Below are 167,720 nucleotides of genomic sequence, written 5' to 3'. Positions count from 1 at the left end.
ACTTCTCTCCCGCGCCGACGAGGCAATCGAAAGAAGCGGTGACTTCCGCTAGTGTGCAGGTTTTCGGACCTGACCGGCTGGTCTGTCGATGTCCGCTCACGCGGGGATTGTGTTGCAAAAGTTTTTTTGGGGTGGCGAACGAAAATTCTTAGAGCCGCTGATCCGTTTTTACGCGCGGCGACGTGAGGGGCCAAGTCGCTTCATCCAAAATTGATCACGGACCTCCGTAGTGGCGCTGAAAAGCGACGCAGCAGCAGAGAAGTCAAAAAATCAACTTTCGCGAGATTTTTGGTGCTGTTCGATTTTCGACTTTGCAACACAATCGCGGGCAAAGCGGACTTCGCGGCAGGACCCGGCGACTACCGAGTTTGACCCACAACGGACTCGGCCCACCTGCGCGAGAAACTACGCAGGTATGGGCGCTCTGCGGCCTGGAGCAGTCTAGGGCGCGCCTATAGAGTGCCGTCCAGCGTTTTCATGTATCGTCCGACTTAACCGGCGGAGACAAGAACGTGCGATATGCTTTCGTCATCGCGTTGCTTGGGCCGGCTCCTTGCCCTCCGAGCCCGCTAGTGTCCCCCATGAAGAGCGTCGTTGAGATAGATGCAGGTCAGGATCGCAAATACGTAGGCCTGCAGGAACGCGACCAGCAGCTCAAGTGCGGTCAGCGCAACGGTCAATGCCAGCGGCACCACGCCAGCGATCCAGCCAATCGCGCCGAGCGAGGTACCGAGCAGTGCGATGAAGCCCGCGAACACGTTCAGCGTGATATGGCCCGCCAGCATGTTGGCGAACAGACGTACGCTGTGCGACAGCGGTCGCGACAGGAAGGAGATGATCTCGATCGCGACGACCAGTGGCAGTATGTAAATCGGAATGCCTGGCGGCACGAAAATCTTAAAAAATTCTAGCCCATTTTTGTAGAAGCCGTAGATCAGCACCGTGAAGAACACGAGCAGCGCGAATGCGGCAGTGACAATGATGTGGCTTGAGACAGTGAAAGTGTAGGGAATGATGCTGATCGCGTTCGAGACTAAAATAAACATGAACAGCGAGTACACCAGCGGGAAGAACTTCATGCCATCCTCGCCGGCGGTGGACCGGATCATGCTGGCCACGAACACGTAACTTAACTCGGCCATCGACTGGTAGCAGCCGGGAACAAGTTGTCGGCCTTTCATGCCGCGAATAGTCAGTAAAGCAAATTACCGCCACCGTGAGCAGCATGTATGCTGAGGAATTGGTGAAGTAGATGGCGTGATCGCCGATCTGGCCGATCTTGAAGAAGTTTTTGATTTCGAACTGGTGGATCGGGTCGAGTGTCATGCGCGGCTCCTTCTCCACTACCGGCACCAAACTCTCACCAACAGTTAAACCAATTCACATACCGTGTTGATTTAGGTCAATTGGACCCGCTCCCATAAGCGCCCTTAGCCTTCTGGTAGCGATTCATTGTCTCAGGCCTGTCTCACACGTCGTGTTGGGGCTAATTTCGAGATTGTTCAGCAATCCTGACCCGTTTCCAATTGGAGCGCAAAGATTTGAGATTTCGAGTTGCTCTAAGGACCGCACGACTGCAGACAGTTGACGAGATGAGAGATGCTGCTTGTTGCGGCGCATGAGTCGGTAATTGGGCACTTTTCTGACCTGACGGCTGGAACTGGCGACCTCCCTTCATTGGAGCAAAGCGGACTTCGCCGTTGCGGGTCATCAATATGCCAAGGAGTCAAAATGCAAAGTTGGTCAATCAACAACCTATCGTGAGAACGACCATGCAGACGCCGCCGCTTGACCCCGATATCGCCGATATTGCGGCCTCTGGTATAGTGTTGACCTCTTACGACAAGGAGCACCTCGCCACGTATCTGCGCCTGCTCGACGCGCATGCGGAAGGTGCGGACTGGCGCGAAGTCGCACGAGTGGTGCTGCAGCTTGATCCGGAACATGAATCTGATCGGGTTCGAAAGGCGTTCGACAGCCATTTGGCGCGCGCGAAATGGATGACGGAGCACGGTTATCGTCACCTGCTACGTGGTGGCGCGTCGGCGGCTTAAAGCGACGCTGCCCCGCTGTCGGGATATATGGCTCTCTTGAGGTGCCCGATCAGCTCCAGCGCTGAGAATGGCTTTTTCAGTAACGCGATACACCCGGAGGCCAATGCTGCCTTTTGAACGTCCAGGCTGTCATTCCCGGTCATGTAGAGAGACGATAGCTCAGCTCAATACCGGACCCGTCCTTCAGGTTGATGTCGAGTATGAGGCAGACCGCTCTGTCAAAATCAGCGTGATTTTGCGAGCCTCTGCGGATGAAAACAGGATCGGTTCGTACGCGTGCTGCTGGAGCAGTCGCTGGACTCCCTTCAGCATTCCTGGGTCATCATCAACGACCAAAACTACGTTTCGGCGTCGCACGCGGGAAATCCCTTATCTGCCTGCCCACAGCCTTGTTGCTAAGTTTAGCCGGGCTGCGTCGTTCCGTGGGGGTTATGCAGTTCTAGTCGGTCTGCCCTTTGTCGGACGCAATCCCGAAGCGCTCGGCAAGGGAAACAAGTTCCGCCAAAGATCGAACCCGCAATTTTTCAATTACGTGAGGCGGTGGGTCTTGATCGTGCGCACAGTCGAACCTAGCGCGTTGGTAGCCGCCTTGTTGCTTTGACCGTGAACGACGAGTTCAAAGACCTGCCGTTCGCGCGGTGTCAATGTTGCGACACGAGAAAGAAAGACGTCCCGGACCTGCTTCACGTTAAGAACGGCGTTGTGCCGCGCACGCCGATCGTTCAACGGATTGAAGGAGGTCCTCCGATGATACTGGCTTGATCAGATAATCTTCTCCACCGGCCTTCATGGTCCGCACGGTGGCGGGAAAGGAACATGATCGGCAGTGTCGAACCGATTTCGTTCAGGCGCTCTTGCAGCTCCGGACCGCTCATTCCCGGGAGCCGCACGTCGAGAAGGATGCAGCTCAGTACGTCGTCGCTTGGCAAACGATCCAGGAAGTGCTGGGCCGAGGGATAGGTGAAGACCTCACACCCGGCTTGCTTCAACACGCCTTCTATCGCTTTGCGGAAGTTACGGCGTCGGATTGACCTAAAGGCGTCCGCCCGCCATCTTAAACGCAACGGCCTCCACGGTCCTCGGCTCTTAGTGCGGCCGAGCAATGCACCTATTAACCAATGAGGACTGGGATGAACTCGAAAAAATACGCCGCTGAAGCAATTGGGACCTTTTGGTTGACTTTCGCAGGCTGTGGCAGCGCAGTCATTTCGGCAGCATTCCCGGAGGTTGGCATTGGATTGGTCGGCGTATCGCTGTCCTTCGGCTTGAGTGTGGTGACGATGGCCTATGCTATTGGCCACGTCTCCGGTTGTCATCTTAACCCGGCCGTCACCGTAGGCCTTGCTGTCGGCGGCCGCTTCCCCTCCGCACAGATCGGGCCGTATGTAATTGCACAGGTAATCGGCGCCATCGGCGCCGCCGCATTATTGTATGTGATCGCTAGCGGTGCTGCGGGTTTCGACCTCAGCAAGGGGTTTGCATCAAACGGCTATGAGGCGCACTCGCCAGGCAAATACAGTCTTCTCGCGTGCTTCCTCATGGAAGCGGTGATGACGATGATGTTCCTGTTTATCATAATGGGCTCCACCCATGGCAAGGCCCCAGCGGGCTTCGCTCCACTGGCTATCGGCCTTGGATTGGTGATGATCCATTTGGTCAGCATTCCCGTGACAAACACCTCAGTGAATCCAGCGCGGAGTACCGGGCCAGCATTATTCGTCGGGGGATGGGCGCTGGCGCAGCTCTGGTTGTTCTGGGTGGCACCACTAGTCGGGGGGGCGCTAGGCGGCATGATGTATCGCTGGCTAAGCGAACAGCCGGTCGGTGTTGTCGAGGGAAAAAACCAGCTTGGTCCCTGACGGGCACCATGTAGGGAAGCCTATCGATACTTGCCAATTGCGAAACATTTCGCCCTCTATCGCGGCCTCTTCCCGTCCAACTCGATGATCTGATCGTGCGCTAGTCTATATTGCTATGGCTGTCACTTAGCTTGCGCATGTAGTAACCCTGCCGCTGAAGCGCGGACCTGATCTCGTCGCTGATTTTGATGACCCTCTTCTTGCTCTTGCGCCATTTTCCCGCTCCAATAACGGGCAGCGGAAACCCCTTTTTCACAACGAGCAGATCACGTTTGGCGCTTAAATACACGTCGACCATATGGTGCCTCCGCTAAAGAGACCGAGCTTATCGCCCGTAAGCAAAGGCGCGCGTAACTAAAGTGCAACACTGATCCACTATCGGGCGCAGCCGGGTCGCTGCGGCGCGCGCCTACTCGTCAAGTAGGATCGTGCCCACTGGGAGCTGAACCGCTTGTTCCGGCTTTTTGGGTCCCCGTTTTTCCATCAATGGACGGTGTTCAGGTTCGCGCACGATGGCCGCGAGTTCCTGCTCAATTTCTAGTTCGCGTTCTTGGCTGATAGGCATGTGCCACGGCCATTTGCTACTGCGGATTGTCCTGTGGAGTATTGTCCTATGGGGCAACGCCATGTTGCCTCGCCTGTCACTGCAACCACGGATTTGTTCGCAGCAGATGTCCTCGATAGTGCGGTCGCGCGGTCCCCGCAGGAACTCACGCCCTCAGGAGGACCCTGATGACCGCCTTTCAGCAGCGCTGAGTGCGAGCGGGCGACGCTCGCACGGAACGAGCGCTTAGAACGTCGTCCAGGGACCGGAATTACTTACCTGAGCCGGTAGTTGTGCCCACTGGAGCCGCGCCGACAGCCGTACCTGTGCGCCGTTGCTCACGTCGCTCGGTGCGCCCTGTGCGACGGTCGTCACGCCGATCCTGACGCCCTTCACGCCGATCCTGACGCCGCTCCATACCAATGGTCTGGGCCTCCGCATTGGACACTGTCAGCAAGGTAGGAACGGCGAGGCCGAACGCGGCCGCAAACCCCGCCAACGAAAGGACCTTCCGACGAGAGATTGCTTCCGACTTTATGAACGCGCTCATGTGAAACCTCCCTGACTGGATGAACCGGATCAGTGCACCACCCCCCGCTCGGCCTACGTTGATCCACATCAACAGCGGGACCACTCGCACCGCAACGGCAGATCAGCGTTATGGCCGTAGGAAGGCGCTATAGCGCGCCAGCGGTGGGCTATAGGACAACGGGCAGGCCGCGCCAGCGCACAGCAACCCACTCGCTCGCGCAACGGCTGCAAATCCGGGCCGCCATATAGCCGCGCTGCCCACGACGGTTTGATCCATCGCAATACTCCCCCTAGCGAAGGCACACACTTCATGTGTGGGACGCCATAATCCACGGATGGAGAGAAGCCATGAAAATGACTTTGAGAACGGCGGCAATTGCAATCTCGACCTTTGTGTGTGCGGCGTTGTGGTCGCTCGGCTGGTCCGAGCAAGGCGGCGTATCGCTGTCGGTCAATAAAGCCGACGCGCAGCAGCGGGTCTATATCACGCGTGGCTACGCTGCGAGGGCGGCCTATGTTGAGCCGGGCTCCTGGTACGCTGTGAGGGCCTACTACTTTGGTGGCCCATGGAGTGGTGCTGGATACAGCTACACCGGCTCGGCTGACTACGCAGCGCGCCACGGCATTGGCTGCACGCCCGGTACCTCGATCAAGGGCGGGGACGGCATAATGTATCTCTGCCAGTAGAAATCATCTGCTTCGTAATGTCGGGCCAAGTAGCCGTTTTAGCCATTTGGCCCGACACTTCGGCTGTTCGTCGCCGCAGGCATATTCGCACAGCGCGCCGGCAGCGCAGGGCCACAGCACACCGGGCAGGCCGCGCCAGCGCACAGGCAGGCACGCGGCAGCCGGCGCTCGTATGTCCCGACGGCGTGCGTAGGCGCAGCCTATCTCAGCGTCGCCCGGTTGATCTACATCAAGCGCATGGCTCTCGAATTTAGGTGCATGCTTTGGAGGCAGCAGACCGGGAGCTTGAAATGAGTGAACGTTCGGAGCCGAAACAGGTCTGCCGTCGTAACGCACTCGCTTTGCTTGGATACGCGGCTGCATTTGGACTTGCCGCTTCGTCTGCCGTTCTGACGACGTCACAGGCTGAAGCCCAGACCACCACTGCGCCCGCCAGGCCCACGACGCCGCCCACAGATACGGCCAAGTCTGGAACAGAGCGCCATCAGGAACGGCGAACGGGGCGAACAGAAAGGCGGGCCTACCTCAGAGCGCAGCGTAAGAAGGCCCTAGAGCGCGCCACTACCAAAGGGCTATAGGAGAGCGGGCAAGCCGCGCCAGCGCACAGGCGGCCACGCGCGCGATATCCGAGCGATGACGTGACGGGTCGCATCACCACGTCGCCCATCCTCCCGTCGCCGACACTTGACTGTCGACCCTCGGAATTTTGTACCGCGCCGCAACGCAACCCGGGAAACCAAAATGCAAACGTGTTGAACACCCGCTCTCGCGCGGTCCCCCCTTAATTCACGCCCCTCAAAGGACCCCACAACCCGATTGCGGAGAGCGGCCATGTTCGACGTCACGCATGACCGCGACCTAGACGCGTGCGTGTCAGGCGTCACCACGACAGGCACCGGCCCCGTGACGATGTCTGCTTCCGGGGGGAAGACCGGAAGTCGAGGGCCGACTGCTAAAACGACGCGATTGAGCCTTTGTCGACATTCCAGATTAATGCGAAGTTTGGCGTTCGCTGATGCGGAGGAGACCAAGCGTTGAAAAACATACAGATCATTGATCGGGCACCGAACGCAACTTTCAGCGTGTTTCAAGCCACTGAAGAGGAGTTCTCGGCCATCTTTCCCGCGGAAGGCCAAGACGTCGAGTTTATTGAGGACTTTATCGCGCGGTGTGGTGGAGACGATCAGGCGGGACTTATTTTGAGGCCATTATGGGAGCGTCCCATTCTAAAGCGGGATGCACTCGGCATCCACGGAACGCTGTACCACGAGTATGAGGATCGAAGACAACATCTGCCAGCAACAAAACGAGAAGTAGATTGGTACGAAGGCGCTATCAATTCTGCGCAAAGGCGGCTGTTTGCCAGCAATCGCTGAACTTCCGTTTGTGACCCCGAGCGGACATGGCTCAAGCATCGGTTTTTCTGCGAATTTGCCTTTGGCCCCTTCCGGTGCAGATTCGACCCGTTACGATGTCGTCGATTGAGGCGGGAGCCGGCGAGAGGCGGGATCATTGCGGGGCCTGTTGGCGCATTCACTCTTTCATCGACGGAGGCATCGATGGCCAACCTTTATTTCGAAGAACTGGAGATCGGAATCCGCAGCGCGGCGGGTCCCTATTCGCTCTCCAAGGAAGAGATTATCCGTTTCGCCAAACAATATGATCCGATACCCGCCACGTCGACGAGGAACTCGCGGCACAATCGGTCTTTGGCGGATTGACGGCATCGGGATCGCATACGTTTGCGATCTACATCCTGCTCTCGGGTCAGCTTCAACCGCACTGCCAGGTCCTGATGGGATTGGGTTGGGATGAGTTGAAGCTGACGAACCCGGTACGCCCGGGTGACGCGCTCGATCTCGAAATGACGGTTCTGGAGCTGCGCGCCCCTCGAAATCGAAACCTGACTGGGGAATCGTCCGCAATCGAAACCTGCTGCGCAATCAAAAGCGCGAGACGGTGCTGGAATACATTTCTACCATTTTCGTTGCGCGGCAAACGGAGGCGAACTCTCAACCCTCACGTTGAATTCCGTTGTTGGCACGAAACGGACCAGCCGGGCTGGTCTCGCTATGTCCGTTGTTGGGGTAAAACCCGAAGTAGCAGCTCGGCGTCAAACCGACGCGATTGAGCCATCTCGGACTTGACAGCCTTCCTTGCACATCTGCGCGGTCGATCTCAGAAATTTGCATCCGCCGATGTGGGCCGGTTCACATCGACCCCGCACGTTTAGTCCCACCGTCAAGTGGGGACTTTAACGTAGGAGAGTAAAATGCGTACCCTCTTTCTTGCCCTCACGACGTCTGCGACCATCTTCGCAACTGGCGTAAGCCCGGTGGCAGCTACCGAGTATCGATATTGCCTGCAAGGCGACGACTATGCCGGCGCGGGCGATTGTGGGTTCACCAGCTACCAGCAATGTCAGGCGACCGCATCGGGCCGCACGGCCTATTGCGTGGCAAATCCTTATCTCGCGAACGCCGCCGTCCTGACAATTCCTGCTAGGCCGCGCCGTCGCTGACGCGGCGTGCGTCACGAGCAAATCACATGGCTTGATCCGCTGTGCATTTGCCATCAGGCGCGAAATCGATCAGGTGATCGCAGCGGGCCAAGTCCGATATTGGCACCTTTGAGACATGCCCGCCTATCCTGAGAATGTCCGTTCACCGGGGTAGACCGGAAGTCGCCGTGGTCTGGTGAAACCGACGCGATTGACCCGCGTTGGACATTGAGCAGGACGACGGACGGCTGGTAGCCAGGGGCGACAATATAACCCTCGCTTTATTTCCACTTGAGCATACTGTTCGGACCATTGACGGCAGACAACAGGCGCCGCTGACTGAGAGTTCTTTGCGCTCCCGCCACAACCGTGGGAGCGCAATATGCCACATAATGACAACTTACTTCTCGCATCGCTTTCTCCGGGCGATCTAGCTGCCCTTCAGCCCCACCTAAAGCTCGCGCATTTCGAGCAGGAACAGGTGTTATACGAGGCGGGCGATACGATCGACGCGACCTATTTTCCGACTAGCGCAGTTATTTCTATCGTGGTCACGTTGTCGAGTGGCCAAGTCGTGGAGGCCGCGATGGTCGGCCGAGATGGTGTAATTGGCGCGTCGGCCGCGCTTGATGGCAAGACGGCGCTTAGCCGGGCAGTGATCCAACTGAGCGGCGAGGCAATGGTTTGCAGCTCGGCGGGGCTCAGGGGTGCTGCCATGCAGAGCCAACCCCTTCTTTCACTGCTGATCAGACACGAGCAGACCCTTTATGCTCAGGCGCAGCAATCCACCGCCTGCATGGCGGCGCATCATGTGGACGCCCGCCTTTGCCGCTGGCTGCTCAGGTCGAGAGACTTATCGCAAAGCGATACGCTTTTATTCACGCAAGAGTTCTTAGCGGAGATGCTGGGTGTCAATCGAACAAGCGTGACGGTCGTGGCGCACACACTTCAGCAGGCTGGAATCATCCAATACACCAGAGGTAAGATCCGGATCACCAACCTTGTGGGCCTGCAGGATGCGGCCTGCGAATGCTACGAAGCCGTGAAATCGCAGTATCAGGGCCTGCTCGGTGAGCCAAAACATCAGTCCCTATGACGCAAAAAAATCGGCACAATGTAGGGAACACCACATAACGGCGCGCGTTTGGCTTTATTGATCGTAGCGAGCCATTCTCAAGGGCCTTCCTTTTCGTACCGAATGTTATTGTTCGGTAGAGGGAACTGATCAGAAACCCACAATTGTAAGTCCATCGGAGGCTGTCATGGATGGCTCTCGAAGCGAACGCGCGTGCGCGCGTGCACGACACCTTTTGGCTCAAATCGCACCCTTACCCGATGACTCTGAAGTCCAGCGCTTGCGCGAACTATCCATGAATTACATTCGCGAGGCCGAAAAACTCGAAGGAAAATGCGTCACCCCGCGAGAGCCTAGCGAGCAAATCTCCGCAGCCTTAGATGCGATAGCCCGCGATTTTTTTGCTCGCGCCGTTCAAGCGAAGGCGCGAGATGTTGGATAGGTTCGCGTCGGCTCCCTAACTTCCGAGTCTGGCACCTTTGATCATGCCCGCCCATCCCGAGAATGTCCGTTCACCGGGGTAAGACCGCAAGTCGCCGTTCTCCGGCCAAACCGAAGCGAGTGCCCCTTTAGGCGACATCAATGGGTTATCCCATAGATCGGGTCAGCCAGCCTGACAGAACCGCGAAGTTAATGTCGCCTACAATTGCTGATACCGTAAGACCCTTCTCCGGGAGAGACTTGTGCAAGGGTGCGTGCATATTGTCGATGACGATGCGTCCTTTCGAACAGCCATGGAGCGTCTTTTGACGAAAGCCGGCTACGAGGTCCGCCACCTATGCTTAGCACTTGCTGGATCGCTTGCCGAGCGAAAGCGTCCCAAGCTGCCTTCTCCTCGACGTGCGGATACCGGAACTGAGCGGTCCGGAGCTGCAAGAGCGCCTGAGCGAACTCGGTTCGACGCTGCCTATCATATTCCTCAGTGGGCATCCCGATATTCCGGCCACGGTTCGGGCTATCAAGGCGGGTGCCGATGACTTCCTGACCAAGCCTGTATCATCGGATGATCTTCTTCGGGCAATCGAGCGGGCGATTGCGCATCATGAAGTGACACGTGGCTTGAAGAGCAAGCTGAATATCGTTCGCGCTCATGTCGCGGCATTGACGCCGCGCGAGCGGGAAGTTTTTTGCTTGTCATTCGCGGCGACACCAACAAGCAGATCGCCCGCGCGTTAGGCTGTACCGAACGCACCATCAAGGCCCATCGCCACAGGGTGATGGAAAAAATGGAGGTTCGGAACTTGCCGGAACTTGTGTCCCTTGCTGAGCGGATTGGCATTATGTAGGCCGCCAGACAGACGGCCTAGGCGACCCTTTGTAGACTGACGGTTGTCGCGCACGGTCTAGACGGAACAATCTCGTTCGATTCTCTTGAGGCTCCAAGGCGTGTCGGCGGACAGGTCAGCGATGTCGCAAGACCAGAACCTCGTTTTAGTGGTTGACGACGACCCGGGATGCTAGGGGCAATAAAGCGTCTGCTCCGACAGCATGACTACGAACCCATCTTATTTTCGTCCGCGCAGGCTTTCACAAGCCACGCCGATTTCGAGAAGGCGGTTTGCGTCATACTCGACATCAACCTCAAAGACGGGTCAGGGATCGAGCTGAGGCATCGCCTCAAGGCCGATGGGATTTCCGTGCCGGTTATCTACATAACCGGGAATGAAGACCCTGCCATTCGCCGTGCTGCGTTGGACTCTGACTGCATCGCGTTTCTTACAAAGCCCTTCTCGGCGCAGTCGCTCATTGACCCGATCAAGAAAGCATTGGCCGAGCGTTCATAAGCCCCGTCGCAGTTTCGCTCGCTCGTTGATGGCTTGTTCAAGGTCTGCACCTGCATGTCCGCCATTGGCACAAACCGGCGGTTAATGGGTGGGCAGAGCATGTCCGCTCTGCCCAGGCATTTCAGACATCAACCTGTTCCGCTATTGCCAGGGCGTCATCAACCTCGATGCCGAGATACCTGACCGTGCTTTCGATCTTGGTATGCCCGAGCAAGAGCTGGACGGCCCTCAGGTTGCCCGTCCGCCGAGATATCAGGGTAGCTTTTGTGCGGCGCAGGGAATGCGTCCCAAACAGCCTCGGGTCCAGTCCGACGCTTCCGATCCATTCCGACACGAGCCGCGCATACTGCCGCGTTGTTATGGTGCGGTTCGGACCGCGGCGGCCCGGGAACAAAAACTCCCCGGGCCGTTTATTGCCGGTCTTTAGATAGTCATCGATCGCCTGGCGGGTCTGTTCACCTAATTCAAATTTCACAGGCCGCCCGGTTTTCTTTTGCCGGACAATTGCGCGATCTGCCGTGTACCCGCCGGCAGCGACATCCTCGACACGTATGGCAACGACGTCACAGCCGCGAAGCTTGCTGTCGATTGCCAGATTGAACAGAGCTAGGTCGCGAGTGCGGCCTTCGATCTGGAGTTTCGTCCGGATCGACCAGACGTGTTTGGGTCGTAGCGGTGGTTTTGCCCCGGTCAGCATTCCCTTGTTCCATGGCACTCGCTTCGTCGCGGGGGTCGCGTTCACTTGATCCTGCATGGCCATACTCCTCGGCTCGGCTACAGAGGCGAGAAGCATGGGCCAGCGTGTTAAGCATTGGAATCAAGTCAGTTTTCGAACCAAAGCGGACTCCGCACCTGGCGGCAGACGCCCTGTAGCGATTGACCAACGCGGACATTAACCCTCGGGGATTCCGGCCAGGCGCATGCCCTGACAGACGCGCTCACGTCTTGCGAGATAAGTTGGATTGCAAGTCCAAGCGCCGTCGCCGTAACGGCGGACCGTAAAGCTTGGATCAAGCGCGAGCCCTGCCTTCGCAGCAGCGCTTGCCTGATCCGGCGACCCGAGCAACGCTAGTGCTGCAGCGAGTCCGAAATACGCCAGCGGAAAATTTCGGTTGGCCTCGATGCTGCGAAAGAACCAGCCTTGCGCTTCAGCGTCTGCCGAAATTTGCAGCTTAGACATGCCGACTATTGCGAGCCAGCGATGGGCGGAGATATCGCGAGGAGAAAGACGAAAAGCTTCGTTCATGTGTGCCTCAGTCTGCGCCCCGCGCCCGATAACATACTTGGCAAGGCCGATTTGAGCGTGCGCCTCAGCCAAATTGCGATCCAATACCAACGCTCTCTCGCACTCTGCGATGCCCTGAGCTGCGCGGTTGGTACAAATTAGCAGCCCGCCTAAGATTAAGTGAGCAAAGGCATGGTTCGGCGCGACAGACAGAACCTTCGCCAGCGTCGACTCGGCTGCCGCGAGAAGCGCGATCCGGTGGTCGCTCAGGTAGGCCGTGAGACCTATCCAATCGACCACAGCCGTCCAGACCATCGCCTCGATATTCTTGGCATCAAGCGCTATCGCCTGTTCAAACATGCGGCGCGCTTGCGCCACACATTCGGGCGTCCACCCCTTGCTCAACAAAGCCTTACCTTGGAAATACAACTCCATTGAACTGGGATGCGGAGATCGTTCCGATCGCCTGGCCTCTTCGTCAGTAAGCTTCGCATCGAGCGTGTTGGCGAGCCTTGATACGATCTCATCTTGCAAATCGAAGAGATCCATAATCGGCTTGTCAAAACGCTCGGCCCATAGGTAGCCACCAGTTTCGGCATCGACAAGCTGCACGTTGATGCGCAGCCGGTCACGGCGGCGCTGCACCGAGCCTTCGAGAATGTAGCGAACGTTCAACTCGTGGCCGATCTGCTTGAGATCAACAGCCTTTCCTTTGTAGGCAAATGCGGTGTGTCGGCCTATGACAAACGAGCCTCTGATGCGCGACAAGTCCGTGGTCAGGCTCTCGGTCACACCATCGACGAAGTAGTCCTGCTCGGGATCTCCACTTAAGTTAGCGAAAGGCAGGACCACGATGGAAAGACGAGGCGACGAAAGCGGGCCTTGCGTCGCAAGCTCAGCCTTCATCGCGGAGCTAGGCCTATCCCGGACCACCGCATAGGCTCGGACTGGAAGGTCGATATTTTTGAGGCTCTGCTCGCCCAGATCGGCGAACTCGATTCCGACCTTGCCTCGGACTTGATCGTAGGCAGCAGAAGATATGCAGATGCCGCCAGGTTCTGCGATGCTCTCAAGCCGCGCCGCAACGTTAACGCCGTCTCCAAAGATGTCATGTAGCTCGACGATTACGTCGCCGATATTGATGCCCACGCGGAAAGCAATACGCCTGTCTTCCACCTCAGCAATCGTAAGTTCTTTATTGCGGCTCTGGAACTGCACCGCAGCTCGGACCGCTTCAACCGCGCTCGGAAATTCCGCCAAGAACCCGTCGCCGGTGTACTTCACGATGCGGCCGCCATGCTCCGTAATCGCGGGCTCGACAGCGTCCGCGAGCAGCGCTGTTAGTTTGGCATGCGTAGCCTCTTCGTCATTGTGCATGAGCCTCGAATAGCCAGCCACGTCGGCGACCAATATCGCCGACAGTCTCCGCTCAAGCCGGGCTGGTCGGTCTTGCACCATCGCATAGAGACCTCTCAGCTTGGAGTTATACGATAGATCCCTTAGGATGCCCACTCAGACTGACGTCAGTTTTTGGCCCTTCTGCGACCTCGGATGATGTCTGCATTTCCCCCGCTGTTGGCGGTCGAGCTGACATCAGTCGGCCAGCCCCCTAATGAGTACGCGGCCTAATTCCGATCTGCCGGAAGCCGGCACATCCGATTGTCTTTATCGCGAAGGATAAAGGGAGAAGCTGATGCAAGTGACTGATGACGAACTGGTGAACTTCGAGGCGAACGGCGCGCCGCCGCTTCCGGCCTCCGGTAGAGAAAGCTTCTTAGAGAACGACGGCGCGCGTATCTGGTATGTCGCCTATGGTTCTGGCCCCGCCGTCATCCTGCTCCACGGCGGGCTCGGCAACGCCGGGAACTGGGGCCACCAGATTCCGGCCTTTGTCCAGGCCCGCCGGACAGTCGTCGCCATCGATAGTCGTGGGCATGGTCGCAGCACGCGCGACTCCCAGCCCTTCAGTTACAAACGGATGGCAAGGGATGTGCTGGCCGTGATGGATCACCTGGGCCTTGAAAGGGCGGCACTTGTCGGCTGGAGCGATGGCGCCTGCACAGCGCTCATCCTTGCCGACAGGCATCCAGAGCGCGTCTCCGGCGTCTTCTTCTTCGCCTGCAATATGGACTCGAGTGGCACCCACGAGTTCAAACCGACGCCGGTGACCGATCGGTGCTTCCGCCGCCACGAGAGGGACTATGAGGCGTTATCTGCGATACCCTCCGAGTTCGGGACATTCGTCGCTGACGTGACGCGCCGGTCGGGATTTTGCGGCATGGATCGGACTTGTGCCGCGGCAGCACTCGACGGGGGGCAAGGAGCGGCTCGGCGGCATCTCCAAGCAGGAGAGATCGCTATCTCCGACGGTTGCTTGTCATCGGTGCAACAGCGGTTGTTCGACACGCCCGGCAGCAGCCGCAAAAGCATCCCTGGGTCATGAGGCTGCTGGCCAAGAAGCCGGCCAAGCTCGTCGCCGTTGCCGTTGCCAACAAGATGGCGCGCATCGCTTGGGCGATCATGGCCAAGGAAGGATACTATCGAGCGCCGGAGCTTGCTGCAGCCGCCTGAAGAGGCTTGGCAATGGGAGCCTGAGGCGACGGCGGAGCAAGACAACCGAATTGCGAGGGTGATGATGGCGTGATGCGAAACGGTCGAGCCGTCGATTGGGACAACCCGCTTCTGGGTCATGGGCGTCAAAGCCCGTGCGAATGATTGGGACCCGATCCGCGGACTACATCAGGGCCAGCGGTCATGGTGCCGCGCAAACAGGCCGGACACATGACTTGCACCCGACTGCAAGCCGAACGTCAGATTCTTCTTGCAACGCGGGCGTCGTCCACACATGACCCTTTTCTGAAGTGCTGCGAGGGCGCGACGAGGCTCGCAATTGATGAAGAAGCAGAGGTCTGGGCGGCCTCCAGCTTAGGGCCGCGGCTCATTGCGGGACATCAACCTCGTGGGTGTGATCTTCATGGGCATGTGGCTCGAGGCCCGGCATGGGCGCGCCCGTGAAATAACCTAGAGCGCCAGGATGCTGCGGGATGCGCGAGTCGGGTGGCTCGGAGGACGAACCGCTCGGCAGCAGCAATTCGGGAAGGACGCTGCGGCTCTTGTCCAACGCTTCGGCGATCAACCAGGCATGGCGTGCTGCAAAGTCGTCGCGGCAGACGAACAAATACTCTCCGATGCCGACGACGGTGAACAGCTTGACTGGTCCGTGGTCGGCGAAGGGGGGCCTCCCCTGTCGAAGGGCTGCCGCATCGTCGCGCCGCATCAGCGCGACGTCCAACTGCTGCGAGCTGATCAGACTGGCGATGCGCTCCTTGTGCGGCGCCCTGCTCACCTGAGCCTTGCTGCTCGGCAAGCGATCCGCGAGGACCTCAGCTACCCGCTTGCCGAGCTCGAACGAGGGAGGATCGGCGCGCGAAGTCAGGATCAGCAGGTGACGCCGGCGGTAGACGCCCCACTGGCCATAGGGTGCGTGGCCACAAAGGAACATGGCTGCGGCGCCGGCCCCCGCCGTTCGGAGGAATTCCCGGCGGCTCGGCCTCCCGCCAACCTCAGGACTTTCGGTCTTATGCCACACGCTACTACTTGCGGAATATGGTGGTCGGCAGGATGGCGGAGACTGCGTAGTTCGGCACGTCGACGACATTGCCGATACGCAGGTCGGCGGCCACGCTCGCCACGACATATGCCTGCTCCGGCGTGAGGCCCTTCTCGCCAACCATCCAGTCGATCAGCTCGATCAGGGCGTTGCGCGCCGCCAGCATCAGATCCTCCGAGAGGTTCTCGAGCGGGCCGATTTTCTGGCTGTCGAGGTAGGTATGGTAAGGCGGGATCTGGCCCTTGGCTTTCAGCGGGAAGCCGGTGGTGGCGTAGAACTCGGTCGGCGCCAACCGGATGAGCTGATCGCCGCCTTCGAAGTGCGGGACTTTGACCTTCGCGGCTTGCGCTTTGCGGATCTCGGTGACCAGCGTGACCGTCGCCCCCATCTCGATCGCCGTGCCGGAGACCTCGCCATCGCCTTGCGCGAAATGGACGTCGCCGACGAACAACCCGCACCCGTCCACGAAGCAGGGCAGCAGCAGCGTCGTGCCTACCACCATCTGCTTGATATCCATGTTGCCACCGTTCTCGCGCGGCGGAATGGTGCGCAGGCACTCATTCTTGCTGCTTCCGTTCTGACCGCAGACATCGCTCGGCAGCGCACCGAGCGGCTGCGGAGTCAGCACGACGCCGCCCGCGCTCTGCAGCGTCGCCTCGCGAGTGAGGATCGTGGCCACCTCGGGCTGGCCCGGCAGCACCCCGACCGTGCCCATAAATCCGTTAAAGGGGATGACGACGCCCGGGATCTGGTCGGAGACCGCCTCCTTGCGGTTGAGTTTCCAATTGGCGATGAAAGGCTTGGTGAAGCGATCGCGCAGGAAACCGAAGCCCGGGACGATCACAGTGTAACCGTAGTCGTCCGGCTGTACGTCGAGGAGTGTCACCGCAAGTACGTCGCCGCGCTGGGCACCCTCGATGAAGACCGGGCCGGTCAGCGGATGGACGAGATTGAGATCGGCCGCCGACACATCCTCGGGCTTGGAGCCGAGGTTGAAATCGGAGTCGAAGGCGTCGCGCGTTTCAAAGACGATATGCTGACCGGGGTTGGCGCGACTCACCGGCTTGATGGCCGGGTGCATGCGATTCATGCAGTTCTTGTCGTCGACGCAGTGCGCGCCGGTCTTCGCGACGCGCACAATCTGCCACGCCTTAACGGACGTCGTATCCGCATGCGCTGCGGTTGCGCTGAGCAGCAATGTCGCGGCCGCAGTGATGATCCAGAATTGCCCAGATTGCATCATTCGCTCCTCCCTCAGCAGAATCGTGGCCCTATTCTGGTCGGGACGACGATCGGCAACGCCTTGGGCGCCCGGCGGCACGATGAGGAGATCAAGATCTCGTCCTGACGACCGTCCGGCGAAGCTACTCCCCTTTGGGGTAAGTGCCAACCACCATGGGTCGAAAGGGCGGAAAAACAACGGCCTCTTCACCGCCATGGCGTTCTTGTCGGTCCAGCATTTCCTTGTCCTCAAAGTGCAGCGTTTTCAGTGTCGGCGCTGATACGACGGACATATCCTTCGCGGTCAGATCACCGAAACGAACGGCGCGAGACCGATCAGCAACAGGGCGACGCCCGTGGCACCTTCCAGGAGACGGGACAGATGGGCTAGGGTTGCCATGCCGGGTTCAGCTGCGCACGCGCCATTCGCGTGCGAAGATTGTCAGCAACGCAACAACGCAGGGCGTCAGGGCGCCGCCCAGCAGCATCGCGGCGGCGAAAGCAACGCCGGCCGGTGGGACACCGTTGCCAGGACGTAGACCATCGCGAACAACGTGAGGCGGGCACGGTACGAGACCCGCCACAAGTCCCACGGACAAGCATCGTGACGGTGTGGCTCACCGCGGATTGCGCGAAAGAGCAGCCATGCGCCGATGGCCGCCAGAAGACCGCGGCTCAGCAGTTCGAGGGCGGGGGCGCCCGGCGCCTCTGGTCGAGTGAACGCATGAAGCCGCCGGCGCCAACTCATAGCGACGTCCGCTTCTGGCCCCATAGCCGCCGTGCCCCTTTTTGTTGCCCATGACGGCTTTCAAAGGTAGAGCTGACCACGCGCCGATAGGTCCGCGAAGTCGCCTTTTGACCCTGCCAAGACCCAGAGCTGGGAATCGGCGCGCCGGCGGCACGCGTCGTTCCTAGTCAACGTAAGCCTGGCACTCGATCTCGACCTTCATTCGCGAATCGACCAATCCCTTCACCTCGACGAGCGTGGAGGCCGGCAGATTTTCGCCGAAATACGCTATGCGGCGCGGGTTGATTTTCGGTCGTTCCGTGACGTCCGTCATGAAAACTTGCACCTTGACGACATGCTCGGGCCCGGCGCCAGCCGCCTTCAGGCACTTGTCCATCGCGGCGATGGCGATGTCGAATTGGGCAACAACGTCGGACGGTATGCTGCCGTCCTGCGCCTGGCCAACGACGCCAGCAACCCAGACGTGGGGGCCTGCGCGGGTCACGTGGCAATAGTGGCTGACTGGCTGTGGGATGTCGGGAACGATGATGCGCTGGATTTTTGGCATGCCTAGCTCCTGAATTGGGATCGACGTCCAGAGGCTAGTTGCAGTTGGCCCTGTCGGCCAGCACATCCTCTGCCCCGTGGTTTCGCGGTTTCGCAAGCGTTGGCTTCAATACTTACTAGCGCCAACAAGGTAATCGACGAAATGGGTACCAGGTCCGTTTGTGGCACCAAGCGGCGATTAAGGGCCGGGCAGAGCACGTCCGCTCTGCCCGGGTATTTCAGACATCAACTTGTTCCGCTATTCCGAGGGCGTCATCCACCTCAATGCCGAGATATCGGACCGTGCTTTCGATCTTGGTATGCCCGAGCAAGAGTTGGACGGCCCTGAGATTGCCCGTCCGCTGATAGATCAGGGTAGCCTTTGTGCGTCGCAACGAATGCGTCCCAAACAGCCTCGGGTCCAGCCCGACGCTTCCGATCCAATCGGAGACGAGCCGCGCATATTGGCGCGTTGTCATGTTGCGGTCTGGACCACGACGGCCCGTGAACAAGAAGTCCCCGAGTTTTTTGTTGGCGGCCTTTAGATAGTCATCGACCGCCTGGCGGGTCTGCTCACTCAATTCAAATGTGACAGGTCGTCCGGTTTTCTTTTGTCGGACCGTTGCGCGATCCGCCGTGTACCCGCCAGCAGCGACATCCTCGACGCGGATGGCGACGACATCACAGCCGCGAAGCTTACTGTCTATCGCCAGATTGAACATGGCGAGGTCGCGAGTGCGGCTTTCGATCTGGAGTTTCGTGCGGATTGACCAGACGTGTTTGGGTCGCAGCGGTGGCTTTGCCCCCGTCAGCTTTCCCTTGTTCCAGGGCAGCCGTTTATCAGGCGTCAGGGCAGCTTTTACTTGATTCTGCATGGTCGTACTCCTCGGTTACAGAGGAGGAGAGCATGTGTCACTGGTTAGGCATCCTTGACCCGGCCATCTGCTCCTTTTGCGTAAGTCGTGTATCTTTAGCCGCCGAGAAGCTCGTTCACCATCTTTGAAGGGTCCGTGGCCGTGGTCCGTAGCAAGAATGCGTCACCAACTTGGGGCGACGTTAAGGCCGCGCTCCTAGATTTCGATCGCGCGGGCCTTCGGGGACTAGTGCAAGACCTCTACACTGCGAGCAAAGACAACCAGGCATTCTTGCACGCCCGCTTGGGCTTGGGCCATGATCAGCTCCAGCCCTTCAAGGCGAGTATTTCGAGATGGATATCCCCGGACCTAATGAAAGGCCAGTCGGTATCAGTTTCGAAAGCCAAGAAGGCGATTGCGGATTACAAGAAAGCCATCGGGCGCTCGGATGGAATAGCGGAACTGTCGATATTTTATTGCGAGGAGGCATTCGGCTTTCTAGAATCCTACAGCGTGGAGGATGAAGGCTATTTTGCTGCTTTGATCCGCATGTACGAACGGTCTCTCGAAATCGTGTCAAGCCTAGCTCCTGCCGAGCGTATGATCTACCTCGAGCGTCTCGAAAAGCTTAGATCACGCGGGAGGCACGTCGGCTGGGCGATCGAAGAAGGATTCAATAGCCTTTGGTACGCCGCTGCTCTGGACGAGCACAAAGGTGAATGAAGCCTCATCCAGTCGCACGAGGTAATCGATTAGGAGCTGGGTCGCCGGTAGTGGAGCTTGCGCAGCAGGTAGGTCGCCACCGGATTAGGTGTCAGAATCAGGTCAGTTTTTGGGTCAAAGCGGACTTCGCATCGGGCTCGGCGGCAAAGGACCTGTAGCGATTGACCCATTCCGGACGCTATTGTCGCGACGGTGCCCGCTCAGCGGCCAAAGCTCTTTCAAGACTAAATTCGCGAGGTCTAGTTGTTGCACTAGAACCACAGACGCGTCGCGCCAGCTGCCGGCGGCGCCACCATGCCTTTCTTTCAACAAACAACGGACATCCCCTGCCGACTGCAACGTCGGGAGAGCATCCATGCCCATCTCAATTCTGCGGCTGCTCGCGAGTGTCCTTTGGCTGGCGCTCATAGTCTCTACATCCGCGACTGCAGAACCGAAACTTGAAATGCATCGTGTCGGCGTTAACGTAGACGATGGCTCGGGATGGTATCCGGCTGTTTCGACCAAGGGCTTGTTCTCGATCCTCCTGCCAATTCCCTTCAATGATTTCACGACTCGCGACCCGGGCACGGGCGAAGTGAGCCATGTCGTCGGCGGCAAGAGTTCTGAGGGAATCAAGTTTACAGCGGTTGAACTGCCGGTAACTGCAAAGACGCCTGTCGACCTCGCGGCGATCCCCAAATCTTTCTCATCCAAACCGGCTAACAAAGTGTATGATGAAATCCGCAATACCAAGGATGACGTCGATAATCTGTTCTTCTCAGTCGCCAACTCGGCAACGACTGCGCATTTCCGCTACACCAGGATGAAAGGTACGCTCTACATACTAACGATTGAATACCCCAACGCGTATCGCGACGTGGTGGCGGAAAAGAAAGATAAATTCTTCGGATCCTTTAAATTCAAGGGGAAGTCCTGAGCGAGCAGAATAGGGATTATGCGATCGGAATGTCTCCTCCTAGCACCTTGAGACACTACGACCGGCCATTTCGGCGTCCGCTTACAGGGGAAGAGCGGAAGTAGCCGGCCGAGAGCCAAAATGACGCGATTGACCGAAAACGGAAGTCGGCCAAAGATCAGACGCCTTTCCAGGACGCACGAGATCGTGTACTCTTTGAATAGCTGTCGTCGCAGGCGGGAAATGCCGAATCCTCGCGGGACTGAACGGACAGCAGTCGTGCCGTCGGCAAGCATTGCACTCAGATAACCGACTTCCTTTTTCGCCGGTCCTTCAGCATTTCGCATTCCAACGCGGGTGTGCGTAAGCGCGCCCGGCCGATTGATTGTGCAATTGTCAGGGAGGGACGTCATGATACCCACAGTGGCACTAGCAATGCGCGCGGCATTCGGGCCCAGCCCGAGTGCGCTTCTTAGCTGTTGTCTCCTTTTCGCCTTATGGCCCCCAATCGGAACCGCCGCCGCGAATGAGGTGACCGACTGGAGTGTCATCATCGAGCAGACAGCCACAGCGTCTAGCGCCAAACCAGGCGTCATCCTTTCGGGCCGTAATGTCTCACTGATGCATCTTGCGATGCATGATGCCCTCAATTCAATCAGCCAACGCTATGATTCTTATGGCGTCCATCGTTCTTCGCCGGACGCAAATCCTCGGGCGGCAGTCATGGCTGCGGGCCATGGCGTAGCGGTTCGGCTCTACCCGGACCAGGCATCCTCGTTGGACAAGCTCTACAGCAAGATGCTTCTGACCATTCCCGATGAGCCTGGCAGGAATGAAGGGCTCGCGCTAGGCGACGAAGTTGCTGCAAAGCTTGTTGCGCTCCGCGCGGATGACCACTTCGATTATGCGACCGCAACGGGAGAGCCATTTGTGAGCGGGAGCGGCCCCTATGGCTCCGGACCCGGCGCTTGGGTTCCTGCGCCAGATTCACCGCATCAGAATGCCAATTTTTCACGCGCAAGCCTGGTTACCCCTCTGGCACTGACGAGCCCTTCGCAATTTCGCAATCTGCTCCCGGGTCCTTTGAAGCTTAGCTCTGGCAAATATTTGCGCGAACTCGAAGAGGTCAGGACTCTCGGGGGAAAAAACTCGACTGTGCGAACATCCGAGCAGACCACGATCGCAATGCTCTGGGCAGATGCTTCAATGTTCAGGGTCTTCAACGAAATCGCTCGCAATCTCATCTCTGCGAGAAACGATGATCTTTGGGAAAGCAATCGGACCTTGGCACTATTGAATGTCGCCATAGCCGACAGCTACGTCGCCGTCTTCGAAGCAAAGTACCACTATCTGTTCTGGCGCCCAACCATGGCCCTCCTCTGGGCTGACGGCAACGAATTGACTACCTCTGAGTCCTGGCTGCCGCTACGGCCCACGCCGCCCTTCCCGGAATATCCATCAGGCCACTCCGCTGCCTGCGGAAGCGCTCAGATCATACTAGAGAGTGCATTCGGCCGCAGCACGCCATTTGCCGCGACCAGCGCCCGGTTGCCTGGATACAGTCGCAATTTCAGCAGCTTTGACGAAGCATCTCGGGAATGCGTTGAAGGTCGAATGCTTTCTGGGGCCCACTTCCGATTCGCAAATGAAGATGCTCTGCATCTTGGCCAGCACATAAGCCGCTACGTGATTCGCAACATCCTCGCAGCACGCTGAGACGCCGATGTTTGTTGGAAGGCCTTGCTCCTTCGTATGATGTGAAGGCGATTTCCAAGCAAGGTCTGCTAAATTCCGAATCCCGCGACGGGGCCCCGCCGCGTCAATCCGTCGCCGGCACTGGATAACCTTTTGGCTGCTACAGGCGCTGTCGGCGCGGCGCCGAGAGAGCGTGACGCACCAGCTAATGAGCTAGATACAGATCGCGTTCGGATTGGAATGCATCAGTGCAAGAGGTGTCTCGTGCACGGTTAAACAACCAGAATGGGAGGTACGAAATGAAGGGTCTATCGTCTCCTCACCGGATCATCCCCCTTGGCGCATTTGTTATGGCGCTTGCCATATCCGTGCCGGCATCCGCCGGCGGTCCCGAGACTTCCGTGCAGACCGAGTACCTGATGACGTTGCACGCGCCCCTCGATGCGCCTCAGGCAATTGATCAAAGTCTTCTCATTTACAATGTGCAACCAGGCGGATGGGTCGACGGGCCACGTATCAAGGGAAAATTCGTGGGACCGGGCGCCGACTGGTTGCGAGTGATGCCGTCTGGTGTCTTCCGCCTCGATGTGCGCGCCACGATCCAGACCGATGATGGCGAACTCGTCTACGTAAGCTATGGCGGCGCTATCCAATGCAGTAAGGAGCAGGCCGACCGCCTAAATGCAGGAGCGCAGCTAAAAGCGGACGATTGCTACTTCATCACCGCACCGACGTTTCAGACGAAGTCCGACAAATACGCTTGGCTCAATGCGGTCCAAGCCGCTGGCAAGATGGTTTCTCTCAAATTCGGTGAGGGCAGTCACGTACGCTACAACATCTTTGCGCTGAAGTGACCCGTATCGGACCTTCGACCGATTGACGGTTGCCAATTGGTCGAAAGTCCGACGAGCGCCTCGTGCAGTCAGAACACTGCAACTCCCTCGTGCCCAAGTCGCTATAGTGCCGACTATGGTCGTGACGACTGGAAACAAGGTCCGATGTCGCCTGTTGGCACCAAGCGGAAGTGACGACCCAGTCAGCGCATGTCCGCTAATTGGAGATGATCGGAAATGATCGGTGCTTAATCTAAACAACGAAATTGACCCAACCCTGACCATCTTCGCTGTCTTCGTCGCAGCGGGTATCAGCGGTAAAGCGGAGGTTCGCCGAGGCCGTAGTCTCGTCTATAGTGAGTAGAAAGAACAAGCGTCGCCTGGACAGGCGGAGCGCGCACTTCAGTCGCTTCAATTGCCTGCGGCGAAGGCGTCATAGACCAGTTTCTTGAACGCAGCCCTGGTGCGGGCGCGCTCGTTCTGCGTCTGCGCCATCAGGATGTAGATCACGTCGAGCTTGGGATCGACGCCGAAATAGGTGCCGCTGCCGCTGTCCCATTTCAGTTCGCCGATTGACCCCGGCGGCGGTGGTTTTGCCTCCCCCGGATCGGTACGCACGGCGAGGCCGTAGCCGAACCCGAAGCCATCGCCGGGAAAATAGAAGTAGTCGCGCCCGACGCCAGAATTCGGCCCGACATGGTCCGTCGTCATGTCCTTGAATGCCGCAGGGCTGATATAACGCGTGCCGTCAAGCTCGCCGGCATTGAGGATCATCTGCGCAAAGCGCGCATAATCGATGATGGTCGAGACCAGTCCACCGCCGCCGGATTCCCACTCCGGATGCGCACGGCGCTCGCGCTCCGCATCGACGAGTACCCTGTCGCTTGGCAATGGCTCCGCCATCAGCGTGAGTTCCTGGGTCGCGTCGAGCACGAATTTGGTGTGGTTCATGCCCAGCGGATCCAAGATGTGCTGCTTCATGAAGTGATAGAGCGTCTTGCCCGAGACGATCTCGATTACGCGGCCGAGCACATCGGTGGAATGACCGTAGCGCCAGAGTGTGCCAGGCTGCCGTGCCAGCGGTAGTTTCGCGATGCGCTCGGCAAACTCCTTGTTGTCGAATTTCCCGTCGAACAGATGCGCTTGCGAATAGACCTTCATCACCCACTTGCCGCCGATATATTCATAACTGATGCCCGAAGTATGCCGGAGCAGGTCCATGATGGTCACTTGCCGCACGGCCGGGACGAGCTTCAGCGTTGGTTCGCCCCGTACATCCGTCATTTCCAGCCCCACGTGCATATTGGCAAAGGCCGGGATGTATTTTGAGACGGGATCGTCCAGTGCAAGCTTGCCGGCATCGATCAGCATCATCGCCGCCAGACTCGTGATCGGCTTGGTCATGGAATGAAGGGCAAAGATCGTGTCCGGCGTCATGGGGAGCTTGGTTGTGACGTCGCGCACGCCAAAGCACTTCAGGTAGACGGGGCGGCCATGCTGCTGGATCAGGATGACGGCGCCCGGCAGTTTTCCTGTTGCAACCTCGTTGTTGAAGAACTCGGCAATGAGCTGCAGTTTTTCCGGTGCTGGCGCGGGCGCCGCGCCAGCTGTCCCGCTTCCGTTTGTGCAATGCGCCACGAAAGCAGCCACCAAGGCGATGCGCCAGGCGCTCGGGGCTGCCACTGAATTGAACGCGTTGCCCATGGTCGCCGCACTGATTTCCGCGCCAAAAGGTCTCGTCGTTCTGCACCCGCTATCGTTCCTGCAGGCTCTGGCTCGTTACAAGACAGCATGGCTGCCCAATTGAAGCAGTCGTCGAGCAGGCGACATGATCTCGATTCGTGCTTGATAGGCGTCGGCCTTGGCTTGCACCCGTGACGATCGTAGTGTGTGGATGTGCTGTGCCGCGATGCATGAGTCAGCTCATGGCACCTTTCAGACATGCCGCCCGGCTCTGAATATGTATGATTATAGGAGAGAACCGGAAGTGATCGGCATGCGCTGAGAACGAGGCGATTTACCCGAAGCGGACATCGCTCCTTCAGAAGGGACTCGTTCTTCGCTACGCATCGTATCACCCATAGCTTGAGGGGAAACGGTAGTCGCGCTCTACGCCTTGCGTCGCGACTTTGTCGTGACACTTCGGGAAATGGGGCGTACTCATGCGTGCGCTGATCAGCGGCCAAAGCGCCTTGCGATAAATTCCCGAATGGCGCGAGCAACGGCGACCGGCTGATCAAACAAGCTTCGGCATAGAATCAAAATATCGTCCGCATGGCGCCGAGCTTGGCGCAGCAGCCCAATCGCGAAGTCGCGTGAGGCTCCGATAAGCAAACTCAAGGGGTGTTCTCAAAGAAGGAGGGCTTCCATGAAACTTCGTGCAACATTCTTTGCGGTCGCACTTGGCGGCGCCGCTGCCATGTTTGCCCCTGCTACAACGGCCGTAGCTGAGCCAACAGCCAGATCACCATCCTTTACGACGCATTCGGCACCGATGCCGCAATGAAGAAGGATTGGGGCTTCTCCGCGCTCGTGGAGGTCGCCGGTAAACGAATCCTATTCGACACAGGCAACGATCCAGACATCTTCGCAGCTAACGTCAAGGCGAAGGGTATTGACCTCACCAACATCGATTTCGTCGTCCTGTCGCACCGTCACTCCGACCATATGGCTGGCCTGAACTATGTTCTGAGCGTGAATCCGACGATTAAGATCTACGCACCCAGGGAAGGATTCGGCATTTACGGTTCGTCGCTGCCATCGAGCTTCTACCGCAAGGATGAGACTTTGCCGCCCGAGATGCGCTACTACGATGGCAGGCCGCCGGAAGTCCTGAAATTCGGCACCGCCTGGCAGGGAGCCAACATCGAGCTGATAGACAAAACGACGGAAATCGCCCCAGGCATTACCTTGATAGCACTGGTATCCGACGCCCCTGGCACGAGGGAGCTCAAAGAGTTGTCCCTGGCTGTCAACACCTCGGACGGTGTAGTGCTCGTGGTCGGCTGCGCGCACCCGGGGATCGAAAAAATCGCCGAGGCGGCGACGGCCATCAGTCCCAAAATTCGCCTGATCGCCGGCGGCTTCCATCTCGTCGTCGCAGCGGACGAGGTCATCTCCAAATCCGTGGCAGCGCTCAAGGAAACGTTCAAGGTAGAGAACATCGCTCCGGGCCATTGCACCGGTGAGCCGACATTTGCAGCGTTGAAGCAGGCCTACGGCGATCGATACCTTTATGCAGGTGTTGGCACCTCGCTGCCGTTGGGACCAAGCACGGGCTCTGTTGGCCGACGTGGCGAGGGGCCCGCGTTCCAAGAGGACGATCTAACCACTTATCGAAACCTCGCTCGCCGCGAGGACCCTTTCGGCATTCTCCACGCGCGGAATCAACGCTCAAAGCTTTCGCACCTGTGAAGGCGCGTAACCGCCTAAGCACAATCGGACGGGATGACGCTATTGCCATAAACAGCGGAAGGGGTGTCCTGTCAACCCCATTGAAATTGCGTGACCTTTCCGCCGCCATCTTTCGAAAGCTACGGTCCTGACTACGGGGGGCGGGCGCTGGCGTTCGAGGGCAAAAGCCGCCGTCGCGGTATGAGGCTCCGGAAGGTCCTGATCGACCTCCCTCCGATTTTTGAGCGCTGCGCTCACATCCTCTGGGATAGCAACGGCGACAACATTGTCGAGTGATGCATGTGGGCATGGAACGGTGCTTCAAGTCGATCTATAACCTCACCCTCGAGGTCTCGAAATGGGGCCAGTAGATGGGAATCGCTGGCTAGCTTGCAACTGTTGTAGCTCTGCAGTTGTTTCTTCTCTGTTCGCTCCATGCGATTGCCTTTAGCCTAGCTTGAATGCTGGGGGCGGTCAGGGAGGTGGCCGTGCGACCGCTACTCTCTCGTTTTGCTTGCTTCGCGCTTCTAGCAATGTGCTGCTGGCCGGTTCACGGGTGGGCTTGGACAGCGGTTGAGCCCGCGCCATCTGATGAGCAGCGATTGGGAGCCCACATCGACGAGCAAGGCTGGATCCATTTCGGACTGCATTCACCGGACGCGGACGAGGTTCGACTGCTGCTGTTCGATAGCCCTCGAGCACGAACGCCCAGCCAAGTAGTTCCTATGCAGAGAAATGGCGAAAACTGGCGTATCAAGATCAAAGGCGCGGAGGCAAAACCGGGATTACTGTACATGTACCAAGCAGCCGGCCCGCTCACCGCGTCGCTTCAGGATCGGCACGCACCATTGTTCAATCAGAATTATTCGCTGGGCGACCCGTTCGCCTACAAAACGCACAACGTCCGTTTTTCGGACGTGTTCGCGTCGACGCCGTTTACGACCATCTCAGCGCCCATCTACGCAGGAGGCGGCAAGAGCGTCGTCTATGACCATGGCGGCGATGTTTTTCCGCGGCATGTCAGCATACGTCCAGAGGACCTCATCCTATACGAGCTGCACGTTCAAGATTACACCGCTCGCATTGAAGCGCTATCACCTGAACTGCGCGGCACCTATCTCGGCCTTGCTCGGAGTGGCCTCAAGACACCCGGCGGGCTTGCCGCCGGCATCGACCACCTCGTGGAGTTAGGGGTTACGGCCGTTCAGCTGATGCCGGTCATGGAGTACGACGAAGAAACCGGCAATGTTGAGGGGCGCCTCAACCACTGGGGATACATGACCACCAACTTTTTTGCCCCGGAGAGCCGATACGCTGCGGTCGACGGGCAGCAAGTACAGGAGCTCAAGGAACTGGTGCGTGCGTTCCACGAGCGGGGCATCGCCGTCTTCATGGACGTGGTTTACAACCACACCGGCGAAGGGGAGCCATGGACGGTGGACGCGAGGCTTGCCGCAAAATGCTACAGCTTCATGTGCTCGTCGCTCAACCGGGTGTACCGTCCAACCCCGGACGGACGACACTTTTCCAACGCCACTGGCACGGGCAATGATCTCGATTTCTCAGGTGATGACGAGCGCTACACGAAGCGACTGGTGCGTGACTCGCTCGCTCTTTGGCATCAGACATATGGCATCGATGGCTTTCGCTTCGATTTGGCGCGGATCCTGGCCGATGGCTCTCAAAACGCAGCGGACTGGATCGACAACGACCCACGCTTCGCAGCGGCCCACCTTCACGCCGAGCCCTGGGATATGGGCGGGGTGTGGTGGGAGTTCATGGACAATTATGGCTGGAGTCATGCCAACAATCGCTGGGCGAAATGGCTGGGGCAGTACCGTGACCAGGTACGCCGTTTCTCGCAATCTGCGTTGAGGAACCGGAGCGCCTTCAAGCGGCTGATAGAGGGCTACGGCCAAAACGAAGCCGGATCACCTGCTTCCACCAAGCCGTGGCGCTCGGTGAACCTCATCGCCGTGCACGACGGCTACACCCTGCGTGACTGCACGTTTTTCAACGACAGCGGTGGCTCCCATAACTGCTGGGACAGCGATGGAGACGAGAATGTGCGCCGCGAGCGCTCCAAGCTGTTAATGGGTATCCTCTTGACCTCACAGGGGGTGCCGCTCGTGCTCCAGGGCGACGAGTTCGGGCACACGAAGTCGGGGGCGAGATCCCAAGCAGAGGCCCACAACACTTACAACTACGAGTCCACGACGGGCGATCCGGCTGTCAATCACGTCAATTGGATTGACTGGCGCCTCAAGGACGGCGACACCAGCGGCTCGTCCAACGCACCTGCCTATGCCAAAGAGCTCTTTCACTGGACTAAGGACCTGATTGCTCTGCGCAAGCAGTGGTCGCACTTCCGGCGGGCGGAGTTTCCTGAGTATATCGACGAGGCACCGAATGATGAGAATGGGCCCCGTAACGACGGGCGGTTCACCTATGCATGGGAGGGTCCCGGAGACGGCTCGCCGTCGCAGCTCGCGGTGATCTGGTGGGGCAAAGTTGGGGAGCCCGACCTCATTATTGTTTACAACGAACACTGGGAGACCTTCGCGGTCGAGAACCTCGCCAATTGGTCGAAAGGCAATTGGAAGGTCCTAGCCCGATCATGGCTCGGAGATCAAAGCGATCTGTGCAGCCCCGCAGACTGGCAAACGAATTGTCCCGACGTGGGAGGCCGTATCGAGGTCAAAGGGCGGTCCATGGCGGTTCTCATCAGCAACAACGACTGAGAAGTGGGCACCAGATGGACAACCGCGACGCACCATGCGAATAGCACTTTCAAAGCTTCGGACCGCTTCCTCCGGCAGCCCCGAATTGTTTTCTCGCTAATTGGGCCGGAAGGGCCTACAGAGACTAATCGCCGCCCGCCCCTAGGCTGTTATCGGTGACTGAGAGTGTTTGTGCTCCCGCCTCAACTAAGGCGGTCAAATGTCAAAGTCCTCTTCATTCAATTTTCGGGAGTGGCTGGTACCGCCAGTGTTGCTGCCGATCTTTCTTGTGCTGCTCATCGTCGCGGCGATGTTGTACAACACAAGCCCGGCGTAACGGGGCCGCGCGCGCCTTCCTCTAACTCAATGGTGCGGCTCCATGGACCAAGCTTCTCTCGATCAAGTATATCGCTTTGATCAGGCGCCATCCGCTCGAGTAGAACGTCTGCGCAAGGAAGCTCGCGGCACGCCGCCTGGAGTCCGGCGGGACGAATTGCTCCGCAGAGCGCAACAAATCGAAAACATTTCGCCTGCTCAGGAGCCGATTGCATCTCTCGATCTTCACCCACCTAAATGAGCAGTTCTCGGCCCATACTTGGAGGGACCGAAATGGAAACCGCTGTCGTGTATCTAATCTCTGTTGGAATAACTGCTTGCGGGATCTGCGTCGTTGCCGGAACGATTGCGGCAGGCTCGCCTTTGGCTTGGACGCTTGCTGGTCTCGCCACAGTTACGGTCGGATCTCTCAGCCTTTTTGAGCAACTTAAACCTGTGAACTAGACCCGCTTCGTTGCCGCCGGCAGAACGATCCGTTGCCCAGTCACTTGAACCTAATGGCATTCACTCCTCGGCCTACCGTCCGGAAGACCGTCATGTTTTTTGCAGTGACTGCTGTCCTGCTATACCCGGTCTGGGGTCCATGCTGAGCAACGCGCGAATCCGAAACCTCTTTGTGCTGACCATCACCCAAAACCGCGCTCCGTCCGCACCACGTCAGCTTCCTCCCGGTTGCGGTGGGGTTCTAGTTTCGCACCGTAGGCTTATACAGCTGGGGCTGAAGGCAAAAGCGAAATGAAGGACCGGAAGTGGACCCAAGATCCCAAGACCCTCCTCTGGATTATTGGTGCCCTGGTTTTCCTGATATGGGTGTTTTTGCAGAGGCAATATTACTGAGCTTCCGCCGGCTGGTCGGCCTGGGGCTGAAGGGAAAAAGCAAATGATCAAGCCGAAGCGGTCTGCCGAGCAACAGGTTGCGGACGAGCTCGAGCGACGGGCTCTCCACCCGCTTTCGTCGAGGCAGACGATATCGGACAGCCAAGCCGAGCCAGAATTCCATGCAAACCACAAACGCCTTAGAGCAGAAAGGCTGGCGCGAGAGGCAGTCGAGATCGGGCTGAAGGCGAAGGGAAAATAGTGAACGAGCTAAAGCCGACCGCCGCGAGAACGCCATGGTTTTGGTTTGTGGCGGCGCTGTCGGCGACGTCGATCATCATGGCAATCACCCTCATCGGGTTTCCCATGTAGGGGTCGCGCCAGGCTTTGATGGGAACGTAGCCCACTGTTCGGCAGTAAGGTGGGTACAGTTAACCGTCTTAAGCGCCATAGCCGCACGTCATGGTTCGCTTTGACGGCAACAGGATGACGAACACCCCACACCGCGATTACATTGAGCCGATTGAAGCTTAGTGAGATTTCGAGATCGCCCGTTGCAGCGTGCGAACCAAATCCTCCGCAGCCTCTTCCATCGTGTCTTTTCTTTCCAGATGCTTAATCATTGCGACTAGCGTGTTGATCAAGACGATCCGGGCCATCGGCTGCGAAACCTGTCTTTCAGCCAAGAGCGCACGGATGTCTCGCGTAAGCGCGACGCATTCGACTTCGTGTGCCTTCGTCATCTCTCTGGGCACTTCACTCCTCCAGCCAATGAAAAGTTGGGATTCCAAGCACGCCCGATTCGTCAGCCAAGCTGGCGGCGGATCGGTGGCAAAAAGCCGCCGCTATGACGATCTTCGTGACGGCAACCTGCCCTAGGGGTTAATGGATCGTTACTGGCTGAGCTTCTGACGCGCGCCGCCGATATTCTGACGGACGACCGAGCGTGTATTTTTATTGGGACCATCTGCCGGGGCGATGGGACACTGAACCGCTATTTTTGGGGTCGAGTGTCCCGGTCAGATTTTCAACACCGGCCGCCGCCAGATTTTGGAACCTCGACCGACCCAAATTTTCAAAGGGGCCGCCGCTGTAGCGGGATGAGAGGTAGATATATCGGGCGAGTTGGCTGGTTCCTTGCCACCCGGCACCGGGTGGGTCTTTTGTGCGCCAAGCCTGGGCGTCTGCTGCTGCTCGCGCGCGCGTAAATCCCTTCGGCCGTGGCTTTGAACCGTGGCTTTCTTCGGTGTGGGCGTTCGATCGCTGGCAAAGCTGAACCGTTTCAAGCGCATCTGCGGAAGGGTAGGGAGGATGGACGTTCCGCCATCGTGAGAACCGCTAGGGTCGCTTGGCGATTCTGCCCTTGAGCCTTCCATGCGCCCGATCGCGTTCTACCGCACGGCGGGCCACGGCTGGCCGTAGCTTTGCAAGCTGAGGTTCTAATCGGATATTCGCAAAGTAGAACTGGCAGGTCCGAGATGACCGGATAGCGGACTACGCCGTAAAGGGCTGGGCAGGCCCGAAGCTATTGAATCGCGCTGATCGAGGCCAAGGACAACAACCATAGTGTCGGTGACGGCCTCCAGCAGGGACTCGACTACGCGACGACGCTCGACATCCCCTTTGTCTTTTCCTCAAACGGCGACGGGTTCGTATTCCACGACCGCACGGGTCAGAGCGCGGTTAGGGAGGCGAGCCTCGGCCTGGACGCATTCCCGACGCCTGCCCGACCTGTGGTCGCGGTATCGTGCCTGGAAAGCTCTCGGCGCCGAGGCCGAGCAGATCGTGCTTCAGGACTATTTTGACGACGGGAGCGCGAAAAGATGCAGGGCGCCCTGCGCGCAGTAGAGAAGAAGCAGCTTCCCCACATGCTCAGTGTTACCAATATGCTGCTGCACGGCATTGAGGACCCGAGTTTCGTGCGCCACGACAACACGTTGGCCCGCCCGCTGATTTCATGGGGCAAGGACGAGCGCGTCGATATCGTGCTCACCAATCCGCCCTTCGGTGGGCGCGAGGAAGACGGCATCGAGAACAACTTTCCGACCTTCCGGACCAAGGAGACCGCCGATCTGTTTCTCGCACCGATCGTGCGCCTGCTAAGGCCCAGCGGGCGCGCCGCCGTGATGCTGCCCGACGGCACGCTGTCCGGCGATCCTACAGTCCAGAAAAGGCGACCTCAGGGTCCAGAAAAGGCGACCCGCCATTCGCACCAATCTATCCCTTGTTCAATCCCTTCGCGCGCGCGAGCCGGCGATCGTGGCGGCGCTCGGCTCGCTCGGCCCGTCGCTGGAGGAGAGGCTCGGGGCCGACAGGGCCCGATCGTGGTTTGGCAAGACCGTTGTCATCGACGTCGTGGGTGAGACGCTCACCATGGCGATGCCGACGAAGTTTATCGCCGAGCGCGCCCAGCAGGACTTTGGTCTGGAAGTGTTGGCCTATTGCTCAGCCCTGGTACCGACTGTCAGGGCAGATCGGATGGTCGTCGCCAAATCGTCGGGGGTGGCGGCATGAGTAGGGGGAAAGCCCAAAACTACTCAAGCGTTGATACGAGCGCGCAATTTGGCAATCTCCCCGCGAACTTGGATCAGGGCCGCTACGCAATGCTCTTGGAGATCCACGATAATGCTCTGCAGGTAGTCCAAGTCTTCGGACCGCGTCATGCCGTACTCACAGCGATAAGTTTCGCCATCGTGGTCCTTCTTGAACTCGGTGAAGTTGTACATAGCGTTCTGAACCGAATAGAAAGAACGCGACAATTCGACGGGAAAACAGTCCAGGTTGTTCCAGGCTTCCTTAATCTCGGGCAATTCGTTGAAGGCAAGATTATCTACGGTGACTATGTTGTTTTCGCTCGGCGATGCAGGCGCATCAGTCAGTCTAACCATGTATTCCGCTTCGTGTCGCAATACGTCCACGGCAAAGTCGAACCGCAAAAAAATGCCCAAAATCTTCCGGCATTCATTCTGGCTGGCAGCTCTTTCATCAAAGCGGACTTTTGCCATCGCCGCGGTGTAAGCGACGACAGCAGCGCCCAGCGCCACAAATGCGGCCATCAGCGTCTGCCAGTCCTTCCACGAGGTCGCGTTTGTAGGCCCCCAAACACCAAGCCACACCGAAAGCACAGCCGTGAACATCAGCAGGCTAATCGCCGCTGTATCGAATTTACGCATCATCAAGCAATTTCCCAACTTCATCCAACAAGTCGCAATACTTCAATCTTCACATCGTTGCCTGCAATGGGTTCAACCTGACGAACTCGCTCGATCTGCAACTCCATTGTGCGTCAATCGGAACTATTTCAGGTTTCAGCGTTGCAAACGACGGCAGCAACGCTTTCACCTGCGTCTATGGGCATCCAGTGGACACTGTTACCGGCAATTGGGTGAGTTTGGGCATTCGTCGACCGAGCGCGGGATGGGCAACGTCTTACCGATGCAACAGACATATGAACCTGAACGCAAGTCTAAGCCTTCGGGCGTCCTTGAGCGGGCGGCTTGTAGCCGCCCTCCAAGTCCGGAAACGGCTCGTGAGGGAAGTCGCAGTACCCCGTGGCGTCAGCCATAAGGACCGACGGCGGGCGGGCGTCGTCGTATAGCCCGATCAGCATATCTTTTTCGCCGGCATAGCCGCCAAACGTACTACTAAAACATCTGTTTTGCGGGCATACATTTTGCCGTCATCCAAGATAGCATCTTTACACTCCCGCCGGCCGCTAGCCTCTTGCGTTCCTCGGGCTTCATAACGTTCATTGATAGGTTTCCGGAAACTCTGTCGATGGTGCCAAAAATGGATGTTGTGCTGCTTTCGAATGCAAATGTGACCTGCGTATCGTTGACCTTAGTGATTGAGTAGGTCTGGTAGAGAGGCGGCTTAAACGTTCCGGCATCAAAATCGATGATCGCGCTATCTCCGTCGATAATCATTGGGTTATTCTCAGGAAAACTAAGGGTGCCTTTGCATGCAAGGGTAATTGGGGCCGCCTCTGTGGGAGAAGCCAAAGAGATCAAAATCGCTATTGCTGCTGGGGCCCTCATCGATCCAGAACCGTTCTATGGCTCACACCTGTAGCGATAGGCGCGCGAGCCGGTCTCATCTGCCCACGACCACACCATGGAGCCGCTTAATCGATCCAGAACGATCGAGGTTGGAACCCCTAGTCTTATTGCCGCCATGCTCATTTTTGATCCGAGAAAGTAGAGTAGTATTTTATCGTCTGTCATTCCTTTGGCTGGACGATTGCGATAGCCGAAATAGACCTCGTTACTCGTTCCCATCGTCTGGGCAACACGCAGCTCGACAACTGGTAAATCAGTGTCGACGTGAAGCTGGTTCACATTCTTTTCGCGTTCTGGCCCGGGGCGCTCGCTTCCTTCGAATCGACATGCGAGAGTGAGTTTTTCCGCACCGGCGACCGACGATATGGTGATGGAAAGCACAAGCCCCAGAAGTGCAGCGGTTTTCATTCGTGCTTGCCTTTGGACGGTCTTCAAGCTCCTGCGGGCCCCTGTGCGACCTGAACCACATGCCGCTCGTTCCCGACCGTGATTACTATCGTGTAGGTCTTCGGCCCGCCGGCTTGGTCCGTGGGTGGCGCAAGGTGCAGTTGGCCGCCGTACCACTCGCCCGGCATGAGGGTGTTGTCTTTGATGACGGCTTGCTCGAGCGCAGCCATGTTGCGCTGACCCGCCTCGATCGTCGTCGCTACCATCGCCTCGTTTTGCACAGCTGCGTTGTTCTGCGCAATCACGCGGCGGTGGGGCTGTAGAACGTTCCGGTCCGGCCGCTGGGCGTCGTGTAGCTTCCGCGGCCCGCGTTTGCAGCGCTATATGAGTTCCCGGCGACGGCGAGGCCCGTCAGAATAGCCGCGGCCACCTGGCGGTTTTTCTCCTCCTGCACCAGCATTTCATAGCTGACGACCTGCATGCTGTAGTCGGTGCCGGCGACGTGCTGGATCGCCTCGACTTGCGCGACCTGGAAATCCACGGGTTGGCGTCCAAGGTTGTTGATACCGACCACAAACACCGGCCGTCCATTAGCCTGAAGCTGGCGCGCAGCCGGCTTGACCAGCACTAGTGACGTCTTCTGCCGTGAAACGAGGGCAGGTTGCCCGTCGCGCATCAGCGCCTGTTGCTGTGGACTTAAAGCTTTGAAAGAAACGGTTTCGCCGTTCGACACGCAGCCGCCCAGCGCGGCGGAAAGCACCGCAATCGGTAAAATACGCATGATGAAAACTCCCCAGTCCCAGGGGCATACAAGCGCAACTATTGGGGGAGGGCAAGGCCGGTTTCGCGCGCCTCAAGAGCAATTCGCGTCGACTGTGGAAAGTCGGTGACAGCAGGCGCCACCGGTCTGCCGCGACAGCGGTGGGCCAAATGGACACAAGACCCGGAGGCCGATTGGATCGCTGAGGCGCCCTGTCACGCCGATATGGACGCCTTCAAGGAGTTGATCGACACGGCGCCCACGACCTTCGCGGGCTTGGTCGCGTGGGTCTTATCTCAGCGAGATCAGGAAGGCTCAGAAATGGATGTTCGAGGAAGAGGGGCCGCCGTTGCTGGTGACCTTCGTCGAAGCGCTCGGAAACCTGGCGGTGATATCATGACCACGAAATCGACTCACGAATCCAGCAGCAGCGTCAACAGGGGCAGGTTCACCGTAACACGGAGATTGTTCATGAACTCAATCGTTGCACTGCCCATCGCTGGCGCGCTCCCGATCCAATCAATTGCGGCCGCAGATGCCGACCCAATCTTCGCGCTGATCGCGGCGCACCAGAAAGCCTATGAAAAGCTGAACGCCGCGGAGCGCGCTCATGCTGTGGTCGAGAGAGAACTGCAGGCTGCGGGTGATCTGTTCCCAAGCGTTACAAGTCGCGGAAATCCATATTCGGGTTTGCCGGGACCGGTATCAAAAACTCAAGCCGACATCGATATGTACTCTCCTGCTGACCTCTATCCCGAAGACAACAGGCGGGACCATGATGAATTGTCTGCGGCCATCGCGCGCCGCGACGCCAGGCATAAGCCGTCTCAGGAAGCCATAGACGCAGCTTGGGAGGATGAACGAGAAGCGCTCGACCGGGTTGTTTTGGCTGTTCCATCGAACCATGGCTGGGGTCATGGCCCCGCTAAAACTTCAGCGCGAATTGTGGGATGCCGGCGGCGACATGCAGATGGACGCTTGGACCGCAAGCTGCGTTTGCGAGGCGGTCGAAAAGGGCGTTGTTAAAGCTGCAGGCCTCCTAACCGCCGGGAAAGGCCCGCCGGTTCACGCTGGCGGGCCCCTTTTCATACGAACCCGCTCAGCGATCTATCTTTAGCAATCAGAGAGCGATCGTCCCTAAGGCGCTCAATATTATCTAGACCTTTTGCAATCTCTCGCCCGATCTCTCTCTTATCGAACCGTCTTCTGCAGCCTCAGTTTGAAGGCCCCTAAGGCTTTATCAACCGTAGCTGGCGCCATGCCGATGGCATTTAGGTGCTCTACGATTTCTCGTTCTTCGCTTTGACAAGCTTCGAATGCTAGCTCGATCGCTTCGGAGGTGCCGCCCGTAGACCTTAGTTTTTCAGCTTGCGAACGAACTGCGCGGTAGACGCAATCTTCGTAGTTTTTCCTCAGTTGCGGTAGTAGGTCGTCCGCTTTGCTGCCAATGTTGGCAGCAAGCACCAAAATCAGCACAAACGCGGCAAGCGAGACCTTAGAAAACATTGGCCTAGTGCTCATCGAAAACGGATCAGACCGGTCCAATCCGAATCCATCGGCCATCAACGAAACCTTGATTTGCGATAGTATCTTTGGGTCTGACCCTTAATGCTCATTTCATGTTCTCCGGATCTCGGCGAGCGTCATGATAAATGCGCTTGAAAGTACGGACGTTTTTCGCACCGAAACCCGAGAAAGAAGGTGCCGAAGGTGGGAGCCCGCATCTTCCTCAGCCGGATGAACGCTCTGTCATCTCCTCGCCCCGCGTTATCCAACCCGAGGCGGCTCGCCGGGGCAGAGCGACCCGTCGAGATCGAATTGCGTCCCGTGCGGGCGGCCAAAGAGGTGGCAGCGTGAGTCGCACAAGAGAGGAACGCGCTCAGCGGTCGACCGAACCTTTTTACGGCAGCAAGCTGCTGGGCCGCTATTCGCTTCCTTGGAATCGACCAGGGGAACTGCAATAGTGACGTTATGATCATCGCTACCTAGATCACCGCGCTGGACGCGACACGATTGGTCCCTTGTGAGAAAATGGTGAGTCATCTCACGAATTGAGCAGTGCTGCGCCGCCCTCTTAGAGCGACGCAGCATTTGGTCTTATGTCCAGTCTCGATGGTGCAATCCATTCGGCTTTACGTCCAGCAAATCGATGGTGTCGTCGTCGCCGACTTGCAGCAGCGTTCCGCCGTGATGGTCGGAGGATACTTTGACGTAAACGTCGTTCAAAAGTTGCAGCTTGTCCACTTTCGGAAAATCAGTGATGGTTGCGGTGTTGTGTTCACCGTTGAGAGCGTCAAAGTTGAACACAAAGGTGTCGGCACCGTCACCGCCGGTCGCTTCAGCTGAGCCGTCTGCCAAAATCATCTTATCAGCAAATTGCAGGCGTTCGATATTCTGCAGCGTGTCTGTGCCCTCGGCACCGACCTTGTCGGTGACCGTGATTGAGCCATCGGCATTATGATCGATCGTGTAGTTCTTTGCCCTACCCGAGAATAGGGCCGTGTCCGTGTCCGGGAGCGGCTCGCCGAATGGATTGCCGTTATCACCGATTAGGTGGTCGTCGCCCTGCCCCCCCTTCATCCAGTCATCGCCCTCGTTCCCCAGCAGCTCGTCGTTGCCGGCGCCTCCAAAGATCTGATCATTGCCGAGGCCCCCGAAGACCTCGTCGTCGCCATCGCCGGCTTTGATGCGATCGCGGCCCTCCAGGCCGACGAGCAGATCGGAGCCTGCGCCGCCCCCTACCTCGTCGTTTCCGGCGGCGCCGTTGACGAAGTCGTCGCCGTCGCCGCCGGTCAGGCGATCGTTGCCGTCGCCACCGATCACGGCATCGTTGCCGAGGGCGCCGTCGAGGACGTCGTTGCCACCGTCGCCCCAGAGCGTATCGTCCCCGGCGCCGGACTGAATCCTGTCCGTCCGGTCGGTGCCGCCGATCACGACGTGATCGTCGCCAAGAAACGCTAGCCCGCCTCCTTGGTTGGTCATCACCAATGGATTTCCGGCAGCGTCGACCGGATAGGTTGACGGGTCGCCGGCTTCGATCGTGTCGGTGGGCACCGCGAAGACGTCGAAGGGAAGGTGCGTGGTATCAGTGTTGCGCATCACCAGCTCGGAGAATGAGGTGCCCTCGAGCTGATTTAGGAAATTCGTACCTTCCAACCGCGACAGGTAGTAAAAGCGGTCACCATTCTGCAGATTTTCCATTTGAGTCTCGAACACGAAGTTGAAGGTCGAGCCCAGCAGCCCGCCCGACGCCAGCGGCTTCTCCGCCAGGCCCCCGATCCACAGATCAACGTCATTGAGACCGGTCTCGACGCCGGCGAAGGCTCCAGTGCCGTTGAGAAAATCAGTGTCCGGGCCAACGCTCTCGTCTGCCTCCGTGGTCGGGTCATCCGCCGTCCCATAGACAAGCGTGACGGCAGCGTCACGTTTCTCCGCCACCGTGGCGGCATCAGCGAGCAACGGATGAACGCCGTACGCTGCAATGAAGTTCACGAGAGACTCTGGGTGCTTAATGCCGTCCCCGAATTCCGCCCAGCTCGCATATGGCTTGAGATCGGGATCTCCGGTTGTTGCGTAGAACTGCTCGCGGACACTGTTGAGCGGTGCCACGCCGGTGTCACGGCCGCGCGCGAGGTTTATAGTCGCAAGGTCCAGAGGCAAACCGAGAAGATTGTTGCGCAGCGCACCGGTAACGAATTCGTCGACGCTGTTGGCGACCTCGCGCGTTGCTCCGCGCACAATTTCCGCTGCAGCATTGCCGTCGGCGCCACGCTCCGCATAGGCGAGCGGGTTGAGGAAGGCGTCAATCAGCCTGAGCTGCTGATCGCCCGCCACCTCGGCATTGGCGTCGACCACGTTGCCGTCGGCATCTTGACGGTCAACAGTCTCGCGCAGCAGGGAGTGCCCGAACCGATAGACCGTGTGCGCGAACTCGGCCACGATCGCGGGATCGATGGTGACGTCGTGCGCCTCGAATTCATCGATGTTCGGCTGGATGCTGCGTGCAAAGTCCTCGAAGACAAGATGCTGGTATTGCATCTCGGTCGCAAATCTTCCGGCCTGGAACAGGTACTCGCCATTCCACTCACTCTCCTGGATGCCGTCGGACATATCCGCTCCCGGCTTCAGCCACTGGCTGACGAATGCTGGATCATTGTCCGCTTCGGCCAGAATCACCTCCTTCAGGTGCCCGATCAGCCGGTTGTGTTCCGCGTGGAAAACGTGATGAACGGCGGTCAGGCCAATATTCTCATTCCCGCGTCCGTCGCCGGTGATGTAGTGGGCATCGAGCAGCTCATTGTCGTAGTTGCCGCTCGTATCCGACCTGTCAAGGTTCGAGAGGCTGATCTCCGTATCGCCGTCCGCGACCTTGCCGGTCGGAACGGCATCATGGGCAATGTCGTTCAGAAAGGCGTGTCCGGTGCGGATCGCCCCGGTGGTGCTGACGGGATTGGCGGGGTTGCCTTCTATCAGGATGTCGTCGGGCGTCCCCGCAATGCCGTCAGCGCCGGGCATCACAAGTTGGGCGTATCCATGGGCTCCGGCCAGGAAGCGCCCATAAGAATCGGTTGCCAGCAAGGGAATGTCGGTCACATCGGCATCGGTCAGGTCGATGCCGAGCAACTCCCGCGCTTGCGCCTTGACGTCAGCCCAGGTTGCCAGGCCGCCATCGGCGCCTTCGAGCAGACGCCCGGTTGCCACCGGATTGCCGTTGGCGTCAAGCATGTACTCGCGCAGAAAAACCTGGTGTGACGGATGCGACGTGTACGTCTGGTTCTGGTCGATGAACGGTGTCGTCTGGTTCGTGTGCTCGTGGACATCGTCCGAAGTCCCGACGACCCCGTCTGCCCCGGCCAAGTTGGTCGCACGCGTCAATACCATGAAATTAGTCGGGCTACCTTCAACGTAGAGAGGGTCGTCCGGCTGCAGTGGAATAAACACCGTCCCGCTCTCGCCCTTGTTCACTAAATCCAGGCCATGGTCGAAGAACTGGCCGAAGAACGTGAACCACTGATTGAACGGCGCCGCGCCATCGGAATCGACGTTCGGAATAACCCCGTCGCCATCGCTGTCGACTGCGGCGGCCGCCGGGTTGCTGTTCGCATTCTGGTCGGCAATCAGATTGCTGATGATCCGCGGTTGGGCGTCGATCACTGTATCTTTGGTCTGGGAGTAGGACGTTCCGAGATCCGCTTCGCGGAACACAGGATCGGTCATCCGCGGGAACATCCGATCCGCGGCGCCGAAGTCCGACTGGCCTGGCACCACGCTGTTGTTCGTGCCGTCAACCGTCCGCAGCCCGAACGGAAGAGAAGGGTCCTCCAAAGGAGAGCCGGTTTCGGCGAATCGAATTTGCGCGAGAATGAAATCGAGGTCTGATCGAATGAGTTGCATGTCCGTCTCCCTGATTTCCGAGCTGTGGAATTCCGGACGCCTCTGCGAAGGCATGCAGGCCGGGAGCGGGAGCCCGCTCTGTGGCGCTTTAGAGATGAGAATGCGAAAGGATGAAAGCTTTATCGCGCACAGGCAGCCACATATTTGGCAGCAACCGACGCCGACGCGGTCCGCAACATTTCAGAAGTCGCAGCGTCATAGCCGCACTCGCAGGCTTCTTCCGACAGGGCCTGAGACATCGCGTCGATGGCTTCAGGCTCTGTGCGGCACGGTCGCCGAGATAGGTCAGCATGTGCGAGCGTTTGCTGATACGTAGACCGTGACCGACCAGAACATGGTTCCCGAAACTCCGAAAGGAGACCTCAGCCAGACCTGCTAACTGGCGCGGCTCAATTGCTCGCACCTGACTCTGGATTAATGGGGCGTTCGGCAATCCGGCCAATGTCGGCGCAACATACCTAACCCTGCGGCAAAAGCCGTTCCAGCCCGTGTCCCACAGGCTTTCACACCTTCCCCAAATCGATGGTCGGTCGGGGATGATGGCGCTTTCAATCAACACTTCAGCGCCGATCGCAGGCCGTCGATGACCGTCCAGGAATATAGGTGTAAGCTGATCCGAGAGTGGCGTGAGGAATAATCACCGTGCTCACACAGGGGCGTGAGGGTCCTGCACCGGAAGGCGACGTCGTCGCCACCGTCTATAAAGACTCCTCCGGGAGTCTGTATGTCGAACCGCTGCCACCGCAGTCGCCGCTGGACTGCGTGGGGCCGGTGGGCGTGGTTGGCTGCCCGGTGGCGCGGGTCTGGTACGGTTGGGCCAACATCACGCCCCAGCAGCAAGTCGACGCCGAGGGGGCTTACGCCAGCCCCGACCTCGACCCGGAACAGGGTCCTCGTCGTGGGACACTTGCAGACGGTCACGGTGAGGGATCATCTGACTGGCGAAAACCCCATCGAGCAAACCTGGTTCATGGTCAACAAGCTCTATCTGACCCCCTTCCGGGGACGTGTCTTCGAGCGCCACTCAACGCAGTTCTTCTACGCCACTGGAACCCCGAGAAACGCCCTGGTCCTCGCGATCAGCAGCGGCGAGCATTCGCCCCGCGCCGCGCGCATCACCTGGACCGGCATGGCCACGTTCGGGGGCAGCAGCGGCCCCCGTAGCGCCGAAGACATGTTCGTGACGGGGGAGGCCGACTTCGCGCGCTCTCCCTTGCCCATCAAGGCAGACGAGTATTTCGTCCGGCAGACGCGCCCACCACTGCCACCACCGGCAAATGTGTAAAGTCGGGCGGGTGCAAGGACTGCAGGACCAGCATAACCACGAGCGGGTGTATTCATGACCTAAGATGACCGCGGAGACACACTACTCTCGCGGACTTGATTCATGCAGGCGCGTTATCGGACCCACTACAGGCTCCGCATCAGGCAGGCCACCGCCCCGCCGCGACTCGGGTTCTGCATCTGCCGGCGCAATCACCAACAAAAAGACCGCCCGAAGGCGGTCTCTCTTTGGCACCATGTAATTGGTAATCATCCACCTCGCAAAGCACTGACTAACCATGCAATCGTATTGATCGCGGTGTCCTGGATTTGGCACTTTCAGTCACCCGGCCTTGCTGTTTTAGCTTATCTAACTCCGCCGCCACCTCGGCTAAGCGTTGAGGCGTCCATAGCTGCTTAGGCTTCCGTTTTGAAACGCGGACCTTCTTTTTCATTGCGGCCCCTCCGTTCAGGAGCGAAAGGGGCGAGCATACGTCTGCTCACAAGCGATCGTCTGTTCGGCTTCTGACTCAGGAACCGAGATTAGCCAGAGGCTACAAACTCGGGATGAAGTCAATGTCGATCGAAGAACTGTTCGAACTGCACCAACAGATGCAGTCAGTTCTCCGCGAAAAACTGCTCGCCAAATGGGCAGCACTACTAGAAGATCGATTGCGTCAGCTCAACCAGCCGGCGAGCGATGCAGCAAGCGCGAACCCCACTCGACGTGCGAAGCCGCCGATCTAACTAAACCGCCAATCGAGATTCGGTGTACGAAGCGGTGTCGCTCGGTGAAGGTCGGGGACGCCTTTGCGCCGTTGACGCTTGCAGCGCCTCCGCAATACGGACCGCTTCTCTGAGCTTTTGAAGTTCGGCCATGCGGTGGGAAAGATCGAGGTCTATCTGCGAGAGACACTGCTCCGTTGAGTCTGCCCGCCTTGTTACACATGGCGGGACATGTTCAGTCACAAGACTTGTGGACAGGGTGGAGTAGGCGTCAATACGCGGCTGAAGAGAAGGCATTTTAAAAAACCCCTCACTAACCATTACTCATACTTCATTGTGAAGAGGGGGGACGGCGGCTTCAACAGGATTCGTCTAATTTGAGAGCCGCATCCGGAGTCTTACGGGCGCTTCAATTTGTGGGCAGAGCCTTTGCTACCTGACGCCCGGACCTGAGGTACTGGGGTCACGTTATGTCGCCCTCCGTACCCTCGCTGGCGATCCTGGTGGTGCCGCGCCGGGGCGCTCGTGTTCGGGGCAGGAAGGCCAAGCGGGGAGATGGACCAGGCCGCGCCCCTCAAGAGGCCCTGGACCCTGCACGACTGCGGCGGACCGGCCGGACCGAGCTGGGGATCCGAAGCTATTTGGTCAGGTGCACAAGCATGGCCTCACAGGCGTTCTCGGCTTCGCCAACCGTCTTAAAGGGTGATCCGCCTATCCTGATGGCAGGCCTGTTGAAATTGATCGGGCGCCAAGAGGCTACAAAGCCAGGCTTCCCGTGGAGTCCAGGACCACTGCTACTCTCATTACTTATTACAAATGAGAAGCCGCGCTCGCTCGCGCTCCAAATCTCCAGCTCCTCTGTCGCGGGAGCAACGCGGCTGAAATGCAGTGCCATTCTACGATCCAGCGAGCTCTAGGAAACCGCAAAACCGTGCCGAAGCCAGAGGTCTCTCCTGTGTGTTAGCTCGGGGTGCAGGTCAGTCGCGCGAGGTGTCCTGATCTGTAGATAAGAAACATATCGCGATTGTAATGGAAATATTCGCCAGTGAAGTCCTTGGTGCGAAATTTAAGCTGGACCGTGTTGTTGCTCAATACGAGCGCACTAACAGTACCCTGGCCCAAATCGACTGATACTTTCGACACGTTATTTGCGGAACTGAAGACCGCCTTCAAGGTGGTGGGGAATTTTGAGAGTCCCCCAGGCTCGAACATATCGCCAGTGCAACTTATCTTGAGCGAGTCCTTCGCCTGAGCGGTTTCCATTGTCAAAAAGGCGATCGAAATGCCTCCAAGCAAAGTTGTAATTTTGAGCATTACTCATTCTCCGAACTTCGGATCGATTCCAGCGCAAATCTTGCACCGCATCCAACCCGTTGACTAACGGAGAAAGCGCCCGAGAGCAGGCGGCTATTGGTCGGGACAAGACGTCATTTCTCGGCCTTCAGCCCCAGCTCCACAAGCCGGGAGCATTGGCTAATATGTTAGCGGCAGCACTCGTTGCACAATTGCGCCGAGGCAAACGAGCACCACGAGCAACTTGAGCAGATTTGCTAGTCGGCTGTCGGTAGCGAATTTGTCGATCGCCCAAAAGCAGATTGCGCCTACGACGACGATAATTAAAACCCCTATCAAAACAGAAATCATATCGCCCTCGTTGTGCTGTAGCCGATAAACCAGAATAGCGCCTTCATTCGCTCAGCCCTCCGGGGCGGACTTTCCCGCAACCTCTGGGCCCAGGCAAGCGAAAAGCCGCCGGCTCGACTGGCCGACTCACCGCGTGACCGCGCCAAATGGGAGATTATCGTGTCGGCGGCCGCCACCGCCCCGCCGCGATTCAGGTTCTGCATCCGCCGGCGCAATGACGCGCTCGGTGGGAGCAGGTCATGCCAATGAGGTCAGAAAATCGCCTGTCAGACGAGAAGGCGTCGCGGATGATGATAGCTCTTCGCAATGGAGAGACACTCAGAAAATTCCCTGTGCGCTCGCACCGGCTGAAGGCCTATTTCGGCGCTCACCCCGACTATGCGCGAGAAGCTGAGCCTCTGATCGAGGCAAATGCAAAGGCCAGCGACGAGATCTGGCCCTCCATGAGGACAGTCTCGCTGTGGGCCCCGAGAACGCGAGTCATCTCCCGATAGAGGCCGCCGTTGCGGCCGAACTCGACGCTGCGAAGGCCCTGATCAACACGGCGCCGAGCACGCAGATCGGCCTGCGGGCGCTGGAAGCGCATCTTCGCGAGGATCGCCATCGCCAGGCTCGGGGGTTCATCGCAAGGACGCACGCGACAGAAATCGGTACCTACACGAGCGGCGACTGGAGCCTTGAAAATGTCGACTGGCTGATCGCGAAGCGCGCAGCAGAGATTGATAGCGCCGCGTGATGCCGCGAGGCAGGATCGTGACAGGAGCCCGCCGGTTCACGCCGGCGGGCTTACCTCGCCATGCGGACCTGTTGTGAACTCTAGAGCCGTTCCTTGGGGCATGACTGGGGGGACCGGAGCGGCCTCGGCCGGCAAGCGAGCACCCAGACCGAGACCGCTTCTTTCTGACCGCGGGTTGACATTGCAGTTGAGCGTCCAATTCCGCCAAGAGTCCTTTGCAGAATCCGGCTAGCGTTTCCATCATCCGCCTGTACAGTGATGAGTCGTTACATCTCATGATCGTGGGGGCGAGTCATGCAGAGCGAGTGGGAATCAATGACGATCGATGATCTGTTCGCGCTGCGCGAACAGATGCACGATGTGCTCAGCGCGAAGCTGAAGGCTAAAAAGATCGAGCTCGAACGTCGGTTGAAACAGCTCAATCAGCAGTCAAAACTAATCGAGACGGTGAAGCCTGGCCTGCCAGGGTGACGTCACTTCGGCCTCGCTTGGACGCTTGTGCCACTCGTATCGAATCTTTGAGCTTCTGATTTTCCGCCCTTCGATTGAGAAGATCGGCCGTGGACTGCAAAAGACGCTGCTCGAAATCGTGTAAAGACTGTCCCATCTGAAATACTCCCTGCCTACAAGACAATTTTGGTTTCAAATAATGGTAGCTCGGCAAGCAATCATCGTGCCGCGCGCCTCATGTTCACACCCACTGCGCCGCCCGCGGATCAGGGGATGATGCCTCTGATGGTGCCCTCGCAGAGAGCATCTCGATAGCCAGCTGTTCTTCCAGAAGGCGTTTGCCGATATATTCGCGCTCGAGATCTGTCAGGCTGGTTTCTAGCAAGTGGCGATAGCGCCGAATGTTGCCTTGATGCGTTCTAAGCCGAGCGCAATTCTCATCAATCATTTTGTACTCCTAATAACTGGTCGAAAATTAATAGCCGGAAATCTGACGTCTCCTCTACTCACCCACCGGGATCAAGCATAAACCGTGCCGACTACCTGTAAGGATCCAAGGCTACGAATTCATGACAGTGAAACGATGGCGTTCGGGGTGTTTCACACGGTTTTGCCGCTTTATCCCGGTATGATGATTCGGCGCTCGAAAGGGCGCATCTTGGGACGGCTCTGGCGCCATTAGCCCCAGCCCCGCGCCAGAGCCGTTTCACCAACGATGCAATCCCGCTGTGCGCTGACTTTCCTCTAGCCGCGCCTTTCTCGCCGCGCTCGAGTCATAAGCAGAAAGAACCCGATGATGGTCAGGACCACCACCGAGGTCGTGATGATGCCGACATCACTGGCGAACGCCACAACGACGAAACCGATGAGCGCGACCGCTCCGAGAAGGATTTGCGCAAGCCGCTTCCCGCCGCCCAAACAGACGATAATCAGGATTGTGCAGCCGATTATGACCCAGACCATTTGGGGCTCGCAGGATTGCGCCGCTGGGTTGCTATGCTGCAGGCATGCTCGCGAAACGTTAAGCGGACTTGCCATTCTACTCAATGCAGTAGTCGAGAACAAAGCACGAAGCACCGTGTACGACCCGTGTATCATCGACAAGGCGGGACTAAACGGGAACCCTGAAACTAAAGAGTTTTCTTCAAGACAAGATGAGACACGGAAAGCGAAGGAACAGAACGCGTAAGTCTTTGAAAATTTTGGCGATCCCAGCAGGATTCGAATCTGCAACCCACGGAGTAAAAATCCGTTACTCGAGCGGCTCGAAAGAGGGTCGGCAACAGGGAGACCAAGAATTATGCACGTAGTTTTTCTACCGTAGATTCCTATTAACGTGTGGCCAGAAAACAAGCGACAACCTGGGCGTTCTTACGAGATTTGGAGGATGGTGCATCCGTCATCACTTTGTTTCCATCGATGCCCGAGTATCGAACAGCGGCGGGCTTGTGTAAATTAAGGAACATCGAGCCATCGGTTTGGCATTGAAAGCGCTGTCTGTTTGCTTTCGGCAGGCGATCAGCTTGAATTCTGGTAGCGCTTGCATATCACGAGGGTGCCTTCGCCGCACTTGCTGTGCCCGCGATATGTCATCCCAAAGTGCTGCCTCCTGGACTTGCGAGAGATGGATCAGTGACTGGGGTTATCAAAGATATATCGCAAAGCGGCGAGGCATTTCTAAGCCACGCTTTTCTAGCCTAGTTGAATCATCCTGCGCGATATCCGGCATGGCCGAGCGGCTCGATCGCGTTCTCGATCAGCGTGCGCCCTGAAGGGACTTCCAAATGTCTCTGATCGCGTTGAAATTTGTCTTGGCTGCTCTCAGCTGTCATTGCGCCGCTGCTGTTGGTTCTGACGTGACTGGTGGCTGAGCTGCGCGCCTGGCGCCGCGGCAAGTGAGATCCGTGCCGACGGCTTGCCGCCACGCAATGCGGTCCGCTGCGCATATTCCCGTAGCAGCCTTGCGACTGTTTGGGTGTCGGCAACCATCACTCAACTCGTCTCTCGCCGGACACCCCCTTCTTCCCGCGGCGGAAGCAACTCTTCGCCGCTACGATTGGCGAATTTGCCAGGCCCATCAGTCGAGCGATTTCTCAAGATTTTGTGCCGCCCGAAAGTCATCCATGTGATGCAGGTTCGGGCCGTATGCGGCCTCCTTCGTCAGAAGGTGATGAATCTTTCCTACCACGATCTGGAGATGCCTCATCCGTTCGACGGGCATTGCCCGAGCCTTGCAAAGGGCTCTGACAGCATGGGCCCGGAAATAGTGAAAAGCGTCCGACATGGTCGGATAGATCGGGAATCGTCCCGTCGTGCCGACACGCTGCGCAAAGAACTTCTGCCGAGCCTGTGACGGGGACCGAGATCAGTAGCGAACCTAACGGCCCAGGCGATTCGAGAAAAAGAAGAACATGTTCGCAGTACGGCTGCTTTAGATCTAATTTGAACCGCTATCGAAACCGGCCAATTCCGAAGCTGTTCCAGAGCGATGCCAGTCGAGCCTACCTGACGCTCGTCAGTCGTTGACCAGAGTGCCGATCAACTGGAGTAGAGCCTGGTGTTCGGGACCGTTGGCGCCAGCTCGAAGGAATTTTCCGATTTCGATCAGGGACGTACGTCCCCCGGAGCTGGGGTTCGGCTTGTGCTCCACCATCGCGACACCCGATTGCGGATCGCGGACCAGCCGCCAGGCGTCACCGTTGGCGCTTTCGTAGAGAACTCTTGTCATGCTTTTCAACCACTTGATCTCCGTGGGGTTCCTGGAGGGGGCCGAAAGAACCAAAATCCCGGACGGACATTGGATCCGGGGCACGACATGGAGCCATCACCATTGCCCTGTCGGAAGCGGGCGACATTGAGTGCGGCGCCGGCTGCAGATGGGAGAACCTTACCGGACCCTTCTCGGCCACTTCAGACATGAAGTGGGCCACCATTATTGGGACCTGCTGGTGCGCGATCGAGGGCAGCTGGATGCTTCTCGGGAAATTTTTGGCGACGATTCGATGGATTACAGCGCGACTTTACGCCGCCACTACAAGGAAGGGCCGCCCGCAACCTGGCAGGAGAGCCACGTTTCCGCCTATGCGACGGCTCACCCTTGGAGGATTTTGCCGAGACCTGTGCGCACTATCTCCATATCGTCGACACGCTGGAGATGGCGGGCAATTTCGGCATGCAGATCGCCCCGGCCGCCGACCGCATCGGCGGTCTGCGCGCGAGGGTCGAATTTGGCCCCCTATGCGATCGAGGACTTCGACGCCGTGACCCGGGCGTGGTTTCCATTCGTACTCGCGATGAACAGCCTGAGCCGCACCATCGGCACCCGGGAACGGCCCCGGTCATCGGCAAGCTGCGTTTATTCATGAGCTGGTTCAACGCGAGCGGTCGGTGTTACCGCCGGCTCCGGCGGCGGGGAGGGGGACAGTCGCCCAGGTGACGTTCCCTTTGAAACAAAGCCGGTTCTGATCGCATTGTAGTACATCGCCAGCAATGGTCAGCCAAAACGCGGGTGGAGATAGTGTGTGCTCCCGATATGATACAGGAGGTGCGCATGTGCGATTTGTGCCGCGAGCTGGACTATAAGATCGAAGCGTGTCGCAGATTAGAAAACTCGACCAATGACGAGCTAACGCGCGAAGCTGTCGCTGACCTCATCAGGGAATACGAGGAAGACAAAGCCAAGCTCCATCCAAACCAGTCCGGCGAAGCATCGCGAGGTTAAGTTGCTTCCCCATGTCAAATCTTGCGCAAGCCTTTGCTCGACCGATTGAGGGGCGAGTTGCAAACGCTCATTCTGCCTAACTCATTGGCACGCCGTCCGTAATGTCAGCTATTAGACGTAGCTAGCATCGAGCGGCATACAAAGACTTTGGATCGCTAAATGTGCGCGAGTTTCAAGGAACCGCTCCGAACATGGGGGTGCTTTTTACGCCTGGTAGGTAGCAGGAACCAAAGCATGGATAGTGCTTTTACTGGCTAGCGCAGCCCTCGCGCGTTGCGGGGATGCGTCGGGACTGTTCATGAACAAGGTCAAGGATAAGAGACTGGCCCTAGCGGCGGCAAGCCTTCGGCATGCTCCGGTACTGGAAGGTAAGCCTTTTCCGCTTGGAGCCACCTGGGATGGCCTTGGCGTTAATTTCGCGCTGTTTTCGGCTCATGCCACTAAGGTCGAACTCTGCCTCTTCGATGACGGCGGAAAGAAAGAGATCGAACGCATCGAGCTGCCCGAATACACCGATGAAGTCTGGCACGGTTATATACCGACCGCACGTCCGGGCACAGTCTACGCCTACCGGATCCACGGCCCTTACGAGCCAGATGCGGGACACCGTTTCAATCCCAACAAGCTCGTGATTGATCCTTATGCTAAGCAGCTTGTGGGCGCGCTGCGTTGGGGACCAGAATTATTCGGCTATGAGCTCGGTCACCCGGACAAGGACAAGTCGTTCGATTCACGCGACAGCGCGCATCTGATGCAAAAATGCCGCGTGATAGACCCCGCCTTTACCTGGGGCCATGCGGCAAAGCCCGAGGTGTCCTGGGACCGCACCATCTTTTACGAGATGCACGTCAAAGGTTTTACCCGGAGCCATCCGCTTGTGCCGGAAGGCGACCGCGGTACCTTCGCCGGACTTTGCCATCCGGATATCCCTTCTTATCTTCGCGCGCTTGGGATCACTAGCGCTGAATTCTTGCCTATCCATGCATTTGTGGATGATAGTTACCTTGTAGAGAAGGGTCTTCGCAACTATTGGGGCTATAACTCGCTTGCGTTTTTCGCGCCCGAGCCGCGCTATCTCAAGACGCCTTTTGCGAATGAGTTCAAGGAGGCCGTCAATCAGTTTCATGCCCATGGCATCGAGGTGATCCTTGACGTCGTCTATAATCACACCGCAGAAGGCAACGAACTCGGGCCAACGCTTTCTTTCAAGGGCATCGATAACGCGAGCTATTATCGCCTGCTTCCGGACCAGAAGCGCTACTACATTAATGATACCGGTACCGGCAATACGGTAAACCTTTCTCACCCGCGCGTGCTCCAGATGGTCGCGGACAGCCTGCGCTACTGGGCGACCGAAATGCGCGTGGATGGTTTCCGCTTCGACCTTGCGACCATTCTTGCGAGGGAGCCCTACGGTTTCGATGAAGGCGGCGGCTTTCTGGATGCCTGTCGGCAGGATCCGATCCTTTCGTCTGTCAAGCTGATCGCCGAGCCTTGGGATGTCGGCCCGGGCGGCTATCAAGTCGGCCGATTTCCCCCGGGATGGGCGGAATGGAATGATAAATTCAGGGATGACGTGCGGCGCTTCTGGAAAGGGGATGAGGGCATGACACCCGAATTTGCGCGGCGCATCACCGCATCGGGCGACCTCTTCAACAAGCGTGGCCGCAGGCCATGGGCGTCCGTCAATTTCGTTACGGCGCATGATGGCTTCACACTGAACGACGTCGTTTCCTACAATGATAAACACAACGAGGCCAATAGCGAAGACAACCGCGACGGACACTCGGACAATCATTCGTGGAATCACGGCGCTGAAGGGCCGACTGATGATCCAGAGATCATCGAGCTTCGCGAGCAGCAAAAGCGCAATCTCCTAGCGACGACGCTGCTGTCGCACGGGACGCCTATGATCCTCGCTGGTGACGAGTTTGGCCATACCCAGGGTGGCAACAACAATGCCTATGCCCAGGACAACAACACGACATGGCTCAACTGGCTCGGTATCTCGGCCGAAGGCCGGGCCTTGCGGGAATTCGTCCGTAAGCTAATCGTGACCCGGCAGGCCTTTCCCATCCTGCATCGCTCAAGGTTTGTCATCGGCAACGTCAATGAAGAGCTAGATGTGAAGGACGTAAGCTGGCTCGCTCCGAATGGCCGGGAGATGAGAACAGCGGATTGGGACAATCCGGCCACGCGATGTTTCGGTATGCTGCTTGACGGGAGGGCACAGGAAACTGGTGCCAAACGGCAAGGCTCGGATGCCACGCTGCTCCTTATCTACAACGCGCATCATGATTTGGTCGAATTCGTCTTGCCCGAAGTGCCGCAGGGTCGGGCCTGGGCCGGCCTCATTGATACGCATGCACCGGATGTGACGTTGACGGTTTATCCGTTTGGCCACCGCTTAAAGGCGGCTGGTCGATCAATGCTGGTGCTCGGCCTCGCGACGGGAGAGACCATGACGCGGCGGCTTCGCCAGGGTCTTGGTGCCATCATGGACATTGCCGAATTTCCACTTCAGGTCTAGGCCACGCCTCCTTCCTCGAGAACGCGCAGGACCCCTTGCAATGGCACGGAAATCCAAGCCGGCCGGTAGGAAAGCTCGTATTCGACCTCGTAGAGCGCCTTTTCGAGCAAAAAGAAATTCAACGTCGACTTCATATCCTCGGTGCGGTCTGGCCACAGAACGGAGGCGCCTATCGCCTCCTGATAGGCGCTCAGAAAGCCATCTGTTGTCTGTTCGCGCCACGCAAATAAGGCTCGCGACTCCGGAGTGTTGAGCTTTTCCGACATCCGCCTCTGCTGTTTCGAGGCCATGGCGGCGTAGTCCAGGGAGCGCAACACACCTGCCACATCGCGCGCAGCGGGAGCCTTGCGCCTCCGATCTGCCAACGGTCGGGTGGGCTCGCCCTCGAAGTCAATAATGACTGCGTCCTCATTGGCTACAAGCACCTGGCCCAAATGCAAATCACCGTGATGGCGTATCTTGCAGCGGCCCAGCGAAGGTCGGATGAGGTTAGCTGCATAGTCATGAAGTCCGGGTTTGACCCGCAGTAGGCGCTCTCCAAAGGGCCAGTCATTCACATTCAGCAAAGAATTCTCCAAGCTATTGAAGATGCGAGCCGCGCGCTCCATAACATCGCTAATCCAGAAATCGAGATCGCCTTCGTCGATCGGCTCAGGCTTGAAGGCCTCTACGTCGTCGCGGCTTGCCAGGGCCCGATGCATCTCGGCAACACGGCACCCCAGACGCCGCACCCACTGGAGATAATCCCGTCGTGCGGTGATCGCCTTATCGCGTTCTTCGGACCCTTTCGCCATTGACTCGAGATAAATGCTGAGGCGGTCGGCCGACCAAGTCCAGGCGTCACTGCGATTCGGCACAAATGCATGGACGACACCAAGGGCATAACTCGCTGAAGCATGAGCAGCCTCGAGGTGGCCAATCAGCGCGGGCGTATGCGCAAAATTCGCTGCCTCGGTCAGAAACTGTCCCATCTCCACTTCGGGGTTTCGGCCGGGCTCAATGTGGCGGTACAGCTTGACGACGTAGTCCTGGTCAACCAGGGCCGTACTGTTGGATTGCTCTCCTTGAATCGCGCGGATTCGGGATGGAGTACTCGGAGGCTGGCTCCCAAGTTTGCTCGTGGGCTTGAAGTCCAGCCTCCAGCCCGAGCCCGCAATGGAAGCCTCCCGCCGGAGGTGATCAAGGAGCTGCCGGATGAAATCGGGATCAGCGGCGACATCGCGCAGCAATCCCTCGCGCTCACCCTGGTGCAAACAGGCCACGATGGATTTATCCAATTCGGGCCCCGCATCAACGGACCAGTCGACCCGTAAAGGCAGGAGATAACGCGCGTGGTGGTTGGTTTCGATAATGACGAAATTGGTTGAGTCCCCGGCGAAAGGGAGACGTGCAATGATCTTCGGCTTAATCCGCGTTTCAGAGTTACCAGGGAACCACCTCGCCTTTGAAAGATAGGCAGGAAGAAAATGTGTTTCGAGAGCTGCAGTTACCTTGCTATTTGCGACCCATGAAGAACCTTCCGGTATGTCCAAGAATGCAAGGGTTTCACCGGCGGCGCCCATGTCCGTTAACCCAAGCACCGGAAAAGCAGCACAGGATCGTGCACAGGATCGATCCAAAGCCGCATGCCGCCATAGGTAACAGGCGAGGTCGGACCGGATTTGAGGTTTTCGAGCGCGGTCACGGGCTTCAAGTCGCCATGGCCTAGCCGCACCTGCACATCACCGAGCGGAAGCCAGAATTCTCGGAAACCACCCGTTAATGCGATGACAGTCACAACTACGTTTGTCTGATCGGCGGAATGTTTGACGTAGGCTATGACCGAGTTGCCCTCCACGGGCAGAAACCGGATCGCGGAGGTCTGTTGCAGTGCCGGGTTTTCGCGCCGGATACGATTGATCTGGGCGATATAAGGCTTGATGTTTCCGGGCTTGTCCCAATCGCGGGATTTCAACTCGTATTTTTCGGAATTAAGATACTCCTCGCGGCCCGGTATCGGCTCATGCTCGAGAAGCTCGAAACCGTTATAGATGCCGTAGTTGCTCGATAATGTCGCAGCCAGCGCAAGCCGCGTCTTGAACATCCATGGCTCGCCGCGCTGAAGGTGGAACGGCAGGATGTCGGGCGTGCTAACAAAGAAATTGGGACGGTAAAATTCGCGCTCGGGGTAGCCCGCGAGTTCGTTCACATATTGCTCGATCTCCCATCTTTCCGTGCGCCACGTGAAGTACGTGTAAGATTGCGTGAATCCGAGCTTGGCAAGCCCCTTCATGACTTTGGGCCTGGTGAATGCCTCCGAGAGGAAAAGCACGTCAGGATCGCGCGCTTGTACCTCTTTGATCAGCCATTCCCAAAAGGGAAACGGCTTGGTGTGTGGGTTGTCGACACGAAAGATCTTGACGCCTTGCGAGACCCAGAACAGCACGACATCGCGCAACGCACGATACAAGCCTTCGGCATCCTTCGAATCGAAATCAACGTTCACGATGTCTTCGTATTTTTTTGGGGGGTTCTCCGCGTATTTCATCGAGCCGTCTGGGCGGCGCTCGAACCACTCCGGATGCTGCTTCAACCAAGGGTGATCCGGTGAGCATTGAATAGCGAAGTCGAGTGCGACCTCCATGCCCGCGGCGCTGCATGCCGCAACAAACCGCCGAAATTCATCCAGGCTTCCAAGCTGCGGATGGATGGCGTCGTGTCCACCCTCATGTGAGCCAATCGCGTAAAAGCTGCCCGGATCACCGTCGGCCGCCCTGAGAGCATTGTTGCGTCCCTTGCGATTCGTGCGTCCAATCGGGTGGATGGGCGTCAAATAAACGACATCGAAGCCCATGGCCTGGATGTCAGGAAGACGATCAATGCAGTCGTTCCACGTGCCGTGCTGTCCGGGGTGAGGACTCTGGCTGCGCGGCACCATCTCGTACCAAGAGCTGTAGCGAGCCTGGGGCCTATCCACCATGAGTGTAAGTGGCTTCGATCGGGTGAGGTGCGCACGCTCTTGCCCTTCAGCCATCGCCTTTTTGAGGTCATCGGAGAGCAGGACCTCGCACTTGCCCGACTGCAAGAACGCTTCGCATGCACGTGCAATCTTCGCTGTAACTTCCTGACCGCCGCTCACGGCGCGGGTAAGCAGGGAAGCTCCCTCCATGGCGTCAAGCTCGGTCGCGACATTGGCTTTGCGTTTCTGTTCAAAGCCATGCCGCCATGTGGCGAATTCGTCGGTCCACGCCTCGATTGCGTAGCTGTAGCGGCCGGTCTTCTCAGGTACGAAGGCTCCCACCCAGCGGTCGTTGTCATGGTGAATCATGGGAGTCCGTTGCCAATCGGATTCAGGCTCGCGGCGCCATATCAAGTCGGCTGCAACGACATCGTGACCGTCGCGATAGATGTCTGCCCAGACCTCAACAGTCTCGCCCACGATCCGTTTGACCGCAAAGCGGCCGCAGTCGATGGAGGGGAAGATCTCCTCGATATGAAAAGCCTGCTTTACGGGAGTGCTCATGGATGTGGGGGACACAGGCAAAAACAGAGACTGAAATACGAATGCCGTACGTGCCGGATTAGTTCCTGACAGCTAACGAGTCCCGCAGAAAGGAACCATTTCCGGACAATTCGGTTAGACTTTCGAACCACCAAGCCGGCCCAAAACCAAGAGCGGCCGCGCGCTGCGCTGACGGAGCGCAGAGAGAGAATTGCGCCTAGTTTCTTCTAAAATCGCCTTGCGTGGCGTAGCTTTCCTCAACCTCAACGGAGCGGTTACGCCGCTCACGGGGTGTCGAATTCACTCCGGCGGCGATCGACACCCTCTAAACGGACGTCTGTCCCTCATAATGCATGTGCCGCGGGATACGAGCTCGAATGGGGACAATTGGAATGCCTTATACCGCTTCGGGAACGGTCACGGTTATCCAATTCCCTTTCGTCATGGATTCGAATTCGACTCCCGTGCCTGGGACTTGCAGGTTCGACACCTTGCCCGCAACTACCGATGCACAACTTACAATGGTCGCGGACTGCCACCCAGTGACATTCCTGAAGAGCTGTCTCCTCTGGTTGGAAGCTCCCGCAGCCATGTGTGGCCTATCGATCCCGCGAGCACACCTAGTCGGGTCGAGTATGCCTGGACATGCAGCGCTTCTTTTTTTGCGGTGTCCTGAAAAAGCCAGTGCCATCGTCGCCACCAGAACAAGCTACCGCTCCCCTCCATTGGGGACACCAAGATCGGATAGGAAGAACGGGTACGCTCTGGAGGGAATCCTATGCAGCTATGCCTGACTGCATGAAGCTGCAATCCATCAACTGCATAACGGAGAATGGATCAACAACTGGAGGACGCAGAGGATACTACACTGTGTATCCGCGTGGGCGAGGAGCGTCCCTAGGCGTTTTTACACGGCCAAGACCCAAAGCCGACGTGGGTCGCTGAACAACGGCGCGCCGCGGAGACTCGGCGGTTGTTGTCAGCAGCATCCTATGACACGCAGGTCCCAGCCTCACTTTTTAGCTGACAATCTCCTTGACCCTGATGCCGCGCAAGGCCTCGATGCAGTCAGCTACCAGATGCAAGAGTTCTTGTCGCTTTAGACTTTTCACCCGACGACCTTCCATATTGATGAGAATGAACCTCGCCATGTCGTAGGCGACTTCAAACTGCGATTTGCCGATAACCTCAACATCGATTCTTTCAGCCATTTTCGCTCTCCGCTAGTTCCTGCGAGGCGCCAGAATTTAAAGGAACTTACCGATAATCTGGAACGAGTAAAACTGTTCAAACGTTCATAGGCGGGGCCAGATGGGTCTTGTCCGATGAACGAAGCAACGTTCTTCATTATGGGCGTAGCGGGTTTGGGGCTATGGGCCGCTATCGTCGCGGTCCTTGACATAATGGTGGCACGGGAACGAAAGCGGCTGCGGCTTCGCCGTCATGATGGCTGACATGCCGAGATAATCCTATAAGCTTTCGCGCGCTTCTTGCTTGGAGCGGACATCCGCTCGAAGCGGTGCCGGTTCAGCGCTCGCATGACGCCGATGCGCGCAAACATCGTCGGCCCGCTGAGATCCGCCACGATCGCGGCCTGCCATTCGGGCAGGGCGGCTCGTTCGCCGGCAGCGCTGTGATGTAGTTGGTCGCGTGACGAAAAGATATAACTCAAGACCGTGTACACCAGTTCGACTTGGCCGTGGGGTGGTCCTCGTGTTGGCGCGCTATGATGAGGTCGGCCCGGAACTTACGGCACCGTAGGCTACGACCGTGGTTTCGGATGCTCTACTAGAAAAATGCATGTCGTCCCGAGCAGTTAGTGAAATTTGCGGAGGAGGGTGCCTCCGTCGTTCGTCATGGGATGCTCCTTTTCGAATTTCGTATAGTAAATAACTAACTGTCGAGTGCGGGCACGAACAGGTTTCTGGATACTAATGCTATGGTCCGCGCAGCGCTCCAAGATCAAGACAGTAACGATCGGATTTCCGACAAGGGCGAAGTCACTGGCTGCGAGATTCGGCAGGATGTCGCGATGATGGGGAAGCCCAAGTACGAGGTGATAAGCTCGCCGGCTGCCGACTGGGATAGCCTCCCACCGTCATTCCAGATAACGAGCGGTCGCTTGCGATGATTGCCGAACCGAAGCCAAAGAAGTCCGCGATAAAGAGGCGAGGGCGCCAGCCGCGCGAGGAACTCGTCGACTACATCGTCGCCATCGAAGGCTGGGATTGGCGCTATTCGCTCAGTCTCAACATGGAGCGACAGGCGATCGATCCCTACCACGAATTCCGCCACCTCCACATCCGGGGGAGACTTCTAAATCCAAAGGACCTGAAAAGCGATCAGATCGAGGTGACCCTGCTGCCTTCCCGCGATCTTGATCCTGAAGGGCGGAAGCAGTTCACGCCGTTTGGTGTCGGATCGCTCGATGGATACGGCGACCCTGTCACGGGATTGGTCTCGATACCGCAGGACGCCTTGCTGCCGATCTTGCAGATGATGATCGGCGAGCGCTTCAAGTTTATGGCAATGCGCGGCACAAAGTTCAGCCGTAGGCGGGCGACGCTGCACGGCTTTCGGCTCGAGGTAAAGATCGACCAAGACGACTTGCCCGAGGGCGTCGAGCTGCCAGGCTGACCGCAGATGGCTATCCCGGAACACTCAGCTCATCCGGCACTTAGCCAAATCTCAGGATCACCTAAGCGTCGCCGAAGCCAGCGGCGGGATTCCCATTGGGCTGAACGCGACCGCCGGCCGCTGGCGTCCCGCTCCGCAGGAGCGGCGATGTTGGCGTCGGGCCCTGGGTCCTCGCACGCAAGCTTCCGATAACCGATCCCGAACCAGGGCGCCGGAGCGGCCTTCTTGCCGCGGACGCCGGTGTTGTGAAGAAAAACGAGCTGTTGACCGCGGCCGCGAAGTGGTTCGCCAGCAATGTGACGCGGAGTACGAGGAAAGGGACGCCTTCCGTGACTGGTGGTTTATGGCATGGCTGGACCGAAATACAGGATCCTTTGGGGCGCCAGCGTTACAGCCATGGACAGTCAAGGTGCGGTGGGTAGGACACGGATCGAACGGCCTCAGGTAGCAAAGCGGTAGCAGTTGGTTAGCGGCGTACAATTCATCTCATTGAAAGTTCTTGTAATTCCCGACTAAGAGCACCGGTTCTATAGTTCGGGATCACAACGGCGGCTGCGCAAGGACGAGCCGGCGGACGCCTGGTTGGGGAGGGCGCCAGCAAGGAGCGGCTGATGGCGCTGAACTCGCAGCCGCGGGTTCTGCATCTGGCGACCCATGGCTTCTCTCGCGAGCGAGATGCGCGAGCCGATGCTGCCACCAAGTGTCGCGCTCGCAGGTGCGAACCGCGAGCTCGAAGGTAAGGGAGCAGGCGGCATCCTGAGCGCTCGCAGCAAATATTTATTCCCAGCCGTATGCACATCGAGGTGCTCAGGCTGCATTCGCCGAAGCAATACTCCGACTGCGCCCACAAATCCCTTTCCGATTGTGATCCCGTTCACGCCGCCCGGCACGAAATGTGCTACTCTTTCTTTCTGTGATCGTCCGAAGCGTCGTCCGCCTCATGGAGCAGGAGATGACGACCCGACCTTCGATACGACGAGATATAGTCGCCCACCTCGGCGCTGGGCTAATCGCCGCTCAAGGGCTGCCCGTCGAACGCGACTTTTACCCGTACGCTGTGCCCAACCCGCTGAGCGGCTGGGAGCTCCGCAAATCCTTGATCACCGTTCGATCAACCGCCTGCAGCGAGCGCCTGCTAATCTGGCGGCCGGCTGTTGTCGGCTGCCCGTTGCACAATCAGATCCGACCGTTCCTGCTGCGCCTATTCAAGAGGGCACGGCGGCCGACCTTCTGGTCGTGATCGTACTTTGGGATCAGATGAGCTGGTCCGTGTGCTGCCGAGTACTTGTTGCAAAGTAACAAGAGGAGCGAGCGATGCCGCGTAGATCGAGGTGGTCCCGCCTGTGCTGGCTTGCATGCTCAGCGGCGCTCGCAATGATGGTGGTCTCGCCGTCCAACGCGCAGTGGGCCGATGTCTCGCAGCAATGGCAATCGTTGAACGCGCAGGTAAGCAAGGCGTATCAAGCAGGCGAGTATTCAAAGGGAATTGCGCCGGCTGAAAAAGCGCTCGCACTGGCGCGAGGGGCATTTGGCGATCGGGACCCACGGACCCTGAACAGCCTCAACAGCGCGGCAATGCTCTACAATCTTCAGGGCCGCTACGATAAAGCGGAGCCGCTGTTTCAGGAAGCGCTGGAGAAGAGGCGCGAGGTACTTGGGCCTCGCCATCCAGATACCCTCGCCAGCTTCCACAATTTCGCCAACCTCTACGAGAATCAGGGCCGCTACGACGCGGCGGAATCGCAATATCGGGAAGCGCTGCAGGGAAGGCGCGAGGTGCTCGGGTCCCGCCATCCGAGCACTCTGAACAGCCTCAACAGTCTGGCCTCTCTCTACAAGACTCAGGGACGCTACGGCGAGGCGGAACCGCTGCTTCAAGAAGCGCTGCAGCAGAGGCGCGAGGCGCTTGGCCCCCGCCATCCGGACACCCTTAACGGCTTAAACAATCTGGCCGGCCTCTACCAAGCTCGGGGACGCTACGGCGAAGCGAAACCACTGTTTGAGGAAGCACTGCAGGGGAGGCGCGAGGTGCTCGGGCCTCGCCATCCTGATACCCTCCTCAGCCTCAACAACCTGGCCATGCTCTACCTCGATCAGGGCCGCTACGGCGAAGCGGAACAGCTGTTTCAGGAGGCGCTGGAGGAGAGGCGCGAGGTGCTTGGCCTGCGCCATCCACAGACCCTGGTCAGCCAGGACAACCTGGCCGGTCTCTACCAGGCCCGGGGTCGCTATGGCGAGGCGGAACGGCTGTTGCAGGACGCGCTGCACGGTAGGCGCGAGGTGCTTGGGCCTCGCCATCCGGACACCCTGCTCAGCCTCAGTAACCTGGCTGCTCTCTACGGCGATCAGGGCCGCTACGACGAAGCGGAACCGCTGTATCAGGAAGTACTAAGGACTTCCCGCGAGGCGCTTGGACCCCACCATCCAAACACTCTCCTCATCCTCCATAACCTGGCGTGGCTCTACCAGGAGAACGGCTACTACGACAAGGCGCACGAGGGATATCGGGAGCTACTGGAAGCAAGTCGCGAGGCGCTCGGGCCTCGCCATCCAAACACGCTAATGAGGCGCAACAACTTGGCCTCTCTCTATTATTTCCAAAGCCGCTACACCGAGGCGGAACCGCTGTATCAGGAGGTACTGCAGGAAAGGCGCGAGGTGCTAGGGCTCCACCACCCGGACACACTAACCAGCGTCAACAATCTGGCCGCTCTCTACACCTCTCTGGGCCGCCACGGCGACGCAGTGTCGCTTTATCAGGAAGTGCTAGAGGCCGCCCGTGAGGCGCTTGGGCCGCGCCATCCAAATACTTTGCTGGTACAGCTCAATATGACGACCCCTCTGGTTAACTCGGGCCGTTTAGGCGAAGCGGCACGAATGCTGCAGGAGATGGAGCCGCATCTGCTCGACTGGATCGGCCAGGAAGTCAACAGCACCGAGGCCGGCGCCGTGCGCCGCCAGCTCGTGTCTTCGCGTGCCAACTTCCAGAACGTCGTATTGTCCCTGGCGACGGGGCATGGCAGTAGCGATGCGCGCCGGCTTGGCGGCAGCGTGATGTTGCGCTTCAAACTTCTTCAGGGGGAGGAGGAAGCCTATCTAGCGCGGCTGGCCCGGCGGTCGGCAGATCCGCGGGTGCGGGCGCTTGCGGACGAGGTCGGCAGGCTGCGCTTGTCGCTGGTGGGTGCGTGGCGAAGCGCACTGTCGGGCGCGGCGCAAGGCACCTCCGGCACGTACGACGAGGCGCTGCAGGCATGGGAGACCAAGCAACGGGCGCTCGGCGAGGTCAGTCGTGACTACAAGGACCATCTGCGCGTCTTGACCGCCAGTTTCGATGATCTGCGAACGGCTCTGCCAATCGGCGCGGTGCTGGTGGAGTTCCGCCAATTCCAGCTGGTTGATTTTCGAACAGGGAGGTTGGATGAGGAGCCGCACTTCGCGGCAGTGTTGCTGGCCGGCTCCGATGAGCCGGTGGTAGCCGATCTTGGCCCAGTCTCGGAGCTTGGTCAGCCGCCGGCAGGACTCACTGACGAGGCGGCAGCGGCGCTGTACCAAAAGCTGTTCGCCCGGTTCGAGGATAAGGTCGCCGGCGCAACGTCCGTCTATATTGCGCCCGACGGGTTCCTAAATCTTATCCCGTTCGCGCGGCTTAAGCTTGCCGATGGCCGTTACTGGGCGGAGCGGCAGCAGCTGCGCCTGCTGCAGAGCGGGCGCGATCTGCTACGCCTCGATCCCGATAAGCCTGCGCGCGGTTTATTAGCGCTTGGTGGCATCGATTTCGGTACACTGGAAGTAGGAAAGCCTGACAGCGTCCTTGTCGCAGACCGCAAGGATGCGCTCACCCGTGCGGCGAGAACGCTTCGTGACTTCAAAAAGCTTCCAGCCAGCGGTGAGGAGGCGGTCGAAGTCAAGGAGTGGTATCAGTTGGGGCGCAAGGACGAGCCGGCGGACGCTTGGTTGGGCGCGGACGCTAGCAAGGCCCGACTGATGGCGCTCGAATCACCGCCGCGGGTCCTGCATTTGGCGACCCACGGCTTCTATCTCCCGAATGAGCACGAGCAGATGCTTCCGTCGGGTATCGCACTGGCGGGGATCACCCGCCCGAACGCGGTGCGTGAGCCCATGCTCCTATCAGGTATCGCGCTCGCCGGGGCCAACCGCGAGTTGGAAGGCAACGCAGCGGACGGCATCCTGTTCGCGCTCGAAGCGCAGGGGCTCAATCTCGATGGTAGCGAACTTGTGGTGCTCTCGGCCTGCGATACGGCCCGGGGCAGCCTCGACTATTCGGAGGGGGTCTACGGGCTAGTGCGGGCGCTGCGGACTGCTGGGGCCCGCAACGTGCTGGTGACCCTGTGGCCGCTCAATGACGGCGAGGCGCGCGACTTCATGAGTAAGTTTTATAAGACTTGGCTAAGCCAGTCGCGCAGCGATCCCGCCAAGGCGCTACGTGACATCCAGCTTGCCTATCTCAAGGACGACAAACTCAAAGATCCTCGCATCTGGGCGCCATACATCCTCATCGAGTGAGGGGACATGTCGAGAGCAGCAGCGGTAATGATGATCCTCGGAATTGTCGGGATTGTTTGTCATGCGGCTCGCGCTGATGAGTGCTTCTGCGCGATCCATTCCAGTAGCGGCGCGATCTTGCGCGGCTGCGAGGCTTTCAAAGCGCCAACCGACTTCTATTCGACCGCGCTATGTACCGATCCAGACACAGGCAAGCGATCGGTGCAAGTCATGTATTCGGATTGGACACGCATGGAAGCTGGTGCCGAGAGATGTCGGCCGTGCCAACGTGCTCGCCAAAGCAATTCGGATGTACCGCGAGGAGAAGTGCCGCCGTTGATCCCCACTCCCTCGGCGTCACCTTTATTCGCGGCGCGGGCGGTCCAGGGGGTTTACTGGAATACCTTTTTCACTCGCGGCACCGAGAAGGACGCCAAGCTCAATGCCAAGTCAAATGCTTCTTACACGCTGGTTCTGGATCTCTCGGCTTACAACTACAGTCAGATTCGGGCGACGAATGCCGCGGGCACCGAGATCTCACCAGCAGTTCAACGATATCTCGAAAGCGCGCCGCAAGAACCTGTCGAGCTGATAATACGGCCAGTGACAGTGACCTCGCAAATTTTGATCGACGAGCCACGAGAGAAATCGATGCAGATCAATCGTCGAAAGTTGATTAGGTCACAAAACCGTAGCGCCAAGGTAGAGCACCAACTGATTGCCAACTTTCGAAGCGGGAAGATGCAGGTCGCGGACTTTTCGAACGAAGTCGCCGCAGGACACGTGACATTCCAGGTCCGCTTGAAGGATGCCACGACAGCCGGCTGCGCGGTTATTGCCTTCACCATTTGGGACATCCGCAACAACCCGATCGATCATCTCGTCCAAACCGTTCCCATAGCAGACGGGTCGACTGAGCCCAATTGCACAATTGGCGGAGAGGAGGCACTGAAAGGAGGATTCGCGACATTACTTGATCCTGCCTTCGGAGCCGGTCCTGGCAGCGACGAGAAGCGCCCAATTCAAGCCGCGCTCCATGTATTCGAAAGCCAGCTATCAGAAGGACAGAAGCAGAGCTTCGTAATCTTCATCGACAAGACACAATATTCCGCGCCGCAGGCGGGTCGACCGGATGCCGAGCGTGGTGTGTATTCGTGGCGACTCGGTCATTGGCTCAGCGACTACGTGGGCGAGCCAAACGGGTTACCATTTCAGATCGATCTGGCATGGAAGGCCGCTGACAAGGGCCGCACCGCTGCCTATGCGCAAGTCGCCAACGAGCTTGCAGTAAAGATTTTCGGCGCTGAGCCTGGCGGCGAAGAAATGGCCGACGGAGCCAAGGCCGCACTGAAGGCACTTTCTCAGGCGGATGCCCCTCCTGTGGTAATGGCGAGGCTAGTCGGATCCAAGAATCAAAAGCTCTACATCCCGCTCAGCCTAATTGCGGGAGCGGGCAATACGCAGGGGTTGCCGAAGCCGATTACGGTTTTGCAGCCGCTGCCTGAGGAACGTTATCGCGCAGGGCGGTGCATTGGGACGTGGTCTTTCGGCGTCTCGCGCTATACGAAGGATCTCATGGACGCCCGGTTATATGCGGATTTGGCCAAACTAAACGCCGCCCAACCCGCAACTGGCGAGGCTTGGTTGACCAAAAACAGTAATTTGCGAGACTATTTGTCGACGAGCGCTAGCACTCCCGACACTGCCGGGGAAGGTCTCGTATTGCTGGCACATCATGATGGCCAGGGGATCTATATCGAAACCGCCGAAGAGCGTATTTTGGCCGGGGAATTGCGGCGGAAATATCCACGCGGCAGTATCGCACTGCTGGCATCCTGCGCGACCGGCAGCCCATCCAGCGATATGGCGATTTTGAACAAGCTTACCAGCAGCGGCATTGATGCAATGGTTGTATCGCCTTTCAAGGTTCGCTTGGACTATGGTGCGCGGCTCGCACTGGAATTTACCAACATCGTAAGAGCACACCGTCGAAACGGCACCACGCCGACGCTGGCGCAGATTTTCGGTGAAGCGACCGCTGCCACCGCCCAACACTTTGCCGACCGACCCCGCGAGCAATATCTGGAGGATATGGCTTTAGAATTCGTCCTCGTTGGTGATGCCTATCTGAGGCTGTGTCCCCCATGAAAAGCAAACTTGGAATGCGAGCCAGCTCGTTGGGGCGTAAGGCAATGGAGATGATCGCTATCATTGCCGCATGCGCATCGCTCTCGGCGGGCGAACGCGCGTCCGCGCAGGAACGCACCATGCCTGATCCAAGGGCTGATGCGTCGACAACGCCGTTCGCGTCGCCACCGGGCTCACCGCAGCAACGACTCCTGGCCTTCATCAGCGATCTTCATTTCGGTCTTGGTCGGCAAGCAAACGGGAGATGGTCCCCGAAGGAGGACTTCCGCTGGACAAGCGCACTGGCTGGATTTCTCGAAGAGCTTGGCAGACGAAGTGCCAATCAAGTCGACCTCGTGATTGTTGGAGATTTCCTTGAATTGTGGCAGCCACCGGCAGACATCGCGTGCGATGGTATAAACGCCGATACAGGTTGCACCATTCCCGAGATGGTACGCATTGTTGAGACCGTGGTCGCGGCTCACGACGACGACTTCGCGCGCCTACGCGACTTTTCGAAGCGTGGCGAGAACCGAATTCACATAATTCCAGGTAATCACGATTCGGCGCTGCTGCTTCCGGCTGTCTGGAGGTCGGTGGCCGTTGCGTTGGATACCGGCAGCGGCCGTATCAATCTGGTGACAACAGGCGTGTGGAAATCGCCGGACGGAAAGGTTGTTGCCGAGCACGGCCATCAAATCGGTAGCGACGTGAACCGATATCTTGATTGGCCCCGCATCACCTACGAGAGCCATGGTAACACCTATCTCGTGCGGCCGTGGGGCGAACGCTTCGTCCAACGCTTGTTCAATTCGGAGGAGGACGAATACGAGATCATCGACAATATGGCCTCGGAAACCGTCGGCGCGAAATATCGGATCGCGGCTCGCGGCTATCTCATGTCGACGTATGATTTTGCACGGTTCATCGCCTTCAACTTATTTGAGACCTCAGTTGCGCAAGAAATTGGGGCGCTTGGCGGCGATCCCAGCATGGCCAGCACCGACCGCGAGCAATGGAATCTTGCGATGGCTCGTGAAGAAATCGGCTACAAGCTTTTCCTAGAGGCCCTTCGTGCGGACGATCCATTGCGCGCAGAGCTTGCGGGAGGCGATACATCTTCACAGGCGCTAAGGAATGAGCTGACTGCGCTCGCCCGTGACAAGACAAGGCTGTCTGACGGCGACGTACGTGCGCTTTGCGATCTATTGGCTCTGCGAGACAGCTCACAGAAGTGTAGCGTCGGGGCGGCGGGCTTCGCGATAGAGAAAAACCTAGTGCCGCGGCGGCACGTCATGCGGGACCATGTGGCCGGGCACCTACGCACTGACGAGCGAATACGCATCTTCGTTCATGGGCACACCCACGCGCTAGAAGTCGGCTGGCCGGTGACGATTGAGCAGGGTAGAGAGGTAATGGTGCACAATACCGGCGCGTTCCAACGCACCATTGATGAGGACGGCTTCCTCGCCCGCGTTCGCGAAAAACATCTCCAGGCGAGTGAGGCGTTGCGTGCGATCAAACTGGAAGACCTGCCGCCATGCTACTCAGCTGTGCTTGTGACCTATCGATCGGGCGTCCCGGAATCAAAAACTTGGAGATGGCATATGCCGGAGAACGGCACGGGCGGCCTGGTCGAGCCAGGCGACGAACGCTGTAACTGAGGCAACCAAGCCGTTGATTTGGGCAGCTCTTGGTGCGATTTGGCAAACGTAAGATGGCGCCATGGAGCGCTTGATGGTTCTATTATCGGACCATCGTTTTGCCCGAGCAGCCGCTCGGATCTGGAGCCGAAAGTCGGCATCGATGCCGATCAGATGGGTGTCAAGGGCAGCATGATCGATCTTTGGTAAGAGGATGCCGTGGGCCTCCACCGTTGGCCAAACCACTCGTCCTTATCGGCGACGATGTGGTCAGCGTCCGGAGTGGCTCCAGCAGTCCAGAGCACGCACATCGACTGCTACGCCACCTACACCTTCCTCTTGCACGCGCCCAAGCGCGGCAGATCGAAATCCCATTCTGATTGTGATCCGGTTCACGCAGGCCAACGCGACACGTGCTAGTATCCCCCTCTGTCATTGTCCGAAGCGTCGTCCGGCCCATATGGAGCAGGAGATGACGATCCGACTTTCGATGCGACGGCGAGTTTTGTTCGCACACCTCGGCGGGGTGGTCGCCGTAAAGGCAGTGCGCTTCGAACGCGACTATCCCATCATTATCGCCGCGGCCACCGCGCGCTGCTGGAAGCCGCGCAAACCGGCAACCATCCACGATCCGATCACTTCAACCGTTTGGATCCCGCATCCGCTGATCTGGCGGCCGGCTGCCGTCGCCAGGTGGCAGCACAATCAGAACCGATTGTTTCAAGAGAGCCACGGCCGCCGACTTTCCCGTAGCTCCTTGGCATCAGATCGAACTGGTCCGGGTGATGCCCGACTACACGAGCTGTCAGTAAGCGCACATCAGAAGAGGAGCGAGCGATGGCGCGTCAAATGCGGAGAGTTGCAGTTTCCCGCCTGGCGATCGCGGTGGTCGCGTTCGCGATATTCGTGGCATCATTTGCCAGCGCGCGGTCGCCGAAAGACAATCCCTCACAGCAATTGCAGTTGCTAGTTACAGAAGTGGGGGAGGCCGTTAAGGCAGGCGACTCCGGCAGGGGCCTCCTGCCGGCTCAGCAAGCGCTGCGACTGGCGCGCAAGGTATTCGGCAATCGAGATCCGCGGACTTTGGCCATCCTCGTCTCTCTAGCGCAACTTTACCAACTAGGCGGGCGCTCCGATGAAGCGGAGCCGCTCTTCCGGGAAGCAGCATCGCACTTCCAGGAAGCGATGCAGGCCCGCCGCAAGAAGCTGGGGCCACGCCATCCACAGACGCTGATCAGCATTGTTGGCCTCGCTCAGGTCTACCAAGCCTGGAGCCACTACAGCGAGGCGGAACCGCTCTTCAAGGAAGCGTTGCAGACCGGCCGGGAGACGCTGGGCCAGCGCCATCCACAGACGCTGATCAGCATTGACGGCCTCGCTCAGGTCTACCGATCCTTGAGCCGCTATGACGAGGCGGAACCTCTCTACCGGGAGGCGCTGAAGACGAGGCGCGAGATGCTCGGCGCCCGTCATCAGGACACCCTAGGCAGCCTTAATGCTTTAGCCTCATTTTACCGGGATCACGGTCGCTACGAGCAGGCGGAGCCGTTCTACCTGGAAGCGTTGCAGGCGAGCCGCGAGACGCTGGGCCCGCGCCATCCACAGACGCTGAATTACATCGACGCCCTCGCGCATGTGTACCAATACTGGGGTCACTGGGAGCAAGCGGAATCACTTTACCAAGAGGTGCTCCAAGCCAACCGCGAGACGCTGGGGCCTCACAACGCGAATACGCTGTCCGCCCTCGATCACATGGCTGATTTCTACGTATACGCGAGCCGCATTAAGGAAGCTGAACCGCTCTATCAGGCAGTACTGCAGGAACGCCGCAACGTCCTCGGTGCCCGTCATCCAGACACGCTGAGCAGCCTCGGGCGCCTGGCTATGCTTTACCAAACCCTGGGTCGCACCCCCGAAGCGGCGCCGCTCTTTCGGGAGGCGCTGCAGGTAAGCAGCGAGACGCTCGGGCCTCGCCATCAACAGACGGTGACAGCCCGGATTGGTCTCGGTTTTGTTTTACAATCGGAAGGCCGTTATGGTGAGGCGGAACCGCACTACCGGGAGGCGCTGCAGGCGAGCCGCGACGCGTTCGGGCCCCGTCACCTTAACACGCTGCTCAGCCTAAACCGCCTTGCTGAACTTCATATAGATCAGGGGCGCTACAGCGAGGCGGAACAGCTCTACGGTAAGGCGCTGCAGGCGAGCCGCGAGGCGTTCGGACCGCGTCACCTTAGCACGGTACTCAGCCTGAGAACCCTAGCATCTCTTTACCAAGACCAGCACCGCTACGGCGAGGCGGAGCCGCTCTTTCTGGAAGCGCTGCAGGCGAGCCGCGAGACGCTCGGTCGCCGCCATGTGGCCACCTTGGTCGATCTCCACAACCTTGCTCTGCTCTACAAGGACCAGCGCCGCTACAGCGAGGCGGAGCCGCTCTTTCTCGAAACGCTGCAGGTAAGTCGTGAGGTGCAGGGGCCGCGCCATCCCAATACCCTGAACAACCTCAAGGCACTGGCTGATCTCTACCAAGCCGAGGCTCGCTACGCGGAGGCGGACGAGCTTTTTCTGGAAGCGCTTCAGACGAGCCTCGAGGTGCTCGGGCCACGCCATCCGGGTACGCTCAGGATCCAGCTCAGTTCAGCGTTCCTTCTGGTCAATCAGGGCCGAAGAGAGGAGGCTGTGAAGAAGTTGCAGCAGATGGAGCCCCATCTACTCGGCTGGATCGGACAGGAACTCTACAGCACCGAGACCGACGCCGTCCGCCGTCGTCTCGTCTCCTCGCAAGCGCCCTTTCAGGACGCGGTGCTGAACCTGGCGATTGCAGAGAACAGTAGCGAAGCTCGCCGGGTCGCCGGCAACGTGATATTGCGCTTCAAGCTCCTGCAGAGCGAGGAAGAATCGTATTTGGCCCGTATAACTCGCGGCTCGCAGGACCCGCGGGTGCGGACGCTGGCGGGGGAGGTTGGCAAGCTGCGCGCCGCGCTTGTCACTGCGGCGCAGGCCGAGCCTGGCGTGTTCGATAAGGCGCTGCAGGCGCTGGACGCAAAGCAACGCGAGCTCGGCGAGTTCAGTCGCCTTTACAAGGACCATCTGCGTGTCCTGACAGCGAATCTCGAAGATGTGCGCGCGGCGGTTCCGCCTCGCGCCGTGCTAATCGAGTTTCGCCAATTTCGGCCGGTTGACTTCCGCACTGGGAAGCCAGACGCACCGCGGTTCGCAGCGATGCTGCTGGCCGGCTCCGACGATCCGGTGTTGGCCGATCTCGGTCCGATATCTGATATGCCTCACCCGACGACGGCGCTGACTGATGAAGCCGCGGCGACATTGTACCGGCAGCTCTTCGCGCCGTTCGAGCAACAACTTGCTTCAGCCTCTACTGTTTATGTCGCCCCCGATGGGATCCTGAATCTCGTACCGTTTGCGCAGCTCAGGCTGGCCGATGGTCGCTACTGGGGGGAGCGGCAGGAATTGCGGTTGCTGCAGAGCGGCCGAGACCTGCTGCGCGCCGATCCAGACAAGCAGGCGCGCGGGCTGGTTGCACTCGGCGGCATCGACTTCGGCGCCGCCCCTGCCGAAGCAAAGAATCCGAGCAGTGTTGTCTACACCGCAGTCAATTCGGACGCGGTCACCCGCGCCGCCGGAAGTTTCCGCGACGGCTTCGCGCAACTCGCTGCCAGCAGCGAGGAGGCGATGGGGGTCAAGGAGTGGTATCAGCGGCTGCGCAAGGACGAACCGGCCGAACTCTGGTCCGGCATGGGGGCCAGCAAGTTGCGGCTAATGGCGATGACGCCACCCCCCCGGGTGCTGCACCTCGCCACCCATGGCTTCTATCTCGCAAATGAGACGCGCGACCCGATGCTGCAATCAGGTATCGCGCTCGCGGACGCCAACCGCGGGCTCGCGGCCAAGAGCGCGGATGGGATTCTGTTCGCACTCGAAGCGCAGGGGCTCAATCTCGAAGGTAGCGAGCTGGTGGTACTCTCGGCCTGCGGTACGGCCCAGGGTAGCCTCGACTATTCGGAGGGGGTCTATGGCTTGGTGCGGGCGCTGCGGACCGCGGGTGCCCGCAAAGTGCTCGTGACGCTGTGGCCACTCAACGACGGCGAGGCGCGCGACTTCATGATCAAGTTTTACAAAACCTGGCTGACCCAGGAACGCAGTGACCCTGCCAAGGCATTACGTGACGTGCAGCTCTCCTATCTCAAGGACGACAAACTTTACGATCCGCGCATATGGGCGCCATACATCCTCATCGAGTAAGGGCTATGTCGAAAACAGCAGAGACACTGATTATCCTCAGGCTCGTTCGCTCAGCTCCATACTACCGCATTTACTACCCAACTCCGCGGTACGGGCTAATATGGGATGGCATCCGAGGAGATGTTCGGATCAAAATTCGATAGATGTTTCAGACTGAAAAGAGATCAGGCGATACGAACAGGCAGATCGTTTCCTGAATTTCAAGACCGGTGCCTTAAACCTCGGCCACCCTTCCGTTCTTTGAAGATCAGCACTTCGAGATGTCGCGGAGCTGTCTAACTGCACCAAGGGGCATTTTACTCCAGGGCCCAAGTGAGCTGAGCGTCAGCGTCTACGGAAGGGCGCCGAGTGCGAAATCGGATCGAAGTAGAGTAAAGTTTAGTTCCGATAACGGTTATTCTCGGAACTAAAGGGGGCGGGACATGTCGACGTCACTGGCTGTTCTTAAGAGCTCCGACGAGTTACCGGCGAACCTGGGTCCTGAACTGGCGACGGCGGTCGATCTCGCGAAGGCTGAAAAGGCCTTAAGTACGCGCAAGGCCTACTCTGACTTCCGACTATTTAAGGCATGGTGTGACGGAAAGGGCGCTGCGTCGCTGCCGGCGCAGGCCGACACGGTGGCCGCGTTTCTTGCGGTTGAGGTCAGCAACGGGACGAAGCCGTCAACGTTGGGACGTCGTATCGCCGCCATTCGTTACGCGCACAAGCTGGCAGGCCTGCCAACGGACTCGGAAACCGTCAAGGCGACGCTCCGAGGGATTCGGCGCACCATAGGCGTCGCGCGGACCCGGAAGACACCGGCAATCGCGGCAAGGCTGCGGGCCAAGGTTCTCTTGGCGCCTTGCGAGATAGGGCATTGCTGCTCATGGGGTTCGCTGGAGCGTTCCGGCGGAGCGAACTGGTCGCTTTGGATGTTGCGGACCTAGTCCAGGTGAAAGCTGGCTTGCTGATCCGCATAAAGAAGTCGAAGACGGATCAGGAAGGCGTGGGCGCCTCGATTGCCATCGCGCGGAGCGACGTTGCTTGTCCGGTTGAGGCGTCGCGGGCTTGGCTAGAAGCTGCCGGTATCCAGGAGGGAGCGGTCTTTCGGCCGATCAACAAGTCTGGCAGGGTCGCTCCTAGCCGACTATCGGATCGATCCGTGGCCAATATCGTGAAAGCCTATGCAAAGCGAGCGGGGCTCGATCCGGCGCTCTTTTCCGGTCATTCGCTACGCGCGGGATTTCTGACATCGGCCGCCGCCAATGGGGCTTCTATTTTCAAAATGATGGACGTTAGGCGTACCGCTGCAGCGACGAGGGCCATTGGGCGCGGTGCTTCTTGCTCCACTTTCCCCAGTTCTCCTCAATATACTTCTCGGCGCACTGTTTGAACGTCGGAAGGTCGGCCACCGCAGCCGCTGCCTTCGCCCCTTCACGCGCCGATCGCTTCGCCTGAACGATGTCGACACCAGCGCGCACCTTTTGCCGAGCTGCATCGCGCCTAATCCGGGCCTCTTTCAGCGAAACGTCGTTTAACGAGCCAAGCCCGTGCCAGCGCTCTTTCCCCTGGATCCAGTATCGGTACGACCAGTTTCGGGATTTCGCGCCAGCGACGACCAGGTAGAGACCATCGCCGTCAGGGTATTTACCCGGCGTGACCTGACGAGCGACTTCCAGCGGGTTCAGCCTTCCAGCCATTGCTCTCTCCGACGAAATCGTCCGCCAAACTCACGGAAAAAACCACGAACAGCACGGTCAATTCTGGCGAACGTCGGTGAACTAGTAAAGACACCAAGCCAGGCAACATGCTGTTTTTATTGAGTCTTCCGAACAGTGGCGAACGTGGGAGAACAGTGTAGTGGCGGAAGGGGTGACCTCATCAGACATGCGCCTGACGGTCTTAAATTGGCAGTTTTCGCACGTGACAATCACTCTGCCCGATGCCCGTTCGCTGGGGTAAAGGACCTCATTGTCGGGCGCCCAGATGTGCTTATGACCCAAACCGGGCACTGAATACTCAACGGAGGCGTTTGATAGTTCAGGTCGGATCCTGAGGGGCGACTGGTACTTCGCTTCAAATTGCCGCCCGCGGCCATGTCGAAGGTGGTGGCTGACTGTGAAGTACTTTACATCGCTGCGTTCTCGGCCCGGGCTAAGATTGGCGAGGGCTTCTTACTTAGAAGGAGGCATCCGATGCTCGCGGCAATCAAATGGAATTCCCGATACAACGCTCGCGCATGGATGATGATGGCTGGAGCTCTCGTCGTCCAACTCAGCGCACTGAATGCATTAGGACAGAGGGGCGAAAGCAAACCAAGGCTGCCACCCTGGAAACAGTTCGACGACACCCATCATTGGGACTCAACCGCGGAGGAATGGGTGCCCAACGTTGATCAGTGATCAAGAGATTAGGCGGAAATCTGCGCGTTCGACTTGCGTCGCTGGACGAACGTCGTCGGATGGACTGAGAGAGTGACTGCGCTGGCGGGTTTCAAAGCGCCTTTCGCATTGTTGACAATGCAGAACGCCGAAGTCTCGTAGAGTCAACGTCCGGTAATGGCAGCACTTTTCAGACATGGCGACCGACCCTGACAATATCCGTTTCCAGGGGAAGACCGGAAGTGATCGGCCGACGACCAAAATGACGCGATTGACCCAAACCGGAAATTGTCAAACCTGGATTGAAGAAAGGGGACAGACTGTTGTTATGCGTCAATCAAGAATCAGACGACCGGTCGTGTTCGCTGCTGCTTTCCGCTTTCTGCGTGCAACGCGGCCCACGCTCCTCGTCCGGATTGCTGGTATGCAGGTAAGTCGCGCTTTGGGAGCCAGTCGCCAAAGGCGGCTTGCGAGGCTTGATGGTCGATGGTCCCGTCGTTGAAGAGGTCCGCTGCGGTTGCGCGTATGTGAATGCTACTCAACAAATGGAGACGTTTGTTTAAGTAGATGGGCAACCAAAGGGTCGAGGTAAGAATTCTAGAAGGGCAATCGTGGAGGCATTTGCTCCGACAAAATTGTAACCTGCAACCCATCTGGGAGGAAACCATGAGGTATGATCTCAATTCATCATGCATATGTGGTTGTGTTGTGCTTGCTTTGGCAGCCCCGGCGGCCGCTATCCCGGCCGCGGCGGAAGAAGCGGGCCAATGGTTCGGTCGAGCCGTTCTGGTCACCCTGTCCAGCAAGAGCGTGAAGGTGGAAGACCGGGCTGACCATACGGTGTCGGTCACGGAATTCGACGGCGCCGTGTTCAATGCCGACGGCAAGCCCTTCCTCGACAAAGCCCGCTATCAGGTGGTTGATCTAACGGATGCTGGCACTTCCAGCGGCGGCCACAAGACCTTCACAGAGGCCGACGGATCCAAGGTCTTTGCCAAGTACGTCCTGAAAGACGCGAAGCCGAAAGAGTTCCGCGGCACCTTCGAGTTCACTGGCGGCACGGGAAAATATGCAGGGATCACGGGCCGCGGTGAGTACCACGTCGTGCAGGTCAGCGACACGGCCTTGTGGGACGAACTCCGGGGCGAGTACAAGATTCCGGCGCCGACCACGGGGAGCGCCGCGCCTCCACGGTAAACTGCGCGGCCGTCAATGCGGAAGATAAGGCGATCTTGATCGACGCAAAGCGTTAGATCGTCATCAAGGAGCCGAGAATCGTGCGCAGACACTTGAGCTTTGCCGGACATCAAAGGTGAACTAGCGTACGGGCTTTAGCGGAGGTCCGGCGCTGGCCCTTCTGCGAAGTTATGTCAAAATAAAACTATGGGTGTGAGTGATTTCACACTCGTAGGATGATTTACCGATTAATTTTTCGAAACTCAACTTGAGTGGCTCGCCCAAACGTTTACTAGTCGGGGAAGAGCGGAAGTGGTCGGCCTCCGGTCGAAACGTCGCGATTGACCCCTAACGGAATTCCGGAACCGCGCTACGGACCGGATGACCGTCGGCACCTCGTCGGGTAGACTGGTTGCCTAAGCTCCCGAACGGGAACGGGTATGCGCATGGCCCGGAAGCTCGCCGCCATCATCGCCGCCGACGTTGTCAGCTATAGCCGGCTGATGGGTGTCGACGAGGCCGAGACCTTGGCGGCGCTCAAGACGCATCGACGAGATTTGATCGACCCGAACATTGCCGAGCACCAGGGCCGCATCGTCAAGACAACTGGCGATGGCCTTCTGATCGAATTCCCGAGCGTGATCGAAGCCGTCCAATGTGCGGTCGAGGTCCAGCGCGCGATGCAGGAGCGTAATTCGGACGTGCCGGCGGACCATCGCATCGAGTTCCGCGTCGGCATCAACCTCGGTGACATCATCATTGACGGCGACGATATTTATGGCGATGGCGTTAACGTTGCGGCACGGCTCGAAGGCCTCGCCGAAGCCAATGGGATCTGCGTAAGCAGAGTCGTACACGATCAAGTGCGCGACAAGCTGGGTCTGGGCTTCGAGGATCTGGGCGAGCGGCAGCTCAAAAACATCGCCCGGCCGGTCCGCGTCTTCCGGATTGCAACACCGGATATCAGACTGCGGACGCAATCGGCAAACCCCGCACTCGCGATACCAGACAAACCGTCGATTGCCGTATTGCCTTTCACCAACATGAGCGGGGATCCAGAACAGGACTACTTTGCCGATGGAATGGTCGAGGACATCATCACGGCGCTATCTCATTTCAAGGCGCTGTTTGTCATCGCCCGCAACTCCAGCTTCACGTACAAGGGGCGCGCCGTCGACGTGAAGGTAGTCGGGCGTGAGCTTGGAGTGCGCTATGTGTTGGAAGGAAGCGTTCGCAAGGCCGCAAACCGGGTGCGCATCACGGGACAGCTTGTCGATACCGCTACTGGCGCGCATCTTTGGGCGAACCGGTTTGATGGTGGGCTCGGCGACATTTTCGATCTGCAGGACCAGGTGACGGAGAACATTGTCGGAGCGATCGCGCCGGCGGTTGAAAAAGCCGAGATCGAGCGCGCCAGACGCAAGCCGACCGAGCGTCTCGACGCCTATGATCACTACTTGCGCGGCTTAGCTAAGTCTTATCAAGATGCTAGTCAGCAAGCGTGCAGCGAGGCACTGCACCTATTCAACTGCGCGATCAAGCTCGACCCAGACTTTGCGACAGCCTACGCTCGTGCCGCCTTTTGCTATGCCAATGCCAAGGCCTTTGGCTGGATTTCACTCACACCGGAAGAGGTTGCCGAGGTATCGAGGCTCGCTCAGCGAGCGGTTGAGCTAGGTAGGGATGATGCGATCGCGCTCGCTGATAGCGGATGGGCATTGGCATATGTTGTTCGCGATCTCGATCGAGGCGCCGCTTTAATCGATCGCGCGCTTGCGCTCAATTCCAATGTGGCCGAGGCGTGGGATTGCGGTGGTTGGGTAAAGAATTGGCTCGGCGAGTACGAGCTAGCGATCAAGCGCTTCACGCGTGCCATACGCCTGAGCCCACTTGATCCGTGGGTCGCACCGATGCGAGCTGGGACTGCGCATGCACATTTCTTCCTAAGTCGCTATGACGAAGCGGCATCGTGGGCGGCAATGGCGTTGCAGGACAATCCAAACTCTCAACCTCTACTTCGTATTGGCGCTGCGAGCAATGCGATGGCGGGGCGGCTGGATCAAGCGCAGAAGGCGGTCGTGCGCCTGCGCCAACTCAATCCTACACTGCGGGTTTCCAACCTCAAAAACGTGCTGGGACCTTATCGGCGTGCCGAAGACATCTCGCGATACGAAGAAGGATTGCGGCGAGCCGGGCTCCCCGGATGATACCGCTGGAGGAAGGAAGCGCCGTCGAGCTCGTCGGATGAGCGACCGGATGTCGCCAATTGGCACCTTTCGGACCTGCCGATCCTCGCAGCGAACATCGGCTATGAGGGGTAAAGCGGAAGTGGCTCGGAAATCGCCAAACCGACGCGATTGACCCAATTCGGACTTGGTTCGCGATGGACGGTTCAAGCCGATCCGAAAATGAATTTAAGCGCTTCAGTCTGAGTTTTTGCTGTATCCTATTGGGCCTTCGAGCTCCGCAACATTTGGGAGGAGGTTAGGATGAACAAGTCCTTTGTCGCCGCCACTTTGATCGCGTTGGCAAGTTCTGCGATGGCTCAAGATGCGATGAAGGTGGTCAAGCCCGATGGGCTGACGTGGATAGAGCATCCGGTCTTCAGGGGCGTGCAAACCGCCATCTTGATCGGTGACCCAACAAAGGCCGAGACGATCGTCCAGCGGGTGAAATTCCCGCCGAATTATAAAGTTCCGCCGCACACTCATCCCTATGCCGAGGTCGTCACCGTGATGAGTGGCAGCTTTGGGAACGCCATGGGGGAAAAGTTTGATCCCTCCAAAGGCGAGATATTGAAGCCGGGCTCCGTCTTCGCGCTGCCGGCGAAGCATCCCCATTATGTTTGGACGACAAACGAAGAAACGATGGTCCAAATTGTGTTCACCGGGCCGGGGGGCATCGTGTTCATCGATCCAGCCGACGATCCGCGCAAGAAGTAAAAACGAAGCGCCGAAGCATAAAAAGAGGCCGCCTCAATCGGCGGCCTCTTTCGCCATTCCGGCACAGGCGCGATGTCGGCTGTTGGCACCTTTGAGACATGGCGACCGACTCTGACGATGTCCGTTTCAATGGGAAGACCGGAACTAGTCGGCCGAGGACCAAAATGACGCTATTGACCCCAGAGCGGAAGTCGGCCTCCACATACGTTAATTGCTAAACCAGCACCTAATCGGCTCACTTCCTACAATTAGTTCGGACAGAGCGGATGGAAAGGAACGCTGAAATGCAAGCTCTCTTTGGCACTTCCGCTCAACCAAGTACGCAACGAATATCGCTAAGATAATCGATGCAATGGCGGCGAAGTGCGGCCAACGTTCGTCACTCATTGAGCACTCCGTAGGCTGGAGGGGTGCGCTTTTTATGTTCGATTTTGCCCTGCCCAGGGATGCACCAATGTGAACATGTTCACATTTGCCTCTACTTCGCCGCCAAGCGTAGGCTGCAGATGGCAGAGACGCGGTCAGTCTCAGGGCGCGTCTGTGGGCAACCAAATTTGCCCGTCCACCGTAGGTGGATGTCGGATCCGTTTGGCGGATCGGCCTCGTTGGTCGATATACCGGCTGCGGGCAACATAGTCGATCTCGCCGCGCGACCTAGTATCTAGCGTCTTGAGCTAGGAACTCTCTGCGCGTTCAGTTTTTGAGAGGTCAGTGATGGACGAGTGCTGCGGTCTGTTCGATTACCTCGGCAAGTGCGGTTTCATTGGACCGCACAAATAGAAAACGAGAAACCACGGATCTTTGGGCGTCGGTGCTGCCATCTTGGCCGATGAGGATCAGTCCCGCTCCGCCATTTGCTACAGTCAAAATGATGGGCTCGCCGTTCCACGTTTTGATGGGCTCCATTCCGACAATGAGAAATTCACCGGCCGGTTGGTCAAAATATTGAAGCCTCAGTTGCGGAGCAACCTCTGCCGCCGCAAGTCCAAAACCCAACTGTTGGGCACGCGCGTAGATGTCAGCCTGCGACGCAGTATCGGTCTCAAAGCCGAGTTCGGCCGCCGACACCACGAAAAGCTCCACGTTTGTTTTCGTAGCGCTGAGGGTAAAGGCCGGTCGAGCGAGAATTTCCCCAGCCAAGTTTCCGATGCCGCAACCTACTGCACCCAACGCATTACTGAGGGCAAACGAATCTGCAAACATCCCTACCGTAATCGTTTTCCATACCGGAACATCGACGGCGGATCTGACTAAAATTTGCGGCATACTAGCTGAGGGAGCTTTCTTCAGCCTCAGTTGGTTCTGCAGGACATCTCGCGCCGTGCACTGAGCTCTGGCTTCGCTCGCGAATAGTAGGACGCACGCGGTGTAGAGCGTCGCAATAAAGAACGTGCCACCACAGGTGGATCGGATGCCTGGCGAGTCGATAAAGCGGTTCAATGCGACGTGGTCGACCTCGCTGCGGGTAATGCCGATATCCATTAGCTCGCTGTCCGTCAGGCGGCACAATTCGGTTTGCAGCCTCCGGCGCTTGCGCCACTCCTGAAATGCACACCAATATTTCTTGAAAAAGCTGGAGACGTGCGGCGTCGTTGCACCGTGGCTCGTATTCATTGCGGTATCTCCCGAGGATGCTTGCTTTCCACTCGGCGAATGGCGCCAAGACATCGGCGCCAACAAGCCAACTGTGGGGTCTGCTTCGCAGCGATCGCCTGCTGGGTAATCTCAATGCGCGGTACAATCGCGCTCATCACGGAAGGCAGGATAGCGGGCCAGCGACCATACTTCTTGGTCAATCATGAACAACAGCGGGCGACGACTGGTGCGCAAATTGCTTACAAGTTCTGCATATGGTAGGAGTGGTGTAGGCTGACTGGAACGGCAATGACCTGAGGGAGCCATCCGACGTGCCTAAGCGACCGGATCATCCAGCTCGATGCAGCTCGTTTCCGAGCGAGGCGTATCATGGTGAGCGCCGGATTTCGGGCATGGCGTTTGACGCCACCTTCTCCAATATTTCGCAATTCAATCGTCCGTCCGTTCTCTCGTCCGCGATGCGTCGTGCCGAAAGGGACAATAGCCATGCCACGTGACCCGATCCGCACGTGGCGCGAAGAGTACGCCCGTCGTTGGCTAGTATCGATTTCGAGCCATTGCCGGGTGCGCCGTTTCACGTCTCGGTTAGACCTGTGCTTGAAGAGCCGCGTATGGTGCGGGTATCATTGAGCCCCGGCCTCAGCTTTCGCGATGAGGACATGGTCAAGGATGGCGAAGACGCGTTTGGGCTGATGTTCACGCTAGGGAAAAATGTCGAAATCACTCATTGTGGACGCGAGCTGCGGCTCGGCCGTGGCGACGCTACGATTCTTCATGTGTGCAAGACAGGCACCGTGGGGTCGCGTGAGGAATTCGGATTTCTCAGCACGCTCATACCCGCCTCGGAACTAGAGGCGCGTGGCGCTCGCCTCGACCACGCGGTCATGCAGCGCTTGTCGCGGCAAGCCGAAGGAATGCAGCTGCTGCGCGGTTACATTCGCTCTCTTGAAAGGGCCGAGCTTACGGCTTCCGCTCACGGCCGGACGATTGTCCGCCGACACATCTTCGATCTCGCCGTCCTCGCGGCAACGGCGCACCGCGCCATCGGCGAAAGCAGCGCAAGTGCGGTCGTCGCCGCGCGGCTGACCGCCGCTCTCGATCATATCTCTTCCTGCTTCCAAGATCCTGAACTTAGCCTCGGGACAGTGGCAGGAAGCCTACGCATATCGCCACGCTACCTGCAGCGGCTGTTGGAGCAGTCGGGGACGTCGTTCGCGGCACGCGTAAGCGAACTGCGGCTGCAAAAAGCGTTCGCTCTCCTTACAAGCGAAGCTGACGGCGTGAGCCGGATTTCCGACGTCGCGTTGAATGTCGGCTTTTCCGAAATTTCGCATTTCAACCGACTGTTCCGTGCGCGCTTCGGTGATACACCAAGTGGTGTTCGCAGGAGCCCCACGAAGCTCGCTAACAATGCTGGACCGACGGCAGGCTGATTATGCCCTCACCGCCCTGGCGCGTGAACACGACGCACGCAGTCGTTTAACAATTCGTGAGGATGCCTGCTTAGCACCAAGTTTGGCCGGTAGCGATTTCCGTTGTTGGCACCCTTGAGACATGCCGACGGACGACCAGAATGTCTGTTTACCGGGTAGACCAGAAGCGATCCGCCGGCGGTCAGAATGACGCGAATTACCCGATGCGGACATCACTGCGGAGCCGGAGAGGCGAGCGGCTTTCCCTTCTCGACAACGTAAGTAGCAATCACTTTCGCGCCGTTCGAGCCAGTTTTGGCGTCGTGAATAGCACCTGGCGGAACCTGATAGCTCTCACCTGACTTTACGGCCTTGTCTGGTTGACCATCGACCATGAGCACCATCTCGCCATCAAGCATAAAGCCTGACTCAGGACCAGGATGCGAGTGGCGCCCGATATTCACGTTGGGCACGATTTCAGCCATTCCAATCACCGTCTCATAGTTCGTGCCGGGTACGTCGAACTTCTGCAGCGGTGTCCGCTTTATCGTCGCGGTTTGCTGGGTCACCACTGGCAAATTTTGCTGGGCAGCAGCGATATCGGTCATCGCGAACGTGGCTACGGCGGCGCAAAGCAAAAGCCTAACAAGCATTGTTTCCTCCTAAATCCATAATGAACAATGCCGAAAACACTATCAGACCTTCAGGTCTTTGCCATGTCTAAAACTGGCACAACTCGGACATTCCAACACCCTGTTGGACTGTCCGCTACTCGAAGTGAAGCCGACATCAGTTCTTCGATTATCGGCGAGCTTGCTTCAGGCCGCCAGTCTGTTGGAGCTGCCCGATCAACCTGCCGACCGCAAGGAAGCTTAGCGCTGCGTCCCAGGCCACCGGCAGGCGACAGGGGGACAACTATCTCGTCCGATGCCAGGGCTAAGTCCGCTTTCACACCTTTCGCGATACGTGCGGGCTGCGATTTCTACGACGCTCGGCGACTGACGCACCAATCTGCTCGCCTGGATATCCGAAAATACTCGCAACCGGCAGGATGGCTTGTCTGACGATTACGGACTCATTTGATATTCCATCCCATGTCCGCAACCAGAATACTTTGGGGCCAGGTCGCCCTGATCTTGACTATCGTGCTGATCACGATGTGGGCCGCGACGCAGTGGACAGCATGGCGGCTCGGCTTTCAACTCCAACTCGGGCAGCCCTGGTTTGAGCTCGCGCCGGGCGTTCCCATCTATCTGCCTCCGGCCTTCTTCTGGTGGTGGTACGCCTATGATGCCTATGCACCTGGAGTGTTCGTTGAAGGGGCATGCGTCGCAGCCTCCGGCGGAATCATGTCGATCGTCGTTGCTTTTGCGATGTCGGTCTGGCGGGCTGAGGCGGAGACGGCGGCCACATACGGTTCTGCGCGTTGGGCGGACCTGACTGACATTCGAGGTGCCGGCCTCGCCGGGGCAGACGGCGTGATTCTCGGGCGTCTGGCGGGACAATATCTCCGGCATGATGGACCGGAGCATGTGCTGTGTTTCGCGCCGACCAGATCCGGCAAGGGTGTCGGCCTTGTTGTCCCCACGCTCCTGACTTGGCCGGGAAGCTGCATCGTTCATGACATCAAGGGTGAAAACTGGACCCTGACGTCCAGCTTTCGGGCCCGGCACGGCCGGGTGCTGTTGTTTGATCCAACCAACTCAAGGAGCGCAGCTTACAACCCTCTCTTGGAAGTGAGGCGAGGAGAGTGGGAAGTTCGTGACGTGCAAAATGTCGCCGATGTGCTGGTCGATCCCGAAGGGTCGCTGGAACGGCGCAATCACTGGGAGAAGACCAGCCACGCGCTGTTGGTCGGAGCCATTCTTCACGTTCTGTATGCGGAGCAAGACAAGACGCTGGCCGGCGTTGCGGGTTTCCTGTCCGATCCGAAACGGCCAATCGAAACCACGCTCCGCGCGATGATGACCACGCGGCACCTCGGTGAAGCCGGGACCCATCCAGTGATCGCGTCCGCGGCGAGAGAGCTATTGAACAAGAGCGAGAACGAACGGTCAGGCGTGCTTTCGACCGCGATGTCTTTCCTCGGCCTCTACCGCGACCCTGTTGTTGCCGAGGTGACGCGTTGCTGTGATTGGTGCATCCGCGATCTCGTTGAAGACGGCCGGCCGACGACGCTCTATCTCGTTGTACCTCCATCCGATATCAGCCGCACCAAGCCGCTGGTGCGGTTGATACTCAACCAGATCGGTCGCCGTCTCACCGAGGAACTCCAGGCCAAGGACCGCCGGCATCGATTGCTGCTCATGCTCGACGAGTTTCCGGCGCTGGGAAGGCTTGATTTCTTTGAGTCGGCGCTCGCCTTCATGGCGGGCTATGGGCTCAAGAGTTTCCTTATTGCGCAGTCGCTCAATCAGATCGAAAGAGCATACGGGCCGAATAACGCGATCCTCGATAATTGTCATGTGCGCGTTTCCTTTGCGACCAATGACGAGCGTACGGCCAAGCGGGTTTCGGATGCGCTTGGGACTGCCACGGAATTAAGGGCGATGAAGAACTATGCCGGTCACAGGCTTAGCCCGTGGCTCGGCCATCTCATGGTTTCGCGACAGGAGACCGCGCGGCCATTGCTAACGCCCGGCGAGGTGATGCAGCTTCCGCCCGAGGACGAACTGGTGCTGGTTTCCGGCGTGCCACCGATCCGCGCCAAGAAGGCGAGGTATTTTGAGGATCCACGTTTGACCGAGCGCGTGCTACCACCGCCAAACTCAAGCTCTTTCGACCGCGACGGTAGGACAGCGACAGACGATTGGAGCCGGCAGCCAGCTCCGCCGAATTCAAATGTTGCCGAGCCGGTAAGCTTGTCGGGTGCTCGGCAATCTACCGCAAACTCCGGCATTCGCCGCGAGCCGGAGCTTCCCGAGCATGAAAATATCGCGCCGGAGGCCTTGAAGCCTCCACCGGAGTTCGACTTCACGGAAGACGAGGGCGACAGTGACGCCATACGGGCGCGTGTGCTGCGCATGAACGTTCCCGGTCTGGCGCGTCAGGCCGCGATGGATCCAGGCGACGGCCTCGACCTCTAGGAGAGATAATGCGAACCAAGCACACGTTTCGTTTGCCTCCGGACCTTGCGGGCCAGCTCGCCGATCATGCCAGCCGCAAGAGAGTACCTCAGGCGCTCATCGTCGAAACTGCGCTGGCCTCATTCCTGTCGCCGGATAATTCGGAGCGGATGGAGGCGGCGCTCGGCCGTCGCCTTGACCGGCTGACCCGGCACGTCGAGCGGCTGGAGCGTCATATCACCATTTCAAATGAAGCGCTGGCCTTGTTCGTGCGGTTCTGGCTGACGGCGACGCCGCCGCTGCCTGATACGGCGCAGCCCGCTGCGCAGGCCAAGGGCCGGGAGCGGTATGAGGGGTTTGTCGAAGCCCTCGGGCGCCGGCTGGCCAGGGGCCAGACCCTGGCCCAGGAGATCTCGCTCGACATCGATCCGGCGCAAACGTCGCCAACCGTTCCTCATAAGTGATCCCGCCATCTTTTCTTTTGCTACGCCACGGCACGCCGACTGATTTGAGCTTGTTGCACGAGCGCATAACCTGCCTTTTCTACTGATCCCCACCGCCGAGCTCATATCTCGGCGACCTTTGGGGGCAAGCGTGGCAGTTCATTCCTTTCAGTCCGAGGCGGTCTCGCGTGGTGCACGCATGTTGCGCACCGCGCTCGGACCGACGATAGCGGCCTGGCTCGAAGACGCTGGGATCGTCGAGGTCATGCTCAATCCCGATGGCCGGCTCTGGGTCGATCGGTTGTCGGGGGGCATGACAGATACCGGCGAGCATCTCGCCGCAGCCGACGGCGAGCGCATCGTGCGGCTCGTTGCCCATCACGTCGGCGCTGAGGTTCATCCGGCAAGTCCCCGCGTCTCGGCCGAGTTGCCCGAGACGGGAGAGCGTTTTGAGGGGTTGCTGCCGCCCGTGGTGACCGCTCCAGCCTTTGCCATTCGCAAGCCGGCGGTGGCCGTCTTCACGCTCGACGACTATGTCGCCGCCGGCATCCTGACAGTCGCTCAGGCTGAAGGGCTGCGGAACGCTGTCCGGGACCGTCAAAGCATCCTCGTGGCCGGCGGTACTTCGACCGGCAAGACCACGCTGACTAATGCGCTGCTGGCCGAGATTGCAAAAACTGCAGATCGCGTCGTGCTGATCGAGGATACGCGCGAACTCCAATGCAAGTCGGCTAACCTCGTGGCGCTGCGCACCAAGGATGGTGTCGCCTCGCTGTCCGACCTCGTGCGCTCCTCGCTCCGGCTACGCCCCGACCGAATCCCGATCGGTGAGGTGCGAGGGGCCGAGGCGCTCGACCTTCTCAAGGCCTGGGGCACCGGCCATCCCGGTGGCGTCGGCACCATTCACGCCGGCACGGCGCTTGGCGCCCTTCGCCGCCTCGAACAGCTTATCCAGGAAGCCGTCATCACTGTGCCGCGCGCGCTGATCGCGGAGACCATCGACGTGATTACGGTTCTCTCCGGCCGCGGCGCAGACCGTCGGCTGACAGAACTCGCGCGTGTCGATGGCCTGACGACCGAGGGCGACTACCTCATTTCACCCGCAGGAGACCCATCATGAACGGCGTCACATTGAGAAGCGGGATGATAGTTGTCGCGGTAGCTCTCAGCTCCGTGGCGATCTCGCCCACTGCAGAGGCCGCCGGCTCCAACATGCCGTGGGAGCAGCCGCTTAACCAGATCCTGCAGTCGGTCGAGGGGCCCGTCGCCAAGATTCTGGCCGTGATCATCATCATCGTCACGGGCCTTACGCTCGCCTTCGGCGACACTTCGGGCGGTTTTCGGCGCCTGATCCAGATCGTTTTCGGTCTGTCGATCGCGTTCGCAGCCTCGAGCTTCTTCCTGGCATTTTTCTCATTCGGCGGCGGAGTGCTGATCTGATGGACGGGCCGGTTGAAGGTTTTGCAATTCCGGTGCACCGCGCGCTGACCGAACCGATCCTGCTCGGCGGCGCGCCGCGTGCGATCGCCATCGTCAACGGCACCGTTGCCGCGGCGCTCGGTCTCGGCCTGCGGCTTTGGATTGCCGGTCTTCTGCTCTTGGCCATCGGCCATGCCGCCGCCGTCTGGGCCGCGAAGCGCGATCCGCTCTTTGTCGAGACTGCAAGACGCCATCTGCGCATCCCCACCCATCTGAATGTGTGAGCAACTGATGATGAATCTTTCCGAATACCGCCGCTCCACTACACGTCTTGCGGATTTCCTGCCATGGGCCGCACTGGTCGACGAAGGCATCGTCCTCAACAAGGACGGATCGTTTCAGAGGACCGCGCGTTTTCGCGGGCCCGATCTTGATTCCTCTGTTCCAGCAGAACTTGTTGCGGTTGCCGGCCGCCTCAATAACGCCTTGAGGCGCCTCGGATCCGGCTGGGCGGTGTTTGTTGAAGCGCAGAGGTATTCATCGAACGCCTATCCACCGAGCAGTTGTCCAGACGTGGCATCGGCCCTGGTCGATGCCGAACGCCGGGCGCAATTCGAGGAAGAGGGAGCTCACTACGAGTCAGCCTATTTCCTCACCTTCCTGTATCTGCCGCCGGCCGAGGATGCGGCGCGCGCCGAGCGCCTCCTTTATGAGGGACCTGAGCGCGGGGAGGCTGCCGGCGCCCACCAGGTATTGCGCGGCTTTGTCGATCGGACCGACCGCGTGCTGCAACTGGTCGAAGGGTTTATGCCGGAGTGCCGATGGCTCGATGACGGCGAGACCCTGACGTACCTGCATGCTTGCGTCTCGACCAAGATACATCGCGTTCGCGTTCCCGAGATTCCCATGTATCTCGATGCGCTGTTGGCAGACGAGCCCCTGACGGGTGGGCTTGAGCCAATGCTAGGCGGCCAACACCTGCGGGTGCTCACGATTGTCGGGTTCCCGACGGCAACCACGCCGGGGATCCTGGACGATCTCAATCGGCTTGCCTTCCCCTATCGTTGGTCGACCCGAGCGATCATGCTCGACAAGGGAGACGCGACGAAGGTCCTGACCCGGATCAGGCGGCACTGGTTCGCCAAGCGGAAATCCGTCGCCACAATCCTCAAGGAGGTGATGACCAACGAAGCGTCCTCCCTGATCGACAATGATGCTGGCAACAAGGCTATCGACGCCGACGCCGCCTTGCAGGAACTCGGTTCGGATCTGGTTGGCGAAGCCTTTGTCACCGCCACGATCACGGTCTGGGACGAGAATCCGCGCATCGCGGACGAACGGTTGCGCTTGGTCGAGAAGGTCATTCAGGGACGCGACTTCACTTGCATGGTGGAGACCATCAATGCCGTCGATGCCTGGCTGGGCTCGTTGCCCGGCCACGTCTATGCCAACGTCCGCCAGCCCCCGGTTTCGACCCTGAACATCGCCCATATGATCCCGTTGTCCGCAGTTTGGGCAGGGCCGGCGAGGGACGCGCATCTCGGCGCGCCGCCGCTGTTCTTTGCACGCACGGAAGGATCCACGCCGTTTCGTTTTTCCCTCCACGTCGGGGACGTCGGGCACGCGCTGGTGGTCGGTCCGACCGGTGCAGGCAAGTCCGTGCTGCTTGCGCTGATGGCGCTGCAGTTCCGCCGCTATCCAAGCTCCCAGATCTTTGCCTTCGATTTCGGCGGGTCGATCAGGGCTGCGGCGCTCGCCATGAAGGGCGATTGGCACGATCTTGGCGGTGCGCTGTCCGATAGCGCCTCCGAACCGGTCGCCCTGCAGCCGCTAGCCATGATTGACGATGCGGCCGAGCGCGGCTGGGCGGCGGAATGGATCGCAGCCATTCTCGCCCGCGAAAAGATCGACATGACGCCCGAAGCCAAGGAGCATCTTTGGTCGGCGCTGTCTTCGCTGGCTTCTGCGCCCGCGGGCGAACGAACGCTGACCGGTTTGTCCGTGCTGCTGCAGTCCCAGGGCCTGAAAAGGGCTCTTCAACCCTACTGCCTCGGTGGCCCCTTTGGGCGGCCGCTCGATGCCGAAGCGGAGCAACGCGGTTCGGCCTCGGTCCAGGTGTTCGAGACCGAAGGCCTGATCGGCACCGGAGCCGCACCGGCGGTGCTCGCCTATCTCTTCCATCGCATCGAAGGCCAGCTCGACGGAAGGCCGACGCTGCTCATCATCGATGAAGGTTGGCTTGCGCTCGATGACGCAGGGTTTGCGGGGCAGATCCGCGAATGGCTGAAGACATTGCGGAAGAAGAACGCTTCCGTCATCTTTGCCACCCAGTCGCTCTCGGACATCGACGGGTCCGCGATTGCGCCCGCCATCATCGAGAGCTGCCCGACGCGGCTGTTCCTGCCGAACGAACGGGCGATCGAGCCCCAGATCTCGGCGATCTATCGGCGCTTCGGCCTCAACGACCGGCAGATCGAGATCCTGGCGCGCGCCACGCCAAAGCGGGACTATTACTGCCAGTCCCGGCGCGGCAATCGTCTGTTCGAACTCGGTCTTGAAGAGTTCGCGCTCGCCTTTACGGCCGCTTCATCAAAGTCCGATCAGGCGATGATCGAGCGCGTGCTGGCCGAACATGGCCGTGAGGGGTTTGTCACCGGCTGGCTCGCCGCACGTGGGCTGGGTTGGGCCGCCGATCTCATACCCGGTCTCATCAAGCAGGAAGGCTTGTCATGAAGCGCCTCCCGTACCTCGCCGCCGCGAGCGCCATAACCATTGCCGTCGCGTGCGTAGTTTCGCCCGCGTCGGCCCAACTGATCGTGTTCGATCCCAACAATTACGCACAAAACGTGCTCACGGCAGCACGTGAGCTGCAGCAGATCAATAACCAGATCACCTCGCTGCAGAACCAGGCGCAGATGCTGATCAATCAGGCCAAAAATCTCGCCAGCCTGCCGTATTCTTCCCTGCAGCAGCTCGAGCAGTCGATCCAGCGAACCCAGGAGCTGCTCGCCGAGGCCCAGCGCATTGCCTACGATGTCAAGCAGGTCGATCGAGCGTTCTCGACAACCTATGCGCCCGTCTCGACGAACGCGTCAGATCAGGCGCTGATCGCGAATGCGCAAACGCGCTGGCAAAATTCTGTGGTCGGCCTGCAGGACGCCTTGCGCATTCAGGCGACCGTGGTTGGGAATCTCGACACCCACCGCAAAGAGATGTCAGCCCTCGTCAGCTCAAGCCAGGGCGCGACCGGCGCGCTACAGGCCAACCAGGCCGGCAATCAGCTCCTTGGCTTGCAGGCGCAACAGCTCGCCGACCTTACGGCAGCAGTTGCCGCGCAGGGGCGGGCGCAAAATCTCGAAACGGCCCAGCGTACCACCGCGCAGGATCAGGGCAGGGAGCAGCTTCGTCGCTTTCTCGCACCCGGTCGAGGCTATCAGCCTGCAATAGTTCGGATGTTTCACCAATGAGCGGACGTGGTGGATTCAAGCGGGGGGTGTTTGTGATAACGGCAGTTGCCGTCCCCATGCTGGTTGTCGCAGCCTGTACGATCGAGCTCCGCGGCGACAGCGACGGTCCACCGGCTAGATCGTCGGCATCCCGGGCAACGAGTCCGCTTGGCGGCGAACTCGAACGCTGCCGGAAGGTTACCTCCGAGCAAGTGGCAGAACTCCAGGAGTGCCGTCTGATTTGGGCGGAGAACCGCCGTCGCTTTCTTGGATCAAAGAAAACCCCGGGCGTTACTTCCGCCGATGCTCAACCAGGCAGCCCGACACCGTCGTTGGCGCAGCCCAAGCATCCCGATCGTCTCCCCCAGGGCTGGCCGCCCGTTGCAACACCCGAACGCGAGTGATTCCATGGGTGGCACCGGCGTCATCGACCGATTTCTGGAAACGTTCACCCGCTATATCGACTCTGGCTTCGGCCTGCTTGGTAACGAAGTCGCCTTCCTCGCAACCACGCTCGCCGCGATAGATGTCACGCTCGCCGCTCTGTTCTGGGCCTGGGGTACCGACGAGGACATCATCGCTCGCCTCGTGAGGAAGACGCTCTTTGTTGGCGTGTTCGCTTACCTGATCGGCAACTGGAACAACCTCGCTCGCATCGTTTTCGAGAGCTTTGCCGGTCTCGGGTTGAGAGCCTCAGGAACTGGATTGTCCGCGGCTGATTTCCTGCGGCCTGGGCGGATAGCACAGGTCGGTATCGATGCGGGGCGGCCAATCCTGGACTCAATCTCGGGCTTGATGGGCTATGTCAGCTTCTTTGAAAATTTCATCCAGATCGTGGTTCTGCTGTTCGCCTGGGCGATCGTGCTGCTCGCCTTCTTCATTCTGGCAATCCAGCTTTTTGTCACACTGGTTGAATTCAAGCTGACGACGCTCGCGGGTTTTGTCCTGATCCCATTTGGGTTGTTCGGCAAGACCGCCTTCGCCGCCGAACGCGTGCTCGGCAACGTCATCTCATCCGGCGTCAAGGTCATGGTGCTCGCCGTGATCGTCGGCATCGGCTCGACGCTGTTTTCGCAGTTCACCGCAGGCTCGAATGGCGCGCAGATCGGCATTGAAGATGCCATGGCCCTAGTGCTCGCCGCGTTAGCGCTGCTGGGCCTGGGAATCTTTGGGCCCGGCATCGCCAATGGCATCGTGTCCGGCGGTCCGCAACTTGGCGCCGGAACCGCCGCGGGCACGGGGTTAGCTGCCGGCGGGATCGTGGTGGCTGGAGCGGGCCTCGCTGCCGGAAGCGTCGGTGCACTCGCCGGCGCGGCGCGCGGGACCGCGGCGCTAGCGGGTAGCGCGAGCGGGGCGTTCAGGGCTGGTGGTTTGTCCGGCGTCGCGGATGCCGCCGCGTCCGCGATGACGAGCCCGCTTCGTCGCGCCACGGCTGCAAGCGGCTCGGCTTCAACTGGTGGCACTGCAGCCGGTGAAGCCGGCGCAGCTCAGCCGCCGGCAAGTTCCTCACCTCCGGACAGTCAGTCCAGCTCGGCCAGACGCATGAAGCGGATGCAGATCATGAGTCAGGGGGCGTCGGCCGCTACCAACGTCGTTCGCACTGCCGACCATGGTGGAGGAGGCGCCTCCGTCGATCTCTCCGAAGGAGGGAAGTGATGTTCAAACGACCATCCGTTCATTATGGCCGCACGCCCGCGCCCGTAACGCCCTATCAGAAAGCGGCGCAAGTGTGGGACGAGCGCATCGGCTCGGCGCGGGTGCAGGCCAAAAACTGGCGACTTATAGCCTTCGGTTCTCTGATCCTGTCAGCAGGACTTGCATCAGGTCTCGTCTGGCAATCCACACAGGGAAGCATTACGCCCTGGGTCATTGAGGTCGATCGTCTCGGCCAGGCAGAGGCGGTTAGCCCAGCCAATCCCTTCTATCAGCCAACCGATCCGCAGATTGCCTTTCATTTGGCACGCTTCATCGAGAATGTGCGCGGGCTGTCGGCTGATGCCATCGTGCTGCGTCAGGACTGGCTGCGCGCCTACGACTTTACGACCGATCGCGGCGCCGTCGCCCTCAATGACCACGCCCGCGTCAACGATCCCTTTGCCAAACTCGGCAAGCTGCAGATCGCAGTGGAAGTATCCAGCGTCATCCGTGCCTCGCCGGAAAGCTTTCGGGTCGCCTGGATCGAGCGCCGCTACGACAATGGGCAGCTTACCGCCACCGAGCGCTGGACCGCCATCCTCACCATCGTGATCGAAACTCCGCGCGATGCTGATCGTCTGCGCAAAAATCCTCTCGGGGTCTATGTCAATGCCATCAACTGGTCGAAGGAGCTTGGGCAGTGAATATGCAGATTCCTGGAGTCGCTAGCCCGAGTGTGCGCAAGGTCATGCGCTCGTTTCTATTTGCTTGCATGTTTGTACTCAGCGGCTGTGCCACCTCCAAACCGCCGCAGATCAGCTACGACGACGATATCCCGCCACTTCCCAGTCCGCCGTCGCTGGCGGAGGATCGTCCGCGATCCCTTCACGTTCCGCCGTCCTGGACGCCGGCGAAGGGAGGCAAGAAGGGAAACGTTGAGGCAAAGGAGCCTATTGCGCGGATCGAGACCGCCAATGACGCTGCGCGCGTCGAGCCGCGTAGCGCCGGCTACTTCAATGCTGTGCAGGTCTTCCCTTTTAGTCCCGGCGCCCTCTATCAGATCTACGCGAGCCCCGGACAGATCACCGATATCGCACTCGAGCCCGGCGAGCAGCTCACGGGTTCGGGGCCGGTATCGGCTGGCGACACCGTGCGCTGGGTCGTTGGCGACACCGAAAGTGGAAGCGGCGATACCAGACGTGTCCACATCATGGTCAAGCCGACGCGGCCTTCGATTGAGACCAACCTCGTGGTCAACACCGACCGGCGCACCTATCTCATCGAGCTGCGCTCGCGTGAAAAACCCTACATGCCATCAGTCGCCTGGTTCTATCCCGAGGATAGGCCCGGCCGTGCCCGAGCTGTTTCCCCGACGCCAGTTCTCCCCGAGCCTTCTCAGCGGCGCTATCGCTACACCGTCGAGGGCGACAATCCGCCTTGGCGGCCGGTCGGCGTCTATGACGATGGCCGCAAGGTCTATATCGAGTTCTCACCCGGCATCGTTCAGGGAGAAATGCCTCCGCTGTTTGTCATCGGTCCGGACGGCAATTCCGAGATCGTCAACTACCGAACCTATCGTAACGTGCTGATCGTCGATCGGCTGTTTGCCGCGGCCGAGCTGCGACTTGGTGGCGACTCTCAGCAAAAGGTCCGAATCATCAGAAGCGACGGGAGGCCGTCGTGACTGATAAGCAAACGACTGGCGCCGGTGGTCCTGATTCTACCTCGCCGAAGAGTGCTGCTGAGATAGCCAGCTCACTGCGCCTGCGTCCAGAACGTCCGCCCGTGACTCGCCTGTCGCGCAAGGTATTGGCCGGGGGCACGGTACTCGCGCTCGTTCTCGCGTCCGGAGCCGTGCTGTGGGCCCTGCAGCAGAATCGCACGCGTGGTCCAGCTTCCGAAGAGCTGTACAGCACCGATCACCACAATGTGGCCGACGGCCTTGCCGGGCTGCCGCGCGACTATGCGGGCATTCCGCGCGACGTGCCGCGCCTCGGGCCGCCATTGCCGGGTGATCTCGGTCGCCCCATTGTTGCGGCCCAGGCCCAGTCCGGGCCGCTTGCGGTCGATCCCGAGCAACAGCGGATGAGCCAGGAAAGCGAGGCCGCGCGCACCAGCAAAGTATTTGCGTCGACGAATGTTCGGCCACCGGCGGCAGCGACTCCTGCCGAGACGACCTCAAATGCCGCATCACCGTCCGATGAGGCGTTTGCCCAGAATGGACAGGACCGCAAGCTCGCTTTTGTTAGCGCTGCCGTTGATCGGCGGACCACGAGCCCTGACCGGGTGGCGAAGCCAGCCTCGCGTTATGTCGTCCAGGCAGGGTCTGTGATTTCGGCCGCCCTTATTACGGGCATCCGCTCCGATCTGCCCGGGCAGATCATGGCGCATGTGACCGAACCGCTATTTGATACGGTGTCCGGTCAAACTTTGTTGGTGCCCCAGGGTGCGCGGCTGATAGGAATCTACGATAGCCACGTTACACATGGACAGTCACGCGTGCTCCTGGTCTGGACACGCCTGATCATGCCGAACGGCCGATCGATCGTCCTTGAGCGCCAGCCGGGTGCCGATACCGCAGGCTATGCTGGGCTTCACGACGAGGCCGATCATCACTGGGGCGAGCTGTTCAAGGCGTCGTTGCTGTCGACTTTGCTTGGTGTAGGAGCCGAACTTGGGTCCGGCTCGGATGCTGGCAACGGAAACAGCGCCATTCTGCAGGCCCTTCGCCGTGGGGCAGGGGATTCCCTGAACCAGACCGGTCAGCAGATCGTTCGGCGCAATCTCAACATCCAGCCGACCCTGACAATCCGGCCGGGTTTTCCGGTGCGGGTAATCGTCAATCGCGACCTCGTGCTCGAACCATACAGAGGCTGAAAAAATGGCAAAGCTGAAGCTCGCGCCATCGCCGATGACAAGCCGGTAAAGCTCACCGTGGAACTGCCGGCCGATGTCCATCGCGACCTCGCGGCCTACACCGACATGCTTGCCCGTGAAACCGGGCCGTCGATCTCGGATCCGGCAAAGCTGGTCGCACCAATGCTGGCGCGATTCATGGCAACCGACCGAGCCTTTGCAAAAACCCGCCGCAAGGGTCAGCCTGCGCAAGGCAAGGGATAGCGCTCGCTCAACAATTTGAGGAAGTTTGCCAGCGCCGGATTGTCATTGTCCTTGCGCCAATGTGCTGAATAATTGACCTGACTCGGCCCCGTGCCGTCTCGTACCTCTCGATAAGTCAGGCCCGCAAAAGTGACGCCGATGTCGGACTCGGCCACCAAACTGACACCGAATCCTATGGATATGAGGGTCTTGATGATACCTCTGCTAACGTCATGGCGCTCGATCTTGGGACGGTCTACTGTCGAGATCAGCTTCGCCAACAAGAGATCCTCAAGTTCTCGTCCCGGGTCATAATGGCTGAGAAGGACCGTCTCATTCCGCAGGTCGGTCCAGTAGATCGCCTTCTTCCCAGCCAGTTGATGTCCCTCAGGCAAGGCCACCAGGACGCGCTCGCTCCACAGCGGCAAGGTGTTGCTGTCAAAGACGTGTCCCCCGTCGGTCGCGATGACAACGTCGATTGCACCATTGCGTAAGGCGGTGACGAGGCGCATCCGCGACCTTTCGACCATGCCAAGTGCGACCTGTGGGCACCGCTGCCTGAAATCTACCAAGGTCGCCCGTAAATTGCCGGCCGACAGCGACGTATAGAACCCCACCGACAGCCGCCCAGCCTCGCCGCGTCCGTTAGACTTGGCTGATGTAACCAGCGCATCCATTTGTTCGAGAATCGACCGCGCCGTTCGGAGAAAATCCCGGCCAGCCGACGTGGCGCAGACGCCGCCGCTCGATCGCTCGAACACAATCACGCCTATTGATTCCTCGAGTTCTCGAATGCAGCGGCTCAGAGTTGACTGCTGCGTCAACAACGCTTCTGCAGCCCGCCGGAAGCTTCCATACTCCGCGGAAACAACCGCATATCGGAGGTGTTGAAGGGGGATCGTTGCAGATTGATTGCGGAGAGATAAATATCTGTGGTCTTGTTCGTCGGCCATTCGCGACCATGGTGCTCTGAGAATGCAGGAGCATCGATAAGATATTTGGAATCGGGTGATTTCATCGGCAGGTTGTGTTTTTTATTGGGCCGATCCGTGCCCTGCCGTCGGCGTCCGGCAGGCGATGACGGAGGCGCCATCCGGACCGCGTGTCGCCCGAGTAGCGCACGCTTCTCTCAGATCGTCGGATAAGCGACTTCGCGTTACGCTACGCGTGGCGACTGCACCTCGTAGTGAACATCGCACCCATTGCGAGCATCCGGCGAAAGCGCTTTACAGCAAGCATCACGTGATCAGAGCAGGGCGCAGGTTGTGCTCTGATGCGGCAGCCGGCGCTTATACCAACGAAGGCGTTCTAGTGAATGCTTGCACCTGAATTGAGCGAGAAAAATCGCTTTACCCGAACTAAGCTCTGCCTTTGGTCTGGTATTCAGGTCCGATGTTATGCCGCAAGTAAAACTGTCTTGCGCAAGGACTTGATGGGTTGCATTGCCTCTCCCGTCATCTGCGGTCGTAAGCTCGCGCGTTGGCGGGCGGCCGCCGATGTCGCATCCGAAGTCGGGATTGCAATCGCTCCGCGTCCCCGATTGTTTGGTCTGCTCTCGAAGCGATGAAGGAACAGCGCGCTCTGATTGGAATCGCCGGGATCCGCCGTGGCGGCCCTAGTGCACGACCAATACTAACGTTGCACCGATTAGCCCCAAGAGACTTGCGGTAGCCGTTTCCCCGGCATTCTTTTCGAACGGTGCCATCACCGACCCTCGGTTGACGGAGAAGGTGCGATTGCTTTCATTCCGGATGTGAGCAATTTATCAATGGCCCGTTGGGCGAGAGCGATAGCGCTCGCTCTGTTGTAAGCAGAGCCCGATCTAATGTGCGCCCAGCAAATAGCACGGTCCATTTCCATCCCGTTGGGTTGGCTGTCTGAAGCATCTGATACTCTGTGTCCCGTACTCCATAATTGACAACGAAACGTCGCGGGATCCGTTGCGACACAAGCCAAATTAGCCGGTGCCGACCGAATGTCTGTTGAGGTCATTCGCGTCGGTTTGACCGAATGACGGCGACTTCCGGTCTACCCCGGTGAATGGACATTCTCAAGATAGGCGGGCATGTCTCCAAGGTGCCAACAGCGGAAATCATGGACTCGAAGGATGGCTGACGGCCTAGCTACGTCGAGACACTTCCTATCGAATCAGAGCCTTGATACTTTCGGGCAGAACCTCGACAAGGAGCACCGTCATAATCTGCCGCCCTTCGCCGTCCATTACGACAATGCAGTCGGGGGTGGCTTACCGTTCCATCTAATGGACTCTGCGAGGAGTTCTCGGGCGGCGCGCAGAGCATATTGTCGAGCCGTTTCGATGTCTGGGAAGTCTGACCCCTCGTCGTCTTCCACAACACTATGGCCCGTTCTCTGCTGAAAGTGATCTTTGGCATCGGGCTAATCCGGGCAGCGATGCCCGAGTGTCTTACTCTGCATCAGACCGTCTGTATAAATCCGACGCCTCCGGAAAAGTTTCAACGGAAACTTTCCCGAATATGTCGAGATACTGCTCACGAACGGACTCGTGGCACTCGCAAGCGCGGCGCTGTACTCCGTCGATGCTAACAATCCGCACCTTTCCGCGATGGTAATCGATCAGGCCCTCCCCTTGAAGCCCGCTGGCAACACCCGAGACGCTCGTTCGCTGCACGCCCATCATCTGAGCCAGGAACTCTTGGGTAAGCGGCAGATCTCTTCCTACGAGGTCGTACATCCTAACCAGCCACGTGCACATGCGTTCTTCAACACTGTGAAGCGCGTTGCACGCAGTCGTCTGCTGCACCTGACCTAGGAGGAATTGCTCGTGCTTGATGATCAGTCTGCGAAAATCAGGGGACGAGTCTGCGAGATGTTTAACAACGGCAGCATCCGCGACACTCGACTGGCTCGGCACCTGGACGATTACCTTGTTGAGTGAAAGCCTGTCATCGATCGCCTGAATGGCTCCAAAGACACCATCGTTGCCGATCATGCCGGTTTCGATCGCAAAGCCGCTTTTGAGCTCAACAATGCACGAAAGTATGCCCCCGTGAGGGAAGTAAACCTGATGGACGCGCTGGCGGCTATGAGCGATTACGAGCCCGTGCTCCAACTCAACCAGCCGCAGGTGCGGTTGCAAAGCCCTGAGATCGGCCGGCCTGATGCCTGATAGAATACGGTTCTTTGAATGAGGCACTGGTGCTCTCCTTGCCATGCAGGCGAGAGCACAGCAGTCTCTCAGCCACCCGTCCGTTTAATGCTATGCCGACTTTTGCTTTGTTAATTCTTGAGCGCGCTATCCGCGACCGTTCTCAATCCGCCAAGCGTGACGTTTCCCTTGCGCGCGCTAAGCTTCAACTTGCGAGCAATGAAACGACGGCGTTCGTGGTCGCCTCCATGACGCAATACGCGACGAGTTTCTTCGAGAACAAAATCCATGTTCGCGATAGTGCGTTCATCCAATTTAGTCATGGCGCTACCTCCTCGGGCGCTTGAAGACAATTCACGTTCTTTGCGTTTGTTTTTCATGGGAAGGGGTACGGGCGTTCTACCAAAAGCCTCCCACTCCAAAGCTCTGCGGGTTGCAGGCCAGCCATTTGCTTTGCCTAATGCGATCGCATTCTCGTCCGTGTCGCAGGCAGCTCTCGAACTGGCCGTCGGAACGTATGACGCAGGCGCGATATTTTGCCATCACTCTCTCTGAATGCCTGTTCTATCTTGTCGGGCTAGTTCGGTGCTCTAACCGGGTGACCGCAGCAACTCGCTCACCTCATATGCCGCCTCGACCTGTATGGCTTTTCTTTCGACTGCATCGCGGAGACGTCCATGCGGAAGCATTTGCGCCTGTTCGCGCAGACGTTGTGCTTCGGCCGAAAGACGCATTTCTAGGGGTTGGGTTTGTTTGAAACGGCGACGCTTCTGCATACGCTGTTCCTTTCCGTAAGAGGAGGCGGAAGCGCGACGGGCGTTCTCATCACTGAGATACCAAAAGCCGCGCGATGATGGGCAAACGTTACCCAGCCAGCAGGCTAAGTCTGTCCGGCGGAAGACTTAGTAAGAAAAATCTTAGTACTTCCAATGAGTTACTGGCTACTTAGAAGGATTTGGCGGCGGAACATTGTAAGACCACTAATTAGTCAGGAACGTTTTTGACGCGTTTTACTTCTAATGAGTAGTTTTTGCATCGCGTGGGAGGAGACCATGGGTGTAGTCAACCGGCCAGAACGCCTTCAGATCATGTTGAACTCAGCCGAAGTGAAAATGATCGACAATTGGCGGTTCTTGAAGCGCATGCCCAGCCGTGCATCAGCGGTGCGAGAATTACTCAAGCGTGGATTGGTGGCCGAGGGTTTCGAAGTGGCTAAAGATGGCTCTCACTCAAAGGATTTCGGCTTAAGTACCGCTGAGTAGTCAACGTCACACAGAAAAGCGCGCTTCCGCTTTGGATCATTCGCTCGATTTGAACCGGCCACGGCGGCTTCCGGTCCCTAGTGAACGGACATTGTCAGAATAGACGGTCACGTCTCAAAAGTGCCAACAGACATTCGAAATGAAAGGCACGCGCAAGTAAGGCGTGCCTTAATGCTCTAGCTCAAACCGTTATATGAAGCGGTCCGTTTGCCAAAGCTCAACGGCGTGGCCATCACCGGTTACAAGCGCCACGACTAGGCGATCGGGGTGTGCGAACTTGGCCCCGATGGCGTCAGGCACCGCTGCGCCCATCGACGCCAAGCCGCCCAAGAGTGAAGCCGATTGACTTCCTGCACGCGATAATCGCGGGCAAACCAGTTCGCGCAAGAACCACTGTCGCTCGTGACGATGGCATTAGCCGGCAGTAAGGGCGACATTTCCTAGATAACCCGTTGCGGGTTCACTGGGTTGGCCTCCGTCATTGCGCGTCCTTCGAGCTTCTTCCACCAAGCGGAGACGCTCCCTTCGATTGTCTTGGACCACCGCCGATCGGCCTTGCGCTTGAGCAGGAGGAGTAACGTCTTCAAGATGGTGCTGTTGTCGCCGTGAAGGTTGACGTCGGCTGGATAGCGCAACGACAGCATGGAAGCGTCGATGTCAATCTGAACTGCGCGCGCGTTGCCATCCTTAGGGAGATTCCAAGCGCGGAATGGATTTGATCAAACAATATGGCTGCGGCGGTTGCCATCTGATCCCGGGCATCGTCAATGCAACCGGTAACGTTGGGCCTCCGCTGCTGCATGTTGGCACGCGAACCTATATCGCTAGCTTCTTCAGCAATTCGCCCGAAAACATGGCGTTATGGATCCAGGATCCGCAAAGGGCCTTGCCCGGCAATGCCATGCCGCGAATGGGCGTCACGCCGCAGGATTCGCGTGACATCACCGCGTTTCTTTACATGTTAAAATAAGCCCGGCGGCGATCGCTGATCCACACCATGTCAGCCAGAAAAACGCCGCCTCCCGGGCGGGAGGAGCCTGGGCGGCGGCGTTCAAATACCGACGGTACGTCCGCATCGGCTATGGGTCGCCAACGGGCAACTTCGTTGTTGGTTCCTGAGCTGCGGTCGGTGGGGTGGTTGCCGTGGGCGAGGTCAAGAACAACGGTGGAACGAGCCATGGTCCTACTTGCTCTGAAGTTGGGAATGAAGCGACGCGATCTCAGCTTTCATCTGAGGGGAGCCGCGCTGCAGGAGCATCAGTTGAAAGCCGAGCAGATCACCTATCCTCCACTGGACGTGCCGAACCCCGTTACAGCCTCGGTATGGATTGTCGATAGCGGGCCGACAAAGGCGATGGGTGTGATCCCCTTGCCCATTCGCATGACCATTATCCGTCTGCAGGATGGCTCATTGATGCTGCACTCGCCTACCCGCTACGATGGCACGATTCGGCGTTCGCTTGAAGAGTTTGGCGCGATAAATCATATCATCGCGCCAAATAGCGCGCACTGGATGTTCGTCAAGCAGTGGCAGGAGCATTGTCCCTCGGTCGAGACATGGGGCGCGCCGGGCCTCTCGAAGCGGTGGCCAGTGAAGCGCGCCGGCGTTCGGCTGGACATGAGCTGACCCCTGACGTGAGCACGCCATGGTCGGACGTGATCAGCCATATCATCGTCAAAGGGATTGGGGTGGCAGAAGTCGCCTTGATGCACGAACGGTCGAGATCACTGGTACTTGCAGACATCGTACAGAATCTCGAAGCAGATAAGGTACCTCCCGTGCTGCGACCGGCGGCGCGTCTCGCAGGGGTGGTCGCGCCGCATGGCAGGGCACCGGTGTATCTGCGTGCGATCGTCAAGATGAAGCGCAACGAGGCTGCGGCGGCAGCCAGACGTCTGGTCAATTTCAAGCCACGTTTCGTGATCTTCAGTCACGGCCAATGGTACGCTGAGGATGCAACCGTGCGCTTGGCGTCGGCCTTGGATTGGCTGCTGGAATAGGATCGCATCCTATCAGGTCCCGCTAATCCGGACCCCTTCAAACCCGATTGGAACCTTCGCCGTCACGCAACATTGGTCAAGGGGACAGGCACTTTCCAAACGGGCGACAGGAGAAGTTATGGCGAAACGAGCGAAGAAGCGAAAATCGGCGGCGCGTCGCACGAGCCGGCCGCAGAAGAAGCTGAGCGACCTCTTCCACGAGACGCTCAAGGACATCTATTTCACCGAAAATAAAATCATCAAGACATTACCCAAGATGGCGAAGGCGGCGCAGTCCAAGGAGTTGGCTGCAGCTTTCAATAAACACCTCCGGGAGACTCAGGCTCAGGTCAAGCGCCTCGACCGCGTCTTCCGCATTATCGGTAAGCCGGCCCGTGGAAAGCCCTGCGAAGCGATCAACGGCATCGCTGATGAGGGTGCGGAAATCATGAAGGAGTTTCGCGGAATGCCGGCTCTCGACGCCGGGCTCGTCGCTGCTGCCCAGGCGGTCGAGCACTACGAAATTTCACGCTACGGCACCCTTCGTACGTGGGCTGAACAGCTCGGCATGTCCGATGCCGCAAGTCTGCTGCAGGAGACGCTGGACGAGGAGGAAGCCACCGACAAGGCGCTGACCGAACTGGCCACATCGGTGATCAACCTCGAAGCCGAACAAGAGCAAGCAGAGGCGGCCTGACAAGGGAGACCCGCGTTAGACGCGTCGCGTCGCCTCCGTGAGGCTTGCGCGGCCTGGTCTCGACCAAAGATGTCTTGGAACGACCGCGCTCGGCTGATGTTGAACAGGTGAAACACACTCAGCGGAGGTCGCGACGAAGGCACTCGTTTGGCACGGCACCACGGACATCCGCTGCGACAACGTACCCGATCCCCGGATCGAGCACGAGCGGGACGCCATCATCAAGGTCACAAGTTGCGCCATATGCGGCTCGGACCTGCATCTCTACGACCATTTCATGCCCGGCATGAAATCCGGCGATGTCATGGGCCATGAGACTATGCTGTCCGCCGGCGAGTGTACCTCGGATGGTATGGCAGAGGCCGCAGCCCCGACCGCGAAAGAGTTGCTCGCAGCGGACGCTGAGCGGATCGCTCGGGCTTGGCGCGCTCTGGTTTTGGTGATCACGCCAGCGGCGATACTCGTCCGGTGACAGGGCGGTGATGGTGAACGCCATGTGGGCGTGCTGCGCCCCGCAAAACTCGGCGCATTGTCCGCGGTAAACGCCGGCACCCAAAAGCTGTGAATGACGTCGGCCGACTCAGCTGGACGGTGAGGGTTGCCCGACCGGCACGCGGATCTCGTTGGCTGTGGTAAAACTCAGATGCGGACTATCGGCTTGGTACTGGACCTCCTACAACCACTGATGCCCGGTGACCTTCACCGTCACCGCACCGGGATCATTGGCGAACACGGTTCGCTGCGCGCCATAGCTCACGACAGATAGGGCCAGCACCGTAATGGTCGTGGCGGTCCCCGCTATGAGAATGATGCTTCCGGGGCCGCGCTCAAAGGCTTCATGTAGATCGAGCGGCTGCTCGCGGAGCGTCCTGCGGCGGATCAGACCAAACAGCGGGACCAGCCGCAACCGCTCTCGCTGTTGATCCGCTTGCGAGACACCACCGTCCATATACAGGCTCAGTGGTCGGCGGCATGTTTACCGTTCACGGCACTAGTCTCGCCCCAGTCGCTGCTTGCTGTGGGCAAGAGTGTGCTGCGATGCAGGTGCCGCTCCGACATACGTCGCTAACCGACGAGCTTCTGTTTTGGGCCGGTCCGGTGGAACCAAAACCTGCGACGAAAGGTTGCGATCGGGCCCTCTCACGGAGGCGCCGGCCGGGAGCTGCGCCTCGCGAGGCCGATAATAGATGCAAGATTCTCCAGGGCAGCGAAGGCCGAAAATTTGAAATTGCGCCGGTTCCGCAAGATGCTACGCTAACGTGATGCCGGCGGTCGAGCTCAGGCAAGTTTAGATGTTCCAGCCGCGAGGGTGTGATGAGTACCGCCGAACAAGACGCCATCGATTCGTTACTGGTCTCCCTGCAGAAGCCCAATGTACATCAAGGGGCGTGGGGATCCGACGAACTCTTGCAGACGCTGCCGGCAGCACTCTACATGACGGACGCCGCCGGCCGCATTACTTTCTACAATGAAGCGGCGGCGCAATTGTGGGGCTGCCGGCCGACGCTCGGGACCGCCGAGTTTTGCGGATCATGGAAGCTCTATTGGCCGGACGGCACTCCCTTGCCGCACGCCGAATGTCCGATGGCGCTGACTCTGAAAGAGCGACGTCCGATCCGGGGCATGGAAGCGGTCGCCGAACGGCCGGACGGCACGCGCGTGCCGTTCATTCCGTATCCAACTCCCTTATTCGATGCTTCGGGTGCTTTAGTTGGCGCTGTCAACATGCTGGTGGACATCACCGAGCGCCGGGAGACTGAACAACGGCTTCGAGAAAGCGAGGCGCGCTATCGAGCCATCGCTGCGATCGTCGAATCGTCCGACGACGCGATCGTTTCGAAAGACCTCAACAGCATCATCAAAAGCTGGAATCAAGGCGCGGAGCGGCTGTTCGGCTATAGTGCTGAAGAGGCGATTGGGAAGTCGGTCACGATGCTAATCCCTCCCGATCGTCGGGATGAGGAGCCGGCCATTCTTGCCCGCATCCGGCGCGGCGAGCGCGTCGAGCACTACGAAAGCGTTCGTCAACGCAAGGATGGCAGCACTATCGACATTTCGCTGACGATCTCCCCGATCAGGAATAAGGACGGCAAGATCGTCGGCGCTTCGAAAATAGCCCGTGACATTTCATCTCGAAAGCGAGCAGAGGAGCAGCAGCGGCTAATCTTGCGAGAGATGGACCATCGCATCAAGAACCTCTTTGCTGTCGCTGGCGGCGTGGTCACGATGAGTGCCCGATCGGCGAAAACAGCGGAAGAACTCGCTACTGTGGTGCGAGACCGCTTGGTGTCCCTCGCGAAGGCCAACGACCTGACGTTGAAGCTGACAGCCGATGGCACTCATCGAACGCAACAGTCAACGCTGCTTCATTCGTTGATTAGGACGATTCTCTCCCCTTATGACGGCGGCACCGACAAAGGCGGGGCGCGTGTCGCGATCAGTGGACCCGACATTCCAATCGCGGGCGATGTGGTGACCGGTTTTGCGTTGCTATTGCACGAGTTTGCAACCAATGCCGCAAAGTACGGGGCACTTTCGACCCAAAGTGGCTCCATCAATATCGCGTGCTCCGAAAACATTGACCAATTTGCAGTAACCTGGACGGAACGCGGAGGACCACCGGTCGGTCGTCAAGCAGAGGTAGAGGGCTTTGGTACGCTACTCGCCCGTGCGACGGTGCAGAGCCAATTCGGGGGCGTGATCGCGTGGGATTGGAACCCAGCGGGCCTTACAATAGACCTTTCTTTTCCAAAGGACCGCGTCGTGACGCATCCCTAACGCTCAGTCATGCTGGTGAAATCAAGTTGTACAAGAATCACCGGACGGCCTAGCAAAATCAATCTCGCGCGGCCGTGGTGATCCTGTCCTTTCCTTGCACCAAATCTCAACATCTGAGGAAGGCATCCGTTGGTTAGTCTCGCGCACAGCGGACAGATGGAATGCACCACAACCGCCCGCATGCTGGGGGTCGCCTTCTGGCACTTTTGAGACATGACCGGAAGTAGTCGGCTGACGGCCAAAGTGACGCGATTGACCCAATGTATGGTCCGGCCGCGCGTTGCAAGAGGTTTCGTCAACCTGGCAGATGCGGTCTTGCATCAATGTATCCGGTCTCTGATTGGAGCGTGTGGTGCTCCGGGCCATCATGGATATCAGCGCGCATGCGAGCTGATTAGCGGACAGGCCTCGAATGGGCCATTTGGGTCACCAGTGTTTGCATGCGCCGGGAAGACCGATCCTCCATCGTCGTCTCATCCTCTCGCAGACCTCGGCGGGTAAGGGATGTTGGTTACGTCATCGATAGCTCCTCACTTCGCGCTGTCTGGCGGTCATTCCTTCGTCCCGGCCTGCGCGCGCAGACGCGCCGCGCGCAAGGGCCGTCAAGGCCGGCCGTCGTGCTGTCCTGACGTCTTGGTCTGCCACGGCCAGGCTGCGCCTTGACGGCCCCGAGCACGGCGCGAGGATCAGGCAGGTCGGGACGCCGTCTCCTCCGTCTTGACGCATTCGAAGGCGCGTCCCTTGTTGAGAACCGCCCAGGCGATCCGGGCGAGCTTGTTGGCGAGCGCAATCGCCAGCACGTTGTGGTGCAATCGTTTCTTGGCGGCTTCGATCCAAGATTTGAGGCCATAGCGCTCCCAACACTTGACCTTGACCAGCACGACCCACGCGGCTTGCACGAACAGCGCGCGCAGGTAGCGATTGCCGCGCCTTGATATCTTGCCGAGGTCGTGCGGTCGCCGGTCGAGATCTGCTTCGGCACCAGTCCAAGCCAGGCGCCGAAGTCGCGGCCTTTCGAGAACACCCCTCCGGTGCCGATCGCGGCCACCATTGCGCTCGAGATAAGCGGGCCAATGCCGGGCACCGTCATCAGTCGCTCGCAGGCCTGATCTTGACGGGCCAGCGTTTCGATCTCGCTAGATAGCCCCTCGATCCGCGCATCGAGCCGGCGCCAGTCTCCCGCCAGATGCTCGATGATGCGCAACATGCGAGGCGAGAGCGCATCGGTGCGCGTCGCGAGGATACCCCGCAACTCGGACCGCAGGGAATGCAGGCCTTGCCGCACGGCGATGCCCCGCTCCAGCAGGAACGCACGGATCTGATTGATGACGCCAGTACGCTGACCGACCAACCGCTCTCGGACGCGGTGCAGCGCCTGAAAGTCGAGCTGATCGGCGGTCTTGGTCGCGACGAATTTCATGGTCGGGCGTTGCACCGCCTCGGCGATGGCTTCTGCATCTCGGAAGTCATTCTTCTGTCCCTTCGAATAGGGGTGCACGTATTTCGCCGGCATCAGGCGGGCGTCGTGGCCAAGCATTTGGAGTTTGCGACTGAGATGATGCGCGCCGACGCAGGCCTCCATACCGATCAAGCACGGCGGCAGGTTGGCGAGCCGCGCTTCCACCTGGCCGCGTGACCACTTCTGTCGCAGCACGATGGCACCGCGGTGATCATGACCTACGATGTGGAACGAGTTCTTGCCGATATCGATGCCGATCACGGCGATGACTGCGTTGAGTTTCTGAGACCTGGCGTGCTCCTCGTCTTGAGCGCCCCTTGCCAGTTTCTCGTACTGGCAGGGCCGGAGCACGGCCGGACCATTCCATTAGCAGACGTTGACGAATGTTTGCTTTTCGATTCCGGTTTATCGCGTTGGCCAGTGCGCCCCTTCATCGTTGATCCCGGTCCGATCAAGGCTGGACAGATTGCATCCTCAAGCAGCGCAGAAAGGTTCGCTGCTAGATTCCATAGATTGGGCAAATTGCCACCTTGATTGCTGAACGAAGGCTTCTTTCAAGCAACAATCGTTTGTTAAAGTGCAGAAGGCGCGCCTCGGTGTGGAGGCGCTTTAATAGCTAACTGCGATCCATAATAGCAAGCCGCTATGCGTCACCTAGTCTGCATCAAGTAGGCCGTTTTTGCGGAGACACTTTCATCATAATAAGCCAGCCTTCCTGTCGTTAAAGCCCCGGTGAAGTGTCGATTGGCGCCGCTCAGGCTACTGAGGCACCTCTTGTCCGACGGTCGCAGCCGAGGCAGCAGGCGCAGATTTCACCGAAGCGTCTTTCTCCACATCACTTGTTGTAATGATGGCTATCACATCGGCGGCCATCGTTTCGAGCAATGCGACCTCGCTTTCTTCCAAGGTGCGGGGTTTCGAGTCGAGGATGCATAGCGCTCCGATTATCAGACCGTCGGCTGCGCGTAGCGGCGCCCCGGCGTAGAAGCGCATGTCCCACTGCTCGATGGTCTCGTTATCGGCAAAGCGCGGATCGCGCTCGATATCCGAAATCACCAGCGTCTCGTCGTTGGCTACTACATGGTTGCAGATCGCGTGTTCGCGGTTCATCGGCAGCAGCGCGCCCGCATTGTCGGTGATGGCGTCCGGCAATTTTCCACTTTGTCCGACAAAGTATTCGCGGTCCTTATCGATAGTGGTGATCACGGCAACGCTGGTGTTGAATACGTCGGCCGCGCGTTTGGCGAGTGCATCCAGAGCTTCACGTTTGTCCCCCTCCATGACCCCGGTCGCTTTCAGCGCGTCGACACGCGCTGCGTCGTTGTCAGGCACCGGGGCTTGTTGCGCTGCCTTTGCTTCCTCGGGGTCGACAATGCGGTGAATACGACGAACGGCCTCCTCGATCGAAGCCACGACAGCATCGGCCTTGAGCGTTTCAAGGGATTGGTCGGTCAACAGTTCCGGCGGCTTCTTCCATACCGCCAAAACGATGCGCACATTCGGCCATCGTTTTCGCAGACGCCGGCAGGCGTGGCGAGCAGGGATGGTTGGATGCGACGTAAAATAACTGAGGCAGACAATATCCGCGCCCTTCAGGTCGAGCTGGGCAAGATAGTCGGCATTGACGCTTGCGGCGGGTTGGGAGGCTGCAGCGATCCCTTCGAAAGCGAGCGCATGGGCTAGCATCTCGCCGGCGAGAGCATCGATCTCCCATTTTCCTCCGATACACAGGACCCTTGGCTTTGCCTCCGAGTTCAGGGAGGAGGGGTATTGATCCCTAAGATCGTCGAGTAGCGTATCCATTCCGCTTGCTAGACGCAGGCGGTGCTCGGCGCTTGCGTTCTGGAGGTACTCGTCGCTTGCCAGACGAAGGACCTCAATGCCGATTGCATCGTAGAATGATAGCACGGAAGATTTTTCGATCTCGGTGCTTGCGATCTCGACAGCTTCGTCGGCATCATTTGCAATCAGCCGCTGATAGATGCGGGCCGGAACATCCAGTGCAGGCGTCGAGCCGAGCATGGTGTCGAGGAAGAGCAGCTGCGGCAAATTGCGCCCGAGGACTAACAGACAAACGGTGAGGGGAGTGGAGAGGATCAGCCCCACGGGGCCCCAAAGCGCTGTCCACAATATCGCCGCGGCGATCAGCGATATGGCCGACAGGCCGGTGCTGGAACCATATAGCAGCGGCTCGACAATGTTGTTGCTTATCAACTCAAGGGTGACGATCAGCGCGACGGTCCAGAGCAACATGCTCCAGCCACTGTCGACGGCAAAAGCGATCGCGGCTGGAAAGATCGCAGCAGTCAGCGGGCCGACATAAGGGACGAAGCGCATGACCGCACCCAGTGCGCCCCACAGCATGGCGCCGGGCACACCGATGATCCAGAGACCGAGAGCGAGCGGCACACCGTAACTGACGTTTACGAGTAGTTGCATCAGAAGATATCTGCTGATACGCGCGCCGGCCTCCTGAAGAGCATCCGTCGACCGATGGAAGTTTCCACCCAACAGGCGTAGAAACCGGTCGCGAAGGTCGCCAATATCAAGCAGCCCCAGAAAGACAAAGATCAAGACGATGCCGGCGGTGGCCAGAGGCTCCGCTGACCGCACAAGCCATGCAAATGCTTGCTCGAGCGGCGTTTGCGGCATGGGAACGATTTCGACGCGCTGTGGGACCTGGCCTTCGGCGGGCTTATCGTCCTTTGACTCGACCTCCTTCTGTACGCGTTCGACGGTCTTCAGCACGCCGTCGAACAATCCGGGTGCTTTGAGATTTTGGCGCAGATCCGCCAACTTCGTCAGGATGGTCGATTGATAGGCCGGCAATTCGACCGCGATCGAACGGACCTGTGCGCCGAGAATGACGCCTAGTCCAACCAGTGCGCACCCCACGGTTATCATGACGAGGCACGTGGCGAGCAGTCTAGGCAGGCCGAGCCGGGCAAGCCATGTGACCGGCGGGTTCAGAGCAAATGTGATCAGGAACGCGATCGCGAGCGGTATGAGTATTTCACGGCCGAAATACAAGCCGGCAAGGAGGACAGCGGCCGACACCAAGGCGGCCGCAACTTTCACAATATCCAGTTCGCGAGACGTGACCGGATCCGCGCGGACCTGACTTGGTGATGGAAGCCCTGGGGCTGTACGCAAATTAAGCATCTTGCTTCCGCCTCACACCAAAACGCGAACGGACCAGGCAAGTTCCCTTCTTGCCATTCGTGTCCGTGAGCTTGGCACGGGCCAATCGTCGGACGGAGATGCACGCGTTCCGCGAATGCGATCGAGAGGATCCGCCCCAGGTAACGTAGGCTGATCAGCGGTCTCTCAGGCGGAGTCGATTCCGCGGTCCCAGCGGTCTTGATCCACGCGATCGGTGCCCACGGCAGCTCTTGGCACGTTTGAGACATGCCAGGGCGGTCTCATGGTATCCGTTGTTCGTGGAAGACCGGAAGTGACCGGCACGCAGACGGCTGACGCTATGACCCATAGCAGACCAACTCAACTATTCTTCAGGAATTCGTCGCACCTGTGGCGGCATATCCCCGCATCCCCTTGAAAAATGAATGGCGCACCTTGCCTCGGCCGACCTGGCCGGTATTCGATCTCGGCCAGCAGCTCGGGCTCTAACAAATGACCTTTTGGGCGATGCTGGACCTGTATTGACGCGAGCGCCTTAACAGCAACTAAGATATCGGCGTGCGTCGGTGCCGTTCATGAGGGCGAAAGCTGAAAGAGGCGATGAAATCGATCTGATGTCAATCTGCCTGCTGATAGGAGGAGCGCGGGCGGCCGGTCAGGATGGCCTCGACGCCTCACTTTGGAAGTCTGTAGTTCCGATGAAGACGCCCAACCGTTCGCTTGAGGCGGAGCCTCGAGATTCAGATCGACGGGCCGCTTGAGGGCCGCGAGCCTAAAGGCACCAAGCATCAAGACGACGATCGGCACCACGGCGGCTGCAGCCAGCAGAACCAGGTCTCTCCACATGATCGCTCCGCTTCTTTGGTTCAGCAGCACAAACCCCGATGGGAGTTGACCTGTTCGAGAAATTCGGTAGCTGGCTTGATGCGGGCGCTGGATAGTCCGGGAACTGCCCAAATGACGTTCGAGCCGCTGGTTACCAGCTACGGGAAAACGGCGAGGGCGAGAGAAATATTGCCTTCCGCGATTGTTCAGCGGTTCACGCGGAATGGGGAGTTCGAGCCGATGACGGCAGGTTCTACCCGGGTTGTCGCATTACCCATCGGCATGCCGGTGTTTCCAAGGTCGAGCGGTATATCTGGGGCTGTCGACTGACGAATGCTTTCAGCAGCAGGCAGGGGCGGTCATCGTCAGTGGCTAACCTGGTCGCGGTTTTCCTCGGCGTAAGTGTTCTTCGTTGCTTGCTCGGTGATGTGCTTCTCGGCGCGGGTCCGAGTCCTGTTACGCATGATACCGTAAGCTATCACCAGACCGAGAACGGCAGCGCCGATGAACCATAATGCGACCGGAAGATGGGAGCCGGTTTCCACCGGCAATCCCTGCGCAGCGAGATCGTCTGGAAACAAGGCTAGGACGAGTAGCGCCAGAAGGATCACGGCCGTTTTCAAGGTTCCGCCAAATGATCGCTCACACTGTGAAATTGGAAGCATCTCGGTGTCCTCCCTTGTAGTTGAGAACCAATTGCGGTGGCCCGCTAACGTTCCAGACCGGACACAACAGAGCTACGATCGGCACCGCCTGTAGTCCCCCATCCTCGCATCAAGCCATGAAGGATCGGCAAGGATCAAAGGCGCGCATCACATGTCTTCACGCACGCCCTTGAAGAACGGATGCCTTACTTTGCCTTCCGCTGACTTCGCCCGGTATTCGATCTCGGCGAGCACCTCCGGCTCGACCCAGATGTGCGCACAGCTCGGATCGTTCCAAATGCGTTTGGAACTTTTCCTATTTTTCCCGGCTTCTATGGCGCAGTTTTGAGCCAGTTGGTAGAGGCTCTTTTCCGGCTACAGAAGACGATGGCGAATACTCCAGTCAGGCGAGACCAATTCAATATCTCTATCCAGGGCATCGTGCATAAGCCGACCGATGCGGCATTCACGCCGGACCCTTCGGACCCATATTCGGGAATTGTGCGATTGGGCCAACTCGGTAGCGGCCCTCCTCATGGGGGCGGCTTTAAGCCCGAGGACGTGCAGCGGATCATGCGGGAGCTATGGGTCGGTTACGTTGCACGTAACCCTGAACTCTTCAAAGGCATTGGCGGGAAGGCAGGTTAGCGGCTCGACCCGCTGATGGGAGCATCTCGCATCAGGGTGCGGGCTGTAATCTGCTGCGGCGGGGACTTCAGCTCCGCCTGGAGCTGTGATGGTGATCACAGGGGCTAGTGCCGCAGTTTTGTTTCCGGCGCTGCGCAGGAAAAATCATTCTTCTCTAAGAATCATTCGTTTCCCGAGGGTGTTTCTGCGCGATCAGCCGAGAAGACGATTTCATAAATCTCGTTTGCATTTTTGCGCATCAGGTCAATTTCGGCGGCCTTCTGCTCTGAAAAGCGCAGTTGAATTGTCTCGTCAACGGCCGCAGCCAATTTCCGCGAGAACGTATAAGACGGGCCCATGAGCTTCTCCTCTCGATAGCCGTAGGGGACGGTTTCACAGCGGCCCGATAACTCCGTCTAAGCTTACGAGTTCCATTTCTTCCCGACCGTCCGGAGGGAAAACGGGAAGAATGCGATGGAAGACTGAAGGCCAAGCTGGAGAAGCTTCGTTCAAAGCCGATCAGCGTCCCGCATTGCCGTAAGGGCCGCTGACGGGTCATGCCGTAACTTTGTCCCCCTAGTCCGCGCCGCGTGCCACGACCTTTAGCGCTTCGTCCGGCAGCGGGCGCTGCAGCGCCTTCTCGTCCCACCGCGCGCGCATCCAGATGTCGCGCTCCTCGTCGGTCGTCAGTATCACCGGCATCGCCTTCGCGTGGATCGGCTCGACGACCGCATTCGGCGCGGTGGTCATAGACGAGCTGCGGGTCGGAGACCGGCTTAGACCTGGTGCCCCGGTGGCCTTGAACTCGGTCCAGGTGCCAGCGAAGGCAGCAAGCGGTCGGTCGTTGTTTGATGCGGCGGCAGTTACGAGTGCGGCGTGGCACCAGCGTTGGCGGCCGATTTTGGCACGTGTCAGCGACTTCAACGTTAGAAGCTGATGGAGGAGTTCGAACGAAGTAAGCGAAGGTGGCATGCTGGATAAGCTCCGGCGTCACGTTCGCATTCTGGTCGATATAGGGCGACTTGCGGGTGAGAATGCCGATTTATATCGCTTCTTGGATCAGGCGGTTGTCCAGATCGCCCGGGCGGTGGAGATACACCACGTAAAGGTTCTTCAATATCGTCCCCGCACCTCCGATCTCCTCCTCGTCGCTGGTGTGGGATGGAAAGAAGGTGTTGTTCGAACCGCTACTTTATCGGCCGACTTGCGTTGACCGCCCGGGCGCTCGTTTCAGACAGCAGAGCCGGTCAGCATCAAAAATTTTGGCGAGCAAGATGAATACGTCCATTCGGATCTCCTAAAGGAGCACGACATCATCTCGTTGATCAACGTTCCTGTGCTGATAGATGGTGCAGCATGGGGCGTGCTGGAGGTGGACAGTACCACGCCGAGGGACTTCGCCGAGGATACCACCGATTTCCTGACCGCCGCTGCCGCACTGATAGGGACCGCGCTTCGCCACAATACGCGGCCGGATGAAGAAGCACGCTTGATGGCTGCGGCGGCCGAGGCTCAGAAGCGGGAAATTTTGCTTCGCGAAATGCAACATCATGTCAAGAATAACTTTCAGCTAACGAGGACGAGATCGATAGAGCAGCTTGGCACAAGCCACGGGGCATGCGGCTTACACCAACATCGCGCTACATTCGGAACAGACTCTTCCCCAAATTAAATTAGGACACCAGGCGAAGTTGCTCGCTTGGATGAACACCCCAACGCTTCCGCCGGTTGCCGTTCATCCGATCTCGAAGAAGCAGAGCGAGTGCGACCGCTCCCGCGCCGAACGACGAGCGATAGCTGATCGAGCAGATGCTGACGGAGGCGTCGACCCACGCCAATCCGGCAATCGAAGAGGTCTCGAAGATTTTCACCTGGGGTGCAGACGAACAGGTCGTCTGTCTCGTTGCCGCGGCATGGTGGCTCTACAGCCGCTAGGCGCCGGGGCGGCAGCGCCTGCTCAGCGATCACCTGCTGGTCCGCAGCCTTGCGGCGTCACTGCTGCCGCGCGCGCTGAAGACGCTGATTGATCAGGAACGTCCCGATTGGCAAATGCGTCGGCCACTTACGCGGTGTCCCATATGGTCCGGCAAGCCATACGACGCGTTTTCGTCCGGCCATGCTGTCAATATTGGCGTGATGGCAAGCGCGGCTACGCTGCTGCCGCCGCGCTGGCGGGCGGCCGTCTGGAGTTTTGGCGGGCTACCGGCGGCAACGCGTGTCGCGCTTTAGGCGCATTGGCCGTCAGATGTGCTCGCCGGACTAGCGCTTGGCGCGCTCACCCAGCGGCTGGTGCGCATGTTCACGCTCGGACGGACCACAGGCGAAGCCAATGATGCCGAGTTCGTCCGCAAGCACAGGGGAAGGATTCGGAAATTGCCGCATCTTGCGCTGTCCCCTGTTCCGGATGGGAACAAAATTGCCACACGATGATTTGCTTGCCGTTATGGCGAAGTCCCCTTAGCCGAGTTTGGAGTGACGAAGACTCCAAGCGTCTGAATGAGCAGCGCGAGGGTTCGTCGGCGCGCGCCTCGGTGATGTTCGGTAGCACCGAGCATGCGGTGCGAGCTTACGGCCTGAGCATTGGCCTGAAGTTTCCGACAATTTGGGAGTTGCGGAGGCGGGCCGTGGGATCAACGCCGCAGATCGAAGCGCGAGAGTTCATTGGCAATCGCACGGCACGCGGGAAGCGAAGCGCTGGATTGAATCGCCCGGCTTGAGGCCCGGTCGGTGACGTGGGCAGACGAGTCGATGGTTCAGGAAATTACCTTGGACAGCCGCCGATGACCCGACAGAATCCCACATCTCCAGCGTCCCGTTTTGGATGGCCGTGGGACCGCTTTGCCACTGCACGCGGGTTTGCGCTCATCATAGCGACGTTGATCGGGATCTACTTTTGTTATCGGTTGGCGCTGCCATTTCTCGCCGCGCTGACCTGGGCGCTCACCATCACAGTACTCGCGGGACAATTACATCGTCGCGTCGTCCGCCGGATCAAATGGCCCAGACTTGCGGCCGGACTATCCGTCGCCATGCTGGCAGTCTGTGTTCTGCTGCCGCTCGCCTTCCTCGCTCATCATCTCGCCGGCGCCTTGGTGGCCGGAATAGAGAACTTGCAGAAGAATATTGCGAGCGGCGACCTGCAGCGCGCCATCGAAACCTATCCGCTGCTGGTGTGGGCGAACTCGTTATTTGGCCCGAATCTTACTGCGCTCTTTTGATAACTTCGGCAACCGGCTGACTGATTTGGCGGGCTCGGTCATGCGGGAATCATTGTCGAATCTGGTCGTGCTGCTGCTGACATTCTACTTCGTGTTCTACTTTTTCCGCGACCAAGATGAGGCGCTTTCGGCGGCGAAGCAATTTTCGCCGCTGACCGACAAGGAAACGGATCATCTATTCACTCGGATTTCCGACACGATTCGCGGCGTCCTCTTCGGCACTGTGATTATTGCCGCTGTGCAGGGAGTGCTCGGCAGTCTCATTTTCTGGATTCTCGGGCTGCCGAACCCTTTGTTTTGGGGAATGGTGATGGCACTGCTGGCCATCATTCCCATCCTTGGCGCGTTCGTGGTGTGGATTCCGACGGCGATCTACCTCGCACTCACCGGCGAATGGATCAAGGCTGCCATTCTGGTTGCCTATGGCACGGTCGTGATCGGCGGCATCGATAATATCCTGCACCCGGTGCTCGCCGGCAGTCGACTGAGGCTGCACACAGTGGTCGTGTTCATTGCCATTGTGGGCGGCTTGATGCTGTTCGGCGCTTCAGGGCTGATCCTTGGACCGTTGCTCGCGACGATGACAATCGGCCTCTTGGAGATTTGGCGGGCGCGCGTCGGCGGGACCGAACCCCTTCTCGAGAAGAAACGTTGAGGACGCCGCCGGCTTATCTACCGTCGGGACAACATCCGGCTCTTTCAGCTTTCGGACCTTCACGAACACGCCGCATCCGGAATTGGCCTCGTTGCGATGGAGTCGAGCGCCTGCGAGCCTTTCCGAGCCGCTAAGAGCCGGGAAGGGCGCGTCCCATCCGCTCATGCCGCCACATGGTGCTTGATCATCTTCGCCTAAGCTGCCGCACGCACATTCCGAAGAAGACGCAGACATCTTGTTCTCCGGCGCCATCCCGGCAACTCGACCGTGCGCAGCGCTGCGGCGGCCCACATCGAGCTCCCGGTCGTGCCTTGCTGCGGTTGCGGCTACTGCGACTCCTGGCTAACGCAACGCAAGACCCTGAGCTCTCCTCAAGCTAATGGCACCGAGACGCCACTTCACCACCTGGCTGCAGGACGGTCGCCAGCTCGCAACCTTGCCCGGTCCAGCACGTTGATCCATGTGAACCAGGACCGGTGCCGAACATGGACAGGATCATTACCGTCGAATGGGCCGATCTGCTTGTTCCGACACATTCGGTGCTGGAAATGATCGTCCGCGGTACGGTCATGTACCTCGCGCTGCTGCTGATCCTGCGCTTCGTGATGAAGCGTCAGTCATCGACGGTCGGCCTCGCCGATATTCTCGTCATCGTGCTGATTGCCGACGCCGCGCAGAACGCCTTCTCACACGAATACAAGTCGATCACCGAGGGCGTGGTACTTGTGCTAACGATTGTGTTCTGGGACTACCTGCTGAACTGGCTCGGCTATCGCTTCAGGCCCTTCGAGCGACTGCTGGTTCCGCCGCCGCTGCCGCTGGTCGAACACGGGCGGATCAACCGGCGCAACATGCGAAGCGCGTTTATCACGCGCGAGGAGCTCGAGAGCGAGTTGCGCGAGCAAGGCGTTTCCGACTTCGCCGAGGTGGAGAAGGCGTTCCTCGAGTCCAACGGGCAGGTGAGCGTGGTGAAAAAGGACAGCGGCGACGAGACGAAAGGCAAGAGGAGAAAGAAGCCGATCGCATGAGGCATCGCGCAACTGGATTGCTTCGCGGAGCCTGTCATACGATCTTCTCGGGTGCCTTTCAGTCGGAGAAGCGACTTGGGAATTGCGCCATGGCAAAGTTTTTATCAAGAACTTGTCGACCGGTCACGAGCAGTCAAGCAAAGCTCTCGAAGCGAGTTAAACAGCTGCTCAGTCGTATAGCGCACCGCCCTCATACAAATTTTCCGTGTGCTCCACAGCGAGGGACGAATGCCGGTATAGACGGCCAGCTTTTCGCCCGGGGCGCTCCTGGTGATAGGTCAGCCATTCCCTCTGGAGTAAGCGCGTGGGCGACTAGAACTTCTCGATCCACCACTGCCGTGACGCTTCATCCACAGGCCGCTCGAAACGAAGGCTGTTGCTGGCGTCGAACATCTGCGCCCGGAATTGTCGTTCTCGCCGAAGTTGGCCATCGATCCTTCTGGGCACCAGCGCTGACCGGCGCAAATCCACGCCAAGGAACATGCTGGCCGACGGGAAGAACAGGCAACGCTCCTGAATTAGCAAACGCCCGCTCAGTGGGTTTCTTCTAAAGTCTGGGCGCGCAAGAACTTTGGCGGTCTCATCACTTCCTCCGAGTGGGGACCGTTTCCTTGAGGGCAGTAAATTGGGTCTGAGATTTGGTCTTAACGGAGGCCGTTCCTTTGTTCTCGCCCGAGGAACCGCGGTGCGGGGCGCGTGTTGAATGCAAACCGACTAGTTGCCCGCAGCTTGTACTCAGCATGGCCGACGAAACGATCACCACCACTGGCATCGCGGCTCACGGCGCCTGCCGCCTCCCGTGGGTTGAGATCGACAGCTTCAACCTCGAACTGAAGGATGAGGAAGGATTCCTGCGCCAGCAAGGGCGCCTTCCGGCGAAATCGAGTGCGGCCTCGTGCCAGCGCCAGTCCAGGTCGAGCCGCCATTGATGGGCGTTGATCTCGACGGCGACGTTGCGCTTCGCGCACGCGCGTGACACCTTCTCCACGTCGATGTCGTAGCCCGGCCGGCGCCTCAGCTGCCTTCCGGTCATGTGGCCGAGGACCGTGGTGTGTGGGTTGGAAATGGCCCGAAGCAGCCGGTCGGTCTGCGCCTTGCGATCCAGCCTGAAATAAGCTTCCGGCGGCAGAGGATCAGCCCGCCTTCTTCTCCCGACGGATGCCCTTGAACTCCTTCTTCGCCGGCGCTTTCTTCTGATCGATGAATTTCGCCTCGTCGGGCTTCGTCCAGGTGGTCTCGCCCATCGCTTTGGTGCGCAGTTGGATGCGCTTGCGCAGGGCCACTTGCGCGTTGCCACTGGTCGGCTTGTTGGTTGCCATCGCCGAATCCTTTCAAGAACAATGTGTGCAACGTTTAGTGCAGTGCCGGTTCCACTTAGTCGTAGCCGGCAGGAACATTCCATTCCCACGGCCTTTATTAATCGGAGTGCGACGGCTTCTGTTGGACCGGACATGTGGTGGACGGTGGTCAAAGAGGCGGCGACCAACTGGTCGAGCCATAAGGATGCCAGGCAAGGGGCCGCCCTCGCGTACTACTCCGTGTTTTCACTCGGCCCCATCATTGCGATCGCTATCGCGGTAGCGGGCCTACTTTTCGGCCATGAAGCGGTCACTTCCCAAGTCATGTCAGCGATCAAGGAGATGCTCGGAGAAACGGGGTCCAACGCCGTCGAGGCGATGCTGGCGGGAGCTAGCCGCCCGGCCGCCGGTACTCTAGCCACCGTCCTGGGCCTCGGAGCCTTGCTGTTCGCCGCCATCGGCGTTGTCGCGCAGCTGAAGGACGCGCTCAACGTGGTCTGGGAGGTGGGCGAGTCCGAGGAGACCGGGCTTTGGCACTTCGCCCGCAATTACGTGCTGTCATTCGCCGCCGTGCTGGCACTCGGCTTTCTCCTTCTGATTTCGCTCGTCGTGAGTGCGGGCCTCGCCGCGGCCGGCAAATATGCCGCCAGCTACCTGCCGGAGGGTGCGCTTCACGTCGTTAGCATACTGATTTCGTTCGGCGTCGTGATGGTGCTCTTCGCGATGATGTTCAAATGGCTGCCCGACGTGTCCGTTGACTGGCGCGACGTCTGGTTGGGCGCGTTCCTCACGGCGCTGTTCTTCGAGGTGGGGAAGGCGGCCATCGGCTTCTACATCGGAAAGCAGGGACTCGAATCGACCTATGGCGCGGCGGCCTCGATCGTTGTCGTGCTGATTTTGGTCTACTACACGTCGCAGATCATCCTGATGGGCGCCGAGGTCACCCACAGTTACTCAAAGCGCAGCGGCTCCGTCAAACGGCGCGACTTGGAGAAGGGTTCTGGGAGCCAACGATCGCATTCCGACCGGCGTTCGAGGAGTCGCGTATGAGAGAACGCACTCCGACCGTGTCGTCCGGCCAAGCAGACCTGAAATTTTCTGCGAGCGAGGACGCTCTTCGGAATACCACGACCTTACCCAGTCGAAGCTTCAATGGAGAATGACGATGCCGATTCTTGAAGGTCTGAAGGAATACGCTGAGCGCGCCACCGGCCTCCGACGCCCCGGCAAACCAAAGGCTCCGGAACACGTCCAGGCGCGAAAACTCCATGCTGCCCGCTTTAAAGATGACGGTCTCGTTCCCAATCATCCGCGATGGCCGCTGATCATCTATCGCGGCGCGGTCGATCTCGACGAGCGCCATGATCCGGCGGCGGTGATCGAGGACCTGTTCGAAGCTAATGGATGGGGCGACACCTGGCGCGACGGCATCTACGACTACGTGCACTATCACTCCAGGATTCATGAGGTCTTGGGCATCGCGCGCGGCAAGGGGCGCGTTCGGTTCGGCGGCAACAAGGGCAGGATCTTCACGCTGAAAGCTGGCGACGTCGCCATTCTGCCCGCCGGCACTGGCCATCAGTGCTTTTCAGCCGACGATGAGTTCCTCGTCATTGGGGCCTACCCGCTGACCGGCACATACGACGAGTGCACGACCGTCGAGGACCATCCGCGCGCGCTGAAAACCATCCCGAAGGTGCCGGTGCCACGCAAGGATCCGGTTTACGGGGCCGGCGGACCGCTCTCGAAACTCTGGAAGAGAGCGAAATGACTGAATACGTCATCCGTTTCCTCGTCGGGGGCGCCGTCGTATCGGCCTTCGCGATGCTGGGAGATCTTCTTCGTCCGAAGAGCTTCGCCGGCCTGTTCGGAGCAGCCCCCTCGGTCGCACTCGCCACGCTTGGAATCGCGGTGTATCAGCATGGGGCCGACTACGCCGCCCTGCAAACTCAGGCGATGATTGCGGGAGCGATTGCGCTCGCTATCTACAGTGTTATCGTCTGCCACCTCATCGTCCGCGCGAAGTTGCGAGCGGTGAGTGCTACGTTATTGTCGCTGGTCGTCTGGCTGATCGTCGCCTTCGGGCTGCTAATCTTCGCCGGAGGTCAGACATGACCCCGATCCGCTTTTCGCCGTCATCTCTCAAGGAAGGACGCTGGTACGAATATCTGATCCGCTTCGCGCTCGGCGGCGCTGCGACCGTCTTCACCGGCCTCGTCAGCAGCCGCTATGGAGCATTCGTCGGTGGCCTCTTTCTCGCCCTTCCGGCCATATTCTGTGCAAGCGCGACGTTGATTGAAAAGCATGAAATTCGCCGCAAGCGCGAAGCGGGTCTCGCCGGCGAGCGCCGCGGGCAAATGGCGGCCGCCGTCGACGCCGCTGGCGCCGCGCTCGGCGCGCTAGGCATGCTGGCCTTTGCGATCGTCTTTTCGATGCTAGTAATACGCAGCAGCGTACCCGCCGCCTTCGTCGGCGCGTCGCTCGCGTGGCTAACTATCGCAGTGGTAGCGTGGTACGCGCGCCGGAAAATGCGATCGGTGCGGACGGTGGAACAGACCTCCGCGAATTCGCGGCGCCGCTACGACTGATCGGACGATGGCGGCATCAAGCCGCGGTCGAAGCCTTGGCCTAGACGCCTTTGCGTAGCGCCCCGTGTTAAGTCTTGGTTAAGTTTGGCGTAGGCCGCGTTTTCTTCATTCAAGTTCGTTGTGAGGAAACGCTCGAATACGCCTGGCCGAGCTCCTCGGCCTGGGCTATCAACGTCCCATATCGGCAGTTCTCATAGTGCTCGATGGCCCGAGCGGCGGCGACGATGGCGGATCGAGCACGGCCTTGTCTCGATTCGCCCGTGATCTCGTCGGCCTCCCGCCGCCGGCCGCCGGCTGTTCCATTCGGGACGATACGTCGCGAGAACCGAAATGGCGGATGGACGAGACAGTTTGCCACCTGCTTGGTGGAGGTCTGGGGCGAAATCCGGCGCGACATTCAGGAAGCGCTTTCTATGCCGCGATGAAGGGGGTTCAGGGAGCGGGAGGAGCTCGCGCGCCTGCTACACAATCGTCACCCCGGATCGTGCCCTCGGCGAAGCCTGCCTAAGGACGCGAGGAACCGCGGTGCGGGACGCGTGTTGAATGCAAACCGACTAGTTGCCGCGGCTTGTTCAAGGCTCAGCATGGCCGACGAAACGATCACGACCACTGGCATCGCGGCTCACGGCGCCTCCCGCCTCCCGTGGGTTGAGATTGACTGCTTCAACCTCGAACTGAAGGATGAGGAAGGATTCCTTGGGGACCGCGCCAGCAAGGGCGCCTTCCGGGAAACTCTTGAAGAGTGGCGGAAACCGCTGCGCAAGTCTGGCGACGACCCCTTCGGGAGGGAGCTTTCCGAAAACATTACCAAGAAGGAACTCGACGCTATCCTGGTCGGCGACGACGCCGAGGCGTCAGCGGTCGTGCACAGCGCCGTCGAGGACTTCGCGCAGGAACTCGCCCACGTAACGCGCCGCTTTCTCAAGACCAAAGCCTGGGATAAGACCGAGCGCATCGTAGTGGGCGGCGGCTTTCGCGAAAGCCGGCTCGGCGAACTCGCCATCGCGCGCGCCGAAATTATCCTCAAGGCCGAGAACTTCAAGGTCGAGATGTTGCCGATCCGCCGTCCCCCGGACGACGCAGGCCTTATCGGCGCGCTACATCTCGCTCCTTCCTGGATTTTCGAAGCTCATGACTCCATCCTTGCTATCGACATCGGAGGCACTAACATCCGCTGCGGCGTCGTGGAAACCCGTCGCAAAAAGGCGCCGGACCTCTCCAAGGCGTGCGTGTGGAAGTTCGAGCTGTGGCGTCATGCCGACGACGAGCCGACCCGTGAGAACGCAGTTAAGCGCCTCGTCAAGATGCTCCAAGATCTGATCGCGAAGGCGGAAGACGAGGGATTCAAGCTCGCGCCGTTCATCGGCGTCGCATGCCCAGGCGTCATCGAAAGCGACGGCTCGATCAAAAAGGGTGCGCAGAACCTGCCGGGCAACTGGGAGAGCAGCAAGTTCAATCTGCCGGCAAGTCTTGTCGGAGCGATCCCCCGGATCGGCGAGCACGACACGGCCATCGTCATGCACAATGATGGCGTCGTGCAGGGGCTCTCCGAGGTCCCATTCATGCAGGACGTGAAGCGCTGGGGCGTACTGACGATCGGCACCGGCCTGGGCAACGCCCGCTTCACCAACCGCAACGGCAAGGGCGAACGCTGAGGCTATCGGGCGGTGGCGAGATTCTGCACGATCTCGTCTGAAGCGCTCGCATCGTAGGGCGATTTTTGCAATAGCCGATAGATAGCCAGCTCCTTCCCGAAAATCGGCAATTAACGCCGCTGAGGATGCGAAGCGTATCAATCAAGCTAGGGTGAGTTATCGCGCCTCGGCAGCCATTCCTAACGTCCGCCTTGGTGCTTATTTGCCGACTTCGAATATTCTGCTCCCTACTTGAGGAACATTTATGGTTCCTCGGGTCAGCCATCATGCGGGATGAGACTTAGAGCTTTCGACAGCAGTTAACTGGAACAGACCACAGTGTTTGCTGGTTCTAATAACCGGCGAGCGCACTCAGCAAATTCGTCGCAGCCGCAAGTAAGGAGCCTCCGAGCTCCGGGCCCGCAGCGTAGCCGCCTCGGCAAAGCCCGCTGCGAATAACGAACGGAGCAACCCGGACCTGTTGAAAACGGTGACCTGTTTGAAACGGATGACAACTTCAGAAGCGAGTGCAGCACAGCAAAGGTCATCTTCCAGGGACGTCTTGGCAGATGCCATCAAGCGCCGTCACGCGATTCTGTTCGTTGGCGCAGGCGTCTCGATGGCTGTAGGGTTGCCTTCTTGGCAAAGCTTCGTCGATCACTTGCTGAAAGAGCTCGACCTCAGTCCCGACGTAATCGATGGAATGAACGACGGCTATCAGATGCTGGCTGAATTCTATCGCCTGAAGCAGGGCGGAATGGGTCCTTTACGAAGTTGGTTGGATCGAAACTGGAAGGTAGCAGCGGATCGCGTCGCCGAGTCAAAGCTTCATAAACTCATCGTCGAGCTCGACTTTCCGACCATTTACACCACCAACTATGACCGCAATCTCGAAACGGCGTTCGAAGTTCACAAGAAGCATTACGCAAAGATCGCGAACGCGAAGCAGATGGCGGATGCTGCGGATGGCGTGACGCATATCGTCAAGTATCATGGCGACTTCGACGACGATGCGTCGCTGGTTCTTACCGAGACCGATTTTCTCAATCGATTATACTTTGACTCCCCCTTGGATATCAAGTTTCGCGCGGACGCCTTGGCTCGCACCATCCTGTTCATCGGATACAGCATGTCCGACCCCAACATCCGGCTGCTACTGCACGGCATTTGGCAAACCTGGGAAAGATCAGGTCATCGGGATCATCGCCCGCGCTCGTTTGTGTTCATGCCTTCATCGAATCCCGTGCAAGAGGCGATGCTTGCACGCTGGGGAATTACGCTGTTGACGCCCGAGCGCGGAGCGTGCGCAGATGATGCGCTAACGGCCTTCCTTGCAGATCTCCGAGCAAGAATCCATCCTTCTTGACGGCGCGAAGCCTGTTGGTACTGGCCGCGTGTATAGCCTGGGCACCACCACCAACCGCTCACTGCTGTCGAACGGAATATCGTGCCGCTGTCTACAAGGGTCTCGGTCTTCGGGGTCTTATGCCCCGCATTTAGTCCATCCGGCAAGGAGCCGTCGGACACCTATCTTTGACCACCGGCTTCCGCCGCTTGCAGCTAACGCCAGAACAACGCGAGCAGCAGGATGACGGGAAGTGGAATGCCCAAGAGCCACAGCAGGGCGCCTCTGCCAAACGTCATTGCCAACTCCTTTTGCAGGTCTCTCCTAGAACTGTAACGGCGAAGTGCATTTGCAGTTCCTCAAAGGGAACGGAAGCTTGAACACCGCGTTGGGGCACCAAAGAGTTGCTGAACGGAGGAGAATTCGTCATGGCCCCGTTTTCAGTGCCTAACGCCTTTTTCGGCTGGACATGGTCGGCCGTCCTCGCCGGTGTTTTTGCTTCACTCGTTATCCAGATCCTGTTGACGATGCTTGGTTTCGGCATCGGTCTGCTCGCGATTGACGTTCCGACTGCGCAATCCGCGCCTGCGGGCGCAGGCTGGGCCGCCTTCGTGTGGTGGGCTGTATCAGGAATCATCGCCGCCTTTATCGGCGGCGCGGTCGCGGCGGCCAATTCGCCCGATCAAACCGGCCTCGGGCGAGTGGGACAGGCCTTGGCCGCTTGGTCGGTCGCGACCGTAGTTGTCGTAGCGGCAGCGGCGCTGATCCCGACGTCCACCACCAGTGTCGCCAGCAATCTTGTCGGCCCGTCATACGCGGCCAGCGCCCGCGTTGCGGCCTTGTCGGGTGTTCCGAACCGCGAAACGGTCGGCTCGGCTGTCAGATCTCCGACGCAATCACAAATCGAAGAGGCACGCAAACACTTCGCGTATGTGATGTTTGCAAGCTTCTGCGCGCTGCTGCTCGGCGCAGGTGCTGCGTATGCTGCGGGAATGGCGACCACAAGTCAGGCCGTCAAGGAAGCGGCACGACCAGTTACGTAGGGAGTTGGGGTCGCAGCATTTCTTTAACCGGTACGGTCTTCCATCTCGAATGGCTGGGCTGGGTGCCGATCTTCGTTCTTTTGCGCGGTATGCTGCCGCCCAAATAAAACGGCTCAGTTGGCTAAGTGCATAACTTCCGCTTAACTGCCATGATACGCCAAGGTTCATCCTTGAGTTCGTCGAGCTTACAGTCGTCGGTCTCAAGAGTTAAACGGGCCGGTTCGCAGCACACGACGTCTTTGTCTCCCATCCAAAACGTCGCCCCGGTCGGACCGTACGTGAGCACGAACCAAACGAAGATTAGTCCCAATAGGGGATGGCAGGACGGGCGATCATAAGCCAGTAGATGATGAGTACGGCGCCGAACGCGGGAAAACCGAAGGCGAACCACCAACGGAAAAGACGCGTATACTCGTAGGGTAGCGATGAGTTCGACTCGACGGCGCGGATGGCAAGATCCCGCATACGCATCTGCATCCACACCACCGGCAACCAGAAAGCGCCAGTTACAATATAGAGCAGAATGGAAGCTGCAATCTATCCATCCCTGAGAGAATAGCCGCTCAACCATGCGAGCCAGATCCCGGTAATTGGCTGAAGAATAATGGCGGTCGCGGTAAACAGGAAATCAGCCAGTACCACGGTCCGCGCAACGCCGGCCACTTCACGCGCCTCGCCGCGCAGATGCGCCACAAGCAGAAAGAAGGCGATGCCGGCGCCGGTGCCGAGGAGGATGGCAGCCCCGATGACGTGCACCGACTTGAGGAGGAAGTAAAACATTACCGGTCTTCCCGGATCGCCATCGCCACCAAATTGAGCATCAGCACCGGCCAGATCTTGAGCATGGGACCGAGCGGGTCGCTCCACAATCGTGGGACCAGGGCCGTCCCTATCACGATGTAAGCTAACGAGATAATAAGCGCGGCCCACAAGCCATAACGGCTTAAGGGCCGCGAAAGGATAGCCACACCAATGACGATATCCGCAAGGGCTCCTGCGATAACGGTGAGGGCGGCAAAATTTCCTTCCAGCCCGCCTTCCTGAAGCAGCGACATGCCGATTTCCCAGCCCGGACCAAGCGAAATGATACCGGTGACGATCCAGAACAGGCCGAAGACGCCAAATATCAGCGGCTTCAGCGCGTAGAGCCTTGCAAACCAGCGCTCCTGCACTGATGCGGGCTCGCTCGCGAGCGCGGCTTCAACTTCGCGCGGCGCAATTCCCGTCGTGCGTTGCCAAGGTTCAGGGTCGCCGGTGGCCCCGCGCCGCATTTCGGCTTGTGCCGTCGTGTTGACGGGTGTTCGCCAGCCGAATGTCTGGGCGAGGTCTCCCATTAAGTAAAAGGACGAAGCAGCCCACGAAGGCAGCTTCAAAGGGCGAGCGGGCCGCCATCGCAGCCAGCGGCGGAAGAGGGCGACGGCATCGCTGAAAGTCATCTGCCGCGGCCCCGCCAAATCCAGCGCGACGCGCGAAGGCGCGTCGGGTCTCAAGAAAAAGACAATGGTTTCGACAACGTCGTCCAGCTGCACCGGTTGAATGGGTGCCGTGTCAGGCATGACCGGCAGAATCGGTAACGACGCAAGCCCACGCAACAAGGCGCTGCCTCCGTAGGCCGCTCTGCCAATCACGACAGAGGGTCGAAGAACAACCCAATTGAGATTGCGTGATGTAAGGGCCGCTTCGCCATCCCGCTTCGTGCGCGAAAAAGCGCTCTGGGCATCCTGTACGCCGATGGCGGAAAGGAGGATGACGCGGCGGACCCGTTCCGATTCGCAAGCGGCGTAAAGCGCGTCACTGCCGGCAATATGCACGCCGGGCATATCCTGCCCCTGCAGCGCCCCCGCCGCATTGATAACGGCGTCAATTCCTTTGAGAATTGGCTTCCAGTTGTCAGCGTTCGTCGTCCGGGCGATGTCAAGGGCGACGTGACGGGCTCCGCTCAGCCCCGTGTGCGAACGGGACACCAATACGCATTCGTGCCCTTCGGCGGAAAGCCGTGCGTGGATAGCAGATCCAATAAAACCCGTTCCGCCAACAATCAGGAGGCGCATGGGCTATTCCTGTGCTGGCTGGTCCCGGTGACGCAGACCGCGGATCAACTCCTCCATGTAGGGCAAAACCTCCAGGACCGCGGTCAAGACCAGCATCGTTATGATGTAAGTTACAGGTAGCGGTTGCTGCTTCAGCGTGAATGAGAAATCCGGCATGCCAAAACCGAACAATGCAGCGAAAGCCGGCCAGTGAAGCGCGATAACCAGCAGTAAACCCGTCAGGGGAAGCATTTCGAGAACGCTATGGATGTGTTGTTCGGCCGGCGCGACCTTGCGCATTGCCGACGCGTAGCGGACATCCCAAATGGCGGTCGCTTCATGAAGTATTAGAAACACGATCATAACCAGAATCACGCCCGATGTAATTTCAAGGAAAAGCGCGGCCAGCACCGGAAGAGCCATTTCGCCGAACTGAAGAAGGTGCAGGACCGATTCCCTCCATCCGCTGGTCTTTTCGATATGGCTGGCGCGATGACATAGATAATCGGCAAAGCCGGCGGCCAGCCAAAGCGGCAGCACGAAATACATCAGCATTCCCCGCAGGACCTCGTCGGGCCCCATGTCAAACCTCCTTTGAAATCTGGACGGATAAATCGGCCGCCGCCACAATGTTCCTCTGGCGGAACTCATTTGGAGCTCGTCAGAAGGAGGCCGCGGTTCATCTCCGCGGGCTCTCGCCCTGCGGGACCGCCTCGACTCCCTAGCAGGTGATCGCTCGTGCAACATTAGGTCGCGAGCAATGGTTCTCGCCATGGTCGAATTGAAATTCGCAACTGTTGGTTTCGGCCCTCTTGACGGGCACCGTAACCGGGTCGTTTCGACGGCCGCGCTTGCTGCATTGGCGAAAGCGGAAGGAAATGCGGTATGCAACCTACGAGTACAAGCAGCCGTTGGTTCCACGCTGAAGAACCCAAATCGTCTAACGCCAAGTTGGAAAGTTGGCCTTGGCCGGGCAATCGATGTTTTGCGAGCTTGGCCGTCGACTCGCCGGGAGCCTTGATCTCGCGGCAGGTTCGCCTGAACCGGAAGCTCTAACGCGACAAAAGACGCATCAGATCGAAACACGATTGCTTTGCCATTTGTCTAGGAACCGTTTTCGACCGCACAACTTTATCATCCAGGGCGCTTGCGGTGTAAGGTATGCGAGGCCGTATGTTTTCCGGCTACATATTCGATGTGGAAGGCACGCTAGTCGACTGTGTGCGCCAGAATTTGCTGAGCCTGCAGGAGTCGTTGGCCAATTTTGGCGCAACGGTACCCTATGAAATTTTGCAACTCTATTCTGGATTGGACGGCGACGAGACGCTTCAGCTCATTGCGCCCGCTATGAGCGCTGAAGAGCGCAAAAGGGTGCTTGAAGCCAAGGAGAAAATTTACGACGGCAAATATCTGGCAATGGCAAAGCCCTTCGCGGGCGTGCGTGATGTACTTGAGGCGATAGCCAAAGCCGGCGGACGAATTGCGCTGGCTACGGATTGCAAAGGTCCAGAACTCAAACATTACCGATCGCTTCTGGATGTCGACGACCTCATCTCCTGTGTGGCGTGTGGGGACGATGTCGAGCATGGCAAGCCAGACCCTCGGCTGGTGGAGTTGGCGGTTCTAAGGTTAGGTATCTCGGTCAAGCAGGCTATCATGATTGGCGATACTCCATATGATGCCGAGGCCGCGAGGTCAGCCGGTGTGGCAGCCGCCGGTCTCCTTACAGGCGGATTCGCCAAGGAAGCACTGCTGGAGGCTGGATGCTGCATCGTTGCAGACGACCTCCCCGAGCTTCTAACGAGTCTGGGAAGTATGCGCGATGAAGGTTCTTTGGACGGCTCTGGAAGCTCAGTTCGTTTTCCATAGCGCAGGCATCCGATAATTTACTGTTTCGCGGCATCGCGTGGCTCGCGCTGGTAACATCGGCGGCGCATCCATGCCGCGCGCCTATGCGAGAGGCCCCGTCCGCCGGTCACGTTTTTATTTGCGGGCGTGGCGGTAGAATGGCCGGCTTACCGGACGCGGGCCTAGCAGCGTCGGCTCGTTCCGGACAGAGGGTACCGCCGCCTGGATCGAAACCTGCCCGTCGGCGTTTATTGGCCATGAGAACGGTCGGCGAAAGAGTGCATATCCGAAACATCGAGAGGCTCCTGCAAAGCAAAAAAGGCAAGCTGATGAGCGTCAGTTATACCCAGCGCAGGCGCGATGGCGAACAGCAGCAGCGCAAGCGCGAGATTTACGATAGTGGAAATTCTGCTGTCGTTCTTCCCTATGATCCGGCTCGCAAGACGGTATTGCTGACCCGGCAATTGAGGCTGCCCATATTCCTTCAAGATGGACAGGAGAACGTGCTGGAAGCCTGCGCCGGGAAGCTTGACGGGGCAACAGCTGAAGAGCGAATCCGGAAGGAGATTGAAGAGGAGCTTGGTTACAGAATTGTCGAGGTCGAACGATTGTTCGAACTCTACGTCAGTCCTGCATCGATCATGGAGAAGATTTTCTTCTTCACTTGCTCCTATTCGCCCGCCCAAAGAGTTTGCGGAGGCGGCGGAATCAAGGAGGAGGGGGAAGATATCGAGGTGGTCGAGACGAGCCTGGAGAACGCTGCGAACAGGGTTGCGACTGGCGAGATCATCGATGCAAAAACAGTCGTGCTCATTCAGTATCTGAACGCCCGCGTGCAGGCCCCGAGGAGCGTATAGCACAACGTCGGGTGTCTATCACGTGGATCTAGGTGAGGCGATTGAGACTACCGAACGAATTGAGGTTCCCAGGATCGCGTTGTTCCGCCCTGATGCTTACCTCAGCCAACGGGCCGATGGCGGGAGCGTTGAGCGGTGTTCCGTCGATCGCGAAGTGAGATCCGTGGCAGGGGCAATCCCAGCAGGTCTCGAATGAATTCCAATGCAGGTGGCAGCCCATATGCGTACAGGCTGCGGAGCGGGCATACAGCGCGCCGGAAGGGTCACGATAGGCTGCGATCTTGCCTGTACCCTGCCGGATGATGGCGCCGTGTCCGACTTTCAGGTCGCTGACATCGGCCAGCTCGCCCGGCGCGAGGTACTCGGCGAAGTTCTTCACGGCGGTTACGTTCTCTCTCAGGAAGTTGCCGATCGCGGGCGTCTTGCGCGAGGGCTCATACACGTCGGCCCATTTGGTTTCGCGCCCCAGGATCAGTGCTGAGTTGATCATGGCGCCCGCCACGCCGTGCGTCATGCCTTGGCCAGAATCGCCGGTATGCACGTAGATTTTGTTGCTTCCCGGACTTCTGCCGATGAAGCCAGCGTAATCGATAGTGTCGAGGACCTGTCCCGACCACCGGTGGGTGACGTCTTGCGCGGCTGGAATGAGATTGCGCGTCCAGGCTTCAAGGGCCTGAAAGCGGACCTCGGCGTCATCGGCTTCGCCGCTCTTGTGGTCGCCACCCCCGACGATGAGGAAATCGGTTCGATCATCATCGGGCTGCAGCCGTACGTAGTGGTAGGGATCCAAGGTGTCCCAGTACAGCGCATCCGGGATAGCTCCTTTCCTGATCGAAAACGCCATCGCGTAGGTGCGATAGGGAGCCATTTTGGTATGCAGGGCGAATCGATCGACGATCGGAGCATTTGTAGCCACGACCGCAGCTTGGGCAGTTACTGTACCGCCGCTGGCCGTCACAACAACCTTGCCGTCGTGCTCCTCGATCCGTTCGACGATCGTGTCACAGTGGAAGCTGCCACCCTTTGTCTCGACGGCTGCGACAAGACCCCTGAGATATTTCAGAGGATGAAACGTGCCCTGGCGCGGATAGCGCAGTACGTGCTGCTGCGCGCAATGGGCGAGGGGAACGCCGACCAGCCGATGGACGGGCGCGCCGATCGCGCGGACCGCATCCAATTCATCCTCGATGACCTTCGCATCGGTGTCGCGCGCCTGAAACAGAAAGCCGTCCAAGCGTCGGAAATCGCAGTCGATGGATTCCCACTGCTGGATTTCCTCGATGCGATCCACCGCTGCGGCCTGACTCTCGTAGAACAGGCGGGATGTGTCCTCCCCGCGCAGGCCGATCATCGCGGACGTCAGATCATCGCAGAGCGGCGCCAGATGCGCAGTGGTACGCGCCGTTATGCCGCCCGCGATCTTCCCACGATCGAGCACGATGACGCGCGAACCTCCGATGACAACTTCATAGGCCGTAGAAATCCCGGCAATACCCGCGCCAATGATTACAACATCGCATTTCTTGTTGCCCTGTAGCCGTGTTGCGTTTGGGGCAACCGCAATGTCAATCCAAAGCGATTGGCTACGCCGATCGATGAAAGGATCCATCCCAAAAACCCGATCAGTCGACAATGACCATGAATATCAAAACGGCCGATCGGGCGACTAGTTCCTATTAGTTCCGCCGTCATCGGGCCGGCCCGTCATCTCGCTCAAGTATCTGGCATCGGCCGGCGCCACGCTTTTTTGGGCGTTGTCGAAACAGACAAACACGTCGCAGCCTTGCCGTTTCCATTCCGAAAGGGTTCGCGGACTATAGCCCATGGGGCCATCGTAACGGGCGCTTCCAACGGGAATCGCGTTGGAGCTTGCCAAGTATAGCGTCCAGAACAATTTCAATCTGTTGATCGCAACGGATGAATCTCAGATCGAAGCCGCGGGGCAGCATACGGGGTTTTGAGCAGGCATGCCCCCATGCGAAAGGCGGGCATTTCTGCCCGCCTTGGACTCGCAGTTAACCGTCGGATTTAGGCCTCCAGAACCGCCACGATTTCGTAAGTGTTCGGATCGACGATCACGATCTGCTCCTTGACGAGGATGTACTTGTACCTGCGCCACTCCGGATAGATCGTCACCACTCGCTCCGGCAGCGTGTGGAAGGTCACATCGCGCGGTACTTTTGTGCCGACCGAAATCGAGAAGTTCACGTTCGTCACCGGTTGAACGCGGGTCTCCTTGATCGCGCTGGTGATCTGGGTGCGCTGCTCGGTCGAGAGCTTCGCGGCGGCGCCAGCCTGGCCCGTCGTGGTCGCGGCTCCGCCCTGCGTCTCACTCTGCATGCGGTCTTCCTTGCCCTGGGCCTTCTGGTCCTTCTGCGTCGCAGGCTGGTCCTTCTGCGTCGTAGGTTGGTCCTTCTGGGTCGTGGTCTGATCACGGCCTTGGTCACGTTGCTGGCCAGTCGTCTGCTCACGATCACCCTTTTGTTCGGCCTTCATGCCGCCGCGGTCTTCCTTGCCCTGGGCCTTCTGGTCCTTCTGGGGCGTGGTCTGCTCGCGGCCTTGTGTCGTGCTCTGATCACGGCCTTGGTCACGTTGGGTCGTGCCCTGGCCGGTCGTTTGCTCACGATCACCCTTTTGTTCGGCCTTCATGCCGCCGCGGTCTTCCTTGCCCTCGGCTTTCATGCCCTTCTGCTCGGACTTCATGTCGGACTTCTGATCTGTTGCGCCGCCCTGCTGGGTTGCGGCACCGCCCGACGGCGATTCACGGCCCATCCCGGTACCCTGCGCGTTGGCGAAACCGGTTCCGGCGATCAGGGTCGCCGCAGCAACCGAGATCAAAAAGCGTTTAGTCATGGAATCCTCTCCTCCACAGTTTGCACTGCCCTCGGCAATTAACGAAAAGGAGATTATGACGTTCCGGGTGCGTCCCCATGACCACCTCATGTGTTGGAACAACAGTTCCAGCCTTGGCTTGTCTTTCCACTCTGCGCACATGCGGAATGGAGATGGTCCATGTCGATCAGTACAATCATCCTGATTATTTTGGTGATTGCCTTGTTGGGTGGCTTTAGCGGAATTGGCGGCGGCCCATTTTATGGGACCGGCTACTATGGCGGCGGTGGATTGGGCCTCGTGATTATTATCCTGCTGATTTTAATTCTGATGGGCAGAATCTGAATCGTTTTCGGGCAAACTCTTTTGCTTGCCGGCACGAACAGGGTTGCACGGGTTAGGGACTATAGAGGACCGCTGCGGTCGTTCCTGGAGTATGCGCCTGCCAAATCCGGTTGCTGCAAAAACCGCCTCGCAGGGTGGCAAGGCGGTTTAAGAAGAGCGGCCGGTTTGCGTTTGTCCTAAACGTGAGGTTCAGGGCAATGTCGAAAACCAATCGTCAACGTCCTTACGGGCTTGATCCTTGGCGTAGCCGTAGCGCTTTTGCAGCCGACCTTCGAGCTCATCGCGCCGGCCGTTGATGGCGGTCAGATCATCGTCCGTCAGTTTGGCCCAGTTCTGTTTGACCTTGCCCTTGACCTCGTTCCAATTCCCTTCAATTCGGTTCCAGTCCATGATGGATCCTCCGGCTTATCTGAATCCGCAACGCTTAGACTAGGTTCTCGTTCCTACTCGTTGCAGCCGCGGAGTGGCGTCCAATCGGGGAAATGGGTGCGTCCGGAGGAGAACAGTTTAGGGCGGACGAAAAGAAGCCCTGAATTCAGCACGGAGCTTTCTGAACTCCGAACTAACGCGCGCGAGTACATCCAGCCTCTATATGCGCAGCGAGCGGAACGATGCTGTGGCGGGACTGCTCAATCTTCTCAAATATTTCGCCCTGCAATGCAGTGCGAACAGGTGTCCGGGAACCATTCTCCGTTCCAGGCGTCGATCTTCCGCGTTGCCGTGGAGAGCTCAGATGATCGGTGAACGTATCGATGGCCCAAACAAGCTCGACCAGGCCAAGGAGGCCGTTCAGGCGGCTACCCAGACGGTCAAGGAAACCACTCAGTCCGTCGCCGACGCCGTCGAAGCAGGCCGGCACCCAGGTGCGCCTCTCGACCGCTTGGCGCGTTGGACTCAAGAAGCGCCCCTACACGCACTCACTATAGCGTTCTTGGTCGGTGTTCTGGTCGGGCGCAGATAACTAGACATGCATTCAAACGGTCTGCCCGGGGGTCGGATTTCCCCGCGGGGGACGATCTCATTTACACGGTTGCACAGCGGCCGGTAATTGCTCTCATAGGCTCGCGCCATCCGGAGCGGTGAGAGCTCTTCGAAACGCTGGCGGACTTTCTTCTGTCCAATCGCGCGAGTTGGTGACCGCTTCGGCCTATTCCTCGCTCTTCACGATGAGGCCGGTGAGCTGCCTGATTCGTACACGGCAACTCGCGAGTGAAGGCTTCATCTACCAATGGATTGCAATGCCAGGACCAGCGTCGCTGATAGCAGCGACGAAAGGGCGAGCAATGTCCAATCCGGTCTCGCGCTTCCTGCTGCTATCTGTCCGAGTAGCAATTCTATCCGCTTTATCATTCGTCCCTGGGAAGCCGGTCAAGATAGGCGAGTCCAGAACACGTGAGTTCTTCAGTCTCGCTTTGGCTGGCCTCCAACCTCCCTCGCAAATGGCGCTCCAATAGGCATCGTCGACCGTCCGCAACGTCGACATCGCGATGCGTCGCCAGATAGACGGTCCAAGCCGTGTCGACCGCCTTTCGAAGAACTTCATCGACCATCCTCCAACTCCAACAAGTGTGATCACTGGGGAACCCACGGGTGCTGCAGCATCGCCGCGTGCATCTTGGCCCACCGCCGCGTGATGTGCAGCGAATTCGGCCGGAAAGCCGGATGCCGGGAATCGGCACGTCCGATTTGACAGCAAAACTCACATTGTCTTTGGAAGTTTCCCATTTTTCCCGGTGCGTCCGAGATTCAACGGCAACAGATATCGCAAATTGGAACCTGTCGAGGCAGCGCTCGCGCGACCCGGGATCAATGAAAACAAACGTTCAGGTAGCCGGCAGAATTTACCTATAAGACTTGCCCGTCGAGCGGCTGCGGGAAAATCCTCTCCTCGGCCTGCTCGCGCTCGCCGTAAAATTCGGGATCGCGATGGCAACGGCTTCGATCAGGTCGCACCCAATCGCATTTGAGCACGCGCGTCGTTTCGCCGAGCGGCATGCACCCTACGGCAGAGCTCGATTGGTCGGGTCGCAGCGCAGTCGAGAGCGCGCCAAGATATCATGCGATCGGGATCAACACGTTTCGAGCAGCTCCATTACTCGTCCAATAAGCACGATGAACAAACGTTCATCTAGTTCAACTTCTCGACCGAGCTCCAGCCGGAGAAACTTCTTGGCGCTTCCAGACTTATTGCATGGGAAAAAATGGAAGAAGCGTCCTGGAGGGGCACCGATCAACTTTTCTGTGCCGTTGCAAGTTTGGGGAGTTTGTAAAACCCGTCGAGGCCGCGTTCCCGCGCTCGAGAACTGTAAGGGCGACACTTCGATGTCTATGCTCAGCTCTGCCGTTCAACGATCCACCCTCGGGCTGCATACGCTTGAACAGTACGAGCCGCTGATCGGCGCTGCGACGGTCAAGCGCATAGCCGCCAAGGCCGAGCGGATGCGCACGATGCGCGTCGCCCATATCAGTTCAACGTTCTATGGCGGAGGCGTCACCGAACTACTTACGCCGCTGACCCTGATGATGAACGCGATGGGCATCGAAACCGACTGGCATTTGATTCAGGGAACGCCGGGCTTCTTTGGCAGCACCAAGAAGCTTCACAACACGCTGCAAGGCGAGAACGAGGAGTTTTCCGACGCAGAAAAGACGATCTACGAACAGGTCGTATTCGAAAACGCTGCGCGGCTTCATCTTGACGATTGCGATGCGATCATCGTGCACGATCCCCAGCCTCTGCCGCTGATCACTCATTTTCCCGATCTGGAGATGCCCTGGTTCTGGCAATGTCACGTCGATCTTTCTTCGCCATACGCTCCGGTATGGACGTATCTGCGCCAGTTCATCGAACAATATAACGCCGCTATCTTCTCGCTACCCGAATACGGTCAGGATCTTCACGTCGACCAGCAGTTCGTCACCCCGGCGATCGATCCGTTTTCTGCGAAGAACCGGGAGCTGTCCGATCGAGAGATACGAGAATTCCTCCGCAACTACAAAATTCCGACAGATCGTCCGTTGGTGACCCAGATTTCCAGGTTCGATCGATGGAAGGACCCGATGGGGGTGATTGAAGCCTTCCGAAAGGCGAGAAAGCAGGTCGACTGTAGGCTGGTGCTTGTCGGCAACAACGCCTCCGACGATCCGGAAGGCGGCAAAATCCTCGAGACGATCGAGCGCGTTGCCAATGAAGACATCGTTGTTCTTGCAGTCGATGATCCAACGCTGGTGAACGCGCTGCAGCGCTCCGCCGCCGTCGTCCTGCAGAAGTCGCTCCGCGAAGGCTTCGGTCTCACGGTCACCGAGGCGATGTGGAAGGGCGCCGCCATCATCGGCGGCGACGTGGGAGGCATCCGGCACCAGATCAAGGATGGATGGAACGGATTTCTGGTGAGCACGCCCGAGCAGGCGGCGGCAAGAATGGTGCAGCTTTTGAAAGATCCCAGGCTTCGGAAGCAGATCGGTTTGCGTGCGAAGGAAAGCGTGCGCCAGAACTTTCTGATGAGCCGGCTGTTAGAGGATTGGCTCGATCTGCTGTCCAAATACGAGCGACCGGTGATCTGACGGTCGGGTTCGATCTCCATGGTGGAAGCCGATGCGAATTGCCCAGGTAGCGCCTCTGGTCGAAAGCGTGCCTCCCAAGCTTTACGGCGGCACCGAGCGGGTGGTGGCGTGGCTGGTTGATGAACTCGTAAGCCTTGAGCATGAGGTGACGCTGTTTGCCAGCGGGGATTCGAAGACGTCAGCCAAGCTTCATGCCGTTTGGCCGCGGGCGCTTCGCCTCGGTCGGCCGAGGACGGATCCGATGGTGGCGCAGGCAGCCCTGCTGGAGGCGGTGGCGCGGCACGCGACGGAGTTCGATATCATTCACGCCCATATCGATTGGCTGCACCTGCCGCTGCTGAGCCGGCTTGGCGTGCCGTTTCTCACCACGTGCCACGCGCGCATGGACTTGCCGGGCTTTGCAGACGTGGTCCGCCGCTTTCCCGATGCGCCGTTCGTCTCGATATCGGATAACCAGCGCGCTCCCTTGAGCGAGGCCAACTGGATCGGCACCATTTATCATGGCTTGCCGGCCGACCTGTTTCAGCCGTCCTTCGAAGCGGGCTCCTACCTCGCCTTCCTGGGTCGGCTGACGGCGGAGAAAGGACCGGAAGCCGCCATCCGAATCGCGCGCGCTGCCAAGATGCCGCTTCGTATCGCTGCAAAGGTGCCGCGGGGCGAAACGGGCTACTTCAAAGAACAACTCGAGCCGCAGATCGACGGGAAGCAGGTCCAGCTCACCGGCGAGGTCAATGATGAAGCGAAGCGGCAGTTTCTGGCGGGCGCTGCAGCACTGTTGTTTCCGATCGATTGGCCGGAACCGTTCGGCCTCGTCATGATCGAGGCCATGGCGTGCGGCACGCCCGTCATCGCGTTCAAGTCCGGCTCGGTGCCGGAGGTCATCGACGACGGCATCACCGGCTTTGTCGTAACGGGAGAAGCAGAAGCTGTTGCAGCGATTGGAAGACTCTCCGAACTCGATCGAAGCCAGGTGCGCAGGCATTTCGAGGAAAGGTTTACCGCAAGACGAATGGCACAGGAGTATCTCCGCCGCTACAAGGCACTGGTTCATCCCGATGTGAGCGAATTTCATCCCGGCATCAGGCCCGCCTTGGTTCCCTCAGTGCCCGATCGCCGTCCGGCCCCGTAACAGGCAAGCCGGCCGCCAGTCTCCGCGTGCGTCCCGACCATTCCGGCCCCGCGGATAGCCAAAATGGCCATGTCGCTCTGACGTCCGGCAAAATTACGAAACCGTCGCGGTAGTCTATCGACCCCTTGAGGATGGTGTCACCTGAAAGTTCACCTGCCAGCCTAAGCTACGCGGGGTCCGCGCGCCGTTCGCCTGCTTCGGTGCAGGAACCAATCTGCAAAACGGAGGTTGGAACGCAATTGGGATCAGAGAGAAGGCAGCCATGCTGAATTTTCCCCGCCCTCCGTTTCCAAACCAACACCAGCCAATGCCCGGCAAGACTGCCGCGATGAAGCCGGCGCCCGATCATGGCGAAACGTCCTACAAGGGCAGCGGTCGCCTCAACGGCAAGAAGGCCGTCATCACCGGCGGCGACAGCGGGATCGGCCGCGCGGTTGCCATCGCCTACGCCAGAGAGGGAGCTGACCTCTTGATCTCCTATCTCGACGAGCACGACGATGCCCGGGAGACCGAGCGGCTGGTGACGGAAGCCGGCAGAAAGGCCGTCCTGCTTCCCGGCGATCTACAGACCTCCAGTCAATGCCGCGCCGTCATCGCGAAGGCCGTATCGGAGCTGGGCGGTATAGATATCCTCGTCAACAACGCGGCGCATCAGGCCAGCTTCAAATCGATCGACGACATTAGCGACGAGGAATGGGAACTGACGTTTAAGGTGAACATCCATGCGATGTTTTATCTTACCAAGGCAGCGATAAGCCACATGAAGCCGGGTAGCTGCATCATCAACACGGCGTCGATCAATTCGGATGTCCCCAACCCGACGCTGCTGGCCTATGCAACGACCAAGGGCGCGATCCACAATTTCACGGCGGGACTGGCGCAGCTTCTGGCCGAGAAGGGCATTCGTGCCAATGCGGTTGCTCCGGGGCCGATCTGGACGCCGCTCATCCCATCCACGTTGCCTGAGAACTCCGTGAAGAACTTCGGCAAACAAGTCCCGATGAAGCGTCCCGGTCAGCCCGTCGAACTGGCGACCGCTTATGTCATGCTGGCCGATCCCCTTTCAAGCTACGTATCCGGCGCGACGATTGCCGTCACCGGCGGCAAGCCCTTCCTGTAAAAGGCGTCCCGCCGGCTCCTCAAGACCCTGCCAAGTCGCCGCTCCCCGAAACCTGGCAGCCGGTGCTGAGTCAGGCGGCGTTCGACGCCTTGATGTTGAAGCTCTTCCGAAACGCGATGGTATCGAGCTTCGTGTTCGCCGCCTTTTCCTCATTGAGGTTGGTGATCAGGAAACGCAGGATCTCGTCATGGTCGAGCTCCTCGGCCCCTAGGCTATCAACGTCCCATATCGGCAGCTCTCATAGTGCTCCACGGCTCAAGCGGCGGCGACGATGGCAGATCAAGCACGGCCTTGTCCTACGATTCGCCCGTGATCTCATAGGCGTCCCCGCCGCCGGCCGCCGGATGTTCCATGCCCATGTAAACTAATTCCTTTCCTTCCTGCTTACCGAGGAAGAGCGCAGCGACGCCACTAGGGTCTTTGACGAACCCGACGACCGGAAACTTGCCCTTGTGCATGGCCTCAGTTCTTCGCTCCGACCGGTACGACGCATTTGCTCGCTTCGAAAGGATGCCTTCCCAGTTCAACTTGGCGGCATGACTCGAACATCCGTTGGCCATCTCCGACGAGATGTTCGGAAAACAGGACAGGAAGTTCGATGTCGTTTTTGCCGAGCAGGCGTTGCTTGCGTTCGATCTGCGGGAGTTCGCGGAGATCTCCATCGCGCCAGAGGAGGTCGAACCCATAAAAGACCAGTCGATCCTGTCTGCCCGCGGCAAGTTCGGCTTGAAGTTCGGAAAAGTTGGTGCGTCCTTCATGGACGACCACTACTTCCCCATCGATGATGGTTTGACCCGGTATATCGAGAGCGCCAGCAATAACCGAAAATCGTTTAGTCCAGTCTGTCCGTTGCGCGTGTAGACTTTCTTGCGACCGCTGTTGATATGAACTTGGACGCGATAGCCGTCGAATTTGATCTCGTGAAGCCAGTGGTCAGCGTTCGGCACCTTCTCGACCGAGGTGGCCAAGGCCAGCTCAATGAAGCCAGGCAGCGGCGCCTTGACGCCGATGGCCGTCGGTTTTCGACGCTGAAACGCCACTCACGAACTCCACGCTACAGGTGATTCAAAGAATCTCGCCGCGGGCGTTGTGCTGCTGGAGTTTGGGTTCACGCTGGCTGACGTCAGCGATATCGTGCCAGCGCGAGGCTGTCGGACGCGTTCGCCTTCCTCTTTCTGGGCGGATCGATCCTTGCTTACCTGCTCTGGTTTCACCTCCTAAAGGTCTGCGGTGCGACGGCGGCGAGCGCCTATCACTTCCTGATGCCGCCGGTCGGCATGCTGTTCGTCTTTCTCGTGCTCGGCGAGCATGTCGAATTTCGCGACTTGCTCGGCATCATTCCCGTCGCGGCAGGCATTTATCTGGTGACGCGTCCCGCGGCAGCGGCGGGCCAACCTTCATAACAGGAGCCAATCATGACCATCGCCCGTCGCCCTGCCGCGTGAGATTGTGTCTTGTGCGATGCCGCCCCCGAGGTCTCCGCCCGGAACCGAAGTCAGTCCGATTAGTTGTCGCAACGGCCGGACCCGGGTATGGCAAAGCGCAACAAGTCAAATTCGACGCGTCGCACGGAAAAGCGTTCCGGCCGCGAAAAGCCGGAATCCAAGTCCGGGCATCGTCAACCCTTCCGCTTTCGCAACATTCTGAAAGGGCTGGGACCGGGGCTGATCACCGGTGCGTCCGATGACGATCCGTCGGGAATCGGCACCTACAGTCAGGCCGGCGCGCAGCTCGGTTACGGCATCGGCTGGACCATGCTGCTGACCTTTCCGCTGATGGCAGCAATCCAGGAGATTTCCGCGCGTGTCGGCCGTGTCACCGGGCACGGCATTTCGGGCAATGTCGGCCGGCACTACTCCTCGGGGCTGCTCAATGCGGTGGTGGCGTTGCTGTTCATTGCCAACACCATCAACATCGCCGCCGATCTCGGCGCGATGGCGGACGTGACCAAATTGCTGGTCGGCGGATACAGCATCGTCTACGTCCTGCTGTTTGGCATCGCCTCGGTCGGGGCGCAGATCTTCCTCGACTACAAACGCTACGTATCGGTACTGAAATGGCTGACGCTCAGCCTGTTCGCCTATGTCGCAGCACTCGCCTTTGCAAAGGTTTCGTGGAGCGACGCGCTGGGCGGCATTCTGGTCCCGCGCCTGACCTGGAGCGCGGATTATTTCACCACCGTTGTCGCGATTCTGGGCACCACGATCTCGCCCTATCTGTTTTTCTGGCAGGCCTCGCAGGAAGCCGAAGACCAGCGCGTCGATGGGCGGAAGCATCCGCTGATCGAAAGGCATTACGGCGCGCAAAGGGAATTTAGTCGTATCCGCGCCGATACCATCACCGGCATGGCGTTTTCCAACCTGATCGCGCTGTCGATCATCGTCACGGCGGCCGCAACGTTGCACGCGGCGGGAAAAGCCGACATCCAGAGTTCGGCAGAGGCGGCCGAAGCGTTGCGTCCCATCGCCGGTCCATTCGCGGAAGCTATTTTTGCGCTTGGGATCATCGGCACCGGATTGCTGGCCGTCCCGGTGCTCGCCGGCGCCGCGGCTTACGCCGTCGGCGAGGCGCGGCGATGGCCGGTCGGGCTCGCGCGCAAGCCCAAGGCGGCCGCCGCGTTCTACGCCGTCCTGGCGTTATCGGCGGCGATCGGGATCGCGCTCAATTTTACGCCGGTCAACCCGATTTCGGCGTTGTATTGGAGCGCCGTCATCAACGGCGTGCTCGCCGTTCCCGTCATGATGCTGTTGATGTTCATGGCGCGCCGCACGGACGTGATGGGCCCCTATGTCATCGGCGGACCGCTGTATTGGTTCGGATGGCTATCGACCGCGGCGATGATACTCAGCGTCGTGGCGATGGGAGTAGGGTTCTTCGCTGGAGGCGGGTAGCACATACTCAGACCTCATCCTGATGGACAGAAAAAAACCCGCGTACGCCATGTTATACCGTATCGGCGCCGGTCGGCGGCAAGGTGCCGAGAATTTCTCACCCATGGGCTCTTCGCTTCATGTCGGGGCCAAGTGACTGCCATGCTGCTGCATCGACGCGTCTGCCGCAATCATCTCAGCTTCGAGTTGATCGTGCGATCGCACATCGGGAAAGCTCGGCGGTGTGAGTTGAATCAGCGCCACGACAGTCTCGCTTCCAGTTCAGCGACGCTTTGAGGTCGATGGCAAAGAGAAGACTCATCTCACGGCAGAGTTCGACGAAGCGCGCACATACCTTGCGAAGCGCCAGGCCATTGTCTTTTGCGGAAGTCTGCGATCGTCTTGTGATCAGGTGCGAGCCGACCCAGCAGCCACATGACCTCGACGTTGCGTCCAGCTTCTCGTTCAAGCCGCCGGCTCGACTGCACCTGGTTCAGATAGCCGTAGATGTACAGCTTGAGGAGTATCGAGGGATGGTACGATGGCCGGCCGGTTGCCTCGGGATCGACCCCGCCGAACCCAAGCTCGGCCAGATCGAGGCCGTTGACGAGGACGTCGATGACGCGAACTGGATTGTCCTCGCCGATCCAGTCTTCCACGCATTCAGGAAACAGCGTGCTCTGCCCACGATCCGCACCATCAATCGACTACTTCCGGTCTTCCCCTGTAAACGGACGTCGTCAGGGCCAGTGAGCATGTCTCAAAGTGCCAAAAACGGACATTCGGCACCGATCATAAAGAAACGGCAATCAGCTCTTCAACTATCGGACCACCGCCGACCGGGAAAACGACGTACTGCTTGCCGCCAGCCATGTAAGTGATCGGCGCGCCGGTCGCGTTGGACGGCAGCACAATTTCCGCCAGCATCTCGCCGCTCGATTTATCATAGACCCATAAATGCGGATCGAAGTTGTGGAGGTCCCGGATCGGCCAATTGAGTCCCGGCACGAAGCGGGGCGGACTAAAATACCCGGCCTGCACGACGATCATGGCCGTCTTGGTCACCAACACCCAACTGCGGTGAGGTAATCCCAGCTGTCCCCGGATGCCAAGGTTCCGGATTGGAGCCATGGCATCGCTCCGACCAACCGGGATGCGCCAGCGGTGCTCTCCGCTGTTCATGTCGATCGCCACGATGCTGCCGAATGGCGGCTTGAGCAGCGGCAGTCCGCGGGGCCCTGGCAAATAACGGATGATCCAATCGGAATGGACAAGAGAAAGCACCTGCTTGCCAAGCTCGCGCAGCGCCTTGTTAAAGTATCGCCAGATCGAACGATCCGCGTGGCTGTTGATGGAGTTGACGGCGCTGGAAAGACAACATTTGCCGATGAACTCGCCGGTTCGATGTCCGCTTTGGGACGACCAGTAATTCGCGCATCGGTCGACGGTTTTCACAATCCCAGGGTTGTCCGATACCAACGAGGAAGGCATTCCCCTGAGGGCTTCTTCGAGGATTCTTACAACTACGCCGCACTCAGAAAGTATCTGTTGGATCCGCTAAGTCCTGGCGGGTCTCAGCGCCATCGTCGAGCATTCTTTGACCATGTGATGGACCATGAGGTGCCCCTTGTTGAGGTCGAGGCACTCCCGTCTTCAATCTTGCTGATCGACGGTATCTTTCTGCATCGGCCCGAATTTCTCACGTACTGGGACGTGTCAATTTTTTTCAGAACGGACTTTGCTGTGTCAGTAGCGCGGTGTGCTTCGCGAGATGGCTCGTCTCCGGATCCTGCAGCTCCATCGAACCGACGCTATGTGGAGGGGCAGCGCCTATATCTTCAAGGCTGTCAGCCCGAAGCTAACGCAACAATTGTAATTGACTACAATGATCTTGCGGCGCCCACGATACTTTAGACGTCTGCAGAGATCCGCGTCGGATCATTCGCGCCGTTTTGACGGTCGGCCAGCCACTTCCGGTCCACCCCGATCAGCGGACATCCGCAGCGTACGTCGGCACGTCTCAAACGTGCCAAGCGCGGAAGTAGTTAGCCTCGCTGGGGGAACAGCTTGTCGCGGATGTAACGAGAGGTCGGTGTTAATCGCATGCCGCGCGGCTTATGCCACGCCGCCTTGTCTATTTCCTTCTTGTCACCGATGGCGAGACGACCGGAGGCTTTGTTAGCTATAAATATAGCATCGCTCATCTTCCGTCCTGATCTGGGGTTCTTGGCCTTGACCTCCTTCCAGAGCTTCAAGCGTCCCAGCTTGAGCATTGGAAGCTCCTCCCGGATTTCCCTGCGCAAGCAAGCTTTCTCCGTTTCCCGGCCACGTCTGCGGCCCCCCGGAAACATCCATAACCGGTCGCGCCTTCTTCTAACCAACAAGACCCGCCCGCGTTTTGCCGCAACGAGTTTTGATGACTTTGCCATTCCTATTCTGCGCCGCCCTAACATCGAATCATTTGGACAATTTTATTAGATGCTCGACGCAATAATAGGCGGTTGCCCTTAGTCGTCGAGCTTTTCGAATGTGATTACGCCGGTCTTTGGATCGGCGTGAAAATCCATTTTCTGACCGTTCTTGATGCCTTCGCCTTCCCATCGACCGTCATCGGCTTCTAGTTGGGTAACCTGGGTATAGCCCGACTTGAGAACTTGCTCGATTACTTGCTGGGCGGGCATCCAATCTGGCCCCGGCTGATCGGCCCTTGCCAGGCTTAGCGAACCCACTGAAAGAACCACGGCGAAAACAACAGACGCTAGTTTGTTCATGGCGAGCCTCCTTACGTGCTGACGGGCTTCCTTAGCCTGCTTGCGGAACCTGTTTGCATCGTCTTCGGATATGACGACGATAATGAACAAAAGCGAAATTAAGGACAAGGCGGGGCCAAAGGTGCCATCTCCTCTGTTCTTAGTTATCGTTGGCATGCCGACTTCCGGTTTGGGTCCAAATTCGGAAGTGTCCCTGCTTGAACAGAAGGGTCCGTAATACTCTCACGAACGTCAGGCCGCCCCCGGCTGGTCCGTTCCGTACGGCCTTGAATAGGGACGGCACCTATTATTGCTGCGAATGCTGCGGACTGGAGGTTGTTAGAGTCAGTGTCGGTGACGATAGATCGGTGATGAGCGCTACGGCGGGCGCTTTCGTTGTGAAATGTCCTCCGGAGCGCCAGGAACGACCCCGTAGCGGCCGAGTTAAGTCGACAAAACCCACTGAGGGAGGAAGCCAATGGCCCGCGCTACAGCCCATCCGGATCATCAATGCATCTCAAGCGAAGACATTCAGGGAACCGAGGTTTATGGGGCAGGTGGAAAGAACATCGGTGAGATTGATCACCTCATTATCGACAAGGTGTCAGGTCGCGTGGCTTATGCCGTCATGAGCTTTGGCGGATTTGTTGGGTTAGGCCACAGCCATTACCCCATCCCGTGGGGCGCTCTAACATATGATACGTCGCTTGGTGGTTTTCGAACCAGTATCACCGAGCAACAGCTCAAGGATGCGCCTGAGTTCAGTGACGACTCCTGGCAGGATAGAGATTGGGAAACGCGCACGCATCGGTACTACGGGACGCCTACGTACTGGGAGGGGCGTGGCGGCCTATAACGCTAGGCAGCGCTCATTCCCAGTTGCCAATTGAGTCGTCGAAGAACCGGTCGACCGGCCCCGGGGAATCGGTGAGAAGCGGGAAGTAGCCTAGCCCCAATCGGGCAGACACGCCGGGCGTGTGTCGCCATTCGAGTCAAGGTCGTCCTTGACCGGTGCAAGAGCTTCGTTCGGTGAAACGCCAAAGGGTGGATCCTGGCACGCGACGATCAGCGCCATCTCGCGGGAATGCGGATCTGCACGGTCCTTCATCCAGCCGTACTCCTCGCGCGCTTGTCTACTGCAGCACCGAGATTGCCCAGCCGCGTAGCGTCTGGAGGGCCGGCCGCCGTTCGTTCTTCATCATCAGCATCGAGATCACTCCTGCCGGACGAGTCCCTTGGCCCATCGCCCGCTCCGGCTGCTAACACAGGGCAGGGCTTCGAATTGGCAGGTCAGCGGCTTCCCACGTGTTCCGCCGCCCTGGCGCAACGGCAATCAGAGACGGTCGGCCGTTTTCTTCGCTTGCTGGATCGGCGGCTTGAGGAGGAAGGACGGTTCGGGTTCCTCATCGGAAGGCTTTGCATGCATCGCCGCTCTTGCTCTCGATCTTCGGCATGGCACGTGGCCCGTGGTTGTGGAGCGCCTCCCGCTTGCCAGACAACACGTTGGGATCGGCGCTCTTCGGCTGCTCGGCCACTTTGGCGAGCCAGGCGCGCAGTAACGCGAGCACGGCGGCTTCCTCCGGCTTCAGATTTTCGACAGCGCTCCGAAGCTCGCTCTCGGCTTGTAACTTGATCTCGAGGACCAGGTTTCCGTCCATGTAGGCGTTCAGCACTTCCGGATGGATGTAGCACTTCCTGCAGATCGTCGGCGTGTTGCCGAGACTTGCGGAGACTTTTTCGATCGCGCTGCGAAGATTGCGCTTGGCCTGAGCGGCACTGTCGAAGCTCTCAAGTTCGCTCAAGGCCATGGCCGCCAGCACCGTCCCCGCCCAGGTTCGGAAATCCTTTGCCGTAATGTCTTTACCGGTAATTGCCTTGAGATACTCATTCACATCGGTTGATGTGACATCCTGGCAATTGCCTTGTTCATCGATGTACTGAAGGAGCTCCTGCCCGGGGAGCTCCTGACAGGCCCGAATGATCTTGGCGAGACGCCGGTCTCGTACGTGCAGCGACCATTGTTTGCCGCCCTTACCAGTGAATCGGAAACGGACCTCGTTTCCCTCGATGGCCACGTGCCGGTTCTTCAACGTGGTCAGGCCATAGCTGTTGTTCTGCCTGGCGTAATCGTCATTCCCTACACGTATCGACGTGGTCTCCAAGAGATGTACGACGGTTGCCATAACTTTTTCGCGCGGCAGACCGCGCAATGCCATGTGCTCGCGTACTGTTTCTCGAATGGAAGGCAGGGCGTCTGCAAATGCGACCACATGCTCGTACTTCGTGCTTTCCCGCACCTCGCGGAAGCGCGCATGGTAGCGATATTGCTTGCGACCCTTTGCGTCACGCCCGGTTGCTTGGATGTGGCCATCCGGGAACGGGCAGATCCACACGTCAGTCCAGGCGGGCGGGATCGCGAGTGCCCGTATCCGCTTCAGCGCGTCAGGCTCGAGCCTCGAGCCGTCGGGTCGTGTGTAACTGAATCCCGTCCCCGCCTTCTTGCGCCGAATACCGGGCCGTTCGTCGGAAACATAACTCAGGCCCGCAGATTCGGCGGCATCCCGCGGGTCGACGATCGCCTGCGCGCTATCCGGTGGCTCGACCAGCGACACATCGCCTCCTATCCTGCCTCCAAATGAACTTTTCTGATCAAAGGGGGTTCCCTGAGGGGCATAAGCTGTCAGACAACGCCACCCTTTGCACTGGCTCGAAGAGCGGGCGCCGCTGAAGCTATGGGTCGATCGGCTCTGCGGTAGCGCCCGCCGCGCTTTCCCGTAGCTGGTTTCGCCCCCGCAGAATTCCTCGAGCCAGCTTTCGCATTTTCTTCACTCGCGTCGGAGCACATTGACGCTCTCGGAGAGCGCCGGATCTGCTTTCACCGAACCGGTTTTGCCACATTGCTTGAGAGAGCTCCTGGCACTCTCCAGCGCCCGCAGCGCACGCTGCAAACGCAGGACGTCTTCCTTGCCTGCGATCTTGCAGGTAAAGCGTCAATGCGACCGAAGCGCCTGACCGTCCAGAACGGCTTCCTCGAATAGACGTTCCTGAATTCGCGCAACAGGTCCGACCAGAGATGAAGGGTGCCGGAGCCATCGCCTCTGCGAATCGTATCGTGTTCGGGCTCGTGAACATCGCCTTGCAGCCGCGTGGCAGCCGCCTCCATTCACGGGATACCTTGTTCTCTTGCTGTCAAAGGACGATTTGTCAGCCAGCCCGGCCCCGCGCCATCGCGATGGCGACCGCCCTCGCAGGCCGCGAACCACGCCACCACGGCTCCAAGCAATATTGAAGCCGCGACCGAAAATGCCGCGATGATGGCGCTGCGCCGCGAACGGGCAATGGCGCTCTTGGCGCTGGCGATGATATTATCGACGCGGCGTTCGACGTCGGGGCCAGCCAGCCCGGTAACGCCGTTCACCAGGTGCACCAGATAAGCGCGGTCCTCGGCCGCGACACCGCTGTGGCTGGAGGAGGCGAGCAGGATTCGTCCGGCTTCGGCACGCTCCATCGCCGTCTCGGCATTGGGCGTTCGTCGCGCCGGACGGAACAGCCGGTCGAGTTCGTAACTCAACATCGGCTCCGCCGCGCTGGCGGCGTGCACGGTTTGGGTGGAAGGCGCACGCGCGAGGGTCGCGCTTCCGACCAGAGCGGTGATGAGCACGGTCATGACGACGGCGATGGCCCAGGCAGCCAGGCCGTGGAGGCCGTTCCTGAACTCGATATCACCATCAGCGGCAGGCATGGTCGTTCGGATGCGGCCGGCGACGTAGCCGCCGAGGCCGAAACTGACCAGCGACACTAATATCAGATAGATGCCCGATAGCAGCCAAAGCGCCACCGAGGCGTCGCGCCAGGTTGGCGCGGAGGATGCCACGCCCAATCCGATGGCCGTTCCGAAGGCGATCAGAACGGCGGAAAGCGCCGTTGCGATCAACGCTCCTGCGATGGCAGGCGTCCAGCCTAGATATCTTGGAGCTGCCATATGGCCGGGATAGATCCGTTCCTCTTCGATCGTGGTCATGGCAATTGGCTCAACGAAGCCCAAAGAAGGAAAGGATGGCGAGGATTACTACGATCAGTCCAACAAGATATATAAGCTGGTGCATGTCCCGCTCCTACTTAATGAATTGGCTGGAATGCAGGCGCGGCACATCGTGGGCCACGCCTTCAGCGCAGTCTCCATACGCTTCCTCTAAAGAGCACAATTCGGAAGAGCGAACCCTGTTCCAATCCGGTAAGGAGACGGGCTCCTCCATCGGCCGCCGGCCGGATCGATTGGCTAAATAGGAAGGTGCTTAGCGCAAGCCGCCGCAGAAGCAGTTGTCAGCGCTCGACCTTCGCCAGCGGCCCGATGGCCTGAGGACTGATCGGCTGGCCGCCGACATCGAACGTCGACCCATTTGCAGTTGTGATCGAGCCAGCTAACGAGCCCATTCCACCCTGCTTCAGCCGATAGAATTCGGCGAGCATTTGATAGCCGTCATTCATACCGTCTATCACCTCGGGACCGAGTTCGAGTTCCTTTAACAGATGGTCTATCAGGGTCCTGCCAGGAGGCAGCCCGACGGCCATCGAGACTCCCGCGCCAATGAACAAGACCGCCTGGCGCCGCTTGATCGCACCAGCCAAGAGATTCTTGGAAGATGATTTTCGCTTCTTTTCGACCGAACGATCCATCCAGTTTCAATCGAGCGATGCGCGCGGTCTCGGCCTGCATACACTCAAAACCTTTCTAGGAACATCGCAGGTCCTTTCGCGTTTGGCCCGCTGAAGAAACAAGTGGACAATGCGCCCGCTCGAGCCGCAGAGGCTTGAGCGCCGAGGGAGGAATTCGCATGCAAGCAGAAGACGCAATCACCGAAGCCGAACAGGCTGCCGAGCGGAAAAAGCAGACCGGCGCGAACCGCGTCGACGAGATGGCCAAAGCCGTCCACGGCGCAGCCGACGAGCTCACGCAGCAATTGCCGAAGGCCGCCGAGTTCGTCCACGCCGCGGCTTCGCGGCTCGAAGAAGGAGCCGGAGCGCTTCGACGGCGCAGCGTCGAGGATCTGATGAGGACCCTCAACGATTTCGGGCGCAAGGAGCCTCTGGCCATCTTCGGCGGCGCTGTGCTCGCGGGATTCGCGATCTCCCGCTTTCTCAAAAGCTCCGCCGACAATCGACAGAGCTCGGCCGACAATCGACCCTGAGGAGAGACGTCATGCCCTTTTCGAACCATCCGAGGTCGGTACCTGAAATCATCGGCGATCTCTTCTCCCAACTGACGACGCTCCTTCGCAAAGAGACCCAGCTCGCCCGCACTGAGATGTCGGAGAACATACTCAGCATCGGTCGAGGTCTCGGCCTGATCGTCGGAGGCGCCGCGCTCCTGATTCCCGCCCTGGTCATCCTGCTTCAGGCGGGAGTCGCCGCGCTCACCGACCGCTACGGCATGGCGTCCTATTGGTCCGCTCTCTCGGTCGGGGGAGCGGTCTTGATCGTCGGGATCGTTCTCCTGTTGATCGGCGTCAGCCGACTGAAAATCGAAAATATTGTGCCGAACAAAACCGTCCACCAGCTCCAGCGGGATGCATCGGTGGCAAAGGAACAAGTGAGACGGGACCATGAGCCACGCCGAGCAGCTTGAACGAGAGACTGAGCAAACCCGAGCCGAGATATCAAGCACCCTGGACGAGCTGCGCGCGTGCATGACTCCCGGACACGTGCTCGACCAAATGGTCGACCGCGTCAGCGGCGGCACCGGCGCAGCCTTCATGCGGAACTTGAAGGACCAGACCGTCAGCAATCCGCTTCCGGTGACGCTGATCGGCGCCGGTCTGGCGTGGCTCATGCTGGGCTCGCGCGGGACTTCGGCCGGCGGCTTAATGCGTGGGACCGCAGACCATCTGCGTAATGTCGCGGGGGACGCAGCGGACAGCATGCGCGAAGCGACCGATGCCGCCAGCAGGACGGCATCCGACAAGAAGAGCGAATGGGGCGACGCGGCATCCCGGCTCGGCAAGGAGGCGAGCGCGAACCTCAGCTCGACCGCCGAGCGCGCCAGAGAGTCCGCCACCGAGGCGGGGAGCAGCATGCGGGAAGCTGCCGGCTCGGTGGCTGAGTCGGCGCAGCAGGCCACCTCCGATGCCGCCGGCGCAATGCGAGATACTGCCGGATCCATGACCGACTCCGTGCAGCGCTCCGCCGCCGCAGGATACGAAGCGGCCGCCGACAGTGCACGCCGAACGGCCTCCACGCTCTCGGAATCAACGAAAGCCGTCGGACAACGGACGTGGCGGACGGGCAGCACTTTTCTCGATCTCTGCCGCGAACAGCCGCTGATGCTAACGGGGCTTGGAGTTGCGGTCGGGGCAATGATCGGGGCTTTGCTGCCAGCGACCGAAACCGAAGATCAGCTGATGGGGCAGACAAGCGATCGGGTGAAGGAACGCGCCCAGGACGTTGCGTCGGAGCAGTACCAAGACGTGAAGGAGGCCGGCGAGCGCGTCGTTGAGGCAGTCCAGGACGAAGCCCAACAGCTGGCAGGAAAGGGGGAGGGCGGCTCGAAGGACGAGATGGCCGGACACGCCAAAGCCCATGAAGCCAAATTGGCGCCCGAGCAACAGGCCGATCCCGAGTGGACAGGACAACCATGGAAGGCCGAAAATGCGCCCCTCTGACCAAGGGCAACTTCCACGGATAGACGACCGCCCGCCGATTTGGGCTACCGTGACCACCATAGCCCTGTTCGTAGCCGGCTTTCGGCCGCGGCGGCTGTCGCCGGTACCAGTCGATCATATGGGGGCACCGGATGAAGGGCGCGGCCGTCTCGCAAGCGCGCCCTCGGAGATTTCAGCGCGCGGATGGAAGGACATTCTGCTCCAGTTTTTTCACAATATCTCCGAACATCGGATCATTGCTCTGGCCGCCGGCGTGACGTTCTACACTCTGCTGGCCATATTTCCTGCCATCGCGGCCCTGGTCGCGATCTATGGGCTGTTCTCGGACCCCGCAACGCTCACCGTTCACCTGGAGAAGCTGTCGGGCCTGCTGCCAGGAGGCGCGATCGATGTCATCCGGGACGAACTCACCCGGGTCGCATCCCAGCGTGGCAGCACGCTCGGGCTGACCTTCATCGTCGGACTTGCCGTATCCTTGTGGAGCGCGAACGCGGCGATGAGGTCGGTCTTCGACACGCTCAACGTCGCGTACGCCGAAACAGAGGCGCGAAGCCTCATCAAGCTGAACGCCATCTCGCTTGCGTTCACCGCGGCCGGCATTGTCTTCGTGCTCGTTGCCATCGCCGCTTTGGTCGTTCTGCCGTCCGCACTCAAGTATCTAGGCTTGTCGGAATTGACAGAACTTCTTGTGTGGGCCGGTCGCTGGCCGGCGCTGTTTGCCGTCCTCACGTTGGCGCTTGCTCTTGTTTATCGCTACGGACCATCGCGCGAGAAGCCGCGATGGAGGTGGATCACGTGGGGGAGCGCGTTCGCCGCTTTCGCTTGGATTGCGGTCTCCATGCTATTCTCATGGTACGCTGCGAATTTTGGGAGCTTCAATCGGACCTACGGGTCCTTGGGTGCGGTCATCGGCTTCATGACCTGGATTTGGTTGTCTGCGATCGTGATCCTGATCGGGGCCGAACGGAACGCCGAAATGGAGCACCAGACCGCACGCGACACGACGACGGGAGCGGCCGAACCATTGGGAGCTCGCGGTGCTGGCATGGCCGGTAGCGTTGGACCGACGCAGAATTATTAGCAGGCAAGTAACACACGGCGCAGCGAGCCAGTTGAGCTTTGACATCGCCGCTCCCATCCGAGCATCCGGTGAAGTGCTCTCAGTCCGATGTCCTGATCGTCAATATGTGCCATCACCTGGCCGAGGTCGCGCAGATCGACCAGAGGTCGGGGCGACGGTGGTGACAAGACGCCGAGGCGGCGGTCACGTCGGTCTCGTCTCAGGCTTCACGCCTGCCGGCGACCCGGTCGTGTTTCAGGGAATCACGGCGGGTGGTCGGCGAGGGCGTTTATCCGCGCTCGCATATGTCAGCCCGTGACTTCAACCAAATTATTTGGAAGTTGTGGTAGAGCGTATCTGATCGCTCTGATGAGAAACGGTCCCAGCACGGAGGTAGCTGGGAGCGCCACTTTCTCCCGGCTTGTTTCCACGATCCCCAGGAGCGATGGATTCGACTCTCAGCAACGCTGCAGGCTCCTAAGAACGGCCCCGACGCAGGGCTGCGGGGCTCAACGATCTTCCGCGTTCTGTTCACCTATTGGGCAGAGGTTGCCAATCTTTTCCCGCTTTATCGGAACGCCGGATGGGGTACCCACTACCCCTATCCCGCTGTTAGGAAGGTAATATTGGCCTCGGCGCATGCCTCGCGCTGGGGCCATTTTTATTGACCTTTACTGTTTGCTGCGATCGACTTCCGTACCTGTGGGGTTCGGAGACGGCGGCGTCGGACGGTTCGTCGTCGCTGCTCCCGTGGTCGTGCCGGGCTCGGTGTTGGTCTTGCCCGAAGGTCCCGCAGGGTTGGCCGGCTGGGTCTGCTGCGCGGTCTCGCTGGGCGGCGTGGTGCCCGCCTGGTCCACACTGTTGTTATTCAGCCCGTAGAACACGACACCCAGCACAACTGCGATGGCGATGGCGTAGATTGCGACCTTGGTGCCGCTGGCGGGACCTTCGGCGAGCTGGGGATCGGCTTGCAGCTCATTATCGCGACGCCGCATTTCCTCTTCACTCCGGCCCGCACGATGGGGATCGTTCGGATTGGGTTGGTATGCCATGAATTCGTTCCTCCGGTAGCGCCTCGGCTAAGCGTACAGGACAATGGCCGGTGCTCGCGGATGTTCCGCGCCAATGTTGCGACCACCGGCCACATATCAGCGTCTATCTCTATTGAGTGCCTGCATTTGTAATCGGAACAGTAGACCAAGACGCGGCGAACCTGATTCGTGCATTTCGCTGAACGTGATTTTTTTGCGATCGTTTCACCACTCGTCCCCAGTGGCCCGACGGCGGGCTCAGGCGTACTCGTCTGTCCGAGTTACGGCCGGTGTAGCGCGAAATTTCCGCCGGCGGTCTCTTGTACCAGGGCCTCATTGACCTTGTCGCGGTCGCGCCGCGCTTCCGGCGGTAGCGACATGACCGTGTGATGAATGTCGGCCGGGATCGTCAGCCCGCTGTCGAGCGGCTTGTTTGCCCATTCCCAGAAGCGATCGAATTCGTCCATCAAAGGTCCTCCCGTAGGCTTCTGAAGAAGGGATGGCGCACCTTGCCCTCACCCGATTTGTCTCGGTACTCGATTTCGGCAAGCAATTCCGGCTCAACCCAGATGCCCTTGTGCGCGATCCGCTTGGTGTAGGGCTGGGTTTTTCGGATCAGTGGCGTCAGGCGCTTGCGCAGCTCGGCGGATGATTGCTTGTCGAAGCCGTGATCGACCTTGCCGGCCTAGATTAGGTCATCGCCCTTGCGGCGGGCGACATAGATGCCGTCCCAGTCGTTGCCATCGAGGGCAAAGCCCGCGATGGTCAGCATCTCGCGCTGGGCGCAGTTTTCTTACCCAATCCCGGCCGCGCCCCGATGGGTAGTGGCTGTCGCGGACTTTAGAGACGACGCCTTCGAGGCCGACCTTGCAGGCGTGCGCGAACATCTCTTTGCCGTCGATCTCGAAACTGTCGCTGAATTGAATCGCGGTCTTCTCGAGATCAGTTTGTTCAGGTGCGCCTTGCGCTCGATCAGCAGCAGTTTTCGCAGGTCGTGGCCGTTGAGGTAGAGTAGATCGAAGGCAATCATGACGAGCCGGCTGGACTTGCCGCGCAATTCATTCTGCAGCACGGAAAAGTCTGTGGTGCCGCCAGCCGCTGGCACCAGCACTTCGCCGTGATGATCGCACTGCCGGCGTTGATCAGGTAGGCGTCGGCCGCGATCTTGCTGAAGCGCCTGGTCCAGTCGTTGCCGCGGCGGGTGAGGACCTTGATGGCGTCGTTATGGATGTGCAGCTGGACGCGGTAGCCGTCGAACTTGATCTCGTGAATTCAGCGATCGCCGGACGGCACCTTGTCGCTCGAGGTCGCCAGCGCGGGTTCGACGAATCCGGGAAAGGTCGTCTTCACGCCGATCACGGACTCCTGCGCCGCTTGCTCCCGGCGTACTTCGAACTACTCCGAAACGCTAGGAACATTCGTTCGCGCGTTCCGTTCTAGAAGCACCGATCAACCTTTCGGAGGAGGATACAATGCAGAAAGTCCTAGCCGCGGCTCTCCTGAGTGCCGCCGTCTTCAGTGCTCCCGCTTATGCTCAAACCGCCCAGCCCACGGATCGCGCGGCTCCTGCCGCGACGACTGTCGGCTCGCAGGAAAAGATGGCGCTCAAGGGAAACTGGCGCGCGTCCAAGCTCATGGGCCTCGACGTCTATAACGAAGCCAATGAAAAGCTTGGCGACATCAACGAACTGATCCTGGACAAGAACGGCAAGGTCAATGCCGTGGTCATCGGTGTCGGCGGCTTCCTGGGCATGGGCGAGCACGACATCGCTGTTTCCATGGACAAGCTCAAATTCATGGAGGAGCCGGTGCGGACCAGCTCGACGGCGCCGGCAACGACGACGCGCGAGACGACGACCAAGGAAACAACGACCGGCGCGGCCACAACCACCACGACGACTGCACGTACCGCTGATGCGAACGACTGGACGCCAGACCACGCCGTGATGAGCGGCTCTAAGGAGCAGCTCAAGGCGATGCCGCAATTCAAGTATTCAGACTACAACTGAGCATCCGATATTTCGGCTGATCAAGGCCCCATCACGGTGGGGCCTTTTTCATGGGGCGATCATGAAGCGGGTCCGGGCAAACAATGTCTGATGCTCTCGCAGGAATTTAGGAACGTTGGACGTGTTGCAGGATTAGTCGATCGTATCGGTGAGATACTTAGTCAGAAACGTGAGCTTGCACGGCCTCAGCTCGTGAAGATACAGCTGGGGCCGTTTTCTCGATTCATTCTGTTCGATCTTGTTGAAGCGCTAGGAACCATTCGCTTTGTGTGGAGTCAATTTATAGCTTCCGGTTTCTCCTCCGTTCTTATCGTTAAGGAGGAAACCATGCCCGTATTCATTCTTTCGGCCGTCCCTACGGTCATCGTGCTCGGTGGCATCAGCTACTATTTTCTTCGTGTAGTGCACTAGCGGATTGTGTTGATCCATTCCGGCGATGCTAGGTGGTGGGTTCTCTCCGATAGACACTAGCATTGCTGGAAGCCCAGCGCCGTGCCCCTATTGCCTCGCGGCGCTGGGCCTTAGCTCTTGAGCATTCAATTGCGTCGCGGCAGGAAAAGCTGCAAGCGGCAGGACCCACTTGGGATAATTCATTTCTGCGCGGGTGTTCGGACAAAAAGATCATCGTAGCGATCCATATTCTACGGTTTACGAAAGCCTTCATCTTCCGTCAGCTACTAGACAGACACACTGAACTGCGAATGCTTGAATGCTCCCGTTTCAGCACCTGAAATTATCAAAGATCGCCCGGCCACCGGCCGCGCTTTTCGTTGTGGCCTTGTCTTGCTGGCTGCAGGTTTCCACCGAACACTTGTAACGCGGCTTTTACGGTCCCGCGCCGGGGCGTTCTGAATTGGCGCACTGCAGCGACCTTTTGCCATCGCGCTCGTTAGCGGCAAGCATATCGAGCTGGGTGGCCAAGCGCTTGAGGCTTTGCGCGACGTTGTTCAACAGAGTCACCTGGTCGGCGGGAATATCCGGTTTTTGTGCGAGGTGTTTATATTCTTTGGCGAGCGCTTGGCACTGGGCAGCGTTGAGCATTGCGGCGTCCTTGGAACGAGTGCTTGAGGCTGCTGCCTTAAGTCGGATCGCCTTAGGTCGTTCCAAATCCCTGAGGCGCCGTGCAGCATTTCGGGATCAGCGTTGCAACGTTCTCCCGCTTACAGCGCCGTCGTCCGAACCGCGGGCGGATACCCGATGGCCGCAGACCTGAAATAACTTCGGCTGCAGGTCGGAAGGTCGAAGGCGGCCCGACGCACGACGGGTTCCGGACGACATGCGCCGGGCCTTACCACTCGGGTCCAGAATGGCCTGTTCAGGCTGGGTGTGAGTGGCTGCGATAGTTGGCCTTTGGGGAGGGTTGCGGGGCCCTGCGCTATCGATTTAGGCTGTCACCATTAGCTCAAAGGGAGATCGTCAGTGGCGACAGGTACTGTGAAGTGGTTTAACCCGACGAAGGGATATGGTTTCATTCAACCCGACAGCGGCGGCAAGGATGTCTTCGTTCACATCTCGGCCGTAGAAAAGGCGGGACTGAGCAGCCTCAATGAGGGTGCCAAGGTGAGCTACGAAGAAATGAGCAACCGTGGCAAGACGTCCGCTGAAAATCTGAGAGTCGGATGAATTTAACATTCTAAGTTACAAAGCGAACCGACACTGGTATCTCTACGATGTTCGCGTTTCATCACGTTCGAAATGTTTTCGATTCGCCCGGCCCAAAGCCGGGCTTTCGTTTGAGAAAAGAAACGGCCCCAGCAGGGGGGCTGATGGGGCTGGGGCCGTCATTCCAATGCGCCAGGCGGCAAAGCCGGCGCGTACCTAAAACGCACTCCGGCTGCTCCCGTTCCGGTTTTTCCCGAAACACGATGTAGAGTCTGGTACGGGACAGACGGATGAACGGCGGGGAATTTTAAATGGCCTCGTAGGGAGGCAGCGCCATGGGAAAACGGGGCGCATCAAACACGAGAAGACGTTTGAAGAGCGACTGGCGGAAGAAGCAACTAAATTTAGAGAAGCCGCTGAAAAGCAACCTGTCGGGGGCACTGCCAGGGAGCTGCTTTTGCGGCGTGCCCGGCAGGCCGAGACGGCATCGCACATCAACAAGTGGCTGGACATCGCCCGGACTGCAACGTCCTCAGGCATTGGAAAACTTGTTCGCCGATCAGAAGGAGTAAAGCCGCCTCCGTTGGCGGCTGCGAGTTACCAAGAACGACCCAGTCTGCCCGATGTCGGACAGACGGGGAACCGGGAACCGCCCCAGCATTCAGAGGTGGGCGCGCCCTTACCAGGTTGCATCATCTACAACGCCCATAACCTCGTATTCAAACGCGACGCCTTCCGGATCGTTCTCCTGTAACCACTCATCGGCAAGGCCCGGCCTTGCGAACACCTTGAGGTGGGTCAACATCGCCAACCGGTTTGCTGGTATCAACGTAAATCCAGATCGTATTCATCAGAGGTCCTCCCGCAGTCCCTTGAAGAACGGATGCCTCACCTTGCCCTCGGCCGATTGCGCCCGGTATTCGATCTCGGCCATCAGCTCCGGTTCGACGCAGATGCCCCGGTGAGCGATGCGCTTGGTGTAGGGCTGGGTTTTGCGGATGAGCGGCGTCAGCCGCTTCCGTAGATCGGCGGCAGACACCTTGTCGAAGCCGTGGTCGACTTTACCGGCATAGATCAGGCCCTTACCCTTGCGGCGGCCGACATAGATGCCGTCCCACTTGTTGGCGTCGAGGGCAAAGCCCGCGATGGTCAGCGTCTCGCGCTGGGCGCAGGTTTTCTTGACCCAATCCCGGCCGCGCCCCGATGGGGTAGCGGCTGTCGCGGACTTTGGAGACGACGCCTTCGAGGCCGACTTTGCAGGCGTGCGCGAACATCTCTTTGCCGCCGACCTCGAAACTTTCGCTAAATTGGATTGCCGTCTTCTCGATTAATTTTTTAAGATGTGCCTTGCGCTCGATCAGCGGCAGCTTTCCGCAGGTCCTGGGCGTTGAGATAGATCAGGTCGAAAGCAACCATGACGATCCGTGTTGACTTGCCGGGCAGCTCGTTCTGCAGCACCGAGGAAATCCGTGGTGTCATCGGCGGCCGGCGCCACCACCTCGCCGTCGATGATCGCGCTGCCAGCGTTGATCAGTAGGCGTCGGCCGCGACCTTGCTGAAGCGTCTGGTCCAATCATTGCCCGCGCCGGGTGAAAATCTTAATCGTATCTTTGTGGGTATGGAGCTGGACGCGGTAGCAGTCGTGCTTGATTTCGTGGATCCAGTCGGCGCGGGCAGGCGCCTTGGTTGCGGGGTTGGAATGCAGGGTTCAAATACGGGTTTAAGCATGCGGGAAAAATAGGCATTCCTGCGAGAAATGCGAATCAAGTTCAAACCAGGCGCAGGGTCAGTTGACGCCGATCGGGCGCGTCATGGCGCTCAACAAAATCTGAGAGCGAAAATGGAAGTTCGCACATCTGCAGATCGCAGCGGTGGCGCAATTTCGCTGCGGCGACGGCGCCGCAGACGGGCGCTCTGGCGGACGCTGACATCCCCTTAAATCGAGATGACGAGAGGCCACTCAGTCGGCGGCGTCGTTCAACAGAACGGCCCCAGCTTCGTGGCAACAGGAGAAAAGCTGGGACCGCCCTGCGGCTGCTATGGAGTATCGGGAAAACTGGGCAATCAGCAATTGGTTTCCGTCCTCGTTTGAATTTGCGGGTGTCCCAATTAGGTCAGCACGCCAGGCTATTTTGCTTTTGATCGTTGGCGTGTCGGCGACCGGACAGACTGCGGAACTGACGGAATGCGTTGCAATTTATAGGCTCGGAATTTGTTCGGAGGACCGCGCCATGAGGACGCGACAACGGATCAGGCACACGGCGACTTTTGAAGAGCGGTTAGCGAAAGAAGCACAGAAATTCAGAGAGGCGGCCGAACAGCACCCCCTGGCAGCATGGCCCGAGAACGATTTTTGGAGCGAGCCCGCCAGGCCGAGACGGCATCGCAGATCAACAAGTGGCTGACGTCGCCCGGACTGCAACCTCCTCAGTCATTGGAAAACTTGTTCGCTGATCAGAAGGAGTAAGGCCGCCTCTGTTGGCGGCCCCTTTTCTTGCGATGCCGGAGCTTCGAGGTTTGATACTGATTGTCTGACTGTCGGGAACTGGACACAAGCAGGCGTATTTTACGGAGTGGTGGTGATGGGTGACCCGAAGCACCGGGGCGTCCAGACCACTCGGACTCCGGCGCGGCGAAAGCCGCTCCGGAGTTTCGCCAGCACGGCCGCGAGTTACCAAGAACGGCCCCAGCTTGGGGGCGTGGAGGTCTCGACCGCTGAGGCCGTCCTTGGCGCTACCGGGCAGGCTGCTCCGCATTCCCGACCCAGCACGCCCGACAGTTAAATCCGTTCAACTCCGGAGTCTGTCTGACATCGGACAGACGGGGAACCGGAAACCCCCCTAGCATTCAAAGGTAACCGCGTGGGCCGGGGAAGCGTATGTCAAACTCGAAAGGCGGGCCCATTTGCCCGATCTGCCAGCACCCTATGGCGCTGGAACTTCAACCCAGCGGCATGCCTCCACGCACCTTTCAGTGCCTCAACTGTGAGCGGCCGGACCCAATGAAGTCGCCGGTGGTTGCGAGCATCTTGAAGGCGCTGCAGCCGCCGAAATAGGGGGCTTGGTCTCGCACACCTTGGGCATCCTCAATCGAACCAGTCGGTCAGTTCACCGAAGCGCTTGCCGTCCGTGAGGAAGATGGAAGGGCCGAGGCCGCCGATAGCGGCTGGAAGGTGGCCCCAGCCTGGGCCAGGGTCTCGACTGAGGCCGACCGAGCGCGTGCCGCTACTTCCACGGACACGCGATCGAGCCAATGCGCTGCGCCCGCGATCGTTCCGAGGTCAACTGGCTTTCCATCTCGTCGATGAGCACCTTCAGCCGCTCCCTGGCTGCATCATTTTTGCCAAGCCCGGTAGTCATACGGGGGAGCGACGAAATGAAATTGAAACAGAGCTGAGTTACAGTACCACCAGCACCGAGGGCGACGATTTCAGTACGGCAGAATTACTTTTGTCGGTGGGCCGCTGAGCAACCTGCGGCCATTTTGCTTTCAATGCAGCGCGAGCGCGCTCGATTTGCGGCCTGTCCGGATCGTCAACATCACGCCCGGCATAGGTCGTGCCTCGGTTCTGGCGATGCCGTCAGCATCCTTCCCCGGTTTCGTCATCAAGCGTCAATAACCTCGTATTCAAGCACGACGCCTTCAGGATCGTTCACTAGCGAGGTCATCGAGGCGCAAAACGCGGCCTAGCATGTCATCGCGCAAGGTAGGATATCGCTCGAAGCGAATGGAAGCATCGCAAGCTTAGGACTTTTCGCAAACCGAAGCCTTCAGATTAATGATTTTGTGGCCGGAGCGTACCGCCTTCGTCGTTAGGTACCGCCTGTTGTAGGCGGTGACCGGCGCTTCAAGCGCGACGCAGGCAGCGATATCGATTCCGGCTTCTGTGAGTCCGTCCAGCTTGGCTGGATTGTTGGTGAGCAGGACGATCCGCGTGCAGTTCAGACTTCGCAGTATCAGCGCAGCAACGGCATAGTCGCGCTCATCGTCTTCGAATCCAAGCGTCGTGTTGGCATCATGCGTATCGAGCCCGCTGTCCTGCAGCCGATAGGCTCTCATCTTGTTCGCAAGGCCGATACCACGACCTTCCTGTGCCATATATAAAATGACGCCGCCGCCGAGGCTTTCTAGGCCGGCGAGGGCGAGCCGAAGCTGGTCACCACAGTCGCATCGCCGCGAGCCGAACACGTCTCCGGTCAGGCATGCCGAATGAAGCCGAACCGGAACAGGTTGGGTAAAATCTGGCTTTCCGACAATAATGGCGACCTGATCCGCGCCGAGAGCGTCCCGAAATACGACAAAGCGCGCCGCTGTGCCCGACGCCAGCGGAATCGTTGCTTCACTCGCGAGCGCAAATGCATTCGTCGCGTCCGCGGCAAACCGATTGACCGCGTCCGCTTCAACCGTAACGATCAGGTCCGTCAAGTCGTCATTGCGGTTCGGCATCACGTTCGCTGCGAGAACCGCCGGAAGGCTGCGGCTCAACTTAGCGAGCCGAATTGCCGCCGTGGCAGCACGACTTGCAGCCTCCCCTCGTTTCCAGCATTGGCAGCGAGGTCGAAGATAGTGCTCACGCCGACCACCCGGGACATCGGTAACGCCATTGCTGTCGATGCCTTGATACCGATCGAGCGCGCTCGCTGTTGCGTGATAACGAGTTTCGGCACGTTCGGACTGCACAGGACCGCAAAATCACCCAACCGTTGTTCGTCAAGCCCGTCGACGGGCAAAGCGAGCAAGGATTCGCCAGATGCACTAATACGAATCGGTCTTCGCGCCTGCAGCTCGCTCAAAGCGCGGCTAACACGGATGCATTCCTTATTGCCAAGCAGGGCTGAATTTGCAGACGAATGCACGGCGCTCATTCGCGGGTGACCTTCTCTTACCGGGCGTTCGTAGAACACCGCGAGCCTAGAATCATTCCGCTAGAAATCAGATGGATTTTTGCGGCCGAGTGGCCGATAGTGCCATTGATCGTTCATAGGTTCCGAATTTTGATCTCTGCCGTGCTGCTTGGCAAATTACGCACCCGTGAATTCGCGTCTACCGATGCATGGGATAGCTTTGTCCAGCGTTTTCGTAGAGGACAGCAGCCCCTTCCTCAAGCTTGGGCGGATCTCTTTGGTCCATTGCGCAACGGGGGAGTGGACGATCTCGTGATTGTGGGGCAGGTCGGCCAATCGCTCGATGGACGCATCGCGACGGCTACCGGCCATTCAAAGTATATCAATTGTCCGGCTGGCATTGAGCACCTCCATCGGCTGCGTGCGCTTGTCGACATTGTCGTCATTGGCGTTGGCACTGCTGTCGCTGACGATCCGCAATTGACGGTCAGACAAGTAGCTGGCCCTCAGCCGGCGCGTGCAGTGATCGATCCAAGAGGTCGCCTCGGCGCCAATGCGAGATTGTTCGCTGATGATGGTGTTCGCCGCCTGCTAATCACGGCAGAGGGCACACGTTGCACGCCGCCTCCCGGGGTCGAAGTTGTGGCCTTGCCGGCCAAAGACGGAAATATAGCTCCGTCCGCCATCGTAGCCTCGCTGACACGGGCGGGGATGCGCCGCATGTTGATCGAGGGCGGCGCTGACACCCTTTCGCGTTTCATCGCGGCCCGATGTCTCGATCGCCTGCATATAACCGTCTCGCCCGTCATGTTGGGCGCCGGAGGTCCTGGCATCGAGTTGCCGCCGCTTGAGCGGGCCGATCAGGCCCACCGTATGCCGGTGCGCGTGCACATGATCGAGGATGACGTGCTGTTTGATTGCGATCTGTCGGCTCAGCGCATGGCACTCGGTGTGGCAAAGAAGTCGACGTGACCTACGCGCACCGAGGCCGTGTGCGAGGTTGAACCGCTTTCCCGCCCCACTGGCTGGTCAGACCAACAGCATAATAGGTGACGACAAGCTTTGCGGTGACTGCGCTTATCACAACGACTTCTCGCGCTGCGGCAAGGGTTGCCTGTTCGCTGCGACGCAGCACGCCTGATTGGCAGATTGTCCCCATTTCAAGGCGAGAGATGATCTCGAACGCGAGCAGCCGGTTCCTGCTCGCAAGCTCCGCCGCGACATCGGGCGGAGCCCAACGCCGGGTCGTCCAGCCCGATCGGCTTTCCGGTCGGCACCTTCAGCGGCAGCGATGGCGCGGTGGACCGGATCGCCTCATCGGGCGAAGGAAATCGTTCGCCGATATTGAGACACTCGACCAAACCGGTCCAATTCCCGCAGTTCAGCGATGACCCCATAGCCCCGGTTGGCGTATCGAGGCTGTCCGGCACAGCGAAGACGACGTAATCACCACAAGGGCGCCTCGTATTGCGCGCGGGCGACGTGTGATTCTGAGAGCGTGATGCGCAGGGCCTTTAGCTCGCGGCCGGGACGGCCGAGTTCGCCAGCTCGGGCTGGCTTCGCCAGCCCGTCAAAAACATACTTGGACAGAAATTCCGTAGTGGTATTGCTGCCCTTGAACTCGGGCACGTCGTCGAGATTGTTGAAGTTGAGGGGCGCCAGCACCGCCTTAAGCGCATTGTGCGCGCGGCCGATGTCGATAACAATTCCATTGTTATCGAGAGTGTCCGCGATGAAGGCTGCATCGACAACGAAGGTCGCCCCGTGCAACTTCTGCGCGGGTCCGAAAACCGCGCCGCGGAAAGAATGAGCGATCATGATATGGTCGCGAACTTCGACGGTGAACAAGGCACCTCCTTACGAATAAACGATGGGCTGGCAGAGTACGCCGGCCTTGGTGTCGAGAATTCCCGGCAGTTGATCCGGCAAATCGCCAAACGCAACTGCCGGTTCCAGCAATGCATCGAGTCGTGGATCGTTGAGCAGCGCGACGGCCGCCGCGAGACGGCGGACGCACGTCCAGCGCGGACGGTGCGATGGGGCAACGCGCCCGACTTGGCTCGATATCAGCCGAAGCCGGCGGCCATGGAAAGAGCCGCCAAGCATTGCGGTCACTGCCGCGTCACCATACCAACTCATCTCGAGCACAGTAGCCTCGTCTCCACCCAGTTCGAGCGCCGTGCGTAGTCCATCGGGCGAACCGCTGGCGTGAACGACGAGGTCGCAGTCACCCCTTGCTTCCCCGGGTTCAGCGAAACTAACCCCGAGTGTTCCTGCTAATCTCGCCCGGCCTGGATTGATATCGACAAGCGTGACGTCCGTACCAGGAATCCGCCCGCACAGATACGCGGCGAGAGAACCGACCACCCCAGCCCCTATGACCACGATGCGGTCGGCTGGTGCTGGTGTAGCGTCCCACACGCCGTTGAGCGCGGTTTCCATGTTGGCCGCCAGCACTGCGCGTCGTGGTGGCACGTCCTCCGGAAGCGCGACGGCTGCGCTCGCAGGGATGTTGAAAGCGGTCTGGTGCGGGAAGAGCGCGAAGACGTTCTTGCCCTGCAAGACGCCACCGCCACTCTCGACCCGTCCGACGGCGGCATAGCCGTACTTGACGGGAAAGGGGAAATCACCCGCCATGAACGGCGCGCGCATCCTCTCGAATTCGCTCACGGGTACACGCCCGCCAAACACCAGGGATTCAGTGCCCCGGCTGATCGCGCTATAGATTGTTTTCACGCGTACTTCGCCTACGCGGGGTGGAGCCATCACTTCACGGCGAATCTCGACCTCTCCGGGTCCGCGATACCATAGGGCGGAGGCAACATCGGTACTCGCACTAACAGCCATGTTCTTATCTCGGACTGGGGCTCCCGGCGGCTTGACGTGTTATAAGGGGTAGTCTGCACCGCCCGCCGACGAATGAGAAGCCATAACCTCTTTGCTACAAGCACTTCCGATCTGGCGACGCTCCTCTTTGTTCGCGGGTCACCTTGCCCTGGAAGGTGGCAGGATTTTATAATGCCGTGGATCGGCTTCGTCATCATGCACTTTTCCCGATGTCGTGGCTGCAGTGATACGCGCGGCCGGATTGACCCAACGAACCCGTGACGGCGTCGATCGCAATTCTCCTACGCGTTTGCAACGAACATCATCCGAACTAGGAACCAATGCTCGACGGCTAAGCTGTAGTAAGGCCGCCACAACGACGCGAGCGGGCAGAAGGAAATGCGATAAGGCAAGAAATCCAAGGAAGCACCGGCGCGGAAGGCGGCGGCCAAGCCGCAGCGCAAGTCGGCCTGAGCCTCCGGAACCCAGCAAATGGCCGGGAATATGAGCAGCGGCTGGAATTCAGGATGTGGCCTAGCATGTCGAACATATGGGTATCCCGCAGATCCAAGATTCCGCGCCCCGAAATACATGACGCGGTAGTACCGTTCGGCTGACGCGATTAGTCGCACGTTCTGCGCAGCATCCAAACCGTTGTCCGAATCTTTGGAGGCATAGTGGAGCTGCCTTTCCAGAATGTCCGGCACTGCCGGACATTCTCCTCCTCACATTTCCGATAGGCTTCTGTCAGGGCAGCGCGGCCGTAAGCGAAGGCTCGCGCGGCCAAAAAGTACGCGTGAACTCGGATGACTGCCCAGAGACGACTCGCTCAATGCAAGGGGCTTACAGTGAACGCCCACCGTCAGACGGAAATTAGCGCATAGGGCAACCCTGAAGGCTTCTGCACGCCCATGGCGACGTTGTACACCGGCGCTCCGGCGGGCGTGCGGCCCTCATACTTCCCGCGATGCGCATGACCATGCACGACGGCGCATACTTTGAAGCGGTCAATGGTCTCTGCAAGGCGCGAGCACCCGAGGAAGGGATAAATTTCGAGAGGCTCACCCTCTACCGTGCCGACAATCGGGGCGTAGTGAAGGACCACGACGGCGCGCCGGCTGTTCACCGTGCGCATGATGTTCTCCAGCCGCATCGCTTCATTCATCGCTTCGGCAACAAACGTCTTGATCGCCGGCTCGCCGAAAGAGCTCAGCATTCGTGGACCAAATCCGCCGGCAAAGCCCTTCACACCAATAAATGCCACGCCACCAACTTCGGCTGCCTGGCCATCGAGCAGGTGTATGCCTGCGTCACAAAGGATTCGTTTCACCTCGTCGGCATGTCCGGACTCGTAATCGTGGGTCCCAAGGACGCCGATTACCGGGATAGAGCAGACACGCAGCTCTTTGGCGAGGATTTCCGCTTGTGCCGGAGTTCCGGTGTCAGTGAGGTCGCCGCAAAGGACCAGCGCGCCGGCACTCTTCGAGATTGCTTGAAACAATTCACGAAGCGAGCCCGACTGCCCATCCTTCACATGAAGATCGCCGATGCTTGCAAAGGTGAACGAACTTGCATCATCGTTCATTGCCGCACTCGTCTTCGATGTTCAGGAAGCCCCATTTCTCGGTCGCACTTCGGTAATCGGAGCCGGAAAGCAACCGACCGCGGCAGAGTTTCGTCGCCGGTGGCGGACCTTCCCGCTGCCGACTCAATCGTTCAAGAAGATCGTCAAGCAGCCAATCCGGAATGGCATCTCGCTCGCTCGGATAGATCCAACGAAACGTGAGCAGATGACAAAGCAGTATCTCCCAATGTGGGTTCATGTACATGATCAGGCGCTGCCAATCGATTGCCTCTCGCTGCTTAAGAATGAGATGGACGATATCGACGCCATCATGACGGCTCCGCTTCTGGATGAACGCCTTGGACCAGATCAGCTCGGTGGGGTTGATCACAGGCACGCAATGCCCGAGCACTTGAGCCCGTGCCGCATACCGAAACCACTCTTCCTGAACCGGCACGGCGCCATTGCTGGAACCAAAGATGACGTCAACGAAATCGCGGCCGCGGTGAACTTTTCCCAGCCAACTCTCATCCGCCGACACCCGATTGTTCCGCTGTAGGTGAGAGAGCAGGCGGGGGAACTCCGCGGCAGTGGTAAAAATGTCCAAGTCCTTTGTCGGGTGCCGCGCGTGGGTATAAAGATTTACGGCGTACCCGCCTCCGATCATGAACAGAAGATCCGATTCGAGAAGATCCCTCAGGATACTTGAATAGAACTGCTCTGTTTGGGTAAGAGACGCGAGCTTGGACGCATCGACATCTGTCGAACGTTCCGTGCCCGGCGCTGGGCGATCTCGCGCGTGCACTGATCACTCCATTTGTTCCTGAATAACTAATCGGCGCGCATCCTGGAAGTTCCATCTGCGGACCTCGCACGATGCCGCCGATGTCGACCTGCGAGCTGGACCTTCGTGTCTAGAATCATTTACCGATCGTCTCGATTGCGCTGGCAAACAGTCGGGCGGAATCTTGCCAAGTGGGAAGCTGAGCCGCTGCCGCGCGAGCATTAGTGGCAAGTCGCCGCCGTTCAGGCGTATCGCTGATCAGACGGCGCAGTGCCTGCGCCAATGCGATCGTATCGTCCGGAGGCACCAGCAAGCCGGCCTCTGCCGGCACTGTATCGGGAATTGCACCCGCCGTAGTAGACACGACCGGAAGCCCGTGCCCGATCGCTTCGGCGAGCGCCATCCCATACCCTTCGAAACGCGACGCGAGAACAAATATGTCGGATGCCAAATAGAGTTCGATGATGTGCTCAGCTGGCAGGGCGCCGAGCACCGCGACCCTGTCGCCGAGGCCGTAGGCCCGGATGTCGGCGTCAAGCTGCGCGGCGGCGGCCGGGTTGCGGGTCCGGTCACCCGCGATCGTCAGCCGCCAGGGCATGTGGGCAAGTGCGGCCAGAGCAGCGATCAGCAGATCGTATCCTTTGCCCGGCACCACTGAACCGACCGAGAGAAGCCGAACGACGCCATCGTTGCTGCCGGGCGCTGACGGAACAGGATCATTACCCGGTCGGACCACGCTGACGCGCTGAGCCGGGACGTCGTAATCAGCGATCACAATCCGGGCGGTTGCCTCACTCGTGACCACGACGTGCGCGGCCGCAGCGAGCGCAGCGCGCTCGCTTTCGCGGAATACGTCTACCTGCGTCCTGTCCAGACCGGCGTGCAGAGCAAGCGGTTGGTGCACCAGCGCGATGAGCGGCGTGCGGGATCGGAGCGCGCCGGCTTCGGGCAGGGCCCCGAACGCAAGCCCATCGAGGACCATCGGACAGCCAGCCGGCACCGCGGACAGTATCGCCAGCGCGGTCGCGCGCTGCGCGATGCTCGGGAATGGAAAGCTATCGCCTATGTTGGCGACATCGACGTGCCAACCGAGCCCGCGAAGCTCTTGGATGATGCGTCGATCATAGCGATAACCTCCGGTCGGCGTGGCGAGATCACCCGGCACGGCGAACGCGAGGTGCAGTTCATTGCATGGAGACGTGCGCACGGTGCGGATCCAGAGATGGTTGCGCCAAGTCAGACGGATTGGCGCGAGCCGCAAGCCCAACAATATGCCTCTTCATGATTCCTTTCGCTGCTAGGTAGCTTTCGCCTCCTTCCAGGCGCATAGTGAGAGGCCGCCGCGAAAAGAATCCAATCGAGCGTGCCGCCCGATGACATCAAGTATCGTGAGCAGTAGCGCAACGAGGGCGGGCACGTCTCCCTTGGGAATGAACGTCCAGGGAACAGAGCGAATGCGGCAAAACCCAGCTTGATCCAGCAGCACGGAAATTTCTTCCTGAGTCAGTATTCGGTCAGTGGATAGATGCTTGGTGCCATACCCCAACACAGGCGCTATCGTCCGATACCAAACGTAATCGGCATCCGGTGTTAGGCAGAAAAAACGGCCACCACTCTTCAGCACCCTATAGACGCTGGCCAACACCGCTCGCTTGTCCAGCATGTGCTCGAAGGCGCCGATACAAATCGCCAGATCGACCGACTGGTCCGGGATTGCGTTCAGCTCCTCGGCGTTGCCCACTTCAAACGTAAGGTTGGCTTTCCAGGCTGAGTTCCCAAGTCGAGCGCGCGCCGCTGCGATCATGCCCTGCGAGACATCAATCCCGATGCCACGAGCTATTTCAGGTGCAAGGGCGAGCAGGTGATGGCCGTTGCCGCAACCGAGGTCCAGCACCACATCAGAGGGCTGGATTCGAGCCAGGTTTCGCACGAGCGCCACTCGGTATTCGAGCAGCCGTTGCGGGTGGCCGTGCTGCTCGGGAGATCCTGTTGACGCACATCGATCAAAGAAAGATCGGATGTCCGTTGTGTTGCATGAAGGAGCGGTCTTGACACCGCGAAGTCTTGACCAAGGCGCTCGCCGTTCGGTGCAAACTGTCTGTCCCCGCACCGGGTGGCCTGCGAGATCGGCAGAACTTATCGGATTCCGCGTCTGTATCATCCGCATGACAGGCGCCCCCGAGCATCGACTCCGGCAACCAAATAATTCAATTACTCCGCCTAAGTTCCCAAATGGCGCAATCTACAAGGTGTGGGCACGCTGCATTTGTCCCTCGTGCAGATCCTGGCGCGTCGATGCGATCGGTTTGCAAAGCCGCCATTCGGCCCGAATTCGCGGACGGTGAATGCCACGCTGCATCGCCTGGCAGGGCCGCAAGTGCTAGGCTTGAGGTCCGGAAAGATCGTGGACGCCGCAGAATTTCTTTTGGGGTTTCAGTTCTGACGCGGTGAAACGCACACAAGGGGCCGGTAATGGGGATCAGCCACAGTTTTCCGCCTCGGCGGAACTGAAGACAATTCCTGGCGGAGTGTCGATTATGAGCTGGTTTTTCATCGCCCTGTGGGCGCCATTCTTACTTGCTTGCGCCAATCACAACGACAAGTTCTTGCTGTCGAGATACCTCAAGCAGAAAAGTATCGGATCTATTGTCATACTCTCTTCGCTGTTGAGCGGCGTAGCGATCGCGATCGTATCGTTCATTCAGCCGGACGTGTACGACGTCAGCTTTGTTCAAGGAGTCGCGCTTGGCGCGACCGGGATGTCGAGCGTCCTTGCCGCTGTTTGCTATCTCTACGCACTCGACATCGATGAAGCATCGTTCGTCACACCGTTTTATCAGATGGTGCCAATCTTTGCTTACGTCCTCGGTTATTTCATCCTGAGTGAAACGATCACGCTTGCTCAAGGATTGGGTTCGTTCGTCATTATTGTCGGTGCGCTCGCATTGTCGTTTGAGTTTGGTCGGCGGGGAATGCGGTTCAAGCGAAACGTCGTGGCATTGATGCTGGGGGCTTGCTTCTTGAGTGCGGTAAATGGCGTCATTTTCAAGCTGATCGCCATCGACAAGGGTTTTTGGGTTTCGCTTTTTTGGGGATTCGTCGGCCA

Annotated in this window: 150 protein-coding genes and 19 pseudogenes (1 of these 169 only partly in view); 93 read left to right on the top strand and 76 right to left on the bottom strand. The window is 59.0% G+C overall.

Annotation, left to right across the window (positions count from 1 at the left end; genetic code table 11):
• Positions 1-569: 569 nt before the first annotated feature.
• Positions 570-1,269, bottom strand: a pseudogene (locus GWE18_RS15550) (F0F1 ATP synthase subunit A).
• Positions 1,270-1,772: 503 nt separating this feature from the next.
• Here GWE18_RS15550 and GWE18_RS15545 point away from each other — a divergent pair.
• Positions 1,773-2,054 (top strand): DUF2285 domain-containing protein, encoded by a 282-nt coding sequence (locus tag GWE18_RS15545; protein WP_275186577.1) that lies wholly within the window; start codon positions 1,773-1,775, stop codon positions 2,052-2,054.
• Positions 2,055-2,582: 528 nt separating this feature from the next.
• Here the strand turns inward: GWE18_RS15545 and GWE18_RS42305 are convergent.
• Together GWE18_RS42305 and GWE18_RS42300 are read right to left on the bottom strand one after the other, a co-directional pair.
• Positions 2,583-2,741, bottom strand: a complete 159-nt coding sequence (locus GWE18_RS42305) for a LuxR C-terminal-related transcriptional regulator (RefSeq protein ID WP_342804264.1) — start codon at positions 2,739-2,741, stop codon at positions 2,583-2,585.
• Positions 2,742-2,776: 35 nt separating this feature from the next.
• Complete coding sequence (locus GWE18_RS42300) at positions 2,777-3,046, bottom strand: response regulator (protein ID WP_342804263.1); 270 nt, start codon at positions 3,044-3,046, stop codon at positions 2,777-2,779.
• Positions 3,047-3,184: 138 nt separating this feature from the next.
• Here GWE18_RS42300 and aqpZ point away from each other — a divergent pair, with 138 nt between their 5' ends.
• Positions 3,185-3,913 (top strand): aquaporin Z, encoded by a 729-nt coding sequence (gene aqpZ, locus GWE18_RS15535; RefSeq protein ID WP_275186576.1) that lies wholly within the window; start codon positions 3,185-3,187, stop codon positions 3,911-3,913.
• 100 nt (positions 3,914-4,013) lie between these two features.
• Here the strand turns inward: aqpZ and GWE18_RS15530 are convergent, their stop codons facing one another.
• Positions 4,014-4,211, bottom strand: a complete 198-nt coding sequence (locus GWE18_RS15530) for a hypothetical protein (protein ID WP_275186575.1) — start codon at positions 4,209-4,211, stop codon at positions 4,014-4,016.
• Positions 4,212-5,336: 1,125 nt separating this feature from the next.
• Here GWE18_RS15530 and GWE18_RS15525 point away from each other — a divergent pair.
• The 8 genes and pseudogenes from GWE18_RS15525 (at position 5,337) to GWE18_RS15490 (ending at position 11,034) form a co-directional block, all read left to right on the top strand.
• Positions 5,337-5,675 carry a hypothetical protein gene (locus GWE18_RS15525; RefSeq protein ID WP_275186574.1) on the top strand — a complete coding sequence of 113 codons (339 nt, stop codon included), beginning with the start codon at positions 5,337-5,339 and terminating at the stop codon, positions 5,673-5,675.
• Positions 5,676-6,709: 1,034 nt separating this feature from the next.
• On the top strand, positions 6,710-7,051 hold the full coding sequence (locus tag GWE18_RS15520; protein ID WP_275186573.1) for a hypothetical protein: 342 nt from the start codon (positions 6,710-6,712) through the stop codon (positions 7,049-7,051).
• 183 nt (positions 7,052-7,234) lie between these two features.
• Positions 7,235-7,396: a hypothetical protein gene (locus GWE18_RS15515; RefSeq protein ID WP_275186572.1), complete on the top strand. Its 162-nt coding sequence runs from the start codon at positions 7,235-7,237 to the stop codon at positions 7,394-7,396.
• Complete coding sequence (locus GWE18_RS15510) at positions 7,393-7,806, top strand: hypothetical protein (RefSeq protein WP_275186571.1); 414 nt, start codon at positions 7,393-7,395, stop codon at positions 7,804-7,806. Before GWE18_RS15515 ends, GWE18_RS15510 begins: the two co-directional genes overlap by 4 nt.
• Positions 7,807-7,947: 141 nt before the next feature.
• A complete protein-coding gene (locus GWE18_RS15505) occupies positions 7,948-8,196 on the top strand; it encodes a DUF3551 domain-containing protein (protein WP_275186570.1) in 249 nt (82 codons plus the stop codon).
• Positions 8,197-8,557: 361 nt separating this feature from the next.
• Positions 8,558-9,271: a Crp/Fnr family transcriptional regulator gene (locus tag GWE18_RS15500; RefSeq protein WP_057851268.1), complete on the top strand. Its 714-nt coding sequence runs from the start codon at positions 8,558-8,560 to the stop codon at positions 9,269-9,271.
• 662 nt (positions 9,272-9,933) lie between these two features.
• Positions 9,934-10,536 (top strand): annotated as a pseudogene (locus GWE18_RS15495) (response regulator).
• A 168-nt stretch (positions 10,537-10,704) separates the two neighbouring features.
• Positions 10,705-11,034 carry a response regulator gene (locus tag GWE18_RS15490; RefSeq protein WP_275186569.1) on the top strand — a complete coding sequence of 110 codons (330 nt, stop codon included), beginning with the start codon at positions 10,705-10,707 and terminating at the stop codon, positions 11,032-11,034.
• A 121-nt stretch (positions 11,035-11,155) separates the two neighbouring features.
• Here the strand turns inward: GWE18_RS15490 and GWE18_RS15485 are convergent, their stop codons facing one another.
• Both GWE18_RS15485 and GWE18_RS15480 read right to left on the bottom strand, forming a co-directional pair.
• Positions 11,156-11,788, bottom strand: coding sequence for a tyrosine-type recombinase/integrase (locus GWE18_RS15485; protein ID WP_275186568.1), 633 nt, complete (start codon positions 11,786-11,788; stop codon positions 11,156-11,158).
• Between the two features lie 138 nt (positions 11,789-11,926).
• On the bottom strand, positions 11,927-13,717 hold the full coding sequence (locus GWE18_RS15480) for an adenylate/guanylate cyclase domain-containing protein (protein ID WP_275186567.1): 1,791 nt from the start codon (positions 13,715-13,717) through the stop codon (positions 11,927-11,929).
• Between the two features lie 235 nt (positions 13,718-13,952).
• Here GWE18_RS15480 and GWE18_RS15475 point away from each other — a divergent pair.
• Together GWE18_RS15475 and GWE18_RS15470 are read left to right on the top strand one after the other, a co-directional pair.
• Positions 13,953-14,519 (top strand): annotated as a pseudogene (locus GWE18_RS15475) (alpha/beta hydrolase); the annotation flags it as partial.
• A 1-nt stretch (position 14,520) separates the two neighbouring features.
• Positions 14,521-14,830: pseudogene (locus GWE18_RS15470) on the top strand (transposase); the annotation flags it as partial.
• Positions 14,831-15,197: 367 nt separating this feature from the next.
• Here GWE18_RS15470 and GWE18_RS15465 read toward each other — a convergent pair.
• The 4 genes from GWE18_RS15465 to GWE18_RS15450 all read right to left on the bottom strand — a co-directional run bounded on the left by GWE18_RS15465 (position 15,198) and on the right by GWE18_RS15450 (position 19,238).
• Positions 15,198-15,917 (bottom strand): twin-arginine translocation signal domain-containing protein, encoded by a 720-nt coding sequence (locus GWE18_RS15465; RefSeq protein WP_275186566.1) that lies wholly within the window; start codon positions 15,915-15,917, stop codon positions 15,198-15,200.
• Positions 15,853-17,307: an acetamidase/formamidase family protein gene (locus GWE18_RS15460; protein WP_275186565.1), complete on the bottom strand. Its 1,455-nt coding sequence runs from the start codon at positions 17,305-17,307 to the stop codon at positions 15,853-15,855. The genes GWE18_RS15465 and GWE18_RS15460 overlap by 65 nt, the downstream gene beginning before the upstream one ends.
• A gap of 694 nt (positions 17,308-18,001) precedes the next feature.
• Positions 18,002-18,385, bottom strand: coding sequence for a RidA family protein (locus GWE18_RS15455; RefSeq protein ID WP_275186564.1), 384 nt, complete (start codon positions 18,383-18,385; stop codon positions 18,002-18,004).
• A 217-nt stretch (positions 18,386-18,602) separates the two neighbouring features.
• Positions 18,603-19,238, bottom strand: coding sequence for a tyrosine-type recombinase/integrase (locus tag GWE18_RS15450; protein WP_275186563.1), 636 nt, complete (start codon positions 19,236-19,238; stop codon positions 18,603-18,605).
• A gap of 351 nt (positions 19,239-19,589) precedes the next feature.
• Between GWE18_RS15450 and GWE18_RS15445 the strand changes: the two genes are divergently transcribed.
• From GWE18_RS15445 to GWE18_RS15430, 4 genes are all read left to right on the top strand, one after another.
• Positions 19,590-19,940, top strand: coding sequence for a hypothetical protein (locus GWE18_RS15445; protein ID WP_275186562.1), 351 nt, complete (start codon positions 19,590-19,592; stop codon positions 19,938-19,940).
• Positions 19,941-20,295: 355 nt separating this feature from the next.
• Entirely contained in the window at positions 20,296-20,859 is a 564-nt protein-coding gene (locus GWE18_RS15440) for a hypothetical protein (protein WP_275186561.1), read from the top strand.
• A gap of 510 nt (positions 20,860-21,369) precedes the next feature.
• Positions 21,370-22,554, top strand: coding sequence for a vanadium-dependent haloperoxidase (locus GWE18_RS15435; protein ID WP_275186560.1), 1,185 nt, complete (start codon positions 21,370-21,372; stop codon positions 22,552-22,554).
• 278 nt (positions 22,555-22,832) lie between these two features.
• Positions 22,833-23,387, top strand: a complete 555-nt coding sequence (locus tag GWE18_RS15430; RefSeq protein WP_275186559.1) for a DUF3237 domain-containing protein — start codon at positions 22,833-22,835, stop codon at positions 23,385-23,387.
• 390 nt (positions 23,388-23,777) lie between these two features.
• On the opposite strand, the gene GWE18_RS15425 is transcribed toward GWE18_RS15430, so the two are convergent.
• The gene (locus tag GWE18_RS15425; protein WP_275186558.1) at positions 23,778-25,070 is read right to left on the bottom strand and encodes a serine hydrolase domain-containing protein; all 1,293 of its coding nucleotides are present in this window, start codon (positions 25,068-25,070) and stop codon (positions 23,778-23,780) included.
• A gap of 798 nt (positions 25,071-25,868) precedes the next feature.
• On the opposite strand from GWE18_RS15425, the gene GWE18_RS15420 reads away from it, so the two are divergent.
• The 5 genes from GWE18_RS15420 to GWE18_RS15400 all read left to right on the top strand — a co-directional run bounded on the left by GWE18_RS15420 (position 25,869) and on the right by GWE18_RS15400 (position 33,145).
• Complete coding sequence (locus GWE18_RS15420) at positions 25,869-26,780, top strand: MBL fold metallo-hydrolase (protein WP_275186557.1); 912 nt, start codon at positions 25,869-25,871, stop codon at positions 26,778-26,780.
• Between the two features lie 581 nt (positions 26,781-27,361).
• On the top strand, positions 27,362-29,500 hold the full coding sequence (locus GWE18_RS15415; RefSeq protein ID WP_275186556.1) for an alpha-amylase family glycosyl hydrolase: 2,139 nt from the start codon (positions 27,362-27,364) through the stop codon (positions 29,498-29,500).
• Between the two features lie 1,767 nt (positions 29,501-31,267).
• Positions 31,268-31,510 (top strand): hypothetical protein, encoded by a 243-nt coding sequence (locus GWE18_RS15410; protein WP_275186555.1) that lies wholly within the window; start codon positions 31,268-31,270, stop codon positions 31,508-31,510.
• A gap of 944 nt (positions 31,511-32,454) precedes the next feature.
• On the top strand, positions 32,455-32,994 hold the full coding sequence (locus GWE18_RS15405) for an N-6 DNA methylase (protein WP_275186554.1): 540 nt from the start codon (positions 32,455-32,457) through the stop codon (positions 32,992-32,994).
• A gap of 10 nt (positions 32,995-33,004) precedes the next feature.
• Positions 33,005-33,145, top strand: a complete 141-nt coding sequence (locus GWE18_RS15400) for a hypothetical protein (protein WP_275186553.1) — start codon at positions 33,005-33,007, stop codon at positions 33,143-33,145.
• Between the two features lie 23 nt (positions 33,146-33,168).
• On the opposite strand, the gene GWE18_RS15395 is transcribed toward GWE18_RS15400, so the two are convergent.
• The 5 genes from GWE18_RS15395 to GWE18_RS15375 all read right to left on the bottom strand — a co-directional run bounded on the left by GWE18_RS15395 (position 33,169) and on the right by GWE18_RS15375 (position 35,857).
• The gene (locus tag GWE18_RS15395) at positions 33,169-33,807 is read right to left on the bottom strand and encodes a hypothetical protein (RefSeq protein ID WP_275186552.1); all 639 of its coding nucleotides are present in this window, start codon (positions 33,805-33,807) and stop codon (positions 33,169-33,171) included.
• 468 nt (positions 33,808-34,275) lie between these two features.
• Entirely contained in the window at positions 34,276-34,557 is a 282-nt protein-coding gene (locus GWE18_RS15390) for a hypothetical protein (protein WP_275186551.1), read from the bottom strand.
• Positions 34,558-34,683: 126 nt separating this feature from the next.
• Positions 34,684-35,097 (bottom strand): hypothetical protein, encoded by a 414-nt coding sequence (locus GWE18_RS15385; protein WP_275186550.1) that lies wholly within the window; start codon positions 35,095-35,097, stop codon positions 34,684-34,686.
• 23 nt (positions 35,098-35,120) lie between these two features.
• Positions 35,121-35,381, bottom strand: a complete 261-nt coding sequence (locus GWE18_RS15380; protein WP_275186549.1) for a hypothetical protein — start codon at positions 35,379-35,381, stop codon at positions 35,121-35,123.
• Positions 35,378-35,857, bottom strand: a complete 480-nt coding sequence (locus GWE18_RS15375; RefSeq protein WP_275186548.1) for a hypothetical protein — start codon at positions 35,855-35,857, stop codon at positions 35,378-35,380. The genes GWE18_RS15380 and GWE18_RS15375 overlap by 4 nt, the downstream gene beginning before the upstream one ends.
• Before the next feature lie 450 nt (positions 35,858-36,307).
• Between GWE18_RS15375 and GWE18_RS15370 the strand changes: the two genes are divergently transcribed.
• Positions 36,308-36,862, top strand: coding sequence for a hypothetical protein (locus GWE18_RS15370; RefSeq protein ID WP_275186547.1), 555 nt, complete (start codon positions 36,308-36,310; stop codon positions 36,860-36,862).
• Positions 36,863-37,027: 165 nt separating this feature from the next.
• On the opposite strand, the gene GWE18_RS15365 is transcribed toward GWE18_RS15370, so the two are convergent.
• Both GWE18_RS15365 and GWE18_RS15360 read right to left on the bottom strand, forming a co-directional pair.
• Positions 37,028-37,342 (bottom strand): hypothetical protein, encoded by a 315-nt coding sequence (locus tag GWE18_RS15365; RefSeq protein WP_275186546.1) that lies wholly within the window; start codon positions 37,340-37,342, stop codon positions 37,028-37,030.
• Between the two features lie 591 nt (positions 37,343-37,933).
• The gene (locus tag GWE18_RS15360; RefSeq protein WP_275186545.1) at positions 37,934-41,230 is read right to left on the bottom strand and encodes a peroxidase family protein; all 3,297 of its coding nucleotides are present in this window, start codon (positions 41,228-41,230) and stop codon (positions 37,934-37,936) included.
• A 907-nt stretch (positions 41,231-42,137) separates the two neighbouring features.
• On the opposite strand from GWE18_RS15360, the gene GWE18_RS15355 reads away from it, so the two are divergent.
• Entirely contained in the window at positions 42,138-42,515 is a 378-nt protein-coding gene (locus GWE18_RS15355; RefSeq protein WP_275186544.1) for a hypothetical protein, read from the top strand.
• Positions 42,516-43,069: 554 nt separating this feature from the next.
• A complete protein-coding gene (locus GWE18_RS15350; protein WP_275186543.1) occupies positions 43,070-43,240 on the top strand; it encodes a hypothetical protein in 171 nt (56 codons plus the stop codon).
• Positions 43,241-44,179: 939 nt separating this feature from the next.
• Here the strand turns inward: GWE18_RS15350 and GWE18_RS15340 are convergent.
• A complete protein-coding gene (locus tag GWE18_RS15340; protein WP_275186541.1) occupies positions 44,180-44,533 on the bottom strand; it encodes a hypothetical protein in 354 nt (117 codons plus the stop codon).
• A gap of 790 nt (positions 44,534-45,323) precedes the next feature.
• On the opposite strand from GWE18_RS15340, the gene GWE18_RS15335 reads away from it, so the two are divergent.
• Together GWE18_RS15335 and GWE18_RS15330 are read left to right on the top strand one after the other, a co-directional pair.
• Positions 45,324-45,599, top strand: coding sequence for a hypothetical protein (locus GWE18_RS15335; protein WP_275186540.1), 276 nt, complete (start codon positions 45,324-45,326; stop codon positions 45,597-45,599).
• A gap of 294 nt (positions 45,600-45,893) precedes the next feature.
• Positions 45,894-46,070: a hypothetical protein gene (locus tag GWE18_RS15330; RefSeq protein WP_275186539.1), complete on the top strand. Its 177-nt coding sequence runs from the start codon at positions 45,894-45,896 to the stop codon at positions 46,068-46,070.
• A 220-nt stretch (positions 46,071-46,290) separates the two neighbouring features.
• Here GWE18_RS15330 and GWE18_RS15325 read toward each other — a convergent pair whose 3' ends face one another.
• The 4 genes from GWE18_RS15325 to GWE18_RS15310 all read right to left on the bottom strand — a co-directional run bounded on the left by GWE18_RS15325 (position 46,291) and on the right by GWE18_RS15310 (position 48,777).
• Positions 46,291-46,497, bottom strand: a complete 207-nt coding sequence (locus tag GWE18_RS15325) for a hypothetical protein (protein ID WP_275186538.1) — start codon at positions 46,495-46,497, stop codon at positions 46,291-46,293.
• 296 nt (positions 46,498-46,793) lie between these two features.
• Positions 46,794-47,012 carry a hypothetical protein gene (locus tag GWE18_RS15320; RefSeq protein ID WP_275186537.1) on the bottom strand — a complete coding sequence of 73 codons (219 nt, stop codon included), beginning with the start codon at positions 47,010-47,012 and terminating at the stop codon, positions 46,794-46,796.
• A gap of 858 nt (positions 47,013-47,870) precedes the next feature.
• A complete protein-coding gene (locus tag GWE18_RS15315; RefSeq protein WP_275186536.1) occupies positions 47,871-48,038 on the bottom strand; it encodes a hypothetical protein in 168 nt (55 codons plus the stop codon).
• Between the two features lie 526 nt (positions 48,039-48,564).
• Complete coding sequence (locus tag GWE18_RS15310) at positions 48,565-48,777, bottom strand: hypothetical protein (protein WP_275186535.1); 213 nt, start codon at positions 48,775-48,777, stop codon at positions 48,565-48,567.
• 68 nt (positions 48,778-48,845) lie between these two features.
• Between GWE18_RS15310 and GWE18_RS15305 the strand changes: the two are divergent.
• Positions 48,846-49,378: pseudogene (locus GWE18_RS15305) on the top strand (putative zinc-binding metallopeptidase); the annotation flags it as partial.
• Between the two features lie 690 nt (positions 49,379-50,068).
• Complete coding sequence (gene glgX / locus GWE18_RS15300) at positions 50,069-52,300, top strand: glycogen debranching protein GlgX (protein ID WP_275186534.1); 2,232 nt, start codon at positions 50,069-50,071, stop codon at positions 52,298-52,300.
• On the opposite strand, the gene GWE18_RS15295 is transcribed toward glgX, so the two are convergent.
• From GWE18_RS15295 to GWE18_RS15285, 3 genes are all read right to left on the bottom strand, one after another.
• Positions 52,297-53,862 (bottom strand): putative maltokinase, encoded by a 1,566-nt coding sequence (locus tag GWE18_RS15295; protein ID WP_275186533.1) that lies wholly within the window; start codon positions 53,860-53,862, stop codon positions 52,297-52,299. The two genes, glgX and GWE18_RS15295, sit on opposite strands and share 4 nt — an antisense overlap.
• Before the next feature lie 5 nt (positions 53,863-53,867).
• Entirely contained in the window at positions 53,868-55,802 is a 1,935-nt protein-coding gene (locus GWE18_RS15290) for an alpha-1,4-glucan--maltose-1-phosphate maltosyltransferase (RefSeq protein WP_275186532.1), read from the bottom strand.
• A 998-nt stretch (positions 55,803-56,800) separates the two neighbouring features.
• On the bottom strand, positions 56,801-56,992 hold the full coding sequence (locus tag GWE18_RS15285) for a hypothetical protein (RefSeq protein WP_275186531.1): 192 nt from the start codon (positions 56,990-56,992) through the stop codon (positions 56,801-56,803).
• A 916-nt stretch (positions 56,993-57,908) separates the two neighbouring features.
• Between GWE18_RS15285 and GWE18_RS15280 the strand changes: the two genes are divergently transcribed.
• The 6 genes from GWE18_RS15280 (at position 57,909) to GWE18_RS15255 (ending at position 71,874) form a co-directional block, all read left to right on the top strand.
• Positions 57,909-58,418 (top strand): hypothetical protein, encoded by a 510-nt coding sequence (locus tag GWE18_RS15280; protein ID WP_275186530.1) that lies wholly within the window; start codon positions 57,909-57,911, stop codon positions 58,416-58,418.
• Between the two features lie 1,374 nt (positions 58,419-59,792).
• A complete protein-coding gene (locus GWE18_RS15275; RefSeq protein ID WP_275186529.1) occupies positions 59,793-62,942 on the top strand; it encodes a CHAT domain-containing protein in 3,150 nt (1,049 codons plus the stop codon).
• Between the two features lie 27 nt (positions 62,943-62,969).
• On the top strand, positions 62,970-65,069 hold the full coding sequence (locus GWE18_RS15270) for a hypothetical protein (protein WP_275186528.1): 2,100 nt from the start codon (positions 62,970-62,972) through the stop codon (positions 65,067-65,069).
• Positions 65,070-65,113: 44 nt separating this feature from the next.
• Positions 65,114-66,712 carry a metallophosphoesterase gene (locus tag GWE18_RS15265; RefSeq protein ID WP_275186527.1) on the top strand — a complete coding sequence of 533 codons (1,599 nt, stop codon included), beginning with the start codon at positions 65,114-65,116 and terminating at the stop codon, positions 66,710-66,712.
• An 816-nt stretch (positions 66,713-67,528) separates the two neighbouring features.
• On the top strand, positions 67,529-70,948 hold the full coding sequence (locus GWE18_RS15260) for a CHAT domain-containing protein (RefSeq protein ID WP_275186526.1): 3,420 nt from the start codon (positions 67,529-67,531) through the stop codon (positions 70,946-70,948).
• 422 nt (positions 70,949-71,370) lie between these two features.
• On the top strand, positions 71,371-71,874 hold the full coding sequence (locus GWE18_RS15255; RefSeq protein WP_275186525.1) for a hypothetical protein: 504 nt from the start codon (positions 71,371-71,373) through the stop codon (positions 71,872-71,874).
• 348 nt (positions 71,875-72,222) lie between these two features.
• On the opposite strand, the gene GWE18_RS15250 is transcribed toward GWE18_RS15255, so the two are convergent.
• Positions 72,223-72,627, bottom strand: a complete 405-nt coding sequence (locus tag GWE18_RS15250) for an Arm DNA-binding domain-containing protein (RefSeq protein WP_275186524.1) — start codon at positions 72,625-72,627, stop codon at positions 72,223-72,225.
• Positions 72,628-73,122: 495 nt separating this feature from the next.
• Here GWE18_RS15250 and GWE18_RS15245 point away from each other — a divergent pair, with 495 nt between their 5' ends.
• The 4 genes from GWE18_RS15245 to GWE18_RS15230 all read left to right on the top strand — a co-directional run bounded on the left by GWE18_RS15245 (position 73,123) and on the right by GWE18_RS15230 (position 77,426).
• Positions 73,123-73,329 carry a hypothetical protein gene (locus GWE18_RS15245; RefSeq protein ID WP_275186523.1) on the top strand — a complete coding sequence of 69 codons (207 nt, stop codon included), beginning with the start codon at positions 73,123-73,125 and terminating at the stop codon, positions 73,327-73,329.
• A 645-nt stretch (positions 73,330-73,974) separates the two neighbouring features.
• Positions 73,975-74,505 (top strand): hypothetical protein, encoded by a 531-nt coding sequence (locus GWE18_RS15240; protein WP_275186522.1) that lies wholly within the window; start codon positions 73,975-73,977, stop codon positions 74,503-74,505.
• A gap of 425 nt (positions 74,506-74,930) precedes the next feature.
• Positions 74,931-76,691 carry an adenylate/guanylate cyclase domain-containing protein gene (locus GWE18_RS15235; protein ID WP_275186521.1) on the top strand — a complete coding sequence of 587 codons (1,761 nt, stop codon included), beginning with the start codon at positions 74,931-74,933 and terminating at the stop codon, positions 76,689-76,691.
• Positions 76,692-76,973: 282 nt separating this feature from the next.
• Positions 76,974-77,426 (top strand): cupin domain-containing protein, encoded by a 453-nt coding sequence (locus tag GWE18_RS15230; RefSeq protein ID WP_057853859.1) that lies wholly within the window; start codon positions 76,974-76,976, stop codon positions 77,424-77,426.
• Between the two features lie 708 nt (positions 77,427-78,134).
• On the opposite strand, the gene GWE18_RS15225 is transcribed toward GWE18_RS15230, so the two are convergent.
• Positions 78,135-79,040 (bottom strand): DUF1127 domain-containing protein, encoded by a 906-nt coding sequence (locus GWE18_RS15225; protein ID WP_275186520.1) that lies wholly within the window; start codon positions 79,038-79,040, stop codon positions 78,135-78,137.
• A gap of 515 nt (positions 79,041-79,555) precedes the next feature.
• Between GWE18_RS15225 and GWE18_RS15220 the strand changes: the two genes are divergently transcribed.
• Positions 79,556-80,455 carry an AraC family transcriptional regulator gene (locus GWE18_RS15220; RefSeq protein WP_275186519.1) on the top strand — a complete coding sequence of 300 codons (900 nt, stop codon included), beginning with the start codon at positions 79,556-79,558 and terminating at the stop codon, positions 80,453-80,455.
• A gap of 212 nt (positions 80,456-80,667) precedes the next feature.
• Here the strand turns inward: GWE18_RS15220 and GWE18_RS15215 are convergent, their stop codons facing one another.
• Positions 80,668-81,087 (bottom strand): cupin domain-containing protein, encoded by a 420-nt coding sequence (locus tag GWE18_RS15215; RefSeq protein ID WP_275186518.1) that lies wholly within the window; start codon positions 81,085-81,087, stop codon positions 80,668-80,670.
• 441 nt (positions 81,088-81,528) lie between these two features.
• On the opposite strand from GWE18_RS15215, the gene GWE18_RS15210 reads away from it, so the two are divergent.
• The 12 genes from GWE18_RS15210 (at position 81,529) to GWE18_RS15155 (ending at position 93,562) form a co-directional block, all read left to right on the top strand.
• Positions 81,529-83,520, top strand: a complete 1,992-nt coding sequence (locus GWE18_RS15210) for a conjugal transfer protein TraG (RefSeq protein WP_275186517.1) — start codon at positions 81,529-81,531, stop codon at positions 83,518-83,520.
• Between the two features lie 8 nt (positions 83,521-83,528).
• Positions 83,529-83,963, top strand: a complete 435-nt coding sequence (locus GWE18_RS15205; protein ID WP_275186516.1) for a CopG family transcriptional regulator — start codon at positions 83,529-83,531, stop codon at positions 83,961-83,963.
• 130 nt (positions 83,964-84,093) lie between these two features.
• Positions 84,094-85,062, top strand: coding sequence for a P-type conjugative transfer ATPase TrbB (gene trbB / locus GWE18_RS15200; protein ID WP_275186515.1), 969 nt, complete (start codon positions 84,094-84,096; stop codon positions 85,060-85,062).
• Positions 85,063-85,085: 23 nt separating this feature from the next.
• Positions 85,086-85,382 carry a TrbC/VirB2 family protein gene (locus GWE18_RS15195; protein WP_275186589.1) on the top strand — a complete coding sequence of 99 codons (297 nt, stop codon included), beginning with the start codon at positions 85,086-85,088 and terminating at the stop codon, positions 85,380-85,382.
• On the top strand, positions 85,382-85,645 hold the full coding sequence (locus tag GWE18_RS15190) for a VirB3 family type IV secretion system protein (RefSeq protein ID WP_275186514.1): 264 nt from the start codon (positions 85,382-85,384) through the stop codon (positions 85,643-85,645). The genes GWE18_RS15195 and GWE18_RS15190 overlap by 1 nt, the downstream gene beginning before the upstream one ends.
• A gap of 7 nt (positions 85,646-85,652) precedes the next feature.
• A complete protein-coding gene (gene trbE / locus GWE18_RS15185; protein WP_275186513.1) occupies positions 85,653-88,094 on the top strand; it encodes a conjugal transfer protein TrbE in 2,442 nt (813 codons plus the stop codon).
• Positions 88,091-88,828, top strand: coding sequence for a P-type conjugative transfer protein TrbJ (gene trbJ, locus GWE18_RS15180; RefSeq protein WP_275186512.1), 738 nt, complete (start codon positions 88,091-88,093; stop codon positions 88,826-88,828). Before trbE ends, trbJ begins: the two co-directional genes overlap by 4 nt.
• A gap of 387 nt (positions 88,829-89,215) precedes the next feature.
• Positions 89,216-90,463 carry a P-type conjugative transfer protein TrbL gene (gene trbL, locus GWE18_RS15175; protein ID WP_275186511.1) on the top strand — a complete coding sequence of 416 codons (1,248 nt, stop codon included), beginning with the start codon at positions 89,216-89,218 and terminating at the stop codon, positions 90,461-90,463.
• Entirely contained in the window at positions 90,463-91,146 is a 684-nt protein-coding gene (gene trbF / locus GWE18_RS15170) for a conjugal transfer protein TrbF (RefSeq protein ID WP_275186510.1), read from the top strand. The genes trbL and trbF overlap by 1 nt, the downstream gene beginning before the upstream one ends.
• Before the next feature lie 44 nt (positions 91,147-91,190).
• Complete coding sequence (gene trbG, locus GWE18_RS15165; protein WP_275186588.1) at positions 91,191-92,126, top strand: P-type conjugative transfer protein TrbG; 936 nt, start codon at positions 91,191-91,193, stop codon at positions 92,124-92,126.
• A 62-nt stretch (positions 92,127-92,188) separates the two neighbouring features.
• The gene (locus GWE18_RS15160) at positions 92,189-93,319 is read left to right on the top strand and encodes a TrbI/VirB10 family protein (RefSeq protein WP_275186587.1); all 1,131 of its coding nucleotides are present in this window, start codon (positions 92,189-92,191) and stop codon (positions 93,317-93,319) included.
• A 27-nt stretch (positions 93,320-93,346) separates the two neighbouring features.
• On the top strand, positions 93,347-93,562 hold the full coding sequence (locus tag GWE18_RS15155; protein ID WP_275186586.1) for a DUF2274 domain-containing protein: 216 nt from the start codon (positions 93,347-93,349) through the stop codon (positions 93,560-93,562).
• Here GWE18_RS15155 and GWE18_RS15150 read toward each other — a convergent pair.
• The 4 genes from GWE18_RS15150 to GWE18_RS15135 all read right to left on the bottom strand — a co-directional run bounded on the left by GWE18_RS15150 (position 93,538) and on the right by GWE18_RS15135 (position 97,444).
• A complete protein-coding gene (locus GWE18_RS15150; protein ID WP_275186509.1) occupies positions 93,538-94,494 on the bottom strand; it encodes a LysR family transcriptional regulator in 957 nt (318 codons plus the stop codon). The genes GWE18_RS15155 and GWE18_RS15150 overlap by 25 nt on opposite strands.
• Positions 94,495-95,966: 1,472 nt before the next feature.
• Entirely contained in the window at positions 95,967-96,716 is a 750-nt protein-coding gene (locus GWE18_RS15145; RefSeq protein WP_275186508.1) for a Crp/Fnr family transcriptional regulator, read from the bottom strand.
• Positions 96,717-96,799: 83 nt separating this feature from the next.
• Positions 96,800-96,991, bottom strand: coding sequence for a hypothetical protein (locus GWE18_RS15140; RefSeq protein ID WP_275186507.1), 192 nt, complete (start codon positions 96,989-96,991; stop codon positions 96,800-96,802).
• 267 nt (positions 96,992-97,258) lie between these two features.
• On the bottom strand, positions 97,259-97,444 hold the full coding sequence (locus GWE18_RS15135) for a hypothetical protein (RefSeq protein WP_275186506.1): 186 nt from the start codon (positions 97,442-97,444) through the stop codon (positions 97,259-97,261).
• Positions 97,445-97,720: 276 nt separating this feature from the next.
• On the opposite strand from GWE18_RS15135, the gene GWE18_RS15130 reads away from it, so the two are divergent.
• Positions 97,721-97,930: a hypothetical protein gene (locus tag GWE18_RS15130; protein WP_275186505.1), complete on the top strand. Its 210-nt coding sequence runs from the start codon at positions 97,721-97,723 to the stop codon at positions 97,928-97,930.
• A 189-nt stretch (positions 97,931-98,119) separates the two neighbouring features.
• On the opposite strand, the gene GWE18_RS42295 is transcribed toward GWE18_RS15130, so the two are convergent.
• Both GWE18_RS42295 and GWE18_RS42290 read right to left on the bottom strand, forming a co-directional pair.
• On the bottom strand, positions 98,120-98,242 hold the full coding sequence (locus GWE18_RS42295; RefSeq protein WP_342804262.1) for a thiamine pyrophosphate-dependent enzyme: 123 nt from the start codon (positions 98,240-98,242) through the stop codon (positions 98,120-98,122).
• Between the two features lie 128 nt (positions 98,243-98,370).
• Positions 98,371-98,574: a hypothetical protein gene (locus GWE18_RS42290; RefSeq protein ID WP_342804261.1), complete on the bottom strand. Its 204-nt coding sequence runs from the start codon at positions 98,572-98,574 to the stop codon at positions 98,371-98,373.
• 65 nt (positions 98,575-98,639) lie between these two features.
• On the opposite strand from GWE18_RS42290, the gene GWE18_RS15120 reads away from it, so the two are divergent.
• From GWE18_RS15120 to GWE18_RS15100, 5 genes and pseudogenes are all read left to right on the top strand, one after another.
• A complete protein-coding gene (locus tag GWE18_RS15120) occupies positions 98,640-98,900 on the top strand; it encodes a c-type cytochrome (protein WP_342804260.1) in 261 nt (86 codons plus the stop codon).
• Between the two features lie 234 nt (positions 98,901-99,134).
• Positions 99,135-99,557 (top strand): DUF4336 domain-containing protein, encoded by a 423-nt coding sequence (locus GWE18_RS15115; protein WP_275186504.1) that lies wholly within the window; start codon positions 99,135-99,137, stop codon positions 99,555-99,557.
• 8 nt (positions 99,558-99,565) lie between these two features.
• Positions 99,566-99,931 carry a hypothetical protein gene (locus GWE18_RS15110; protein ID WP_275186503.1) on the top strand — a complete coding sequence of 122 codons (366 nt, stop codon included), beginning with the start codon at positions 99,566-99,568 and terminating at the stop codon, positions 99,929-99,931.
• A 118-nt stretch (positions 99,932-100,049) separates the two neighbouring features.
• The gene (locus tag GWE18_RS15105; RefSeq protein ID WP_275186502.1) at positions 100,050-100,607 is read left to right on the top strand and encodes a ferritin-like domain-containing protein; all 558 of its coding nucleotides are present in this window, start codon (positions 100,050-100,052) and stop codon (positions 100,605-100,607) included.
• 166 nt (positions 100,608-100,773) lie between these two features.
• Positions 100,774-100,929 (top strand): annotated as a pseudogene (locus tag GWE18_RS15100) (alcohol dehydrogenase catalytic domain-containing protein); the annotation flags it as partial.
• 351 nt (positions 100,930-101,280) lie between these two features.
• Here the strand turns inward: GWE18_RS15100 and GWE18_RS15095 are convergent.
• Entirely contained in the window at positions 101,281-101,556 is a 276-nt protein-coding gene (locus GWE18_RS15095) for a hypothetical protein (protein ID WP_275186501.1), read from the bottom strand.
• 365 nt (positions 101,557-101,921) lie between these two features.
• On the opposite strand from GWE18_RS15095, the gene GWE18_RS15090 reads away from it, so the two are divergent.
• Positions 101,922-103,385: a PAS domain S-box protein gene (locus GWE18_RS15090; RefSeq protein ID WP_275186500.1), complete on the top strand. Its 1,464-nt coding sequence runs from the start codon at positions 101,922-101,924 to the stop codon at positions 103,383-103,385.
• Positions 103,386-104,071: 686 nt separating this feature from the next.
• On the opposite strand, the pseudogene GWE18_RS15085 reads toward GWE18_RS15090, so the two are convergent.
• The 6 genes and pseudogenes from GWE18_RS15085 to GWE18_RS15060 form a co-directional block, all read right to left on the bottom strand.
• A pseudogene (locus GWE18_RS15085) lies at positions 104,072-105,111 on the bottom strand (IS110 family transposase).
• A 492-nt stretch (positions 105,112-105,603) separates the two neighbouring features.
• Positions 105,604-108,006, bottom strand: coding sequence for an AI-2E family transporter (locus GWE18_RS15080; RefSeq protein WP_275186499.1), 2,403 nt, complete (start codon positions 108,004-108,006; stop codon positions 105,604-105,606).
• Positions 108,007-109,175: 1,169 nt separating this feature from the next.
• A complete protein-coding gene (locus GWE18_RS15075) occupies positions 109,176-109,433 on the bottom strand; it encodes a hypothetical protein (RefSeq protein WP_275186498.1) in 258 nt (85 codons plus the stop codon).
• 189 nt (positions 109,434-109,622) lie between these two features.
• The gene (locus GWE18_RS15070) at positions 109,623-109,808 is read right to left on the bottom strand and encodes a hypothetical protein (RefSeq protein ID WP_275186584.1); all 186 of its coding nucleotides are present in this window, start codon (positions 109,806-109,808) and stop codon (positions 109,623-109,625) included.
• Positions 109,809-110,263: 455 nt separating this feature from the next.
• Positions 110,264-110,440: a hypothetical protein gene (locus tag GWE18_RS15065; protein ID WP_275186497.1), complete on the bottom strand. Its 177-nt coding sequence runs from the start codon at positions 110,438-110,440 to the stop codon at positions 110,264-110,266.
• Between the two features lie 217 nt (positions 110,441-110,657).
• A pseudogene (locus GWE18_RS15060) lies at positions 110,658-110,936 on the bottom strand (SOS response-associated peptidase); the annotation flags it as partial.
• A gap of 115 nt (positions 110,937-111,051) precedes the next feature.
• Here GWE18_RS15060 and GWE18_RS15055 point away from each other — a divergent pair.
• From GWE18_RS15055 to GWE18_RS15020, 8 genes and pseudogenes are all read left to right on the top strand, one after another.
• Complete coding sequence (locus tag GWE18_RS15055) at positions 111,052-111,294, top strand: hypothetical protein (protein WP_275186496.1); 243 nt, start codon at positions 111,052-111,054, stop codon at positions 111,292-111,294.
• Between the two features lie 18 nt (positions 111,295-111,312).
• Positions 111,313-111,525, top strand: a pseudogene (locus tag GWE18_RS15050) (GAF domain-containing protein); the annotation flags it as partial.
• A 128-nt stretch (positions 111,526-111,653) separates the two neighbouring features.
• A pseudogene (locus GWE18_RS15045) lies at positions 111,654-111,758 on the top strand (NUDIX hydrolase); the annotation flags it as partial.
• Between the two features lie 132 nt (positions 111,759-111,890).
• Positions 111,891-112,016, top strand: a complete 126-nt coding sequence (locus GWE18_RS15040; protein ID WP_275186495.1) for a hypothetical protein — start codon at positions 111,891-111,893, stop codon at positions 112,014-112,016.
• Between the two features lie 941 nt (positions 112,017-112,957).
• The gene (locus GWE18_RS15035; RefSeq protein ID WP_275186494.1) at positions 112,958-113,299 is read left to right on the top strand and encodes a hypothetical protein; all 342 of its coding nucleotides are present in this window, start codon (positions 112,958-112,960) and stop codon (positions 113,297-113,299) included.
• Positions 113,271-113,954, top strand: a complete 684-nt coding sequence (locus GWE18_RS15030) for an AI-2E family transporter (RefSeq protein WP_275186493.1) — start codon at positions 113,271-113,273, stop codon at positions 113,952-113,954. The genes GWE18_RS15035 and GWE18_RS15030 overlap by 29 nt, the downstream gene beginning before the upstream one ends.
• A 485-nt stretch (positions 113,955-114,439) precedes the next feature.
• Positions 114,440-114,982 carry a YetF domain-containing protein gene (locus GWE18_RS15025; protein WP_275186492.1) on the top strand — a complete coding sequence of 181 codons (543 nt, stop codon included), beginning with the start codon at positions 114,440-114,442 and terminating at the stop codon, positions 114,980-114,982.
• Positions 114,983-115,722: 740 nt separating this feature from the next.
• A pseudogene (locus GWE18_RS15020) lies at positions 115,723-115,858 on the top strand (ROK family protein); the annotation flags it as partial.
• Between the two features lies 1 nt (position 115,859).
• Here the strand turns inward: GWE18_RS15020 and GWE18_RS15015 are convergent.
• Positions 115,860-116,093: pseudogene (locus GWE18_RS15015) on the bottom strand (DNA polymerase/3'-5' exonuclease PolX); the annotation flags it as partial.
• Positions 116,094-116,115: 22 nt separating this feature from the next.
• The gene (locus tag GWE18_RS15010) at positions 116,116-116,301 is read right to left on the bottom strand and encodes a hypothetical protein (protein ID WP_275186590.1); all 186 of its coding nucleotides are present in this window, start codon (positions 116,299-116,301) and stop codon (positions 116,116-116,118) included.
• A gap of 132 nt (positions 116,302-116,433) precedes the next feature.
• On the opposite strand from GWE18_RS15010, the gene GWE18_RS15005 reads away from it, so the two are divergent.
• The 4 genes from GWE18_RS15005 to GWE18_RS14990 all read left to right on the top strand — a co-directional run bounded on the left by GWE18_RS15005 (position 116,434) and on the right by GWE18_RS14990 (position 118,868).
• The gene (locus tag GWE18_RS15005) at positions 116,434-117,330 is read left to right on the top strand and encodes a YihY/virulence factor BrkB family protein (protein WP_275186491.1); all 897 of its coding nucleotides are present in this window, start codon (positions 116,434-116,436) and stop codon (positions 117,328-117,330) included.
• Positions 117,331-117,445: 115 nt separating this feature from the next.
• Positions 117,446-118,051, top strand: coding sequence for a cupin domain-containing protein (locus GWE18_RS15000; protein ID WP_275186490.1), 606 nt, complete (start codon positions 117,446-117,448; stop codon positions 118,049-118,051).
• Positions 118,048-118,395 carry a DUF3147 family protein gene (locus GWE18_RS14995; protein ID WP_275186489.1) on the top strand — a complete coding sequence of 116 codons (348 nt, stop codon included), beginning with the start codon at positions 118,048-118,050 and terminating at the stop codon, positions 118,393-118,395. The genes GWE18_RS15000 and GWE18_RS14995 overlap by 4 nt, the downstream gene beginning before the upstream one ends.
• Positions 118,392-118,868 carry a DUF3147 family protein gene (locus GWE18_RS14990; RefSeq protein ID WP_275186488.1) on the top strand — a complete coding sequence of 159 codons (477 nt, stop codon included), beginning with the start codon at positions 118,392-118,394 and terminating at the stop codon, positions 118,866-118,868. Before GWE18_RS14995 ends, GWE18_RS14990 begins: the two co-directional genes overlap by 4 nt.
• Positions 118,869-118,908: 40 nt before the next feature.
• Here GWE18_RS14990 and GWE18_RS14985 read toward each other — a convergent pair.
• Positions 118,909-119,265 (bottom strand): annotated as a pseudogene (locus GWE18_RS14985) (DUF892 family protein).
• A 187-nt stretch (positions 119,266-119,452) separates the two neighbouring features.
• Between GWE18_RS14985 and GWE18_RS14980 the strand changes: the two are divergent.
• From GWE18_RS14980 to GWE18_RS14970, 3 genes are all read left to right on the top strand, one after another.
• The gene (locus tag GWE18_RS14980; RefSeq protein ID WP_275186487.1) at positions 119,453-120,523 is read left to right on the top strand and encodes an ROK family protein; all 1,071 of its coding nucleotides are present in this window, start codon (positions 119,453-119,455) and stop codon (positions 120,521-120,523) included.
• A 487-nt stretch (positions 120,524-121,010) separates the two neighbouring features.
• The gene (locus GWE18_RS14975) at positions 121,011-121,868 is read left to right on the top strand and encodes an SIR2 family protein (protein WP_275186583.1); all 858 of its coding nucleotides are present in this window, start codon (positions 121,011-121,013) and stop codon (positions 121,866-121,868) included.
• Positions 121,869-122,275: 407 nt separating this feature from the next.
• Entirely contained in the window at positions 122,276-122,890 is a 615-nt protein-coding gene (locus tag GWE18_RS14970; protein WP_275186486.1) for a hypothetical protein, read from the top strand.
• A 300-nt stretch (positions 122,891-123,190) separates the two neighbouring features.
• Here GWE18_RS14970 and GWE18_RS14965 read toward each other — a convergent pair.
• The 3 genes and pseudogenes from GWE18_RS14965 to GWE18_RS14955 all read right to left on the bottom strand — a co-directional run bounded on the left by GWE18_RS14965 (position 123,191) and on the right by GWE18_RS14955 (position 125,502).
• Positions 123,191-123,670: pseudogene (locus GWE18_RS14965) on the bottom strand (DUF2269 domain-containing protein).
• Complete coding sequence (locus GWE18_RS14960; protein ID WP_275186485.1) at positions 123,670-124,941, bottom strand: SDR family oxidoreductase; 1,272 nt, start codon at positions 124,939-124,941, stop codon at positions 123,670-123,672. Before GWE18_RS14960 ends, GWE18_RS14965 begins: the two are co-directional and overlap by 1 nt.
• Before the next feature lie 3 nt (positions 124,942-124,944).
• The gene (locus GWE18_RS14955) at positions 124,945-125,502 is read right to left on the bottom strand and encodes a diguanylate cyclase (RefSeq protein WP_275186484.1); all 558 of its coding nucleotides are present in this window, start codon (positions 125,500-125,502) and stop codon (positions 124,945-124,947) included.
• Positions 125,503-126,093: 591 nt separating this feature from the next.
• Between GWE18_RS14955 and GWE18_RS14950 the strand changes: the two genes are divergently transcribed.
• Both GWE18_RS14950 and GWE18_RS14945 read left to right on the top strand, forming a co-directional pair.
• A complete protein-coding gene (locus GWE18_RS14950) occupies positions 126,094-126,789 on the top strand; it encodes an HAD family hydrolase (protein ID WP_275186483.1) in 696 nt (231 codons plus the stop codon).
• A 236-nt stretch (positions 126,790-127,025) separates the two neighbouring features.
• On the top strand, positions 127,026-127,625 hold the full coding sequence (locus tag GWE18_RS14945; protein WP_275186482.1) for an NUDIX domain-containing protein: 600 nt from the start codon (positions 127,026-127,028) through the stop codon (positions 127,623-127,625).
• Positions 127,626-127,653: 28 nt separating this feature from the next.
• Here the strand turns inward: GWE18_RS14945 and GWE18_RS14940 are convergent, their stop codons facing one another.
• A complete protein-coding gene (locus tag GWE18_RS14940) occupies positions 127,654-129,234 on the bottom strand; it encodes an FAD-dependent oxidoreductase (protein WP_275186481.1) in 1,581 nt (526 codons plus the stop codon).
• A gap of 419 nt (positions 129,235-129,653) precedes the next feature.
• On the bottom strand, positions 129,654-130,478 hold the full coding sequence (locus tag GWE18_RS14935) for a DUF1236 domain-containing protein (RefSeq protein WP_275186480.1): 825 nt from the start codon (positions 130,476-130,478) through the stop codon (positions 129,654-129,656).
• A gap of 159 nt (positions 130,479-130,637) precedes the next feature.
• On the opposite strand from GWE18_RS14935, the gene GWE18_RS14930 reads away from it, so the two are divergent.
• Positions 130,638-130,802, top strand: coding sequence for a DUF3309 family protein (locus GWE18_RS14930; protein ID WP_275186479.1), 165 nt, complete (start codon positions 130,638-130,640; stop codon positions 130,800-130,802).
• A 189-nt stretch (positions 130,803-130,991) separates the two neighbouring features.
• Here the strand turns inward: GWE18_RS14930 and GWE18_RS14925 are convergent, their stop codons facing one another.
• The gene (locus GWE18_RS14925; protein ID WP_108522348.1) at positions 130,992-131,192 is read right to left on the bottom strand and encodes a CsbD family protein; all 201 of its coding nucleotides are present in this window, start codon (positions 131,190-131,192) and stop codon (positions 130,992-130,994) included.
• A 343-nt stretch (positions 131,193-131,535) separates the two neighbouring features.
• Here GWE18_RS14925 and GWE18_RS14920 point away from each other — a divergent pair, with 343 nt between their 5' ends.
• From GWE18_RS14920 to GWE18_RS14905, 4 genes are all read left to right on the top strand, one after another.
• On the top strand, positions 131,536-131,763 hold the full coding sequence (locus tag GWE18_RS14920) for a hypothetical protein (RefSeq protein WP_275186478.1): 228 nt from the start codon (positions 131,536-131,538) through the stop codon (positions 131,761-131,763).
• A gap of 1,208 nt (positions 131,764-132,971) precedes the next feature.
• A complete protein-coding gene (locus GWE18_RS14915; RefSeq protein ID WP_275186477.1) occupies positions 132,972-134,366 on the top strand; it encodes a glycosyltransferase in 1,395 nt (464 codons plus the stop codon).
• 31 nt (positions 134,367-134,397) lie between these two features.
• On the top strand, positions 134,398-135,495 hold the full coding sequence (locus tag GWE18_RS14910) for a glycosyltransferase family 4 protein (RefSeq protein ID WP_275186476.1): 1,098 nt from the start codon (positions 134,398-134,400) through the stop codon (positions 135,493-135,495).
• 262 nt (positions 135,496-135,757) lie between these two features.
• The gene (locus tag GWE18_RS14905) at positions 135,758-136,615 is read left to right on the top strand and encodes an SDR family oxidoreductase (protein WP_275186475.1); all 858 of its coding nucleotides are present in this window, start codon (positions 135,758-135,760) and stop codon (positions 136,613-136,615) included.
• Between the two features lie 70 nt (positions 136,616-136,685).
• Here the strand turns inward: GWE18_RS14905 and GWE18_RS14900 are convergent.
• The 3 genes and pseudogenes from GWE18_RS14900 to GWE18_RS14890 form a co-directional block, all read right to left on the bottom strand.
• Positions 136,686-136,941, bottom strand: a pseudogene (locus GWE18_RS14900) (DUF892 family protein); the annotation flags it as partial.
• Between the two features lie 136 nt (positions 136,942-137,077).
• On the bottom strand, positions 137,078-137,383 hold the full coding sequence (locus tag GWE18_RS14895; RefSeq protein WP_275186474.1) for a hypothetical protein: 306 nt from the start codon (positions 137,381-137,383) through the stop codon (positions 137,078-137,080).
• On the bottom strand, positions 137,383-137,655 hold the full coding sequence (locus tag GWE18_RS14890; RefSeq protein WP_275186473.1) for a hypothetical protein: 273 nt from the start codon (positions 137,653-137,655) through the stop codon (positions 137,383-137,385). The genes GWE18_RS14895 and GWE18_RS14890 overlap by 1 nt, the downstream gene beginning before the upstream one ends.
• A gap of 28 nt (positions 137,656-137,683) precedes the next feature.
• Here GWE18_RS14890 and GWE18_RS14885 point away from each other — a divergent pair.
• Together GWE18_RS14885 and GWE18_RS14880 are read left to right on the top strand one after the other, a co-directional pair.
• A pseudogene (locus GWE18_RS14885) lies at positions 137,684-138,018 on the top strand (EamA family transporter); the annotation flags it as partial.
• Between the two features lie 129 nt (positions 138,019-138,147).
• On the top strand, positions 138,148-139,506 hold the full coding sequence (locus tag GWE18_RS14880; RefSeq protein ID WP_275186472.1) for a divalent metal cation transporter: 1,359 nt from the start codon (positions 138,148-138,150) through the stop codon (positions 139,504-139,506).
• Positions 139,507-139,798: 292 nt separating this feature from the next.
• On the opposite strand, the pseudogene GWE18_RS14875 reads toward GWE18_RS14880, so the two are convergent.
• The 4 genes and pseudogenes from GWE18_RS14875 to GWE18_RS42285 form a co-directional block, all read right to left on the bottom strand.
• A pseudogene (locus tag GWE18_RS14875) lies at positions 139,799-140,189 on the bottom strand (transposase); the annotation flags it as partial.
• 88 nt (positions 140,190-140,277) lie between these two features.
• Positions 140,278-140,940 carry a hypothetical protein gene (locus GWE18_RS14870; RefSeq protein ID WP_275186471.1) on the bottom strand — a complete coding sequence of 221 codons (663 nt, stop codon included), beginning with the start codon at positions 140,938-140,940 and terminating at the stop codon, positions 140,278-140,280.
• A 590-nt stretch (positions 140,941-141,530) separates the two neighbouring features.
• Entirely contained in the window at positions 141,531-141,914 is a 384-nt protein-coding gene (locus GWE18_RS14865; protein WP_275186470.1) for an NUDIX hydrolase, read from the bottom strand.
• A gap of 78 nt (positions 141,915-141,992) precedes the next feature.
• Entirely contained in the window at positions 141,993-142,412 is a 420-nt protein-coding gene (locus tag GWE18_RS42285) for a PepSY domain-containing protein (protein ID WP_342804259.1), read from the bottom strand.
• 301 nt (positions 142,413-142,713) lie between these two features.
• Between GWE18_RS42285 and GWE18_RS14855 the strand changes: the two genes are divergently transcribed.
• The gene (locus tag GWE18_RS14855) at positions 142,714-143,091 is read left to right on the top strand and encodes a PRC-barrel domain-containing protein (RefSeq protein WP_057851249.1); all 378 of its coding nucleotides are present in this window, start codon (positions 142,714-142,716) and stop codon (positions 143,089-143,091) included.
• A 90-nt stretch (positions 143,092-143,181) separates the two neighbouring features.
• On the opposite strand, the gene GWE18_RS42280 is transcribed toward GWE18_RS14855, so the two are convergent.
• From GWE18_RS42280 to GWE18_RS14835, 4 genes are all read right to left on the bottom strand, one after another.
• A complete protein-coding gene (locus GWE18_RS42280; protein ID WP_342804258.1) occupies positions 143,182-143,343 on the bottom strand; it encodes a hypothetical protein in 162 nt (53 codons plus the stop codon).
• A gap of 295 nt (positions 143,344-143,638) precedes the next feature.
• Positions 143,639-144,841, bottom strand: coding sequence for a DNA topoisomerase IB (locus tag GWE18_RS14845; RefSeq protein ID WP_275186581.1), 1,203 nt, complete (start codon positions 144,839-144,841; stop codon positions 143,639-143,641).
• A gap of 557 nt (positions 144,842-145,398) precedes the next feature.
• The gene (locus GWE18_RS14840; protein WP_275186469.1) at positions 145,399-146,256 is read right to left on the bottom strand and encodes a hypothetical protein; all 858 of its coding nucleotides are present in this window, start codon (positions 146,254-146,256) and stop codon (positions 145,399-145,401) included.
• A gap of 302 nt (positions 146,257-146,558) precedes the next feature.
• Positions 146,559-146,807: a hypothetical protein gene (locus tag GWE18_RS14835; protein ID WP_275186468.1), complete on the bottom strand. Its 249-nt coding sequence runs from the start codon at positions 146,805-146,807 to the stop codon at positions 146,559-146,561.
• A gap of 16 nt (positions 146,808-146,823) precedes the next feature.
• Here GWE18_RS14835 and GWE18_RS14830 point away from each other — a divergent pair, with 16 nt between their 5' ends.
• The 5 genes from GWE18_RS14830 to GWE18_RS14810 all read left to right on the top strand — a co-directional run bounded on the left by GWE18_RS14830 (position 146,824) and on the right by GWE18_RS14810 (position 149,975).
• Entirely contained in the window at positions 146,824-147,006 is a 183-nt protein-coding gene (locus tag GWE18_RS14830) for a hypothetical protein (protein ID WP_275186467.1), read from the top strand.
• Positions 147,007-147,070: 64 nt separating this feature from the next.
• A complete protein-coding gene (locus GWE18_RS14825; RefSeq protein ID WP_275186466.1) occupies positions 147,071-147,424 on the top strand; it encodes a hypothetical protein in 354 nt (117 codons plus the stop codon).
• 11 nt (positions 147,425-147,435) lie between these two features.
• The gene (locus GWE18_RS14820; protein ID WP_275186465.1) at positions 147,436-147,861 is read left to right on the top strand and encodes a phage holin family protein; all 426 of its coding nucleotides are present in this window, start codon (positions 147,436-147,438) and stop codon (positions 147,859-147,861) included.
• A complete protein-coding gene (locus GWE18_RS14815; RefSeq protein WP_275186464.1) occupies positions 147,839-148,894 on the top strand; it encodes a DUF3618 domain-containing protein in 1,056 nt (351 codons plus the stop codon). Before GWE18_RS14820 ends, GWE18_RS14815 begins: the two co-directional genes overlap by 23 nt.
• 94 nt (positions 148,895-148,988) lie before the next feature.
• Positions 148,989-149,975 carry a YihY/virulence factor BrkB family protein gene (locus GWE18_RS14810; RefSeq protein ID WP_275186580.1) on the top strand — a complete coding sequence of 329 codons (987 nt, stop codon included), beginning with the start codon at positions 148,989-148,991 and terminating at the stop codon, positions 149,973-149,975.
• Positions 149,976-150,625: 650 nt separating this feature from the next.
• Here the strand turns inward: GWE18_RS14810 and GWE18_RS14805 are convergent.
• The 3 genes and pseudogenes from GWE18_RS14805 to ligD (GWE18_RS14795) all read right to left on the bottom strand — a co-directional run bounded on the left by GWE18_RS14805 (position 150,626) and on the right by ligD (GWE18_RS14795) (position 152,344).
• Entirely contained in the window at positions 150,626-151,006 is a 381-nt protein-coding gene (locus GWE18_RS14805; RefSeq protein WP_275186463.1) for a hypothetical protein, read from the bottom strand.
• 260 nt (positions 151,007-151,266) lie between these two features.
• Positions 151,267-151,452, bottom strand: coding sequence for a hypothetical protein (locus tag GWE18_RS14800; protein ID WP_275186462.1), 186 nt, complete (start codon positions 151,450-151,452; stop codon positions 151,267-151,269).
• Positions 151,452-152,344: pseudogene (ligD, locus tag GWE18_RS14795) on the bottom strand (non-homologous end-joining DNA ligase). The gene GWE18_RS14800 and the pseudogene ligD (GWE18_RS14795) overlap by 1 nt, the downstream one beginning before the upstream one ends.
• Before the next feature lie 113 nt (positions 152,345-152,457).
• Between ligD (GWE18_RS14795) and GWE18_RS14790 the strand changes: the two are divergent.
• Complete coding sequence (locus GWE18_RS14790; protein ID WP_275186461.1) at positions 152,458-152,994, top strand: PRC-barrel domain-containing protein; 537 nt, start codon at positions 152,458-152,460, stop codon at positions 152,992-152,994.
• Between the two features lie 90 nt (positions 152,995-153,084).
• Positions 153,085-153,405: a hypothetical protein gene (locus tag GWE18_RS14785; protein ID WP_275186460.1), complete on the top strand. Its 321-nt coding sequence runs from the start codon at positions 153,085-153,087 to the stop codon at positions 153,403-153,405.
• 414 nt (positions 153,406-153,819) lie between these two features.
• Here GWE18_RS14785 and GWE18_RS14780 read toward each other — a convergent pair whose 3' ends face one another.
• Positions 153,820-154,035, bottom strand: coding sequence for a hypothetical protein (locus GWE18_RS14780; RefSeq protein ID WP_275186459.1), 216 nt, complete (start codon positions 154,033-154,035; stop codon positions 153,820-153,822).
• 378 nt (positions 154,036-154,413) lie between these two features.
• Between GWE18_RS14780 and GWE18_RS14775 the strand changes: the two genes are divergently transcribed.
• Positions 154,414-154,617, top strand: coding sequence for a cold-shock protein (locus GWE18_RS14775; protein WP_247777924.1), 204 nt, complete (start codon positions 154,414-154,416; stop codon positions 154,615-154,617).
• Between the two features lie 829 nt (positions 154,618-155,446).
• Here the strand turns inward: GWE18_RS14775 and ligD (GWE18_RS14765) are convergent.
• The 3 genes and pseudogenes from ligD (GWE18_RS14765) to GWE18_RS14755 form a co-directional block, all read right to left on the bottom strand.
• Positions 155,447-156,301, bottom strand: a pseudogene (ligD, locus tag GWE18_RS14765) (non-homologous end-joining DNA ligase).
• A 2,039-nt stretch (positions 156,302-158,340) separates the two neighbouring features.
• Positions 158,341-159,042, bottom strand: a complete 702-nt coding sequence (locus tag GWE18_RS14760; protein WP_275186458.1) for a GTP cyclohydrolase II — start codon at positions 159,040-159,042, stop codon at positions 158,341-158,343.
• 35 nt (positions 159,043-159,077) lie between these two features.
• Positions 159,078-159,461, bottom strand: coding sequence for a hypothetical protein (locus GWE18_RS14755; protein WP_275186457.1), 384 nt, complete (start codon positions 159,459-159,461; stop codon positions 159,078-159,080).
• A gap of 129 nt (positions 159,462-159,590) precedes the next feature.
• Here GWE18_RS14755 and GWE18_RS14750 point away from each other — a divergent pair, with 129 nt between their 5' ends.
• Positions 159,591-160,412 (top strand): RibD family protein, encoded by an 822-nt coding sequence (locus tag GWE18_RS14750; RefSeq protein WP_275186456.1) that lies wholly within the window; start codon positions 159,591-159,593, stop codon positions 160,410-160,412.
• A 474-nt stretch (positions 160,413-160,886) separates the two neighbouring features.
• Here the strand turns inward: GWE18_RS14750 and GWE18_RS14745 are convergent, their stop codons facing one another.
• From GWE18_RS14745 to GWE18_RS14715, 7 genes are all read right to left on the bottom strand, one after another.
• A complete protein-coding gene (locus GWE18_RS14745) occupies positions 160,887-161,288 on the bottom strand; it encodes a 6-carboxytetrahydropterin synthase (protein WP_275186455.1) in 402 nt (133 codons plus the stop codon).
• A gap of 9 nt (positions 161,289-161,297) precedes the next feature.
• The gene (locus tag GWE18_RS14740) at positions 161,298-162,176 is read right to left on the bottom strand and encodes a zinc-binding alcohol dehydrogenase (RefSeq protein WP_275186454.1); all 879 of its coding nucleotides are present in this window, start codon (positions 162,174-162,176) and stop codon (positions 161,298-161,300) included.
• Between the two features lie 392 nt (positions 162,177-162,568).
• On the bottom strand, positions 162,569-162,973 hold the full coding sequence (locus GWE18_RS14735; RefSeq protein ID WP_275186453.1) for a hypothetical protein: 405 nt from the start codon (positions 162,971-162,973) through the stop codon (positions 162,569-162,571).
• Positions 162,974-163,128: 155 nt separating this feature from the next.
• Positions 163,129-163,851 (bottom strand): metallophosphoesterase, encoded by a 723-nt coding sequence (locus GWE18_RS14730; RefSeq protein ID WP_275186452.1) that lies wholly within the window; start codon positions 163,849-163,851, stop codon positions 163,129-163,131.
• The gene (locus GWE18_RS14725) at positions 163,841-164,635 is read right to left on the bottom strand and encodes a hypothetical protein (RefSeq protein ID WP_275186451.1); all 795 of its coding nucleotides are present in this window, start codon (positions 164,633-164,635) and stop codon (positions 163,841-163,843) included. The genes GWE18_RS14730 and GWE18_RS14725 overlap by 11 nt, the downstream gene beginning before the upstream one ends.
• A 115-nt stretch (positions 164,636-164,750) precedes the next feature.
• Positions 164,751-165,821, bottom strand: a complete 1,071-nt coding sequence (locus GWE18_RS14720) for a glycosyltransferase family 4 protein (protein ID WP_275186450.1) — start codon at positions 165,819-165,821, stop codon at positions 164,751-164,753.
• A 90-nt stretch (positions 165,822-165,911) separates the two neighbouring features.
• Positions 165,912-166,553 carry a methyltransferase domain-containing protein gene (locus GWE18_RS14715; RefSeq protein WP_275186449.1) on the bottom strand — a complete coding sequence of 214 codons (642 nt, stop codon included), beginning with the start codon at positions 166,551-166,553 and terminating at the stop codon, positions 165,912-165,914.
• A gap of 598 nt (positions 166,554-167,151) precedes the next feature.
• Here GWE18_RS14715 and GWE18_RS14710 point away from each other — a divergent pair.
• Positions 167,152-167,720: the 5' portion of an EamA family transporter gene (locus GWE18_RS14710; protein ID WP_275186448.1), read on the top strand. Its footprint extends 343 nt past the window's final position; only the first 569 of its 912 coding nucleotides appear in the window; the start codon lies at positions 167,152-167,154; the stop codon falls past the right edge of the window.

The organism is Bradyrhizobium sp. CSA112 (assembly GCF_029051645.1).
Lineage (GTDB): Bacteria > Pseudomonadota > Alphaproteobacteria > Rhizobiales > Xanthobacteraceae > Bradyrhizobium.
This window is presented reverse-complemented; position numbering and strand designations above follow the sequence as displayed.

What these genes read in the sequence shown, in the direction of transcription:
- GWE18_RS15000 (WP_275186490.1), top strand. Translation starts at nt 117,446, where the DNA reads ATGCCGATTCTTGAAGGTCTGAAGGAATACGCTGAGCGCGCCACCGGC.
- GWE18_RS15245 (WP_275186523.1), top strand. Translation starts at nt 73,123, where the DNA reads ATGCTCGCGGCAATCAAATGGAATTCCCGATACAACGCTCGCGCATGG.
- GWE18_RS15135 (WP_275186506.1), bottom strand. Translation starts at nt 97,444, where the DNA reads ATGCAGAAGCGTCGCCGTTTCAAACAAACCCAACCCCTAGAAATGCGT.
- GWE18_RS14950 (WP_275186483.1), top strand. Translation starts at nt 126,094, where the DNA reads ATGTTTTCCGGCTACATATTCGATGTGGAAGGCACGCTAGTCGACTGT.
- GWE18_RS15225 (WP_275186520.1), bottom strand. Translation starts at nt 79,040, where the DNA reads ATGAATACGAGCCACGGTGCAACGACGCCGCACGTCTCCAGCTTTTTC.
- GWE18_RS14940 (WP_275186481.1), bottom strand. Translation starts at nt 129,234, where the DNA reads ATGGATCCTTTCATCGATCGGCGTAGCCAATCGCTTTGGATTGACATT.
- GWE18_RS15385 (WP_275186550.1), bottom strand. Translation starts at nt 35,097, where the DNA reads ATGAAAACCGCTGCACTTCTGGGGCTTGTGCTTTCCATCACCATATCG.
- GWE18_RS14815 (WP_275186464.1), top strand. Translation starts at nt 147,839, where the DNA reads ATGAGCCACGCCGAGCAGCTTGAACGAGAGACTGAGCAAACCCGAGCC.
- GWE18_RS15215 (WP_275186518.1), bottom strand. Translation starts at nt 81,087, where the DNA reads ATGCTTGTTAGGCTTTTGCTTTGCGCCGCCGTAGCCACGTTCGCGATG.
- GWE18_RS15490 (WP_275186569.1), top strand. Translation starts at nt 10,705, where the DNA reads ATGCTAGGGGCAATAAAGCGTCTGCTCCGACAGCATGACTACGAACCC.
- GWE18_RS15465 (WP_275186566.1), bottom strand. Translation starts at nt 15,917, where the DNA reads ATGTCGTCGACGTGCCGAACTACGCAGTCTCCGCCATCCTGCCGACCA.
- GWE18_RS14995 (WP_275186489.1), top strand. Translation starts at nt 118,048, where the DNA reads ATGACTGAATACGTCATCCGTTTCCTCGTCGGGGGCGCCGTCGTATCG.
- GWE18_RS14930 (WP_275186479.1), top strand. Translation starts at nt 130,638, where the DNA reads ATGTCGATCAGTACAATCATCCTGATTATTTTGGTGATTGCCTTGTTG.
- GWE18_RS14960 (WP_275186485.1), bottom strand. Translation starts at nt 124,941, where the DNA reads ATGCGCCTCCTGATTGTTGGCGGAACGGGTTTTATTGGATCTGCTATC.
- GWE18_RS14835 (WP_275186468.1), bottom strand. Translation starts at nt 146,807, where the DNA reads ATGGCCGTCGGGCTGCCTCCTGGCAGGACCCTGATAGACCATCTGTTA.
- GWE18_RS15140 (WP_275186507.1), bottom strand. Translation starts at nt 96,991, where the DNA reads ATGACTAAATTGGATGAACGCACTATCGCGAACATGGATTTTGTTCTC.
- GWE18_RS14935 (WP_275186480.1), bottom strand. Translation starts at nt 130,478, where the DNA reads ATGACTAAACGCTTTTTGATCTCGGTTGCTGCGGCGACCCTGATCGCC.
- GWE18_RS14830 (WP_275186467.1), top strand. Translation starts at nt 146,824, where the DNA reads ATGAACAAGACCGCCTGGCGCCGCTTGATCGCACCAGCCAAGAGATTC.
- GWE18_RS15010 (WP_275186590.1), bottom strand. Translation starts at nt 116,301, where the DNA reads ATGGCAACCAACAAGCCGACCAGTGGCAACGCGCAAGTGGCCCTGCGC.
- GWE18_RS15005 (WP_275186491.1), top strand. Translation starts at nt 116,434, where the DNA reads ATGTGGTGGACGGTGGTCAAAGAGGCGGCGACCAACTGGTCGAGCCAT.
- GWE18_RS15095 (WP_275186501.1), bottom strand. Translation starts at nt 101,556, where the DNA reads ATGGACGGTGGTGTCTCGCAAGCGGATCAACAGCGAGAGCGGTTGCGG.
- GWE18_RS14880 (WP_275186472.1), top strand. Translation starts at nt 138,148, where the DNA reads ATGGCAAAGCGCAACAAGTCAAATTCGACGCGTCGCACGGAAAAGCGT.
- GWE18_RS15280 (WP_275186530.1), top strand. Translation starts at nt 57,909, where the DNA reads ATGATTGCCGAACCGAAGCCAAAGAAGTCCGCGATAAAGAGGCGAGGG.
- GWE18_RS15440 (WP_275186561.1), top strand. Translation starts at nt 20,296, where the DNA reads ATGCCCATCTCAATTCTGCGGCTGCTCGCGAGTGTCCTTTGGCTGGCG.
- GWE18_RS15190 (WP_275186514.1), top strand. Translation starts at nt 85,382, where the DNA reads ATGGACGGGCCGGTTGAAGGTTTTGCAATTCCGGTGCACCGCGCGCTG.
- trbE (WP_275186513.1), top strand. Translation starts at nt 85,653, where the DNA reads ATGATGAATCTTTCCGAATACCGCCGCTCCACTACACGTCTTGCGGAT.
- GWE18_RS14755 (WP_275186457.1), bottom strand. Translation starts at nt 159,461, where the DNA reads ATGAGCGCCGTGCATTCGTCTGCAAATTCAGCCCTGCTTGGCAATAAG.
- GWE18_RS15090 (WP_275186500.1), top strand. Translation starts at nt 101,922, where the DNA reads ATGAGTACCGCCGAACAAGACGCCATCGATTCGTTACTGGTCTCCCTG.
- GWE18_RS14805 (WP_275186463.1), bottom strand. Translation starts at nt 151,006, where the DNA reads ATGGCATACCAACCCAATCCGAACGATCCCCATCGTGCGGGCCGGAGT.
- GWE18_RS15530 (WP_275186575.1), bottom strand. Translation starts at nt 4,211, where the DNA reads ATGGTCGACGTGTATTTAAGCGCCAAACGTGATCTGCTCGTTGTGAAA.
- GWE18_RS14790 (WP_275186461.1), top strand. Translation starts at nt 152,458, where the DNA reads ATGCAGAAAGTCCTAGCCGCGGCTCTCCTGAGTGCCGCCGTCTTCAGT.
- GWE18_RS15480 (WP_275186567.1), bottom strand. Translation starts at nt 13,717, where the DNA reads ATGGTGCAAGACCGACCAGCCCGGCTTGAGCGGAGACTGTCGGCGATA.
- GWE18_RS15260 (WP_275186526.1), top strand. Translation starts at nt 67,529, where the DNA reads ATGGCGCGTCAAATGCGGAGAGTTGCAGTTTCCCGCCTGGCGATCGCG.
- GWE18_RS15485 (WP_275186568.1), bottom strand. Translation starts at nt 11,788, where the DNA reads ATGCAGGATCAAGTGAACGCGACCCCCGCGACGAAGCGAGTGCCATGG.
- glgX (WP_275186534.1), top strand. Translation starts at nt 50,069, where the DNA reads ATGAACAAGGTCAAGGATAAGAGACTGGCCCTAGCGGCGGCAAGCCTT.
- GWE18_RS15425 (WP_275186558.1), bottom strand. Translation starts at nt 25,070, where the DNA reads ATGGGCAACGCGTTCAATTCAGTGGCAGCCCCGAGCGCCTGGCGCATC.
- GWE18_RS15375 (WP_275186548.1), bottom strand. Translation starts at nt 35,857, where the DNA reads ATGCGTATTTTACCGATTGCGGTGCTTTCCGCCGCGCTGGGCGGCTGC.
- aqpZ (WP_275186576.1), top strand. Translation starts at nt 3,185, where the DNA reads ATGAACTCGAAAAAATACGCCGCTGAAGCAATTGGGACCTTTTGGTTG.
- GWE18_RS15455 (WP_275186564.1), bottom strand. Translation starts at nt 18,385, where the DNA reads ATGCCAAAAATCCAGCGCATCATCGTTCCCGACATCCCACAGCCAGTC.
- GWE18_RS15365 (WP_275186546.1), bottom strand. Translation starts at nt 37,342, where the DNA reads ATGTTTTCTAAGGTCTCGCTTGCCGCGTTTGTGCTGATTTTGGTGCTT.
- GWE18_RS15105 (WP_275186502.1), top strand. Translation starts at nt 100,050, where the DNA reads ATGGCGAAACGAGCGAAGAAGCGAAAATCGGCGGCGCGTCGCACGAGC.
- GWE18_RS14905 (WP_275186475.1), top strand. Translation starts at nt 135,758, where the DNA reads ATGCTGAATTTTCCCCGCCCTCCGTTTCCAAACCAACACCAGCCAATG.
- GWE18_RS15195 (WP_275186589.1), top strand. Translation starts at nt 85,086, where the DNA reads ATGATAGTTGTCGCGGTAGCTCTCAGCTCCGTGGCGATCTCGCCCACT.
- GWE18_RS15515 (WP_275186572.1), top strand. Translation starts at nt 7,235, where the DNA reads ATGGCCAACCTTTATTTCGAAGAACTGGAGATCGGAATCCGCAGCGCG.
- GWE18_RS15525 (WP_275186574.1), top strand. Translation starts at nt 5,337, where the DNA reads ATGAAAATGACTTTGAGAACGGCGGCAATTGCAATCTCGACCTTTGTG.
- GWE18_RS15400 (WP_275186553.1), top strand. Translation starts at nt 33,005, where the DNA reads ATGGCGATGCCGACGAAGTTTATCGCCGAGCGCGCCCAGCAGGACTTT.
- GWE18_RS14925 (WP_108522348.1), bottom strand. Translation starts at nt 131,192, where the DNA reads ATGGACTGGAACCGAATTGAAGGGAATTGGAACGAGGTCAAGGGCAAG.
- GWE18_RS14780 (WP_275186459.1), bottom strand. Translation starts at nt 154,035, where the DNA reads ATGCTCAACGCTGCCCAGTGCCAAGCGCTCGCCAAAGAATATAAACAC.
- GWE18_RS14855 (WP_057851249.1), top strand. Translation starts at nt 142,714, where the DNA reads ATGGCCCGCGCTACAGCCCATCCGGATCATCAATGCATCTCAAGCGAA.
- GWE18_RS15315 (WP_275186536.1), bottom strand. Translation starts at nt 48,038, where the DNA reads ATGGTTGCCGACACCCAAACAGTCGCAAGGCTGCTACGGGAATATGCG.
- GWE18_RS15205 (WP_275186516.1), top strand. Translation starts at nt 83,529, where the DNA reads ATGCGAACCAAGCACACGTTTCGTTTGCCTCCGGACCTTGCGGGCCAG.
- GWE18_RS15115 (WP_275186504.1), top strand. Translation starts at nt 99,135, where the DNA reads ATGAAGCGACGCGATCTCAGCTTTCATCTGAGGGGAGCCGCGCTGCAG.
- GWE18_RS15230 (WP_057853859.1), top strand. Translation starts at nt 76,974, where the DNA reads ATGAACAAGTCCTTTGTCGCCGCCACTTTGATCGCGTTGGCAAGTTCT.
- GWE18_RS15340 (WP_275186541.1), bottom strand. Translation starts at nt 44,533, where the DNA reads ATGCTCAAAATTACAACTTTGCTTGGAGGCATTTCGATCGCCTTTTTG.
- GWE18_RS15250 (WP_275186524.1), bottom strand. Translation starts at nt 72,627, where the DNA reads ATGGCTGGAAGGCTGAACCCGCTGGAAGTCGCTCGTCAGGTCACGCCG.
- GWE18_RS15290 (WP_275186532.1), bottom strand. Translation starts at nt 55,802, where the DNA reads ATGAGCACTCCCGTAAAGCAGGCTTTTCATATCGAGGAGATCTTCCCC.
- GWE18_RS42295 (WP_342804262.1), bottom strand. Translation starts at nt 98,242, where the DNA reads ATGGGCGCAGCGGTGCCTGACGCCATCGGGGCCAAGTTCGCACACCCC.
- GWE18_RS15460 (WP_275186565.1), bottom strand. Translation starts at nt 17,307, where the DNA reads ATGGCGGTGAAGAGGCCGTTGTTTTTCCGCCCTTTCGACCCATGGTGG.
- GWE18_RS15130 (WP_275186505.1), top strand. Translation starts at nt 97,721, where the DNA reads ATGGGTGTAGTCAACCGGCCAGAACGCCTTCAGATCATGTTGAACTCA.
- GWE18_RS14945 (WP_275186482.1), top strand. Translation starts at nt 127,026, where the DNA reads ATGAGAACGGTCGGCGAAAGAGTGCATATCCGAAACATCGAGAGGCTC.
- GWE18_RS15450 (WP_275186563.1), bottom strand. Translation starts at nt 19,238, where the DNA reads ATGCAGAATCAAGTAAAAGCTGCCCTGACGCCTGATAAACGGCTGCCC.
- GWE18_RS42290 (WP_342804261.1), bottom strand. Translation starts at nt 98,574, where the DNA reads ATGCTGTCGTTGCGCTATCCAGCCGACGTCAACCTTCACGGCGACAAC.
- trbJ (WP_275186512.1), top strand. Translation starts at nt 88,091, where the DNA reads ATGAAGCGCCTCCCGTACCTCGCCGCCGCGAGCGCCATAACCATTGCC.
- GWE18_RS15295 (WP_275186533.1), bottom strand. Translation starts at nt 53,862, where the DNA reads ATGGGCGCCGCCGGTGAAACCCTTGCATTCTTGGACATACCGGAAGGT.
- GWE18_RS14730 (WP_275186452.1), bottom strand. Translation starts at nt 163,851, where the DNA reads ATGAACGATGATGCAAGTTCGTTCACCTTTGCAAGCATCGGCGATCTT.
- GWE18_RS15330 (WP_275186539.1), top strand. Translation starts at nt 45,894, where the DNA reads ATGCAGAGCGAGTGGGAATCAATGACGATCGATGATCTGTTCGCGCTG.
- GWE18_RS14975 (WP_275186583.1), top strand. Translation starts at nt 121,011, where the DNA reads ATGACAACTTCAGAAGCGAGTGCAGCACAGCAAAGGTCATCTTCCAGG.
- GWE18_RS15275 (WP_275186529.1), top strand. Translation starts at nt 59,793, where the DNA reads ATGATGGTGGTCTCGCCGTCCAACGCGCAGTGGGCCGATGTCTCGCAG.
- GWE18_RS15235 (WP_275186521.1), top strand. Translation starts at nt 74,931, where the DNA reads ATGGCCCGGAAGCTCGCCGCCATCATCGCCGCCGACGTTGTCAGCTAT.
- GWE18_RS14920 (WP_275186478.1), top strand. Translation starts at nt 131,536, where the DNA reads ATGATCGGTGAACGTATCGATGGCCCAAACAAGCTCGACCAGGCCAAG.
- GWE18_RS14955 (WP_275186484.1), bottom strand. Translation starts at nt 125,502, where the DNA reads ATGGGGCCCGACGAGGTCCTGCGGGGAATGCTGATGTATTTCGTGCTG.
- GWE18_RS15255 (WP_275186525.1), top strand. Translation starts at nt 71,371, where the DNA reads ATGTCGACGTCACTGGCTGTTCTTAAGAGCTCCGACGAGTTACCGGCG.
- GWE18_RS14970 (WP_275186486.1), top strand. Translation starts at nt 122,276, where the DNA reads ATGGCCCCGTTTTCAGTGCCTAACGCCTTTTTCGGCTGGACATGGTCG.
- GWE18_RS15080 (WP_275186499.1), bottom strand. Translation starts at nt 108,006, where the DNA reads ATGCTTAATTTGCGTACAGCCCCAGGGCTTCCATCACCAAGTCAGGTC.
- GWE18_RS15270 (WP_275186528.1), top strand. Translation starts at nt 62,970, where the DNA reads ATGATGATCCTCGGAATTGTCGGGATTGTTTGTCATGCGGCTCGCGCT.
- GWE18_RS15265 (WP_275186527.1), top strand. Translation starts at nt 65,114, where the DNA reads ATGGAGATGATCGCTATCATTGCCGCATGCGCATCGCTCTCGGCGGGC.
- GWE18_RS14910 (WP_275186476.1), top strand. Translation starts at nt 134,398, where the DNA reads ATGCGAATTGCCCAGGTAGCGCCTCTGGTCGAAAGCGTGCCTCCCAAG.
- trbG (WP_275186588.1), top strand. Translation starts at nt 91,191, where the DNA reads ATGCGCTCGTTTCTATTTGCTTGCATGTTTGTACTCAGCGGCTGTGCC.
- GWE18_RS14800 (WP_275186462.1), bottom strand. Translation starts at nt 151,452, where the DNA reads ATGGACGAATTCGATCGCTTCTGGGAATGGGCAAACAAGCCGCTCGAC.
- GWE18_RS14760 (WP_275186458.1), bottom strand. Translation starts at nt 159,042, where the DNA reads ATGCCGAACCGCAATGACGACTTGACGGACCTGATCGTTACGGTTGAA.
- GWE18_RS15445 (WP_275186562.1), top strand. Translation starts at nt 19,590, where the DNA reads ATGAAAGGCCAGTCGGTATCAGTTTCGAAAGCCAAGAAGGCGATTGCG.
- GWE18_RS15350 (WP_275186543.1), top strand. Translation starts at nt 43,070, where the DNA reads ATGTCGATCGAAGAACTGTTCGAACTGCACCAACAGATGCAGTCAGTT.
- GWE18_RS15120 (WP_342804260.1), top strand. Translation starts at nt 98,640, where the DNA reads ATGGATTTGATCAAACAATATGGCTGCGGCGGTTGCCATCTGATCCCG.
- GWE18_RS14980 (WP_275186487.1), top strand. Translation starts at nt 119,453, where the DNA reads ATGGCCGACGAAACGATCACGACCACTGGCATCGCGGCTCACGGCGCC.
- GWE18_RS15040 (WP_275186495.1), top strand. Translation starts at nt 111,891, where the DNA reads ATGCTGACGGAGGCGTCGACCCACGCCAATCCGGCAATCGAAGAGGTC.
- GWE18_RS15360 (WP_275186545.1), bottom strand. Translation starts at nt 41,230, where the DNA reads ATGCAACTCATTCGATCAGACCTCGATTTCATTCTCGCGCAAATTCGA.
- GWE18_RS15545 (WP_275186577.1), top strand. Translation starts at nt 1,773, where the DNA reads ATGCAGACGCCGCCGCTTGACCCCGATATCGCCGATATTGCGGCCTCT.
- GWE18_RS15025 (WP_275186492.1), top strand. Translation starts at nt 114,440, where the DNA reads ATGGACAGGATCATTACCGTCGAATGGGCCGATCTGCTTGTTCCGACA.
- GWE18_RS42280 (WP_342804258.1), bottom strand. Translation starts at nt 143,343, where the DNA reads ATGAAGGACCGTGCAGATCCGCATTCCCGCGAGATGGCGCTGATCGTC.
- GWE18_RS15320 (WP_275186537.1), bottom strand. Translation starts at nt 47,012, where the DNA reads ATGGTCTGGGTCATAATCGGCTGCACAATCCTGATTATCGTCTGTTTG.
- GWE18_RS15500 (WP_057851268.1), top strand. Translation starts at nt 8,558, where the DNA reads ATGCCACATAATGACAACTTACTTCTCGCATCGCTTTCTCCGGGCGAT.
- GWE18_RS15370 (WP_275186547.1), top strand. Translation starts at nt 36,308, where the DNA reads ATGAACTCAATCGTTGCACTGCCCATCGCTGGCGCGCTCCCGATCCAA.
- GWE18_RS14865 (WP_275186470.1), bottom strand. Translation starts at nt 141,914, where the DNA reads ATGGCAAAGTCATCAAAACTCGTTGCGGCAAAACGCGGGCGGGTCTTG.
- GWE18_RS15430 (WP_275186559.1), top strand. Translation starts at nt 22,833, where the DNA reads ATGAAGGGTCTATCGTCTCCTCACCGGATCATCCCCCTTGGCGCATTT.
- GWE18_RS15325 (WP_275186538.1), bottom strand. Translation starts at nt 46,497, where the DNA reads ATGATTGATGAGAATTGCGCTCGGCTTAGAACGCATCAAGGCAACATT.
- GWE18_RS15310 (WP_275186535.1), bottom strand. Translation starts at nt 48,777, where the DNA reads ATGACAAGAGTTCTCTACGAAAGCGCCAACGGTGACGCCTGGCGGCTG.
- GWE18_RS15420 (WP_275186557.1), top strand. Translation starts at nt 25,869, where the DNA reads ATGAAGAAGGATTGGGGCTTCTCCGCGCTCGTGGAGGTCGCCGGTAAA.
- GWE18_RS15210 (WP_275186517.1), top strand. Translation starts at nt 81,529, where the DNA reads ATGTCCGCAACCAGAATACTTTGGGGCCAGGTCGCCCTGATCTTGACT.
- GWE18_RS15395 (WP_275186552.1), bottom strand. Translation starts at nt 33,807, where the DNA reads ATGATGCGTAAATTCGATACAGCGGCGATTAGCCTGCTGATGTTCACG.
- GWE18_RS14785 (WP_275186460.1), top strand. Translation starts at nt 153,085, where the DNA reads ATGCTCTCGCAGGAATTTAGGAACGTTGGACGTGTTGCAGGATTAGTC.
- GWE18_RS14820 (WP_275186465.1), top strand. Translation starts at nt 147,436, where the DNA reads ATGCCCTTTTCGAACCATCCGAGGTCGGTACCTGAAATCATCGGCGAT.
- GWE18_RS15405 (WP_275186554.1), top strand. Translation starts at nt 32,455, where the DNA reads ATGCAGGGCGCCCTGCGCGCAGTAGAGAAGAAGCAGCTTCCCCACATG.
- GWE18_RS42285 (WP_342804259.1), bottom strand. Translation starts at nt 142,412, where the DNA reads ATGCCAACGATAACTAAGAACAGAGGAGATGGCACCTTTGGCCCCGCC.
- GWE18_RS14825 (WP_275186466.1), top strand. Translation starts at nt 147,071, where the DNA reads ATGCAAGCAGAAGACGCAATCACCGAAGCCGAACAGGCTGCCGAGCGG.
- trbF (WP_275186510.1), top strand. Translation starts at nt 90,463, where the DNA reads ATGTTCAAACGACCATCCGTTCATTATGGCCGCACGCCCGCGCCCGTA.
- GWE18_RS15285 (WP_275186531.1), bottom strand. Translation starts at nt 56,992, where the DNA reads ATGGCTGAAAGAATCGATGTTGAGGTTATCGGCAAATCGCAGTTTGAA.
- trbL (WP_275186511.1), top strand. Translation starts at nt 89,216, where the DNA reads ATGGGTGGCACCGGCGTCATCGACCGATTTCTGGAAACGTTCACCCGC.
- GWE18_RS15065 (WP_275186497.1), bottom strand. Translation starts at nt 110,440, where the DNA reads ATGGGCCCGTCTTATACGTTCTCGCGGAAATTGGCTGCGGCCGTTGAC.
- GWE18_RS14840 (WP_275186469.1), bottom strand. Translation starts at nt 146,256, where the DNA reads ATGACCACGATCGAAGAGGAACGGATCTATCCCGGCCATATGGCAGCT.
- GWE18_RS15150 (WP_275186509.1), bottom strand. Translation starts at nt 94,494, where the DNA reads ATGGCCGACGAACAAGACCACAGATATTTATCTCTCCGCAATCAATCT.
- GWE18_RS15240 (WP_275186522.1), top strand. Translation starts at nt 73,975, where the DNA reads ATGAGGTATGATCTCAATTCATCATGCATATGTGGTTGTGTTGTGCTT.
- GWE18_RS15390 (WP_275186551.1), bottom strand. Translation starts at nt 34,557, where the DNA reads ATGATTATCGACGGAGATAGCGCGATCATCGATTTTGATGCCGGAACG.
- GWE18_RS14990 (WP_275186488.1), top strand. Translation starts at nt 118,392, where the DNA reads ATGACCCCGATCCGCTTTTCGCCGTCATCTCTCAAGGAAGGACGCTGG.
- GWE18_RS15055 (WP_275186496.1), top strand. Translation starts at nt 111,052, where the DNA reads ATGCTGGATAAGCTCCGGCGTCACGTTCGCATTCTGGTCGATATAGGG.
- GWE18_RS15505 (WP_275186570.1), top strand. Translation starts at nt 7,948, where the DNA reads ATGCGTACCCTCTTTCTTGCCCTCACGACGTCTGCGACCATCTTCGCA.